The following is a 166,818-nucleotide window of genomic DNA, read 5'->3' on the forward strand; positions in this document are numbered from 1 at the left end:
CCGAACGACCCGGTGCCGCCGGGCGACGAACTGTTCACCCAGGGCAATCAGGCGCCGGTGCTGCTGCGCAAGTCGGTGATCTTCACGGGCGATCGCATCATCGACGCCTCGGCCGGTTTCGACGAACACCAGCGTCCCTCGGTCAACATCCGCCTCGATGCGGCGGGCGGGCGCGCGGTGCGCGCCGTGTCGCGCGAGAACATCGGCAAGCCGATGGCGATGGTGCTGTTCGAGAAGGGCAAGGGCGAGGTGCTGACGGTCGCGACCATCCAGTCCGAGCTCGGCGACCGCTTCCAGATCACCGGCCAGCCGACCCCGCAGGCCGCCACCGACCTGGCCCTGCTGCTGCGCGCCGGGTCGCTGGCCGCGCCGATGGACATCATCGAGGAACGCACCATCGGCCCGAGCCTGGGCGCCGACAACATCCGCATGGGCGTGCACTCGGTGATCTGGGGCTTCGTCGCGATCGCGGTGTTCATGATCGCCTACTACATGCTGTTCGGCCTGGTCTCGGTGATCGGCCTGTCGGTCAACCTGCTGCTGCTGGTGGCCGCGCTGTCGATGATGCAGGCCACCCTGACGCTGCCGGGCATCGCCGCCATCGCGCTGGCGCTGGGCATGGCGATCGACTCGAACGTGCTGATCAACGAGCGGATCCGCGAGGAGCTGCGCAGCGGCGCGGCCCCGCAGGTCGCGATCCAGCAGGGTTACGCGCACGCCTGGGCGACCATCCTCGACTCGAACGTCACCACCCTGATCGCCGGCCTGGCGCTGCTCGCCTTCGGTTCGGGCCCGGTGCGCGCGTTCGCGATCGTGCACTGCATCGGCATCCTGACCTCGATGTTCTCGGCGGTGTTCTTCTCGCGCGGCCTGGTCAACCTCTGGTACGGCGGCCGCAAGAAGCTCAAGTCGGTGGCGATCGGCCAGGTCTGGAAGCCGGCCGCGGCCGACGCGGCAGGCGCCGGCCGCCAGGTCTTCCTCGAACAGGACGGCGACACCGATACCGCGAAGGCGGCTCGTCCGGCCGCGGCCAAGGGCGCCAAGGCAACGGCTGGCAAGGGCGGCGCGAAGCCGGTCGCACGCCGCCGCTCCGGCCCCGGCGTGCCGCCGAAGACGCCTGGCTCGTCCAACTAAGCGCCGGAGAACGCACATGGAATTTTTCCGCATTCGCAAAGACATCCCGTTCATGCGGCACGCGTTGGTCTTCAACGTGATCTCGCTGGTGACCTTCCTGGCCGCCGTGTTCTTCCTGGTGCATCGCGGCCTGCATCTGTCGGTCGAGTTCACCGGCGGCACGGTGCTGGAGGTGCAGTACCAGCAGGCCGCCGAACTCGAGCCGGTGCGCGCCACGCTCGGCAAGCTCGGCTACGGCGACGCGCAGGTGCAGAGCTTCGGCACCTCGCGCAACGTGCTGATCCGCCTGGCGCTGAAGCCGGGCCTGACCTCGGCCCAGCAGAGCGACCAGGTGATGGCGGGCCTCAAGGCGCAGAACGCCGACGTGCAGTTGCAACGCGTCGAGTTCGTGGGCCCGCAGGTGGGCAAGGAGCTCGCCACCGACGGCCTGCTCGCGCTGGCCTGCGTGGTGATCGGCATCGTGATCTACCTGTCGTTCCGCTTCGAGTGGAAATACGCGGTGGCCGGCATCATCGCCAACCTGCACGACGTGGTGATCATCCTCGGCTTCTTCGCCTTCTTCCAGTGGGAGTTCTCGCTGTCGGTGCTGGCCGCCGTGCTGGCCGTGCTCGGCTACTCGGTCAACGAGTCGGTGGTGATCTTCGACCGGATCCGCGAGACCTTCCGCCGCGAGCGCAAGATGACGGTCCAGGAGGTGATCAACCACGCGATCACCAGCACCATGTCGCGGACCATCATCACCCACACCTCGACGGAAATGATGGTGCTGTCGATGTTCTTCTTCGGCGGCCCGACCCTGCACTACTTCGCGCTCGCGCTGACGGTCGGCATCATGTTCGGCATCTACTCGTCGGTGTTCGTGGCGGGTTCGCTGGCGATGTGGCTCGGCATCCGGCGCGAGGACCTGATGCGCGAGAAGAAGGGCGCGCACGATCCGAACGATCCGAACGCCGGCGCGCAGGTCTGATCGACCCGCCCCGCTTGATGCGAAAAACCGGCCTTCGGGCCGGTTTTTTTTCGTCCGCGCGGTCTCGCCCACGCGATCGGGCAGGGCCCGCGGAGCCGATGACGGCATGGCGGTGTAAGCTCGATGCACCCGAACCCAGGAGCCGCGGCATGACGGAAGCTCGACAGATCAGCCGGACCCGGCACCCCGTCACGTCGGCGAGCCTCGCCGCCGACCTGCGCGCGCTCGGGCTGCGCGCCGGCGAACTGGTCATCGCGCACTGCTCGCTCAGCGCGCTGGGCTGGGTCAACGGCGGCGCCGTGGCCGTCATCGAGGCCCTGCTCGACACGCTCGGCCCGCAAGGCACCCTGGTCATGCCCAGCCAGTCACCGCACCTGAGCGATCCCGCCAACTGGAGCGCGCCGCCGGTGCCCGAAACCTGGTGGGACACGATCCGCGCCACCATGCCGGCCTACGATCCGCGCAGCACGCCCACCAGCGGCATGGGCCGCGTGGCCGAGGCCTTCCGCGGCTGGCCGGGAGCGATCCGCAGCGCGCATCCGGCCAACTCCTTCGTCGCGCTCGGCCCGCTCGCCGCCGACGTCACGCGCGAGCACCGGCTGGCCGATCCGTTCGGCCCCGGCTCCCCGCTGGCCGAGCTGCATCGGCACGATGCCCGGATCCTGCTGATCGGCGTCGGCTTCGACGCCTGCACCGCCCTGCACTTCGCCGAGCATCGCGCCTGGGCGCGGCGCCAGCTGGTTCGCGAAGGCGCGCCGCTGATGATCGACGGCCAGCGGCAATGGGTGCGCTTCGAGATCGCCGAGCCGCTCGACAGCGAGCGCTTCGTGCCGGTCGGCGCCAGCGCGCTGGCGGCCGGCATCGGCGCGCAGGGCCCGCTCGGCGAGGGGCGCGGCGTGCTGGTCGCGATGCGGCCGCTGATCGATCACGCGTTGCGCTGCTGGTCCGGGGAGCCCGACGGCGACGCCTCCAGCGCCTGAGCATCGGTGTCGTCGCTTGCCCACGCGCCACACAGCGCTTTTGCACAGCCCGCCGTGGACAAGCGCTGTGCGCCACCCGCAACCGCCCATTCAAAAAAAATCGCCGCGCCCGTTTCCGAGGGCGCGGCGATCGAGTCACATCGCGCGGCCGACCACGCGACGTTGTCAGCTTGAAACGAGGCGCTTACTGCGCGACGCCTTCGGCCGTGATCAGCAGCTTGGTCTGCATCTTGAAGCCATAGGCCTTGCCGTAGTCGAGGCCGAACTCGTCACGGTTGAATTCGCCCACGGCATCCACGCCGCAGACTTCACGCTTGAGCATCGGGTGCTGCATGCACTTGAAGGAATCGATGGTCAGCGTCAGCGGCTTGGTCACGCCGTGCAGCGTCAGGTTGCCGACCGCGGCCACCGGCTTGTCGCCGTCGAACTTCAGGGTGCCCTTGAAGGTCGCGTCCGGGTACTTGGCGGCGTCGAAGAAGTCCGGCGTCTGCACGTGCTCGTCGAGCTTGGCGCTGCCGGTGTGGATCGAGGCGATCTTGGTGGTGACCTCGACGCTGCCCGTGTGAGCCGCGCGATCGATCGTCACCGTGCCGCTCGAGGTGTCGAACTTGCCGCGCCAGACCGACAGGCCGCCGAAGTGATCGGTCTCGAAGCTCGGGTAGGTGTGGCTCGGGTCGAGCTGGTAGGTCACCGGCGCGGCCATCGCCGGGATCGACAGCGCCGCGGCGAGCGCGCCCGCCGCCATGATCAGGGTCTTCTTCAAGTCATTCTCCTAGCTACGGTTGGATGAAGGCCACGGCGAGTCGCGGCCCCCGGAAGCGATTCGTCGACGCGGCTTATTTCGCGGCGACGAGATGGAACTTGATCTGCACTTCGTCGGCGACGATCGAGGTGTCCTTCCACTCGCCGGTACCGATCTCGAAGCTCGAGCGCTTGATCGGCAGCACGCCGTCGAACACGCGCTGGCCGCCGCTCTCGGTGACGGTGACCGGCACCGTCACGGGCACGGTCTTGCCCTTGATGGTCAGCTTGCCGGCGACGTTGTACTTGTTGCCGCCGGCCGGCGCGATCGAGGTGGAGACGAAGCTGGCCTGCGGGTAGGTCTTGGCGTCGAACCATTCCTTGCCGGCCACCTGGTCGTTGTACATCTTGTCGCCGAGGTCGAAGCTGGCGATATCGATGTTGACCTGGGCGTGGCCCTCGGCGGCCTTGGCCGGATCGAACTTCAGGTCGGCGCTGAATTTCTTGAAGCTGCCCTCGGTCGGCACGTTCATCTGCTTGGAGACCGCCGACACCTTGCTCTTGGCGAGGTCGACCTGGGCCGCGGCGGCGCCCGAAAACGCCAGCGCGGCGGCAGCCACGGCCGCCAGCAGGGAGCGATTCAGGGAGATCTTCATGGCTTTCCTTTTCTTATTTGAGGAACGGGAGCATGCGGCCCAGCACCCCGTCGCGATCGACGACCTGGTGCTTGAGCGCGGCCAGCACGTGCAGCACCACCAGCGCGAGCAGCGTGTAGTTGAGGAAGATGTGCAGCGTCTTCAGCGTTTCCTTCAGGACCGGATCGGGATCGATCAGGCGCGGCAGCGGGACCAGGCCGAGATAGACCACCGGGATGTTCGAGGCCGAGCTGTAGAGATAGCCGGTGATCGGGATCGCCAGCATCAGCAGGTAGAGCAGGCCATGCACGGCATGCGCGGCGCCCTTGGCCAGGCGCGAGGTGCCGGCCGGCAGCGGCGGCGCCGCGTGGGTGGCGCGCCACAGCACGCGGATCACGGCCAGCGCGAACACCGTCACGCCGATCCACTTGTGCCAGGAGAAATACTTGAGCTTGGTGGGCGTGAAACCGGGAATGTCGGTCATCACCCAGCCCAGCGAGAAACCGCAGATGATCAGCAGCGCGATCAGCCAGTGCAGCGCGATCGCGGTGCGCGTATAAGTGTCCGGCCGGTTCAGCGTGAGCGACGATGCCATAACGGAAAGCCTCGGATGGTGCGGGACGCGGCGCCGGCCCTGCCTGTAGGATTCCGACGCATTCAAGGCCGCCATGCTACCGCAACAATCCGGCAGGCGAGGAAACTGAAAACTGGCACGGCGGTCAGAATTTGACTCGTCTGCCCGATCCCGGCCCGGCCGGGCGCGGCGCGCCCCGAGCCGGGCTTGACACCACGAAAATCGCGTTTTGGTAAGATTGGCGCGGGTTCCAAACCGTCCCCGCGTCCCCCATGATGGCGCGCAACCGGCCTCCGAGATGGAAACACACGACCTGATTGCCTGTCATGAGTGCGACGCACTGTTGCACAAAACGCAGCTTAGCGGCAAGGACAGCGCCTGCTGCCCGCGCTGCGACGCGCTGCTCTACCGCAATACCGCCAACCAGATCGAGCGCATCTGCGCCCTGACGCTGGCCGCCCTGATCACCTTCGTGATCGCCCAGACCTTCCCGATCCTCGAGATGGACGTCAACGGCATGCGCGTGCAGACCACCCTGCTCGGCGCGCTCGAGGCGCTGTGGAACCAGGACATGCAACTGGTGGCGGTGATGGTGTTCTGCTCCACCCTGCTGTTCCCGCTGATCGAGATGGCCGCCCTGCTCTACGTGCTGCTCTCGCTGCGCGCCGGCCACGTGCCGCCGGCCTTCAACGCGGTGCTGCGGGCGATCCAGTTGGTGCGCCCCTGGGGCATGATCGAGGTGTTCATGCTGGGTATCCTGGTGACCATCGTCAAGATGGTGAGCCTGGCGCGCGTGGTGCCGGAGGCGGCGCTGTTCGCGTTCGGCGCGCTGACCCTGATGCTGGCCGCGGTGATGATGTTCGACCCGCGCGCGCTGTGGGACCTCGCCGACGAGATCCGCGCACGCCGCGCGGCGCAGCGGCACGCCCCGGCCGCGCCGGCCGGCGGCACGCCCGCGAGCCACGCCGGAGCGCCGCGCCGATGAAGATCACCTCCGCCGCACGCGCAGGCATGGCGAGTTGCCATGCCTGCGGCCACGTGCAGAAGCTCGCGCGCGCCGACGCGCATCCGGCCGAGCGCTGCGCGCGCTGCGGCACCGCCCTGCACCTGCGCAAGCCCGACAGCATCGCGCGCACCTGGGCGCTGCTGCTGGCCGCCGCGATCCTGTATATTCCCGCCAACCTGCTGCCGATCATGCGCACCGCCTCGATCGTCGGCGCGCAGGAAGACACGATCATGAGCGGAGTGGTCTATTTCTGGGTGTCGGGCGACTGGCCGCTGGCCGTGGTGGTATTCGTCGCCAGCATCCTGGTGCCGATGCTCAAGCTCGGCGCGCTGACCATTCTGGTGATCTCCGCGCAGCGCCGTTCCGCCTGGCGGCCGGTGCAGCGCACCCGGCTGTATCGCATCGTCGAGCGGATCGGGCGCTGGTCGATGCTCGACATCTTCGTCGTCACACTGACCGTCGCGCTGGTCCACTTCCGCTCGCTGGCCGAGATCACCGCCGGCCCGGGCGCGCTCGCGTTCGGCTCGGTGGTGATCCTCACCATGCTCGCCTCGATGCAATTCGATCCCCGGCTGATCTGGGATCACGTCGTCACCTCTGGAAAACACCATGAATAGTCCGCAAGGCCCGCAACCCGACCCGAACCAGCCCAACCCGCCCGAGCTGCCCGAGGCCGTCGTCACGCGCCGCAGCGGCTGGCTGCCCTCGCTGGTCTGGCTGGTGCCGCTGGTGGCGGCACTGATCGGCATCGGCCTGGTGGTGAAGTCGGTGTTCGACCGCGGCCCCGAGATCACCATCAGCTTCCGCAGCGCCGAGGGGCTCGAGCCGGGCAAGACCCAGGTCAAGTACAAGGATGTCGAGATCGGCACGGTCAAGACCATCAAGCTCTCCAAGGACCTCTCGCACGTGCTGGTCGACGTGCAGCTGAAGAAGGAGGCCGAGGACTTCGCCGTCAAGGGCAGCCGCTTCTGGGTGGTGCGCCCGCGGGTGGGCGCCTCCGGCGTGTCGGGCCTCAACACGCTGCTGTCGGGCGCCTACATCGGCGTCGACGCCGGCCGCTCGCCCAATACCCAGACCGACTTCGCCGGCCTGGAGACGCCCCCGCCCGTCACCGGCGACGACAAGGGCACCTCCTACGTGCTGCACGGCGATTCGCTGGGCTCGGTCGACATCGGCTCGCCGGTCTACTACCGCCGCGTGCAGGTCGGCCAGGTGGTCGGCTTCTCGCTCGACAAGGACGGCACCGGCGTGACCTTCAACGTGTTCGTCAACGCCCCCTACGACCAGTACGTCGGCACCAACACGCGCTGGTGGCAGGCCAGCGGCGTGGACCTGCGCCTCGATTCGAGCGGCTTCAAGCTCAATACGCAGTCGCTGGCCACCGTGATCCTCGGCGGCCTCGCCTTCCAGTCGCCGCCGAACCAGTCGGCCGGCGGCCCGGTGTCGAACGGCGCGACCTTCCGGCTCGGCTCCGACGAGGGCGACGCGATGCGCGATCCGGACGGCCTGCCGGTCGAGGTGGTGATGAACTTCAACCAGTCGCTGCGCGGGCTGTCGGTGGGCGCGCCGGTCGACTTCCGCGGCATCGTGCTGGGCAACGTCACCAACATCGCCATCGACTACGACCCGAAGACCAAGAACTTCCTGATGCCGGTCACCATGAACATCTATCCGGAGCGGCTCGGCAAGCGCTTCCGCGACCTGGTCGAGAAGAAGGGCGAGCCGGCCCAGCGCGATATCCTCACGCGCCTGGTCGAGCACGGCCTGCGCGGCCAGCTGCGCACCGGCAACCTGCTGACCAGCCAGCTCTACGTGGCGCTCGACTTCTTCCCGAAGGCGCAGAAGGTCCGGATCGACCTGACGCGCAAGCCGGTCGAGCTGCCCACCGTGCCGAACACGCTCGACGAGTTGCAACTGCAGGTGGCCGACATCGCCAAGAAGCTCGACAAGGTGCCGTTCGACCAGATCGGCAACAACCTCAACGATGCGCTCAAGCACGCCGACCAGCTGTTCCAGCAGCTCGACACGCAGGTCGCGCCGCAGGCGCGCGACACGCTGTCGGCGGCCAAGCAGACCTTCACCACGGCCGAGGCGACCCTGCAGCAGGATTCGCCGCTGCAGGCGGACGTGCGCGGTGCGCTCAAGGAGCTCACGCGCACCCTGCAGTCGCTGAACAACCTCGCCGACTACATGGAGCGGCATCCCGAGTCGCTGCTCCGCGGCAAACCCGGAGACCAGAAATGAGCGCCATCCCGCCCCGTTCGACTCGCCGCGCCGCGCGCGGCAGCCTGCCGGCGCTGGCCGCCGCGGCCTCCCGTACGTCCCTCGCGGCCCTGGCGGGCGCGGCGCTGCTGGCCGGCTGCGCCTCGGCGCCCTCGCACTTCTACACGCTGTCGGGCGACGCCGGCGCCGTCACGGCAGGCCGCAGCCTGCCGGCCAACCCCGCCTTCCTGATCCAGGTGCCGGCCGTCAACGTGCCCGAGCAGGTCGCCAAGAACCAGCTGGTGGTCCAGCGCGGCGAGTCGCGCGTCGACGTGCTCGAGGAACATCGCTGGGCCTCGCCGCCGGCCGACGAGATCCGCCGCGCGCTGTCCTCGGCGCTCACGCGCCGTCTCGGCACCATCGACGTGGCCGACGCGCCCGCGCCGCCGGGCGTGCCCGTCTATCGTGTCAGCGTCGACGTGCAGCGCTTCGAGTCCTGGCCCGGCGACAAGGCCGCGCTCGATGCCGTGTGGAGCGTGCGCTCGCTGGCCACGCAGTCGGTGATGACCTGCCGCAGCACCCTGGTGGAGAAGGTCGGCAGCGGCTACGACGCGCTGGTGGCCGGCCACCGGCAGGCGGTCGGCGAGCTGGCCGCGAGGATCTCGGCCGGCGTGCGCGTGATGGCCGCCCAGCCGGCCCCGCCGAAAACCGCCACCAAGGGCGCGGTGCCGGCGCCGGGCGCGGTGCCCTGCCCGAGCGAGGCAGAGGGCGCCGACGCCCAGCCGGCCGGCTGAGGCGCGGCGCTGCGGCCGGTGCCGGCGCGGTCCACCGCGCCGCGCGCATCGTTTCCTCCGGCCTTCTTCCGCTGCCTCGAATTCCCCCGAAAAACCCGCCCCGTCGCGGATTTGACAATTCTTGTCATGCCGCGCCGGACCCGCCGTCCGATGCGCCGGTCGGCTTGCCTTTTGCGCGACGATTGACGATCCTAGGCGCCTCCCGGCAAGCTCGACGCGGCGCAAGTGCGCGCCGCCGGCACGGCCGCCCACCAGCGGGCCGCGCGCGGCTTGCGCTGTCCGACGACCTGCGCCGCCATCCGCGGCGCCCGACCGTGCGCTGCCATGTTCCGTTCCCTGACCACCCTCCTGAAGAAATGGCGTGCCTCGCGCAGTGCCAGCCACCAGCTCGACGCGCTGCTGGCCACGGCCGACGCCAACGCGCCGCATGCCGAGCGCAGCGAGTGGCTGATCGAGCTCGCGCACTGGCTGCGCCGCGAGGGCAGCGTGCAGCCGCCGGCCGCCGAACGAGCCGCAGCCGAGGGGGCTGCCCCCGAGCCGCCGCGCGGTTTCACGGCCCACGCACGGCTGCGCTACGTGCTGCACGTGCTGGACCGCAATCCGGCCTGGAAGGCCAACGTGGCGCGCATGCTGCGCGCATTGCTGCGCGAGAGCGACGGCATCTCCCTGCTCTGCGACGCCGGCATGCCGGTGCATTCCGGTTTCTTCGGCGCGCTGTTCGAGCGCATCGACGCCTCGCTGATCCCGCCCGCGCCGAACCGGCGCGAGCTGGCCGCGCTGTTTACGCTGATGTTCCCGGCGCCGTCCGACGCGGCCTGGATCGACGCGCTGCCCGAGGACCTGCTCGCGCGCCTGCAGGCGCTGTTTGCCTACGAGATCACCGAGACCGAGCGCCATGAGCCCGGCTCCTTCTCGCGCGACCTGCTGGCTGCGCTGCACAACCTGACCCTGCAGATCAGCTCGACCGGGCTGTCGCAGACGGTGCGCAGCCGGCTGTCGGGCGACGAGGCGCGCAAGCCCGCCGAGGCCCTGCCCTTCTACCGCCTGACGCGCGCCATGCTGGCGGTGGAGAGCGCGCAGGCCGCGCTGGAAGACGGCGGCCCGGGTGGTTCGAGCGGCGATGCCAGCAAGCTGCTGCACGAGGTCAACTACCTGCGCATGCTGCTCGACGAATGCCGGCAATCGGCCGACGAGGTCTCGGCGCACCTGTACCGCAACGGCGTGTCGGTCGACATCGTGTTCCAAGTGGAGCGCATGCGCATGCGCATCCACCGCGCCGAATCGCTGCTCAACGCCTGGATGGCGCGCGACGAGCCGCGCGGCCTGGCGCGCCTGACGGCCGAGCTGGTGGACGCCAATCAGAACAGCCAGAGCGTCTCGCACCTGGTGCGCAGCAACTTCTCGCTGTTCGCGCGCAAGCTGGTGGAGACCAATGCCGATACCGGCGAGCACTACATCACGCGCGGCCGCGCCGACTACCTGAAGATGATGCGCATGGCCGCCGGCGGCGGGCTGGTGACGGTCGCGACCGTCTGCGTGAAGTTCTGGATCACCGGCGCGCACCTGCAGTCGATGATCGAGGGCTTCCTGGCCGGCATCAACTACGCGGCCGGCTTCACGCTGATGCACTTCCTGCACTTCACGCTGGCCACCAAGCAGCCGGCGATGACCGCGCCGACGCTGGCGCGCGAGCTCGACGACATCGGCCACGAGGAGGGCGTGAAGCGCTTCGTGGCCTCGGTGGTGGCGCTGATCCGCACCCAGGCGGCCGCCATCGCGGGCAACGTGCTGGTGGTGCTGCCGGTGTGCCTGGCCGTGCAGCTCGGCGCCCACGCCCTGCTGCATGCCGACGTGATCTCGGCCGACAAGGCCCACGCCACGCTGCGCTCGTTCGCGCTGCTCGGCCCCACGCCGATCTACGCGGCGCTGACCGGCGTGCTGCTGTGGGCCTCCAGCCTGATCGCCGGCTGGGCCGACAACTGGTTCGTGCTGCATCGGGTGGGCGACGCGATCGCCTATCACCGACGCCTGCGCCTCACGCTCGGCGTGAGCGGCGCGGCGCGCCTGGCGAGGTTCTGCAAGAGCAACGTGGCCGGGGTGGTCGGCAACGTCGGGCTGGGCATGATGCTCGGGCTGGTGCCGGCCATCGTCAGCGCCTTCGCGTTCGGTTTCGAGGTGCGCCACGTGACGCTCTCGGCCGGCTCGATCGGCGTGGCGCTGGGCGTGCTCGGCAAGCCCGCGCTGGCCTCGGGCGAACTCTGGTGGGCGGCGGCCGGCGTGCTGTCGATGGCGGTGCTCAACGTGGCCGTCAGCTTCGCGCTGGCCTTCACCATGGCGGTGCGTTCGCGCGCGCTGCGGCCGACCAAGGTGCGCGCGCTGATCGGCGCGATCTGGCGCGCGGTGCGCGCCGATCCGATGAGCCTGCTCTGGCCGCGCACCGCGCGCGGCCCGCACGAGGCCGCGTCGGGACCGGGCGCGCACTGAGGTCGGACGGCCCCGGCGGCGCGCTCGCCGACGCCCGGCCGGCGGCATCGCGCGATCGCGCCCCTTGGCGGCTTGCCGGGCCGCGTACAATGTCGGCTTTTGCACGCGCCGTCCCGCCCCCTATGTCCTCCTCTGATTTCGATTTCTTCGCTCCCTGCCCGCGCGGGCTCGAAGCCGCGCTCGCGGCCGAGCTGGCCGAGATCGGCGCGCGCCGCACCGGCGGCGCACCGCTCGATGTCGGCGCCCAGGTGCCGGGCGGCGTCCATTTCCGCGGCGGCTGGACCGCCGGCATGGCCGCCAACCTGCATTCGCGTGTCGCCAGCCGGGTGCTGCTGAAGATCGCCGAGCGCGCCTACCGCAACGAGCAGGACGTCTATGCGCTGGCGCTCGAGCAGGGCTGGGAGCGCTGGTTCGCCTCGACCCAGACGCTGCGGGTGGACATCACTGCCATCAAGTCGCCGCTCAAGAGCCTCGAATTCGCCACGCTGCGCGTCAAGGACGCGATCTGCGACCGGCTGCGCGAGAAGACCGGCTCGCGCCCGAGCATCGACACCGCGATGCCCGACGTGCGCGTGTTCGCCTTCCTGACCGCCAACCAGTGCACGCTCTACCTCGACACCTCGGGCGAGCCGCTGTTCAAGCGCGGCTGGCGCCTCGACAAGGGCGCGGCGCCCCTGCGCGAGAACCTCGCCGCCGGCATCCTGCGCCTGGCCGGCTGGACCCCCGAGCGGCCGCTCTACGACCCGATGTGCGGCAGCGGCACCTTCCTGGCCGAGGCCGCCCAGATCGCGCTCGACGTCGCCCCCGGCGTGGAACGCCGCTTCGGCTTCGAGAAGCTCAAGCAGTACGACATCACCGCCTGGCAGACCCTCAAGGTCGGCGCGATGGACGCCAAGCGCGCCGCGCGCGGCCGCCGCGACGCGCTGCCCGTGTACGGCAGCGACATCTCGGGCGACATGCTCGACAAGGCGCGCGCCAACCTCGAGCGCGCCGGCGCGCCGGGCGTCTCGCTCAAGCAGGTGGACGCGCGCTTCATGGCGCCGCCCTGCGACGCGCCGGGCCTGATCATCGCCAATCCCCCCTATGGCGAGCGGATCGAGGTGCGCGGGCGCAGCGCGCGCGGCGAGGTCCGCGAGACGGGCCGCAACCGCGGCGCCGACGATGCCTTCCGCCGCACCCACACCGATGCGCCCGACGGCGAGTTCTTCGCCGCGCTCGGCACCGCGCTCAAGCAGCGCTTCACGGGCTGGCAGGCCTTCCTGCTGAGCTCGGATCGCTCGCTGCCGGGCCAGCTGCGCCTGCGCGAATCGGCCAAGACGCCGCTGTTCAACGGCGCGCTCGAATGCCGGCTGTTCCGCTTCGACGTGGTGGCCGGCAGCGTGCGGCAGCGGCCGGCCGGCGAGGCTGGCGCCGGCGCGGACAACGCCGGGGCGGGCCAGGACTGATGCCTGGACCGGCGCACGAAAGGCGTCGCGCATGACACGACAGGGCCGGAATTTCCGGCCCTGTCGCTTTTCGTGAGCCCGCCGCGGCGGCGCGCGGGCCGCGGCCATGCTGCCGGCTGCTGACAGCACGCTGTCAGCAGGGCCCCCGCACACTGCGTCTCACCGCATCGGCTGCGATGCGAACCACCCCGCCCCTCCAGGAGACGCAGATGAACACCGCCACCACCACCCGCGCGATCAGTTGGTTCGAGATCCCCACCCACGATCTCGATCGCGCCACGCGCTTCTACGAAACCCTGCTCGACAAGCGCCTGAAGCGCGAGAACCTCGGCGGCTCGCTGCTCGCGATCTTCGAGCACGACGACGGCCAGACCGGCGGCGCGCTGGTGCAGGACCCGCTCGGCAGCAAGCCGGCCGCGGCCGGCCCGGTGCTCTACCTCGAGGCCGGCGAATCGGCGCAGGCCGCGCTGGAACGCGCCCGGCGCGCCGGCGGCATCGTCGAGGGCGCGGTGATCGAGCTGCCGCGCGAGATCGGCTACATCGCCTACGTGCTCGACACCGAGGGCAACCGCATCGGCCTGCACGCGCGGGGCCGATGAGCCGCGCCGGCGCCGCCCGGCACCGCCCGGCACGCCAACCGGCCCAGGCCGTGCCAGGCGCACCGGGCGGCGTTATCATCGCCGCACCACCCTCGCGCCCGCTTGCCTCGTCACCATGACCCGTCGCGCCGACCGCCTGTTCCAGATCGCCGAGCTGCTGCGCGGCCGTCGCCTGACCACCGCGCAGCAGCTCGCGCAATGGATGTCGGTGTCGCTGCGCACCGTCTATCGCGACGTGCGCGACCTGCAGCTCTCGGGCGTGCCGATCGAGGGGGAGGCCGGCATCGGCTACCGCCTGGACCGCTCGGCCAGCCTGCCGCCGCTCACGTTGACGGCCGACGAGCTGGCCGCGCTGGCGGCCGGCGCGCGCATGCTCGAATCCTGGGGCGGCGCGCGCTTCGCCGGCGGCGCCCGCTCGGCGCTGGCCAAGATCGCCTCGGCGATGCCGGCCGACAAGCGCATCGTGCTGGACCGGCTGCCGGTGTTCGCGCCCTCGCAGCGCGTGGACGCCACCTATTCGCAAACCATGGACGTGCTGCATCGCGCGCTCGACGAGCGGCGCGTGGTGCATTTCCAGTACCGGGACAAGCAGGATGCGGCCAGCGAGCGGCGCATCTGGCCGCTCGGGCTGGTGTATTGGGGCGGCCAGTGGACGCTGTCGGCCTGGTGCGAGCTGCGCGGCGACTTCCGCAACTTCGACGTGGCCCGCATCCGGGAGCCGAGCGTCCACGAGGTCCATCCCGATCTCGACGGACGCCGGCTGGCCGATTTCCTGCGCATCGCCCATCGCGAATGCGGGCAGGATCTGGACGGCAAGGCCCGGCGCGGCGGCCGGGCCGGATAAGGCCGGCCACGACGGTAGCGCCCGGCGCGCCCTACTCGACCGCCTTCACCATGTCCTCGACCACTTTCTTGGCGTCGCCGAACACCATCATGGTCTTGTCCATGTAGAACAGCTCGTTGTCGAGCCCGGCGTAGCCGGAAGCCATCGAGCGCTTGTTGACGATCACGGTGCGCGCCTTGTAGGCCTCGAGGATCGGCATGCCCGCGATCGGCGATTTCGGATCATTCTTCGCCGCCGGGTTGACCACGTCGTTGGCGCCTAGCACCAGCACCACGTCGGTCTGCCCGAACTCGTTGTTGATGTCCTCCATCTCGTAGACCAGGTCGTAGGGCACCTCGGCCTCGGCGAGCAGCACGTTCATGTGCCCCGGCATGCGCCCGGCCACCGGATGGATCGCATAGCGCACGTCGATGCCCTTGGCGATCAGCTTGTCGGTCAGCTCCTTGAGGGCGTGCTGGGCGCGCGCCACCGCCAGCCCGTAGCCGGGCACGATCACCACCGTCTCGGCATTGCCGAGCATGAAGGCGGCGTCGTCGGCCGAGCCCGACTTCACCGGCCGCTGCTCCTTCGCGCCGCCCGCCTCGGCCCCGCCGGCCTCGCCGCCGAAGCCGCCGAGGATGACGTTGAAGAAGGAGCGGTTCATCGCGTGGCACATGATGTAGGACAGGATCGCGCCCGACGAGCCGACCAGCGAGCCGGCGATGATCAGCATCGGGTTGTTCAGCGAGAAGCCGATCCCGGCCGCGGCCCATCCGGAGTACGAATTGAGCATCGACACCACCACCGGCATGTCCGCGCCGCCGATCGGGATGATGATCAGCACGCCGAGCGCGAAGGCGATCACGGTCATCACGATGAAGGGCAGCCAGGATTGCGTCAGGAAGAACAGGACGCCGAAGCCGAGCATGCCGATCGCCAGCATCAGGTTGATCAGGTGCTGGCCGGCGTAGACCACCGGCGCGCCCTGGAACAGCCTGAACTTGTACTTGCCCGAGAGCTTGCCGAAAGCGATCACCGAACCGGAGAAGGTGATCGCGCCGACGAAGGTGCCGATGAACAGCTCGATGCGGTTGCCGTAGGGGATGAAGTTGGCCGCGACCGCATCCTGCGGCACCAGGCCGAAGGCTTCCGGCTCGGCCACCACGGCATAGGCGATGCAGACCGCCGCCAGGCCGATCAGCGAGTGCATCGCGGCCACCAGCTCGGGCATCTTGGTCATCTCGACGCGCGCGGCCACGTAGGCACCCACCGCGCCGCCGACCACTAGCGCGCCGAGCACCAGGGCCAGCCCGAGCGGCAGGTTGGCGCCGAGCCAGGCGGCCTGCCTGGCGATCAGCGCGACCGTGGTGAGGATCGCGATCGCCATCCCGACCATGCCGAACAGGTTGCCGCGCCGCGCGCTCTTCGGGTTCGACAGGCCCTTGAGCGCCTGGATGAAGCAGACCGAGGCGAGCAGGTACAGCAGGGTGACCAGGTTCAGGCTCATCGCGCGCCCTCCTTGCCCTCGCCGGCCGCGCGTTTCGGTTCCTTCTTCCTGAACATCTCCAGCATGCGCCGGGTGACCAGGAAGCCGCCGAACACGTTGACCGCCGCCAGCGCCACCGCCACCGTGCCGAACACCTTGCCGGTGGTGCCCACCGTGAGCGCCGCGGCCAGCATCGCGCCGACGATCACGATCGCCGAGATCGCGTTGGTGACGGCCATCAGCGGCGTGTGCAGCGCCGGCGTCACGTTCCAGACCACGTGGTAGCCCACATAGACGGCCAGCACGAAGATGATCAGGTTGATCACCGTGTGATTGATCAATTCCATCGCGGCCTTCCCCTTACTTGCGCACGACCTCGCCGTCGCGACACAGCAGCGTCGCGGCGACGATGTCGTCGTTCATGTCGATGTTCAAGGCGCCTTCCTTCGTCACGATCAGCTTGAGGAAGTCGGCGAGATTGCGCGCGTAGAGCGCCGAGGCGTCGGCGCCGACCTGCGCGGCGAGATTGGTGTGGCCGGCGATGGTCACCCCGTGCACCTTCACCACCTGGTCGGCCACCGTCAGCGGGCAGTTGCCGCCGCGCCGGCCGTCGGCGTTCTCGGGCCCGCGCCCGGCGGCCAGGTCGACGATCACCGCGCCCGGCTTCATGGCGGCCACCGTGTCGGCCTGGATCAGGGTCGGCGCGGGCCGCCCCGGGATCAGCGCGGTGCTGATCACGATGTCGGCCTGCTTCGCGCGTTCGTGCACCAGGGCCGCCTGGCGCGCCAGCCACGACGGCGGCATCGGCCGCGCGTAGCCGCCGGTGCCCTGGGCGGCCTCGCGCTCCTCGTCGGTCTCGAAGGGCACGTCGACGAACTTCGCGCCGAGCGACTCGATCTGCTCCTTCACCGCCGGGCGCACGTCGGAAGCCTCGATCACGGCGCCCAGCCGCTTGGCGGTGGCGATCGCCTGCAGGCCCGCCACGCCGGCGCCGAGCACCAGCACGCGGGCGGCCTTCACGGTGCCCGCGGCGGTCATCAGCATCGGCAGGAAGCGCGGATAGAGCGCGGCGGCCACCAGCACCGCCTTGTAGCCGGCGATATTGGCCTGCGAGGACAGCACGTCCAGGCTCTGCGCGCGCGTGGTGCGCGGCGCGGCCTCCAGCGCGAAGCCGGTCACGCCGGCCGCGGCGAGCCGCGCGGCCTGTTCGGCATTGAAGGGATCGAGCATGCCGACCAGCACCGCGCCGCGCTTCATCTGCGGCAATTCGTCGCTGTCTGGCGCCTGCACCTTCAGCACGATCTCGGCGGCATAGGCGGCGGCGCGCTCGCCGAGCGTGGCGCCGGCCGCGGCATAGGCCTCGTCGGGGAAGCTGGCGGCCGCCCCGGCGCCGCGCTCGACGCACACCGAGTGGCCGGCCGCCACGTATTTCTTCACGGTTTCCGGCGTCGCGGCTACGCGCGCCTCGTTCGCCCGCGTCTCGGCAGGCACTCCGATAAGCATCGTGATCCCTCCAGCTTGCGTTCTGATTCTTGGTTTCGACGGCAAGGCGAGCCGGGGAAGCGACGACCGGCTCGAAGGCAACGGCAGATTCCACGCGCCAATGTACCCGAAAGCGCCGGGCGCGCCGAGATCCGGCCCTTTCCCGGTGGACAAACCGTGCCGGATCGTCCAGGCACGGCGCGCGGCGCTGAAAACGGGGCGGCATCGATGCCGGGCGCGGGCCGGCGACGGGCGCCGCGCCGCATCGGCGGGAACGCGCCGCGCAAGGCTCGCCCCGGGGTTCGGCAGCCGCGCCCGCCAACCGGTAAAATGCACGCCCATGAAACCCGAACTCTGGACCCCGCACGTCACGGTGGCCGCGATCGTCGAGCGCGACGGACGTTTCCTGCTGATCGAGGAACACACCTCGGGCGGCCTGCGGCTCAACCAGCCGGCCGGCCATCTCGAGGCCGGCGAGACGCTGGTCGACGCCGTGATCCGCGAAACCCTCGAGGAAACCGCGCATCCGTTCGAGCCGCAGGCGCTGGTGGGCGTCTACCAGACGCATTTCGAGCGGCCCGCCAAGGGCGGCGCGACCTACCTGCGCTTCACCTTCTGCGGGCGGGCCGGCGAGGCCGTCGCAGGGCTTGCGCTCGACGAGGGCATCGTCCGCACGCTGTGGATGACGGCCGAGGAGCTGCGCGCCGCCGAGAACCGCCATCGCACGCCCGCGGTGATGCGCTGCGTCGACGACTACCTCGCCGGTCGCCGCGTGCCGCTGGAGTTCGTCCATACGCATTCCGTCGCGCCCTATCGCGCGACGCCCGAACATCAGGCTGTCAGCAAATGAAGAAGCAACGTGTCGTGGTCGGCATGTCGGGCGGTGTCGATTCGTCGGTCACCGCGTGGCTGCTCAAGGAACAGGGTTACGACGTGGTCGGCCTGTTCATGAAGAACTGGGAAGACGATGACGACGGCGAGTACTGCTCGACGCGCCAGGACTGGATCGACGTGGTGTCGGTGGCGGACCTGATCGGCATCGACGTGGAAGCCGTCAACTTCGCCGCCGAATACAAGGACCGCGTGTTCGCGGAGTTCCTGCGCGAGTACTCGGCCGGGCGCACGCCGAACCCGGACGTGCTCTGCAATGCCGAGATCAAGTTCAAGGCCTTCCTCGACCACGCCATGTCGCTGGGCGCCGAGACCATCGCCACCGGCCACTACGCACGCGTGCGCGAACGCGAGGGCCGCTTCGAGCTGCTCAAGGCCTTCGACCACACCAAGGACCAGTCCTACTTCCTGCACCGGCTGAACCAGGCGCAGCTGTCGAAGACGCTGTTCCCGCTCGGCGAGATGCCGAAGACGCGAGTGCGCGAGATCGCCGAGCAGATCGGCCTGCCGAACGCGAAGAAGAAGGATTCGACCGGCATCTGCTTCATCGGCGAGCGGCCGTTCCGCGATTTCCTGAACCGCTACCTGCCGACCAGGCCGGGGCCGATGAAGACGCCCGAGGGCAAGCGCGTCGGCGAGCATATCGGGTTGGCCTTCTACACCTTCGGCCAGCGCAAGGGCATCGGCCTGGGCGGCAGCAAGGACGGCAGCGGCGAACCCTGGTTCGTGGCCGGCAAGGACATCGCCTCGAACACGCTCTACGTCGCGCAGGGCCACGAGCATCCCTGGCTGCTGTCGCGCGAGCTGGTGGCGGGCAATGTCAGCTGGGTGGCCGGCGAGCCGCCCGCCGACGGCTTCGCCTGCGGCGCGAAGACCCGCTACCGCCAGGCCGACGCGCCCTGCTCCTTCGCCCGCGCGAAGGCCGGCGAAGCGGGCGGGGCGCGCTTCTCGCTCGGCTTCGACACGCCGCAATGGGCCGTCACGCCGGGCCAGTCGGCGGTGCTCTACGACGGCGAGATCTGCCTGGGCGGCGGCATCATCGAATCGGTCGCGACCGGCCAGCCGGGCTCGGCCGAGGCGGTCGCCGCGGCGCGCACGCACGAACTGGCGAGCTGAGCGCCGCGCCGGCCGCCCCGGGCAACCAGGGCCGGCAGCGCCTGCACGGAAAGCGCCAAGCTTTCAATCGCCTTCAAAGAGGGCACGCTTCGAGGCGCGCCGACACATTCTCGGTTTAGACTTGCGGCACGCGACAATCGGTCGCCGACCGGTGGCAGCCCCACCGGCGGCCTGCCTCGCGCGCCGCCAGCCGCACCCGGCCGCCGGCGGCATGGCGGCCAACCGAAGAACAAGGAATCCCCCCATGTTTGCAAGACGTTATCTCGCGATGTGGTGCGCGACGCTCGCGCTCGTGCTGCTCGTCGTCCTCGCCTCGGCCCACCTGATCGCCTGGCCCTGGTGCCTGATCCCCGCCGCCTTCGTCGCGCTCGGCCTCTACGACCTGAAACAGGATCATCACGCGATCCTGCGGAACTACCCGCTCTGGGGCCACTTCCGCTTCATGTTCGAGTTCATCCGCCCCGAGATCCGCCAGTACTTCGTCGAGGACGACACCGACGAGAAACCCTTCTCGCGCGCGCAGCGCAGCGTGGTCTACCAGCGCGCCAAGAACGTCGCCGACAACCGGCCCTACGGCACCGAGCTCAACGTCAAGGCCACCGCGCACGAATGGATCAGCCACTCGCTGGCGCCGACCAAGCTCGCCAACCACGACTTCCGGATCCGCGTCGGCGCGAGCCGCGCCCAGCCCTACGACATCTCGATCTTCAACATCTCGGCGATGAGCTTCGGCTCGCTGTCGGCCAACGCGATCCGCTCGCTCAACCTGGGCGCGAAGAAGGGCGGTTTCGCGCACGACACCGGCGAGGGCTCGCTGTCGAAGTACCACCGCGAGCACGGCGGCGACATCATCTGGGAAATCGCCTCCGGTTACTTCGGATGCCGTAACGACGACGGCAGCTTCAATCCCGACAAGTTCGCCAAGCAGGCGGCCGACCCGCAGGTCAAGATGATCGAGGTGAAGCTCTCGCAGGGTGCCAAGCCGGGCCACGGCGGCGTGCTGCCGGCCGCCAAGATCACCCCCGAGATCGCCGAGACACGCGGCGTGCCGATGGGCAAGGACTGCATCTCGCCGGCCACCCATTCGGAGTTCTCGACGCCGCGCGGCCTGCTCGAATTCGTCGAGCGGCTGCGCACGCTCTCGGGCGGCAAGCCGACCGGCTTCAAGCTGTGCATCGGCCATCCCTGGGAATTCTTCGGCATCGCCAAGGCGATGCTCGAGACCGGCATCGTGCCCGACTTCATCGTGGTGGACGGCGCCGAGGGCGGCACCGGCGCGGCACCGCTCGAATTCACCGACCACGTGGGCGTGCCGCTGCAGGAAGGCCTGCTGCTGGTGCACAACACCCTGGTGGGGATCGGCCTGCGCGAGCGCGTGAAGATCGGCGCGAGCGGCAAGATCATCACCGCCTTCGACGTGGCGCGCACGCTGGCGATCGGCGCGGACTGGGTGAACTCGGCGCGCGGCTTCATGTTCGCGGTCGGCTGCATCCAGGCCCAGACCTGCCATACCGGCCGCTGCCCGACCGGCGTGGCGACCCAGGACGAGGTGCGCCAGCGCGCGCTGGTGGTGCCCGACAAGTCCGAGCGCGTCTACAACTTCCACCGCAACACGCTGCATGCGCTGCAGGAACTGGTGCAGGCCGCCGGCCTCGCGCATCCGGCCGACCTGCGGGCGCATCACATCGTGCAGCGTATCGCGCCGCACGAGGTCCGGTTGATGTCGCAACTGCTCAAGTATGTGAAGCCGGGCGCGCTGCTCGGCGGCGAGAAGCTCGGCCTCACGCTCTACGACACCTGGTGGCCGGTGTCGCGCAGCGATACCTTCACGATCGGCGACGCCGCTTACGCGGCCTACGATTGAGCCTCGGCCAGCGCTGGCCTCGAGCGTCGGCGCTGCCGCGCATGCATGAAAAAAACGCCCCGCCGGCTGATCCCGGCGGGGCGTTCTTGCTGACGGCCGGCCAGCTCGCGACTCAGTCCTGCGGCACCGTGTCGATGAAGGTCTGGCGCTGCGACAGCTTCTGGTAGTGCTTGTCGAGATTGGGATGACGTTCGCGCCAGCCCAGCTCCGGCATGCGGAAATCGAGATAACCGAGCGCGCAGCCGAGCGTGACGTCGGCCAGCGTGTAGTGGTTGCCGGCGCACCACGGCTTGCCGCCGAGGCCCTGCGACATGGCCACCAGGCCGTCGTCGATCTTGCGCTGCTGGCGCGCGATCCAGGCCTCGCTGCGCTGCTCGGGGGTGCGCTGCACATTCTCGATGCGGATCCCGACCGAGGCGTCGAGCACGCCGTCGCCGAGCGCCTCCCAGCACCGCACCTCGACGCGTTCGCGGCCCGAGGCCGGGATCAGCTTGCCGACCGGCGACAGCGTGTCGACGTATTCGCAGATCACGCGCGAATCGAACACGGCCGCGCCGTCCTCCATCACCAGGCACGGCACCTTGCCGAGCGGATTGGCGGCGTGGATCGTGGTGTCGGCTGCCCACACGTTCTCGAGTTCCAGCTTGTAGTCGATCTTCTTTTCGGCGAGCACGATACGCGCCTTGCGCACGTAAGGGCTGCTGAGCGAACCGATGAGTTTCATCATCCTGCCTGAAATGTAAATAGCGCCCGAGAGTATACGTCGTCGGCGATCATAACCGGGCCTGCCGGCTGTCCGCCAAGTCGGCCATCCGGCCTGTGGATCGGATGCAACAGCCGCCGGGCGCCATTCGGCGGCCCGCGCGGCGGTACCGGGGAGCGGGCGCGGCGCCCGCCACAGCGCTACAATCGCGCCATGAACGCCACCACCGAAACCGCCCTCGCCCCCGACGTCTACCGCCAGCGCCGTGCGCGCGTGCTCGCCGCGCTGCGCGCGGCAGGCGGCGGCGTCGCGATCGTCCCCACCGCCCAGGAAGTGATGCGCAACCGCGATGCCGGTTACCCGTTCCGGCACGACAGCTACTTCTATTACCTGAGCGGCTTCTGCGAACCCGACGCGCTGCTGGTGCTCGACGCGAGCGCCGCCGAGGGCGAGCCGCAATCGATCCTGTTCTGTCGTGCGAAACATCCCGAGCGCGAGATCTGGGAAGGTTTCCACTACGGGCCCGAAGCCGCGCGCGAGGCCTTCGGCTTCGACGCCGCCTTCCCCAACGACGCGCTCGACGCCGAGCTGCCGCGCCTGCTGGCCGACGCGGGCGCGGTGCACTACCGCTTCGGCGCCTCGCCCGAGCTCGAGCGCAAGCTCGCCGGCTGGCTCGACGCGGTGCGCGCCAAGGCCCGCTCGGGCGTGGCCGCGCCGGCCTCCGCCCACGATCTCGCGCCGCTGCTCGACGAGATGCGGCTGGTGAAGGACGCCCACGAGCAGGCCATCATGCGCCGCGCCGCCAGCATCTCGGCCAGCGCACATCGGCGCGCGATGGCGGCCACGCGCCCCGGCATTCGCGAATACGAGATCGAGGCCGAGCTGCTGCACGAATTCCGCCGCCACGGCTCGGCCGGTCCCGCCTATGGCTCGATCGTCGCGGCCGGCGCCAATGCCTGCGTGCTGCACTACCCGGCCGGCAACGCGGTGGCGCGCGACGGCGACCTGATCCTGATCGACGCGGCCTGCGAACTGGAGGGCTACGCCTCCGACATCACCCGCACCTTCCCCGCCAACGGCAAATTCTCGGGCCCGCAGCGCGCGCTCTACGACATCGTGCTGGCCGCGCAGGCCGCCGCCGCCGCCGCCACGCGCCCCGGCGTGCCCTTCGAGGCGCCGCACGAGGCGGCGGTGCGCGTGCTCGCGCAGGGCCTGCTCGACACCGGCATCGTGCCGAAGTCGCGCTTCGCGAGCGTTGACGACGTGATCGCCGAGCGCGCCTACGCGCGCTTCTACATGCATCGCACCGGCCACTGGCTCGGCATGGACGTGCACGATTGCGGCGACTACCGACAGCGCGACGCCGAACGCGACGCGCAGGGCATGCTGCCGTGGCGCGCGCTGCGCGAGGGCATGGCGCTGACCATCGAGCCGGGCCTCTACGTGCGCGCGGCCGACGACGTGCCGGCCGAATTCCACGACATCGGCATCCGCATCGAGGACGACGCCTTCGTGACGGCCGACGGCTGCGAGCTGATCACGCGCGAGGTGCCGGTGGCGGCCGACGAGATCGAGGCGCTGATGCGCGACGCCCGCAGCAACTCGGGCACGCTCGCGCGATGACGCCGGCTTCCACCACCCACGCGCCGTTCGACGCCGATATCGCCATCGTCGGCGCGGGCCCGGTCGGGCTCGCGCTGGCCGGCTGGCTGACGCGGCGCAGCGCGACGCAGGCGCTGTCGACGGTGCTGGTCGATGCGCGCGATCCCTCGGCGAGCCTCGGCGACCCGCGCGCGATCGCGGTCTCGCACGGCAGCCGCGTGCTGCTCGGCGCGCTCGGCTGGCCCGCCGACGCGACGCCGATCCGCCATATCCACGTCTCGCAGCGCGGCCACTTCGGCCGCACCCTGATCGACCGCGATGAACACGGCGTCGATGCGCTCGGTTACGTGGCGCGCTACGGCTCGCTGGTCGACACGCTGGCACGCGCGGTGCGCGGCACCCGCGTGCAGTGGCTGACCTCGACCAGCGCGCGCGCGCCGCGGCAGGACGCCGAGGGCGTGACGGTCACGCTGGACACCCCGCAAGGCGAGCGCGTGCTGCGTGTGCGCGCGCTGGTCAACGCCGAGGGCGGCCTGTTCCAGGACACGCCACGCGACGAGGCCGGCGACACGCGCCATCGCCGCGACTACGCGCAAACGGCGATCGTCGGCACGGTGAGCGTCTCGGCGCCGAAACCGAACGTGGCCTGGGAGCGCTTCACCGCCGAAGGCCCGCTCGCGCTGCTGCCCACCGGCGGCGCCGGCCAGGCCGACTACGCGCTGGTCTGGTGCTGCTCGCCCGCCGAGGCCGCGCGCCGCGCGACGATGCCCGACGAGGCCTTCCTCGAGGAACTGGGCATCGCCTTCGGCGAGCGCATGGGCCGCTTCACGCGCATCGTCGGCCGCGCGGCCTTCCCGCTCGGGCTGGCCGCCGCGCCGACCCTGGTCAAGGGCCGCATCGCGATCGTCGGCAACGCCGCCCAGACGCTGCACCCGGTGGCCGGCCAGGGCCTGAACCTGGGCCTGCGCGACGCGCACACGCTGGTGGACACGATCTCCGAGCATGGCGCCACGCCGCTCGCGCTGGCCGCCTTCAACACGCGCCGCGCGCTCGACCGCCGCCTCACGATCGGCGCGACCGATACGCTGGCGCGCCTGTTTACGGTCGAATCGCGCGCGCTCGGGGCGCTGCGCGGCGCCGCGCTGAGCGCGCTCGAGTTCGTGCCGCCGCTCAAGACGGCGATCGCGCGACAGATGATGTTCGGCCAGCGGCGCTGAACCCGCGACGGGGCCATGCAGGGCCATGCGCGGCGCGGCGGGCCGCCCGGCGTGGATCCGCCCCGATTTTTCGGCCGCGCGCGCAGCGCGGCTTTCGCCGCCCGCCATCGCGCGCCGTCACCGCGATTTCATCAAAGCTTCATCGCGATTTGACGTTAGTCGACAATTACGCCCGCCCGGCCCCTCGCCCGCTTACGGTAAAATGCGCGTTTTCCCTCCGCCCGATCCCGGCCCGCGTCCACGCGCGGGCGCTGCCATTGCGATGCCCGTTCTCGGCTCTCACGTCCTGCGCAACAACCTGTTCGTCGCCCCCATGGCCGGCGTCACGGACCGCCCGTTCCGCCAGCTCTGCAAGCGGCTCGGGGCCGGCTACGCCGTCTCCGAGATGGTCGCCTCCAACGCGCAGCTCTGGAAGAGCGAGAAGACCATGCGACGCGCCAACCACGCCGGCGAGGTCGAGCCGATCGCCGTGCAGATCGCCGGCGCCGATCCGGCCATGATGGCCGAGGCGGCGCGCTACAACGTCGCCAACGGCGCGCAGATCATCGACATCAACATGGGCTGCCCGGCCAAGAAGGTCTGCAACGTCGCGGCCGGCTCGGCCCTGCTGCAGAACGAGCCGCTGGTGGTGCGGATCGTCTCGGCGGTGGTGGCGGCGGTCGGCAGCGGGCCCGACGCGGTGCCCGTCACGCTGAAGATCCGCACCGGCTGGGACCGCGACCACAAGAACGCGCTGACCATCGCGCGCCTGGCCGAGGAGGCCGGCATCTCGATGCTGACCGTGCACGGCCGCACCCGCGCCGACCTCTACCGCGGCGAGGCCGAATACGAGACCATCGCCGCCGTGAAGGCCTCGGTGAAGATCCCGGTGGTCGCCAACGGCGACATCACCTCCCCGCGCAAGGCACGCGCCGTACTCGACGCCACCGGCGCCGACGCGCTGATGATCGGTCGCGCCGCGCAAGGCCGGCCCTGGTTGTTCCGCGAAATCGATCATTTCCTGCAAACCGGCGAAACCCTGCCGGCGCCGAGCGTCGACGAGATCCAGCAACTGCTCAACGAGCACCTCGAGGATCACTACGCGTTCTACGGTGAATTTACCGGCGTACGTACTGCGCGCAAGCACATCGGCTGGTACACTCGCGGCCTTTCGGGCGCCAACGCATTCCGGCACCGGATGAACACGCTCGATACCACACGCGAACAGCTTGCCGCCGTCAACGACTACTTCGACGCGCAGCGCGCCCTGTCCGATCATCTCGTCTATGTCGACGACGAGGACAGCGCAACCGACCCTATTCAATAGCAGCATGAGCAAGCACAACATCGAACAATGTGTCCGCGACAGCCTGGACGTGTATTTCCGGGATCTCGACGGCTCCAATCCGCATGATGTCTACGACATGGTGATGTCCTGCGTCGAGAAGCCGATGCTCGAGGTGGTGCTCGAACAGGCGGGCGGCAACCAGTCGCTCGCCGCCGAGTACCTCGGCATCAACCGCAACACCTTGCGCAAGAAGCTGCAGCAGCACGGGCTGCTGTAGTCCGGCGGGCTCGCTCGCGCGGCCGCTTCGTTCCCGTTTTCCTGGCTATTGGCTACTGGTGCTCCCCATCATGATCAAGCAAGCGCTCCTCTCCGTTTCGGATAAAACCGGCATCGTCGAATTCGCGACGGCCCTCTCGCAGCAGGGCGTCAAGCTGCTGTCGACGGGCGGCACCGCGAAACTGCTCGCCGAGGCGGGCCTCCCGGTGACCGAAGTGGCCGACTACACCGGCTTCCCCGAAATGCTCGACGGGCGCGTGAAGACGCTGCACCCGAAGGTGCACGGCGGGATCCTGGCGCGCCGCGACCTGCCCGAGCACATGCAGGCGCTCGACGCGCACGGCATCCCGACCATCGACCTGCTGGTGGTGAACCTGTACCCGTTCGTCGCGACCATCGCCAAGGACGACTGCACGCTGGCCGACGCGATCGAGAACATCGACATCGGCGGCCCGACCATGCTGCGCTCGGCCGCGAAGAACCATCGCGACGTGACGGTGATCGTCGACCCGGCCGACTACGCCGTGGTGCTCGACGAGATGAAGGCCAACGGCAACACGGTCGGCTACCCGACCAACTTCCGTCTCGCCACCAAGGTGTTCGCGCATACCGCGCAATACGACGGCGCGATCACCAACTACCTGACCAGCCTGACCGAGGAGCTGCAGCACGCCACGCGCCAGCCCTACCCGGCCACGCTGAACCTGGCCTTCGACAAGGTGCAGGACCTGCGCTACGGCGAGAACCCGCACCAGAGCGCCGCGTTCTACCGTGACCTGGCCGCGCCGGCCGGGTCGCTCGCGAACTACAGCCAGTTGCAGGGCAAGGAGCTGTCCTACAACAACATCGCCGACTCCGACGCGGCCTGGGAATGCGTGAAGACCTTCGACGTCCCGGCCTGCGTGATCATCAAGCACGCCAACCCGTGCGGCGTGGCGCTCGGCGCGGATGCGGCCGAGGCCTATGCCAAGGCCTTCCAGACCGATCCGACCTCGGCCTTCGGCGGCATCATCGCGTTCAACCGCGAAGTGGACGAAGCCGCCGCGCAGGCGGTGGCCAAGCAGTTCGTCGAAGTGCTGATCGCGCCGTCCTTCTCGGCCGCGGCGCGCCAGGTGTTCGCCGCCAAGCAGAACGTGCGCCTGCTCGAGATCGCGCTGGGCGACGGCTTCAATGCCTTCGACCTGAAGCGCGTCGGCGGCGGCCTGCTGGTGCAGTCGCTCGACTCGCGCAACGTGCAGCCCGATGAACTGCGCGTGGTCACCAAGCGCCAGCCGACCCCGAAGGAACTCGGCGACCTGCTGTTCGCCTGGCGCGTGGCCAAGTTCGTCAAGTCGAACGCGATCGTGTTCTGCGGCAACGGCATGACGCTCGGCGTCGGCGCCGGCCAGATGAGCCGCGTCGACTCGGCGCGCATCGCCGGCATCAAGGCGCAGAACGCGGGCCTCACGCTGGCCGGCTCGGCAGTCGCCTCGGACGCCTTCTTCCCGTTCCGCGACGGCCTCGACGTGGTGGTGGCCGCCGGCGCGACCGCGGTGATCCACCCGGGCGGCTCGATGCGCGACGACGAAGTGATCGCAGCGGCCGACGAACACGGCATCGCGATGGTGCTGACCGGCATCCGCCACTTCCGCCACTGATCGCGCGCCTTCGGGCGCCCGCCCGGCGCACTGGCGCCGAGGCACGAAACGGCGGCCGGGCCCTGCCCCGCCGCCGTTTTTCATGCCCGGCCGACGGCCATTCGCCTGCCGTGCCGGCGATCGTTGTACCATCGCCCCATCCACGGCCTTTCCTCCCGCTCCCATCGGTTCTTCATGCGTATCATCGGCATCGACCCCGGCCTGCGCGTCACCGGCTTCGGCGTGATCGACGTGCAGGGCAGCCGGCTCGCCTACGTGACGAGCGGCGTGATCCGCACCCCGAGCGCCGAACTCTCGGTGCGCCTGGGCACCATCTTCGACGGCGTCTCGACCCTGGTACGCGAGTACCGGCCCGACCAGTCGGCGATCGAGAAGGTGTTCGTCAACGTCAATCCGCAATCCACCCTGTTGCTCGGCCAGGCCCGCGGCGCGGCGATCTGCGGCCTGGTGGCAGGCGGCATGGCGGTGGCCGAGTACACGCCCACCCAGTTGAAGCAGGCGGTGGTCGGCTACGGCCGCGCAACCAAGGAGCAGATGCAGCAGATGGTGGTGCGCCTGCTCGGCCTGTCGGGCCTGCCCGGCACCGACGCGGCCGACGCGCTGGGCATGGCGATCTGCCATGCGAATGCCGGCGACGCGCTAGCCACGCTCGGCGGCCTGGCCCCGGCGCTCGGCAAGAAGGGCTATCGCGTGCGGCGCGGCCGGCTGGTCGGCTGAAGCCGCCGCGGCGCGTACCGCGCCCGTGCCTGCGCTACACTCGCGCTTTCCGTCCCTCCTCGTTCCCGTCCTCGCCATGATCGGTCGCATTGCCGGCACCCTGCTCGAAAAGAATCCGCCCCACCTGCTCGTGGACTGCAACGGCGTCGGCTACGAGCTCGACGTGCCGATGAGCACCTTCTACAACCTGCCGCACACGGGCGAGCGCGTGGTGCTGCTCACCCAGCTGATCGTGCGCGAGGATGCCCACCTGCTGTACGGCTTCCTGACGCCGCAGGAGCGCACCACCTTCCGCGAGCTGCTGAAGATCAGCGGGATCGGCGCGCGCATGGCGCTGGCCGTGCTCTCCGGCATGAGCGTGCAGGAGCTCTCGCAGGTGGTCACCCTGCAGGACAGCGCGCGCCTCACGCGCCTGCCCGGCATCGGCAAGAAGACCGCCGAGCGCCTGCTGCTGGAGCTCAAGGGCAAGCTCGGCGCCGATCTCGGCGAACTGGCCGGCCAGGCCTCGCAGTCGGACCACGCGGCCGACATCCTCAACGCGCTGCTCGCGCTCGGTTATTCGGAAAAGGAAGCGCTGGCCGCGATCAAGAACGTGCCGGCCGGCACCGGCGTGTCCGACGGCATCAAGCTCTCGCTGAAGGCGCTCTCGAAGGCCTGAGGCGGCGGCGCGAATCCACGGCTTCGCGGCGTCGGCGGCGGCGCGCGGGTCGGCCGTTCGGCCGATTCTTGGGCGGCAGGCCGCGCGGTACAATGCGCCCATGATCGAAACCGACAAACTCGCCGGCGAACGCGTGATCGCCGCCACGCCCGCCTCGTCGCACGAGGAGGCGTTCGAACGCGCGCTGCGCCCGCGCCAGCTCGACGAATACGTCGGCCAGGAAAAGGTGCGCGGCCAGCTCGAGATCTTCATCGAGGCCGCCAAGCGCCGCTCGGAAGCGCTCGACCACGTGCTGCTGTTCGGCCCGCCGGGCCTGGGCAAGACCACGCTCGCGCACATCATCGCGCGCGAGATGGGGGTGAACCTGCGACAGACCTCGGGCCCGGTGCTGGAGCGCCCGGGCGACCTGGCCGCCCTGCTCACCAACCTCGAAGCCAACGACGTGCTGTTCATCGACGAGATCCACCGGCTCTCGCCGGTGGTCGAGGAAATCCTGTACCCGGCGCTCGAGGACTACCAGATCGACATCATGATCGGCGAGGGGCCGGCCGCGCGCAGCGTCAAGCTCGACCTGCAGCCCTTCACCCTGGTCGGCGCGACCACCCGCGCCGGCATGCTGACCAATCCGCTGCGCGACCGTTTCGGGATCGTCGCGCGGCTGGAGTTCTACGACGCAGGGCAACTGTCGCGGATCGTCCAGCGCTCGGCCTCGCTGCTGCAGGCCCGCATCGATCCGCAAGGCGCGCTCGAGATCGCGCGCCGCTCGCGCGGCACGCCGCGGATCGCCAACCGCCTGCTGCGCCGCGTGCGCGACTACGCCGAGGTCAAGGCCGACGGCGCGATCACCGCCGAGGTGGCCGATGCGGCGCTGGCGATGCTCGACGTCGATCCGGTCGGCTTCGACCTGATGGACCGCAAGCTGCTCGAGGCGATCCTGCACAAGTTCGACGGCGGCCCGGTCGGCGTCGACAACCTGGCCGCGGCGATCGGCGAGGAACGCGACACCATCGAGGACGTGCTCGAGCCCTACCTGATCCAGCAGGGTTTCCTGCAGCGCACGCCGCGCGGGCGGGTTGCCACCCTGCTGACCTACCGGCACTTCGGCCTGCCGGTGCCTGATAGCGGCAGTCCCGCGCATGGCGTGCCCGACGCCGACCAGCCGCGCTAGCCGGGCAACGGGAGCCAAGAGATGTCCGAGCCGCCGCGTGAACCCAGCACCAGCGCCCCCGGACATCGGCTCGCCGAGCGGCTGCGCCGCCATCTCGCGGACGGCATCACCCTGCTCACCTCGGGCGGCGGCGGCCCGAGCATCGATTTTTCCTCCCCGCCCGGCGATCCGGGGCTGTTCGGTCCCGAGGCCGTCTGCTGGCGCGTGCATGGCGACTTCACCTCGATGATGGCGGGCGGCATCGCCGCGCTGCTGCTGCAGGCCCTGCATCCGCTGGCGCTGGCCGGCGTCTGGGACCATTCGAGCTTTCGCACCGACATCCTCGGCCGGCTGCGTCGCACCGCAACCTTCGTCGCCGGCACCACCTTCGGCAGCCAGGCCGACGCGCTGGGCCTGATCGCGCGCGTCAGGTCGATCCACGACGGCGTGACGGGCACCGCCCCGGACGGCAGGCCCTATCGCGCCAGCGACCCGGCTCTCCTGACCTGGGTGCACGTGGCCGAGGTGTCGAGCTTCATGGCCGCGCACCTGCGCTACGTGAACCCCGCCCTGGGCGGCGAGGAACAGGACCGCTACTACGCCGAGACGGCGCGCATCGCGATGCTGCTGGGGGCCGGGCAGGTGCCGGTCTCGCGCGCCGGGATCCGCGCCTATCTCGAACGGATGCGCGGCGAGCTGATCGCCAGCGAGCGCACCCGGGAGGTGATCCGCGTGCTACGCGACACGCCGGTGCCGCGCCCCTCGATGCGGCCGGCGCTGCGCCTGCTGTTCCATGCCGGCGTCGACCTGCTGCCAGACTGGGCGCAGGTCCAGCTCGGGCTCGCTTCGCTGGCACCGGTCCGGCGCGTGGTCGCGCGACCGGGCGTGAGGCTGGTCGCCCCGGTGCTGCGCTGGGCGCTCGTCAACGGCGCCTCGCGGCGCGCGCGAAGGCGCGTGGCGGCAGGCGCCGCCCCGGCCGCGACCGGCGGCGAGCCGCCCGGCCAGGCCGCGGATCCACGCACCGAAACCGGCCCGTCCTCGCGTTAGATCCGCAAGGCAGGCTCGCGCGCCTCACGCCTTACCGCCTGCTGTCGACAGACTTGCGATCGCGATCGACATCATTTCAAATCGCTGTCACATCGAACCGGCAAGCTGGCGCCTTTTCGCGCGCCGCCCGTGCCGCGCCGCCGTCACTCTCACCGACCGCTCACACCATGCCTGTCTCGCTCAGCCGTCTCGCCCTGGCCGCATCGTTCTCGTCCCTGCTCGCGCTGGCCGCCTGCGGCGGCGACGGCACGGCAGCCACGCCCTCGCTCGCCGCCGCGCCGGCACCGGCCTCGTCGACCTCCACCACGCCGGCCACGCCCGCTCCCACGCCCGGCAAATGGCAATCGGCCAGCGCCGGCCAGATGCTCGACGTCGCGCTCGGCGAGCTGCACCCGACCCAGGCCGCGCTCGGCTACGACCAGATCTATTACAAGCTCGGCCGCTACGAACTCGACCCGACCAAGAAGTTCGATGACTTCTGCGCCGACGAAGGCCTCGGCGGCCTGGTCTCGGGCAGCTCGGGCGCAGGCTCCAAGTTGAGCGACGCGAGCAGCTATGCCTGCAGCACCAGCGACGCGAGCAAGCGCGACACCAGCGTGCTGAACCCGGTGGTGATCGGCCCGAACGGCGACACGCTCTACCTGACCGACGGCCACCACGGCCTGTCGACCTATTACGAGGTGCCGGACGGCGGCGCGGCGCTGCATGTGCATGTGATCGTCAAGGACAACCTGAGCGGCTACAGCGGCAGCGCGTTCTGGGCCGAGATGCAAAGCCGCGGCTACACGCGCCTGAAGGACGCCAGGGGCGCGGCGATCACGCCGGCGCAACTGCCCACCGGCCTGGGCCTCAAGCTCGGCATGCAGGACGACGTCTATCGCTCGCTCGTCTATTTCACGCGCGACATCGGCTACAGCAAGCCGACGCCCTCCACCGACTTCCTCGAGTTCTACTGGGCCGACTGGCTGCGCGCGAACTTCCCGCTGTCGGGCTACACGCTGGGCAAGCTCGGCGCGACCGACCCGGATCCGGCCACGGCCGACACGGGCTACCTGAACGCGACCTGGAACGCCTCGCTGAAGATGGTGGCCACCACCGATCCGGTGATCGACGGCAAGAGCGGCGCCGCTCTCGGCCGCCTCGCGCAGATCAACGCGGGCAAGAAGTACGGCAAGGGCACCTTCGGCGACCTGATCGCGCCGATCACGGCCTCCAAGCCCGGCAAGCTCGCCTACACGCTCGACTACAAGACGCGTCACGGCATCCGGTAAGAACCGCGCGCCAAATGCAAACGGCCCCGCCTGAGCGGGGCCGTTTGCCTTCGCGGACGCGCTTCAGAGCACCTTGCGGTAGCCGTCGTCGTCGCTCTCGCCGCCGAGATGGTCGACATCGGCCCAGCGCAGGATGCGCGGCGCGTCACCGTCGAATTCGACCAGGTTGATGCTGGTGTTGAGCAGCGCGTACTGGCGCGGCGCCTCCAGCGGCAGCGAGGCCGCGCGGCGATAGACGCAGTCGAGCACGCCGCCGTGCGTGACGATCGCGATGCGCCCGCCCGGATGCGCGGCCACGATCGGCGCGATCGCGGCCAGCACGCGGTGATGAAAGGCGCGATGCGATTCGCCGCCCGCCGGCTCGAAGCCCGGGTCGCGCGTCTGCCAGTGCGCGTAGGCATCGGGAAACAGCTCGGCGATCTCGCGGCTGTCGTGGCCCTGGAAGGCACCGTAGTTGCGCTCGCGCAGCCCTTCGCCCAGGGCCACCGGCAAACCCAGCGCGTCGGCGCTCGGCTGCGCGGTCTGGCGCGCGCGCTGCAGGTCGCTCGAATAGATCGCGTCGAGCCGCGCGCCCTCGCCGGCCTCGCGCGCGAGCCGCTCGGCCAGGCGCGCCGCCTGCTCGACGCCGGTCTCGGCGAGCGGAATGTCGATATGCCCCTGGATGCGCTTGATGCGGTTCCACGGCGTCTCGCCGTGACGGATGAAGAGGATTTGCGTGGTCATCGATGTCGCGAAGCGTGAAACGGGCCGTCGCTGCGCCGCCCTCAGGACGGGCGCACCTGCAGCCAGAAGGTGACGGGGCCGTCGTTGACGAGCGAGACCTGCATGTCGGCGCCGAACTCGCCGGTCTCGACGATCGGGTGACGCGCGCGTGCGGCCTCGACGAAGTACGAGAACAGCCGCGCGCCTTCCTCGGGCGGCGCGGCCGGGGTGAAGCTGGGCCGCATCCCGCTGTGGGTATCGGCCGCCAGCGTGAACTGCGAGACCAGCAGCAAGCCGCCCGCCCGACCCGTGCCGTCGAGGTTGCTGAGCGGCAGGTTCATCTTGCCGGCCGCGTCGCTGAACACGCGATAACCGAGCAGCTTGGTCAGCAGCTTGTCGGCCGCGGCCTCGTGATCGCCGCGCTCGGCGCAGACCAGCGCGAGCAGGCCCGCGCCGATCTCGCCCGTGACGCGCTCGCCGACGCGCACCTCGGCGCGCCGCACACGCTGGATCAGCGCGATCATGCGCCGAGCGTGACGCGTGCGAAGCGGCGCTTGCCGACCTGCACCACGTACTCGCCGGCCTCGACCTTGAGGCCCTTGTCGGACACCGTGGCGCCGTCGATCTTCACGCCGCCCTGCTCGATGTTGCGCAGCGCCTCGCTGGTCGAGGGCACCAGCCCTGCCTGCTTGAGCAACTGGCCGATCGCGAGCGGCGCGCCGCCCAGCGTGACGGCCGGGATATCGTCGGGCACGCCGCCCTTGGCGCGGTGGTTGAAGTCCTCCAGCGCGCGCTCGGCGTCGACCTGCGAGTGGAAGCGCGCGACGATCTCCTGCGCCAGCAGCACCTTGAAGTCGCGCGGGTTGCGGCCCGCCTCGATCTCGGCCTTGAACCCGGCGATCTCGGCCATCGGGCGGAACGACAGCAGTTCGAAGTAACGCCACATCAGCACGTCCGAGATGCTCATCAGCTTGCCGAACATGTCGGTGGGCTTCTCGCTGATACCGACGTAGTTGGCCTTGGACTTCGACATCTTCTCCACGCCGTCCAGGCCCTCGAGCAGCGGCATGGTCAGGATGCACTGCGGCTCCTGGCCATACTGCTTCTGCAGCTCGCGGCCCACCAGCAGGTTGAACTTCTGGTCGGTGCCGCCGAGCTCGAGGTCGGCGTTGAGCGCCACCGAGTCGTAGCCCTGCATCAGCGGGTAGAGGAATTCGTGGATCGAGATCGGCACGCCGCCCTGGAAGCGCTTGGTGAAATCCTCGCGCTCGAGGATGCGCGCCACCGTGTAGCGCGAGGCCAGCTTGATCATGCCGTCGGCGCCGAGCGGCATCGACCATTCGCTGTTGTAGCGGATCTCGGTCTTCTCGCGGTCGAGCACCAGCGCGGCCTGCTCGAAGTAGGTCTTGGCATTGGCCTCGATCTGCTCGCGCGTGAGCGGCGGGCGCGTGGCGTTGCGGCCCGAGGGATCGCCGATCAGCGAGGTGAAGTCGCCGATCAGGAAGATCACCGTGTGGCCCAGGTCCTGCAGCTGGCGCATCTTGTTGAGCACCACGGTGTGGCCGATGTGGATGTCGGGCGCAGTCGGATCCAGGCCCAGCTTGATCCGCAGCGGCGTGCCGCTGGCTTCGCTGCGCGCCAGCTTCTGCGCGAACTCGTCCTCGATCAGCAGCTCGTCGACGCCGCGTTTCGTGATCGCGAGCGCTTCGCGCACGCCGTCGGTGATCGGCAGTGCCGGCTTCGTTTGGGAATCTTGGCTCATCGGGGGCGGGAACGAGGTTAGTCGGGAAAACCGGGATTTTCCCATAACTCGCGCGCGGACCGGTATCGCTTAACGGCGCGCTCGCTTGCGCGGATAATCGGGACACCCGCGGCCGGGCATGTCGCCCGCGCGCATCACGACAGGAGCGAAACCGTGGCGTCCAATCCAGCCAAGCGCACCCAGCCGGGCCATCCCGCCGATGGCGTCTATTTCGGGCTGATGTCCGGCACCAGCATGGACGGCTGCGACGGCATCGCCGTGCGCTTCGCGGCCGGCGAGCCGCCTGCCGTGCTGGCCGAAGCCTTCGTGGGCTTCGCCGATTCGCTGCGCGAGGCGCTGTTCGCGCTGCAGCAGCCCGGCAGCGACGAGATCGAGCGCGAATCGCTGGCCGCCAATGCGCTGGCCGCGCGCTACGCGGTCTGCTGCCACGAGCTGCAGCGCGCCGCCAACCTGGGCCCCGCCGACGTGCACGCGATCGGCGTGCATGGCCAGACCGTGCGGCACCGCCCCGAGCGCGGCTACACGCGCCAGACCAACAACCCGGCCCTGCTCGCCGAACTCACGCATATCGACGTGATCGCGGATTTCCGCAGCCGCGACATCGCCGCCGGCGGCCAGGGCGCGCCGCTCGCGCCGGCCTTCCACGCCACGCTGTTCGGCTCGCCCGAGGAAACGCGCGTGGTCTGCAATCTCGGCGGGATCAGCAATATCACGCTGTTGCCGGCGCAGGGCGCGCACGGCAACGCCGGCGTGCGTGGCTTCGACTGCGGCCCCGCCAATGCCCTGCTCGATGCCTGGGCACTGCGCCACCTCGGCAAGCCTTACGACGAGGGCGGCCGCTTCGCCGCGCGCGGCAAGACCGATACGGCCCTGCTCGCCGCGTTGCTCGCCGAGCCCTATTTCGACCTGCCGCCGCCCAAGAGCACGGGGCGCGACCTGTTCAATCCGGATTGGCTCGAGGCTCGCCTGCAGGCCTTCGCCCAGGCGGCCCCCGAGGACGTGCAGGCCACCCTGACCACACTCACGGCCGTCACGGTAGCGCGCGAGATCGCGCGACATGCGCCCGATTGCCGGGCCGTCTATGTGTGCGGGGGGGGCGCGCGCAACCCGGTGCTGATGAGCGCGCTCGGCGATGCGCTGGCCGCCGCCGGGCTGAGCGCCTCGCTCGACACCACGGCGGCGCTCGGCGTGCCGCCGCAGCAGGTCGAGGCGATCGCCTTCGCCTGGCTGGCCTATCGCTTCACGGCGCGCCTGGCCGGCAACATCCCCGGCGTGACGGGCGCCGCCGGCGAGCGCGTGCTCGGCGCGCTGTATCCACGCTGAATCCCGCCGAGCCGTTTCTGTACGGCGCGGAAACGACAAAAACCCCACGCACGGCGTGGGGTTCTGCATGCACGGGCCGCCGCGACGGCGCCCGCGCGAACCGCTCAGTCGAGCCGGCTCAGACCGAGAACGACGAACCGCAACCGCAGGTGGTGGTCGCGTTCGGGTTCTTGATCACGAACTGCGCGCCGTTCAGGTCGTCCTTGTAGTCGATCTCGGCGCCGACCAGGTACTGGTAGCTCATCGAGTCGATCAACAACTGGACGCCGTTCTTGACCATCACGGTGTCGTCCTCGTTGACTTCCTCGTCGAAGGTAAAGCCGTACTGGAAGCCGGAGCAGCCGCCGCCCTGCACGAACACGCGCAGCTTCAGCTCGGGGTTGCCCTCTTCGTCGATCAGTTGCTTGACCTTGTCGGCCGCCGAGTCGGTGAAGACGAAGGGCAGCGGCATTTCGGTGGCGGTGGTAACCGCGGATTCGGTGACAGCGTTCATTGCGAACTCTCCAGAAAACTCTAGCCGCTATTGTAGGGCGGTTCCGAAGATCGTGCCGAAGTCCGCGAAATCAAGCGGTTCGCGCCCTCATTCACACGCCGCGGGCACGCTCCTCGACCGGTTCCGGCCATAAAAAAACCGCCAGTCGATGACTGGCGGTTTTCGTCGGCGCATCGCCCTGGGGCGAGCTGCCGGAAGCGCTTAACGCTTCGAGAACTGCTTGGCGCGACGTGCCTTGCGCAGACCCATCTTCTTACGCTCGACTTCACGCGCATCGCGCGTCACGAAGCCGGCCGTCGACAGTTGCGGCTTGAGCGTCGCGTCGTAGTCGATCAGCGCGCGAGTGATGCCGTGACGCACTGCGCCGGCTTGACCCGTCTCACCGCCGCCCGTGACGTTGACCTTGATGTCGAACGTCTGGCCGTGGTTCGTCAGCTCGAGCGGCTGGCGCACGATCATCAGCGAGGTTTCACGCGAGAAGTAGTCAGCGATGGGCTTGCCGTTGACGATGATGTCGCCCTTGCCAGCCTTGATGAAGACACGAGCGACTGCGCTCTTGCGGCGGCCCGTACCGTAGTTCCAGTTACCGATCATGTGGGTCCCCTTAGATCTCGAGCGCCTTCGGCTGTTGTGCCGAATGCGGATGCGTCGCTTCTGCGTAGACCTTCAGCTTCTTGATCATCGCGTAGCCGAGCGGGCCCTTCGGCAGCATGCCCTTGACCGCCTTCTCGAGCGCACGGCCCGGGAAGCGTTCCTGCATCTTGCCGAACGTCGTTTCATAGATGCCGCCCGGGTAGCCCGAGTGACGGTAGTACTTCTTGTCGAGAACCTTGTTGCCCGTGACCTTCAACTTGCTCGCGTTGATGACGATGATGAAATCACCGGTGTCGACGTGCGGGGTGAACTCAGGCTTGTGCTTGCCGCGCAGACGGCGTGCCACTTCGCTGGCGACACGGCCGAGAACCTTATCCGTCGCGTCAATCACGTACCATTCGCGCGTCACCTCATGGGCTTTTGCGGAAAACGTCTTCATGATCGATCCAAAAATAATGACTGCTGCCCTTGTTTTTTCCTGCTTGGATTGGTTGCGCTCTGGGCGCTGTGCAGGCTCTCCCTGGTCTTCTCCGCGGGCATGAATGCGGAAAACCCTGAATTATAAAGGAAATCTGCGGGAGCGGTCAAAGAAATCAAGGTCTCGCGCGGGAACCGGCTCGAGACGCCTCGATGAGGCAAGATCGGCTCGTATCGAGCCCCGTTTCTCGCGGTTCGAACCAGCGTCCGGGGACGGGTCGAAAGCCGCCTTCGCCTGCACGTCCGGCGGCAGCGGGCGAATGGACGAAAAAAAGCCCGAACCATCGTTCGGGCTTAATCCACCTTTGGAGGAGGGTGGAGGAGACATGCCGGGATTGCCGCAGCGCGACAATCGATGAGGAAAATTATAGGAACCTGGGCAGCGCAACACAAGCAAATCTATATAGTGAAAACGCCAACCATAATATGAAATTCTCATAAAGATCGTTGCCGTTTCCGCAATCTCCATTGAAATCAGCCCCTTAGCCATCATCTCCAGGACCAGGGCGCGCCACCGTCCGGAGGACAAGCTCGGGCGACGCGACGAGACCGCCGCCGTTCCCGCAGCGCATCAGCCGAGCCTGGTGACGCGGGCTACAATGCCGGTTCGCAATCGAATCGGCAAACGCTGGAGCACACGCATGGAATGCAAAGTTAGCTGGATGGGCCAGGATGGCATGGCGTTCGTCGCCGAGACGGGCAGCGGCCATCTGGTGACGATGGACGGCGCCCCCGAGGGCGGCGGCCACAACCTCGCCGCGCGCCCGATGGAAATGGTGCTGCTCGGCACCGGCGGCTGCACCGCCTACGACGTCGTGCTGATCCTCAAGAAGAGCCGCCAGGAAGTGACGGGCTGCTCGGTGTCGCTGAAGGCCGAGCGGGCCAGCGAGGATCCCAAGGTGTTCACCAGGATCCACTTCCACTTCACCGTGAAGGGCCGCAACCTGAACCCGACCACGGTCGAGCGCGCCATCAACCTGTCGCACGACAAGTACTGCTCGGCCTCGATCATGATCGCCAAGACGGCCGAGCTGACGCATTCGTTCGACATCGTCGCCGACTGAGGCCGGCCGGCGCGCCCGCGCGCCGAAAACCCACGCGCCAAAGCAAAAGGCCGGCGCCCTTGCGGGGCGCCGGCCTTTTTCGATCCAGCGGCAAAGCGGGCCGATAAGCCGGATTCTGTGCACCTCGCGCGTCCAGGACGCGCAAGGCGTGGCAGTCATTCCTCTAGGCGCGCCATTGCTGACGCGCTCAAGCTTCCTACCCGCAGGCGAAACGGGGGCACCGTCCTGCATCGCGAGGATGCGCGCCTGCCTACTTGGAATTGCTCCGGGTGGAGGTTACCGTGCCGGCATACGTCGCCGCAGCCGCGGTGCGCTCTTACCGCACCGTTTCACCCTTACCTGATCCCGGCTTGCGCCGGGCCATCGGCGGTCTGTTCTCTGTTGCCCTGTTCCGCGTGTCACCACGGATGGCCGTTAGCCATCACCCTGCCCTGGCGGAGTCCGGACTTTCCTCGCCCCGCGCGGCCGAAACCGCGCAGGCCGCGACTGCCTGGCCCACTTTGCGAGGCGGATTCTAGCATCGACGGGGTCGCGCCGCGAGCCGGGGATGGCAGACGTGGCCGTTTCGCGTCGGGAAGTCGCCGTGATTGCAGCCTGATCGATCGGGGTCGAATCGCCCAGCAATCCCGCCGCGGCCGGCCGGGCCGGACGTCGCGCTCAGGCCGGCTGGCGCCGCCCGGGGCGGAATACCTGCGCGTCCTCGTAGAAGCGCGGATCCTGGTTGGCCGGCCACCAACCCGGCACGCCGAGCACCGGCAGCGGCGCGAAACCGCGGCTCGAGGGCAGGCGCGCGTCGAAACCGGCGGCGACATGGGCATCGAGCCAGCCGCGCCGCGCGCCCTCGTCCCAATCGAAATAGGCGGGCGGTGCCGCGACGATCCAGGCATGCGCGGTGCAGGCCTTGTAGGGCTGCACCAGCTTCTCGAGCAGCGCATGGCCGACCAGCCGCAACTCGCAGGCCCGGCCCCAGGCCGCGCGCGCCTCGACGAACAGCGCCTGCCAGCCGAAGCACCGCAGCGCCTCGCCGAGCGCGGGATCGGCGCACACGAACAGCGCGCCGTTCTCGTCGAGGAGGGTCAGCGCGTCGCGCAGCCCACCACGCGCGCCGCCCACGCCGAGCGTGTCGATCGCCTCGGCCTGCCGCGCGTTGATGGCAGCCTTGAAGCGCGGGTAGGCGAACCAGACCAGCGCATTGAAGAAATCGTGAAGGTTATGACGGGTGGGCACGCCGCCGGTGGCGGCGATCTGCGTCTCGTAGGCGACGCCGGGCGGCAGCTCGGACTGCGCGATGAAGCGCAGCGGCCGGCCGCGCCCGGTCGCGATGCCGGCCGCGGCCGCATCCCCGCCCAGGGCCGCCAGCCAGTCGGCCTCGCCGGCCAGCGCCGCGGCCTGCCAGCGCGGGCCGCGCGCCGCGAAGGGCGCGAGCCACGGCGCGGCCCAGTCGATCGCATCGAAGCCGGGCGCGGCCGCGCGTGCGCCGCCGCCCCCCGCGTTCACGCGAGACGCCAGCCGATCGACTCGCCGCCGCGCAGCGGCACCACCGAGGTGTCGCCGGCCTCGACCGTGGCCGGCAGTTGCCAGCTCTCGCGACGCAGCGTGACTGTCTCGCTGGCGCGCGGCAGGCCGTAGAAATCGGCGCCGAAGAAGCTCGCGAAACCTTCCAGCTTGTCGAGCGCGCCGACTTGGTCGAAAGCCTCGGCATACAGCTCCAGCGCGTGCAGCGCCGTGTAGCAGCCGGCGCAGCCGCAGGCGGCTTCCTTGGCGTTCTTCTCGTGCGGCGCGCTGTCGGTGCCGAGGAAGAAGCGCGGATTGCCCGAGGTGGCCGCCTCCACCAGGGCCACGCGATGGGTCTCGCGCTTGAGCACCGGCAGGCAGTAGTAATGCGGCCGGATCCCGCCGGTGAAGATCGCGTTGCGGTTGTAGAGCAGGTGATGGGCCGTGATGGTGGCGCCCAGCGTGCCGGGCGCGGCGTCCGCATCGCGCACGTAGTCGGCCGCGTCCTTGGTGGTGATGTGCTCGAAGACCACCTTGAGCGCCGGGAAATCGCGGCGCAGCGGCGTCATCACGCGGTCGATGAAGACATTCTCGCGATCGAACAGGTCGATCTCGGCATTGGTCACCTCGCCGTGCACCAGCAGCGGCATGCCGACTTCCTGCATCGCCTCGAGCGCGCCGGCACACTTGCGCAGGTCGGTCACGCCGGCATCGGAATTGGTGGTGGCGCCGGCCGGATAGAGCTTCACGCCGTGCACGAAGCCGCTCGCCTTGGCGCGGCGGATCTCGTCGCCGGGCGTGTTGTCGGTCAGATAGAGCGTCATCAGCGGCTCGAAGCGCATCCCGGCCGGCACGGCGGCGAGGATTCGCGAGCGATAGGCCTCGGCCTGCGCGGTGGTGGTGACCGGCGGCTTCAGGTTCGGCATGATGATCGCGCGGCCGAACTGGCGCGCGGTATGCGGCAGCACCGCGGCGAGCATCGCGCCGTCGCGCACGTGCAGGTGCCAGTCGTCGGGGCGGGCGAGGGTCAGCGAGGAAACGGGAGACACGGCGGGAGCGGCGTTCGGAGCGGTCATGGGGCGTCGTAGGGATGGACGGGCGGCGGGCCGGCGGCGGCCGCGTTCGTGCCCCGTGGCCGTCGGGAGTGACGGAAAACCGCAACACGGGGCCGTGCGCACGCGGGTTCCGCTTCAGCCGCCCGGGGCTCGGTGATATGCTTGAATCCGTCATTGTACCGGTTCCGCCCGGTGTCCCCCCTGCCTGACCTGCCGCAACACCTATGTGCCAACTCTTCGGAATGAACTGTGCCGAGCCCACGGACGTGACCTTCTCGTTCACCGGGTTCGCGGCCCGCGGCGGGCTCACGGATCATCACAAGGACGGCTGGGGCATCGCGTTTTTCGAGGACAAGGCCTGCCGCCTGTTCCTCGACCATCAGTCATCGGCCACCTCGCCGCTGGCCGAGATGGTCAAGCGCTATCCGATCAAGTCGAAGAACACCATCGCGCACATCCGCAAGGCCACGCAGGGCGCGATCCTGCTCGAGAACAGCCATCCCTTCATGCGCGAGCTGTGGGGCCGGCACTGGATCTTCGCGCACAACGGGGACCTGCCCGGCTACGCGCCCACGCTCGAGGACGGCGTCTACCAGCCGGTGGGCACCACCGATAGCGAGCGCGCCTTCTGCGTGCTGATGCAGGGCCTGCGCGACACCTTCCCGGGTGCCCAGCCGCCGCTGCCCGAGCTGTTCGAGCGGCTCGCCGAGCTGACTGAAGAGATCACCTCGCACGGCGTGTTCAACTTCCTGCTGTCCAACGGGCAGGCGCTGTTCGCGCACTGCTCCACACGCCTTCATTACCTGGTGCGCCGCTGGCCGTTCTCGACCGCGCACCTGATCGACGAGGATCTCTCGATCGATTTCGCCAAGTACACCACGCCCGAGGATCGGGTCGCCGTGATCGCCACCCAGCCGCTGACCGACGACGAGGTCTGGACCGCCTTCGAGCCGGGCCAACTGATGATGTTCCAGTGCGGCGACGTGGCCGCCAGCACGCGCGTGAAGGTGCCCGAGATCGTACTGGAGAAGCTGCGCAATCCCTCGCTCGACCCTTCCGCCTCGCAGAACTGCCAGCGTGCCGCCGCGGTTGCCGCCAGCACCGCGCTGGGCGACGTCACGCTCGCGGCGGCCGCCGCCGAAGTCGCGGCCGGCGACGATCCCACCGATTTCTGAGTACCGCGCGGCCCGGGCCGCGCCCTGCCCGCTTCCCGTCTTCTCCGCCACCCACGCGATCGCGTCGATTCCGGCGCCGAAACGAAAAAACGCCCGGCACGAAGCCGGGCGTTCCGCTTGTGGCGACCGCGGCCGCGATCGATCAGTGCAGGATCTTCGCCAGGAAGTCCTTGGCGCGATCCGACTTCGGATTGGCGAAGAACTCGTCCTTGCGGTCGTCCTCGACGATGGCGCCCTTGTCCATGAAGATCACGCGATGGGCGACCTTCTTGGCGAAGCCCATTTCGTGCGTCACGCACATCATGGTCATGCCTTCCTGCGCGAGCTCGACCATCACGTCGAGCACCTCGTTGATCATCTCGGGGTCGAGCGCCGAGGTGGGCTCGTCGAACAGCATCGCGATCGGGTCCATCGACAGCGCGCGCGCGATCGCCACGCGCTGCTGCTGGCCGCCCGAGAGCTGGCCGGGAAACTTGTGCGCATGCGCCTTCAGGCCGACGCGGTCGAGCAGCTTGAGGCCCTTCTCGTTGGCCTCGTCCTTGCCGCGGCCGAGCACCTTGATCTGCGCGAGCGTCAGGTTTTCCGTGATCGACAGATGCGGGAACAGCTCGAAGTGCTGGAACACCATGCCGACCTTCGAGCGCAGCTTGGAGAGATTGGTGCGCTTGTCGCCGACCGATTCGCCGTTGACCAGGATCTCGCCCTGCTGGAACGGCTCGAGACCGTTCACGGTCTTGATCAGGGTGGACTTGCCCGAGCCCGAGGGCCCGCACACCACCACCACCTCACCCTTCTTCACTTCCGTCGTGCAGTCGGTCAGCACCTGAAACTGGCCGTACCACTTCGAAACATTCTTGATGGAAATCATCTTGTGACCTTTTTCTGGAGACCCTTGACGAGCGCGGAGGCGAGCACGCACACGACGAAATAACAGGCGCCCGCGAACAACACCATCTCGACGCTGGTACCGTCGCGATCGCCGATGTTGGTGGCGGTGCGGAAGAAGTCCGCGAGACTGATCACGTAGACCAGCGAGGTGTCCTGGAACAGCACGATCGCCTGCGTGAGCAGCAGCGGCACCATCGCCCGGAAGGCCTGCGGCAGGATCACGAGACGCATTGCCTGCCCGTAGCTCATGCCGAGCGCGAACGCCGCATTCGCCTGGCCGCGCGGCACCGCCTGGATGCCGGCGCGGATGATCTCGGAATAATACGCGGCTTCGAACAGCGAGAACGCGATCATCGCCGAGGCGAGCCGGATATCGATGGTCGGCGACAGCCCGAGCACCCCCTGCAGCACCTGCGGCACGATCAGGAAGAACCACAGCAGCACCATCACCAGCGGGATCGAGCGGAACACCGTGACGTAGAGTCGCGAGAACCATTGCAGCGGCTTCACCCCCGAGAGCCGCATCAGGGCCAGCAAGGTACCCCAGACGATGCCGACCACGATCGCCAGCACGGTGATCTGCAGGGTGACGATCGCGCCGGTCCACAGCGAGGGCAGCGCCCCCGGGATTCCACTCCAGTCGAAATCGTGCATCACTTGCCTCCGATATAGCCGGGCAGGCGCGTCTTCGCCTCGACCCAGCGCATGAAGGCCATCACGACCAGGTTGATGATCACGTAGGCGAGCGTCACCGCGATGAAGGACTCATAGGTCTGCGCGGTGTAGTCGACCAGCTGCCGCGCCTGCGCGGACAGGTCGAGCAGGCCGATCGTGGAGGCCACCGCCGAATTCTTGAAGATGTTCAGGAACTCGGAGGTGAGCGGCGGCACGATGATCCGGTAGGCCACCGGCAGCAGCACGTAGCGATAGGTCTGCCATTCGGTGAAGCCCATCGCCAGGCCCGCCGCGCGCTGGCCCTTGGGCAGCGCATTGATGCCCGAGCGCACCTGCTCGCACACGCGCGCGCCGGTAAACAGCCCCAGGCAGACGATCGAGGCGGTGAAGAACTGCGTGCCCGGCGGCAACTGTTTGATCCAGGTGCCGATCGAGGCGGGCAGCAGCTCGGGCACCACCAGGTACCAGACGAAGAACTGCACGATCAGCGGGATATTTCGAAAGATCGACACATACAGCGTGCCGATCGCGGACAGGCGGCGATCCTGCACCGTCCGCAGCACGCCGAACAGCGAGCCGACGATCAGCGCGATCACCCAGGCGGCGAGCGAGACCTTGATCGTCACCCAGAAGCCCGACAGCAGCCAGCCGAGATAGGTGGTCGGCTCGCCCGTCGAAACGGGGCTCAGGAAGATGCCCCAGTTCCAGTGGTAAGACATGATGGACAAGACTCCGGCAAAAAGAAACGGAAGAAGCACATGCCTCTTCCGTTGCGTGAGAGCGTGGGGTGGTGACCCGCGAAACTCAGTCGAGCGCCTTGTCGTTCGGGTTCGCGTACAGCTTCTTCATCGAATCCGACAGCGGGAAGTTCAGGTTCAGGCCCTTCGGCGGGATCGGCTTCTCGAACCAGGTGGTGTAGAGCTTGGCGGCCTCGCCCGACTTCTCGAGCTCGGTGATTGCGCCGTCCACCACCGCCTTGAAGGCCGGATCGTCCTTGCGCATCATGCAGCCGTAGGCTTCTTCCGATTGCGGCGTGCCGACGATCACCCAGTTGTCGGGCTTCTTCGCCTTGGCGCGTTCGCCGGCCAGCAGCGCGTCATCCATCATGAACGCGACCGCGCGGCCCGTCTCCAGCGTCTGGAACGATTCGCCGTGATCCTTCGCGCTGATGATGCTCATGCCCATCTGCTTGTCGTTGTTCATCGCGCGCAGCAGACGCTCGGAGGTGGTGCCGGCGGTGGTCACCACGGTCTTGCCCTTCAGGTCGGCGAAGTCCTTGATGCCCGAATCCTTGGACGTCATCAGGCGCGTGCCGATCACGAAGTAGGTGGTCGAGAAGGCAGCCTGCTTCTGGCGCTCGAGGTTGTTGGTGGTCGAGCCGCATTCGATGTCGACGGTGCCGTTCTGCACCAGCGGGATGCGGTTCTGCGAGGTGACGGGAATGTCCTTGATCTGCAGGTTGGGCAGGTTCAGCTTCTTCTTGACCGCGTCGACGACCTTCATCTGGAAGTCACGCGCGTAGCCGATCACCTTCTGATTCTGGTCGTAGTACGAAAACGGGATCGACGACTCGCGGTGGCCCAGCGCGATCACGCCGGTGTCCTTGATCTTCTTCAGCGTTCCCGTTTCCTGCGCCATGGCGCCGCCGGCAAACGTGGCGAGAGCAGCGGCCAGCAGCAGCGCTTTATTGAAATTCATCTGGTATCTCCTAGGGCTAAGCTTTGGCAGTCTAGCAAAGTAACTTTTTTGAAAGAAATTATTATTAACCCGCTGTTCTTCCGGCGCCACGGCTTCTGTCGGCCGCGGTGGGTGCGCATCCGAAGCTTGATCCGGATGCGCGAAGCGGGCGCCACCGAATCCGGTGGCGCCCGCCAGGCGCTGGCGTCACGGCCGGTAGGCCGCGATGCCGTGTCGATCGCTCGCTCGCGCGTCGATCAGGGATACAGACCGCGCATTTCGCGCGCCATCAGGATGCGCTTGCAGGCCACGATGAAGGCCGCGGTACGCACCGACACCTTGTGCTCTTCCGCCACCGACCACACGCCGGCGAAGGCTTCGCGCATCACGCGCTCGAGGCGCTGATTGATCTCGTCCTCGGTCCAGAAGAAGCTCGAGAAATCCTGCACCCACTCGAAGTACGAAACCGTCACGCCGCCGGCGTTGGCGATCACGTCGGGGATCACCAGCGTGCCGTTGGCCGTGAGGATGTCGTCGGCGGCCGTGGTGGTCGGGCCGTTCGCGCCTTCCACCACGATCTTGGTGCGGATCTTGCCCGCGTTCTTCTCGGTGATCTGGTTTTCCAGCGCGGCCGGGATCAGGATCTCGGTCTCGACGGTCCAGAACTCGTCGTTGGCCATCGGCTCGGCGCCCTCGAAGCCCGCCACGCCGCCGGTGCGCGCCACGTGGTCGAGCAGCTTGACCGCGTCCAGGCCCGCCGGCTGATAGATCGAGCCGGTGTGATCCTGCACCGCCACCACCTTCGCGCCGGCTTCCTGGAACAGCTTGCCGGCGATCCCGCCGACGTTGCCGAAGCCCTGCACCGCGATGCGCGCGCCCTTGATCTCGACGCCCTTCTTCTGGGCGGCCTCGCAGCCAACCACGAACACGCCGCGGCCGGTCGCCTCGCGACGGCCGAGCGAGCCGCCGAGCGAGATCGGCTTGCCCGTCACCACGCCGGTGGCGGTCAGGCCCTGGTTCATCGAATAGGTGTCCATCATCCACGCCATCACCTGTTCGTTGGTGTTGACGTCGGGCGCCGGGATGTCGGTGTTCGGCCCGATGATGATGCCGATCTCGCTGGTATAGCGGCGCGTCATGCGCTCGAGCTCGCCGCGCGAGAGCTTGCGCGGGTCGACGCGGATACCGCCCTTGGCACCGCCGTACGGCACGTTGACGGCCGCGTTCTTGACCGACATCCAGGCCGACAGGGCCATCACTTCCGACAGCGTCACGTCCTGGTGGTAGCGCACGCCGCCCTTGCCCGGGCCGCGCGAGACGTTGTGCTGCACGCGGTAGCCCTCGAAGTGGGCAACCGTGCCGTTGTCGAGCTCGATCGGCACGTCGACGATCAGGATGCGCTTCGGGCGCTTGAGCGTTTCGAGCCAGCGCGACAGCGAGCCGAGGTACGGCGCGACGCGATCGACCTGCTGCAGGTAGTTGCCCCAGGGACCGAGCGCCTCGGCGTTCAGGTAGGACGGCACGGATTGCACGGGGGACGTGGACTGCGGTTGCGAAGACATGGATTCTCCAACGGTCAGCGAATGACGCACATTGTCGAAAAACGCATTTTCGAAATCCAATGCCGTTTGATTATTCGATTATGCGTTTCTTGCATGATCGCGCTATTGCTGGGCAAAGCGCGCGTTCCGCGCGTGAACGGTAGCAATCGCCATGCCTTTTCAGCGACGCGAGCGAGTAGCGCCGGCGCACCGGGCGGCGCCACCCGAAACTGCAAAAGATCGGCCGGAAGCCTTGCTGGGCAAGGCCCACCAATGGTTGCACCGGGCTCAACACGAGGCGCATGCCGGTGATCGAGCGCGCCAATTAACCTCACCCGCGAGTCGGAATTGGCCGCAACCGGGCTGCAGGCCGCTCCGTCCTCAGCCGGCGCGCTGCGCCAGTTCCTCGACCACCGCGTCCCACAGCTCGCGCACCAGCGCCTGCCGGGCCTCGTCGCCATGCACCGCGAGCTTGTCGCGATAGAGCCGGATCTCCATGTTCAGCGTGAAGGGCTGCGCGCCACCTTCGCGCGCCGGCCGGTCGAGGCGGATCAGCTCGCCGCCGGCCACCGCGTCCTCCACCGCGCTGTGCGGCAGGAAGGCCACGCCATGGCCGGCCAGCGCCATCGCCTTGAGTCCCTCGGCCATGTCGGTCTCGTAGACGCGGTCGAGGAACAGCGGCTCGCGCGCGTTGGCGATGATCACCTCGGTCATGCGCCCGAGATAGGCGTTCGGCGTGTAGGACAGATAGGGCACCGGCGCGTCGGCAGCGCCGGGCAGCGCGTAGCGCGGCCGGCCCGGGCGCAGCGGTGCCGAAAACGGGCTGATCGGCTCCATGCCGAGCGTGAGCATGTCGTAGCGGGCCGGGTCGAGCGCCACCGGGTGGCTCGGGTGGTGGTAGCCCATCACCAGGTCGCAGCCGCCCTCCACCAGCGAGAGCACCGCGTCGTGCACGTTCAGCGCGCGCAGCCGCGTATGCACCGGGCCCAGCTTGGCCTCGATGCGCTGCAGCCAGAACGGGAAATAGGTCAGCGAGAGCGTGTGCGGCACCGCGAACTCGATGGTCGGCACCGGCGCCGCCGCGTGGCCGCGCAGCAGCGTGCGCGCCTCGTGCGCCTGCGACAGCATGGTCAGCGCCTGTTCGAGGAACACCTGGCCGGCCTGGGTCAGCCGGGTCGGGTAGACCGAGCGATCGATCAGCTCGGTGCCGAGCCAGGCCTCGAGCGCCTGGATCCGGCGCGAGAAGGCCGGCTGCGAGACATGCCGCAATTCGGCCGAACGGCTGAAGCTGCGCGTCTCCGCGAGCGAGACGAAGTCCTCCAGCCATTTCAGTTCCATGCGGCCCCTTGCTGCGCGCGGCGATTGTGAAGCCCGCATTGTAGCCGCGGCGGCGCCCCGCCAGCCGTATCGCCACCTGCCGCCGCCGGGGCGCGCACCGATCCGATCCGGATGCACTTGTGCGGTGCCGCATGCGCGCCGCCGCCGGGCAGGCACCGCCTGCGAGCGGTGCGCGAGCAGCGGCGCCTGGCGCCGCGCCGAGCTCCACGGGCGCGCGCCGCATCCGCCCGCGCCAGGACGGAAACCGCGCCCGGCGCACGATCCCGCCGAGCGCCCGAAATCGGCGCGAAGCCGGGCACGAAAACATGCGCGGCAATGGCATGAAGCTTGCGGAAGGCGTGCCGCGGACGGCCGGGAAACGGGCGGCGGCCTCCGCGTGCATCGATCCGCCCCACCACGCATGGATTCCCCGGAGCTCCTCGATGATCCCCCTCCGTGCCTCGCTCTCGAGCGGCAACTGGCGCTCGCTGCTCGCCTGCTTCCTCTACTTCGACACGGGCTTCACCGTGTGGGTGCTGTACGGGCCGCTCGCGCCCTTCATCGGCAAGGACATCGTCATGTCGGCCGCGCAGCAGGGGTTTCTGGTCGCGGTGCCGGTGCTGGCCGCCGCGATCCTGCGCGTGACGCTGGGCAACCTCTACCAGTCGACCGACGGGCGCCGCATCGCGCTGATGGGCGTGCTGCTGTCGGCGATTCCCGCGGTGGTGCTGCCCTTCGTGCCGGGCACGCCCTCCTACACGCTGCTGCTGGTGCTGGGCGTGTTCCTCGGCATCGGCGGCGCGAGCTTCGCGGTGGCGCTGCCGATGGCCGGCAGCAGCTATCCGCCCAAGGTGCAGGGCCTGGTGCTGGGCCTGGCGGCGGCCGGCAACATCGGCGCGGTGCTGGACGGCTTCCTGTTCCCCCACATCGCGCAGGCGCTGGGCTGGAAGTTCTCGACGGCGGCCGCCCTGCCGCTGCTGGCGATCGCCGGTTTCGCGCTGTTCGCCTGGGCCGAGGACCGCGGCGAGAAGTCGGGCAGCACGCGACGCGCGATGGCGGCCTTCCTGGTCTCGCTGGCGGGCCTGGTGGCGCTGGTGCTGACGGTCCATGCCGGCCTGTTCGGCGCCGGCAAGACCGGCGTGCTGCTGTTGCCGGTGCTCGGCGCGCTGCTGGCCATCGCGGTGCTGCCGGCCCGCTATCGCGCGGTGCTGGCCGAGCGCGACACCTGGGTGGTGATGCTGGTCTACAGCATCACCTTCGGCGGCTTCGTGGGGATGTCCTCCTACGTGAGCCTGCTGCTGACCAACCTCTACCAGATGCCGAAGATCGACGCGGGCCTGTTCATGTCCCTGCTCGCCTTCCTCGGCGCGATCGTGCGGCCGTTCGGCGGCTACCTGGCCGACCGCGTGACCGGCGTGCGCGCGCTGATCGTGCTGCTGGCGATCATCGCCGCGGCCGACTTCGCGTTCGCCGCCTGGATGCCGCCGCTGGCGGGCGGCATCGCGCTGCTGGTGTGCCTCTACCTCGCCTTCGGCCTGGGCAACGGCTCGACCTTCCAGCTGGTACCGCATCGCTGGCACGGCCGCACCGGGCTGCTCTCGGGAATCGTCGGCGCGGCCGGCGGCATCGGCGGCTTCTACCTGCCGGTGGTGATGGGCATCGCCAAGGAAAGCACCGGCAGCTACCAGCTCGGCTTCGCGACCTTCGGCGCGCTGGCCACCGTCGCCTGCGGCCTGGTGGTGATGCTGCGCTCGCAATGGCTCGGCTGGGCCAGCACCGCCGGCGCCGGCGCCCCGGCGGGCGTGGCGCTGCATGCCGCGCACGCCACCGAGTGAGCCGGCGCTGGCTCCGCTGCCGGGCCGGCAGCGGAGCCAGCCGTGATGCGAGCGGCCAGGCCGAACCGTCCCGATTCGAAGCCAAGCTTCCGAGCGCGGCGTCGAAGCGGCAACCCGGAGCGCCCGATCGAGCGGCAAGACGGGCCGCCGGGCAAGGCCTGCCGAAGCCGGTACCTCCCGCCCACCAACGAGCAGCCGGCACGCCGGCCCCTCTCGCCATCCGGGCCACGTCATCGCCGGCCAACCACCGCGCCGGGACCGGCCAGCGCCGATGGTAAAATTCCGGGTTGACTCTCTCCACGCCCGACCGGCAGCCCCATCATGTCCGACACCCGCCCCGACACCCTTTTCGCCCTCACCGCGCTCTCGCCGCTCGACGGCCGCTACGCCAGCAAGACGGAAGCCCTGCGCGACTGGCTCTCCGAGGCCGCGTTCATGCGCCACCGCGTGACCGTCGAGGTCCACTGGCTGATCGCGCTGTCGCGTGCCGGCTTCGCCGAGGTGCCGCGTTTCTCGGACGCCTCCGAACAGTTCCTGCTGCAGCTGGTCGAGCGCTTCACCGCGCACGACGCGGCGCGCATCAAGGAGATCGAGCGCGTCACCAACCATGACGTGAAGGCCGTCGAATACTGGCTCAAGGAATCGGTGAAGGGCCAGGCCGAACTCGAACGCGCCAGCGAATTCATCCACTTCGCCTGCACCTCGGAAGACATCAACAACACCTCGCACGGCATGATGCTGGCCGGCGCGCGCGACAACGTGATCGTCCCCGCGCTGCGCACCGTGCACCAGCGCCTGGTCGCGCTCGCGCACGCCCAGGCCGAGCAGCCGATGCTCTCGCGCACGCATGGCCAGCCGGCCAGCCCGACCACGCTCGGCAAGGAAATCGCCAACGTGGCGGCGCGTCTGGCGCGCGCCATCGAGCGCATCGCCAAGGTCGAGCTGCTCGGCAAGATGAACGGCGCGGTCGGCAACTTCAACGCGCACCTGTCGGCCTATCCCGGCTTCGACTGGGAAGCCTTCTCGAAGGACGTGGTGGAGAACCGCCTGAAGCTGAGCTTCAACCCCTACACGATCCAGATCGAGCCGCACGACTACATGGCCGAGCTGTTCGACGCGGTGGCCCGCGCCAACACCATCCTGCTCGACCTCGACCGCGACGTGTGGGGCTACATCTCGCTGGGCTACTTCAAGCAGAAGACCAAGGCCGGCGAGATCGGCTCCTCGACCATGCCGCATAAGGTCAACCCGATCGACTTCGAGAACTCGGAAGGCAACCTGGGCCTGGCCAACGCCACCCTGCGCCACCTCTCGGAGAAGCTGCCGGTGTCGCGCTGGCAGCGCGACCTGACCGATTCCACCGTGCTGCGCAACATCGGCGTCGCATTCGGCTACTCGCTGCTCGCCTACGACGCGCTCACGCGCGGCATCGACAAGCTCGAGGTCAACCCGGCGCGCCTGAACGAGGATCTCGACAACTGCTGGGAAGTGCTGGCCGAGCCGGTGCAGACCGTGATGCGCCGCTACGGCATCGAGAACCCCTACGAGCAACTGAAGGAACTGACGCGCGGCAAGGGCATCACGCGCGAGGCGCTGCAGCAGTTCGTCGGCGGCCTGGCGATCCCGCAGGACGCCAAGGACCTGCTGCTGGCGATGACGCCGGGCTCGTACATCGGCAAGGCGGTCGAGCTGGCCAAGCGGATCGCGTAAGACGCATCGCCACATCGCGCGCGGCGCCCGTCGCGCGCGATGCGGACAAAAGCAAAGGCGCCCGGGGCTTGTTGCCGCCGGGCGCCTTTTTTCATGCCTTTCGGTTGATGCGGGCCGGCTGCCGCCGGCCCGTCTGGTCGCAAGGGCGACTCAGGACTTCACCGCCGGCAGCTTCAGCTTGGCCAGCACCTCGTCGACCATCTGCTCGGGCGTCTGATCGATGCTGACCTGCACCGCCTCGTCCTCGCCCGGCACTTCCAGCGTGTCGAGCTGGCTATTCAGCAGCGAAGGATCGAAGAAGTGGCCGGTGCGCGTCTTCAGGCGCTCGCTCAGCACCTCGACGGTACCGTGCAGGTAGACGAAGCGCACATCGGCATCCTTGCCACGCAGCACGTCGCGATACGAGCGCTTGAGCGACGAGCAGGTGAACACGGCGGTCTCGCCGGCACGCTGCTTCTCCTCGATCGCCGCGCGGATCGACTGCAGCCACGGCCAGCGGTCGTCGTCGGTAAGCGGGATCCCGTGGTGCATCTTCTCCTTGTTGGCGGCGCTGTGGAACGCGTCGCCGTCGGTGAACGTACACCCGATACGCTCCGCCAGCAATTCGCCGATGCGCGTCTTGCCGGCGCCCGAGACGCCCATTGCGATCAAAATCATTGACTACCCCTTGCTTGTTACAGAACGGTGGCGAGCACCATCGTGAACGCGAGGCCGAGCAGCGAAATCAGCGTTTCGAGCGCCGTCCAGGTCTTGAACGTCTGACCCACGGTCATCCCGAAATATTCCTTGATCAGCCAGAATCCGCCGTCGTTCACGTGCGAAAAGATCAGCGAGCCGGAGCCCGTGGCCAGCACCAGCAGCTCGGGCTTGACCGTGCCACCGGCGGCCGCCGCGATCGGCGCGACGATGCCGCAGGCGGTGGTCATCGCGACCGTGGCCGAACCCGTCGCCAGACGGATCAGCGCGGCGGCGAACCAGCCCAGCAGCAGCGGCGACAGGTGGGCCTGGGTGGCGGTGGCGACGATCTGCTGCGAGATGCCGCTGTCGCGCAGGATACCGCCGAAGCCGCCGCCCGCGCCGACGATCAGCGTGATGCCGGCGATCGGCGCCAGGCAGTCGCCGCAGAACTTCTGGATCTGCTCGCGGTTGAAGCCCTGCTTCGCGCCGAAGGTCCAGAAGCTGACCAGCACGGCGATCAGGAGCGCCACGTCCGAGGTGCCGGCGAAGCGCAGCAGGTCGTTGGGCAGCGTCTTGGGCGCGAACAGCAGGTCGGCCCAGCTGCCGATCAGCATCAGCGCGACGGGCAGCAGGATCGTGAACAGCGTGATGCCGAAGCTCGGCAGCTCGCGGTCACGCTTGGCCTGGTCGCCCGAGTCGATGAACTGCGCGGCCAGCGGGTTGTTCTCCGGCAGCTTGACGTACTTGTGGATCACCAGCGCGAACAGCGGGCCGGCGATGATCGCGGTCGGAATCCCGACGATCAGGCCGTAGGCGATGGTCTTGCCGATGTCGGCGCCGTATTGCTGGACCGCGAGCAGCGCGGCCGGGTGCGGCGGAATCAGGCCGTGCACCACCGAGAGGCCCGCCACCATCGGCAGGCCGACCAGCAGCAGCGATTTGCCGGTGCGCTTGGCGACGTTGAACGCGATCGGGATCAGCAGCACGAAGCCAACCTCGAAGAACACCGGCAAGCCGATGATGATCGCGACGAACATCATCGCCCAGTGGATGTTCTTCTCGCCGAACCAGCCGATCAGGGTGACGGCGATCCGTTCGGCGCCGCCCGATTCGGCCATCATCTTGCCGAGCATGGTGCCCAGGCCGACCACGATGGCGATGTGGCCCAGCGTGTTGCCGTTGCCGGTCTCGAACGACTTGACGATCTTGTCCATCGGCATGCCGACCACCAGGCCGAGGCCGAGCGAGACGATGATCAGTACCAGGAACGGATAGATCTTGTAGCGCGCGATCATGACGATCAGCAAGACGATCGCGATCAGCGCGCAAACCAGCAGCATGCTGCCTTGAACAGCCCCCATGGACTCCTCCTTGGATTGTTGGCACCGGGCAGGCGAGCAACGACGCCCGGCCTTCTTCAATGGGCCTGCAGGCACGCCGCCGGCGCCCTACAGGACGCTGAATTCTACTTTCGTTTCGCGGTGCGCGATAGAACCGGTTCCATGCGCAAAAACCCCTATAAAAGCAGGCAAGTCTGAGGAATCGTACGCGATGCCGGACGGGCCTGCAGCGAGCTCACGCTGGCGCGGATCATGATAGGGGAAGCGGGGAATGGATGGAGACAGGCCGCGGCTCGCCGGCAAGCCGGGAACATGGGATCGGCGGCAGGCAAGCCGGGCCGGTGCGGCCTGGCGTGATGATCACGCGGCAGGCGAGCCCGGCCCATGCAAGCAGCGCTCCCGCGCGGCCGCCGCGGGCATGTCGCCCGGCCGCGCGGATCGCGCGCGAACGTTCAGCGCGGCAGTTGGCTGGCCGCCTGGGCCAAGCGCGTGACCTCGGCCCAGTCCTGCGCGGCCAGCGCCGCCTTCGGCGTGAGCCACGAGCCGCCGACGCAGACCACGTTCGGCTGCTTGAGGAAGTCGGGCGCGCTCTGCGCGCTGATGCCGCCGGTCGGGCAGAACTTCAGCGTCGGGAACGGGCCGTGGAAGGCCTGCAGCATCGGGATGCCGCCGGCCTGCTGGGCCGGGAAGAACTTCACCACCTCGTAGCCGAGCTCGAGCGCGGCGATGATGTCGGTCGGCGTCATCACGCCGGGCAGCAGCGGCAGGCCCGCGTCCTTGGCAGCCTGGTGCATGTCGCGCGTCAGGCCCGGCGAGACGCCGAACTGTGCGCCGGCCTTCTTGGCCAGGGCGCAATGCTCGGGACGCGTGATGGTGCCCACGCCGACCACGATGTCGTCGGCCAGCTGGCTGGCGCGCTCGATCGCCTTCAGCCCCGCCTCGGTGCGCAGCGTGATCTCCAGCACCTTCACGCCGCCCGCGTGCAGCGCGCGCGACACGTGCTCGCCCTGCTCGACCGTCTCGAACGCGAGGACCGGAATCACCGGGCCGAGTTTCACGATGTCGTGGATCGTCTTCATCTGCTGCTTCTCCTGTAACTGGATTCGTCTCGTTGCGGTTCGCGAGGATATCAGTGGGCGCTCAGTGCGCCACGCCCACGCCGACATGCGTGGTTTCGCCGACCAGCGCGCCGAACACCGAGGCGCCCGCCTCGGCCGGCATCGCCGCGGCGCGGAACACGCCGAACAGCTCGCGGCCGAAGCCGACCTCGTTGTCGGCCTGGTGCGTCGGGCGCGCCAGCTCGCGCGCGGCCCATTCGCCAGCGTCGATCTCGACGTCGAGCACGCCGGCCTGCGCGTCGATCACGATGGTGTCGCCGGTGCGGACCTTGGCCAGCGGACCGTCGAGCAGCGCTTCGGGCGAGACGTGGATCACCGCCGGCACCTTGCCCGAGGCGCCCGACATGCGGCCGTCGGTGACCAGCGCGACATGGAAGCCCTGATCCTGCAGCACGCCGAGCAGCGGCGTCAAACGGTGCAGCTCGGGCATGCCGTTGGCGCGGGCGCCCTGGAAGCGCACCACGGCGACGAAGTCGCGCTTGAGCTCGCCCGCGTCGAAGGCGGCCTGCACGGCTTCCTGCGATTCGAACACGATGGCCGGCGCGACCACCTTGCGGTGCTCGGGCGCCACCGCCGAGATCTTGATCACGCCGCGGCCCAGGCGACCCTGCATCAGGCGCAGGCCGCCGTCGGGGGCGAACGGCTCGCCGATCGGGCGCAGCACCTTGGCATCGCCGCTCTCTGCCACGCCCGGCACCCATTCGAGCTTGCCGTCGAGCAGTTTCGGCTCGAGGGTGTAGTGCGCGAGGCCCTTGCCGGCCACGGTATTGACGTCCTCGTGCAGCAGGCCGCCCTCGAGCAGGTTGCGCACCAGGAAGGCCACGCCGCCGGCCGCATGGAAGTGGTTCACGTCGGCCTTGCCGTTCGGGTAGATCTTCGCTAGCAGCGGCACCACCGCCGAGAGCTGGTCGAAATCGTCCCAGTCGATCAGGATGCCGGCCGCGCGCGCGATCGCCACCAGGTGCATGGTGTGGTTGGTCGAGCCGCCGGTGGCCAGCAGCGCGACGATGCCGTTGACCACCGCCTTCTCGTCGACCACGTGCCCGATCGGCGTGTAGTTGCCGCGCTCGACGGTGAGGTCGAGCACGCGGCGCGCGGCGGCCGCCGTCAGGGCGTCGCGCAGCGGCGTATGCGGATGGACGAAGGCCGAGCCCGGCAGGTGCAGGCCCATCACCTCCATCAGCATCTGGTTGCTGTTGGCGGTGCCGTAGAAGGTGCAGGTGCCGTGGCCGTGATAGGCGGCCGATTCGGATTCGAGCAGCGCGTCGCGACCCACCTGGCCGGTGGCGAACTGCTGGCGGATCTTGGCCTTGTCGTCGTTCGACAGGCCGCTCGTCATCGGGCCGGCCGGCACGAAGATGGTCGGCAGGTGGCCGAACTGCAGCGCGCCGATCAGCAGGCCCGGCACGATCTTGTCGCAGATGCCCAGGCACAGCGCGGCGTCGAACATGTTGTGCGTCAGCGCGATCGCGGTGCTCATCGCGATCGTCTCGCGCGAGAACAGCGACAGCTCCATGCCCGGATTGCCCTGCGTGACGCCGTCGCACATCGCCGGCACGCCGCCCGCGAACTGCGCCACGCCGCCGTTCTCGCGCGCGGCCGCCTTGATGATGTCGGGGTAGTTCAGGTACGGCGCATGAGCCGACAGCATCTCGTTGTACGAGGACACGATGCCGATGTTCGGCTCGCGGATCGCCTTGATCACGAACTTGTCGTTGCCTTCCATGCCGGCGAAGCCGTGCGCGAGATTCGCGCAGGACAGCGCGCCGCGTGCCGGGAAGCGGCCCTGGGCAGCGGCGATGCGATCGAGATAGGCGGTGCGGGTGGGACGGCTGCGCGCGATCACGCGCTCGGTCACGTTGAGCAGGGTGGGATGCAGCGAGGCCATGCGGGCGGCTCCTCTGTGGCCGGCGGCGCCGGCGGCTGGAATCGTGGGGAGGTCTGGCCGGATTGACCGACCGATCGCGGCAAAGTCTAGTAGAAAAACTACACAACCGCAATCCTGCGCCGCAGCATGCCCATTCTTCAATGTCGCACAAAGCTTGCTACATATGGTCTTGACATCAGTAGAAACCCTAATGTCGACCGATCCTCGGGCAGAAATGTGCTGGGAATTTTCTGTAGTTTTTCTACAATACCTGCGCAAGACTACAATCCCGCTTTTCCGCCACGAGCCGCCGATGCTCCCTCGAATCGAAGCGCTGCGCGCGCAACTGCGCCCGTCCGAGCAGAAACTCGCCGAATACGTGCTGGCCGCGCCGCGCGAGATCCTCGATCTGTCGATGACCGACCTGTCGGCGCGCGCCGGCGTCAGCCAGCCCACCATCGCGCGCTTCTGCCAGGCACTGGGCTGCAGCGGTTTCCGCGAATTCAAGATCCGGCTGGCGCAGAGCGTCGCGCCGGGCGTGCCTTCCGTGTATCGCGACGTGGAGCCCGACGAGCCGGCGCCCGGCATCATCGGCAAGGTGTTCGACCGCACCATCGGCGCGCTGATCGAGGTCCGCAACAGCCTGTCGGCCGGCAGCGTGGCCGAGGCCATCGCCCTGCTCTCGCGCGCCTCGCGCATCGAGTTCTACGGCGCGGGCGGCTCGGGTATCGCCGCGCAGGACATCCAGCACAAGTTCTTCCGGCTCGGCGTGCCGAGCGTGGCTTATTCCGACCCGCATACCTTCTCGATGTCGGCCGCCCTGCTGGGCCAGCAGGACATCGTGGTGGCGATCTCCAACACGGGTCGCACGCGCGACATCGTGGAGGCCGCGAAATCGGCGCTGGCCTGCGGCGCCAAGGTGGTGTCGATCACCCACAGCCATTCGCCGCTGGCCCAGCTCGCCTCGGTCAACCTGGCCTCGAACATCGCCGAGGAAACCGACGTGTTCTCGCCGATGACCTCGCGCATGTCGCACCTGGCGATCGGCGACATCCTGGCGGTCGGCGTGGCGCTGCAGCGCGGCCCCGAATTGGTGGACCGGCTCGGCCGCGCCAAGGCCGCGATCGTGCGGCGCCGCATCGGCCCGGACGAGCGCGGCGGCGAGCGCCGGGGGGCGCGCGAGGAAGGACGCGAGGAGGGCCGCGAGACGGCACGCGAAATCGCGCGCGGCGAATCGGAGCAATCGTGAGGAAAACAGGGACGGCGCGCCAAGGCGCCTGAAGGCAGGCGACGCGCCGCGGCACGCCAATGTGCCGCGGCGCGTCGTGGATTCAGAAGGGCTTGATGACGGCCAGCGCGACCGCGCCGAGCATGCCGAGCACCGGCAGCTCGTTGAAGAAGCGGTACCAGCGGTCGCTGCGGCGGTTCTCGCCGCGCTCGAACACGCGCAGCAGATGCCCGCAGTAGGCGTGATAAACGATCAGCAGCAGCACGATCGTCAGCTTGGCGTGGATCCAGCCCTGCCCGCGCCCGACCCCGGCCACCAGCCAGAGCCAGGCCCCGCAGGCCAGCGCCGGCACGGCGATGAAGCTCATGAAGCGGAACAGCTTGCGCGCCATCGTCAGCAGCCGGCGCACCGCGCCGGGATCGGTCTCCATGGCGAGGTTCACGTAGATGCGGGGCAGATAGAACAGCCCGGCGAACCACGCGGCGATCAGCACGATGTGGAAGGTCTTGACCCAGAGGTATGTCATGCGTCGTCCCTGATTTCATTGAAAACGCGAATAACATCGGCTTCGAATGCATCGAATGATGGCAATTCACGCAGGTGCGAATAATCGGTAGTCAGCTCAGCGACGCGCATCCGGCACTGACCTTCATTTATCGGACGGCGCTTTGGTCGATTTGCCGCGGTGTGCAAGAGGCGGAATAGGTCCGCCTTTGGATCGGGCAGCGTTTCCCAACGCTGTCGAAGCGGTATCGTCAGCCGAGTGTTGCCGTTGGGATTCCCCGCAGCGGTTCGAATTGCACGCTCGTTCCCTAGCAGCCAGGCCTCGGTCATGCGCACCGGAATGACGGCAACCCACGATTGCCGGAGGGCTGCCAGTTCTTCGTCGAGCTGTGCTCGCCTCAACGCATAGCCATCACGCTCCGCATCGCGATGAACAAACAGCACATCACATTCGTAGAGGGCAGTTGCTGCTTGCGCTCGCTTCGGCAATCCGGCTTTCGCCGGGGGAATACCCGGGCCAGCCAACTGCCCCTCCATCTCGATCTCGGGGAAATTCGATTCGATTACCCATCTGATGATGGGTAGCAAAACACCATCGGAACTTCCATCGGCAAGCAATGTATAGCGAATGAACATTGCGACGACATCCGTCAATTAAAGAGCTTTAGCTGATCACGCAGCAAAGCGCCAACCGTTCGCTCCTTCGAGGAATCGTCAGCATCATCACTGTCCAAATACGCCATCAATACGCCCAACGATGTCGGGCGCTCGTCAGAGACGTTGCTTCGCCATGTATCGGCGAGAAACTCAAATGCACTGAATGGCGCACCATTCTGTCGACGCTGGCGACACACAACAAGATCCCTACTGATTAGTTGCCTGACCAGCAACGGAGAATGTGTATTGATGATCACCTGTCGAAGCGGATTACCCTCATCAACCCGCTCATTCGGATTGACAGCCATGTCACGCAAAAGCCTCGCCATAGCTTCGACTCGAGAGGGATGAATTCCATTCTCCGGCTCCTCCAGACAGATCACACCGCCAGACCCAGAGTCGGCGTGAATGATGGCAAGTGCAAGAAAGCGAAGCGTGCCATCAGAAAGTGCTTTGGCTGGGTAACGAATGCCGTCACGATTCGTCAGATAAAGCGTCTTGAGCTGCCGCTTTTCATCCACCTCGACACTCAACTCGGCGACGTCAGGAATCAACTCGGCCAATCGATTCGCAACATCCGCATCCTTGTCGAGGCCTCGCAAGGTAGCCGGCATATGTGCCCCCGACGGCGCCACGTGAATATCGGCCGGCGTCGTGAAATCATCAGGCTGACGCAAAGCTGAGGGTTCAAGCTGAAGCAGGGCCCATGACTGCATCTCACGTCGAGCAGCCAACGCAGTAGGACGATCAATGGTATTGATACCGCTTAATGCAGTGCGCTCCATGCCACTCGCAGGAATCCGTTCAGGTCGTCCGCTACTGCCGCTATCTTGGTGAATGCTGACAGTCGGCCCCCCATCATGTGGTTCATCGCTGGTCGAAATGAAATCGGTGGTCTTCACGCCCCCTTTGACCGACTCCCAAAATTCCGAACTATGAGGGAACAAATTCTTGCTGAACTCTCGCTTGGGAATGTACGCGAGTGACTCCTCCCGCAATACAATGCGCTCGCTACCTGAACGCTCGTCGAGCACATACATCAGCACCAATCGATATCGCAAATGCGTTACACGAGGCTCACCCTTTCGGTTGAAGTCATCGACGACCTCGTTTGGCACGAGCAACTCGGCCTCCAGCAACATTTCCGGCACGATGCCGCTCTTGTGCCGCGTGAAGATCGAACCGACCGATCCGGAGCGCCGCCCTGCCCTGTCGCGCACCTGATGTGCCGCTGCGATGATCGGCATGTCGGCCAAATCTCGCAGAAACATGATCGCATCGAACAGGTTGGACTTACCCGCGCCGTTGGCTCCGGCAATACAGGTAAAGGGACCAAAATTGACCGAAACATCGTTGAGACTCTTGAATCCCTTTACACGCAATTTCGTCAGCATGTCGGCCCCTTTTTATTCCGTGTCGTGATTACTGCCGGCCCTCGCCGTGCCCGAGCACGACGTACTTCAGCGAGGTCAGGCCCTCGAGCCCTACCGGGCCGCGCGCATGCAGCTTGTCGTTCGAGATGCCGATCTCGGCTCCCAGGCCGTATTCGAAACCGTCCGCGAAACGCGTCGAGGCGTTGACCATCACGCTGGCCGAATCGACCTCGCGCAGGAAACGCATCGCGCGGTCGTGGTCCTCCGTGACGATCGCATCGGTATGCGCGGAGCCGTAGGTGTTGATGTGCTCGATCGCCGCGTCGATGCCGTCGACCACCTTGATCGCCAGCACCGGCGCCAGGTACTCGGTGCGCCAGTCTTCCTCGGTGGCATCGACCAGCGGCGCGACGCCGGCCTCGGCCAGCACGGCCCGGGCGGCCGCGTCGACGCGCAGTTCGACCGACTTGTCGCGATACAGGCGGCCCAGTGGCGGCAGCACGGCGGCCGCGATGCCGCGCGCGATGAGCAGCGTTTCCATGGTGTTGCAGGTGCCGTAGCGATGCGTCTTGGCGTTGTCGCAGACGGTCAGTGCGCGGGCGAGATCGGCGCGATCGTCGACATAGACGTGGCAGATGCCGTCGAGGTGCTTGATCATCGGCACGCGCGCGTCCTTCATGAGCCGCTCGATCAGGCTCTTGCCACCGCGCGGCACGATCACGTCGACATGCTCGGTCATGGTGATCAGCTTGCCGACCGCCGCGCGATCGGCGGTGGCGACCACCTGCACCGCCTCGGCCGGCAGCCCCGCCGCGGCGAGCCCCTCGCCGATCAGCCCCGCCAGCGCCGTATTCGATTCGAGCGCCTCGGAGCCGCCGCGCAGGATGGTGGCGTTGCCGGACTTCAGGCACAGCGCGGCCGCGTCGATCGTCACGTTCGGCCGCGATTCGTAGATGATGCCGATCACGCCGAGCGGCACCCGCATCTGGCCGACCTGGATCCCGCTCGGGCGGAACTTCAGGTTCGAGATCTCGCCGATCGGGTCGGGCAGCGCCGCGACCTGGCGCAGGCCTTCGATCATGGTGTTCAGCGCCTTGTCCGACAGCGTCAGGCGATCGATGAAGGCGGCGTCCTGGCCGTTGGCGCGCGCCCGCTCGACGTCGCGCGCGTTGGCGGACTTCAGCGTGGCGGCCTCGCGTTCGATCGCCGTGGCGATCGCGGCCAGCGCGGCGTTCTTGGCCGCCGTGTCGGCCCGCGCGATCGTGCGCGAGGCTTGCCGCGCGCGGCGGCCGACGTCCGTCATGTACTGATCGATATCCATCATGAAACCCGAATCCGGAAAGGCAGCCGCGCGCGGGCGGCGAAACGCCGTTGGAGTGATCGCCGGCCGGCCCGCGGGCGGCGGCGAGTGAACGATTGTATGCGCCTGCGCGCGCGAGCGTCGGGCGCGGCGGGATCAGCCAGGGCGACGCGACACCGAACCTGCGCCCGCGAACGAGCCTGAAGCCTGCTGCCGCGCCGCCGGGCCGCGCGGGCCGGCCGGCGAACGCGACGCGCCCTGCGCGCCGGCAACCGTCATGGCGAGCTGGAACAGCCCGTCCCAGGGATCGGGCGGCGGCTCGTCGGCGCGCGGCAGGCCCGGCGTGGCGCCGGACAGGCCCTTGACCTGGCGGTCCAGCCTGGCGGCCAGCGCCAGCGCTTTTTCGAGCACCGGCTCCGTGACGCGCGACAGGGCCGGCCCGATCAAACGCTCGCGCGGCCCCCAGACGCGGTTCTCGCGCACCAGCACGGCGAGCGGCTTGCCGGCCTCGATCCCGCGCTTGATGCGCAGCAGCGTGCGCAATTCCTCGACCACGGCCCACAGCACGAGCACCAGCGCCTCGCCCTCGCCTTTCAGCCCGTCGATCATGCGCGCCAGCCGGCCGGCGTCGCCGGCCAGCATCGCCTCGTTGAGCTTGAAGACGTCGTAGCGCGCCACGTTGAGCACGGCATCCTGCACCTGCTCGAAGGCCAGCGTGCCGGACGGATAGAGCAGCCCGAGCTTCTGGATCTCCTGGTGCGCGGCCAGCAGGTTGCCCTCGACGCGCTCGGCGATGAACTGCAGCGCGCGCCGGCCATCGTCGCCGGCGGCCACGCGCTGGCCCTGCGCGGCGAGCCGCTGGCCGATCCAGTTCGGCAGTTGCGCGCGATCGACCGGGTCGATCTTCAGCGCGACGCCGCCGTTGCCCAGCGCGGTGAACCAGGCCGACTTCTGCGTGGCGGCATCGAGCCGCGGCAGCGTGACCAGCATCAGCATGTCGGGATTGCCCGCCCCCGCCAGCGTCTTCAACGCGTCGGCGCCTTCCTTGCCGGGCTTGCCCGAGGGAATCCGCAGCTCGATCAGCTGGCGCTCGCCGAACAGCGACATCGCCTGGCTCGCGCCCAGCAGCGAGCTCCAGTCGAAGCTGCGCTCGACCGTGAACACCGAGCGTTCGGTGAAACCGGCCGCGCGCGCGGCGGCACGAATCCGGTCGCAGGCCTCCTGGGCCAGCAGCGGTTCGTCGCCGTAGACGGTGTAGAGGCCGGCGAGCCCCTTCGCCAGGTGCGGCTCCAGCGCCTCAAGTCGCAATTGCATCGATTCGAACGCTCAGCAGTCAGGACAAACGGATTCGAACAAGCCGCCGCGCATCACAGCGGCGGCGGCGGCAGCGGCGCGCGCGGCGCGATGCCCGGCGCCACCTCGCCCGGCCTGGGCGTCAGCGTGTGCACCACCGACAGGCGGCGCGTGAGCTGGTCGACGGCGTCGTTCTGCATGTCCGCGAACAGGATGTCGCTTTCCTGCGCCTTGGCCTGCACGAACTGCGCGTTGTAGGTCATGGCGCGGTTCAGCGAGATCACGCTCGGCGCGATCAGCAGGGCGCCGTCCTTGGTGGTCAGCGTGTAGCTCAGCGAATAGTTGAGCTGGTATTCCTCGACCGTGCCGAACTCGTCCAGCGTCAGCGTGCCGGTGCCGCGCGCCTCGGACACGCGCAGGATCGCGTCGGCATCGGCCTGGGTCTTGACCACCCTGGTATCGCTGCCGCCCTCGACCATCCGCGTCAGGCGCGCGGCCACCGCCGGCTGCGCGCCCACGATCAGCAGGTGCTTGAACGCGTAGTCCTGCGTGCCGCGCAACTGGAAGCCGCATGCGGACAGCAGCGCCGCGCTGCCCACGGCCATCAAAAACGATCTGCGGATCACCTTCGCTCCTTGGTTCGTACTGCGCGTCAGACCACCACGTTGACGAGACGGCCCGGCACGACGATCACCTTCTTCGCCGGCTTGCCCTCGCCGAACTTCGCGAATGCCTCGTCGGCGAGCGCGGCCGCCTCGATCACCTCGCGGCTGGCGTCCTTCGCGACCTTGACCGCGCCGCGCACCTTGCCGTTGATCTGCAGCACCAGCTCGATCTCGGCCTGCTCCAGCGCGGCCTCGTCGACCTTCGGCCAGGGCGCGTCGAGCAGCGTGCCGAATTCGTCGGCATAGGCGAGTTCCCGCCACAGCGCGAAGGTCAGGTGCGGCACCACCGGGTACAGCACGCGCAGCAGGATCCCGTAGGTCTCGCGCAGCACCGCGCCCGGCGCGCCCTTGGCACCCTCGATCGCGTTGAGCATCTTCATCGCGGCCGACACCACGGTGTTGTACTGCAGGCGCTGGTAGTCGAAATCGGCCTGCTTCAGCACGGCGTGGATCTCGCGGCGCAGCGCCTTGGCGGTCTCGTCGAGCGCGGCGGCGTCGAGCGCGTCACGCGTCACCAGCGCCTCGCGATTGGCCGAGGCGAAGGCCCAGACGCGGCGCAGGAAGCGGCTCGCGCCTTCCACACCGGCACCCGACCATTCGAGCTGCTGCTCGGGCGGCGCGGCGAACATGGTGAACAGCCGGGCCGTGTCGGCGCCGTGCTGGTCGATCAGCAGTTGCGGATCGACGCCGTTGTTCTTCGACTTCGACATCTTCTCGATGCCGCCCAGCACCACCGGCTGGCCGTCGCCGTTGAGCACCGCGCCGACCGGGCGGCCCTTGTCGTCGTGCGTGACGGTCACGTCGGCCGGGTTGAACCAGCTCTTCTTGCCGTTCGCGTCCTCGCGGTAGAAGGTTTCGTTGAGCACCATGCCCTGGGTGAGCAGGTTTTTGGCCGGCTCGCCGAACTTCACCAGGCCCAGGTCGCGCATCACCTTGGTCCAGAAGCGCGAGTACAACAGGTGCAGGATCGCGTGCTCGATGCCGCCGATGTACTGGTCCATCGGCATCCAGTGATCGGTGCGCGCGTCGACCATGGTCGTCGCGTCGGGCGCCGTGTAGCGCGAGAAGTACCAGGACGAGTCGACGAAGGTGTCCATGGTATCGGTCTCGCGCTTGGCCGGCGCGCCGCACTTCGGACAGCTGCAGTTCAGGAAGGCTTCGGATTTCGCCAGCGGGTTGCCGGTGCCGTCCGGCACCAGGTCCTCGGGCAGCACCACCGGCAGGTCCGCCTCGGGCACCGGCACGTCGCCGCAGGACGGGCAGTGGATGATAGGGATCGGCGTGCCCCAGTAGCGCTGGCGCGACACGCCCCAGTCGCGCAGGCGCCAGGTGACCTGCTTGTCGCCGAAGCCGCCCGCGTTCAGGTCGGCCGACACGGCGTCGACCGCCGCCTCGTGGCCCAGGCCGTCGTACTTGCCGCTGTTGACGTTGACGCCCTTCGACTTGTCGCCGTACCACTCCTGCCAGGCCTCGCGCGACCAGGTCTCGCCCTCGACGGCGATCACCTGCCGCATCGGCAGGCCGTACTTGTTGGCGAACGCGAAATCGCGCTCGTCGTGCGCGGGCACGCCCATCACGGCGCCTTCGCCATAGCTCATCAGCACGTAGTTGCCGATCCACACCGGCACCGGCTCGCCGGTGAGCGGGTGCTTGACCGAGAAGCCGGTGGCCACGCCCTTCTTCTCCATGGTGGCCATGTCGGCCTCGGCCACGCCGCCCTGCTTGCACTCCTCGATGAAGGCGAGCAGCTCGGGACGGCCCTCGGCCAGGCGCGTGGCGAGCGGATGCTCGGCCGCCACCGCGCAGAAGGTCACGCCCATGATGGTATCGGCGCGCGTGGTGAACACGCGCAGCAGCTTCTGCTCGCCGTCGAGTTCATACGGGAAGCCGAAGTTCACGCCGAAGCTCTTGCCGATCCAGTTCTGCTGCATGATCTTGACGCGCTCGGGCCAGCCCAGGCCGTCGAGGTCGTCGAGCAGTTCGTCGGCGTACTGCGTGATGCGCAGGTAGTACATCGGGATCTCGCGCTTCTCGATCAGCGCGCCCGAGCGCCAGCCGCGCCCGTCGATCACCTGCTCGTTGGCCAGCACGGTCTGGTCGACCGGATCCCAGTTGACGGTGCCCGTCTTCTTGTAGGCGATGCCCTTCTCGAGCATCTTCAGGAACAGCCACTGGTTCCACTTGTAGTAGTCGGGCTTGCAGGTGGCGATCTCGCGCGACCAGTCGATCGCCAGGCCCATCGACTGCATCTGGCCCTTCATGTAGGCGATGTTGTCGTAGGTCCACTTCGCGGGCGGCACGCCGTTGGCCATCGCGGCGTTCTCGGCCGGCATGCCGAACGCGTCCCAGCCCATCGGCATCAGCGTGTTGTAGCCGTTCATCCGCAGATAGCGGTACATCACGTCGTTGATCGTGTAGTTGCGTACGTGACCCATGTGCAGCTTGCCGGACGGGTAAGGCAGCATCGACACGCAAAAGAACTTCGGCTTTTGCGAATCTTCCTTCGTCAGGTAGGCGTCGGTATCGCGCCAATCGCGCTGGACGGCGGCTTCGACGTCGGCGGGTACGTATCGTTCTTGCATGGTGTGGTTCGGCTAGGCTGTCGGCACGCGCGACGCGCGCGCAGGCTGGAGTGGATCGAAAGTCGCACTCCCCGGATCGCGGGGAAAGGGTCGATTATACCGCCCGCTCAGGCCCCTCAGGCCATCGCGCGCGGCGTGGGGCGGCGACGCCCGTCGGCCGGGGCAGCCGGCGCGGGCGCGGGCCTGGCGAAGGCGCCTCGCCGGGTGGCTCAGCCGCCGCTCGGCCTGCCCGCTGCGGGAGCTGCGGGCGTAGCCGCGCCGCGCGCGGGCGGCGCTGCCGCCGCATCGGGATCGGTGACGAAGCCGATGCGCGACAGGCCCGCCGCCTGGGCCGCCCCCATCACGCGCGCGATCACCTCGTAGCGGGCCGAGGCGGCCGCGCGCAGATGCAGCTCGGGCGGTTGCGGCTGCGCGGCGGCGGCGCGAAACCGTGCCACCAGCGCGTCCTGGCTCAGCGGCGTCGCGTCCCAGAACAGATGGCCGTCGGCGTCGATCGACAGCGTGATGGTGTCGGGCAGCTCGCGCGCGCTGGCCGAGGCGACCTTCGGCAGGTCGAGCCGGATCGCGTGCGTGAGCAGCGGCGCGGTGATGATGAAGATCACCAGCAGCACCAGCATCACGTCGATCAGCGGCGTCATGTTGATATCCGCCATCGGCGCGGCCGCTTCCTGGTGATCGAGTCCGCCGAATGCCATCTCGCCTCCCGTGTCAGGCGCCGTCGCCGGCTGATTGGCCCGCTGCGCCGCCGGGCTCGCCGCCCGCCGTGGCATGCAGGTCGCGCGCGAAGCCGTCGAGATCCTCGCTCAGCTGGCGCACCAGGCGCCCGAGCAGGTTGTAGGCGAGCACGGCCGGGATCGCCACCACCAGGCCGAAGGCGGTCATGATCAGCGCCTCGCCGACCGGCCCGGCCACGTTGCCGATCTGCGCCTGGCCGCTCTCGGCGATGCTGCCGAGCGCGTGATAGATGCCCCACACGGTGCCGAGCAGCCCGACGAAGGGCGCCGTGCTGGCGATCGAGGCCAGCAGCACCAGGCCGAATTCGAGCCGGCGCTGCGAGCCGCGCATCGCCTGGCGCACCGCGCGCAGCACGCGTTCGCCGCGCTCCACGCGCGCCCCGAGCAGGCTGGGCGCGGCGTCGGCCGCCTCCCGCGCGGCCTCGGCCAGCGGCGCGAACACCCGCTCGCGATCAGCCGAGCGCAGCGCGGCCAGCCCCTCGTCGAACGAGCCGGCGCGCCAGAACGCGGCGATCGCCCCCGGGCCCTGGCGCTTCGCGCGCGCCAGCGTCCAGGCCTTCACCAGCAGGAAGCACCAGCTCGCGACCGACATCGCGAACAGCAGCCAGGCCACGCCGTGCGTGACGGCATCGCCGCTCGCCAGATAGTGGACTACGCCGGTTTCCGTCGCCATGCGCGCCTCCCGGGGTTGCGGCTCAGCGCAGGCCGAGCACGTCCTGCATGTCGAACAGCCCGGCCGGCTTGTCGGCCAGGAAGCGCACCGCGCGCATCGATCCCTGCGCATACGAGACACGGCTCGAGGACTTGTGGGTGATCTCGATGCGTTCGCCGATGCCGGCGAACAGCACGGTGTGGTCGCCCACGATGTCGCCGCCGCGGATCGCCGTGAAGCCGATCGTCGAGGGATCGCGCGGGCCGGTCTCGCCGTGGCGGTCGTAGACCGCGCAATCCTCGAGCTTGCGACCCAGCGAGGCGGCCACGGTCTCGCCCATCATCAGCGCGGTGCCCGAGGGCGCATCGACCTTGTGGCGGTGATGCGCCTCGATGATCTCGATGTCGTAACCCTGCGCGAACTGCCTGGCGGCGAATTCGAGCAGCTTCAGCGTGACGTTCACGCCCACGCTCATGTTCGCCGAGAACACGATGCCGACCTGGCTCGCCGCCTCGCGCAGCAGCGCCTTCTGCGCCTCGCTGAAGCCGGTGGTGCCGATCACCAGCTTGACGCCGTGGCGGCGCGCCGCGTCGAGGTAACCGATCGTGGTGTCGGGCCGCGTGAAGTCGATCAGGCAGTCGGCCTCGGCGAACACGCGCTCGACGTCGTCGGTGATGGCGACGCCGGTCGGCTTGCCGAGGAAGGCGCCCGCGTCCTGGCCCAGGTGGGCCGAACCCGGGCGGCCGAGCGCGCCGACCAGGGTGGCGTCGGCGTCGTTGAGCACCGCTTCGATCAGCATCCGGCCCATACGGCCCGATGCACCGGCAATGGCAATTTTCATGGTCGTGTTGCGTATCTGCTTGATGAGCTTGAAAACGTGAAGGCTTCGCGCGACCGCCGGATCCAGCGCCGGCGAGGGCGGAAACGAACCGGGCGGCCGAAGCCGCCCGTCTGGGTAGTCTGCCCGCTCAGTTCGAGTTCGGCGGCGCCGAGATATCGGCCGGCGGCGCCGTCAGCGGCTGGTTCGGCAACTGGTCGGAGCCCTGCGGGCCGACCGGCTGGCTGCCGTCGCTCGGCGCGGTGGGCTGCGGCGGACGATGGAACTGGAACTGCGGCTGGATCGCCGGGCTCGCTCCCGGCGGCAGGCCGCCCGGCGTCGGCGCGGACGGCGCGGTCTGCGAGGACGGCCGGAAGCGGCTGGCCTGCGAGCCCTGGCCCGATACCTGGGCGGTGGCGCGGTTGGCCGCGCGCGCGGCCTCGGTATTCGCGTCGGATTGGCCGACCTGGCTGGCCGAAGCCGGCGGCGCCGGGTTGGCCGGGGCAGCGGCGGCGGGTGCCAGGTCCGGCGGCACCGGCGTGCCGGCCGGGGCCGCGGCACCGGCAGAAGCCGCCGCGCTGGCCGAAGCGGCCGATGCCGGCGCCGCTGCGGCGGCCTTCGCCTTCTTCTTGCCGCGACGGTCGCCGTCGATGTCGGCCAGCAGGTCGAGTTCGGACGGGAGGTTCTCGGCGCCGCTCCAGCTCGCCAGGCGGTCGTTCTGGAAGTGGACGACCAGGTCACGCTGCTGGACCACCGAGGTCGAGCCGCGCTTGAAGTAGAACAGGTAATCCCAGCGGTCCGCGTGGAACATGTCGGCCAGCAGCGGCGTGCCGAGCAGCGCGCGGACCTGTTCGCGGGTCATGCCGGCCTGCAGTTGCGAGGCCTTTTCCTGTGAGACGAAATTGCCCTGGACGACCGTGATGCGGTAAGGCGTGATGCTCTGCGCGATTCGTTGCGTGACGCTGTCATAAGACGAACAGCCTGCCAGCGTGACGACGGCGACAACGACGGCAGCAGTGATGGCACTCCGCATGCGGGTCCTCTGAATGTTGCGAACGGGATACGGGAAACTTGTCCGTCACTGCGCCGATCTGCCGGGCGGGCCGCGCGACTCGGGTCACAGATGACTGACAGGGCGAAAAGCCGGTACTATTGGAACCCTGCATTGTACTCTAGGGACGCCTAGCCATGACCAATCCGACCGAGCTGAAGAATATCGGGCTCAAGGCCACCCTACCGCGCCTCAAGATTCTGGAAATCTTTCAGCAGAGCGAAGTCCGGCACCTGACCGCCGAGGACGTCTATCGCAACCTGCTGCACGAACAACTCGACATCGGCCTGGCCACGGTATACCGCGTGCTGACGCAGTTCGAGCAGGCCGGCCTGCTCACGCGCAGCAATTTCGAATCGGGCAAGGCGGTGTTCGAGCTGAACGAGGGTTCGCATCACGACCACCTGGTCTGTCTCGACTGCGGCCGCGTCGAGGAATTCTTCGACGCCGAGATCGAGAACCGCCAGCAGGCGATCGCCAAGACGCGCGGCTTCAAGCTGCAGGAGCACTCGCTGGCGATGTACGGTTCCTGCACCACCGAGAACTGCCCGCACCGCAAGCACTGATCGGCCGGCATCGCGCCGGCCCGCCAGGCAATCCGGCCCGACAAGGCGCAAGCCTTGCCGGGCCGGATCGTTTTCGGGCATCGGCCGGCTCGTCTTTCGGTTTCCTGACGAATGGCGCGCGCCAGTTCTTAAACGGGCGCCGAATTCACGCCGCGCCCTGCCGCGCGCCCGGCTCCGGCGACAGCAGCAGGCGCCGCGTATCGAGCACGATCTCGTCGCAATTCGGCTCGCCGTTGCCGCCGCGGTCGATCACCACGAAATCGCTGACGCGATCGAGCGCGAGCAGCGGGTGATGCCAGACGCCCCGGGCATAATTGACGCCCTGCCAGCCCTCGGCGAGAAAGGCGCGCAGCCGTGCCGGATCGAATTCGCCGGCCGGCGCGACCACCACCGCGTAGCGCCCGACCTCGGCCAGCGGCACGAAGGCCTGGCTGCCCAGCGGGTGCCGCTCCATCATCGCGATCTCGATCGGCCAGCGGCGCGGCTGGCCGCGGAACAGGTTGACGAGCGGGCGGCCGCCCGCCTCGCCGACATCGACGCTGGCGAGGTCGTGGAAGCGCTCGGTGGTGCCGCCGTTGATCGGAAAATGACGCGCGCCCTCCAGCTCGATCACGTCGCCGAACGGCGCGAAGGCCGCACGCGTGAGCGGCTCCAGCGGCAGCGCTTGCAGCAGGGGCGGCTGGTTCATGATCGCCTCCCGCTCACGCCGGCTCGGCCCACAGACGCAGGCGCGAGACACCGCCGTCGGGGAAGATGTTGAAGCGCACGTGGGTGACCGGGCCCAGCGCGGCCAGGCCGCTGTCGAACACGTGCAGGCTGTCCATCGACAGCTTTTGCTCGCCGAGCAGCTCCGGCCAGAACATCGCCTGCGTGACCAGCGAATCGTCGGTGCCGCCGGCCACCGAGGCGGCCTGCAGCGAGCAGCGATCGGGATAGTTGCCCTTGAAGTGCGCGGTGTCGACCTCGACGCGGCGGATGATCCCCGGGCGTGCCAGCGCCACGATCGCCCAGTCGTTGCCGGGTTCGCGGCGCCGCCGCGTCTCCCAGCCGTCGCCCATGTTCACGCCGCGCCCAGGCATCAGCATCTGCGAGGCGGGACCGAAGTGCTGGTTGTTGGCGGCGACCAGGTAGGCGCCGTTCTCGATCGCGGCCAGGTCGACCAGCTCGCCCGTGGCGGCGCGGCTCCAGTCGCGCTGCGGCTGGCCGTACACGCGCAGCCGCGCCAGCCCGCCGTCCGGATAGAGATTGACGCGCAGGTGGGTGACCACGCGCGGCGCGTCGACGGCGACGTAGTGATGGCGATTGCCCTGCAGCGTGGTGGCCGGCACCAGCGGCTGCCAGTCGGCCTGCTCCGGCGGCAGCTCGCCGTCGAACGCGCAGGCTTCGATCGAGGCGGCCGGCGGGAAGTTGCCGGTGAAATGGCTGGTATCGAGATCGACGCCGTGGACCACGCCGGGGCGCGCCAGCCTGACGATGCACCAGTCGTGGCCGGCCACGCGCTTGCGGCGCGTTTCCCAACCATCCATCCACTTGCCGTGATCGTCGTACTTGCCGGGGATGAAGACGGCCGGCTCGGGGTTGAGCATGCGCTCCATCGGCGCGAAGAAGTCGTCGCTGGAGGCCAGCGCCTTGGCGCCCAGGCGCGGGTCGGCGAGATTCATGTAGCGGCGCGTGAAGGCGGGCGCGTCGGGATCGAGGATCGGTGCAGCCATGATGTCTCCAGTCGGGTGAGAGGCCCGGCGCGGTGCCGGACTGCGAATCGGGAAAGCAGGGAAAGCGGGGAAGCGAGGAACAGGCGCGAAAGGGACGCGGTGGTGACGCGGCACCCTCAGAGCACGTGCGCGTGCTCGCCGCCGGCGAGCTTGCCGGGCGCGGCACCGGCCTCGCCATGCTCCTCCTCGACCGGCACGTAGCGCAGCTCGCGGTTCAGCACGCGGCGCGCGCGGGCGACGTCGATGTCGTGCTCCCAGACCGCCACCACCACGGTGGCCACGCAATTGCCGACCAGGTTGGTGAGCGCGCGCGCGATGCCGACGAACCAGTCGACGGGCAGGATCAGCACCAGGCCGAGCACCGGAATCGCCGGGATCGCCGAGAGCGTCGCGGCCAGGATCACGATCGCCGAGCCGGGGATGCCGTGCGCGCCTTTTGAGGTGACCAGCGAGACCAGCAGCACGATGATCAGGTCGTGCGCGGACAGCGGTGTATTGGTGGCCTGCGCGATGAACAGCACGGCCAGCGTCAGGTAGATCGAGAAGCCGTCGAGATTGAACGAGTAGCCGGTGGGGATCACCAGGCCGACGGTGGAATCCTTCACGCCCATCCATTCGAGCTTGCGCATCACCTGCGGCAGCACCGCGTCAGAGGAGGCGGTGCCGAGCACGATCATCAGCTCCTCGCGCAGGTAGCGGATCAGCTTGAACACGCTGAAGCCGGCCAGGCGCATGACGGTGCCGAGCACCACCGCGACGAACAGCGCGCAGCTCACGTAGAACACCGCCACCAGCAGGCCGAGCTGCTTGAGCGAGGCCACGCCGTACTTGCCGGTGGTGAAGGCGATCGCGCCGAGCACGCCCAGCGGCGCGAGCCGGATGATGAAGCCCATCACGCGAAAGCAGACCTGCGAGAACTCGTCGATGATGCCGCTGATGCGGCTGGCACGCTCGCCGAGCAGGGACAGCGCCGAGCCGAACAGCACCGCGAACACCAGGATCTGCAGGATGTCGCCCTTGGCGAAGGCATCGAAGGCCGTGTCGGGGATGATCTTGAGCAGGTAGCCGGCGGTGTCCTTGAGGCTCTGCGCGTTCTTCGCGTAGTCGGCCAGCGAGGCCGCGTCGAGCGAGCCGAGCGCGACGTTCATGCCGGCGCCGGGCCGCGTGAGGACCGCCAGCAACAGGCCGATGCCGAGCGCCAGCGTGGTCATCAGCTCGAAGTAGACGATCGCCTTCACGCCGACGCGCCCCACCTTCTTCAAGTCGCCGGCATTCGCAATGCCGCCCACCACCACGCAGAACACGATCGGCCCGATCACCATCTTGATCAGCTTCAGGAAGCCGTCGCCGAGCGGGCGCAGCGACTGCGCCGCGTGCGGAAAGGCGGCGCCGAGCGCCACGCCGATCACCAGCGCGATCACCACGCGCCCGAACAAGGAATTCAGAAACCTCGCCATCACACCTCCCGTCACCGCGCTTGTCGTGGATCTTACTGTTCTGACTGGTCATACCAGTTAGGTTATGGCGAAGTGTAGGAAGCCGATATACGCGCGTCAACCGTGTCAAAAACCGGGATTACCCGATACGCGACAGCGGGTCGGGCGCCGGCGGCGCGGCATGGATGGGCGGATTACAATGCCGGTCTGACCGGCCCCGCATGTAGTCATGAAGAACCTGCCCCAAACCGTTACCGACGCCGCCGTGGCGACCATCCAGGCCCGCATCGAAACCGGCGCCTACCCGGTCGGCAGCCTGCTGCCGGCGCAGCGCCAGCTCTCCGAGGAACTGGAGATCAGCCGTGCCTCGCTGCGCGAGGCGCTGTCGACGCTGGAGGCGCTCGGCATGCTGACGATCCGGCCCGGCAAGGGCGTCTACGTGGAGCGCGCGCAGGCCGCGGCCGGCCATCCCTGGCGCTTCGCGGCGCAATCCTCGCCGCCCGATACCTACCAGATGCGTTATGCGCTGGAGGGTTTCGCGGCGCGCATGGCGGCGCTGGCGATCAGCGACACCGACCTCGCCTGGTTCGAGGAGAACCTGGCCGCGCTGCACGTGGCGCTGGTCGACAACGCGCTGGACGCCGCCGCCCAGCTCGACTTCGAATTCCACATGCGGATCCTCGCGCTGGCCGGCAACGCGGCAATCGAATCGGTGCTGCGCAACAGCGCCGACATCATGAAGGAAAGCCAGCGCATGCCCTTCTACCGGCGCGAGCTGATGCTCTCGACCTGGCACGAGCATCGCGCCATCGTCGACGCGCTCACCGCGCGCGACTCGGCCGCGGCCGGCCGGGCCATCGAGATCCATATCGAGAGCGCCGCGCAGCGTGCCGGCGTGTTCTTCCCGACGCCGAGCGGTTGAAGCCGGCTCCCCCACCCGCCCCAGAAAGACAAACCCGCCGCCGCGCACGGGGCGCGACGGCGGGTTTTTGCAACTGAATCGCAACAGGCACGGCCAGCCGGCCGCGCCCGAGCCGATTTACTTTGCGTTGGCGAACGCGACTGCCGTGTCCAGCATGCGGTTCGAGAAGCCCCACTCGTTGTCGTACCAGCTCGACACCTTCACCAGGCGGCCCGACACCTTGGTCAGCGTCGAATCGAACGAGGACGAGGCCGGGTTGTGGTTGAAGTCGACCGACACCAGCGGCTGGTCGTTATAGGCCAGGATGCCCTTGAGCGCGCCTTCCGACGCTTCCTTCATGATCGCGTTGACTTCCTCGACCGTGGTATCGCGCTTGGCGATGAAGGACAGGTCGACGATCGACACGTTGATGGTCGGCACGCGGATCGCGTAGCCGTCCAGCTTGCCGTTCAGTTCAGGCAGCACCAGGCCGACCGCGGCGGCCGCGCCGGTCTTGGTCGGGATCTGGCTGTGCGTGGCCGAACGGGCGCGGCGCAGGTCTTCGTGATAGACGTCGGTCAGCACCTGGTCGTTGGTGTAGGCGTGGATCGTCGTCATCAGGCCGGTTTCGAGGCCGATCTTGTCGTGCAGCGGCTTGACCAGCGGCGCCAGGCAGTTGGTGGTGCACGATGCGTTCGAGATCACGGTGTGCTCGGCCTTCAGCACGTCGTGGTTGACGCCGTAGACGATGGTCGCGTCGACGTCCTTGCCGCCCGGCGCCGAGATGATCACCTTCTTCGCGCCGCCCTTCAGGTGGGCGCTGGCCTTTTCCTTGGTGGTGAAGAAGCCCGTGCACTCGAACACCACGTCGACGCCGAGCTCGCCCCACGGCAGTTCGGCCGGGTTGCGGTTGGCCAGCACGCGGATGCGGTCGCCGTTGACGATCAGGTAGTCGCCGTCGACCGACACTTCGCCGGGGAAGCGGCCGTGCGCCGTGTCGTACTGCGTCAGGTGCGCGTTGGTCTTGGCATCGCCGAGGTCGTTGATCGCGACGATCTCGATGTCATGCTTCTTGCCGTTTTCGTAGAAAGCGCGCAGCGTGTTGCGGCCGATGCGGCCGTAACCGTTGATTGCAACGCGAATCGTCATGGTCTATCTCCTGATGGCTGAAAAAAATACGTTTCGTGCAGCTTCACGGCGGCGCGCTCCGCGCCCGGGGAGGCAGAGGAGCGCGCCTGGTATCACTTAGGCGAGCACCTTCTTCGCCGTCTCGACCACGTTCTCGACGGTGAAGCCGAAGTACTTGAACAGCACGCCGGCCGGCGCCGATTCGCCGAAGGTGTCGATCCCGACCACGCCGCCCTCGAGGCCGACGTACTTGCGCCAGAAGTCGCTCACGCCCGCCTCGATCGCCACGCGGCGCACGCCGGCCGGCAGCACGCGCTCGCGGTACTCGGCGTCCTGGCGGTCGAACACGGTGGTGGCCGGCATCGACACCACGCGCGCGGCGATGCCCTGCTGCGCCAGCGGCTCGACGGCCTTCATCGCCAGCTCGACCTCGGAGCCGGTCGCGATCAGGATGATCTTGCGCGCGACGACGTCTTCCTGCCAGTCGCGCAGCACGTAGCCGCCCTTGGCGACATTGGCGATCTGGGCTTCGCTGCGCGTGTTGAACTGCAGGTTCTGGCGGCTGAAGATCAGGCAGGACGGACGCTGGGCGGCGATCGCCTCGGTCCAGCCCACCGCCGTCTCGACCGTGTCGGCCGGGCGCCAGACGTCGAGGTTCGGGATCAGGCGCAGGCTGGCGACGTGCTCGATCGACTGGTGGGTCGGGCCGTCCTCGCCCAGGCCGATCGAATCGTGGGTGAACACGAAGATCGACGGGGCCTTCATCAGCGCGGCCACGCGCAGCGCGTTGCGGCTGTAATCGGAGAAGGTCAGGAAGGTGCCGCCGAAGGGCTTGTAGCCGCCGTGCAGGACCAGGCCGTTGATGGCCGCGCTCATGCCGAATTCGCGCACGCCGTAGTTGACGTGGTTGCCCCACTGGATGCCGTGCTCGCCGGCGCGCACCGGCTTGGAGGCCTTCCAGTTGGTGAGGTTCGAGCCGGTCAGGTCGGCCGAGCCGCCGAGCAGTTCCGGCAGCGCCGCGGCCAGGCCCTCGATGGTCTGCTGCGAGGCCTTGCGGGTGGCAACCGTCTCGCCGCGCTCGTTGGCGCCGGCGACAATGGCGGCGGCCTTCTCGGCCCAGTCGGTCGGCAGCTTGTTGGCCGCGCGGCGCTCGAACTCGGCCGCCTCGGCCGGGTACTTGGCGCGGTAGGCGTCGAACGCGCCCTGCCAGTGCGCTTCGAACTTGGCGCCCGCGGCCTTGGCATCCCATGCCGCATAGACTTCCTGCGGGATCACGAAGGGTTCCCAGTTCCAGCCCAGCGCGGCGCGCGTCTTGGCGATTTCCTCGGCGCCGAGCGCCGCGCCGTGCACGTCGTGGCCGCCGGCCTTGGTGGCCGCGCCCTTGCCGATCACCGTCTTGCAGCAGATCAGGGTCGGACGATCCGATTGCTTGGCCTTTGCGATGGCCGCGTCGACCGCGTCGACGTCATGGCCGTTCACGCCCGGGATCACGTTCCAGCCATAGGCCTCGAAGCGCTTCGGGGTGTCGTCGTGGAACCAGTTGACCACGTCGCCGTCGATCGAGATGCCGTTGTCGTCGTACAGCGCGATCAGCTTGTTGAGCTTGAGCGTGCCGGCCAGCGAGCAGGCCTCGTGCGAGATGCCTTCCATCAGGCAGCCGTCGCCGACGAACACGTAGGTGTGGTGGTCGACGATCTTCGCGTCGGCCTTGTTGAACTCGGCCGCCAGCAGCGCCTCGCCGAGCGCCATGCCGACCGCGTTCGCCAGACCCTGGCCGAGCGGGCCGGTGGTGGTCTCGACGCCCGGCGTGATGCCGTATTCGGGGTGGCCCGGCGTCTTGGAGTGCAGCTGGCGGAAGTTCTTCAGCTCCTCGATCGGCAGTGCGTAGCCGCTCAGGTGCAACAGCGAGTACAGCAGCATCGAGCCATGGCCGTTGGACAGCACGAAGCGGTCGCGGTCGGCCCAATGCGGGTTGGTCGGGTTGTGGCGCAGGTGGCGCGACCACAGCGCGACGCCGATTTCGGCCATGCCCATCGGCATGCCGGGGTGGCCGGAGTTCGCTTGCTGGACGGCATCCATCGCGAGCGCGCGGATCGCGTTGGCCATCAGGGAGGTGTTGGCGGGAGACGAGGTCGTCATGTCGAGTCCGGAGAACGAGTCGAGAAAAACGGGGCACGGCATGTCCGGAAGCTCGCGGGCCAGCCGACCCCGGCGCGCGATGCGGCGCCATCAGGACGCGAAGCGGACGAGCAATCAGACGGGAGGCTGCAAAGCCGGTCATTTTAACAGAGACCCGGCCGGCGCCCCGGCTAAAACGGCTTCGCGACCGGGCTGAACGGCGAAACCGCGTCGCCGCATCTTCTCATGGGCGTGATTTTTGCGGCGCCGCAAGCCGCCGCCGGAGCCAGCGGGCCGCTTCCTGCCTCGCCGCGTTCCACTCGCCGCGCGCTCGCCTCCTATAATTCCCGGCATCGGCCCTGCCCTCGCCCCACCCCGTGAACACGACGCTCTTCTTCCATCCGTCCCCCGACGCGACCTACGGCTTCCCGAACGCGCGGCGGCTCGAGGCGCTCGCCTCGCCGCACCAGCGCATCGAGGTCTGGGACACGCCGCAGCTCGGCCGCTTGTTCACGCTCGACGGCCGGCCGATGACCTCCGTCGGCGACGAATACGTCTATCACGAATGCATGACGCACCCGGCCGCGCTGGCCCATCCGCAGCCGCGCCGGGCGCTGGTGCTCGGCGGCGGCGACGGCGGCGCCGCGCGCCAGTTGCTCAAGCATCCCTCGATCGAGCGGGTGGTGATCGCCGAACTCGACGCGGCCGTGGTCGAGATGGCGCGCCGCCACCTCGGCGCGGTGCACGAGGGTGCGCTCGACGATCCGCGCGTCGAGCTGGTGATCGGCGACGCCTCGCAGTACGTGGCGCGCAGCAGTTGCCACTTCGACCTGGTGGTGTTCGACCTGACGCCGCCCGATTCGCCGGCCGCCGGCCTCTACACGCGCGATTTCCTGGCGCGGCTCAAGCGGATCCTGACGCCCTGCGCGGCGCTCTCGATGCACCTGGGCGCGCCGGGCTTCCACGCGAAGCGGATCGCCGCGCTGGTGGCCGAGCTGCGCGCCAGCTTCGCGGTGGTCGCCCCGCTGGCCGCGCCGGTGCCGCTGTACGGCGGCGAATGGCTGATGGCGGTGGCCAGCGACACGCTCGACGCGGGCGCGCTGTTCGCCCACGACGTCGGGGAGCGGCTGGCCGAGCGTGGCGTCACGGGGCTGCGCTTCTACGATGCCGAGCTGCATCCGGCCTTGTTCACCCTGCGTCGCACGCTGCGCGATACACTCGGCCTACGGCGCTGATCGGCGCCCATCGTCCCCCATCCCGCAGGAGACTGTTTGATGACCGACCCACGTCCGGCCAACGTGCCCTGGTTGACGCCCTATCTGGCCGTTCGCAACGCCCAGGCGTCGATCCGCTTCTATGGCGACGCATTCGGGTTCGAAACGCGTGAATTGATCGACGAAGACGGCGCGATCATGCACGTCGAGATGAGCTACCACGGCCAGTTGATCCTGATGTTCGCGCCCGAGGGCGCGTTCGGCTCGACCGCGCGCACGCCGCGCAGCGCCGACAGCATGGCGCCGCAATCCTTCTACCTGTATGTCGACGACGTCGATGCCGCGCACCAGCGCGCGCTCGCGGCCGGCGGCAAGTCGCTGACCTCGCCCTGCGACCAGTTCTGGGGCGACCGCTTCGCCCAGGTCGAGGACCTGGACGGCTACCGCTGGGCATTGGCGAGGCGCATCGAGGCATGAACGGCAGCAGCACTTCCGCGGTTCCGCGATTTTTCGTCGATGTCCCGCTGGCCGACCAGGCCAGCATCGTGCTGCCCGCCGAGGTCGCGCGCCATGTCCAGGTGCTGCGTCTGGAGCCCGGCGATGCGCTGACGCTGTTCGACGGCAGCGGCGGCCAGTATCGCGCCGAACTGGTCGAGATCGGCAAGCGCACGGCCGTGGCCCGCACGCTGGCCTTCGAGGCGCGCGAGCTGGAGGCGCCATACCGGATCACGCTCGCGCAGGGCATCGCCGGCGGAGACAAGATGGACTGGCTGATCGAGAAGGCGGTCGAGCTGGGCGTGGCCGGCGTGGCGCCGCTATCGACCTCGCGCGGCGTGGTGAGGCTTTCCGGCGAACGCGCCGACAAGCGCGTGGCGCACTGGCAGGGCGTGGTGCGCGCCGCCTGCGAGCAATGCGGGCGCAATCGCGTGCCGGCGGTGGCTGCCGTGTCCGACTACGCGGCCTGGCTGGCGGCGTTGCCGCCGCCGGTCGAGGGTGAAGTGCGATTGATGTTGTCGCCGCGAGCGAGCATCGCCTTCGCCGAGTTGCCGGAGCAAGCGCCGACCGGCGAGATCCGCCTGCTGATCGGCCCCGAAGGCGGCTTGTCGCCGGCCGAGGAAGATGCCGCGCGCGAATGCAGCTTCCAGGCCATCGTGCTGGGCGCGCGCGTACTGCGCACCGAAACGGCCGGAATGGCGATGCTGGCGGCGCTGGCCGCGCGTTGGGGAGGCTGGTAGGCGGCGGGCAGGAACTCGAGGCGGCCCGGCCAACGGGCTTGTCGTGGCTTGCGCGCCGAACTGCCGCCAAATCCGCTCAATCTCCGCGCATCTGCGTCGGCATGCCCAGCGTCTCGAGGATCGGCTTCGATACCGTCTCGAGCAGCGTGCCGGGATCCGTCGCGCGCCAACCTTGCAGGTCACTGCCGCTCAGTTGGAGCGTGCCGCTGACCGGCAACTCGATCGGCGCGGCGGGAATCATCCCGGCCAGCTTGGTGGCCATTGCCGCGCGAGCCTCGACGGCAGCCTGCTCCGACCTGACGACCTGGCGCGGCATCACCACCCGCAGCCGCTCCATCACCGGCGCGAGGTTCGCCACCTCGCAGACATAGGCGACCTGGGCGCTCGACGGCCCGTCGCCGCCCGAATCGGCCTCACGCGTCTCGCCCGTGACGCGGCAGCGCGAACGCGCGATCGCGTCCGCCACCGCCGCGAACATCGCGCGCAAGGGTTCGCTCAAGGCCTCGCGCTGCGCCGGCGGCATCGATTCGGTGAGCCGCTCCGCCAGATGGCGCGGGTTTTCCGCCCGCGCCTGCGCATAGGCCTGGAGATCGATCGCATCGCGGCCGCCCGCGATGTCGCGCATGGTGTCGTTGTACTGCTGGCCGTGCGCCAAATCTCCGTTGACGAACAGCGCCAGCAGCAATTCGGTAGTCTGGCTCGGCGACAACGGCGCGGCGCGAGCGGGCACGGCCGCGATCAGCATCGCGCCGGCCAAGGCCAGCACGACGCGGGACAGGATGCGCGGGATCTGCATGGGAATCATGGAGTGATGGCCCTGGAACCGGGCAAAAGCAGGAAAAGGAGATGGCAACCCGCCCGAGCATGCCCGAGGCCATCGGCGGATGCAAAAAAGCCCGCGCTCGGCGGGCTTTCTCACCACTGGCTGGGCGACCCCGGAACCTCGGTCCCGGCCGCTGCGTCCGGCAAACTCGATTCGCCCGCTCAGGCGAACGAGTAGAACACGCGAAACGCGATCTTGCGCTCGGCCCAGAACTCGGCGGCCTCGCGGAACACGTCGAGCAGGGTCTCGCGGCCCTCCTTGTCGAACTTCTGCGCGATCGGCAGCGCCTCCAGCACGATCACGAAGCCCGGCTGCTCGCCGGCCTTGTGGACCAGGTCGGTCAGGCTGTCGTACAGCGCGTCGTAGTTCTTGCCGAAATGCTTGGGGAACAGGAACGAGGTCGCGATCGTTTCCAGCACTTCCTGCTTCGACTGCGCGGTGCCGCAATAGGCGAACAGGAAATGCTGGCCCAGCCGGGCGGCCTCGTCCGCGAGATCCTGCACGCGGAAGGCGCGGATCGACTGCACGAGATTGGGTCGCACGGTCGCGAAAAGACTCATAGGCTCCTCGGTTGATGAAAGCTCCGGGCAGTCCGGCCGCAAGGATGCCGCCTGCGGCGCGGCATCGCCCTGGGCGACCGCGCGCAGCTGCATCACACGTTGGAACAGGTTGCCGTCGCCGGCTGCGAACAGGTCCGCCGCAGCCGACGTATCGTGCGCGTAGGTGGTGTCGCTCATGCCGATCATCCCGAAATCATTCAACAATACGTTTAAAACTGGCGTAGTGGTCGTCGGAGTAGTAACAGTTGTCGATCCGGCGCAGCGGCCCGCCGCAGACGATCCGTTTCGCGCCGCGATTGCGCGCGCGGGGCGTCGGCACCGTGTACTCATGGTAATAGCCGCGCCGCATCTTCGGCAGGATGCGCTCGAAGTTGCCGAACACGACGCCGTCTTTCGAATACGGATAGGGGCCGCCTGAAGCAATCAGCCCGAGCGTCGTCACGGCTTCGCGCGGCAGCGCGGAGGTCGCGATCGTACCGACCGCCGCGCCCGTGGGCGCGATTTCCCGTGCGTAGGCGGAAGAAACCGGACCGCCCGCCGGCAAGCCGGCGCTACCCAGTGCGATGAGCGCGAAGACGGACGCGAGCGCGCCGTTGCGGAGCCACTTGCGTGTCATGAACCGGGGTTCCCGCTGTTAAATCAACAAGTTGACGACCAGGAAAGGCGTAAGCGTAGCGCTAATGACGAGCAGAATCAATGTTCGTCCGGGAATTGAAAGCGCCATTTGCGGCTATTTGACACATTTGGCGCATTTTCTTCGCTTCATCAAGAATTTTTTATCTCTGTCAGGATAAACTGCGCCTCGGCAACATCGACTGACGAGTTCTTGCCTCCTCGTCGGTTGCCGGCGGCCCGGCGATGTTGTCGTTTGACCTTGGGACGGTCCCTGGCCATGCCCGACGGCGTGCCTCGCAACGAGGCACGCCGCTTTTCCTGTGGGAATTGAATACAGAAGCCGTCGCTTACGCAGGAGAACAAGGCCGATACCATGAAAGACGCCCGGGCCAGGCCCGGGCGTCTTTGATCATGAGGCCGCGACGCGGGCGCCGCCTGCCTCGTGCGCTCAGCGCGTCGCGTTGACGTCGGCCACCAGCAGGGCCGCCATGTTGACGATCCGGCGCACCGTCGCCGATTCGGTCAGCACATGCACCGGCTGCGCCGCGCCGAGCAGGATCGGCCCGATCGCGATGTTGTTGCCGGCTGCCGTCTTCAGCAGGTTGTAGGCGATATTGGCCGCGTCGATGTTCGGCAGCACCAGCAGGTTCGCCTCGCCCTCGAGCGTCGAATCCGGCAGGATTTCCTTGCGCAGCACCGGATCGAGCGCCACGTCGCCGTGCATTTCGCCGTCCACTTCCAGGCCCGGCGCGCGTTCCTTCAGGATCGCCAGCGTCTCGCGCATCTTTGCCGCGGTCGGCGCGTTGCTGGTGCCGAAGTTCGAGTGCGAGAGCAGCGCGACCTTCGGCTCGATGCCGAAGCGGCGCACTTCCTCGGCCGCCATCATGGTGATCTCGGCCAGTTGCTCCGGGGTCGGATCGACGTTGACGTGCGTGTCGACGATGAAGATCTGGCGACCCGGCAGGACCAGCCCGTTCATCGCGGCGTAGACGCTGCAGCCCTCGCGCTTGCCGATCACCTGATCGACGAAGTGCAGGTGGCGGTGCGTGGTGCTGATGGTGCCGCAGATCATGCCGTCGGCCTCGCCCTTCTTGACCAGCATCGCGCCGATCAGGGTGGTGCGGCGGCGCATCTCCAGCTTGGCGAGCTGCTGGCCCATGCCCTTGCGCGCCATCAGCTGGTAGTAGGTCTGCCAGAAATCGCGGTAGCGCTCGTCGTGCTCGGTGTTGACGATCGTGAAGTCGACGCCCGGCGTGATGCGCAGGCCGAAGCGCTTGATGCGGTTCTCGATCACGTTCGGGCGGCCGATCAGGATCGGCCTGGCGACGTTCTCGTCGATCAGGATCTGCACCGCGCGCAGCACGCGCTCCTCCTCGCCCTCGGCGAACACCACGCGCTTCTTCTCGGCGGGTGCGCTGCGCGCCACCTGGAACACCGGCTTCATGGTGTTGCCGCTGTGGTAGACGAACTGCTGCAGATGCTGGACGTAGGCGTCCATGTCCTCGATCGGGCGCGTGGCCACGCCGCCTTCCATCGCCGCCTTGGCCACCGCCGGCGCGATCTTGACGATCAGGCGCGGGTCGAAGGGCTTCGGGATCAGGTATTCGGGGCCGAAGGAGATGTCCTCGATGCCGTAGGCGGTCGCCACGATATCGCTCTGCTCCTGCTGGGCCAGTTCGGCGATCGCGTTCACGGCGGCGATTTCCATCTCGCGCGTGATGGTGGTCGCGCCGACGTCCAGCGCGCCGCGGAAGATGAACGGGAAACAGAGGACGTTGTTGACCTGGTTCGGGTAGTCGGTGCGGCCCGTCGCGAGGATCGCGTCCGGGCGCACTTCATGGGCCACCTCGGGCAGGATTTCCGGCGTCGGGTTGGCCAGCGCGAGGATCAGCGGGCGCTCGGCCATGCCCTTGACCATCTCCTGCTTGAGCACGCCGGCGGCCGACAGGCCCAGGAAGATGTCCGCGCCGTCGATCACCTCGGCCAGCGTGCGCGCGTCGGTCTCGCGCGCGAAACGCTCCTTGTCCGGGTCCATCAGCTCGGCGCGGCCCTTGTAGACCACGCCCGCCAGATCGGTCACGTAGATGTTCTCGAGCGGCAGGCCGATGTCGACCAGCAGGTCCAGGCAGGCCAGCGCGGCCGCGCCGGCGCCCGAGGCGACCAGCTTGACCTGCTTGATGTCCTTGCCGACCACCTTCAGGCCGTTGGTGACGGCCGCCGCCACCACGATCGCGGTGCCGTGCTGGTCGTCGTGGAACACCGGGATCTTCATGCGCTTGCGGCACTCGCGCTCGACGATGAAGCAGTCCGGCGCCTTGATGTCCTCGAGGTTGATGCCGCCGAAGGTCGGCTCCAGCGCGGCGATCACGTCGACCAGCTTGTGCGGGTCGGATTCGTTCAGCTCGATGTCGAACACGTCGATGCCGGCGAACTTCTTGAACAGCGCGGCCTTGCCTTCCATCACCGGCTTCGAGGCGAGCGGGCCGATGTTGCCCAGGCCGAGCACGGCAGTGCCGTTGGTGACCACGCCCACCAGGTTGCTGCGCGAGGTGAAGCGCGCGGCGTTCAGCGGGTTCTCGACGATCTCCTCGCAGGCGAAGGCCACGCCCGGCGAATAGGCCAGCGCCAGATCGCGCTGGTTGATCATCTGCTTGGTCGGCTGGACGGCGATTTTGCCCGGCGTCGGGAATTCGTGGTAATCGAGGGCGGCGGCGCGCAGGTCGGCTTTGGGGGAGGACTTGGTGGACATGAGTCGAGAGAGGCGGGATTAGAATACCTGTTCGGCCCACATTGTAGCGCCAATCCCCCGCCGGATTTTTCGATTCCGGTGACAACTGCCGCAACCGGAATGCGCGTAAGGCCGAGCCGCCGCCTTACAATATCCGCCCTTCATCTGCTCGCCGGAACCGTTCGCCGTGGCCGCCTCCCCGTTGTCGGAATTCTCCCTGATCGACCGCTATTTCGCGCGCCGCGCGCAGCGCTCCGGCGCGCGCGCCGTGCTCGGCATCGGCGACGATTGCGCCCTGCTGGCCCCCAAGCCCGGCACGATGCTGGCGATTTCGACGGACATGCTGGTGGAAGGCCGCCATTTCTTCCCCGATGTGCCGCCGCGTGCGCTCGGCCACAAGACGCTGGCCGTCAATCTCTCGGACCTCGCCGCGATGGGCGCCCAGCCGCGCGCCTTCACGCTCGCCTTCGCGCTGCCGCGCGCCGATGCCGACTGGCTCGACGCGTTCGCCGACGGTTTGTTTACGATCGCCGATCGCCACGGTTGCGAGCTGGTCGGCGGCGATACGACCAGCGGGCCGCTCAATCTCTGCGTGACCGTGTTCGGCGACGTCGGCCCCGATCGCGCGCTGCGCCGCGACGCGGCGCGCGCGGGCGACGAGGTCTGGGTTTCGGGCACGCTCGGCGACGCGCGCGCCGGGCTCGGGGTGGCGCGCGGCGAATGGACGGCCGGCGAGGCCGAGGCTGCGGCATTTCGCCGCGCACTCGAATGGCCCGAGCCGCGCGTCGCGCTCGGCCTGGCGCTGGCCGGCGTGGCGCATGCCGCGCTGGATCTCTCCGACGGGCTGGCCGGCGACCTGCGCCACATCCTCGAGCGTTCGCGGGTGGCGGCCGAGATCGACGTCGACGCGGTCCCGCGCTCGGCGGCACTGGCCACGCTCGCGCCCGAGTTGCAGCGCACCTGCACGCTGGCCGGCGGCGACGACTACGAACTCTGCTTCACCGCGCCGGCCGGGGCGCACTCGGCCGTGCTGGCCGCTGCCGAGACGGCCGGCGTGCCGGTCACGCGGATCGGCACGATCCGCGCGCTGGCCACGGGCGAGGCGCCCGGGATCCACTGGCGCGACGGCCAGGGCGCGCCGCTGTCGCTGACCCTGCATGGCTTCGACCACTTCCATGACGAGCAATGACCCTCACGCGCGGCCGGTGCCGCCGACCGGGGACGACGGCCGCCCCGCCGCCCTGCCGCTGATCCCGGCAGCATCCGAGCCGCCGCCCGGGCTCGGGGCCGATGAATCGAACGCGGCGCCGGATTCGCGCGAGACTCGCGATCGCGCTCGCCGGCCGGATCGCGCCCCAGACCTTGACGACGGCCCCGCCCTGCACGAGATCCACGAGGCGCGGGACGTCCACGACATCCACGAGATTCGCGAAATCCACGACGACGCGCGGCCGGCCCCGCGACGCGCCAGCGCGCCCTTCATGCGCTCGCATCCGCTGCACCTGGTCTCGCTCGGTTTCGGCACCGGCCTCGCGCCTTTCGCGCCCGGCCTGGTCGGTTCGCTGTTCGGCTGGCTCAGCTTCGTCGCGCTGGCGCCGCACCTGAGCCCGGCCCGCTGGCTCGTGCTGATCGCCGCCGGCTTCGCGCTCGGCCTGGTCGCCACGCACTACACGGCCCGCGCGCTCGGTGGCGGGCAGCCGCGCGCGATCGTCTGGGACCAGATCCTCGCCACCTGGATCGTGATGCTGCTGGTCACGCCGGCCAGCTTCGGCCAGCAACTCACCGCCTTCGTGCTGCTGCGCCTGGTACTGCGGCTCAGGCCGCCGCCGATGCGTCGTTTCGACCGCCGCTTCGACCCTCGCGTCGATCACCGTTTGAAAGCTGGCTTTGGCATCATGATCGACGACCTGGTCGCCGCGTTCCTCACCCTGCTCGCGATCGCGACCTGGCACGCGGTGTTTTCCACCCCTGGCTGATTTTCCCGGATACCACTACGCATGCCGACCGATTCCGTCGTCCACCAGCTCGCGATCCGCGCCGGCAACAAGCTGCGCGACGAACACCTGATGCTCGCCACCGCCGAGTCCTGCACCGGCGGCATGATCGCGACCGCGATCACCGACATCTCCGGCAGCAGCGGCTGGTTCGAGCGCGGCTTCGTGACCTACTCGAACCAGGCCAAGAGCGAGATGATCGGCGTGCCGCCCGAGCTGATCGAGCGGCACGGCGCGGTCAGCGAGCCGGTCGCGCGCGCGATGGCCGAAGGCGCGCTGCGCAACAGCCGCGCCCAGGTCGCGCTGTCGGTGACCGGCATCGCCGGCCCGGGCGGCGGCTCGGAGCTCAAGCCGGTCGGCACCGTCTCGTTCGGCTGGAGCAACCGCCTGCATACCGAGGTCGAGACCCTGGTGTTCCGCGGCGATCGCGAACAGATCCGCGTGCAGGCCGCCACGCATGCGCTGCGCGGCCTGCTCAAGCTGCTCGACGAGCGCGAGCGTTGAAGCCGCCTGGCGGCCCGGTCGAGCCCATGAAAAAAGCGCCCCACGGGGCGCTTTTTGCTGTCTGCGTGGTTGGCGCGTCTGCCGGCCGGCGCATCGCTCAACGATGCGCGTTGATGGTGTCGCGCGTGGTCTGCGCGACGCGCGCGGCGGCCTCGGCGAAGTCCTCGTCCTTGCTCGCATAGAGGATCGCGCGCGAGGAGTTGATCATCATGCCGCCGCCGTCGGCTGTGCGGCCGGCGGCCACCGTCGCCTGCACGTCACCGCCCTGCGCGCCGATGCCGGGAATCAGCAGCGGCATCTCGCCGACGATGCCGCGCACGATCTCGATCTCCTTCGGGAAGGTCGCGCCGACCACCAGCGAGAGCTGGCCGGTCTTCGCGTTCCAGCGCGTGGCGGCCAGCTCGGCCACCACCTGGTAGAGCGGGCGGCCGCCGGTCTCGAGGAACTGCAGGTCCGAGCCGCCCGGGTTCGAGGTCCGGCACAGCACCACCACGCCCCTGTCCTCGTAGGCCAGGTAGGGCTCGATCGAGTCGTAGCCCATGTAGGGATTGACCGTCACCGCATCGGCCCGGTAGCGCTCGAAGGCCTCGCGCGCGTATTGCTCGGCGGTGCTGCCGATGTCGCCGCGCTTGGCGTCGAGGATCACGGGCAGGCCCGGGTGCTGCAGATGGATGTGGGCGATCAGCCGTTCGAGCTGGTCCTCGGCGCGATGCGCGGCGAAGTAGGCGATCTGCGGCTTGAAGGCGCTCGCGTAGGGCGCGGTCGCGTCGACGATCTCGCGGCAGAAATCGAAGATCGCCTCGGGGCGGTTCGCGAACTGGGGGGGAAAGCGCGTCGGTTCGGGATCGAGACCGACGCAGAGCAGGGAATTCGTGCGCTGCCAGGCGGCGCGCAGCGTATCGATGAAGGTCAGCGGAGCGGACATGTTTCGCGGCGGGTCGTTTGAGGAATGGCGCGTATTTTACCCGCAGCGCCCGCTTGCCTCTGGCGCGTGCCGCCGTTTCAGCGGGTTTCGGCCGCTTTTCCAGCCGTTTTTTCGGCGCCCTGCTCAGCCGCCTTGGGCGCGCCCGCGCGCGGATCGGCGCGCTCCACCGTGAAGCGGAAGCGCCGCGTCAGGCGCTCGCCGGGCCCGAGCAGCGTCATGCCGTGCGCGTCGGCGCCGCCCGGCAGGTTCACCGCGTTGATCGGGTGATCGACCGGCTCGAAGCAGAAGAAGCGCTCGCCCGGCGGCGTGTAGAGCACGTAGCAGTCGGCATCCGACTCGATCGCCATGCTCAGGCCGCGCGTGGGCCAGGCCACCGTGGCGCGCCCGCCCCAGCCCGTGAAGGCATGGTTGACCAGGGTCGAGGGCAGCGGATAGGCGATGCCGAACTGCCAGGCCGGCGGCACGTTCACATGGCGGCGCGGCAGCCAGTCGGGGCCGGACAGCCACAGCCCGTTGGCGGCTGCCGCCAGCTCGGTGCGCTCGTCGCGCACGATGAAGGGATGCACGCCGAGCCCGAACGGCAGCCGCTCGGGCCCGCAGTTCTCGATCGCCAGCGCGATCGTCAGGCTGGCGCCGTCCAGCGCGTAGGACTGGGTGGCGCGATAGGCATAGGGGCTGCCTTGGCGGCGATCCAGCGACAGTTGCAGCTCGGTGGCCGAGAGATCGTCGATCTGCCAGCGCGACAGCCAGCCGTCGCCGTGGATCGGCAACGGCTCGCCGCTGCGGTTGCACGGCACCTCCACGCGGCGCCCCTCGCAATCGAAGGCGCCCGCGCCGATCCGGTTCGAATAAGGCAGCAGCGGGTAGCAGCCGAGCGCGTTCGGGTCGGTGCCCGCCTCCACGTGCTCGCAGCCGCGGAAGATCGGCGTGGTGGCGCCGTCGCCGCGCCAGTCGAAGCGCGCGATGCCGCCGCCCAGGTGCGGCACCACGTCGAGCCGCAATTCCGGGCTGGCCAGCGTGACGGCCGCGTCGGCCGCCGCCAGCACGCCTTGCGCGATGCTCGCGGTCTGCGGGCCGGGGCTGACCGGCTGCGCGGCGGCCGCCAGGCGCGCGCGCCGCGTGCGCGCGGCGGCCGGCGAGGAAGAACTGCCCAGTGTCGAGCTCGTCATGGTCGTTGCTCCTGTGCGCGTCGCGCGCGGCAATGCGGGTGCCGGATCAGGCCCAGCCGCCGTCGACGACGACGTCCTGGGCCGTCATCATACGACTGTCGTCGGCGGCGAGAAACAGCGCCGTGCGCGCCAGGTCGTCGGGCAGCAGCTCGGCATCGATGCACTGCCCGGCCTTGATCGCCGCGCGGCCCGCATCGTCGAGCCACAGCCGGCGCTGCTTGTCGGTCATCACCCAGCCCGGCACCAGCGCGTTGACGCGGATCCCGAACGGGCCGAGGTCGCGCGCCAGGGTGCGCGTGAGCCCCTGAATCGCGGCCTTCGAGGTGGCGTAGACGGGGTAACCGCCGTTCTTGAGCATCCAGCTGATCGAGCCCAGGTTGATGATCGAGCCGCCGCCGAGCGACTTCATGTCCTCGATCACGGCCTGCGCGGCGAAGAACTGGTGCCGCAGGTTGACCGCGATCGCCGCGTCGAACGACTCGGGCGTGACTTCCTCGATGCTGTGGCGCTTGTCGTTGGCCGCGTTGTTGAGCAGCACCGCGATCGGGCCGGTGCGCGCGCGCAGCTCGGCGATCGCGCGCCGCAGCGCGTCGATGTCGGTGATGTCGGCCGCCACGAATACCGGCGCGTGGCGCGACTGCGCCAGGCGCTCGGCCAGCGCCACGCCGGCCTCGGCGTCGAGGTCGAGGAAACCCACCCGCGCGCCCTGCGCGGCGAAGTGCTCGACGAAGGCCGCGCCGATGCCGGTGGCGCCGCCCGTGATCAGCACCGCGCGGTCGGTCAGGCTCGGGTAGCGCGCGCCCTGCGCGGCATCGGCCGTGATCGCTTGATTCATCTGCCTGTCCTCCGCCGCGTCAGTCGCGCGAACCGCGGTTCTTCAACTGGTCGAGCAGCACCGCCGCCAGCAGGATCGCGCCGCGCACCAGGTACTGATAGAACGCGTCGATGTTGAGCAGGTTCATGACGTTCTCGACCGTGCCCATGATCAGCACGCCGATCACCACGCCCGAGATGGTGGCGCGCCCGCCGAGCAGGGACACGCCGCCCAGCACGCAGGCCGAGATCACGTTCAGCTCGAAGCCCTCGGCCGCGTTCGGCTGGCCCGAGGTGATGCGCGAGGCGAGGATCACGCCGGCCAGCGCGGTGACCGCGCCCTGCACCAGGAAGATCCACACGCGCGTGCGCTCGACGTTGATGCCGGCCAGCCGCGAAGCTTCAGGGTTGCCGCCGATGGCCAGCGTGTTGCGGCCGTAGATGGTCTGGTTCAGCAGCACGCCGAACACGATGAAGCACAGCAGGGTGACCCAGATCGGCAGCGACACGCCGAACAGGCTCAAGCCCCCCAGCGCGATGAAGGTATCCGAGGACACGCCCACCGCCTGACCGTGCGAGACGATGAAGCCCAGGCCGCGCACGATCTCCATGGTGGCCAGGGTGGTGATCAGCGCGTTGATGCGCAGGTAGGCGATCACCGCGCCGTTCACGAAGCCGATCGCGGCACCGGCGGCGATCGCCGCGACGATGGCGATGAAGGTGTTGTCGGTGGCGTTGAGCACCATCGCGCAGAGCACGCCCGAGAAGGCCACCGTCGAGCCGATCGAGAGATCGAAGTCGCGCGAGGCGAGACAGAACATCATGGTGCAGGCCACCATGCCGATCTGCGAGATCGACAACGCGAGACCCAGCATGTTGTCGATCGAGAAGAAATGATCGACCGTCACGGACATGGTGACGAACATCACCGCGAAGATCACGATCAGGCTGTAGTCGGTGACCTGCTGCCACCACTTCTGCTTGTCGTTCTTCTGCGGAATCAAGGCCTCGGCCGCGGTCTTGGCGGCTGCCTGCGTGAGATTTTCCCTGGCTTGCATCGTGTCGCTCCCTGCATGGGCGCGGAATCGCCGCGCCGTCTCCCTAACTCGTTTCGTCCGTGAGCGCGCCGCTTCAAGCGGCCTGCTCGGCCGGCCCCTGCGGCAGCGCCAGATTCAGCACCACCTGTTCGTTCGCCCCCTCGCGCGTGACCTCGCCCGCGATCCTGCCCTGGCGCATCACCACGATGCGATCGGACACGCCGAGCACCTCGGGCAGCTCCGAGGACACCATCACGATCGCGCAGCCGCGCTCGGCCAGCTCGTAGATCACCTGGTAGATCTCGTTCTTGGCGCCCACGTCGATGCCGCGCGTCGGCTCGTCGAGGATCACCACCTTCAGGTCGGGCTCGGCCAGCCAGCGCGACAGGATCGCCTTCTGCTGGTTGCCGCCCGACAGGAAGCGGATCTTCTGCCGGCGGCTCGGCGTCTTGATCTTGAGCAGCTTGATGAAGCGCTCGGCCGTCTCGGCTTCCTTGCGTCCGTTCAGGAACATGCCGGCGCGCAACGAATGGCGGCGGCAGCTGATATTGATGTTCTCGGCGACCGTCGCCATCGCGACGATGCCCTCCTCCTTGCGATCCTCCGGACACAGCACGATGCCGTGGCGGATCGCGTCGCCGGTGCGGCGGATCTCGATCGGCTTGCCGTCGAGCATCAGCGCGCCGCCGCGCTTGCGATCGGCGCCGTAGATCACGCGCATCAGCTCGCTGCGCCCCGCGCCGACCAGGCCGAAGAAACCGACGATCTCGCCCGCGCGCACCGAGAAATCGGCCGGCGCCTTGAGCGCGTCGCCGGCCAGCGCCTTGACCTCGAGCCGCGTCTGGCCGAGCGGCCGCGGCCGGTAGTGATAGATGTCGTTGATCTCGCGGCCGACCATCTGGCTCACCAGCTGCTCGCGCGGCACCTCGGCCAGCACCGCGTGCGAGGCGATCCGGCGGCCGTCGCGGAAGATCGTGCAAGCGTCGCAGAGCCGGTAGATCTCGTCCATGCGGTGCGAGATGTAGATCAGCGCGCGGCCCTCGGCGCGCAGGTCCTCGACCAGCTTGAACAGCACCTCGGTCTCGCGATGCGAGAGCGAGCTGGTCGGCTCGTCGAGCGCGATCACGCGCGCGTTGCGCATCAGCGCCTTGCAGATCTCGACCATCTGGCGCTGCGCGATCGACAGCTTGCGCAGCTTGGCCTGCGGATCGAGATCGACGCCCATCGCCTGCAGGCGCTCGCGCACGTGGCGGCGCGCATCGCCCTTGCGCACCCAGCCGAGCGCGTTCGGCAGGCGCCCGAGCAGCAGGTTCTCGGCCACCGTCAGGTCGGGCACGTATTGCAGCTCCTGGTGGATCACCGCGATGCCGGCGCCGATCGAGGCCGCCGCGCTCGCGAAGCGCACCGGCTGGCCGTCCACCAGCACGCTGCCCGAATCGGGCTGGTACTCGCCGCCGAGAATCTTCAGCAGCGTGGACTTGCCCGCGCCGTTCTCGCCCATGAGGCCATGGACCTGCCCGCCGTGCACGTCGAACGAGATGCCGTCGAGTGCCCGCACGCCGGGGAAGACCTTGCCGATATTGTCGAAACGCAGAACCGCAGCCAACTTCGCCTCCACTTCGTTGCCGGGCCGCCGCAGCACGCGACGGCCCGCTTTCACTTCAAGCCACTACGCGAATCGCGCTTACTTCGAGGCCAGGCCCATCTCGGTGCGCACCATGCCGACGTTCGCGCGCGTGGCCAGCATGCCGGTGGTCAGCGTCAAGAGCGGCGGCATCTTGCCCTGCGTGATCCACGCGTACATCAGGTCCGAGGTTTCCTCGCCGTGGCGCTTCGGGCTGATGATCACGGTGCCGTAGAAGCCGGTCGGCTGCGGCTTCTTGAACTCGCTGAGCGCCGAGTCCGAACCGCCGATGCCGATGCCGATCATGTTGTCGGCCTTGAAGCCGCGGCCCTCGGCGGCGCGCACGGCGCCCAGCACCGCCTCGTCGTTGAGGCCGTAGGCCACCCAGTGCTTGAACTGCGGATTCTTGGTCAGCGCGATGTTGGCCGCGTTGAAGGCGTTCTCGGTATCGGTCTTCGCTTGCGGCGCCGCGATCACGTTGGCCTTCGGGAAACCGGCCGCCACCAGTGCGTCGGTCGCGCCGCTGGTGCGGTCGTGCGCGGTCGGCAGTTGCTCGTAGGTGATGTCGATCGCGCCGACCTCGGCCATGTTCCAGCCGCGCTTCTTGATCTCGGCGGCCAGGCCGTCGCCGACCTGCTTGCCGATGTTGTAGGCCGAGATGCCCATGTGCGGCACCGACTCGATCGGCTTGCCGCTGCCGTCCACCAGGCGGTCGTCGACCGTCATCATCTTCAGGTTGTGCGACTTGGCCTTGGCGACGATGCCCGGCCCGAGCTTGACGTCGGGCGTGCAGATGATGAAGCCCTGCGCCTGCTGCGCCGAGAGGTTGTCGATCGCGCTCATCACCTTTTCGCCCGAGGGCGCGCCGATCTTCACCAGCGTGAAGCCCTTGGCCTTGGCGGCCATTTCGGCGAACTTCCACTCGTCCTGGAACCACGGTTCCTCGGGCTGCTTGACGAGGAAGCCGATCTTCACCGGGTCCGCCGCCTGGGCGAACGGGGCGCCTGCCAGCACGGCCGCTGCCGCCGCGAGCGTGACAAAGGTTCTGCGTTTCATCTGTGTCGTCTCCTGTGATGCCATTCAAGGTCCGGCCGCCTGGTTCTGTGCCGCGGCACGCGCGCGGCCGTCGCGTGCTGCGGTCTTTCCGAGATACTGCGGGTGCTGCCTTGCTGCGAATGCTGCTTGCCGCCGGCCCGCCTGGCGGGCGCCGGCCTCAATCGTGGTAGAGCGCGGTACGCCCGCCGTCGATCGTGATGCAAGTGGCGTTGATGAAGGGCGCCTCGTCGGAGGCGAGGAACACCGCCGTCATCGCCACTTCGTCAGGCCGGCCGATGCGCTTCATCGGCTGCAGCGCGAGGGTCGCCTCGCGCGCCGCGGCCGGATCCGCCTGCGAATTCCACCAGTCGTGCGTGAGCTGGGTCTCCACGTAGCCGGGCGCGATCGCGTTGACGCGCAGGTTGCGCGGCGCGTATTCGATGCCGAGCGCGCGCGTCAGGCCCAGCACGCCGTGCTTGGCGACCGGATACGGGAAGCAGCCCGGGATGATCTGGAAGGCATGCGTCGAGGCCACGTTGACGATGCTGCCGCGACCGCGCTCGACCATGCCCGGCAGCGCCGCGCGGCAGCCGTTCCAGACGCCGTCCAGGTCGACCGCGAAGCAGCGCCGCCAGTCCTCGTCGCGCATCGTCAGCGGATCGCAGAACACGTTCACGCCGGCGTTGTTGACCAGCACGTCGAGCGCGCCGAACTCGCGCTCGGCCAGCGCCACGGCCTCGGCCACCGAGGCCGGCTCGGTCACGTCGGTGCGATGCGCGAGCACGCGCGCGCCGTCCACCTCGGCGGCGATCGCGGCGGCCGCCTCGTGGCCCGCGCGCTCGTCGAGTTCGGCGATCAGCACCGCCGCGCCCTCGCGCGCGAAGGCCAGCGCGATCGCCGCGCCGATGCCGCGGCCGGCGCCTGTCACCAGCGCCGTCTTGCCGGCCAGCCGATTCATTTCCCGGCCCCGCCGCGCGCGATCGCCAGGCCCTTCACATAGGCCTGCGCATGCCGCGCGGTGGTGGCCGCGTCCTGGCCCGGCTTGTAGAGCGCCGAACCCAGGCCGAAGCCGTTGGCGCCCGCCGACAGGTAAGGGCCCATGTTGTCGGGCGTGACGCCCCCCACCGGCACCAGCGGCACACGCTTGTCGATCACCGCGCGCCAGGCCTTCACGGCCACCGGGCCGAGTTGCTCGGCGGGGAACATCTTCAGCACGTCGGCGCCGGCGCGCAGCGCGGCGAAGGCCTCGCTCGGGGTGGCCACGCCGGGCGCGGCGGCCATGCCCAGCGCCTTGGCACGGCGAATCACCTCGGCATCGGCATGCGGCATCACGATCAGCTCGCCGCCGGCACGCGACACTTCGTCGACATACTCGGGACGCAGCACGGTGCCCGCGCCGACCAGCACCTCGGCCGGCAGCGCGGCGCGCAGCGCGGCGATGCTGGCGAACGGATCGGGCGAATTGAGCGGCACCTCCAGCAGCCGGAAGCCGGCCTCGACCAGGGCGGTGCCGTGCTCGACCGCTTCCTCGGGCCGCAGGCCGCGCAGGATCGCGATCAGCGGGCAGGCCGCGAAGGCGCGCGCCAGGCCCTCGTGCGGGGCATAGGGGGCGGGCAGCGTCAGTTCGGATGACATCGTGTCGATCTCCTCGATTCGGTGGGCCGGGCTCAGCCCGGCGTGCAGGCGGCCGCGCCGATCAGGCCGGCCTGCGTGGCGATGCGCCAGAGCCCGCGCTCGGTGGCGCGCTCGACCAGGCGCGCGCCGTCGCAGCCGAATTCGCGCAGCGCGCTCAGGTAGCGCGCGCACAGCGTGGCGTCGCCGATCAGGCGCGGCGGCTGGGCGGCCAGCGTGGTGCCGACGCCGGCCAGCATGGCCGCCAGCGCGTTCAGTTCATGGCCGATCAGCAGCCCCGACAGGTAGTCGCCCTGCGACTCGGGCGCGAGCTGTCCGGTCAGGCCCAGCGTGCGGGTGCTGAAGATGGTGGCCAGCAGGCCCGCCTCGCGGCCCTCGCGGGCCACCGCCACGCCGCGCCGGAAGGCTTCGGCATCGGCATGCTCGCCGGCGCGCATGGTGCGGCCCAGGATGGTGTGGTCGCGCAGCACGGCGAACAGCTCGCCCGTCATGTAGGTGCGGAAGCGCTCGATGCGCCCGGCGCGGACCCAGGCCCATTTCGCATGCGTGCCGGGCAGGCCGATCAGCGCGCCGGCCGCGCCGCTGGCCAGCGCCGGATCGTCGGCCAGCGCGCCGACGATCTGGGTTTCCTCGCCGCGCATCACGTCGGGCAGCGTGCCCGCCTCCAGCACGCCGGGCACGATCGCCACCGGCACGCCGCGCGCTGACTCGACGCGGATCAGGCCGGCCGCCAGCGCGTCGGCATCCACCGGCGTGGTGACGTAGGGCGCCTCGCGCCAGCCCTGCGCGCTGCCGACCATGCCCGCGGCCAGCACCGGCAGTTCGGGCCAGCGGTCCAGCCAGGCGCCGCAGGCGGTCTCGAAGGCGGCGTCGAAGGCCGCCGCGCCGCCCGCGCGCGGCAGGCTCATCACGCCGGCCGCGTGGGCGCCGGCCTCCAGCACGCTGCCGTCGGCCGCGAACAGGAAGGCCCGCATCGAGGTGGTGCCCCAGTCGATCGCGATCAGCGCCGGCGTGGCGGGGTTCGGTCGGTCCATCGTCATCGCTTGATCCTGCGGGTCGTTTGCGGCGCGCTCCAGCCGAGCTCCGCCGAGATCGCGCGCGCCTCGCGCTGCACGATCGGAATCAGCTCGTCCATGCGGTCGAGCGGCATGTAGGGAATCGTGCTGGCCACCGAGACGGCCGCCACGATCGCACCCGAGGCGTCGCGCACCGGCGCGGCCACGCAGCGGATCGAGGCCTCGTTCTCTTCCAGGTCGAAGGTGTAGCCGCCGGCCGCGTAATGCGCCATGCGCTGCAGGAAGGTGGTCGCGTCGGGGCGGCGGTCGGGCTTGAAGCTGACGCCGGCCAGCGAGCGGCGCGAGGCCTCGAACAGCGAGGCCCAGGTGTCCGGCGGCAGGTCCAGCATCATCGCCTTGCCGATCCCGGTCGAGGCCAGCGGCATCCGGTGGCCGATCCGCGAGCGCATCTCCAGGCCGCGCGTGCCGGGGATCTTGTCGATGTAGAGCACGTCGTCGCCGTCGCGCATGCCGAGGTGAATGGTGTCGAGCGTGGCGTCGGCCAGCGCCTCGAGATGCGGGCGCGCCACCGCCGTCAGCGGCATCTGCTCCAGCGCGATGGTGCCCAGCTCGATCAGCTTCGGGCCCAGCAGGTAGCCGCCCTGCACCTGGCGCAGGTAGCGCGCCTGCACCAGGCTGCTCACCAGACGGTGGGTGGTGCTGCGGGTGGTGCCGAGCGCCGCGCCGATCGCCCGCATGTCGCGCGCGCCGCCGGCGATCGCCTCGAGGATCGCCAGGCCGCGCAGCAATGTCTGCGTGCCGGCCTGCTGGGCCGCCAGGTCGAGCGGCGAACCGGTCGCGCCGATGCTGTCGGACAAGGCGTCGAGCGCGGCGCCGGAGGCGCGCGCGTCGTGCGAGGCGCCGTTCGAGGCGGAGGCGCCGGCATTCGGCGCGAGGGAAATCGGTGTCTTGTTCATGGATGGCTCGGGTCGCTGGAATGGGCGATCACGAAGCGGCAGGCCTAGACGGCCCGGGAACGGACCAAGGCACGCGGAACGGCGAACTGTTGAATCGGCTTCATCGCTTGTCTCCTGGTTGCCGCGGCTGCGGATCCCTGCTTCGGATCTCGCTCCGGTGCATATCGATTGGTTGCCGATTGTAGAGGCCGCCCCTGCCATCTCCAATATTTGAATGCATCGCCCAAATATTGAGATATTCGCAGAAGACGGCGCGAGGGCGGAACCGGTTTCTCGAAGATGCGCGACGATGCGGGTCGAACGCGGCAAGGGCCGGTCGAGGCCGCGGCACGCGATATCGGGAAGGGAGGCAGGTGTTGCGAGAGGGCGAACGGCGGCGCCGCTCCTCTCGTCACCTCATTGCGAGGCCGGCAGCTCGGCGGCGCCCATGCGCCGCGCGATCACGCGCGTGCGTTGAGCGAGATACGGGGAATTGCGATGCGCGTCGAAGAACTTGGGGTTGGGCAGCATCACCGCGAGCCGCGCGGCCTGCCAGGCCGTGAGCTGGCTGGCGGGCACCCGGTAGTAATAGCGCGCGGCCGCCTCGGCGCCATACACGCCGCGACCGAACTCGACCGAGTTCAGGTAGATCTCGAAGATCCGCTCCTTGTCGAGCAGGGTCTCGAGCATCCAGGTGATGATCAGCTCCTGCCCCTTGCGCAGGTAGCTCTTCTGGCTCGACAGGAACAGGTTGCGCGCGAGCTGCTGCGAGATGGTCGACCCCCCGGCGACGATGCGTCCGCGCGCGCGGTTCTTCTCCCAGGCCTGCAGGATCGCGTCGACCTCATAGCCGTTGTTGCTGGCGAAATCGGCATCCTCGGAGGCGATCACGGCGCGCTTGAGATTGCGCGAGATCTGCGCGTAGGGTACCCACTGGTGCTGGATCGCCACGGGCGGCGTGTCGCCCTTGAGGCGCCAGGCGTCGGCCCGCATGAAGGCGGTCGAGCCCGGATCGATCACGCTCCAGAGCGCGATCTGCGTGAAGTAGTAGAGCTGCGTGACCAGCCAGGCGCCGGCCAGCACCGCCGCCACATAAACGGCCCAGCGCGCCAGGCCGCGCCGCCGCGCCTCGCGGCCGGGGCGGGCCTTGCCGGCGCCGAGCGGGATCACCATGCGCGAGGGCCGGCGAAGCTGCCGGCGCTCCGCTCAGACCGCGGCGGCCAGCGCATCGCGCAGGGCCGCCAGCACGGGCGCGCCGTCGGGCCGCACGCCGCGCCACAGATGGAAGGATTCGGCCGCCTGCTCGACCAGCATGCCGAGCCCGTCGGCGGCGCGCGCGCCGAGCGATTCGGCATGGCGCATGAACACCGTCGGCTGGGCGCCGTACATCATGTCGTAGGCCAGCGTGCCGGCGCCGAACGCGGCCGGGTCGCATTCGGGCAGCGCCGCGTCGAGACTGCCGGCGGTCGCGTTGACGATCACGTCGTAGGGATGCCGCTCGACCAGCGCCGCGCCGCCGCCGGCCAGCGCGCAGCCGGCATCGTGCGCGGCCTGCGTGAACTGGCCGACCAGTTCCTCGGCCTTGCTGGCGGTGCGGTTGACGATGCTGATCGCGAGCGGGCCGCGATCGAGCATCGGCAGCACCACGCCGCGCGCCGCGCCGCCCGCGCCGAGCAGCAGGATGCGCGCGCCGGCCAGCGACACGCCGAGGTTCTGCTCGATGTCGCGCACCAGGCCGACGCCGTCGGTGTTGTCGCCGTGGATCCGGCCGTCGGCCTCGAAGCGCAGCGTGTTGACGGCACCGGCGGCGGCCGCGCGCGGCGAAAGCGTGTCGGCCAGCGCATGCGCCTCCAGCTTGAAGGGCACGGTGACATTCGCGCCGCGCCCGCCCGCGGCGATGAACTCGCGCACCGCGGCCGCGAAGCCGTCGAGCGGCGCGAGCCGGGGCGTGTAGTCGATCGCCTGGCCGGTCTGCTCGGCGAAGCGCGCGTGGATGAACGGTGACTTGCTGTGCGCCACGGGATTGCCGAACACCGCGTAGCGCTCGCGCGCGACGGCCTCGGCCGGATTGCGCGGCCCGCTCATTTCGGGTTCTCCTCGCTGTCTCCCGCGGCTGGGGCGGCTTCCTCGCCGTCGGCCTCGGCGAGCGCTTCCGCCTCGCTCTCGGCCGAGGCGTCGGGCGCGTCGACGATGGTGTCGTCGCCGGCCGCCTCGTCGGCGCCCTCGTCCTCGTCGGCGGTCTCGCCGCTCGACACGGTCGGCGCGTCCAGCACGTTGAGCAGCCGCACCGAGGCCTCGATGGTCAGCTCGTCGATCGACATCACGTCGAGCAGCACGCGCGTGCCGCGCGCATGCACGCCGAGCCCCGGCACATGCAGCAGCAACGGCACTTCCTCGAGCCGCACCAGGTCGCCCTTGACCACCGCGGCGACCACCTGGCGGCGATTCTCCTGGCGCAGCCAGCGCAGGCACCAGAAATACTCCATGCGGCGCTGGTGATCGGCGTAGGCCGTGTAGGTGTCGTCGAAGCCCTGCACCACCGCGTAGAGATCCGCGTCCTTGGGCTTGAAGGGCGCGGCCAGCTTGGCGGTCACGCCGTGCTGCACGCAGGCCAGCAGTTGCCACTGGTTGACCAGGTCGACGTAGCGGCGCAGCGGCGAGGTGCTCCAGGCGTATTGCGCCACGCCCAGCCCCTCGTGCGGCGCAGCCGAGGTCTGCATGCGGGTGCGCTTGGGGCCGGTCGGCACGCCGAGCGCGCGCTGCGAGCGGTAGATGCCCGGCACCGTGTGGTCGTGCAGGAAGGCGCCCCAGGTCGAGTTCGAGAGGATCGCCAGCTCCGAGACGATCAAATCGAGCGGCGAACCGCGCCGGCGCGGCGTGATCGAGATGTGCTCGCCCTCGACGTAGAAGTTGTAGTCGGTATTGCGCTGCACCTCGCGCTTGAGGCCGTAGCCGGCGCGCGCCACCTGGCGCTTCTCGAACAGCGCCTGGGCCAGCGGCCAGAGCACGGCGATGTCGTCCTTGTGCGGGTAGTCGCCGCTGCCGGCCGCCAGCGTGTCCTCGGTGACCAGCTCGTCGAGCGTGTTGTGGCGCAGGTTGCTCTTCACGAACACGTATTCGGCGCGCGTCTCGTTGGCGACGATGTCCTGGGTTTCGCGATCGACGATGATGTAGAGCGACAGCGCGGGGCGGAAGTCGCCCTCCTTGAGCGTGAACACCTCGACCACGTCGTCGGGCAGCATGGTGATCTTGTCGCCGGGCATGTAGACGGTCGACAGCCGGGCGCGCGCGATCGCGTCGACCTCGTCGCCGCGCGTGATGCCCAGCGCCGGCGCCGCGATGTGCACGCCGATCCGCACGCGGTTCTCGGGCAGGTGCTCGACCGAGAAGGCATCGTCGATCTCGGTGGTGGTCACGTCGTCGATCGAGAAGGCGTCGACCTTGGCGCGCGGCAGGTCCTCGGGCAGCGGGCCCACCGTGACGGGCGGGAAACCGGTGCCGTGCGGGAAATGCTCGACCAGAAAACGCGCCTCGTGCAGCGCGCGCGGCGAGGCGATGCCGCCGCAGTTGAGCATCAGCCGCGCCTGCGAGACGCCCAGCGCGATCGCCGCCGCGTCGAGCGCCTTGTACTCGATGGAGTTCTTGTCCGGGCGCGTGAGCAGGGCCAGCGCCTTGCCCTCGAACGCGGCCGGCAGCCGGCCTGCCTTCAGCTCGTCCTCGTAGCCGACCTGCACCAGCGCCTGCTGGCGCTTGCGCTCCAGCGAGGCGAGCGCCATCTTCAGTTGCTCCTCGGGCGCGCGCTGGTACTGGCCGCGCCCCTTGCGGCGGAAGTAGACCGGCGAGCCGTGCATGCGCAGCACCAGCGCCGCGCGCTCGACCGGGCCGTAGCTGCTGCCGAAATACTCGTCGGCCAGCACGCCGTAGGCGAATTCCTCATCCGGCGCGCATTCCCACAGGAAATCCAGGTCGATCTCCTGCGCGGCCGCGTCGGCCTGCTGCATCAGCTCGCCGGCGGCGGGCTTGTCGAATTCGATCAGCACATCCTTGGCGCGCACCTTGGCGCGCCGTCCGCCCGGCAACTCGACCTGAAACGCGTCGCCCTGGCGCGACAGCACGCTGCCTGCCTTGAAACTGCCCGATTCCTCGAAAAAAACGTTCACTCGTCTGACTCTCGTTGAGACTGTCCGGCGCCGTCACGCAGCGCCTCGTCCAGCTTGGGATTGAATTCGTTCGTCCGCCGGGGCACCCCGGCCGGGTTCAGCGCAACCGCTCGGCGTCGCAGAAGGCGAGCACCTCGTCGGCATAGTCGGCAAATTCGCTGATGCCGTGGTCGCTGCCGTCGATCACGCGGGTCCGGGCGCCCGGGTAGTGCGCGAGCATCTCGCGATAGTCCAGCACCTCGTCGCCCGTCGCGGCGATCAGATAGTAGCGTTCCGGGCGCGTGATTGCGTTCACGCGCAGCGCGTCGAGCTCGCCGAGATGGCGCGGCTCGACCACGATGCTGCCGCCGCCGTGCCACAGCGGCTGCTCGCCCAGGTAGCGCGCCAGGTCGCGCTGCGGCTGGGTGGCCGGATTGAGCAGCACCGCGCGCCAGCCGTGCTTCTCGGCCAGCCAGGTGGCGTAGTAGCCGCCCAGCGAGCTGCCGATCACCGTCACCTGCTGCGCCGCGACGCCGGCCACCTCGGCCTCGGCCAGCTCGATCGCCTCGAGCGGCGACACCGACAGGCTCGGGCAGCGCCATTCCGAGGCACGGCCGAGCTCGGCCAGGCGGCCCGCCAGCAGGCGCGACTTGAACGACTGCGGCGAGGAGCGGAAGCCGTGCAGGTACAGGATCACGCGCCGCTCCCCTGGCGGGCGCCAAGCGCGTCGAGCAGCTTCTGGTGGACGCCGCCGAAGCCGCCGTTACTCATCACCAGGATCTGGTCGCCGGGGCGCGCGGCGGCCGTGACGGCCTTGACCAGCGCGTTGAGGTCGTCGAAAGCCTGGGCGCGCGCGCCGAGCGGCAGCAGCGCGTCGGCCAGGCTCCAGCCCAGCGCGTCGCGCCCGGCGGCAGCGCCGTAGCCGAATACCAGGTCGGCATCGGCCAGGCTGCCCGGTAGCTGCGCCTTCATGGTGCCGAGCTTCATGGTGTTCGAGCGCGGCTCCAGCACGGCCAGGATCCGCGTGTGCTCGCGGCCGACCCGCGCACGCAGGCCGGCGATGGTGGTCTCGATCGCGGTCGGGTGATGGGCGAAATCGTCGTAGACGGTCACGCCGTCGACGCTGCCGCGAATCTCCATGCGGCGCTTGACGTTGCGAAACGCCGAGAAGGACCGCGCCGCCTGCGCGGGCGGCACGCCCACCGAGCGCGCCGCGGCGATCGCGGCCAGCGCGTTCTGCCGGTTGTGCTCGCCCTGCACGGTCCACTCGACCTCGCCCATGCGCTCGCCGCGCCAGTAGACGGCGAAGCGCTCGTCGACCGGCACCCCGTCCTCGGCCGGCAGCGCCTGCCAGCCGCCCTCCACGCCGAAGCGCTCGACCTCGCTCCAGCAGCCGCGCGCGAGCACGCGTTCGAGCGCGGTCTCGCGGCCGTTGCTGACGATCCGGCCGATGCCGGGCACGGTGCGCACCAGGTGGTGGAATTGGGTTTCGATCGCAGCCAGATCGGGGAAGATGTCGGCGTGATCGTATTCGAGGTTGTTGAGCACGGCCGTGCGTGGCCGGTAATGGACGAACTTCGAGCGCTTGTCGAAGAAGGCCGTGTCGTATTCGTCGGCCTCGATCACGAAGAAGCTCGAATCGGTCAGCCGCGCCGACACGCCGAAGTTCAGCGGCACGCCGCCGATCAGGAAACCGGGGTTCAGGCCCGCGTCCTCGAGCAACCAGGCCAGCATCGAGCTGGTGGTGGTCTTGCCGTGCGTGCCGGCCACCGCCAGCACCCACTTGCCGGCCAGCACGTGCTCGCCCAGCCATTGCGGCCCGGATACATAAGGCAGGCCGCGATCGAGGATCGCCTCCATCAGCGGATTGCCGCGCGAGACCACGTTGCCGATCACGAACAGGTCCGGGGCCAGATCGATCTGCTCGGCGCCATAGCCTTCGATCAGCTGTATACCCTGTGCCTCGAGCTGGGTGCTCATCGGCGGATAGACGCCCGCGTCGCATCCGGTCACGGTATGGCCTGCCTCGCGGGCAAGCACGGCGAGACCGCCCATGAACGTGCCGCAGATGCCAAGAATATGGATGTGCATAGAGAACTGTCGCGCCGCGCGGGCGCCTGCGAAGTCGCGATTCGAAAGCGGCGGGCCGGCGCCGCGCCGGCCTGCGCCGACGCGCACGCAAGCACCATGGCGACCGGCGCCGGAAGAAAGGCTGTCATTGTAACTGAGCCGTCCGGTCGCGCCCGGGCGCTCGCGCGGCCGCCCGGGCGGGCCGCGCCGATCGAGTATGATTGCCGGATCATGCCTCGAAAACCCCTGCTCGACCCGCGGCGCGTGCGCGAGGAAATCGCGCTGGCCGCCGCCCGCCTCATCGCCGAGGACGGGCTCGACTATGCCTCGGCCAAGCGCAAGGCCGCCCGCCAACTGCTCGGCGAAAGCCGGATTGCCGGCGAATGGCTGCCCGATAACGACCTGATCGAGGCGGAACTGCACGAATACCTGGCGCTGTTCCAGGGCGACACGCAGCCGGCCGAGCTGGAGCGGCTGCGGCACATCGCGCTCGACTGGATGGAGCGGCTCGCGCCGTTCTCGCCCTACCTGGCCGGCGCGGTGCTCAACGGTACCGCCAACGCGCATTCGGACATCCATCTGCAGACCTTCTCGGACAACCAGAAGGAGGTCGCGATCTACCTGCTGAACCAGAACATCCAGTACGACGTGTCCGAGACGCGCCATTTCGCGGGCCGCGGCGACGTCGAGACCCTTAGTTTCCTCTGGCGCGAACGCCGCGACAGCGATGCGATCGGCATCCATGTGGCGCTCTACGACAGCGACGACCTGCGCGGCGCGCTCAGGGCCGACGCGCGCGGCCGGCTGGCCCGCGCCGACGCGGCGGCGCTGCGCGCCCTGATGGCCGCGCCGGCCAACCCCGCCAGTCCTTCAACCTCGATTCGAAGCGAAGATGAACAGTAAACGACTCCTCCCCGTGGCCGTGGTGGCCGCAGTCGCGATTGCCGGCGGCCTGGCCGCCGGCCACTGGGTACGCGGCGACGTGTTCGAAAGCAGCGCCCAGGCCGCCACCGCCAAGGCCGCCGACCCGGTCGCGGCGCTCTGGGCCGCCTCGGTCACCGACACCGAAGGCAAGCCGCAGTCGCTCGCCAACTTCAAGGGCCAGAAGGTCGTGGTCAATTTCTGGGCTTCCTGGTGCGGCCCCTGCGTGCAGGAAATGCCCGAACTGGTCCAGCTCTCGCACGAATACAAGAGCCGCGGAATTCGCTTCGTCGGCGTGGCCGTGGATTCGGACAAGAACGTGCAGGCCTTCCTGCAGAAGGTCAAGGTCGACTACCCGGTGGTGGTCAGCGGTTATGCCGGCGCGGATCTGGCACGCAATTTCGGCAATACCGCCGGCGCCCTGCCGTTTACCGTCGTAATTGATGCGAACGGCCGGGTACGCGTGACAAAATTAGGTCAAATCCAGGTCGGCGAGCTGAAAAAGACCCTCGATACGCTCTGAGCGTCCAGGCTTTCCACGACTCGCGTTGCCGGCGGTTGGCCTCCGGTTCGCGGCAGGTTGACGGCAAATATCACGATCTTCGCGCAACGCCGAGCAAAACCTTCCGCGCGCCGCGCGCCGTGCACGCGGCAAAACTGGACAAATTTCTCGAATCGGCGATAAAGTGCGCCCAATTCCGCAGAAATTGAAGCGACCATGACACGTTTGCTGGTACTGCACGGCCCCAACCTCAATCTTCTCGGTACCCGGGAACCGGAGGTCTATGGGCGCGTGACGCTGGCCGAGATCGATCGGGCGCTGGCCGAGCGCGCGAGCCGGGCAGGTGCCGAGCTCGCCTCGTTCCAGAGCAACCACGAGGGCGCCCTGGTCGATCGCATCCAGGCCGCCCGCGACGAGCAGACCGATTTCATCGTGATCAACCCGGCCGCGTATACGCATACCAGCGTCGCGATCCGCGACGCGCTGGCCGGCGTCGGCATCCCGTTCGTCGAGGTGCACCTGTCGAACGTGCATCGTCGCGAACCGTTCCGGCATCACTCGTACTTCTCCGACCAGGCCGAGGGCGTGATCTGCGGCCTCGGCTGGAAGGGCTACCTGTATGCGCTCGAGCACGCGCTCGACAAGCTGCAGGGCGCGCCGCGCGGCTGATCTGTTTCAAGAATCCGAATTGCCGCCGGCCAGTCCGGCGCTTCACGACTAGACAAGGGGAACTCCCGATGGACCTTCGCAAGCTGAAAACCCTGATCGACCTCGTCTCCGAATCCGGCATCTCCGAGCTGGAAGTCACGGAAGGCGAAGGCAAGGTGCGCATCGTCAAGAACGCGCCGCCGGTCTACGTGCAGCCTGCCAGCGGCTACGCTCCGCAGGTGGGCGCCCCCGCGCCGGCAGCCGCGGCCCCGCTCGAAGGCGCCGCCCCGACAGCCGCGGCGGCACCCGCCCCGGCCGCGCCGCAGGGCCACGTGGTCACCTCGCCGATGGTCGGCACCTTCTACCGCGCGCCCTCGCCGGGCGCCGATCCGTTCGTGCAGGTCGGCGACACGGTCAAGGAAGGCCAGACCATCTGCATCATCGAAGCGATGAAGCTGCTCAACGAGATCGAGTCGGACAAGGCGGGCGTCGTCAAGGAAATCCTCGTCGAGAACGGCCAGGCGGTCGAATACGGCCAGCCGCTGTACGTGATCGGCTAAGGCCGAGTGCGCCGCCCCGCGCCAGAGCGCGTCACCGGAAAGACGAATACCCGCTATGTTTGAAAAAATCCTCATTGCCAATCGCGGCGAGATCGCCTTGCGCATCCAGCGCGCGTGCCGCGAACTCGGCGTCAAGACGGTCGTCGTGTACTCGGAAGCCGACAAGGAAGCCAAGTACGTGAAGCTAGCCGACGAGGCGGTCTGTATCGGCCCGGCCCCGTCGAACCTCAGCTACCTGAACATGCCGGCGCTGATCAGCGCGGCCGAGGTGACCGACGCGCAAGCGATCCACCCCGGCTACGGCTTCCTGTCGGAGAACGCCGACTTCGCCGAACGCGTCGAGCAGTCGGGCTTCACCTTCATCGGCCCGCGTCCGGACACGATCCGCATGATGGGCGACAAGGTGTCCGCCAAGCAGGCCATGATCCGCACCGGCGTGCCCTGCGTGCCGGGTTCGGAAGGCGCGCTGCCGGAAGATCCGAAGGAAATCGTCAAGATCGCGCGCGCGGTCGGCTATCCCGTCATCATCAAGGCGGCGGGCGGCGGCGGCGGGCGCGGCATGCGGGTGGTGCACACGGAAGCGGCGCTGGTCAACGCGGTCAACATGACCCGCGAGGAAGCCGGCCGGGCCTTCGGCAACCCGCAGGTCTACATGGAGAAGTACCTCGAGAACCCGCGCCACATCGAGATCCAGGTGCTGGCCGACGCGCACAAGAACGCGCTCTGGCTCGGCGAACGCGACTGCTCGATGCAGCGCCGCCACCAGAAGGTGATCGAGGAAGCGCCGGCGCCCGGCATCGCGCGCCGCCTGATCGACCGGATCGGCGACCGCTGCGCCGACGCCTGCAAGAAGATGGGCTACCTCGGCGCCGGCACCTTCGAGTTCCTCTACGAGAACGGCGAGTTCTACTTCATCGAGATGAACACGCGCGTGCAGGTGGAGCACCCGGTCACCGAGCTGATCACGGGCGTCGACATCGTGCAGGAACAGATCAAGATCGCCGCCGGGGAGAAGCTCACGCTGCGCCAGCGCGACATCCAGTTCCGCGGCCACGCGATCGAGTGCCGGATCAACGCCGAGGATCCGTTCAAGTTCACGCCCTCGCCGGGTCGCATCACCTCCTGGCACACGCCGGGCGGCCCCGGCATCCGCGTCGATTCGCATGCCTACAACGGCTATTTCGTGCCGCCCAACTACGACTCGATGATCGGCAAGCTGATCGCCTACGGCGCCACGCGCGAACAGGCGATCCAGCGCATGCGCATCGCGCTGTCGGAAATGGTGGTCGAGGGCATCCAGACCAACATCCCGCTGCACCGCGAGCTGATGCTGGACTCGAAGTTCGTGGAAGGCGGCACCAGCATCCACTATCTCGAAAGCCGGCTCGCCGCGAAGCAGCAGGTCGCGCCGGAAGAGGCCTGAGCATGAGCTACCGGGAACTCGTCGTCGAGCTCGCGCGCGAGCATGCCGAAGCGCTCTCCGATGCGCTGATCGAGCTCGGCGCGCTGTCGGTATCGGTGGAGGACGCCGATGCCGACACGCCCGACGAGCAGCCGCTGTTCGGCGAACCCGGCCTCACGCCCGAGCGCACCGCCTGGCAGCATTCGCGCGTGATCGCGCTGATCGCCCAGGCGCATGACCCGGCGGTGCTGCTGGCGGCCGCCGCCAACGAGATCGGGCTCGACGCCGCGCCCGCGCATGCGGTGCGCGAGGTGGAAGAGCAGGACTGGGTGCGCGTCACCCAATCGCAGTTCGACCCGATCCCGATCGGCGAGCGGATCTGGGTGGTGCCCTCCTGGCACGACGCGCCCGATCCCGATGCGCTGGTGCTCGAACTCGATCCGGGCCTGGCCTTCGGCACCGGCAGCCACCCGACCACGCGGCTCTGCATGGAATGGCTCGAGCAGACCGTCGAGGCCGGCCAGTCGGTGCTCGACTACGGCTGCGGCTCCGGGATCCTGGCGATCCTCGCCAAGAAGTGCGGCGCGGGCCGGGTGATCGGCATCGACATCGACCCGCAGGCGGTCGAGTCGGCGCGCCACAACAGCGAACGCAATCGCGCCGAGGTCAGCTATGGCCTGCCCGACGATTGTCCGGCCGGCGAATTCGACATCGTGGTCGCCAACATCCTGTCGAACCCGCTCAAGCTGATGGCTTCGATGCTCGCCTCCAAGGTCAGGCCGGGCGGGCGCATCGCCCTGTCGGGCGTGCTGGCGCGGCAGGCAGAGGAAGTCGCCGCCGTCTATGCGCGCTATGTCGACATCTCGGTCTGGCGCGAGCACGAAGGTTGGGTATGCCTCGCCGGAACCCGGCGGGAAAGCCATTAGAATAGGCGCTGTCCATCACTCCGGCCCCGCTGCCCGGCTGACCATGCCACTCGCGACGCGCTGCCCCCACTGTGAAACCGTCTTCCGGATTCAGCCGGAGCACCTGACGCTGCATGGCGGGCTCGCGCGTTGCGGACACTGCCAGCAGGTGTTCGACGCCGCGCACTCGCTGGTCGACCCCGATCCCGAGCTGGCCCCGGCCATCGTCGAAACCACGCCCGCCGCCGCGGGCACGCCGCCGCAACCACCGCGCGTGTTCTCGGCCACCGCGCCGCAAGCCACGCCCGCGCAGGCCGCCGACGGCAATTTCACGCCGGGCGCCTGGGACATGTGGGCGCCCTGGCTCGACGGCGGCATCGATCCCAGGCTACGCCACAACAGCGGCAATACCGACGCCACGCCGCTGGTGCCGATCGCGGCCGTGCCCGCGGGCGAGGTGCCGGCCAGCGAGGCGGGCCTGATGCGCGGCGCGCCGGCGGCCGGCCCCGCCGCGGCCGCGATCGACGATCCCGCCGGCCATGCCGAGGCGAACGCCGCCGCGCGCGCGACGCTCGCTCCCGCGCACACGGCCAGCGCCGCCGATATCGCCGCGCTGGTCGCCGCCCTGCCGCGCGACGCGGCCGAGCCCTCGCTGGGCGCGGCGCCCTCGCCCGTCGATACCGACCTGACCGAACCGCAAGCCGATGATGTCCGGGTCCACCTCGCGCCGCGCCGCGCCACGCCGCACGAGGCCGAACCCTTCGCCGCCGAACCGGAGGCGGACGGCCGCGTCCATTTCGCCATGACGCGCGAATCGCCCGCTGCCGCGCGCGGCAGCTTCGGCCGGCAGGTGCTGGGCGGTTTCCTCGCCGGCCTGCTGCTGGTCCTGTTCCTGGGCCAGTTGGCCTGGTGGCTGCGCGAGCCCTTGCTGGCGCGCTGGCCGGCCGCGCAACCGCTGTTCGCGCAGGCCTGCGCCACGCTCGGCTGCACCCTCGAGCCGCCGCGCGCGATCGACGGGCTGCGCCTGGGCGCCTCCGACCTGCGCCAGCTCGACGGGCCACGCGTGCTGGAACTGAAGGTACCGCTGTCGAATCACGCGAGCATCGCGCTGGCCTGGCCGTCGATCGAACTGACCCTGCTCGATGCCTCGAACCAGGTCGCCGCGCGCCGCGTGCTGCCGCCCGCCGACTACGTGCGCCCCGGCACGCCGCTCGGCGCGGGCCTGGCGGCCGGCGCCACCGAGACGCTGTTCGTGCGCATCGACACAGCGCCGGGCGCGGCCGACGGCGCGCCCGGCATCGCCGCCTCGAATTTCCGCGTACAGATTTTCTACCCGTAAGCGCACGGCGCGCCGCGAGAGGCGCGCCGGCCTCAACCTCGGCGTCCTCGCGACGCCCCCTCTTCGGAGTACGAATATGAGCAAAGTCACCCTGGGCGGCAACCCGATCGAGCTGGCCGGCAGCTTTCCGGCCGTCGGCTCGCAAGCCCCCGACTTCAAGCTGGTCGGCCAGGATCTCGGCGAGCTGACGCTGGCGAGCTTCGCCGGCAAGCGCAAGGTGCTGAACATCGTGCCGAGCCTGGACACGCCGACCTGCGCGACCTCGACGCGCAAGTTCAACGAAGCCGCCAGCAAGCTCGCCGACACGGCGGTGGTGGTGGTTTCGGGCGACCTGCCGTTCGCGGCCAAGCGCTTCTGCACCACCGAGGGCCTGGCCAACGTGTCGACCGCCTCGACCTTCCGCGGCGGCCGCGACTTCGCCAACGCCTATGGCGTCGACGTCACCAGCGGCCCGCTGAACGGCCTGACCGCGCGCGCGGTGGTGGTCATCGACGCGAACGACAAGGTCGTCTACACGGAACTCGTCGAAGAGATCAAGAACGAGCCGAACTACGAGGCCGCGCTTGCCGCGCTGAAGTAAGTTCTGCCACCGGATCCGGCCGTACGCGCGCCCTGCCTCGGCACGGCGCGCGTCACTCTCATCTGCAGCAGTCCCAACCACTGAACAGGAACGACCTTGGCTACGCTGATTTGCGGTTCGATCGCCTACGACAACATCATGACCTTCGAAGGGCGGTTCCGGGAGCACATCCTGCCCGATCAGGTTCACCTCATCAACCTGAGCTTCCTGGTGCCGACCATGCGCCGCGAGTTCGGCGGCTGCGCCGGCAACATCGGCTACGCCCTGCACGCGCTGGGCGGCGAGGCCCGCGTGATGGGCACGGTCGGCGCGATCGACGCGCAGCTCTATCTCGACCGCTTCGACTCGCTCGGCCTGTCGCGCCAGTTCGTACGCGTGGTGCCCGACACGCATTCGGCCCAGGCGATGATCACCACCGACCTGGACAACAACCAGATCGCCGCCTTCCACCCGGGCGCGATGATGCAGTCGCACCTGAACCACGCCGGCGAGGCGCAGGGCATCAAGCTCGCGATCGTCGGCCCGGACGGCTTCCAGGGCATGGTCCAGCACGTCGAGGAACTCGCCAAGGCCGGCGTGCCCTTCGTGTTCGATCCGGGCCAGGGCTTGCCGCTGTTCGACCGCGACACGCTGCGGCGCAGCATTGAACTTGCGACCTATCTGGCTGTCAACGATTACGAAGCCAAACTGGTGAGCGACAAGACGGGCTGGTCCGAAGACGAGATCGCGAGCCGGGTCCAGGCCCTGATCATCACGCGCGGCGAACATGGCGCCACGATTCGTCACCGCGACGGCACCGAGCAGATCCCGGTCGTGCAAGCCGAGAAGATCGTCGATCCGACCGGTTGCGGCGATGCCTTCCGCGGCGGCCTGCTGTACGGGATCGAGAAGGGACTGGACTGGGCGACCACCGGCCGCCTCGCGAGCCTGATGGGATCGATCAAGATCGCTCACTCGGGCCCGCAGACGTACACGCTGGGCCGCGCGGAAATCCTGTCCCGCTTCAAGACCGCGTTCGGCTACAGTATCGAATGAGATTTGTTGGAGAAAACCACACATGCTGACCAGGAAAACCCTCACGCTCGCCGCGATGATCACCGCCTCGGTATCGCTCGCAGGCTGTTTCACGCCGCCGGGTTCCGCCGATGTCTATAGCGCCAGCCAGGCGCAGCGCGAACAGACGGTGCGCCTCGGCACCATCGAGAGTGTGCGCGCGGTGCGCATCGAGAGCGATACCGGCGCCGGCTCGACACTCGGCACGCTCGGTGGCGGCGCGCTCGGTGCCGTGGCCGGCAGCGCGATCGGCGGCGGCAAGGGCTCGATCCTGACCGCGATCGCCGGCGGCCTCGCCGGCGCGGTCGCAGGCAACGCGATCGGCCAGGGCATGAGTTCGGCCAACGGTGTGGAAATCACCGTGCGCCTCGATAACGGCGATCTGCGCTCGATCACGCAGGCCGCCACGCCGGAAGTGTTCCGTGCAGGCGATCGCGTCCGACTGCTGTCGAGCGGCGGCGTGACTCGCGTCACGCACTGAGCGAGGAGACCTCAGCGCGCGGCGACAGCCGCGATATCCAGCGCATACGCGATTCGTTTCGCGTATGCGTTTTTTTATGCGCGCGCGAAACCGGCGCCGTACTGAATGGCGAAGGCCTCCCCGGGAAACACGCATAAAAAAATCCCGCCACCGGAAACCGGTAACGGGATTCGAGCGGGCCGAGGCATCGACCCGATACTGCATGACTACGGCTTGTGTCGTATCGACGCGAAGGTCGATTACGGACGGCTGCCGGTCGGGAACGGCCAGGCCGCTGCCGGGTTCAGCGCGGTCTTCGCGCCCGAAGCCGGAGCCACCGATGCCGTTGCGGTCGTCGTCGCCGGAGCAGCGGCGGCCTTCTTCGCAGCAGCCTTCTTGGCAGGGGCAGCCTTCTTGGCGGGCGCGGCCTTCTTCGCCGGCGCAGCCTTCTTGGCAGCAGCCTTCTTCGCCGGCGCGGCCTTCTTCGCGGCAACCTTCTTCACCGCTGCCTTCTTCGCCGGTGCTGCCTTCTTGGCGGCAACCTTCTTGACCGCAACCTTCTTCGCTGCGGCCTTCTTGGCTGCCGGCGCCTTCTTGGCGGCGACCTTCTTCACCGCTGCCTTCTTGGCCGGTGCTGCCTTCTTCGCGGCAACCTTCTTCACCGCGACCTTCTTCGCTGCAACCTTCTTCGCAGCAGCCTTCTTGGCCGGTGCTGCCTTCTTCGCAGCAACCTTCTTCACTGCGACCTTCTTCGCCGCGACCTTCTTCACGGCTGCCTTCTTCGCCGGTGCAGCCTTCTTCGCGACCGGTGCGGCCTTCTTCGCTGCTGCCTTCTTGGCAGCCGGTTTCTTCTTGGCAGTTGCCATCATTTTCTCCTTCAGGTTCAGATGAGAGTCAGTTCAAACTACACCCTTCGTCAAAACCCGTTTCTCGCGGACGTGTGTTCAGAACGCGCGCTACGAAGCGGGCTATTCATCGGCGTACGCTTCGCAATCGCGCTTACGCTAATGAATACGGTAAGGCGCGCCGTGCCCTGCGGCACCGCGCGCCAGATCAAGTCGGCAGCCGGCGCGCCTCGCGCCGTCGCCCCGAATCGCTTGATAAAGGCGGGAGGCCCCTGGCCTGCCGCCTTTTCCGGAGGGAAGTTTGCCCATCCCACTGAAGGGTTCGCAAAGTGCCTGTCATGTCTGTGCGCCGCACCGGCGCAGGCCATCCTTTGCATCAGGCGTTCTTGCTCCTAAACCTTGGGCCGGGCTCGCGCCCGGCGGATACATCCTTGCTCGCGATGTCGCGCCCGGTCATTCCCAGGACAGCGCGCCGCCCGTCTGATACTCGATCACGCGCGTCTCGAAGAAGTTCCGCTCCTTCTTCAAATCGATCATCTCGCTCATCCACGGGAACGGGTTTTCCTCGTTCGGGAACAGCGCGTCGAGACCGATCTGCTGACAGCGGCGATTCGCGATGAAGCGCAGGTAGCTCTTGAACATCGAGGCATTCAGGCCGAGCACGCCACGCGGCATGGTGTCTTCGGCGTAACGGTATTCAAGCTCGACCGCGTGCTTGAACAGTTCGCGGATCTCGGCACGGAATTCCGGCGTCCACAGATGCGGGTTCTCGAGCTTGATCTGGTTGATCAGGTCGATGCCGAAATTGCAGTGCATCGACTCGTCGCGCAGGATGTACTGATACTGTTCCGCCGCGCCCGTCATCTTGTTCTGGCGGCCGAGCGCGAGAATCTGCGTGAAGCCGACGTAGAAGAACAGGCCTTCCATGATGCAGGCGAACACGATCAGCGACTTCAGCAACTTCTGGTCCGCTTCCGGCGTACCCGTCACGAACGCCGGATCGGTCAGCGTGTGGATGAACGGGATCAGGAATTCGTCCTTGTCGCGGATCGAGGTGATCTCGTGGTACGCGTTGAACATCTCGCCTTCGTCCAGGCCGAGCGATTCGACGATGTACTGATAGGCATGGGTGTGGATCGCTTCCTCGAAGGCCTGGCGCAGCAGGAACTGCCGGCACTCGGGCGCCGTGATGTGGCGGTAGGTGCCCAGCACGATGTTGTTGGCGGCCAGCGAGTCGGCGGTCACGAAGAAACCGAGGTTGCGCTTGACGATCCGGCGTTCGTCCTCGGTGAGGCCGTTCGGATCCTTCCACAGCGCGATGTCGCGGGACATGTTGATTTCCTGCGGCATCCAGTGGTTCGCGCAGCCCGCCAGATACTTCTCCCACGCCCACTTGTATTTGAACGGCACCAACTGATTGACGTCGGTCTTGCCGTTGATGATGCGCTTGTCGGCGATATTGACTCGCTCCTGCGAGCCGGCCGCACTCGCTTGCGCCGGTGCATACGGAGCGACCGCGAGGTCGCCCTGGAAAATGTCGCGCACCGAAGGAGCCTGATGAGCGGCAGACGCTGCGGCCTGCACACCGACGGCCATTCCGGCGGGGGAGCGCATCGTGTTTTGCTGCGCTCCGCTCGCGGGAGTTACGGCCGCCTTCTCGTCATCCCAGTTGAGCATAAATTCTCACCATCAATTTAGAACGGTTTGTACCATCTTTTCCTGAGCGATAAAAGGGTTCGCTCACGAAAAATCCTGTTTTCGATTCGCGTTGCGACCTCGATACAACACTTTGCGAGGCGCGCGATCGATCGCGATGTGTGTATCGCGAGTGATGCCGTGTGTCCGGAAGATCGCGCGATGCGCGTCGACGTTGCGATCGAGCCGGCTCGATCTTCCTGTCGGGGGCGTTCGCGAACCCGTCGCCGGGTTCGCAAGATACGGATTCCTTATCCGTTTGTAGTCGAGGTCGGCGCGCAGTTCAACCATCGATGTCATCGCGCGCCGCCTTCGCTTCACTGCGTGATGCCGCGTGTTACTGGCAGGCCTCGCATTCCTCGAAGCCCGGGTCGCCCGGACGCATCGTGCAGACCGGGCCGTCGGCCTCGATCGGTGCGGCGCTGAGCGCGCCCGTCGGCGCCGCGCCGCCCGCTGCGCCGAAGCTGCCGGCGCCTTGCGCGCCGCCCGCCGAGCCGCCGCCCATGCCGCCGGAGCTCGGCACCGCGTTCAGCGCGCCGTGCGCCACCGTCGACTTCTCGACGTGGGTGGCCGCCATCGTGCGCAGGTAGTAGGTGGTCTTCAGGCCGCGCACCCAGGCGAGCTTGTAGATCTCGTCGAGCTTCTTGCCCGAGGCGCCCGCCATGAAGATGTTGAGCGACTGCGCCTGGTCGATCCACTTCTGGCGACGCGAAGCCGCCTCGACCAGCCACTTCGGGTCGACCTCGAAGGCGGTCGCGTAGATCGCGCGCAGGTCGGCCGGGATCCGGTCGATGCGCGAGAGCATGCCGTCGAAGTACTTCAGGTCGGCGACCATCACCTCGTCCCACAGGCCGCGCTCCTTCAGGTCGCGCACCAGGTACTCGTTGACCACCGTGAACTCGCCCGACAGGTTCGACTTCACGAACAGGTTCTGGAAGGTCGGCTCGATGCAGGGCGAGACGCCGATGATGTTCGAGATGGTGGCCGTCGGCGCGATCGCGATGCAGTTCGAGTTGCGCATGCCGTGGACCGAAATCCGGCCGCGCAGCGAGGTCCAGTCGAGCGATTCGCTCATGTCGACCTCGACGTAGCCGCCGCGCGCCTCTTCCAGCAGCTTCAGGGTGTCCTGCGGGAGGATGCCGCGATCCCACAGCGAGCCGTTGTAGCTCGAGTAGCGGCCGCGCTCCTCGGCCAGCTCGGTCGACGCCCAGTAGGCGTAGTAGCAGACCGCTTCCATCGAGCGATCGGCGAACTCGACCGCCGCGTCCGACGAAAACGGCGTGCGCAGCAGGTGCAGGCAGTCCTGGAAGCCCATGATGCCCAGGCCGACCGGACGGTGCTTGAGGTTCGAGTTACGTGCCTTGGCGACCGCGTAGTAGTTGATGTCGATGACGTTGTCGAGCATGCGCATCGCCACGCTCACGGTGCGCTTGAGCTTGTCGTGGTCGAGCGCGTAGCTGCCGTCCGCCTGCTTGGCGAGGTGAGCGACCAAGTTGACCGAACCCAGGTTGCAGACCGCGATTTCCGAGTCGCTGGTGTTGAGCGTGATTTCCGTGCAGAGGTTCGACGAGTGGACCACGCCGACGTGCTGCTGCGGGGAACGGATATTGCAGGGATCCTTGAACGTGATCCACGGATGACCGGTCTCGAACAGCATGCCGAGCATCTTGCGCCAGAGTTGCGCCGCCGGGATCTTCTTGAACAGCTTCAGCTCGCCGCGCGCCACCTTCTCCTCGTAGCCGAGGTAGGCCGCCTCGAACTCGGCGCCGAACTTGTCGTGCAGGTCCGGGCAGGTCGAGGGCGAGAACAGCGTCCAGTCGCCGCCTTCCATGACACGCTTCATGAACAGGTCGGGAATCCAGTTCGCCGTGTTCATGTCGTGGGTGCGGCGGCGGTCGTCGCCGGTGTTCTTGCGCAGCTCGAGGAATTCCTCGATGTCGAGGTGCCAGGATTCCAGGTACGCGCAGACCGCGCCCTTGCGCTTGCCGCCCTGGTTCACGGCCACCGCCGTGTCGTTGACCACCTTCAGGAACGGCACCACGCCCTGCGACTTGCCGTTCGTGCCCTTGATGTGCGAGCCCAGCGCGCGCACGCGCGTCCAGTCGTTGCCCAGGCCGCCCGCGAACTTCGAGAGCAGCGCGTTTTCCTTCAGCGCTTCATAAATGCCGTCGAGGTCGTCGGCGACCGTGGTCAGGTAGCACGACGAGAGCTGCGAGCGGCGCGTGCCCGAGTTGAACAGGGTCGGCGTCGAGCTCATGAAGTCGAAGCTCGACAGCACATTGTAAAACTCGATCGCGCGCGCTTCGCGGTCGATCTCGTTGAGCGCCAGGCCCATCGCCACGCGCATGTAGAACGCCTGGGGCATCTCGATGCGGGTGCCTTCGACGTGCAGGAAGTAGCGGTCGTACAGCGTCTGCAGGCCGAGGTAGCCGAACTGCAGGTCGCGGCTCGCGTCGAGCGCCTCGCCCAGGCGCACCAGATCGAACTGCAGCAGCTTGTCGTCGAGCAGCTCGGCTTCGACGCCGCGCTTGAGGAACTGCGGGAAGTATTCCGCGTAGCGTGCCTGCATCTCGCCCTGCGCGACTTCCTCGCCGAGGATCTCGCGGCGGATCGTGTGCAGCAGGATGCGTGCCGTCACCTGGCTGTACGCCGGGTCCTTCTCGATCATGGTGCGCGCGGCCAGGATGGCCGAATCGTAGACCTGGCTCAGCGGCACACCGTCGTACAGGTTCTTCACCGTCTCGGCGACGATCGGATCGGGATGGACGGCGCTGCCCAGGCCCTCGCAGGCGGCGGCGACCAGGCCGTGCAGCGCCTTCATGTCGAGCGGGCGGCTCACGCCCTTGTCGGTCACGGTCAGGCCCGAGCTGCCGGCCGGCGTCTCGACCGGCGCGTCGCTATGGGCGCGCTCGAGGTGACGCTTCTCGCGGTACAGCACGTAGGCGCGCGCGACGTTGTGCTCGCCGCCGCGCATCAGGGCGAGCTCGACCTGATCCTGGATGTCCTCGATATGGAAGGTGCCGCCGTTCGGGCGGCTGCGCAGCAGCGCGCGCACGACGCTCTGCGTCAGTTGCTCGACGAGCTCGCGCACCCGAGCCGACGCGGCGCCCTGGCCGCCGTTGACCGCGAGGAAGGCCTTGGTGACGGCGATCGCGATCTTCGAGGGCTCGAACGCCACCACGCTGCCGTTGCGGCGGATCACCTTGTAGTCGGCGAACGTCGCCTGCGGCGCGAGCGCGGGCGCGCTCTGCGAAGCCGTGCCAAGAGGGCGGCTCTGGGCGCTCTCGAATTGGGACGTCCCGGTGTCGGTCGTTTGCATGTGCAAAGCTCCTGGTGCTGGATGGTGCGGAGGGATCCGCGGATTTGAACGATTAACGCGCAGTGCGGGGCGCGGGCAGCAGAACGCAAAAGCGGCATGGGCCGCGCGATACCGAGAAGTCGACGTCTGTTTTCGTCATGCGTATCGCGCCCCCTTGCCGCCTGTGTCTGCGCTGTCGCGGCGTGCCGTGCCTGGACGGACGCCGCGCTGAGAATTCCTCCGGCATTCGCTGCCGGCTGGAGCGGATCGCCCTGGTGGTGCCCGCTCTCTTAACACTATATCTAGTGAGAAACCCTTCAACTGGCACCAAGTATAGTGGACGATCGAACGATCTCAAAATGGAAAATTCGACAGAAATTGCGCCCTTCCCGCTTGACATCGAGCGAGTGCAGACGGGGATTGGGATCGGCCCCGATCGCGCTGCGGCGCGTCAGTGCGACGCGCGCGGGAAGACCCCGCGCTTAACGAAGGTAAGGAAACGATGCGCTCGAAAGTCCGGCATCGCTCGCGTAGCGTTGCCAATCGAAGCAAGGGCCGGGATCGGTCTTGCGGCCCGGCGCGATGTCGGCGTGGCCGGCAATCGCCTCGATCGGATAGCGCGCCGCCAGCGCGCGCGTGAGCGTGGCCAGCGTCGCGTACTGGGTCGCCTCGAAGGGGCGCTCGTCGGTGCCCTCGAGCTCGACGCCGATCGAGAAATCGTTGCAGCGCTCGCGGCCGAGGAAGTTCGACGGGCCGGCATGCCAGGCACGCGCGTCGCAGGACACGAACTGCACCAGCTCGCCGTCGCGGCGGATCAGGAAGTGGGCCGAGACATGCAGGCCGCGCAGGTTCGCGTCGAACCACGGATGCGCGTCGCAGTCGAGCCGGTTCTGGAACAGCGCCTCGATCGCGTCGCCGCCGAATTCGCCGGGCGGCAGGCTGATATTGTGCACCACCAGCAGGGTGGGCGGCACGCCGTGCGCGGGCCGCGCCTCGTGGTTCGGCGAGGGTGCGTGGCGCGCGCCGCTCACCCAGCCGTCGGCGCCGACCCGCAGCGTGTCGCTCACGACGCGTCGCGGCCGGCCGAGCTGGTCTGGCGCGCCGCGTGCTCGGGACAGCAGAAGTACTCGCCGGCCGCCGCGATCGCCTCGCCCTTGGGCGTGTGGACGCCGCACACGGCGCAGCGCACCATCGGCTCGGGCAGCGAGGCGGGCCGCCCGGCCGCAGGCTGCGCGCCGCCACCGAAGCCTGGCCCGCCGGCACCGCGTGCCGAGGAGCCGGCGGCGGCGCCGTCGCGCCCGGTGCGCTCCTGCGCCTGGCGCAGCTTGCGCGCGAGCCAGGAACCGGCGAAGAACAGGAGGATCAGCAGAAGAAGGTTACGCATCGGAATCAGGCCATCAGACCACGGAACGGTGCAGCAGCACCTCAAGCACGAAGCGGCTGCCGACATAGGCGAGCAACAGCGCGCCGAACGAGGCGAGCACCCAGCGCGCGGCACCGCGTCCGCGCCAGCCGGACAGCCGGCGCGCGACGAGGATACCGCCGAACATGAACCACGAGAGGATCGCGAACACCGTCTTGTGGTCGAAGCGCAGCGCGCGCGCGTCGACCTGCTCGCTGAACAGGATGCCCGAGGCGAGCGTCAGCGTGAGCAGGACGAAGCCGGCGCCGATCAGGCGGAACAGCAGCTTCTCGAGCGTGAGCAGCGGCGGCAGCGTCTCCAGCCAGCCGGCCAGGAAACCCGCCGACTCGATCCGGCTGCCCTGGCGCAGCGCGTGCAGGCGACGCTCCACCATCAGCATCAGCACCGCGTGCAGGGCCGCGATCGCGAACAATCCATAGGCGATGTTGGCGATCAGGAAGTGCATCTTGAACAATGGCGCGGCCGCATAGGGCAGCACGCGCACGCCGCCGAAGCCGAGCGGCAGCAGCGAGGCCACGCAGGCCAGCGGCAGCACCAAGAGGCGCAGGCTGTCGAGCGGGAAGAAGAAGCTCTCGATCCAGTAGATGCCGGCACCGAGCCAGAACATCGCCGAGAGCGCGAACGCGAAGCCGAACAGCATCGCGTCGTGCGGGAAGATGGTGGCGTGCAGCAGCACGCCGTGCGAGACCAGGGCCGCGAACAGCAGCGCGCGGCCGGTTCCGCTCACCCCGGACGCAGCGGACGGACGCGTCTCGCGCGGCACGGCCGGCACGCTCGCGACCAGCGGCTGCGCCAGGCCGGAACGGTGCGCCCGCCATCCCGCGACGGACAGGCCGCCGTACAGGAGCGCGGTGAGGGCATACAGTACAATATCCATGTTCGAAGTTTACACTAGGCCCCTCGCCTGCGACGGCTGTCAATATAGCCGACGCGCGCCTTCGGGCCCCACTGTCCATCGCTCCCCATGCTCGACAATCTCACCCAACGGATGGCGCACGTCGTCAAGACGCTGCGCGGCGAAGCCCGTCTCACCGAGGCGAACACGCAGGAAATGCTGCGCGAGGTCCGGCTCGCGCTGCTCGAGGCCGACGTCGCGCTGCCCGTGGTCCGCGAATTCATCGCCAAGGTCAAGGAGAAGGCGCTCGGCGAGGAGGTGCTCAGCAGCCTGTCGCCGGGCCAGGCGCTGGTCGCCGTGGTGCAGAAGGAACTGACCGCCGTGATCGGCGGCGACTACGAGGGCAAGGCCGCCGAGCTGAACCTGGCCGTCACGCCGCCGGCCGTCATCCTGATGGCGGGCCTGCAGGGCGCGGGCAAGACCACCACGGTCGGCAAGCTCGCCAAGCTGCTGCGCGACAAGCAGAAGAAGAAGGTGCTGACGGTGTCCTGCGACGTCTACCGTCCCGCCGCGATCGCCCAGCTCAAAACGGTGAGCGAACAGGTCGGCGCCGACTTCTTCGCCTCCACCCCGGACCAGAAGCCGGTCGAGATCGCGCGCGCCGCGCTCGACTGGGCCAAGCGCCACTACCACGACGTACTGATAGTCGACACGGCCGGCCGCCTCGGTATCGACGAGGCGATGATGAAGGAGATCGCCGAGCTGCACGCGGCGATCAACCCGGCCGAAACGCTGTTCGTGGTCGACGCGATGCTGGGTCAGGATGCCGTCAACACCGCCAAGGCCTTCAACGACGCCCTGCCGCTCACCGGCGTGGTGCTCACCAAGCTCGACGGCGATTCGCGCGGCGGCGCGGCGCTGTCGGTGCGCCACATCACCGGCAAGCCGATCAAGTTCGTCGGCGTGGCCGAGAAGCTCGACGGTCTCGAGGTGTTCCACCCGGACCGGATGGCGAACCGGATCCTCGGCATGGGCGACATCCTCGCCCTGGTCGAGGAGGCGCAGCGCGGCGTCGACATGAAGGCCGCGCAGAAGCTCGCCGACAAGGTCAAGAAGGGCGGCGATTTCGACCTCAACGATTTCCGCGCGCAGATCTCGCAGATGAAGAACATGGGCGGGCTGTCCTCGCTGATGGACAAGCTGCCGGCGCAGTTCCAGCAGGCCGCGGCCGGCGCCAACATGGGCCAGGCCGAGAAGCAGATCCGCCGCATGGAGGGCATCATCAACTCGATGACGCCGGCCGAGCGCGCCAAGCCCGAGCTGATCAAGGCCACCCGCAAGCGCCGCATCGCCGCCGGCGCCGGCGTGCCGGTGCAGGAGGTCAACCGGATGCTGAACCAGTACGACCAGATGCGCACCATGATGAAGAAGCTCAAGGGCGGCAACATGCAGAAGATGATGCGCGGCCTGAAGGGCATGATGCCGGGCCTGCGCTGATACTTTCCCGCCCCCACGCGGCGCGATGCGCGGTATATCCTATTAGCGCATCGCCCGCCGGCCCGAGCGCGGGCCGCCCCGGACGGCCCGCATGCGACCCCGCCGGGCCGTTTCCGATTTTTCCGATCGCACCTCAGAACACATGAACCGCGAAGAAGCTCTCCAGATATTCCAACACTCCGAACAGATCGTCTCCGCCGACGAGGTCAACGCGTCGATCGACCGGATGGCTTCGGCGATCCGCGCCGAGATCGGCGACGCGTTCCCGCTCGTGCTGTCGGTGATGGGCGGCGCGGCCGTGTTCACGGGCATGCTGCTGCCCCATCTCGACTTCCCGCTCGAGTTCGACTACATCCACCTGACGCGCTACCGCAACACCACCCAGGGCAGCCCCGAGATGCACTGGCGCGTAGCGCCGCGCGAATCGGTGAAGGACCGCATCGTGATCGTGCTCGACGACATCCTCGACGAGGGCGAGACCATGGCAGCGATCCGCGACCGGATCCTCGACATGGGCGCCAAGCGCTTCCTGTCGGCGGTGCTCTGCGAGAAGACGCTGGCCAAGGCCAAGCCGCTGCATCCCGATTTCTGCGGTTTCTCGGTGCCGGATCGCTACGTGTTCGGCTGCGGGATGGACGCCAAGGGCTACTGGCGCAACCTGCCGACGATCCGCGCGCTGACCGCCCAGTTCTGAGCGGCGCGCAGGCGCCTCGCGCCGCAAAACGAAACGGCTCGCGTTTTCACGCGAGCCGTTTTTCATTCCAGGCGCAACCGCGACGCGCCTCGGGCGCGATCTACAACTGGTGCACGAAGGCGCGGATGCCGGCCAGGATCATCTCCACCGAAATCGCCACCAGCACCAGCCCCATCAGCCGCTCGAAGGCCATCACGGTGCGCTCGCCCAGCCAGCGCTGGATGCGCTCGGCCAGCACCAGCACGATCGCGCAGACCAGCATCGTCACCGTCAGCGCGCCGACCCACTCCATGGTCTTGCCGGGCGCCTGCGAGGTCAGCAGCATCACGGTGGCCAGCGCCGAGGGGCCGGCCAGGGCGGGAATCGCGAGCGGCACGATGAAGGGCTCGGCGCCGCGCGGATCATTGCCGAAGGCGCCGTCCGGATGCGGGAAGATCATCCGCAGCGCGATCAGGAACAGCACGATCCCGCCGCCGATGCGCAGGGACAGGTCGGTCAGGCTCATCATCCGCAGGAAGCGGTCGCCGACCACCATGAACAGCAGCAGGATGGTGAAGGCGATCGCGATCTCGCGCAGGATCACGCGCACGCGGCGCGGCCCCGGCACATGACGCAGCGCGGCGATGAACAGCGGGATATTGCCGAGCGGATCCGTGATCAGGATCAGCAGCACCGTCGCGGACACGAAGTTGTATTCCATGTTTGACTCCGGCTGCGCGCCGCGACGGCGCGGGCGCCGCTTCAGCGCGCGAGCGCCTCGCGGACCTTCTCGATGACGGTCAGGGCGGCGCCTTCGGCCGGCAACAGGCTGGCTTCGGTATCGCGGCGGCCCTGGTACTCGATCTTGCCGTCCTTCAGGCCGCGCTCGCCGATCACCAGGCGATGCGGCACGCCGATCAGCTCCCAGTCGGCGAACATCACGCCCGGGCGCTCGCCGCGATCGTCGAGGATCACGTCGATGCCGGCCGCGAGCAGGTCCGCGTGGAGCTGGTCGGCGGCATTGCGCACCGCCTCGCTGCGGTCATAGCCCATCGGGCAGAGCACCACCTCGAACGGCGCGATCGATTCGGGCCAGATGATGCCCTTGTCGTCGAAGTTCTGTTCGATCGCGGCGCCGAGGATCCGCGTGATGCCGATCCCGTAGCAGCCCATCTCCATCGGCTGGGGCTTGCCGCCCTCGTCGAGGAAGGTCGAGCCCATCGCCTTCGAATACTTGGTGCCGAGCTGGAACACGTGGCCGACCTCGATGCCGCGGCAGATGTCGAGCACGCCCTTGCCGTCCGGCGAGGGATCGCCCTTCTGCACGTTGCGCAGGTCGGCGACTTCCGGTTCCGGCAGGTCGCGGCCCCAGTTCACGCCGGCGATGTGGTAATCGACCTCGTTGGCACCGACCACGAAATCGCTCATGTTGGCGACCGTGCGATCGGCGATCACCTTGACCGGCTTCCGGGTACCGATCGGGCCCAGGTAACCCGGCGGCGTGCCGAACCATTCGACGATCTCGGCTTCGGTCGCCATCCGGTAGCCGGCCAGGCCCGGCAGCCTGGAGGCCTTGATCTCGTTGAGATCGTGGTCGCCGCGCAGCATCAGCAGCCAAATGGTGGGCTCGGCGCCCTCGTTCTCGGTGGCGACGACGATCGACTTGATGGTGCGTGCCAGGGGGATGTCGAGCAGCTCGGCGACCGCCTCGCACTTGGCCTTGCCGGGCGTGGCGACCTTGGCCATCGCCTCGGCCGGCGCCGCGCGGCTGGCGATCAGCGGCAACGCCTCGGCGGCCTCGACGTTGGCGGCGAACTCCGAGCTCGGGCAGTAGGCGATCGCGTCCTCGCCGGTGTCGGCGATCACGTGGAACTCATGCGAGCCGCTGCCGCCGATCGAGCCGTTGTCGGCCGCCACCGCGCGGAACTCCAGGCCGATGCGCGTGAACACGCGCACATAGGCGTCGTACATCTTGCGATACGACTCCTTGAGGCCGGCCTGGTCCTTGTCGAAGGAATAGGCGTCCTTCATGATGAATTCGCGCCCGCGCATCACGCCGAAGCGCGGACGGATCTCGTCGCGGAACTTGGTCTGGATCTGGTAGAAGTTCACCGGCATCTGCCGGTAGCTCTTGATCTGGTTGCGCGCGATGTCGGTGACCACTTCCTCGTGCGTCGGCCCGATCACGAAGTCGTTGTCCTTGCGGTCCTTGATACGCAGCAGCTCGGGGCCGTATTGCTCCCAGCGCCCCGATTCCTGCCAGAGCTCGGCCGGCTGCACCGCCGGCATCAGCAGTTCGATCGCGCCCGCCCGGTTCATCTCCTCGCGCACGATCGCCTCGACCTTGCGGATCGAGCGCAGGCCGATCGGCAGATAGTTGTAGATGCCGCCGGCGACGCGGCGAATCATGCCGGCGCGCACCATCAGCTTGTGGCTGACGATCTCGGCGTCGGCGGGAGCTTCCTTCAGGGTGCCGATAAAGAAACGGGAGGCTTTCATGCGGACAGTTCCAGAAACGACGGCCCAATCCGGGCCGCCAGAAAAAGACGAAATGGGGTGGATGATCATGCGCGACGAGCGACCAGCAGGCGCTTGCGGCACAGACGACTTAGCAGACTAATCAGGGACAGTGTAGCTGACGCAGCTCGCCGAGATTCGGTCCGTTGCGGTGCGCGGCGCCCGTTATCTGTTTATAATCAAAGCAATTTTAAAGGATTCGAAGGTGGTTGTATGCTGGATCGTGAAGGCTTTCGCCCGAACGTCGGCATCATCCTGCTGAACGCGCACAATGAGGTGTTTTGGGGCAAACGGCTTCGTGAGCATTCCTGGCAATTTCCGCAAGGGGGCATCAAGTATGGTGAGACCCCGATGCAGGCGATGTTCCGGGAACTGCATGAGGAAACCGGCCTGCTCCCCGAGCACGTCAAGATCATCGGTCGCACGCGCGACTGGTTGCGTTACGAGGTGCCTGACAAGTTCATCAAGCGCGAAGTCCGCGGGCATTATCGCGGACAGAAGCAGATCTGGTTTCTGCTGCGGATGGTCGGACGCGACTGCGACATTTGTCTGCGTGCCACCGACCACCCGGAGTTCGACGCCTGGCGCTGGAACGAGTACTGGGTGCCGCTCGACGCGGTGATCGAGTTCAAGCGGGATGTGTATCAGTTGGCGTTGACGGAACTGTCGCGCTTCCTGCGCCGGCCGGCGCAGCGGCCCGACAGCAACAAGGTGCGCGCCCTGCGGGCGACGCGCTATCCTCGCGTGATCGGCTCCCAGCCGTTCGACGCTTCGCAGGTCTGTTCCGAAGTCGAGCCGGGCGCCAGCGCGCTCGACGAGACGCCGGGCGGTTTCCTGCTGCGCGACTGATCCCGGCCGACCGGGGTAGGAATCGAGGCATGTCCGGGCGCGGCAGCGTTTGCCGCGCCCTTTTTTCGAGGTGTGCAATTTGAAATCGTTCGCTTTCGCCGCGGCGTCGCTCGCCGCGGTTGCCGTGCTGGCCGGCTGCGCCCATTCCAAGACATCGAGCGAGCCGTCCAACAAGGACGACAGCGCGTTCGTCTACCTGCTCGACCGCCAGCCCAGCTGGAAGGAAAACACGGTCGATACGCTCCCGCCCCTGCCGCAGCCGTCCAACCTGCTGCCCTTCGAGGTCTCCCAGAACACGCCGCTGAAGTTCTTCGTCGATGCCAGCTCGCTGAGCGTGGGCACCGATGGCATCGTCCGCTACACCTCGGTGATCACCAGCCCGGCCGGCGCGCGCAACGTGATCTACGAAGGAATCCGCTGCGACACCTACGAATGGCGCCAGTACGCGGCGCTCAACGCCGACCACAACGGCTGGGACCGCACCGTCGAGACCGACTGGCAGCGCATCGAGAACGGCAATCTGAATGCCTATCGCGCCGCGCTCTACCAGGATTACTTCTGCTCGAACAAGATGCCGGCCGCCAAGACCAGCACCATCATCGACAACCTGCGCGCCCATCGCACCATCCTGAACCAGCAGGTGCGCTGAGATACTGCCGATCGAGCGACTACCGCTTGCTCAATGAAAAAGCCCGCGCGGGATATCCCGCGCGGGCTTTTTTACTGGGGCGCGAGCTGCCTCAGACCAGGACTAGATTGTCGCGATGGATCAGCTCGGGCTCGAGCATGTAGCCGAGCACCGTCTCGATCTCGCCGCTCGGCTTGCGCTGGATCAGCTTGGTTTCGGCGCTGCTGTAGTTCGTCAGGCCGCGCGCGATCTCGCGACCGGCATCGTTGACGCAGGCAATCACCTCGCCGCGCGCGAACACGCCCTGCACCGCGACGATACCGATCGGCAGCAGGCTCTTGCCGCCAGCCGTCAGCTTCTCGACCGCGCCGGCGTCGATCACCACGTGGCCGCGCACCTGCAGGTGGTCGGCCATCCATTGCTTGCGCGCGGCCATGCGCGCGGTGCGCGCGATCAGCTGGGTGCCGATCGCCTCGCCCGCGGCCAGCCGCACCAGCACCTCGGTCTCGCGGCCGCTCGCGATCACCGTGTTGGCGCCGCTGTGCGCGGCACGCTTGGCGGCCAGGATCTTGGTCAGCATGCCGCCCCGGCCCAGGCTCGAGCCGGCGCCACCGGCCATCGCCTCGAGCTCGGACGCGCCCGCATCGGCTTCCTGCACCAGGGTGGCGGCCGGGTCCTTGCGCGGATCGGCGGTGAACAGGCCCGACTGGTCGGTCAGGATCACCAGCGCATCGCCCTCGATCAGGTTCGCGACCAGCGCGCCGAGCGTGTCGTTGTCGCCGAACTTGATTTCGTCGGTGACCACCGTGTCGTTCTCGTTGATGATCGGCACCACGCCCAGGCGCAGCAGCGTCAGCAGGGTCGAGCGCGCGTTGAGGTAGCGTTCGCGGTCGGCCAGATCGGCGTGGGTCAGCAGGATCTGCGCGGTGCGGATGCCGTGCTCGGCGAAGCGGCTCTCGTAGACCTGCGCGAGCCCCATCTGGCCGACCGCGGCCGCAGCCTGCAACTCGTCGATCTCACGTGGCCGCTTGCTCCAGCCGAGCCGCTGCATACCCTCGGCGATCGCGCCCGAGCTGACCAGCACGACCTCCTTGCCGGCCTCGCGCAGGGCCGCGATCTGCGCCGCCCAACGGCCGATCGCCGCATGATCGAGCCCGCGCCCGTCGTTGGTGACGAGGCTGGAACCCACCTTCACAACCAATCGCTTCGAATCGGCGATGATCGAACGCATCGTGCGCTAACTCCTGTCAGTGAAGCGCAATCCAAATCGGGATGCGACGGGCGCGAGCCCGTCGCCCGAGCCGGGCACGGCGGCGGCATGCGCCGCCGGCGGCCTTCAGTCCGCGTCGGACTTCGACGGCGCGGCGCCGCCCGGCGTCTCGCGGAAACGCACGTCGGCGGCCAGGTCCTCGGCCTCGGAGGCGCGATGCGCATCCGAATGCTCGGTGAGATAGTCGTAGACGGCGTAGACGAGGTTATCGCAGCCCTGCCCGGTCAGCGCCGAGATCTCGAATACCGGGCCATCCCAGCCGAAGCGGCGGACGAAATCCGCGACGCGCTCTGCGCGCTCGTCCTCGGGCACCATGTCGAGCTTGTTCAGCACCAGCCAGCGCGGCTTCTCGTAGAGCGATTCGTCGTACTTGCGCAGCTCGCCGACGATGGCCGTCGCCTCGGCGACCGGATCGACGTTCTCGTCGAAGGGCGCGAGGTCGACCAGGTGCAGCAGCACGCCGGTGCGCTGGAGGTGGCGCAGGAACTGGTGGCCGAGGCCCGCGCCTTCGGCGGCGCCCTCGATCAGCCCCGGGATGTCGGCGATCACGAAGCTCTTGCTCGGGCCCACACGCACCACGCCGAGGTTCGGCGCGAGCGTGGTGAACGGGTAGTCGGCGATCTTCGGCTTGGCGTTGGACACCGAGGAAATGAAGGTCGACTTGCCCGCGTTGGGCATGCCGAGCAGGCCGACGTCGGCCAGCACCTTCAGCTCGAGCTTCACCATGCGGCGCTCGCCGGGCTTGCCGTCGGTCTTCTGCCGCGGCGCGCGATTGGTGCTCGACTTGAAGTGCAGGTTGCCGAGGCCGCCCGCGCCGCCTTCGGCCACCAGCACCTTCTGCTCATGCTCGGTCAGGTCGGCGATCAGCTCGCCGGTATCCATGTCGGTGATCACGGTGCCGACCGGCATGCGCAGCGTGATGTCGTCGCCGCCCTTGCCGTAGCAATCCGAGCCGCGCCCGTTCTCGCCGTTGCGCGCCAGGTGTTTCTTCGCGAACCGGTAGTCGATCAGCGTGTTGATGTTGCGATCGGCGACCGCGTAGACGCTGCCGCCGCGGCCGCCGTCGCCGCCGTCCGGCCCGCCGAACGGAACGAACTTCTCGCGGCGCATCGACGCGCTGCCATCACCTCCGTTCCCGGCGATGACTTCGATTCGCGCTTCGTCAATGAACTTCATCCGTTGCTCCGCCCAGAATTTGAACCAATATTGTGCCGCGTGCCGCCGCGCTTGACCAATCCGCCCCGGGGGCCAGGTCGAGCCGGACCGGACCGGACCGGCCAGGCCGCGCGCGCCATCGCGCAAATGAAAAAGGCCCCGCGTGTTCCGCGGGGCCTTTGAGGCTATGAAGCCCGAACCGGCGAAAACTTACGCAGCGGCCGGAACGACGATAACCGTGTGCTTGCGGGCTGCGCCCTTGGTCGCGAACTTCACGTGACCATCGACCAGCGCGAACAGCGTGTGGTCCTTGCCGATGCCGACGTTTTCGCCCGGGTGCATGCGCGTGCCGCGCTGACGGACGATGATGCCACCGGCATTGATTGCCTGGCCGCCGTAAACCTTCACGCCGAGGCGCTTCGATTCGGAGTCGCGGCCGTTGCGGGAAGACCCGCCTGCCTTTTTGTGTGCCATTTGATAGCTCCTTTACCGTCTTGGCGCTTACGCGTTGATCGCGTCGATGCGCAGTTCGGTGTAGTTCTGGCGGTGGCCGCCGTGCTTTTGGTAGTGCTTCCGGCGACGCATCTTGAAGATGGTGACCTTGGCATGACGACCGTGGGAGACAACGGTAGCCTTGACGGAAGCCCCACTGACCAGCGGCGTACCGAACTGAATCGATTCGCCTTCGCCTACCGCGAGAACCTGGTCGAGCGTGATTTCTGCGTCAATGTCTGCCGGTATCTGTTCTACTTTGAGTTTTTCGCCGACGGCAACCTTGTACTGCTTGCCACCGGTTTTTATGACCGCGTACATTGAGAACCTCACTCTGGATCTGTTTTTCCATGCACCGCGCACGGAAAACGCGTGATTATACAGAGAGTTAGCAGTCAGGTCAAAACCTATCGTCGATGCGACTCGCGGGCCCGTTTCCGGCGGTGGATTCGCAGCCCGGGCGTGTCCTCGCTTCGATGCGGCCCTGTAGCCGGCAGCGGCCCCTCGCGGCCCGCCGAGCAAGGCGCCGGGGCTCGTGTCACCCGATGCGGCGCGGTCTCGTCGGGTGTCGCCGACGCGCGCCCCGCGCGCCGCGATCGCACCACACATCGGCGCGCAAAACCGGCCATCCGGCAGGCGCCGGCCCGGCGCGGCGCCGAATCGCCTTATAATCCGGCGCACTACCCAATTCCATGATCATGTCGTCCACTGCCTCCCCTTCCCTGAGCGCTGCCCAACTGCTGGCCCCGATCGTCGACGATATGGAGCAGGTCAACCGCGTGATTCGGCACAGCCTGTCGTCCGACGTGCTGCTGATCAACCAGATCGCGGAATACATCATCGGCGCGGGCGGCAAGCGGCTGCGGCCTGCCCTCCTGCTGCTCGTCGCGGGCGCGCTGGGCGACGGCTCGAGCCATCGCCACACGCTGGCCGCCGTCGTCGAGTTCATCCACACCGCGACGCTGCTGCACGACGACGTGGTCGACGAATCGGAACTGCGGCGCGGCCGCAAGACCGCCAACGCGCTGTTCGGCAACGCCGCCAGCGTGCTGGTGGGCGACTATCTCTACTCGCGCTCGTTCGAGATGATGGTCGGCGTCGGCAAGATGCGCGTGATGGAGATCCTTTCCGAGGCGACCACCATCATCTCCGAGGGCGAGGTGCTGCAACTGCTCAACATGCATGACGCCGACGTCGACGAATCGCGCTACATGCAGGTGATCCGCTACAAGACGGCCAAGCTGTTCGAGGCCTCGGCGCGGCTGGGCGCCGTGCTGGCCGGCGCGGACGCGAGCACCGAGGCCGCCGCCGCCGAGTACGGCCGCCGCATCGGCACCGCCTTCCAGATCATGGACGACTGGCTCGACTACGCGGGCACCGCCGAATCGATGGGCAAGAACGCCGGCGACGACCTGCGCGAAGGCAAGCCGACGCTGCCGCTGATCCACCTGCTCGAGCACGGCACGCCCGAGCAGCAGGCGCTGGCGCGCGAGGCCATCGAGCAGGGCGGCACCGATCGCTTCGAGACGATCTTCGAGGCGATCACGCGTTCGGGGGCGCTCGACCACACGCTGGAATGCGCGCGTCAGGAAGCCCAGGCCGCGGCCGGTGCAATTTTTTCGTTTCCCTCTTCCATTTTCAAAAACTCGCTGCTAGAATTATGTTCTTACTCGACGACACGAAAGTCTTGAAAGAGACAAAAGTGGCAGAAGAGTCCAATTCGGGGTGTAGCTTAGCCTGGTAGAGCGCTACGTTCGGGACGTAGAGGCCGGAGGTTCGAATCCTCTCACCCCGACCAGAATTGCAAAAACCGCGCAGTCACTGCGCGGTTTTTTTTCGCCTGTCGCCGGCGAAGCACGGCAGCCGGCCCGTCACGAGCGGCACCCGCCCCTCTGCTATAGTCATTCCCATTCCTGACCCTGACCGACCCCGATCCGAGTGGACCACATTCCCTTATGGGCGCAAATCTGCGCCGTCTTTGTCCTGCTCCTCTGCTCCAGCTTCTTCTCGATCTCTGAAACGGCCATGATGGCGCTCAACCGCCATCGGCTGAAACTGCTCGCCGGCCAGAACGCGCTCGGCGCGAAGACCACCCAGCGCCTGCTGTCGCGCACCGACACGCTGCTCAGCGTGATCCTGATCGGCAACAACCTGTTCAACACCATCATCCCGGTGCTGACCACCTCGATCGCGCTGCGCACCTTCGGCCACGACAACCTGGTGCTGTCGATCGCGACCGGCATCGTCGCCTTCCTGATCATCGTGTTCGCGGAAATCACGCCGAAGATCGTCGGCGCGACCTATCCCGAACGCATCGCGCTGCCGGCCAGCCTGGTGATCGCGCCGCTGATGCGCGTCATGAAACCGGTGATCTGGTTCGTCAACCAGCTCGCCAACGGCATCTTGCGCATGCTGCGCATCAATACCCAGGGCGATCGCGACCAGCGCTTCTCGCCCGAGGAGCTGCGCTCGATCGTGCTCGAATCCGGCAGTTTCATGCCGACCAAGCACCGCAGCATCCTGCTGAACCTGTTCGACCTCGAGAACATCACCGTCGACGACGTGATGATCCCGCGCCGCCAGATCGAGTCGCTGAACTTCGACGCCCCGCTCGACGACATCCTCCACCAGCTCGAGACCTGCTATCACAACCGGCTGATCGTCTACCAGGGCGATATCGACCAGGTGCTCGGCGTGCTGCACGTGCGCAAGACGCTGACCGCGCTGCACAACCAGGAACTCGACCGCGACACGCTGCGCGGCCTGCTGGCCGAGCCTTATTACGTGCCCTCGGGCACGCCGGTGTTCCAGCAGCTCCAGTATTTCCAGGAGAGCCGACAGCGCACCGCGCTGGTGGTCAACGAATACGGCGAACTGGAAGGGCTGCTCACGCCCGAGGACATCATCGAGGAGCTGATCGGCGAGTTCACCACCTCCACGCCGAACGGCGGCAGCTCGCGCGGCGGCTGGAACGCCAGCGGCGAATGCATCGTCGCCGGCAGCATCCCGCTGCGCGAACTGAACCGCTGGCTGCACCTGAGCTTGCCGACCAAGGGGCCGAAGACGCTCAACGGGCTGATCCTCGAGATCCTCGAGGAGATTCCCGACGGCGACGTCTGCATGAAGATCGGCGACGTGATGCTCGAGGTGATGCGCAGCGACGACCAGGCGGTGCGCACCGTCAAGCTGTTCAAGCCGCGCACCACGCGCGGCGCGCGCGCCCTGCTGCGCTGAAGCCGGCCCGCGCCGCCGTGAGCAGCGGCGCCGGGCTCTCTCGCCAGCGGTCACGCCGCCGCGCACTGGCCATCCGGCCGACTGCCGCGCCCCGCCCGGCCGCGCGATGATCGTTTCATCGTGATTCGCAGGCGGCCGCGAGGCCGGTCCCCGATGTCCACTCCCTTGCCGCCCCTGGCACCGCTTCCTCCCCTTGCCGCCGACGCCACCTCCTCGGCCGCGGCCGGCGACGCGCCGGTAGTCGCGCTGGTCAACGAGATCCTCAAGGCCGCCACCGCGCGCGATGCCTCCGACATCCATATCGAACCGGCCGAGCACGGCTGGCGCGTGCGATTGCGCATCGATGGCGCACTCCATCCGTTCGCCGCGCCGCCTGCGCACCTGCGCGACGGCGTGGTCACGCGCCTGAAAGTGCTGTCGCGCCTGGACATCGCCGAGCGGCGCGTGCCGCAGGATGGCCGCTTGCGCATCGCCCTCGCGCCGGGCCTGACGGGCGACTACCGCGTCAGCTCGCTGCCCACGCTGCACGGCGAGAAGCTGGTGCTGCGTCGCCTCGACACGCTGCCGGCCAACCTGTCGCTGTCCTCGCTCGGCTTCGATGCGCGGCAGGCCGGCGCGCTCGAAGCGGCCGTCGCCGCACCGCACGGGCTGGTTCTGGTGACAGGGCCGACCGGCAGCGGCAAGACCGTCACGCTCTATTGCTGTTTGCAGGGGCTCAATCTCGCCTCGCGCAATCTCTGCACCATCGAGGATCCGGCCGAGCTGCAGCTCGACGGGCTCAACCAGGTCAATGTGCGCGACAAGGCCGGCCTGAGCTTCGCGGTCGCGCTGCGCGCCTTCCTGCGCCAGGATCCGGACGTGATCATGGTCGGCGAGATCCGTGACGCCGAAACCGCCGACGTGGCGCTGAAGGCCGCGCAGACCGGCCATCTGGTGCTGTCGACGCTGCATACCAACGATGCGCCGGGCGCGATCGCGCGCCTGCTCGACATCGGCGTGGCGCCCTATCACATCGCCGCGGCGCTGAGAATCGTCACCGCCCAGCGCCTGGTGCGCCGGCTCTGCGTCGCATGTCGCCGGCCTTCGCGCGAGTCGATCCCGGCCCTGCTCGCGGCCGGCCTCGATCCGGCCCGGCTCGAAGACGGCTGGCGCCCCTTCGTCGCGGCCGGTTGCGAGGCCTGTCATGGTATCGGCTATCGTGGCCGGATCGGCGTGCATCAGGTGATGGCGGTTTCCGACACGCTGCGCGAGCGGATCGTCGCCCGCGCGGGCAGCCTCGCGCTCACGCGCCAGGCGCAGGCCGACGGCATGCGCTCGCTGCGCGAGGCGGCCCTGGCTCGCGTGCACGACGGCAGCACCAGCCTCGACGAGGCCTGCGCGGTCGCCGAGGCCGGATGAGTACGCCCGCCTCGGGGGAACGGCGCTTTCGCTGGGCCGGCGCGACACGCGACGGGACGCAGCGGCGCGGCAAGCTCATCGCCATCGACGGCGCAGCGGCGCGCCGCCAGCTCAGGCGCGCCGGCATCACCGTGCTCGAACTGGCCGATCAAGGCCCGGCCCGCGCGCCGGCGGCCGGCAGCCGCGAGATCACGCGCTTCGCGCAACAGCTGAGCGGCCTGCTGCGCGCCGGGCTGCCGCTCGCGCCGGCCCTCGACCTGCTCGCCGAGGCGGGCGGCCGACGCGACCTCGGCCGCATCGCCGCCGGGCTGGCGCGCGCAATCGGCGCCGGGCGCCAGTTGTCGGAAGCGATGCGGCATTACCCGCGCCAGTTCGATCCGATGTTCCGGCAGTTGATCGCGGTCGGCGAGGCATCCGGCCAGCTCGCGCCCCTGCTGGCGCGCCTGGCCGAGGATCGCGAGCGCGGCGCCGCGCAACGCGCGCGGGTGCATGGAGCCCTCGCCTACCCGCTCGCCGTGCTGGGCTTCGCCCTGCTCATCACGGTCGCGCTGCTGGCCTGGGTCGTGCCGACCTTCGCCCAGGTGTTCGAGGGTTTCGGCGCGACCCTGCCGGCCCCGACGCGCTTCGTGCTTGCCCTGTCCGACGGCCTGATGGTCTTCGGACCACCTGCCGCGCTGGGCATGCTCGCCGCCGGCGCGGGCGTCGCGCTTCTGCTGCGCCGCTCGGCCGAGGCACGCCACCAGGCCGGGCACCTCGCGCTGCGCCTGCCGCTCGCCGGCCCCTTGCTGCGCACGCTCGCTGCCGCGCGCTGGAGCCGCACGCTCGGCACCCTGCTGCGCGCCGGCACGCCGCTTGCCGACGCCTTCGACGCGCTCGCCCAGGCCACCGGCAATCCGGTGTTCGATCGCGCGACCGGTGAAATCGCCACACGCCTGCTGCACGGTGAGCGGCTCGCCGCCGCGATGCGCGCGGTCGGCTGCTTCCCGGCCGAGGTGGTCCAGCCGATCGCGGTCGCCGAGGAATCGGGCACGCTCGACGCGATGCTCGCCGACATCGCCTCGCTCTGCGAGCGGCAGGTCGACGAGCGGATCGGCGCCTTGACGAGCCTCTGCGAGCCGCTGGTGGTGATCGTGCTCGGCGTGCTGGTGGGCGCCCTGGTGGTCGCGATGTACCTGCCGATCGTCCAGCTCGGCAACGTGGTGTAGCATCGCTCCCGGTTCCGACTCTCGCCGATTCCTCCCGAATTCCTTTTTCCAGCCTTCCCGATGATCTCGTCTTTCGCCCTTGCCGATCCGTCGCTCGCGTTCGCCGCGCTGCCGGCCGCCGTCCGCTACGTGTTCGCGGCCGTGCTCGGGCTGGTGATCGGCAGCTTCCTGAACGTGGTCGCGCATCGCGTGCCGATCATGATGCAGCGCGCCTGGCAGGCCGAACTCGCCGAGGCCACCGGCGGCGACCCGGCGCCCGACGACGGGCTGCCGCCGCGCTACGATCTGTGGGCGCCGCGCAGCGCCTGTCCTCACTGCGGCCACGTGCTGCGCACCTGGGAAAACGTGCCGGTGCTGAGCTATCTGGCGCTGCGCGGGCGCTGCGCCCGGTGCCGCGCGCCGATCAGCCCGCGCTACCCGCTGGTCGAGCTGGTTTCCGGCCTGCTGGCGGTCGCCTCGCTGGCCGTGTTCGGTCCCGTTCCGGCCGCGCTGGCCGCCTTCGGCCTCTGCGCGATGCTGCTGGCGATGAGCCTGATCGACATCAAGACCGGCTACCTGCCCGATTCGATGACCCTGCCCCTGCTGTGGGCCGGGCTGCTCGTCAATCTGTGGGGCAATTTCGTCGACCTGCGCGAAGCCGTGATCGGCGCGATCGCCGGCTACCTGTTCCTCTGGTGCGTGTTCTGGCTGTTCAAGCTGCTGCGCGGCATCGAGGGCATCGGTTATGGCGACCTCAAGCTGCTCGCCGCGCTCGGCGCCTGGCTCGGCTGGATCGCCCTGCCCCAGGTGCTGCTGATCGCGGCCCTCAGCGGCGCGGCGGTCGGCCTGCTGGCGATGTGGCGCGGCCGCATGCGCTACGAGGAGCCGCTGCCGTTCGGGCCGTTCCTCGCGCTCGGCGGCATCCTCACCTTGCTGCACGGCACGCCGTTCTACCTGGCGATCGGAGGCTGACCCCATGTTCTCGGTGGGATTGACGGGCGGTATCGGCAGCGGCAAGACCACGGTCGCGAACCGTTTCGGCGAGCGCGGCGCGACCCTGGTCGACACCGATGCGATCGCGCACCAGGTCACCGCGCCCGGCGGCGCCGCGATGCCGGCGATCGCCGCCGCGTTCGGCCCGGCCTTCGTGGCCGCCGACGGGTCGCTCGACCGGGCCCGAATGCGCGCGCTGGTGTTCGGCGACGACGCCGCGCGCAAGCGGCTGGAGGCCATCACACATCCGCTGATTCGCGCCGAGACCGAGCAGCAGGCCGCGCGAGCGAATGGCCCTTATGTGATCTTCGTGGTACCGCTGCTGGTCGAATCGGGCAGTTGGCGCAACCGCGTCGATCGCGTGCTGGTGGTCGATTGCGAGGTCGAGACGCAGATCGCGCGCGTCATGCAGAGGAACGGCTTCGCGCGCGAGCAGGTCGAGGCGATCGTGGCACGCCAGGCCACCCGGGAAGCCCGCCTGGCGGCGGCCGACGACGTGATCGTCAACGAGGCCGCGCCCGACGCGGCGCTCGATACCCGCATCGACGCGCTGCACGCGCATTACCTCGCGCTGGCCGCATCGAAGTCCTGAACGTTCCCGGGCCCGCCGGGCCGGGCCCGCGCGGGATCGAGCAAGCGCCACGCCCGCGCGAATCCCTGCGCAAGGCGCGATTGCGACGCCTGAGCGTGGGCATTAGAATGTCCAGCAATTCCGGTCCTTTGTCCCAACGCCCGAGGCGAGCGCGCTTGATCCTTTACGAGTATCCGTTCAACGAACGCATCCGCACCTTGCTGCGCCTCGAAGACCTGTTCGAGCGCCTGGCGTTCTTCCTGTCGCAGGAAGATCCGAGGGAGCATCACGTGGCGCTGACGACGCTGTTCGAAATCGCGGAAGTCGCGGGCCGGGCGGATCTCAAGTCGGACCTGATGAAGGAACTGGAACGCCAGCGGCAGACGCTCGCGCCGTTTCGCGGCAACCCCGGCATCGAGCAGAACGCGCTCGAGGCGGTGCTCGGCGAAATCGAGCAGACCCTCGCCAATCTCGGCCAGATGCAGGGCAAGACCGGCCAGCACCTGCTCGACAACGAATGGCTGGGCAGTATTCGCAGTCGCGCCGTGATCCCGGGTGGCACCTGCAAGTTCGACCTGCCCTCGTATTACGCCTGGCAGCAATGGCCCGCCGAGCAGCGGCGCCAGGACATCACCAAGTGGGCGATGCCCCTGCTGCCGCTGCGCGACGCGGCCACCATCGTGCTGCGCCTGGCGCGCGAATCGGGCCAGGCCTCGAAGGTGATGGCGATGCAGGGCAGCTACCAGCAGATGCTGTCGGGGCGCACCTACCAGTTGATGCAGGTGCGCGTGCCGCCCGAACTCCATGTGATCCCCGAAGCCAGCGCCAACAAGTACATGCTGTGGGTGCGCTTCACTGTCCAGGACGGCGATGTGCGGCCGCGCGCGGTCGACATCGACGTGCCGTTCCAGTTGACGCTCTGTAATCTCTGAAATCGTGACTCTTGCCGTCAAATGCCCGGCCTGCGGAAAACAGGTCCGCTGGGTTCCGGAGAATACCTTCCGCCCGTTCTGCTCGGCCCGCTGCAAGCAGATGGATCTCGGCGCCTGGGCTGCCGAGCGCTATCGGATCGGCGGCACCGACGAGGAGCCGTCGTCGGACGCGGAGCCGGAAGGCGGCTCCGGCCGTCACGACTGAGCGGTCACTTTCCCCAGGCTGCCGCGAGCGCGGCGTCCTGAATTCGACGCGATATAACGGGGAAGCGGTGCCGCCCGGCCGAACGACCGGGCGGAAAAATTACGGCCGAGAAGCGATCAGCCCGCCTCGGCCTCGCGTGCCAGCAGTTCGAGCACCGGCAGGGCCGCCGGCAACAGCGGATCGACCTCCACCGGCAATTGCTGCCAGACGAAGGCCTGCCCTTCACGGCTGTGCGGCTCGCCGTCCCATCCCGTCACCTTGCAGAAGAACAGCCGCACATAGGCGTGCGGATAATCATGCTCCAGCGTGTGCCAGCGATGGCAGGCCGTGACGTGAATCCCCAGTTCCTCGTGCAACTCGCGCGAAAGCGCCGCTTCCACGCTCTCGCCCGGCTCCAGCTTGCCGCCGGGAAACTCCCAGTAACCTTCATAGGGCTTGCCGGCCGGGCGCTGCGCGAGCAGGTAGCGGCCGTCGGGCTGCACCAGCACGCCGACCGCCACCTCGGTGACCTTGCGCGGCGCCGTGCCGCCGGCCGCGGTTTCGGCGTTCACCGTCATACGTTCTCCTGACGACCGGAACGGTCGCGCGCGAACTGCCAGGCCACCCGGCCCGAACGCGAGCCGCGTTCGAGCGCCCAGACCAGCGCGTCGCCGCGCGCGGCCTCGACTTGCGCCTCGTCGCAGCCGAAATGGCGCAGCCAGTGCCCGACGATCGCGAGGTAGTCGTCCTGCTTGAACGGGTAGAAGCTGACCCACAGCCCGAAACGCTCGGACAGCGAGATCTTCTCCTCCACCACTTCGCCGGGATGGATCTCGCCGTCGGGCAGGTGCTTGTAGCTCTCGTTGTCGCTCATGTACTCCGGCAGCAGGTGCCGGCGGTTCGAGGTCGCGTAGATCAGCACGTTGTCGGACTGCGCCGAGATCGAGCCGTCCAGCGCCACCTTCAGCGCCTTGTAGCCGGATTCGCCGTCCTCGAAGGAGAGATCGTCGCAGAACACGATGAAGCGCTCCGGCCGCGCCGAGATCAGATCGACGATATCGCCGAGATCATGCAGGTCGTCCTTGTCGACCTCGATCAGCCGCAGGCCGTCGGCCGCGAAGGCATTGAGGCAGGCCTTGATCAGCGAGGACTTGCCGGTGCCGCGCGCGCCCGTCAGCAGCACGTTGTTGGCGGGGCGCCGCGTCACGAACTGGCGCGTGTTCTGTTCGATCAGCCCCTTCTGGCGATCGATGTTGTGCAGGTCATCGAGCGCGATCTGCGAGATGGCCGGCACGGCCTGCAGGTAACCGCGCCCCTGGCGCTTGCGCCAGCGAAATGCCGTCGCGGCATTCCAGTCGACGTCGGCGGGCGCCGGCGGCAGCAGGGCTTCGAAACGGCCCAGCAGGGCTTCCGCGCGGTCGAGAAACTGTTCGAGCTTGTCCATCCACTTTCCAGCAATCGGGTGATTCGAATTCGGCGGCGGCACGGCGCGCCGGGCGCGCCATGCACCGGCTCAGGAGCGGTAGTCGGCGTTGATGCTGACGTAGTCGTGCGACAGGTCGCAGGTCCACACCGTCGCGCTGGCCTCGCCACGGCCCAGCAGCACGCGGATCGTGATCTCGCTCTGCTTCATGACGCGCTGGCCGTCGGCTTCCTGGTAGGCGGGGTTGCGGCCGCCGGCCTTGGCCACCAGCACGTCGTCGAGGTAGAGGTCGATCTTGCCGACGTCGAGATCACCCACCCCGGCGTAGCCGATCGCGGCCAGGATCCGGCCGAGGTTGGGGTCCGAGGCGTAGAACGCCGTCTTCACCAGCGGCGAATGGCCGATCGCGTAGGCGATCTTCCGGCATTCCGCAACGTCGCGGCCGCCCTCGACCTGCACCGTCATGAACTTGGTGGCGCCCTCGCCGTCGCGCACGATCAGTTGCGACAGCGTCTGCGCCACCTCGGTGACGGCCTCGCGCAGCGCGGCGTAGGCGGGCGAGTCCACCGAATCGATCGCCGGCAGGCTCGACTTGCCCGAGGCGATCAGGATGAAGGAATCGTTGGTCGAGGTGTCGCCGTCGATCGTGATGCAGTTGAAGGAGCGGTTCGCGACTTCCTTCACCAGTTGGTCGAGCACCGGCTGCGCGACCTTGGCGTCGAAGGCCAGGTAGCCGAGCATGGTGGCCATGTTCGGCTTGATCATGCCGGCGCCCTTGCTGATGCCGGTCAGCGTGACCGTGTGGCCGTCGATCGTGACCTGGCGCGAGGCGGCCTTGGGCAGCGTGTCGGTGGTCATGATCGCCTGCGCGGCGTCGAACCAGTTGGCGGCCGCCCGGTTCGCCAGCGCGGCCGGCAGGCCGGCCTTCAGGCGATCGACGGGCAGCGGCTCGAGAATCACGCCGGTGGAGAACGGCAGCACCTGCGAGGGTTGCAGGCCGGCCAGGCGCGCGAGCTCGTCGCAGGTCGCGCGGGTCGCCGCCAGGCCCGGCTCGCCGGTGCCGGCGTTCGCGTTACCGGTATTGACCACCAGCGCGCGAATCGCCGGGCCGCCGGCACGCACCGCGGCCAGGTGTTCGCGGCAAACGATCACGGGCGCCGCGCAGAAGCGGTTCTCGGTGAACACGCCGGCCACCGTCGCGCCTTCCTCGACCGAGATGACGAGCACGTCCTTGCGGTTGGGCTTGCGGATGTTGGCCTCGGCCCAGCCTAGCGTGACGCCGGCGACGGGATGCAGTTGCGCGGGATCGATCGAAGGGAAATTGACAGCCATGGAGACACCTGCCGGAAGGAAAATGCCGGCTCCTGCCGGCATCGATGGATTCGAACGAAGCGGCGGCGCGCATTGCTGCGGGCCGCCGCGGATTCATCTTGCAGTACGCAAGTGACGAAACGGCGACCGTGCGCGGCATGGATCGCATGCCGCGTCGGCCGCCGCCGGGATCAGCTCAGCTTGCCGTGGCACTGCTTGTACTTCTTGCCGCTGCCGCAGGGGCAGGGATCGTTACGGCCGACCCGCGGCACCTCGCCCACGGCATTGCCCGCCATCGCATCGCCGACCAGCTCGGCCGTGGCATCGGTGGCGGCCGCCGCGGCCACCGCGACGCCGGCCGCGGCCGCGCCCGCATCGGAGAAATCGGCGTGGCGGAACTCGACGTTGTCGAGATTGCCACCCGCTTCCTCGATCTGCTCGGCGGCTTCCTCGAGCTGCTCGGGCGACTGGATCTGCACGTTCATGACGATGCGCGTGACTTCCTGCTTGGTCGCCTCGAGCATCGCGGCGAACAGCTCGAAGGCCTCGCGCTTGTATTCCTGCTTCGGGTTCTTCTGCGCGTAACCGCGCAGGTGGATGCCCTGGCGCAGGTGGTCGAGCGCGGCCAGGTGCTCGCGCCAGAGGCGGTCGAGCGTCTGCAGCATGATCGAGCGCTCGAAGGAGCTGAAGGCCTCGCGGCCGACCATCGCGACCTTGGCCTCGTAATGCTCGTCGGCGGCCGTCACGACAGCCTCCAGGATCTCGTCGACGCTGATCGACTGCGACTCGTTGACCATCTCCTGGATCGCCAGGTCGAGCCCCCAGTCGTTGCGCAGCGCTTCCTCGAGCTCGGGCAGGTCCCATTGCTCCTCGATGCTGCCCTGCGGCACGAACTGGTGGACCACCTCGGTGATCACGCCGTGGCGCATCGCGCCGATCGTCTCGGCGATGTCGTGCGCCTCGAGCAGTTCATTGCGCTGCTGGTAGATGACCTTGCGCTGGTCGTTGGAGACGTCGTCGTATTCGAGCAACTGCTTGCGGATGTCGAAGTTGCGCGCCTCGACCTTGCGTTGCGCCGATTCGATCGAACGCGTCACGATGCCGGCCTCGATCGCCTCGCCCTCGGGCATCTTCAGGCGGTCCATGATGGCGCGCACGCGGTCGCCCGCGAAGATGCGCAGCAGCGGATCGTCGAGCGACAGGTAGAAGCGCGAGGAACCCGGGTCGCCCTGGCGGCCGGCACGGCCGCGCAGCTGGTTGTCGATCCGGCGCGATTCGTGGCGCTCGGTGCCGATGATGTGCAGGCCGCCAGCGGCCTTGACCTGCTCGTGCAGCGTCTCCCACTCGTCGTGCAGTTGCTTGATGCGCGCGGCCTTCTCCTCGGCCGGGATCGCCTCGTCGGCCTCGAGGAAGGCGGCCTGCTTCTCGGCGTTGCCGCCCAGCACGATGTCGGTACCGCGACCGGCCATGTTGGTGGCGATCGTGATCCGCTTGGGCCGGCCGGCCTCGGCGACGATCGCCGCCTCGCGCGCATGCTGCTTGGCGTTGAGCACCTCGTGCGGCAGCCCGGCCTGCTTGAGCAGGTGCGAGAGCAGTTCAGAGTTCTCGATCGAAGTGGTACCGACCAGCACCGGCTGGCCGCGCTCGTAGCAGTCGCGGATGTCGCGGATCACCGCGTCGTAGCGCTCCTTCGCGCTCTTGTAGATCTGGTCCTGCTTGTCGATCCGCTTGGGCGGACGGTTGGTGGGGATCACCACCGTCTCGAGGCCGTAGATCTCGTTGAATTCGTACGCTTCGGTATCGGCCGTGCCGGTCATGCCGGCCAGCTTCGCGTACATGCGGAAGTAGTTCTGGAAGGTGATCGAGGCGAGCGTCTGGTTCTCGCTCTGGATCTTCGCGTGCTCCTTGGCCTCGACCGCCTGGTGCAGGCCGTCGGACCAGCGGCGGCCCGCCATCAGGCGGCCGGTGAACTCGTCGACGATCACCACCTCGCCGTTCTGCACCACGTAGTGCTGGTCGAGATGGAACAGCGTGTGGGCACGCAGCGCCGCGTACACGTGGTGCATCAGCGTGATGTTCTGCGGCGCGTACAGGCTCTCGCCCTCGGCGATCAGGCCCCACTCGGACAGCAGGCGCTCGGCCTTCTCGTGACCCAATTCGGTCAGGAACACCTGGCGCGCCTTCTCGTCGAGCGTGTAGTCGCCCGGCTTCTCGACGCCGGTGCCGTCGGCCTTCTCCTCGCCGATCTGGCGCTCGAGCAGCGGCGGCAGCGCGTTCATGCGCACGTAGAGCTCGGTGTGGTCCTCGGCCTGGCCCGAGATGATCAGCGGCGTGCGGGCCTCGTCGATCAGGATCGAGTCCACCTCGTCGACCACCGCGAAGTTCAGCGCCCGCTGCACGCGCGCCTCGGTCTCGTAGACCATGTTGTCGCGCAGGTAGTCGAAGCCGAATTCGTTGTTGGTGCCGTAGGTGATGTCGGACGCGTAGGCTTCCTGCTTCTGCTCGTGCTCCATGCCGGACAGGTTGATGCCGACCGACAGCCCGAGGAAGTTGTAGAGGCGCGCCATCCACTCGGCATCGCGCTGCGCCAGGTAGTCGTTGACGGTCACCACGTGCACGCCGCGGCCCGACAGCGCGTTCAGGTAGACCGGCAGTGTCGCCACCAGGGTCTTGCCCTCGCCGGTGCGCATTTCGGCGATCTTGCCGTAATGCAGCACCATGCCGCCGATCAGCTGCACGTCGAAGTGGCGCATCTTCAGCACTCGCCGGCTGGCTTCGCGGCACACCGCGAACGCCTCCGGCAGCAGCTTGTCGAGCGACTCGCCGGCCGCGACACGCTGCCGGAATTCACCCGTCTTGCCGCGCAACTGGTCATCCGTCAGCTGCTCGAATTGCGATTCGAGCGCATTGATCGCCGTGACGGTCTTTTGGTATTGCTTGACTAGCCGCTGGTTGCGGCTGCCAAAAATCTTCTGGAGAAAACCGGTTGTCATCGATCGGGTCTGCGTCGCAGCAACGGCCCCGGAGCGGATGACGCCGGCCCCGGCGCGCCGAGCCTTGGCGGCTTAGCGTATGAGTGAATTCAAACGGGGAATTTTAGCACGCGCATTTAGGCAAGCCGGTGTCGCGCCGGCACCGACTTCGCGGGCCGCGACGCCCGGGCCGAAGCTGCCCGCGCCGCCATCGATATGCGGGCGGATCGGCGCCACCGCAAGAGGCGCCGCGAGGACATGGCGAGGGGCGACCGCAGGGTCATCGCGGGACCCGCCGCAAAACGATCCGGCCCCGTGGAAACGGCCGCCGGCCGCCGTTGCGCGCGGTACAATCCGGCCATTGCTCCCGCCTGTCCGTCCATGAACCGCTCCTCCAGGTACGCCCATCCGTCAGGCTTCGCGCGGCCGCAGGTCGCCGCCGACGTGCTCAAGCGCACCGACGCGTTCGCCGCGCTGCGCGCCGGCGTCGAGCAGGTCGCCTCGCTGCAGCGCGACCTGCGCGCGCTGCTGCCCGAGTACCTGACCAATCATGTCGATCCCGGCTCGATCAAGGACGGGGTGCTGACCCTGTTCGCGGGGCACAACGCGCTGGCCGCGCGGCTGCGGCAGGTCGCGCCGCGCCTGGTGGCCGACCTGCAGGCCCGCGGCTGGCACGTGGCGACGCTGAAGGTCCGGGTGCGCCCGCAGGATGCTCCCGAGCCGGTGCGGATCAAGCAGGCGCGCATGACGCCGGCCGGCGCCGAGGCACTGCGCGAACTGGCCGACAGCCTGCCGTCCTCGCCGCTGCAGAGCGCACTGGCGCGGATGGCCGCGCGCCACGCCAAGACAAAACCAACGCGCTGAAATCGCCGCCCTGCCGGCCCGAAACGCAAAAAAGGCAGCCGGAAGGCCGCCTTTTTCATTAGAACCCGCCGAAACCGCTCAGGCGAAGGCCGTCTGCGCCTCGAAACCAAAACCGCGCGGCGCGGCCTTCAGGTCATCGAACGTCACGATCTCGTAGGCGTCCTCGTGCGCGAGCAATTCACGCAGCAGCGCGTTGTTCAGGCCGTGGCCCGACTTGTAGGCCGTATACGAGGCCAGCAGCGGATGGCCGATCACGTAGAGATCGCCGATCGCGTCGAGCATCTTGTGCTTCACGAACTCGTCGTCGTAGCGCAGGCCGTCGTTGTTGAGGATGCGGTACTCGTCGAGCACGATCGCGTTGTCCATGCTGCCGCCGCGCGCGAGACCGAGCTCGCGCAGCATCTCGACCTCGTGCGCGAAGCCGAAGGTGCGGGCGCGGGCGATCTCGCGAACATACGAGGTGGTGCCGAAATCGACCTCGAGTTCCTGGCCGGTCTTGTCGACGGCCGGATGGCGGAAGTCGATGGTGAACTTGAGCTTGAAGCCGAAGTAGGGATCGAGTCGCGCGAACTTGTCGCCGTCGCGGATCTCCACCCGGCGCTTGACCTGGATGAAGCGCTTCGGCGCGTTCTGTTCCTCGATGCCGGCCGACTGGATCAGGAACACGAAGGACGCGGCGCTGCCGTCCATGATCGGGATTTCCTCGGCGGTCACGTCAACGTAGAGATTGTCGATGCCGAGACCGGCGCAGGCCGACATCAGGTGCTCGATGGTCGAGACGCGCGCGCCGTCCTTCTGCAGCACCGAGGCCAGGCGCGTGTCGCCGATCGCCAGCGGCTTGGCCGGGATCTCGACCGGCGTGGCCAAATCGACGCGCGTGAAAACAATCCCCGTGCCCGCTGCGGCCGGACGGAGCGTCAGTTCGACCTTGCGGCCCGAGTGGACGCCAATGCCGACGGTCTTCACGATCGATTTGATGGTTCGCTGCTTCAACATGGTGTTGTGCTTCTTGATTGAAGTTATCAATCAGGACTTTTATTCGATAGACGAGAGTATAGCGCAAAACGACAGGCCGGGTTGCGCCGAATGTCGTATCAACTGTTTCTGCACGTTACCCCTGCAAGGCACGCACAGGTCAAGAAAGACGGGCCGGCGCCCGGAACGGAGGCGTTCCCGGACGACGGCCCGTGTTGCGGCACCCTTTTATGCGACGCGTTGCCGCGACGCAACGTGCGGCGCGAAGCGCGTCAGCGCTTCACGGCCGCCAGGATGCTTGCCGCGTCGCTGACTTCGAACTTGCCCGGTGCCTCGACGGCCAGCGTCTTGACCACGCCGTCGTCGACCACCATCGCGTAGCGCTGGGAACGGATTCCCATGCCGCGCGCGGACAGATCCTGCGTAAGCCCCAGTGCATGAGTGAAGGCTGCGCTGCCGTCCGCGATCATGCGCACCTTGCCCGCGGTGTGCTGATCCCGTCCCCAAGCGCCCATCACGAATGCGTCGTTGACGGACACGCACCAGATCTCGTCGATGCCGGCCGCGCGGAACGCGTCGAACTGCTCGACATAACCCGGTACATGCTTCGCCGAACAGGTCGGCGTGAACGCGCCCGGCAATCCGAAGATCACCACGCGCTTGCCCGCCGTCTGTTCACGCACGTCGAGCGCATTCGGCCCGAGCGTGCAGCCCTCGCGCGCTTCGTCGACGAATTCGAAGACTTGTGCGTCGGGCAGCGTGTCGCCTGCTTGAATCATGACTGGTCCTTCATTGCGATGCGGTTGCGGGTGACGTAACCGACAGGGACGGCAAGGCCCATCCCGCCTCGAGAATGCGAAGAGGGCAGCTGACCCGGCCCGGCGTCGACAGCGACGCGGCCTGTTGCGGTTGCGTTCAACCCGTCAGGTCGGCTGGCCGCGCGAGCGGCCGGCCTGCCCCTGTCAGTCGGCCTGCTTGCGCAGGAAGGCCGGGATATCGTACGTGTCGACGCCCTTTTCCTGCAGCGCCTGCACGTGCGACGCCGCCGTCTCACGCGAATTGCGCCAGACCGCCGGCGTGTCGAGCGCGCCGTAGTCCGACGTATTCACGTGCGCCGGCGCGTAGCTGTGGCCGACCGCGCCAACCGGCTGGTTGTCGGTGCCGGTGCGCAGCAGCGTCATCGGCGTGGTCTGCTGCTTCTTCGCGGCACGGCCCAGGCCGGTGGCGACCACCGTCACGCGCAGCGCATCGCCCATCGCGTCGTCGTAGACCGCGCCGAAGATCACGGTCGCGTCTTCCGCGGCGTAGCTCTTGATGGTGTTCATCACTTCGCGCGTTTCCGACAGACGCAGCGAACGGCTCGAGGTGATGTTGACCAGCACGCCGCGCGCGCCCGACAGGTCCACGCCTTCCAGCAGCGGGCTCGCGACCGCCTGCTCGGCGGCCAGGCGCGCGCGATCGACGCCCGCAACCGTCGCGGTGCCCATCATCGCCTTGCCCTGCTCGCCCATCACCGTCTTCACGTCCTCGAAGTCGACGTTGACCAGGCCGTCGACATTGATGATCTCGGCGATACCGGCCACGGCGTTGTTGAGCACGTCGTCGGCGCACTGGAAGCACTTGTCCATCTCGGCGTCGTCGCCCATCACGTCGAACAGCTTGTCGTTGAGCACCACGATCAGCGAATCGACGTGATCCTCGAGCTGCTGCGCGCCGGCCTCGGCCACGCGCATGCGCTTGCCGCCCTCGAACTCGAACGGCTTGCTGACGACACCCACCGTCAGGATGCCCATTTCCTTGGCGATCTGCGCCACCACCGGCGCGGCGCCCGTGCCGGTGCCGCCGCCCATGCCGGCGGTGATGAACACCATGTGAGCGCCGCGCAGCGAATCGGCGATGCGCTCACGCGCCTCTTCCGCCGCCGCACGACCCATGTCCGGCTTCGCGCCAGCGCCCAGGCCGGTGTTGCCGAGCTGGATCACGTTCGGTGCGCGCGAGCGCGAGAGCGCCTGCGCGTCGGTGTTCATGACGACGAAATCGACGCCCTGGACACCACGGTTGATCATGTGCGCCACGGCGTTGCCGCCCGCGCCACCGACCCCGATCACCTTGATGATGGTGCCGTTGGTCTCGGTTTCCAGCATTTCGAATTCCATTGTTGCCTCCGTCAAGAAAGATAAAGCTGCTCGGCCGTTATCCGGCAGGAGATCGGGCAACCCCCTGTCCGCGCGCCGGCCGCCGGCACCGGCGCTAAAACCCTTAGAAATTGCTCAGGAACCAGTCCTTCATGCGCGTGAAGATCTGCCCCGCGGAACCGGATTGCACGGCGACCTTGCGCCCGCGCATCCGCTGCGCGCTGCCTTCCACCAGCAGCCCCATCGCCGTCGAGTAGCGCGGATTGCGCACCACGTCGGCCAGGCCGCCCGCGTATTCCGGCGCGCCGATGCGCACCGGTTTGAGGAAGATGTCCTCGCCGAGTTCGACCATGCCCGGCATCATCGCAGCACCGCCGGTCAGCACGACACCGGAACTCAGTAACTCTTCGTAACCCGACTCGCGCACCACCTGCTGCACCAGCGAGAACAGCTCCTCGACGCGCGGCTCGATGACGGCCGCCAGCGCCTGGCGCGACAGCGTGCGCGGGCCGCGCTCGCCGAGCCCCGGCACCTCGACCATCTCGTCCGGGTCGGCCAGCGCCTGCTTGGCGATGCCGTGGCTGACCTTGATGTCCTCCGCGTCCGGCGTCGGCGTGCGCAGCGCCATCGCGATGTCGCTGGTGATCTGGTCGCCGGCGATCGGGATCACCGCGGTATGGCGGATCGCGCCTTCGGCGAAGATCGCGATGTCGGTGGTGCCGCCGCCGATGTCGACCAGCACCACGCCGAGATCCTTCTCGTCCTCGGTCAGCACCGCCAGCGACGACGCCAGCGGCTGCAGGATCAGGTCGTTCACTTCCAGCCCGCAGCGGCGCACGCACTTGACGATGTTCTGCGCGGCGCTGACCGCGCCCGTCACGATGTGCACCTTCACCTCGAGGCGGATCCCGCTCATGCCGATCGGCTCGCGCACGTCCTCCTGGCCGTCGATGATGAATTCCTGGGTCAGGATGTGCAGCACCTGCTGGTCGGTCGGGATGTTGATCGCCTTGGCGGTCTCGATCACGCGCGCCACGTCGGTCTGGGTGACCTCCTTCTCCTTGATCGCCACCATCCCGCTCGAGTTGAAGCTGCGGATGTGGCTGCCGGCGATCCCCGTGAACACGTTCGTGATCTTGCAGTCGGCCATCAGCTCGGCTTCCTCGAGCGCGCGCTGGATCGACTGCACGGTGGCCTCGATGTTCACCACCACGCCTTTCTTGAGACCTTTCGACTCGCTCTGGCCAAGCCCGATCACCTCGTAGTGGCCCTCGCCTTTCAGCTCCGCCACGACGGCCACGACCTTCGACGTGCCAATGTCGAGGGCAACCAGCAGATCCTTGTAGTCTTTGCTCATAAGTGCTCTTGCGTGTGATGTCTTGTTACTTTTTGGCCTTGTCGGCGTCGCTCAGGAAGCGCATGTTCGCCGCCCGGATCGCAAAACCGTTCGGATAACGCAGGTCCGCGTACTCGATGTCCTTGCCCCAGCGTTGCGTCACGGCCGGCCACGCGGCGACCAGCCGTTGCGCGCGATCCGGCAGCGTGTCGCCATTGCGCTCGCGACCGAATTCGATCTCCATGCCGTTGGCCAGCTTCACCGTCCAGGCGTAGCGCGAGGACAGGCTCACCTCCTCGGGCGCCGAGTCGAGCGGCGCGAGCCACTTCGCGAAGTCGCGATAGCGCTGCACCACCTCCCTCGCGCTGCCGTCCGGTCCGTCGAAGGCCGGCAGTTCCTCGTCGAGTTCGCCCTGGTTGGCCGTGAACAGCTCGCCGTCGGTGCTGACCAGCTGGTCGCTGCCCCAGGTACCCAGCGGCTTGTACTCCTCCAGCGTGACAGCCAGCGCGTTCGGCCAGACCCGCCGCACGCTGGCGTGGCGCACCCACGGCATCTGCTCGAACGCGACGCGCGCGGTGTCGAGATCGACCGTGAAGAAATTGCCCTTCAGCCGGCCGACCACGCCGGCGCGCACGGTCGGCGCATTGATGTGCTCGGTGTCGCCGTCGATCAGGATCGTCCGCAGCGCGAACGCCGGGCGCTGGATCAGCCAGTAGCAGCCCGCCGCCGCGCAACCGAGCAGCAGCAGCGCGTAGAGCGCGCTGGCCGCGAGGTTGAGTTGGCGAACGTTGTTCCACATGGTTGCGTCCCGTGTTCCGTCAGTCTTCGAGCGTCATGGCCAGCACCTTCACCACCAGCTCCGAGTAGCTGATGCCGACCGCGCGCGCAGCCTTGGGCGGCAGCGAGTGGTCGGTCATGCCCGGCGCGGTGTTGACTTCCAGGAAATACGGGTTGCCCGCCGCGTCGAGCATGAAGTCGGCGCGGCCCCAGTCGGTGCAGCCCAGCACGTCGAAGGCGCGGCGCGCCAGACGCTTGAGTTCGGCTTCGCGCCCGGCCTCGATGCCGCAAGGAATCAGGTATTGCGTGTCGTCGGCGATGTACTTCGCGTGGTAGTCGTAGAACTCGCCGGCCGGCACGATGCGGATCACCGGCAGGTCCAGGTCGCCGGCGATGCAGGCGGTGTACTCGCCGCCGCCCTCGATGCTCTTCTCGACCAGCACGATCTTGTCGTGCCGCGCGGCCTCGTCGAGCGCGGCAGGCAGCGCCGCCGCGTCCTTGACCTTGATCACCGCCACGCTCGAGCCCTCGCTTGCCGGCTTCACGAACAGCGGCAGGCCCAGCTTCGCGACGATTTCCGGCGCGCGCGCGGCGTAGTCGTCGCCGCGCAGCACCACCTCGAACGGCGGCGTGGGGATGCCGGTCTGCTGCCAGACCAGCTTGGTGCGGAACTTGTCGAGGCCGAGCGCCGAGCCGAGCACGCCGGTGCCGGTGTAGCGGATGCCGTAGAAGTCGAGCGCGCCCTGGATCTGGCCGTTCTCGCCGTAGCCGCCGTGCAGCGCGTTGAAGGCGCGCACATAACCCTCGTCCTTGAGCGCGGCCAGCGGCCGCTCGGACGGATCGAACGGATGCGCGTCGATGCCGGCCTCGCGCAGCCCCTGCACGACCAGCGTGCCTGATTTCAGCGATACCTCGCGCTCGGCGGACACGCCGCCCAACAGTACCGCCACCTTGCCGAAACGTTTCGGATCGATCCCGCTCATGTCATCCCTTCTGTTGCTGTTGCTGCGCGATCCGGCCCGGCACCCCGCCGATCGACCCCGCGCCCATCGTGATCACCACATCGCCCGCGCGCACCACCTGGGCGAGCGCGGCCGGGACCTCGTCGACGCCGGCCACGAAGCTCGGATCGACCCGGCCGATCTCGCGCAGCGCACGCGACAGGGCCTCGCCGCTGGCGGTCGGGATCGCCGCCTCGCCGGCCGCGTAGACCTCGGTCAGCACCAGCGCGTCGACGGTCGACAACACGTTGACGAAATCCTCGAAGCAGTCGCGCGTGCGCGTATAGCGATGCGGCTGGAACGCCAGCACCAGCCGGCGGCCCGGGAACGCCCCGCGCGCCGCGGCGATGGTGGCCGCCATCTCGACCGGGTGATGGCCGTAGTCGTCGATCAGCGTGTAGCTGCCGCCGTCGGCCGCGGCGAGTTCGCCGTAGCGCTGGAAGCGCCGGCCCACGCCGTTGAAATCGGCCAGCGCCTGCTGGATCGCCGCGTCCGCCACACCGAGATCGGTGGCGATCGCGATCGCCGCCAGCGCGTTCTGCACGTTGTGCAGCCCCGGCAGGTTCAGCACCACCGGCAGCGGCGCATGGCCGTCGCGGATCACCGTGAAGTGCATGCGGCCGTCGCGCGCATCGACCTGCTCGGCCCGCACCTCGGCGTCGGGCGACAGGCCATAGCGCACCACCGGCTTGGAAATGAAGGGAATGATCTGGCGCACGTTCGGATCGTCGACGCAGACCACCGCGCTGCCGTAGAACGGCAGCCGCTGGGTGAACTCGATGAAGGCCTGCTTCAGGCGCGCGAAATCGTGCCCGTAGGTATCCATGTGGTCTTCATCGATGTTGGTGATCACCTCGATGACGGGATACAGGTTCAGGAACGAGGCATCCGACTCGTCCGCCTCGGCCACGATGAAGTCGCCCGAGCCGAGCCGCGCGTTGGCGCCGGCGCTGATCAGGCGGCCGCCGATCACGAAGGTCGGGTCCAGGCCGCCCGCGGCCAGCACGCTGGCCACCAGGCTGGTGGTGGTGGTCTTGCCGTGGGTGCCGGCGATCGCGATGCCCTGCTTCAGGCGCATCAGCTCGGCCAGCATCACCGCGCGCGGCACGATCGGCACGCGCAGCCGGCGCGCGGCCAGCACCTCGGGATTGTCCGAGCGCACCGCGGTGGACACCACCACGGCGTTCGCCCCCTCGATATTGGCCGCGTCGTGGCCGATCGCCACGTGCGCGCCGAGCGCCTCGAGCCGCTCGGTCACGGCATTGCGCGACAGGTCGGAGCCGCTGACCTGGTAGCCGAGATTGACCAGCACCTCGGCGATGCCGCTCATGCCGGCGCCGCCGATGCCGACGAAATGGATGTGTTTGACGATGTGTTTCATGACTTCGATTCCAGGTTCGCGCCCGCGGCCTGCGCGCACGCGCGCGCGACCACATCGGTGGCATCGGGCTTCGCGAGCGAGCGCGAACGTTCGGCCATCTGCGCGAGCGAGTCGCGCGTCTGGCCGCGCAACCAGTCGGCGAGCAGCTCGGCCGACAGGTCGCGTTGTTGTACGAGGACCGCCGCGCCCTGGTCGGCCAGGAAGGCGGCGTTGGTGGTCTGGTGATCGTCGACCGCGTGCGGGAACGGCACGAACAGGGCGGCTACGCCCACCGCGGCGATCTCCGAGACCGTCATCGCGCCGGAGCGGCAGATCACCAGGTCGGCGTTCGCATAGGCCGCGGCCATGTCGTCGATGAAGGGCAGCAGCTCGACGTTCTGGCCGGCCGCGAGCCCCGCCGCGTCGTAGTTCGCGCGCAGCGCGTCGATGTGCTTGGCGCCGGCCTGGTGCACCACCCGCGGGCGGCTTTCGGGCGAGAGCAGCGCCAGCGCGCGCGGCACCACTTCGTTGAGCGCGGCCGCGCCCAGGCTGCCGCCCACCACCAGCAGGCGCAGCGAACCGCTGCGCGCGGCGTAGCGCGTGGCCGGCGGCGCGCAGTGCGCGAGCTCGTCGCGAATCGGGTTGCCGGTCCACTCGGCCTTCGGCAAGGCGCCGGGGAAAGCCACCAGCACGCGCCGGGCCAGCTTGGCCAGCACCTTGTTGGCCAGGCCGCCGACCGAATTCTGCTCGTGCAGCACCAGCGGGCGGCCGGTGAGCGCCGTCATCACGCCAGCCGGGAAGGTGATGTAGCCGCCCATGCCGAGCACCACGTCGGGCTGCACGCGGCGCAACGCGCCGAGGCTCTGCGCGCAGGCGCGCAGCAGGTTGAAGGGCAGCGTCAGCTTGGTCTTCAGGCCCTTGCCGCGCAGCCCGCCGAAGCGCACCGGCTCCATCGGGATGCCGTGCTTGGGCACCAGGCTCGCTTCCATGCCGGCTGGATTGCCGAGCCACACCACGCGCCAGCCCTGCGCCTCCATCCGATGGGCGACGGCCAGCCCCGGGAACACATGGCCCCCGGTGCCGCCCGCCATCACCATCAGCGTGCGCGGTTTGGCGCTCATATCTTGCCTCCGCGCATCAGCACCCGGTTCTCGTAGTCGACGCGCAGCAGCACCGCCAGCGAGATGCAGTTGAGCAGGATGCCCGAGCCGCCGTAGCTGACCAGCGGCAGCGTGAGGCCCTTGGTCGGCAGCAGGCCGAGGTTCACGCCCATGTTGATGAAGGCTTGCGCGCCGAACCAGATGCCGACGCCCTTGGCCATCAGCCCCGCGAAGGTACGGTCGAGCGCGAGCGCCTGGCGGCCGATCTCGAAGGCCCGGCGCACGATCCAGTAGAACAGCAGGATCACCACCAGCACGCCGACGAAGCCGAGCTCCTCGCCGATCACGGCGAGGATGAAGTCGGTATGCGCCTCGGGCAGGTAGTTGAGCTTCTCGACGCTGCCGCCCAGGCCGACGCCGAACCACTCGCCGCGACCGAAGGCGATCAGCGAGTGGGTGAGCTGGTAGGCCTTGCCCTGCGCGTAGCGCTCGTCCCAGGGATCGAGATAGGCGAAGATCCGCTCGCGCCGCCAGGGCGAGAGCCAGACCAGCATCGTGAAGGTGCCGACCGCGGTGGCCACCAGGCCGCCGAACAGCTTGCCGTTCACGCCGCCGAGGAACAGCACGCCCATCGCGATCGCGGCCACCACCATGAAGGCGCCCATGTCGGGTTCGAGCAGCAGCAGCATGCCGACCAGGCCGACCGCGGCCGCCATCGGCATGAAGCCCTTGGCGAAGCTCTGCATGTACTCCTGCTTGCGCACCGTGTAGTTGGCCGCGTAGATCGTCACCGCGAGCTTCATGATCTCGGACGGCTGCATGTTGGTGATGCCCAGCGGAATCCAGCGGCGCGCGCCGTTCACGCCCTTGCCGACGTGCGGCACCAGCACGATCGCCAGGGCCACCAGCGCCAACAGGAACAGGTGCGGCGCGTACTTGTCCCAGGTCGCGATCGGCACCCGAAACGCGAACACGGCCGCCACGAAGGCGACCGTCAGCGACACGATATGGCGCAGCAGGAAGGCGTAGTCGTGATAGGCGGCGTACTTCGGCGAATCGGGCATCGCGATCGACGCCGAATAGACCATCACCACGCCGAGCCCGAGCAGGGCGATCGCCACCCACATCAGCGAGTAGTCGAAGTCGAGCATGCGCGAGCGCGTCGGGCGCACCCCGCCGAGGCCGGCGGCCAGGCCGCTGGCGGCCGATGCGGCGCGGCCGGTGGCGGCGCGGGCGACGGAGGCGGCGCCGCCGGCCTCGCGCTGGCCGATGAAACGGGAGACGAAACGGTCGGACCAGCTCATAGCGTCGTACCTCGATCGAGTGCGATGTCCTCGAGTGCGCTGCGGAACACGGCGGCGCGATGCGCGTAGCCGGTGAACATGTCGAAGCTCGCGCAGGCCGGCGACAGCAGCACCACGTCGCCGGGCTCGGCCATCATGCTGGCGGCCTGCACGGCCGCCTCGAGCGTGGCGTGCTCGACCAGCGGCACGCCGGTCTCGGCGAGCGCCTCGCGAATCAGCGGCGCGTCGCGGCCGATCAGCATCACGGCCCGGCACCAGCGCGCCACGGGCGCCGCGAGCGGCGCGAACGCCTGGCCCTTGCCGTCGCCGCCGGCGATCAGCACGGTGCGTTGCGCCAGGCCGTCGAGCGCGGCGACCGTCGCGCCGACATTGGTGCCCTTGCTGTCGTCGACGTAGTCGACCCCGTCGAGCGAGGCGATCAGCTCGACGCGATGGGCTTCGCCGCGGTATTCGCGCAGGCCGTGCAGCAGGGCGGCGGGCGGCAGCTCGATCGCGCGCGCCAGTGCGAATGCGGCCAGCGCGTTCGCGGCGTTGTGCAGGCCGCGGATGCGCAGCGCGTCGGCCGGCATCAGCCGCTTGGAAACCAGGTTCGGCGCGGCGGCGGCCTCGGCCTTGCGGCGACGCGGCGAGACCGGTTCGTCGTTGCCGTCGCGATCGACCGCTTCCACCAGCCAGTTGATGCCGTTGTCGCGCGCGAGGCCGTAATCGCCCTCGCGGCTCGGCTCGTCCAGGCCGAAGGTGACGACACGCGGCGCGTCGGCGGCGGCCGCCGGCGGCACGAACTTCATGACTTCAGCGTCGCCGCGGTTGAGCACGCGTACCGTGCGCGGCCCGAAGATGCGGCCCTTGGCGGCCGCATAGGCTTCGAAACCGCCATGCCAGTCGAGGTGATCCTGCGTGATGTTGAGCACGGCGGCCGCGTCGGGCGCGAAGCTTTCCGCGCTGTCCAGCTGGAAGCTCGACAGCTCGAGCACCCACACGTCCGGCAGCGCGGCCGCGTCGATCGCGGCCGACAGCTTGTCGAGCATGGCCGGGCTGATATTGCCCGCCACCGCCACCGAGCGCCCGGCGCGTTCGCAGAGCAGCCCGGTCAGGCTGGTGGTGGTGGTCTTGCCATTGGTGCCCGTGATCGCCAGCACCTTGGGCGCGTAACCGTTCGCGGCCAGCGCCGCCAGTGCGCGCGCGAAGAATTCGAGTTCGCCCCACACCGGAATGCCGCGTTCGCGCGCGGCCGCCAGCAGCGCGGCCAAGGCGGGCTCCTGCGGCGACAGGCCCGGGCTCAGGGCGACCAGTTCGATGCCACCGTCGAGCAGGGCGGGCGAGAACGAACCGCCGACGAATTCCGCCTCGGCGACGGCCTCGCGCAGCGCGGCAAGATTCGGCGGCGCCTCGCGCGTATCCGCGATCCGCAGCGGACAGGCGTGCCTCGCGCACCAACGCGCGATCGCGAGACCCGATTCACCGAGCCCCAGCACCAGCACCATCGGCCGTTGCCGATCTCCAAACATCTCGCCAGACATCCTTGCTATCCCTTTACCGCAGCTTGAGGGTGGACAAACCGAACAGACAGAGCATCAGGGTGATGATCCAGAAACGCACCACCACCTGCGTTTCCTTCCAGCCGGACAATTCGAAATGGTGATGCAGCGGCGCCATCTTGAAGATGCGGCGCCCTTCGCCGTAGCGGCGCTTGGTGTACTTGAACCAGGTGACCTGCAGCATCACGGAGAGCGTTTCGGCGACGAAGATCCCGCCCATGATGAACAGCACGATTTCCTGGCGCACGATCACCGCCACCGTGCCGAGCGCGCCGCCCAGCGCCAGCGCGCCGACGTCGCCCATGAACACCTGCGCGGGGTGCGTGTTGTACCAGAGGAAGGCGAGGCCCGCGCCGCCCATCGCCGAGCAGAAGATCAGCAACTCGCCGGCGCCGGGGATGTGCGGGAACAGCAGATATTTCGAATAGACCGAGCTGCCCATCACGTAGGCGAAGATGCCCAGCGAGGAACCCACCAGCACCACCGGCATGATCACCAGGCCGTCGAGGCCGTCGGTGAGGTTGACGGCATTGCTCGCGCCGACGATCACCAGGTAGGTCAGCGCGATGAAGCCCCACACGCCGAGCGGATAGCTGATCGACTTGAGGAAGGGCAGCATCAGGTCGGCGCGCGCCGGCAGGCCCATCGACAGGCCGCTGCGCACCCAGGCCATGAACAGGTCGAACACGCGCACGTTGCTGGCTTCCGAGACGCTGAAGGCGAGGTAGACCGCCGCGAACAGCCCGATCAGCGATTGCCAGAAATACTTCTCCTTCGACGACATGCCGCGCGGGTCCTTGTGGACCACCTTGCGGTAGTCGTCGACCCAGCCGACCACGCCGAAGCCGAAGGTGACCAGCATCACGATCCAGATGAAACGGTTGGTCAGGTCGCCCCACAGCAGGGTCGCGACCGCGATGCCGATCAGGATCAGCACGCCGCCCATGGTCGGCGTGCCCGATTTCACCAGGTGCGTCTGCGGGCCGTCCTTGCGCACGGCCTGGCCGACCTTCATTTCGGTCAGCTTGCGGATCACCCAGGGGCCACAGACCAGGCCGATGCCCAGCGCGGTGATGGTGGCCATCACCGCACGGAACGTCAGGTATGTGAACAAGCGCAAAAAGCTTGCGTCACCTTGCAGCCATTGCGCCAGCGCCAGCAACATTGCTTACTTTCCTTCTCAGTGTGCGCCGGGCGTCACGCCCGGCGCGGGTTGGTTCGTCAGCGCGTCGACCACGCGCTCCATGCGCGTATAGCGCGAGCCCTTCACCAGCACCGTCGCCGCCGCGCCGAAGCCGGCCGCGTCGAGGGCCGCGAGCAGCGCGCCGACATCGTCGAAATGCCGGGCCGTGTCGCCATAGGCCGCGCAGGCGTCGCGCGTGGCATCGCCCGTCGCATACAGCGCGTCGATGCCGCGTTCGCGCGCGTAGGCGCCGATCTCGCGATGGAAGGCCGGCCCTTCGTCGCCAACCTCGCCCATCTCGCCGATCACCAGCACGCGCGGCGAGGCCTGCTGGGCCAGCACGTCGATCGCGGCCCGCATCGAATCGGGGTTCGCGTTGTAGGTGTCGTCGATCAGCATCGCGCCCGCCAGCGAGCCAACGGCCGCGCGCTTGACCTGCAGGCGCCCCTTCACCGGCTCGAAGGCTTCCAGGCCGGTGCGGATCGCCTCGAGCGCGACGCCGGAGGCGAGCGCCGCGGCCGTGGCCGCCAACGCGTTGCGGGCGTTGTGCGCGCCAAGCGCCTGCAGGCGCACCTCGACGCGGCCGGCCGGCGTCTCGATCGCCAGCACGCCGCCCGACATGGTTCCGGTCACGGCGGCAGCCGTGCTTCGGTCCGCGTCGTTCAGCGCGAAATCGAGGATCGCGTTGCCGGTCGCCGCGACGCGCCAGATGCCCGCGTACTTGTCGTCGGCCGGAAACACCGCGACGCCGTCCGGCGCCAGCGCGTGGATCACCGACGCGTGTTCCAGCGCGACCGCCTCGACGGTCGCCATGAATTCCTGGTGCTCGCGCTGCGCGTTGTTCACCAAGGCGACCGTCGGCGCGGCGATCTTCGCGAGCGTCTGCGTCTCGCCGGGATGGTTCATCCCCAGTTCGATCACGGCGAGCCGGTGTGCGGCGCTCAGGCGCAACAGCGTCAGCGGCAGGCCGATGTCGTTGTTGAAGTTGCCGGCCGTCGACAGGCGAGCGTCGATGCCGACCGCGGCCGCGAAGATCGAGGCGATCATCTCCTTGACCGTGGTCTTGCCGTTGCTGCCGGTCACCGCCACCAGCGGGATCGCGAAACGCTGGCGCCAGCCGTGCGCCAGCGCGCCCAGCCCCAGGCGCGTATCGGCCACCTGCAGTTGCGGCAGCGAGGCCGGCGCGCCTTCGCGCGACACCAGCGCCGCGTTCGCGCCGCGCGCGGCCACGTCGGCCAGGAAGTCGTGCGCGTCGAAACGCTCGCCCTTGAGCGCGACGAACAGGTCGCCCTCGCCCACGCTGCGGCTGTCGGTGGACACGCGCGAGAACGAGACGTTCCCGTCGCCCGTCACGATGGCGCCCGGAATCAGCGCGGCGGCCTGCTGGAGCGTCAGCATCGTCATTCACCGCCTCCATGCGCCTGCGTCGCGCGTGCGGCCAATGCCAGCCGCGCGTGATCCTGATCCGAGAACTCCCGCTTCTTGCCCATGATTTCCTGTGTTGCCTCGTGTCCCTTGCCGGCCAGCAGCACCACGTCCTCGCGCGCGGCGCCTCGCACCGCCTGCAGGATCGCGCTGGCGCGGTCCTCGATGCGCAGCGCGGCGGCGGGCGTCTTCATGCCGGCCACGATCTGCTCGAGGATCGCCAGCGGCGGCTCGCTGCGCGGGTTGTCGCTGGTCACCACCACGCGATCGGCGAGCCGCTCGGCGATGCCGCCCATCAGCGGACGCTTGGTCGCGTCGCGATCGCCGCCGCAGCCGAACATGCAGACCAGCGCGCCGCCGCGTGCCTCGGCGATCGGCCGCAAGGCCTCGAGCGTCTTCTCCAGCGCATCCGGCGTGTGGGCGTAATCGACCACCACCAGCGGTTCGTCGTTGGCGACCCGGCCGCCGAGCCGCTGCATGCGGCCATTGACCGACTCGAGCCTGCGCAGTTCGGTCAGCGCAGCCTCGAACGGCACGTCGGCGACCAGCAGCGTGCCGAGCACGGCCAGCAGGTTACTGACATTGAACAGGCCGAGCGTGCCGACCTCGACCTCGGCCGAACCCCATGAGGATTCGAGCCGGAACGCCGTGCCCGTCGCGGTCGCGCGCACCTCGTGCACGATCAGTTGGCGATCGGCCTCGGGCGCATCGGCGCGCTCGTCGATGCCGTAGGCGACGGTGCGCACGCGCCCCGCCAGCGTGGCGAGCAGGCGGGCGCCTGCCGCGTCGTCGCGATTGACCACGGCATGGCGCAGCCCGCGCCAGGCGAACAGCTTCGCCTTGGCGGCTTCGTAGGCCTCGAAGGTCCGGTGGTAGTCGAGATGATCCTGGGTCAGGTTGGTGAACACGGCGACGTCGAAGGCGGTGCCGTTGACGCGGCCCTGCTGCAGCGCGTGCGAGGACACCTCCATGGCCACCGCCTTGGCGCCCTCGTCGCGCAGTTGCGCGAGGCTGCGCTGCAATTGCGGCGCATCGGGCGTGGTGAAGCCGGTCGCGACCAGGCGTCCCGGCATGCCGCTGCCGAGCGTGCCGATCACCGCGCAGGGGGTGCGCAACGCGCTCAGCGCGGTGGCGATCCATTGCGTGCAGGAGGTCTTGCCGTTGGTGCCCGTCACACCGACCGCGAACATCGCGTCGCTCGGGTCGCCGTACCAGCCGCTGGCGATCTCGCCGGCCAACGCGCCGAGATCCGGCACCGCGTGCGTGACGGTGGGGTCGAGAGCGTCGATCGCGAAACCGTCGGGCTGCACCAGCACGGCCGCCGCGCCGCGCGCCAGCGCACCGGCGATATGCGAGCGGTTGTCGACACCGTCCACGGCATAGGCCAGGAACACGTCGCCCGCCTGCACGGCGCGCGAATCGGAATACAGGTTCGCGCCGGGCTGTGCATGCGCGCGCAGCCACGCGAGCGCGGCTGCGATGGTGGAGTGCGCCGGATGGGAACTGCGGACGGCGCTCATCGAACGACTCCTGGGCGATTGTGTGCCGAACTCGACACGCTGAGATGGCTCGCGGGCAGCGCGGCCAGCTTCTGCGCGCCGGCGGATTTCGGTGCGCCGGGCGCCGGCGCCGTGTCGTCGGACACCACCAGCTGCTTGACCGGCATGTTGGGCGGCACGTTCAGCGCGCGCAGCGTATCGCCGACGATCGCCGAGAACACGGGCCCCGAAACCTGGCCGCCGAAGTGGCTGCCCGCGGTCGGTTCGTCGACCGACACGGCGACCACGATGCGCGGATTCGGCATCGGCGCCATGCCCACGAAGGAGGCGCGGTACTTCTTGTGGTCGTAACCGCGGCCGACCTGCTTGTAGGCCGTGCCGCTCTTGCCGCCGACGCGATAGCCCGGCACCGCCGCGTCGGGCGAGGTGCCGTTCTTGGTGACCACGCTCTCCAGCATCTCGCGCACTTCGCGCGCGGTGGTCGGCGAAAACACCTGCGGGCCTTGCGGCGGCTGGGTCTCGCTGGCCTTGAAGATCGACAGCGGCATCAGTTCGCCGTCGTGCGCGATCGCCGTGTAGGCATGCGCGAGCTGGAACAGCGAGACCGACAGGCCATAACCGTAGGACATGGTGGCCTGCTCGATGCGGCGCCAGCTCTTCCAGGGCCGCAGGCGGCCCGCCGCCGCGCCGGGAAAACCGACCTTCGGCGCCTGGCCGAGACCGATGCTGGTATACATATTCCACATTTCCTCGGGCCGCATCGTCATGGCGATCTTGGTCGCGCCGATGTTGCTCGATTTCTGGATCACGCCGCCCACCGTCAGCACGCCGAAACCGGCATCGTCCGAGATCGGCGCGCCGTCCAGCACGAAATGGCCGTTGCCGGTGTCGACCAGCGTGGTCGGCGAGACGCGATGCAAGTCCAGCGCGAGCGACACCGTGAACGGCTTCATGATCGAGCCGGGCTCGAACACGTCGGTCAGCACGCGGTTGCGCAACTGCTCGCCGGTCAGGTGCGAACGGTCGTTCGGGTTGTAGGTCGGGTAGTTGACCAGCGACAGCACCTCGCCGGTGCGCACGTCGACCACGATCGCCGCGCCGGCCTTGGCGTGGAACTTGTCGACGGCGGCCTTCAGGTTCGCGTAGGTGATGTACTGGATCTTGCTGTCAATCGAGAGGTCGACGTCGGTGCCGTTGTGCGGCGGCATCTGCTCGTCGACATCCTCGACGATATGCCCGACGCGATCCTTGATCACGTGGCGGCTGCCCGGGATGCCGGCCAGCATCTTCTGGTCGGCCAGCTCGACGCCTTCCTGCCCCTCGTCCTCGACGTTGGTGAAGCCGATCAGGTGGGCCGTGATCTCCCCTTCCGGGTAGAAACGCTTGTATTCGTTGCGGGCGTAGATGCCGGGGATATCGAGCGCGGCGACCTTGTCGGCCACCTCGATCGGCACCTGTCGCTTCACGTAGACGAAGCTCTTGTCCTCGGACAGCTTGCGGCGCAGCTCGGTCGAGCTCATGTCGAGCAACTGGCCGAGCTGGGTGAGCTTGTCGGCGCCGAGATCGTCCGGCACCGATTCGGGAATCGCCCAGATGGCGCGCACCGGCAGGCTGGTGGCCAGCACCAGTCCGTTGCGGTCGAGGATCTTGCCGCGCGTGGCCGGCAATTCGAGCGTGCGCTGATAACGGCTCTCGCCCTGCTTCTGGTAGAAGGCGTTGCCGGGACCCTGGATCCAGAAGGCGCGCGCGGCCAGGGCCACGAAGGCCATGAACAGCATGAAGACCACCAGCTTCGAGCGCCACATCGGCAGGTGCACCGACAGCACCGGGCTCGACGCGAACTTGACGCTCGATTTCGCGCTCGACTTCGACTGGCGCTGTTTCATCGTCCGCTCCCCGGGCCGCCGGCCGCGGCCGAACTCGGCAGCGGCGCGTCGACGGCCTTCGCGGCGCCGTTGGGCAGCGTCAGGTACTGGGTGCGGCCGGTCACGATCGGCTGCATCTTGAGCGAATCGTTGGCGAGCTGTTCGATACGCGACGTCTTGGACAACGCGCTCTGCTGATACTGCAACTGCGCGTAGTCCTGCTGGAGCTGGTGCTCCTGCGATTGCGCGCGCTGCAACTGGAAGAAGATCTGGCGCTGCTGGTTGGTCGAGTTGACCACCGACAAGGCGCAGCCCATCACGATGATCAGCAGGAAGATGTTGAGGCGGTTCATGGCGCGACGCGCTCCGCGATGCGCATCACGGCGGACCGGGCGCGCGGATTGGCGGCGACTTCGGCCTCGCCCGGGAACTTGCGTCCGAGCAGCTTCAGGGGCGGCGAAGGGAGGTCGACTGCACGGATCGGCAGGCGGCGGTCGACCGCCGGCGCACTCGCGTGCGCCTGCATGAAACGTTTGACGATCCGATCCTCGAGCGAATGAAAGCTGATCACGACCAGCCGCCCCCCTTGCTCCAACGACGACAACGCGGACTCTAGAACGACCTGCAGGTCCGCAAGCTCTTGATTGACGTGAATCCGTATAGCCTGAAAGGTGCGGGTTGCCGGATCCTTGCCTTTCTCACGTGTCTTGACGGCGTGACCCACGATTTGGGCAAGCTCGCCCGTGCTGTCGAGGGGCCCGAGACGATCGGATTCTGCCCGGCGAGCAACAAGCGCCTTTGCAATCTGAAAAGCAAACCGTTCTTCCCCATAATCTCGTATCACCTCCGTCAGTTCCTGCAGCGACGCGCGGGCCAGCCAGTCGGCCGCCGATTCGCCACGTGTCGTGTCCATCCGCATGTCGAGCGGGCCGTTCGCGCGAAAACTGAAACCGCGCTCGGGATCGTCGATCTGCGGCGAGGACACGCCCAGATCCAGCAACACGCCCGTCACGCGACCCACGCCACGTTCGGCCAGCGCGCCGCCGAGCGACGCAAAACTGTCATGCACGATCGAGAAGCGCGTATCGCCGATTCGGCTGGCCGTCTCGATCGCCAGCGGATCCTTGTCGAAAGCGATCAGCCGGCCGCCTTCCGCCAGCCGGTCGAGCACCAGGCGGCTATGGCCGCCGCGACCGAAGGTGCCGTCGACATAGATGCCGTCGGGCCGCGTCACGAGCGCGTCCACCGCCTCGTCGAGCAGCACCGTGCGGTGCTGGAATTCGTTTCCCATCGCGGGCGTCTCCGTCACCGCAATCAGAACGTGAAGTTCTTCAGCGCATCGGGCATGCCCTGCGCCATCGCCGCCTGCTCCTTCGCGGTGTAGGTCTGCGAATCCCACAGCTCGAAGTGACTACCCATTCCCAACAACATGACTTCCTTTTCCAGCCCGGCTGCCATGCGCAGCTCGGGCGATACGAGAATCCGGCCCGCGCTGTCGAGATCGACATCCGACGCGTTGCCGAGAAAAATGCGGCGCCACCAGTGCGCGTCCATCGGCAGCGCGGCAATCTTGGCGCGGAATACCTCCCATTCGGGACGCGGAAACAGCAACAGGCAGCCGTCCGGGTGCTTGGTCACAGTCACCCGTCCTTCTGCCTGTCCTTGCAGCGCTTCGCGATAGCGAGACGGCACCGACATCCGTCCTTTCGCATCGAGCGTCAGCGCCGACGCCCCTTGGAACACTTTCCGCTCTCCCGATCGGGGTGCCTCGGCACCCGCCCAATTGGCTCAGAATCTACCCGGAACCGCTCTTTGGATCACACAAAAATACACTTTCTCACACTGTCTCCCACTTTAGAGGAAGGGTCAGGGACGGTCAAGGGAGGCCGACGATTTTTTGACGAATTTTGTTAGTTAGAACAAGGACTTACGTGCAAGTCCTCAAGCCGACCCTCAAACCAAAACTCGTTATAAATTAATGAGCTAGTGCAACTTGTGAATGTGATACGTGAATAGTCGCGCGCAAGGCGGTGTGAGGGCGGGGGTTCAGCGGGCGGGAAAGTCCGGATTTTCGGGGTGGGACGGTGGACGCGGCAACCGCCGCGCCCCACCGTGGATGCTACAGATAGTAGGCAGTCCTCGTCATGACCTTCGAGGCGGCCCGCATCAGCCAGCGAGCCGGCATCGGCAGCTCGGCGCCGCCCGCGTCGGCGGCGGTGCGGCCGTGTTTGGCCTCGTCGTCACGCATCTGCTCGACGATCGCGCGCGAGGCCGCATCGCCGCTCGGCAGCTCGGACAGATGGCTGTCCAGGTGTCGCTCGACCTGGCGCTCCGTCTCGGCCATGAAGCCCAGGCTTGCCCTGTCGCCGAGCCGCCCGGCCACCAGGCCGATCGCGAGCGCCCCGCCGTACCAGAGCGGGTTGAGCAGGCTCGGCCGCGAGTCCAGCGAGCGCAGCCGCTGCATGGTCCAGGCGAGGTGATCCTCCTCCTCGCGCGCCGATTCCTCGAACAGCGCCTTCAGCGACGGCGACGAGGTTGACAGCTTCTGCGCCTGGTACAGCGCCTGCGCGCAGACCTCGCCGACATGGTTGACGCGCATCAGCCCGGCCGCGTGCTTGCGCGCCTCGGCATCCAGTTCCTGCGACGTGTCGTCGGCCGGCACCGGCAAGGGACGCGTCATGCGACTCACGCCCGCGATCGCTCGCAGGCCCCGGTCGAATTCATTGATCAGTTCATCGAACAGCATTCGCTACCTCCGGTCAGCCGCCCCGCGGCAGGCATTTCGTCAGTTGTTTGTTGCAGTTACTGAACCGATTCTGCCGCGAACATTGCGGTAAACCCCCGATTTTAACCATTGTTGCCAAAAGGAAACATGAGTCGGCTCACGCCGGGGCTTTTGCTTTTTCGTGAAAAAGCCTTGCGCTACAGTACGACCGGCTACTCAGAAGTGCGGCGGGGCACCCGATCAATGAAAAAACCATACGCCCCGCCAGATAAAAATCATTCTGTAATCCTTGGAGATCGTTGAATGAAAAAGTCGCTTCTCGCGCTCGTCGCGCTGAGTGCGTTTGCTGGCGCGGCCCACGCGCAGAGCAGCGTCACGCTGTACGGCATCATCGATGCCGGCATTCTCTTCAACAACAATGCGAATGGCGCCCGGCAGTGGCAACAGTCGAGCGGCGTGCTGCAGGGCAGCCGCTGGGGCCTGAAAGGCGCCGAGGATCTCGGCGGCGGGCTGAAGGCCATCTTCGTGCTCGAAAACGGCTTCAGCATCTCGAGTGGCGCGCTCGGCCAGGGTGGCGCCATGTTCGGCCGCCAGGCCTACGTCGGCCTGTCGAGCGATTCGCTGGGCAAGGTCACGCTGGGTCGCCAATACGACTCGGTGGTCGACTACACCGGCGCGCTCGCCACCGGCAGCCAGTGGGCGGGTTATATCGGCGCGCATCCGGGCGACCTCGACAACATGAACAACGCCAACCGCGTCAACAACGCGGTCAAGTACACCAGCCCGGTGTACGGCGGCTTCCAGTTCGGCGGCCTGTACAGCCTGGGCGGCGTGGCCGGCCAGCCGGGCCGCAACCAGATCTTCTCGGTCGGTGCCGGCTACAACAACGGCCCGCTCGCCCTGGGCGTCGGTTACGTGAACGCGCGCAACCCGAACTACTCGTTCTTCGGCAGCAACCCGAACGCGAACACGGCCACCTCGACCTCGGGCCTGAACATGACGAGCCCGGTCTACCGCGGCTACGCCTCGGCCAACACGCTCGAGATCGTCGCTGCGGCCGGCGCCTACTCGATCGGCGCGGCAACGCTCGGTGTCACCTACAGCTACACGCGCTTCGACGCGGTCGGCTCGACCGGCGGCACGGGCCTGAACCCGCTGAACCTGCGCGGCGACGCCGTGTTCAACAACGTCGAAGCGAACTTCAAGTACCAGCTGACTCCGGCGCTGCTGGCCGGTATCGCCTACGACTACACGCGCGGCTCGAAGGTCAACGGCCAGTCGGCGGCGCAGTATCACCAGGTGAACCTGGGCGTCGACTACTTCCTGTCCAAGCGCACCGATCTGTATGCGATCGGCGTCTATCAACACGCGCTCGGCTACGATTCGACCGGCAACCGCGCGGTCGCGTCGATCAACAACATCACGGCCTCGGCCACGCCGAACCAGGTAGCCGCCCAGGTCGGCATCCGTCACAAGTTTTGACGAACAAGCTTGGAATAACGATACGTAGCAGACTCGAAGGCGCCCCGCGGGGCGCCTTTTTTCTTGGCCATGACCCGTCCTGAAATAGGTTGACACTTTTTCGACGAATCGAAGAGGTGGCAAGTGGGGCAAGGGATCAAGCGGACGCAGCGCGACTACAGCCTG

At 68.4% G+C, this 166,818-nt stretch carries 156 protein-coding genes, 1 tRNA gene, 1 other RNA gene and 2 pseudogenes (1 of these 160 running past the window's edge); 63 read left to right on the plus strand and 97 right to left on the minus strand.

The features are described from left to right. The 3 genes from secD to FB600_RS20910 all read left to right on the plus strand — a co-directional run. A protein-coding gene (gene secD, locus FB600_RS20900) for a protein translocase subunit SecD (RefSeq protein WP_145757313.1) crosses the window boundary here: on the plus strand, nt 1-1,134 show its 3' portion. The gene continues 909 nt to the left of window position 1, outside the view; only the last 1,134 of its 2,043 coding nucleotides appear in the window; its start codon lies off the left edge, out of view; the stop codon is at nt 1,132-1,134. A gap of 16 nt (nt 1,135-1,150) precedes the next feature. Then, the gene (gene secF, locus FB600_RS20905) at nt 1,151-2,101 is read left to right on the plus strand and encodes a protein translocase subunit SecF (RefSeq protein ID WP_013696691.1); all 951 of its coding nucleotides are present in this window, start codon (nt 1,151-1,153) and stop codon (nt 2,099-2,101) included. Between the two features lie 149 nt (nt 2,102-2,250). Continuing rightward, nucleotides 2,251-3,081: an aminoglycoside N(3)-acetyltransferase gene (locus tag FB600_RS20910; protein WP_096749717.1), complete on the plus strand. Its 831-nt coding sequence runs from the start codon at nt 2,251-2,253 to the stop codon at nt 3,079-3,081. Between the two features lie 184 nt (nt 3,082-3,265). On the opposite strand, the gene FB600_RS20915 is transcribed toward FB600_RS20910, so the two are convergent. The 3 genes from FB600_RS20915 to FB600_RS20925 all read right to left on the minus strand — a co-directional run bounded on the left by FB600_RS20915 (nt 3,266) and on the right by FB600_RS20925 (nt 5,052). After that, nucleotides 3,266-3,826 (minus strand): YceI family protein, encoded by a 561-nt coding sequence (locus FB600_RS20915; RefSeq protein WP_373421838.1) that lies wholly within the window; start codon nt 3,824-3,826, stop codon nt 3,266-3,268. 91 nt (nt 3,827-3,917) lie between these two features. Then, nucleotides 3,918-4,478: a YceI family protein gene (locus FB600_RS20920; RefSeq protein WP_025096750.1), complete on the minus strand. Its 561-nt coding sequence runs from the start codon at nt 4,476-4,478 to the stop codon at nt 3,918-3,920. Nucleotides 4,479-4,491: 13 nt separating this feature from the next. Beyond that, nucleotides 4,492-5,052 carry a cytochrome b gene (locus FB600_RS20925; RefSeq protein WP_105819898.1) on the minus strand — a complete coding sequence of 187 codons (561 nt, stop codon included), beginning with the start codon at nt 5,050-5,052 and terminating at the stop codon, nt 4,492-4,494. A gap of 277 nt (nt 5,053-5,329) precedes the next feature. Between FB600_RS20925 and FB600_RS20930 the strand changes: the two genes are divergently transcribed. The 8 genes from FB600_RS20930 (at nt 5,330) to FB600_RS20965 (ending at nt 14,405) form a co-directional block, all read left to right on the plus strand. After that, complete coding sequence (locus FB600_RS20930) at nt 5,330-6,016, plus strand: paraquat-inducible protein A (RefSeq protein WP_096749719.1); 687 nt, start codon at nt 5,330-5,332, stop codon at nt 6,014-6,016. Further along, a complete protein-coding gene (locus FB600_RS20935; protein WP_025096753.1) occupies nt 6,013-6,654 on the plus strand; it encodes a paraquat-inducible protein A in 642 nt (213 codons plus the stop codon). Before FB600_RS20930 ends, FB600_RS20935 begins: the two co-directional genes overlap by 4 nt. After that, on the plus strand, nt 6,647-8,281 hold the full coding sequence (locus FB600_RS20940) for an intermembrane transport protein PqiB (protein WP_096749720.1): 1,635 nt from the start codon (nt 6,647-6,649) through the stop codon (nt 8,279-8,281). Before FB600_RS20935 ends, FB600_RS20940 begins: the two co-directional genes overlap by 8 nt. Further along, nucleotides 8,278-9,033 carry a membrane integrity-associated transporter subunit PqiC gene (locus FB600_RS20945; RefSeq protein WP_096749721.1) on the plus strand — a complete coding sequence of 252 codons (756 nt, stop codon included), beginning with the start codon at nt 8,278-8,280 and terminating at the stop codon, nt 9,031-9,033. Before FB600_RS20940 ends, FB600_RS20945 begins: the two co-directional genes overlap by 4 nt. Before the next feature lie 324 nt (nt 9,034-9,357). After that, nucleotides 9,358-11,517, plus strand: a complete 2,160-nt coding sequence (locus FB600_RS20950; RefSeq protein WP_145757314.1) for a site-specific recombinase — start codon at nt 9,358-9,360, stop codon at nt 11,515-11,517. A 122-nt stretch (nt 11,518-11,639) separates the two neighbouring features. Next, nucleotides 11,640-12,962 (plus strand): class I SAM-dependent RNA methyltransferase, encoded by a 1,323-nt coding sequence (locus FB600_RS20955; RefSeq protein WP_096749723.1) that lies wholly within the window; start codon nt 11,640-11,642, stop codon nt 12,960-12,962. A 209-nt stretch (nt 12,963-13,171) separates the two neighbouring features. After that, complete coding sequence (locus FB600_RS20960) at nt 13,172-13,561, plus strand: VOC family protein (RefSeq protein WP_036029724.1); 390 nt, start codon at nt 13,172-13,174, stop codon at nt 13,559-13,561. A 115-nt stretch (nt 13,562-13,676) separates the two neighbouring features. Beyond that, nucleotides 13,677-14,405, plus strand: a complete 729-nt coding sequence (locus FB600_RS20965; protein WP_096749724.1) for a helix-turn-helix transcriptional regulator — start codon at nt 13,677-13,679, stop codon at nt 14,403-14,405. Nucleotides 14,406-14,436: 31 nt separating this feature from the next. Here the strand turns inward: FB600_RS20965 and FB600_RS20970 are convergent, their stop codons facing one another. Genes FB600_RS20970 through FB600_RS20980 form a run of 3 tightly spaced genes read right to left on the minus strand, consistent with a single transcriptional unit; the run spans nt 14,437 to nt 17,373 of the window. Next, on the minus strand, nt 14,437-15,891 hold the full coding sequence (locus FB600_RS20970; protein ID WP_098154544.1) for an NAD(P)(+) transhydrogenase (Re/Si-specific) subunit beta: 1,455 nt from the start codon (nt 15,889-15,891) through the stop codon (nt 14,437-14,439). After that, nucleotides 15,888-16,217 (minus strand): NAD(P) transhydrogenase subunit alpha, encoded by a 330-nt coding sequence (locus tag FB600_RS20975; RefSeq protein WP_013696677.1) that lies wholly within the window; start codon nt 16,215-16,217, stop codon nt 15,888-15,890. The genes FB600_RS20970 and FB600_RS20975 overlap by 4 nt, the downstream gene beginning before the upstream one ends. A 13-nt stretch (nt 16,218-16,230) precedes the next feature. Next, a complete protein-coding gene (locus FB600_RS20980; protein WP_013696676.1) occupies nt 16,231-17,373 on the minus strand; it encodes a Re/Si-specific NAD(P)(+) transhydrogenase subunit alpha in 1,143 nt (380 codons plus the stop codon). A 319-nt stretch (nt 17,374-17,692) separates the two neighbouring features. Here FB600_RS20980 and FB600_RS20985 point away from each other — a divergent pair, with 319 nt between their 5' ends. The 3 genes from FB600_RS20985 (at nt 17,693) to FB600_RS20995 (ending at nt 21,223) form a co-directional block, all read left to right on the plus strand. After that, a complete protein-coding gene (locus tag FB600_RS20985) occupies nt 17,693-18,202 on the plus strand; it encodes an NUDIX hydrolase (RefSeq protein WP_013696675.1) in 510 nt (169 codons plus the stop codon). Continuing rightward, nucleotides 18,199-19,359, plus strand: coding sequence for a tRNA 2-thiouridine(34) synthase MnmA (gene mnmA / locus FB600_RS20990; protein WP_096749726.1), 1,161 nt, complete (start codon nt 18,199-18,201; stop codon nt 19,357-19,359). Before FB600_RS20985 ends, mnmA begins: the two co-directional genes overlap by 4 nt. A gap of 244 nt (nt 19,360-19,603) precedes the next feature. After that, complete coding sequence (locus tag FB600_RS20995) at nt 19,604-21,223, plus strand: FMN-binding glutamate synthase family protein (protein WP_025096761.1); 1,620 nt, start codon at nt 19,604-19,606, stop codon at nt 21,221-21,223. Nucleotides 21,224-21,335: 112 nt separating this feature from the next. Here the strand turns inward: FB600_RS20995 and FB600_RS21000 are convergent, their stop codons facing one another. Further along, nucleotides 21,336-21,950 carry a glutathione S-transferase family protein gene (locus FB600_RS21000; RefSeq protein WP_013696672.1) on the minus strand — a complete coding sequence of 205 codons (615 nt, stop codon included), beginning with the start codon at nt 21,948-21,950 and terminating at the stop codon, nt 21,336-21,338. 189 nt (nt 21,951-22,139) lie between these two features. On the opposite strand from FB600_RS21000, the gene FB600_RS21005 reads away from it, so the two are divergent. From FB600_RS21005 to FB600_RS21050, 10 genes are all read left to right on the plus strand, one after another. Next, complete coding sequence (locus FB600_RS21005; RefSeq protein WP_145757315.1) at nt 22,140-23,549, plus strand: aminopeptidase P N-terminal domain-containing protein; 1,410 nt, start codon at nt 22,140-22,142, stop codon at nt 23,547-23,549. Beyond that, complete coding sequence (locus FB600_RS21010; protein ID WP_145757316.1) at nt 23,546-24,745, plus strand: UbiH/UbiF/VisC/COQ6 family ubiquinone biosynthesis hydroxylase; 1,200 nt, start codon at nt 23,546-23,548, stop codon at nt 24,743-24,745. Before FB600_RS21005 ends, FB600_RS21010 begins: the two co-directional genes overlap by 4 nt. 262 nt (nt 24,746-25,007) lie before the next feature. Next, a complete protein-coding gene (dusB, locus tag FB600_RS21015; RefSeq protein WP_013696669.1) occupies nt 25,008-26,051 on the plus strand; it encodes a tRNA dihydrouridine synthase DusB in 1,044 nt (347 codons plus the stop codon). 4 nt (nt 26,052-26,055) lie between these two features. Continuing rightward, on the plus strand, nt 26,056-26,289 hold the full coding sequence (locus tag FB600_RS21020; protein ID WP_013696668.1) for a Fis family transcriptional regulator: 234 nt from the start codon (nt 26,056-26,058) through the stop codon (nt 26,287-26,289). A 70-nt stretch (nt 26,290-26,359) separates the two neighbouring features. Next, the gene (gene purH / locus FB600_RS21025) at nt 26,360-27,925 is read left to right on the plus strand and encodes a bifunctional phosphoribosylaminoimidazolecarboxamide formyltransferase/IMP cyclohydrolase (protein WP_025096765.1); all 1,566 of its coding nucleotides are present in this window, start codon (nt 26,360-26,362) and stop codon (nt 27,923-27,925) included. 174 nt (nt 27,926-28,099) lie between these two features. Beyond that, the gene (ruvC, locus tag FB600_RS21030) at nt 28,100-28,642 is read left to right on the plus strand and encodes a crossover junction endodeoxyribonuclease RuvC (RefSeq protein WP_013696666.1); all 543 of its coding nucleotides are present in this window, start codon (nt 28,100-28,102) and stop codon (nt 28,640-28,642) included. A 76-nt stretch (nt 28,643-28,718) separates the two neighbouring features. Then, on the plus strand, nt 28,719-29,300 hold the full coding sequence (gene ruvA, locus FB600_RS21035; RefSeq protein ID WP_013696665.1) for a Holliday junction branch migration protein RuvA: 582 nt from the start codon (nt 28,719-28,721) through the stop codon (nt 29,298-29,300). Nucleotides 29,301-29,400: 100 nt separating this feature from the next. Then, nucleotides 29,401-30,468: a Holliday junction branch migration DNA helicase RuvB gene (gene ruvB, locus FB600_RS21040; protein WP_047835634.1), complete on the plus strand. Its 1,068-nt coding sequence runs from the start codon at nt 29,401-29,403 to the stop codon at nt 30,466-30,468. Nucleotides 30,469-30,489: 21 nt separating this feature from the next. Next, the gene (locus FB600_RS21045; protein WP_096749730.1) at nt 30,490-31,494 is read left to right on the plus strand and encodes an oxygenase MpaB family protein; all 1,005 of its coding nucleotides are present in this window, start codon (nt 30,490-30,492) and stop codon (nt 31,492-31,494) included. A gap of 167 nt (nt 31,495-31,661) precedes the next feature. After that, complete coding sequence (locus FB600_RS21050; protein WP_098154550.1) at nt 31,662-32,765, plus strand: ParB/Srx family N-terminal domain-containing protein; 1,104 nt, start codon at nt 31,662-31,664, stop codon at nt 32,763-32,765. 63 nt (nt 32,766-32,828) lie between these two features. Here FB600_RS21050 and FB600_RS21055 read toward each other — a convergent pair whose 3' ends face one another. The 3 genes from FB600_RS21055 to tyrS are packed head-to-tail and all read right to left on the minus strand — an operon-like array spanning nt 32,829 to nt 35,229. Beyond that, a complete protein-coding gene (locus tag FB600_RS21055) occupies nt 32,829-33,488 on the minus strand; it encodes a histidine phosphatase family protein (protein WP_047835637.1) in 660 nt (219 codons plus the stop codon). A gap of 41 nt (nt 33,489-33,529) precedes the next feature. After that, a complete protein-coding gene (gene dtd, locus FB600_RS21060) occupies nt 33,530-33,991 on the minus strand; it encodes a D-aminoacyl-tRNA deacylase (RefSeq protein ID WP_096749733.1) in 462 nt (153 codons plus the stop codon). Continuing rightward, nucleotides 33,988-35,229, minus strand: a complete 1,242-nt coding sequence (gene tyrS, locus FB600_RS21065) for a tyrosine--tRNA ligase (RefSeq protein ID WP_145757317.1) — start codon at nt 35,227-35,229, stop codon at nt 33,988-33,990. Before tyrS ends, dtd begins: the two co-directional genes overlap by 4 nt. Nucleotides 35,230-35,382: 153 nt before the next feature. On the opposite strand from tyrS, the gene FB600_RS21070 reads away from it, so the two are divergent. Beyond that, nucleotides 35,383-36,552: an anhydro-N-acetylmuramic acid kinase gene (locus FB600_RS21070; RefSeq protein WP_096749734.1), complete on the plus strand. Its 1,170-nt coding sequence runs from the start codon at nt 35,383-35,385 to the stop codon at nt 36,550-36,552. Nucleotides 36,553-36,670: 118 nt separating this feature from the next. Here the strand turns inward: FB600_RS21070 and erpA are convergent, their stop codons facing one another. The 3 genes from erpA to rplM form a co-directional block, all read right to left on the minus strand. Further along, complete coding sequence (gene erpA / locus FB600_RS21075; RefSeq protein ID WP_047835639.1) at nt 36,671-37,045, minus strand: iron-sulfur cluster insertion protein ErpA; 375 nt, start codon at nt 37,043-37,045, stop codon at nt 36,671-36,673. Nucleotides 37,046-37,246: 201 nt separating this feature from the next. Continuing rightward, the gene (gene rpsI, locus FB600_RS21080) at nt 37,247-37,639 is read right to left on the minus strand and encodes a 30S ribosomal protein S9 (RefSeq protein WP_013696656.1); all 393 of its coding nucleotides are present in this window, start codon (nt 37,637-37,639) and stop codon (nt 37,247-37,249) included. Between the two features lie 10 nt (nt 37,640-37,649). Further along, nucleotides 37,650-38,078: a 50S ribosomal protein L13 gene (rplM, locus tag FB600_RS21085; RefSeq protein WP_012734653.1), complete on the minus strand. Its 429-nt coding sequence runs from the start codon at nt 38,076-38,078 to the stop codon at nt 37,650-37,652. A 637-nt stretch (nt 38,079-38,715) separates the two neighbouring features. On the opposite strand from rplM, the gene FB600_RS21090 reads away from it, so the two are divergent. Beyond that, nucleotides 38,716-39,180, plus strand: a complete 465-nt coding sequence (locus tag FB600_RS21090) for an OsmC family protein (RefSeq protein ID WP_172878680.1) — start codon at nt 38,716-38,718, stop codon at nt 39,178-39,180. 88 nt (nt 39,181-39,268) lie between these two features. Here FB600_RS21090 and rnpB read toward each other — a convergent pair. The 3 genes from rnpB to pyrC all read right to left on the minus strand — a co-directional run bounded on the left by rnpB (nt 39,269) and on the right by pyrC (nt 41,750). Beyond that, nucleotides 39,269-39,682: RNase P RNA component class A (rnpB, locus tag FB600_RS21095), an RNA gene on the minus strand. 155 nt (nt 39,683-39,837) lie between these two features. Then, entirely contained in the window at nt 39,838-40,677 is an 840-nt protein-coding gene (locus FB600_RS21100) for a DUF3025 domain-containing protein (RefSeq protein ID WP_145757319.1), read from the minus strand. Next, a complete protein-coding gene (gene pyrC, locus FB600_RS21105; protein ID WP_145757320.1) occupies nt 40,674-41,750 on the minus strand; it encodes a dihydroorotase in 1,077 nt (358 codons plus the stop codon). Before pyrC ends, FB600_RS21100 begins: the two co-directional genes overlap by 4 nt. Nucleotides 41,751-41,953: 203 nt before the next feature. On the opposite strand from pyrC, the gene FB600_RS21110 reads away from it, so the two are divergent. Further along, nucleotides 41,954-42,904, plus strand: a complete 951-nt coding sequence (locus tag FB600_RS21110; RefSeq protein ID WP_046576935.1) for a class II glutamine amidotransferase — start codon at nt 41,954-41,956, stop codon at nt 42,902-42,904. 142 nt (nt 42,905-43,046) lie between these two features. Here FB600_RS21110 and FB600_RS21115 read toward each other — a convergent pair whose 3' ends face one another. The 6 genes from FB600_RS21115 to FB600_RS21140 all read right to left on the minus strand — a co-directional run bounded on the left by FB600_RS21115 (nt 43,047) and on the right by FB600_RS21140 (nt 49,023). Continuing rightward, a complete protein-coding gene (locus tag FB600_RS21115) occupies nt 43,047-43,772 on the minus strand; it encodes an amino acid ABC transporter ATP-binding protein (protein ID WP_013696650.1) in 726 nt (241 codons plus the stop codon). After that, nucleotides 43,769-44,446: a glutamate/aspartate ABC transporter permease GltK gene (gene gltK / locus FB600_RS21120; RefSeq protein ID WP_025096777.1), complete on the minus strand. Its 678-nt coding sequence runs from the start codon at nt 44,444-44,446 to the stop codon at nt 43,769-43,771. The genes FB600_RS21115 and gltK overlap by 4 nt, the downstream gene beginning before the upstream one ends. Beyond that, a complete protein-coding gene (locus FB600_RS21125; protein WP_013696648.1) occupies nt 44,446-45,186 on the minus strand; it encodes an amino acid ABC transporter permease in 741 nt (246 codons plus the stop codon). The genes gltK and FB600_RS21125 overlap by 1 nt, the downstream gene beginning before the upstream one ends. Nucleotides 45,187-45,271: 85 nt before the next feature. After that, on the minus strand, nt 45,272-46,165 hold the full coding sequence (locus FB600_RS21130; protein WP_098154552.1) for a glutamate/aspartate ABC transporter substrate-binding protein: 894 nt from the start codon (nt 46,163-46,165) through the stop codon (nt 45,272-45,274). A gap of 236 nt (nt 46,166-46,401) precedes the next feature. Next, nucleotides 46,402-47,706, minus strand: a complete 1,305-nt coding sequence (locus FB600_RS21135; RefSeq protein ID WP_047835746.1) for a Glu/Leu/Phe/Val family dehydrogenase — start codon at nt 47,704-47,706, stop codon at nt 46,402-46,404. A gap of 360 nt (nt 47,707-48,066) precedes the next feature. After that, on the minus strand, nt 48,067-49,023 hold the full coding sequence (locus FB600_RS21140; RefSeq protein WP_098154553.1) for a LysR family transcriptional regulator: 957 nt from the start codon (nt 49,021-49,023) through the stop codon (nt 48,067-48,069). A 422-nt stretch (nt 49,024-49,445) separates the two neighbouring features. Here FB600_RS21140 and FB600_RS21145 point away from each other — a divergent pair, with 422 nt between their 5' ends. Further along, nucleotides 49,446-50,837, plus strand: coding sequence for an MFS transporter (locus FB600_RS21145; protein ID WP_145757321.1), 1,392 nt, complete (start codon nt 49,446-49,448; stop codon nt 50,835-50,837). A gap of 321 nt (nt 50,838-51,158) precedes the next feature. Continuing rightward, nucleotides 51,159-52,547, plus strand: coding sequence for an adenylosuccinate lyase (gene purB, locus FB600_RS21150; protein ID WP_013696643.1), 1,389 nt, complete (start codon nt 51,159-51,161; stop codon nt 52,545-52,547). A gap of 150 nt (nt 52,548-52,697) precedes the next feature. Here the strand turns inward: purB and FB600_RS21155 are convergent, their stop codons facing one another. The 4 genes from FB600_RS21155 to edd all read right to left on the minus strand — a co-directional run bounded on the left by FB600_RS21155 (nt 52,698) and on the right by edd (nt 57,571). Continuing rightward, on the minus strand, nt 52,698-53,204 hold the full coding sequence (locus tag FB600_RS21155; RefSeq protein WP_096749737.1) for a gluconokinase: 507 nt from the start codon (nt 53,202-53,204) through the stop codon (nt 52,698-52,700). 17 nt (nt 53,205-53,221) lie between these two features. Then, nucleotides 53,222-54,586 (minus strand): gluconate:H+ symporter, encoded by a 1,365-nt coding sequence (locus FB600_RS21160; protein ID WP_025096784.1) that lies wholly within the window; start codon nt 54,584-54,586, stop codon nt 53,222-53,224. A 431-nt stretch (nt 54,587-55,017) separates the two neighbouring features. After that, a complete protein-coding gene (gene eda, locus FB600_RS21165) occupies nt 55,018-55,644 on the minus strand; it encodes a bifunctional 4-hydroxy-2-oxoglutarate aldolase/2-dehydro-3-deoxy-phosphogluconate aldolase (RefSeq protein WP_013696640.1) in 627 nt (208 codons plus the stop codon). A gap of 61 nt (nt 55,645-55,705) precedes the next feature. Further along, a complete protein-coding gene (gene edd, locus FB600_RS21170) occupies nt 55,706-57,571 on the minus strand; it encodes a phosphogluconate dehydratase (RefSeq protein ID WP_145757322.1) in 1,866 nt (621 codons plus the stop codon). A gap of 292 nt (nt 57,572-57,863) precedes the next feature. Between edd and FB600_RS21175 the strand changes: the two genes are divergently transcribed. Then, entirely contained in the window at nt 57,864-58,799 is a 936-nt protein-coding gene (locus FB600_RS21175) for a MurR/RpiR family transcriptional regulator (RefSeq protein ID WP_098181317.1), read from the plus strand. Between the two features lie 82 nt (nt 58,800-58,881). Here FB600_RS21175 and FB600_RS21180 read toward each other — a convergent pair whose 3' ends face one another. The 11 genes and pseudogenes from FB600_RS21180 to bamE form a co-directional block, all read right to left on the minus strand. Then, nucleotides 58,882-59,304: a CopD family protein gene (locus FB600_RS21180; RefSeq protein ID WP_013696637.1), complete on the minus strand. Its 423-nt coding sequence runs from the start codon at nt 59,302-59,304 to the stop codon at nt 58,882-58,884. Further along, nucleotides 59,301-59,918, minus strand: coding sequence for a hypothetical protein (locus FB600_RS21185; protein ID WP_124076062.1), 618 nt, complete (start codon nt 59,916-59,918; stop codon nt 59,301-59,303). The genes FB600_RS21180 and FB600_RS21185 overlap by 4 nt, the downstream gene beginning before the upstream one ends. Nucleotides 59,919-59,932: 14 nt before the next feature. After that, nucleotides 59,933-61,333, minus strand: coding sequence for an AAA family ATPase (locus tag FB600_RS21190; protein ID WP_096749740.1), 1,401 nt, complete (start codon nt 61,331-61,333; stop codon nt 59,933-59,935). 28 nt (nt 61,334-61,361) lie between these two features. Then, on the minus strand, nt 61,362-62,633 hold the full coding sequence (locus FB600_RS21195) for a glutamate-5-semialdehyde dehydrogenase (protein ID WP_145757332.1): 1,272 nt from the start codon (nt 62,631-62,633) through the stop codon (nt 61,362-61,364). Between the two features lie 135 nt (nt 62,634-62,768). Beyond that, a complete protein-coding gene (gene holA, locus FB600_RS21200) occupies nt 62,769-63,926 on the minus strand; it encodes a DNA polymerase III subunit delta (RefSeq protein WP_096749742.1) in 1,158 nt (385 codons plus the stop codon). A gap of 53 nt (nt 63,927-63,979) precedes the next feature. Then, complete coding sequence (lptE, locus tag FB600_RS21205) at nt 63,980-64,531, minus strand: LPS assembly lipoprotein LptE (protein WP_145757323.1); 552 nt, start codon at nt 64,529-64,531, stop codon at nt 63,980-63,982. A gap of 26 nt (nt 64,532-64,557) precedes the next feature. Continuing rightward, nucleotides 64,558-67,152, minus strand: a complete 2,595-nt coding sequence (leuS, locus tag FB600_RS21210) for a leucine--tRNA ligase (protein WP_145757324.1) — start codon at nt 67,150-67,152, stop codon at nt 64,558-64,560. 94 nt (nt 67,153-67,246) lie between these two features. Beyond that, nucleotides 67,247-67,847, minus strand: a pseudogene (locus FB600_RS21215) (ExbD/TolR family protein). Between the two features lie 13 nt (nt 67,848-67,860). Continuing rightward, nucleotides 67,861-68,559 carry a MotA/TolQ/ExbB proton channel family protein gene (locus FB600_RS21220; protein WP_013696631.1) on the minus strand — a complete coding sequence of 233 codons (699 nt, stop codon included), beginning with the start codon at nt 68,557-68,559 and terminating at the stop codon, nt 67,861-67,863. Between the two features lie 22 nt (nt 68,560-68,581). After that, nucleotides 68,582-69,379, minus strand: a complete 798-nt coding sequence (gene dapB, locus FB600_RS21225; RefSeq protein ID WP_096749746.1) for a 4-hydroxy-tetrahydrodipicolinate reductase — start codon at nt 69,377-69,379, stop codon at nt 68,582-68,584. 127 nt (nt 69,380-69,506) lie between these two features. Beyond that, nucleotides 69,507-70,388: an outer membrane protein assembly factor BamE gene (gene bamE, locus FB600_RS21230; RefSeq protein WP_098181320.1), complete on the minus strand. Its 882-nt coding sequence runs from the start codon at nt 70,386-70,388 to the stop codon at nt 69,507-69,509. 155 nt (nt 70,389-70,543) lie between these two features. On the opposite strand from bamE, the gene fur reads away from it, so the two are divergent. Next, the gene (gene fur / locus FB600_RS21235) at nt 70,544-70,972 is read left to right on the plus strand and encodes a ferric iron uptake transcriptional regulator (RefSeq protein ID WP_013696628.1); all 429 of its coding nucleotides are present in this window, start codon (nt 70,544-70,546) and stop codon (nt 70,970-70,972) included. A 145-nt stretch (nt 70,973-71,117) separates the two neighbouring features. Here fur and FB600_RS21240 read toward each other — a convergent pair whose 3' ends face one another. From FB600_RS21240 to FB600_RS21250, 3 genes are all read right to left on the minus strand, one after another. Further along, nucleotides 71,118-71,660, minus strand: coding sequence for an ureidoglycolate lyase (locus FB600_RS21240; protein WP_013696627.1), 543 nt, complete (start codon nt 71,658-71,660; stop codon nt 71,118-71,120). A 13-nt stretch (nt 71,661-71,673) separates the two neighbouring features. Further along, nucleotides 71,674-72,684, minus strand: a complete 1,011-nt coding sequence (gene alc / locus FB600_RS21245; RefSeq protein ID WP_103692260.1) for an allantoicase — start codon at nt 72,682-72,684, stop codon at nt 71,674-71,676. Nucleotides 72,685-72,800: 116 nt separating this feature from the next. Then, nucleotides 72,801-74,141, minus strand: a complete 1,341-nt coding sequence (locus tag FB600_RS21250) for a C4-dicarboxylate transporter DctA (protein ID WP_013696625.1) — start codon at nt 74,139-74,141, stop codon at nt 72,801-72,803. Between the two features lie 208 nt (nt 74,142-74,349). On the opposite strand from FB600_RS21250, the gene FB600_RS21255 reads away from it, so the two are divergent. Next, complete coding sequence (locus FB600_RS21255; protein ID WP_096749749.1) at nt 74,350-75,042, plus strand: FadR/GntR family transcriptional regulator; 693 nt, start codon at nt 74,350-74,352, stop codon at nt 75,040-75,042. A gap of 117 nt (nt 75,043-75,159) precedes the next feature. On the opposite strand, the gene gap is transcribed toward FB600_RS21255, so the two are convergent. Together gap and tkt are read right to left on the minus strand one after the other, a co-directional pair. Continuing rightward, the gene (gap, locus tag FB600_RS21260) at nt 75,160-76,170 is read right to left on the minus strand and encodes a type I glyceraldehyde-3-phosphate dehydrogenase (protein ID WP_013696623.1); all 1,011 of its coding nucleotides are present in this window, start codon (nt 76,168-76,170) and stop codon (nt 75,160-75,162) included. 96 nt (nt 76,171-76,266) lie between these two features. Beyond that, nucleotides 76,267-78,288: a transketolase gene (gene tkt, locus FB600_RS21265; protein ID WP_145757325.1), complete on the minus strand. Its 2,022-nt coding sequence runs from the start codon at nt 78,286-78,288 to the stop codon at nt 76,267-76,269. A 356-nt stretch (nt 78,289-78,644) separates the two neighbouring features. Here tkt and speE point away from each other — a divergent pair, with 356 nt between their 5' ends. Genes speE through FB600_RS21280 form a run of 3 tightly spaced genes read left to right on the plus strand, consistent with a single transcriptional unit; the run spans nt 78,645 to nt 80,716 of the window. Next, a complete protein-coding gene (gene speE / locus FB600_RS21270; RefSeq protein WP_096749751.1) occupies nt 78,645-79,502 on the plus strand; it encodes a polyamine aminopropyltransferase in 858 nt (285 codons plus the stop codon). 39 nt (nt 79,503-79,541) lie between these two features. Beyond that, nucleotides 79,542-79,958 carry a VOC family protein gene (locus FB600_RS21275; RefSeq protein ID WP_013696620.1) on the plus strand — a complete coding sequence of 139 codons (417 nt, stop codon included), beginning with the start codon at nt 79,542-79,544 and terminating at the stop codon, nt 79,956-79,958. Further along, entirely contained in the window at nt 79,955-80,716 is a 762-nt protein-coding gene (locus FB600_RS21280; RefSeq protein ID WP_096749752.1) for a 16S rRNA (uracil(1498)-N(3))-methyltransferase, read from the plus strand. Before FB600_RS21275 ends, FB600_RS21280 begins: the two co-directional genes overlap by 4 nt. Before the next feature lie 76 nt (nt 80,717-80,792). Here FB600_RS21280 and FB600_RS21285 read toward each other — a convergent pair whose 3' ends face one another. From FB600_RS21285 to FB600_RS21300, 4 genes are all read right to left on the minus strand, one after another. Beyond that, the gene (locus FB600_RS21285; RefSeq protein WP_127837636.1) at nt 80,793-81,521 is read right to left on the minus strand and encodes a hypothetical protein; all 729 of its coding nucleotides are present in this window, start codon (nt 81,519-81,521) and stop codon (nt 80,793-80,795) included. A gap of 179 nt (nt 81,522-81,700) precedes the next feature. Then, nucleotides 81,701-82,276 carry a barstar family protein gene (locus FB600_RS21290; RefSeq protein ID WP_096750664.1) on the minus strand — a complete coding sequence of 192 codons (576 nt, stop codon included), beginning with the start codon at nt 82,274-82,276 and terminating at the stop codon, nt 81,701-81,703. Nucleotides 82,277-82,292: 16 nt separating this feature from the next. Further along, nucleotides 82,293-82,715: a ribonuclease gene (locus FB600_RS21295; protein WP_036038859.1), complete on the minus strand. Its 423-nt coding sequence runs from the start codon at nt 82,713-82,715 to the stop codon at nt 82,293-82,295. Between the two features lie 447 nt (nt 82,716-83,162). Next, on the minus strand, nt 83,163-85,463 hold the full coding sequence (locus FB600_RS21300; RefSeq protein WP_096749755.1) for an NADP-dependent malic enzyme: 2,301 nt from the start codon (nt 85,461-85,463) through the stop codon (nt 83,163-83,165). Between the two features lie 166 nt (nt 85,464-85,629). On the opposite strand from FB600_RS21300, the gene thiL reads away from it, so the two are divergent. The 3 genes from thiL to FB600_RS21315 all read left to right on the plus strand — a co-directional run bounded on the left by thiL (nt 85,630) and on the right by FB600_RS21315 (nt 87,940). Then, entirely contained in the window at nt 85,630-86,631 is a 1,002-nt protein-coding gene (gene thiL, locus FB600_RS21305; protein WP_105819812.1) for a thiamine-phosphate kinase, read from the plus strand. Between the two features lie 226 nt (nt 86,632-86,857). Continuing rightward, the gene (locus FB600_RS21310; RefSeq protein ID WP_227743064.1) at nt 86,858-87,418 is read left to right on the plus strand and encodes a phosphatidylglycerophosphatase A; all 561 of its coding nucleotides are present in this window, start codon (nt 86,858-86,860) and stop codon (nt 87,416-87,418) included. A 21-nt stretch (nt 87,419-87,439) separates the two neighbouring features. After that, entirely contained in the window at nt 87,440-87,940 is a 501-nt protein-coding gene (locus tag FB600_RS21315; RefSeq protein ID WP_013696612.1) for a CinA family protein, read from the plus strand. A 97-nt stretch (nt 87,941-88,037) separates the two neighbouring features. On the opposite strand, the gene pyrF is transcribed toward FB600_RS21315, so the two are convergent. The 15 genes from pyrF to mpl form a co-directional block, all read right to left on the minus strand. After that, nucleotides 88,038-88,865: an orotidine-5'-phosphate decarboxylase gene (gene pyrF / locus FB600_RS21320; RefSeq protein ID WP_098154562.1), complete on the minus strand. Its 828-nt coding sequence runs from the start codon at nt 88,863-88,865 to the stop codon at nt 88,038-88,040. Between the two features lie 77 nt (nt 88,866-88,942). Beyond that, a complete protein-coding gene (locus FB600_RS21325; protein WP_096749758.1) occupies nt 88,943-90,034 on the minus strand; it encodes an aldose 1-epimerase in 1,092 nt (363 codons plus the stop codon). Between the two features lie 46 nt (nt 90,035-90,080). Continuing rightward, entirely contained in the window at nt 90,081-90,869 is a 789-nt protein-coding gene (locus FB600_RS21330) for an SDR family NAD(P)-dependent oxidoreductase (protein WP_046576972.1), read from the minus strand. A 19-nt stretch (nt 90,870-90,888) separates the two neighbouring features. Beyond that, entirely contained in the window at nt 90,889-91,905 is a 1,017-nt protein-coding gene (gene araH / locus FB600_RS21335) for an L-arabinose ABC transporter permease AraH (protein WP_013696608.1), read from the minus strand. Between the two features lie 73 nt (nt 91,906-91,978). Beyond that, the gene (gene araG / locus FB600_RS21340; RefSeq protein WP_098181978.1) at nt 91,979-93,490 is read right to left on the minus strand and encodes an L-arabinose ABC transporter ATP-binding protein AraG; all 1,512 of its coding nucleotides are present in this window, start codon (nt 93,488-93,490) and stop codon (nt 91,979-91,981) included. A gap of 78 nt (nt 93,491-93,568) precedes the next feature. After that, complete coding sequence (locus tag FB600_RS21345) at nt 93,569-94,564, minus strand: arabinose ABC transporter substrate-binding protein (protein WP_013696606.1); 996 nt, start codon at nt 94,562-94,564, stop codon at nt 93,569-93,571. Nucleotides 94,565-94,721: 157 nt separating this feature from the next. Continuing rightward, on the minus strand, nt 94,722-95,501 hold the full coding sequence (locus tag FB600_RS21350) for an SDR family oxidoreductase (RefSeq protein WP_013696605.1): 780 nt from the start codon (nt 95,499-95,501) through the stop codon (nt 94,722-94,724). Beyond that, nucleotides 95,498-96,178, minus strand: coding sequence for a 2-dehydro-3-deoxy-6-phosphogalactonate aldolase (locus FB600_RS21355; RefSeq protein WP_017919614.1), 681 nt, complete (start codon nt 96,176-96,178; stop codon nt 95,498-95,500). The genes FB600_RS21350 and FB600_RS21355 overlap by 4 nt, the downstream gene beginning before the upstream one ends. 32 nt (nt 96,179-96,210) lie before the next feature. Continuing rightward, nucleotides 96,211-97,215, minus strand: coding sequence for a 2-dehydro-3-deoxygalactonokinase (locus FB600_RS21360; protein ID WP_096749762.1), 1,005 nt, complete (start codon nt 97,213-97,215; stop codon nt 96,211-96,213). Beyond that, the gene (locus tag FB600_RS21365) at nt 97,212-98,147 is read right to left on the minus strand and encodes an IclR family transcriptional regulator (protein ID WP_025096817.1); all 936 of its coding nucleotides are present in this window, start codon (nt 98,145-98,147) and stop codon (nt 97,212-97,214) included. The genes FB600_RS21360 and FB600_RS21365 overlap by 4 nt, the downstream gene beginning before the upstream one ends. A gap of 396 nt (nt 98,148-98,543) precedes the next feature. Beyond that, a complete protein-coding gene (gene mtgA, locus FB600_RS21370; RefSeq protein ID WP_047835669.1) occupies nt 98,544-99,299 on the minus strand; it encodes a monofunctional biosynthetic peptidoglycan transglycosylase in 756 nt (251 codons plus the stop codon). A 33-nt stretch (nt 99,300-99,332) separates the two neighbouring features. After that, nucleotides 99,333-100,211: a shikimate dehydrogenase gene (gene aroE, locus FB600_RS21375; RefSeq protein ID WP_145757326.1), complete on the minus strand. Its 879-nt coding sequence runs from the start codon at nt 100,209-100,211 to the stop codon at nt 99,333-99,335. Next, nucleotides 100,208-102,286, minus strand: a complete 2,079-nt coding sequence (locus FB600_RS21380) for a ribonuclease catalytic domain-containing protein (RefSeq protein ID WP_145757327.1) — start codon at nt 102,284-102,286, stop codon at nt 100,208-100,210. The genes aroE and FB600_RS21380 overlap by 4 nt, the downstream gene beginning before the upstream one ends. Nucleotides 102,287-102,383: 97 nt before the next feature. Continuing rightward, nucleotides 102,384-102,962, minus strand: coding sequence for a YqiA/YcfP family alpha/beta fold hydrolase (locus FB600_RS21385; RefSeq protein WP_098154566.1), 579 nt, complete (start codon nt 102,960-102,962; stop codon nt 102,384-102,386). Continuing rightward, the gene (gene mpl / locus FB600_RS21390; protein WP_096749766.1) at nt 102,959-104,356 is read right to left on the minus strand and encodes a UDP-N-acetylmuramate:L-alanyl-gamma-D-glutamyl-meso-diaminopimelate ligase; all 1,398 of its coding nucleotides are present in this window, start codon (nt 104,354-104,356) and stop codon (nt 102,959-102,961) included. Before mpl ends, FB600_RS21385 begins: the two co-directional genes overlap by 4 nt. A gap of 210 nt (nt 104,357-104,566) precedes the next feature. Between mpl and FB600_RS21395 the strand changes: the two genes are divergently transcribed. The 10 genes from FB600_RS21395 to FB600_RS21440 all read left to right on the plus strand — a co-directional run bounded on the left by FB600_RS21395 (nt 104,567) and on the right by FB600_RS21440 (nt 112,726). Continuing rightward, nucleotides 104,567-105,238: a UDP-N-acetylmuramate--alanine ligase gene (locus FB600_RS21395; protein ID WP_096749767.1), complete on the plus strand. Its 672-nt coding sequence runs from the start codon at nt 104,567-104,569 to the stop codon at nt 105,236-105,238. Then, nucleotides 105,228-105,779, plus strand: coding sequence for a TlpA family protein disulfide reductase (locus tag FB600_RS21400; RefSeq protein ID WP_096749768.1), 552 nt, complete (start codon nt 105,228-105,230; stop codon nt 105,777-105,779). The genes FB600_RS21395 and FB600_RS21400 overlap by 11 nt, the downstream gene beginning before the upstream one ends. Nucleotides 105,780-105,974: 195 nt before the next feature. After that, on the plus strand, nt 105,975-106,427 hold the full coding sequence (gene aroQ, locus FB600_RS21405; protein WP_013696594.1) for a type II 3-dehydroquinate dehydratase: 453 nt from the start codon (nt 105,975-105,977) through the stop codon (nt 106,425-106,427). A 68-nt stretch (nt 106,428-106,495) separates the two neighbouring features. Beyond that, nucleotides 106,496-106,966, plus strand: coding sequence for an acetyl-CoA carboxylase biotin carboxyl carrier protein (accB, locus tag FB600_RS21410; RefSeq protein ID WP_096749769.1), 471 nt, complete (start codon nt 106,496-106,498; stop codon nt 106,964-106,966). Between the two features lie 55 nt (nt 106,967-107,021). Further along, on the plus strand, nt 107,022-108,389 hold the full coding sequence (gene accC / locus FB600_RS21415; RefSeq protein WP_047835675.1) for an acetyl-CoA carboxylase biotin carboxylase subunit: 1,368 nt from the start codon (nt 107,022-107,024) through the stop codon (nt 108,387-108,389). Between the two features lie 2 nt (nt 108,390-108,391). Beyond that, nucleotides 108,392-109,294, plus strand: a complete 903-nt coding sequence (gene prmA, locus FB600_RS21420) for a 50S ribosomal protein L11 methyltransferase (RefSeq protein ID WP_098154568.1) — start codon at nt 108,392-108,394, stop codon at nt 109,292-109,294. A gap of 43 nt (nt 109,295-109,337) precedes the next feature. Further along, on the plus strand, nt 109,338-110,612 hold the full coding sequence (locus FB600_RS21425; protein ID WP_096749771.1) for a zinc-ribbon and DUF3426 domain-containing protein: 1,275 nt from the start codon (nt 109,338-109,340) through the stop codon (nt 110,610-110,612). A 76-nt stretch (nt 110,613-110,688) separates the two neighbouring features. Next, on the plus strand, nt 110,689-111,192 hold the full coding sequence (tpx, locus tag FB600_RS21430) for a thiol peroxidase (RefSeq protein WP_096749772.1): 504 nt from the start codon (nt 110,689-110,691) through the stop codon (nt 111,190-111,192). 96 nt (nt 111,193-111,288) lie between these two features. Next, the gene (locus FB600_RS21435) at nt 111,289-112,227 is read left to right on the plus strand and encodes a carbohydrate kinase family protein (protein ID WP_013696588.1); all 939 of its coding nucleotides are present in this window, start codon (nt 111,289-111,291) and stop codon (nt 112,225-112,227) included. Nucleotides 112,228-112,249: 22 nt separating this feature from the next. Then, nucleotides 112,250-112,726 (plus strand): glycine zipper 2TM domain-containing protein, encoded by a 477-nt coding sequence (locus FB600_RS21440; protein ID WP_013696587.1) that lies wholly within the window; start codon nt 112,250-112,252, stop codon nt 112,724-112,726. Between the two features lie 239 nt (nt 112,727-112,965). On the opposite strand, the gene FB600_RS21445 is transcribed toward FB600_RS21440, so the two are convergent. The 8 genes and pseudogenes from FB600_RS21445 to FB600_RS21480 all read right to left on the minus strand — a co-directional run bounded on the left by FB600_RS21445 (nt 112,966) and on the right by FB600_RS21480 (nt 120,843). Next, nucleotides 112,966-113,571 (minus strand): histone H1-like DNA-binding protein, encoded by a 606-nt coding sequence (locus FB600_RS21445; RefSeq protein ID WP_013696586.1) that lies wholly within the window; start codon nt 113,569-113,571, stop codon nt 112,966-112,968. A gap of 28 nt (nt 113,572-113,599) precedes the next feature. Beyond that, nucleotides 113,600-113,927: pseudogene (locus FB600_RS37780) on the minus strand (hypothetical protein). Between the two features lie 76 nt (nt 113,928-114,003). Beyond that, the gene (locus FB600_RS21455; RefSeq protein WP_036038894.1) at nt 114,004-115,227 is read right to left on the minus strand and encodes a ribonucleotide-diphosphate reductase subunit beta; all 1,224 of its coding nucleotides are present in this window, start codon (nt 115,225-115,227) and stop codon (nt 114,004-114,006) included. A 63-nt stretch (nt 115,228-115,290) separates the two neighbouring features. Then, on the minus strand, nt 115,291-115,536 hold the full coding sequence (locus FB600_RS21460) for a hypothetical protein (RefSeq protein ID WP_138110621.1): 246 nt from the start codon (nt 115,534-115,536) through the stop codon (nt 115,291-115,293). Between the two features lie 46 nt (nt 115,537-115,582). Then, the gene (locus tag FB600_RS21465; RefSeq protein ID WP_145757328.1) at nt 115,583-118,564 is read right to left on the minus strand and encodes a ribonucleoside-diphosphate reductase subunit alpha; all 2,982 of its coding nucleotides are present in this window, start codon (nt 118,562-118,564) and stop codon (nt 115,583-115,585) included. Between the two features lie 461 nt (nt 118,565-119,025). After that, a complete protein-coding gene (gene ampD / locus FB600_RS21470) occupies nt 119,026-119,610 on the minus strand; it encodes a 1,6-anhydro-N-acetylmuramyl-L-alanine amidase AmpD (RefSeq protein WP_013696582.1) in 585 nt (194 codons plus the stop codon). Continuing rightward, nucleotides 119,607-119,927 (minus strand): PP0621 family protein, encoded by a 321-nt coding sequence (locus FB600_RS21475; RefSeq protein WP_013696581.1) that lies wholly within the window; start codon nt 119,925-119,927, stop codon nt 119,607-119,609. Before FB600_RS21475 ends, ampD begins: the two co-directional genes overlap by 4 nt. Nucleotides 119,928-119,940: 13 nt before the next feature. Beyond that, complete coding sequence (locus FB600_RS21480) at nt 119,941-120,843, minus strand: inner membrane protein YpjD (protein ID WP_013696580.1); 903 nt, start codon at nt 120,841-120,843, stop codon at nt 119,941-119,943. Between the two features lie 87 nt (nt 120,844-120,930). Here FB600_RS21480 and ffh point away from each other — a divergent pair, with 87 nt between their 5' ends. Together ffh and FB600_RS21490 are read left to right on the plus strand one after the other, a co-directional pair. After that, nucleotides 120,931-122,298 (plus strand): signal recognition particle protein, encoded by a 1,368-nt coding sequence (gene ffh / locus FB600_RS21485; protein ID WP_025096834.1) that lies wholly within the window; start codon nt 120,931-120,933, stop codon nt 122,296-122,298. A 142-nt stretch (nt 122,299-122,440) separates the two neighbouring features. Then, entirely contained in the window at nt 122,441-122,992 is a 552-nt protein-coding gene (locus FB600_RS21490; protein ID WP_013696578.1) for a hypoxanthine-guanine phosphoribosyltransferase, read from the plus strand. A 100-nt stretch (nt 122,993-123,092) separates the two neighbouring features. On the opposite strand, the gene FB600_RS21495 is transcribed toward FB600_RS21490, so the two are convergent. Both FB600_RS21495 and FB600_RS21500 read right to left on the minus strand, forming a co-directional pair. After that, complete coding sequence (locus FB600_RS21495) at nt 123,093-123,692, minus strand: MarC family protein (RefSeq protein ID WP_013696577.1); 600 nt, start codon at nt 123,690-123,692, stop codon at nt 123,093-123,095. Nucleotides 123,693-123,733: 41 nt separating this feature from the next. Continuing rightward, entirely contained in the window at nt 123,734-125,470 is a 1,737-nt protein-coding gene (locus tag FB600_RS21500; RefSeq protein ID WP_096749773.1) for a proline--tRNA ligase, read from the minus strand. A gap of 231 nt (nt 125,471-125,701) precedes the next feature. Here FB600_RS21500 and FB600_RS21510 point away from each other — a divergent pair, with 231 nt between their 5' ends. Both FB600_RS21510 and FB600_RS21515 read left to right on the plus strand, forming a co-directional pair. Continuing rightward, nucleotides 125,702-126,337 (plus strand): RNA pyrophosphohydrolase, encoded by a 636-nt coding sequence (locus FB600_RS21510; protein WP_013696575.1) that lies wholly within the window; start codon nt 125,702-125,704, stop codon nt 126,335-126,337. A gap of 79 nt (nt 126,338-126,416) precedes the next feature. Then, on the plus strand, nt 126,417-126,986 hold the full coding sequence (locus FB600_RS21515) for a CNP1-like family protein (RefSeq protein WP_042283838.1): 570 nt from the start codon (nt 126,417-126,419) through the stop codon (nt 126,984-126,986). Nucleotides 126,987-127,077: 91 nt separating this feature from the next. Here the strand turns inward: FB600_RS21515 and proB are convergent, their stop codons facing one another. The 4 genes from proB to rplU form a co-directional block, all read right to left on the minus strand. After that, the gene (gene proB / locus FB600_RS21520) at nt 127,078-128,196 is read right to left on the minus strand and encodes a glutamate 5-kinase (RefSeq protein WP_017920142.1); all 1,119 of its coding nucleotides are present in this window, start codon (nt 128,194-128,196) and stop codon (nt 127,078-127,080) included. A 105-nt stretch (nt 128,197-128,301) separates the two neighbouring features. After that, nucleotides 128,302-129,411, minus strand: coding sequence for an Obg family GTPase CgtA (gene cgtA, locus FB600_RS21525; RefSeq protein WP_096749775.1), 1,110 nt, complete (start codon nt 129,409-129,411; stop codon nt 128,302-128,304). Between the two features lie 189 nt (nt 129,412-129,600). Next, entirely contained in the window at nt 129,601-129,864 is a 264-nt protein-coding gene (rpmA, locus tag FB600_RS21530) for a 50S ribosomal protein L27 (protein WP_013696571.1), read from the minus strand. Between the two features lie 27 nt (nt 129,865-129,891). Next, entirely contained in the window at nt 129,892-130,203 is a 312-nt protein-coding gene (rplU, locus tag FB600_RS21535) for a 50S ribosomal protein L21 (protein ID WP_004194344.1), read from the minus strand. A 377-nt stretch (nt 130,204-130,580) separates the two neighbouring features. On the opposite strand from rplU, the gene FB600_RS21540 reads away from it, so the two are divergent. From FB600_RS21540 to FB600_RS21580, 9 genes are all read left to right on the plus strand, one after another. After that, entirely contained in the window at nt 130,581-131,573 is a 993-nt protein-coding gene (locus FB600_RS21540) for a polyprenyl synthetase family protein (RefSeq protein ID WP_096750666.1), read from the plus strand. Between the two features lie 30 nt (nt 131,574-131,603). After that, nucleotides 131,604-131,680, plus strand: a tRNA-Pro gene (locus tag FB600_RS21545). Between the two features lie 140 nt (nt 131,681-131,820). Then, the gene (locus FB600_RS21550) at nt 131,821-133,116 is read left to right on the plus strand and encodes an HlyC/CorC family transporter (protein ID WP_025096841.1); all 1,296 of its coding nucleotides are present in this window, start codon (nt 131,821-131,823) and stop codon (nt 133,114-133,116) included. Nucleotides 133,117-133,269: 153 nt separating this feature from the next. Next, a complete protein-coding gene (locus FB600_RS21555; RefSeq protein ID WP_227743016.1) occupies nt 133,270-134,514 on the plus strand; it encodes a GspE/PulE family protein in 1,245 nt (414 codons plus the stop codon). After that, the gene (locus tag FB600_RS21560; RefSeq protein ID WP_096749776.1) at nt 134,511-135,719 is read left to right on the plus strand and encodes a type II secretion system F family protein; all 1,209 of its coding nucleotides are present in this window, start codon (nt 134,511-134,513) and stop codon (nt 135,717-135,719) included. The genes FB600_RS21555 and FB600_RS21560 overlap by 4 nt, the downstream gene beginning before the upstream one ends. A gap of 60 nt (nt 135,720-135,779) precedes the next feature. Continuing rightward, nucleotides 135,780-136,670: a prepilin peptidase gene (locus FB600_RS21565; RefSeq protein ID WP_096749777.1), complete on the plus strand. Its 891-nt coding sequence runs from the start codon at nt 135,780-135,782 to the stop codon at nt 136,668-136,670. 4 nt (nt 136,671-136,674) lie between these two features. Then, complete coding sequence (coaE, locus tag FB600_RS21570; protein ID WP_096749778.1) at nt 136,675-137,283, plus strand: dephospho-CoA kinase; 609 nt, start codon at nt 136,675-136,677, stop codon at nt 137,281-137,283. Nucleotides 137,284-137,438: 155 nt separating this feature from the next. Further along, the gene (gene zapD, locus FB600_RS21575; protein ID WP_013696564.1) at nt 137,439-138,194 is read left to right on the plus strand and encodes a cell division protein ZapD; all 756 of its coding nucleotides are present in this window, start codon (nt 137,439-137,441) and stop codon (nt 138,192-138,194) included. A 4-nt stretch (nt 138,195-138,198) separates the two neighbouring features. Continuing rightward, nucleotides 138,199-138,399, plus strand: a complete 201-nt coding sequence (locus tag FB600_RS21580) for a DNA gyrase inhibitor YacG (RefSeq protein WP_013696563.1) — start codon at nt 138,199-138,201, stop codon at nt 138,397-138,399. Between the two features lie 116 nt (nt 138,400-138,515). Here FB600_RS21580 and FB600_RS21585 read toward each other — a convergent pair whose 3' ends face one another. From FB600_RS21585 to secA, 4 genes are all read right to left on the minus strand, one after another. Then, complete coding sequence (locus tag FB600_RS21585) at nt 138,516-138,956, minus strand: NUDIX domain-containing protein (protein WP_013696562.1); 441 nt, start codon at nt 138,954-138,956, stop codon at nt 138,516-138,518. Then, nucleotides 138,953-139,822, minus strand: a complete 870-nt coding sequence (locus FB600_RS21590) for an ATP-binding protein (protein ID WP_025096847.1) — start codon at nt 139,820-139,822, stop codon at nt 138,953-138,955. Before FB600_RS21590 ends, FB600_RS21585 begins: the two co-directional genes overlap by 4 nt. Nucleotides 139,823-139,891: 69 nt before the next feature. Beyond that, nucleotides 139,892-141,133, minus strand: coding sequence for a bifunctional glutamate N-acetyltransferase/amino-acid acetyltransferase ArgJ (argJ, locus tag FB600_RS21595; protein ID WP_017918572.1), 1,242 nt, complete (start codon nt 141,131-141,133; stop codon nt 139,892-139,894). Between the two features lie 170 nt (nt 141,134-141,303). Further along, nucleotides 141,304-144,105: a preprotein translocase subunit SecA gene (gene secA, locus FB600_RS21600; protein ID WP_096749780.1), complete on the minus strand. Its 2,802-nt coding sequence runs from the start codon at nt 144,103-144,105 to the stop codon at nt 141,304-141,306. A gap of 360 nt (nt 144,106-144,465) precedes the next feature. Here secA and FB600_RS21605 point away from each other — a divergent pair, with 360 nt between their 5' ends. After that, nucleotides 144,466-144,948 carry a DciA family protein gene (locus FB600_RS21605; protein ID WP_145757329.1) on the plus strand — a complete coding sequence of 161 codons (483 nt, stop codon included), beginning with the start codon at nt 144,466-144,468 and terminating at the stop codon, nt 144,946-144,948. 78 nt (nt 144,949-145,026) lie between these two features. On the opposite strand, the gene lpxC is transcribed toward FB600_RS21605, so the two are convergent. The 18 genes from lpxC to coq7 form a co-directional block, all read right to left on the minus strand. After that, complete coding sequence (gene lpxC, locus FB600_RS21610; RefSeq protein WP_025096851.1) at nt 145,027-145,944, minus strand: UDP-3-O-acyl-N-acetylglucosamine deacetylase; 918 nt, start codon at nt 145,942-145,944, stop codon at nt 145,027-145,029. Nucleotides 145,945-146,195: 251 nt separating this feature from the next. Further along, entirely contained in the window at nt 146,196-146,702 is a 507-nt protein-coding gene (locus FB600_RS21620; protein ID WP_013696556.1) for a peroxiredoxin, read from the minus strand. A gap of 183 nt (nt 146,703-146,885) precedes the next feature. Beyond that, nucleotides 146,886-148,079: a cell division protein FtsZ gene (gene ftsZ, locus FB600_RS21625; RefSeq protein ID WP_013696555.1), complete on the minus strand. Its 1,194-nt coding sequence runs from the start codon at nt 148,077-148,079 to the stop codon at nt 146,886-146,888. A gap of 103 nt (nt 148,080-148,182) precedes the next feature. Further along, nucleotides 148,183-149,415: a cell division protein FtsA gene (ftsA, locus tag FB600_RS21635; protein WP_013696554.1), complete on the minus strand. Its 1,233-nt coding sequence runs from the start codon at nt 149,413-149,415 to the stop codon at nt 148,183-148,185. 25 nt (nt 149,416-149,440) lie between these two features. After that, the gene (locus tag FB600_RS21640; protein ID WP_096749782.1) at nt 149,441-150,193 is read right to left on the minus strand and encodes a cell division protein FtsQ/DivIB; all 753 of its coding nucleotides are present in this window, start codon (nt 150,191-150,193) and stop codon (nt 149,441-149,443) included. Between the two features lie 19 nt (nt 150,194-150,212). Beyond that, a complete protein-coding gene (locus FB600_RS21645; RefSeq protein WP_096749783.1) occupies nt 150,213-151,154 on the minus strand; it encodes a D-alanine--D-alanine ligase in 942 nt (313 codons plus the stop codon). A 1-nt stretch (nt 151,155) separates the two neighbouring features. Further along, nucleotides 151,156-152,553 carry a UDP-N-acetylmuramate--L-alanine ligase gene (murC, locus tag FB600_RS21650; protein ID WP_145757330.1) on the minus strand — a complete coding sequence of 466 codons (1,398 nt, stop codon included), beginning with the start codon at nt 152,551-152,553 and terminating at the stop codon, nt 151,156-151,158. After that, nucleotides 152,550-153,653: an undecaprenyldiphospho-muramoylpentapeptide beta-N-acetylglucosaminyltransferase gene (gene murG / locus FB600_RS21655; RefSeq protein ID WP_098181331.1), complete on the minus strand. Its 1,104-nt coding sequence runs from the start codon at nt 153,651-153,653 to the stop codon at nt 152,550-152,552. Before murG ends, murC begins: the two co-directional genes overlap by 4 nt. Then, entirely contained in the window at nt 153,650-154,936 is a 1,287-nt protein-coding gene (ftsW, locus tag FB600_RS21660) for a putative lipid II flippase FtsW (RefSeq protein WP_013696549.1), read from the minus strand. The genes murG and ftsW overlap by 4 nt, the downstream gene beginning before the upstream one ends. Continuing rightward, complete coding sequence (gene murD / locus FB600_RS21665; RefSeq protein WP_098181332.1) at nt 154,933-156,444, minus strand: UDP-N-acetylmuramoyl-L-alanine--D-glutamate ligase; 1,512 nt, start codon at nt 156,442-156,444, stop codon at nt 154,933-154,935. Before murD ends, ftsW begins: the two co-directional genes overlap by 4 nt. A 25-nt stretch (nt 156,445-156,469) precedes the next feature. Next, nucleotides 156,470-157,639, minus strand: coding sequence for a phospho-N-acetylmuramoyl-pentapeptide-transferase (mraY, locus tag FB600_RS21670; protein ID WP_013696547.1), 1,170 nt, complete (start codon nt 157,637-157,639; stop codon nt 156,470-156,472). Between the two features lie 15 nt (nt 157,640-157,654). After that, complete coding sequence (gene murF / locus FB600_RS21675) at nt 157,655-159,061, minus strand: UDP-N-acetylmuramoyl-tripeptide--D-alanyl-D-alanine ligase (RefSeq protein WP_096749786.1); 1,407 nt, start codon at nt 159,059-159,061, stop codon at nt 157,655-157,657. Further along, entirely contained in the window at nt 159,058-160,602 is a 1,545-nt protein-coding gene (locus FB600_RS21680) for a UDP-N-acetylmuramoyl-L-alanyl-D-glutamate--2,6-diaminopimelate ligase (protein WP_145757331.1), read from the minus strand. The genes murF and FB600_RS21680 overlap by 4 nt, the downstream gene beginning before the upstream one ends. After that, nucleotides 160,599-162,467: a peptidoglycan D,D-transpeptidase FtsI family protein gene (locus tag FB600_RS21685; RefSeq protein WP_124093686.1), complete on the minus strand. Its 1,869-nt coding sequence runs from the start codon at nt 162,465-162,467 to the stop codon at nt 160,599-160,601. Before FB600_RS21685 ends, FB600_RS21680 begins: the two co-directional genes overlap by 4 nt. Continuing rightward, nucleotides 162,464-162,799 (minus strand): cell division protein FtsL, encoded by a 336-nt coding sequence (gene ftsL / locus FB600_RS21690; protein ID WP_025096861.1) that lies wholly within the window; start codon nt 162,797-162,799, stop codon nt 162,464-162,466. The genes FB600_RS21685 and ftsL overlap by 4 nt, the downstream gene beginning before the upstream one ends. Further along, nucleotides 162,796-163,737 carry a 16S rRNA (cytosine(1402)-N(4))-methyltransferase RsmH gene (gene rsmH, locus FB600_RS21695; RefSeq protein ID WP_036048366.1) on the minus strand — a complete coding sequence of 314 codons (942 nt, stop codon included), beginning with the start codon at nt 163,735-163,737 and terminating at the stop codon, nt 162,796-162,798. Before rsmH ends, ftsL begins: the two co-directional genes overlap by 4 nt. A gap of 23 nt (nt 163,738-163,760) precedes the next feature. Next, nucleotides 163,761-164,189 (minus strand): division/cell wall cluster transcriptional repressor MraZ, encoded by a 429-nt coding sequence (gene mraZ, locus FB600_RS21700; RefSeq protein ID WP_013696541.1) that lies wholly within the window; start codon nt 164,187-164,189, stop codon nt 163,761-163,763. A gap of 376 nt (nt 164,190-164,565) precedes the next feature. Then, the gene (coq7, locus tag FB600_RS21705; RefSeq protein ID WP_098154577.1) at nt 164,566-165,192 is read right to left on the minus strand and encodes a 2-polyprenyl-3-methyl-6-methoxy-1,4-benzoquinone monooxygenase; all 627 of its coding nucleotides are present in this window, start codon (nt 165,190-165,192) and stop codon (nt 164,566-164,568) included. Between the two features lie 282 nt (nt 165,193-165,474). Here coq7 and FB600_RS21710 point away from each other — a divergent pair, with 282 nt between their 5' ends. After that, nucleotides 165,475-166,653 carry a porin gene (locus FB600_RS21710; RefSeq protein ID WP_013696539.1) on the plus strand — a complete coding sequence of 393 codons (1,179 nt, stop codon included), beginning with the start codon at nt 165,475-165,477 and terminating at the stop codon, nt 166,651-166,653. Nucleotides 166,654-166,818 lie beyond the last annotated feature (165 nt).

The organism is Burkholderia sp. SJZ089 (genome assembly GCF_007828315.1).
Lineage (GTDB): Bacteria > Pseudomonadota > Gammaproteobacteria > Burkholderiales > Burkholderiaceae > Burkholderia > Burkholderia gladioli.

Coding starts and splice junctions, on each gene's coding strand:
- secF (WP_013696691.1), top strand. CDS start 1,151: ATGGAATTTTTCCGCATTCGCAAAGACATCCCGTTCATGCGGCACGCG.
- FB600_RS20910 (WP_096749717.1), top strand. CDS start 2,251: ATGACGGAAGCTCGACAGATCAGCCGGACCCGGCACCCCGTCACGTCG.
- FB600_RS20915 (WP_373421838.1), bottom strand. CDS start 3,826: ATGGCGGCGGGCGCGCTCGCCGCGGCGCTGTCGATCCCGGCGATGGCC.
- FB600_RS20920 (WP_025096750.1), bottom strand. CDS start 4,478: ATGAAGATCTCCCTGAATCGCTCCCTGCTGGCGGCCGTGGCTGCCGCC.
- FB600_RS20925 (WP_105819898.1), bottom strand. CDS start 5,052: ATGGCATCGTCGCTCACGCTGAACCGGCCGGACACTTATACGCGCACC.
- FB600_RS20930 (WP_096749719.1), top strand. CDS start 5,330: ATGGAAACACACGACCTGATTGCCTGTCATGAGTGCGACGCACTGTTG.
- FB600_RS20935 (WP_025096753.1), top strand. CDS start 6,013: ATGAAGATCACCTCCGCCGCACGCGCAGGCATGGCGAGTTGCCATGCC.
- FB600_RS20940 (WP_096749720.1), top strand. CDS start 6,647: ATGAATAGTCCGCAAGGCCCGCAACCCGACCCGAACCAGCCCAACCCG.
- FB600_RS20945 (WP_096749721.1), top strand. CDS start 8,278: ATGAGCGCCATCCCGCCCCGTTCGACTCGCCGCGCCGCGCGCGGCAGC.
- FB600_RS20950 (WP_145757314.1), top strand. CDS start 9,358: ATGTTCCGTTCCCTGACCACCCTCCTGAAGAAATGGCGTGCCTCGCGC.
- FB600_RS20955 (WP_096749723.1), top strand. CDS start 11,640: ATGTCCTCCTCTGATTTCGATTTCTTCGCTCCCTGCCCGCGCGGGCTC.
- FB600_RS20960 (WP_036029724.1), top strand. CDS start 13,172: ATGAACACCGCCACCACCACCCGCGCGATCAGTTGGTTCGAGATCCCC.
- FB600_RS20965 (WP_096749724.1), top strand. CDS start 13,677: ATGACCCGTCGCGCCGACCGCCTGTTCCAGATCGCCGAGCTGCTGCGC.
- FB600_RS20970 (WP_098154544.1), bottom strand. CDS start 15,891: ATGAGCCTGAACCTGGTCACCCTGCTGTACCTGCTCGCCTCGGTCTGC.
- FB600_RS20975 (WP_013696677.1), bottom strand. CDS start 16,217: ATGGAATTGATCAATCACACGGTGATCAACCTGATCATCTTCGTGCTG.
- FB600_RS20980 (WP_013696676.1), bottom strand. CDS start 17,373: ATGCTTATCGGAGTGCCTGCCGAGACGCGGGCGAACGAGGCGCGCGTA.
- FB600_RS20985 (WP_013696675.1), top strand. CDS start 17,693: ATGAAACCCGAACTCTGGACCCCGCACGTCACGGTGGCCGCGATCGTC.
- mnmA (WP_096749726.1), top strand. CDS start 18,199: ATGAAGAAGCAACGTGTCGTGGTCGGCATGTCGGGCGGTGTCGATTCG.
- FB600_RS20995 (WP_025096761.1), top strand. CDS start 19,604: ATGTTTGCAAGACGTTATCTCGCGATGTGGTGCGCGACGCTCGCGCTC.
- FB600_RS21000 (WP_013696672.1), bottom strand. CDS start 21,950: ATGATGAAACTCATCGGTTCGCTCAGCAGCCCTTACGTGCGCAAGGCG.
- FB600_RS21005 (WP_145757315.1), top strand. CDS start 22,140: ATGAACGCCACCACCGAAACCGCCCTCGCCCCCGACGTCTACCGCCAG.
- FB600_RS21010 (WP_145757316.1), top strand. CDS start 23,546: ATGACGCCGGCTTCCACCACCCACGCGCCGTTCGACGCCGATATCGCC.
- dusB (WP_013696669.1), top strand. CDS start 25,008: ATGCCCGTTCTCGGCTCTCACGTCCTGCGCAACAACCTGTTCGTCGCC.
- FB600_RS21020 (WP_013696668.1), top strand. CDS start 26,056: ATGAGCAAGCACAACATCGAACAATGTGTCCGCGACAGCCTGGACGTG.
- purH (WP_025096765.1), top strand. CDS start 26,360: ATGATCAAGCAAGCGCTCCTCTCCGTTTCGGATAAAACCGGCATCGTC.
- ruvC (WP_013696666.1), top strand. CDS start 28,100: ATGCGTATCATCGGCATCGACCCCGGCCTGCGCGTCACCGGCTTCGGC.
- ruvA (WP_013696665.1), top strand. CDS start 28,719: ATGATCGGTCGCATTGCCGGCACCCTGCTCGAAAAGAATCCGCCCCAC.
- ruvB (WP_047835634.1), top strand. CDS start 29,401: ATGATCGAAACCGACAAACTCGCCGGCGAACGCGTGATCGCCGCCACG.
- FB600_RS21045 (WP_096749730.1), top strand. CDS start 30,490: ATGTCCGAGCCGCCGCGTGAACCCAGCACCAGCGCCCCCGGACATCGG.
- FB600_RS21050 (WP_098154550.1), top strand. CDS start 31,662: ATGCCTGTCTCGCTCAGCCGTCTCGCCCTGGCCGCATCGTTCTCGTCC.
- FB600_RS21055 (WP_047835637.1), bottom strand. CDS start 33,488: ATGACCACGCAAATCCTCTTCATCCGTCACGGCGAGACGCCGTGGAAC.
- dtd (WP_096749733.1), bottom strand. CDS start 33,991: ATGATCGCGCTGATCCAGCGTGTGCGGCGCGCCGAGGTGCGCGTCGGC.
- tyrS (WP_145757317.1), bottom strand. CDS start 35,229: ATGAGCCAAGATTCCCAAACGAAGCCGGCACTGCCGATCACCGACGGC.
- erpA (WP_047835639.1), bottom strand. CDS start 37,045: ATGAACGCTGTCACCGAATCCGCGGTTACCACCGCCACCGAAATGCCG.
- rpsI (WP_013696656.1), bottom strand. CDS start 37,639: ATGATCGGTAACTGGAACTACGGTACGGGCCGCCGCAAGAGCGCAGTC.
- rplM (WP_012734653.1), bottom strand. CDS start 38,078: ATGAAGACGTTTTCCGCAAAAGCCCATGAGGTGACGCGCGAATGGTAC.
- FB600_RS21090 (WP_172878680.1), top strand. CDS start 38,716: ATGCCGGTTCGCAATCGAATCGGCAAACGCTGGAGCACACGCATGGAA.
- pyrC (WP_145757320.1), bottom strand. CDS start 41,750: ATGACCGCTCCGAACGCCGCTCCCGCCGTGTCTCCCGTTTCCTCGCTG.
- FB600_RS21110 (WP_046576935.1), top strand. CDS start 41,954: ATGTGCCAACTCTTCGGAATGAACTGTGCCGAGCCCACGGACGTGACC.
- FB600_RS21115 (WP_013696650.1), bottom strand. CDS start 43,772: ATGATTTCCATCAAGAATGTTTCGAAGTGGTACGGCCAGTTTCAGGTG.
- gltK (WP_025096777.1), bottom strand. CDS start 44,446: ATGCACGATTTCGACTGGAGTGGAATCCCGGGGGCGCTGCCCTCGCTG.
- FB600_RS21125 (WP_013696648.1), bottom strand. CDS start 45,186: ATGTCTTACCACTGGAACTGGGGCATCTTCCTGAGCCCCGTTTCGACG.
- FB600_RS21130 (WP_098154552.1), bottom strand. CDS start 46,165: ATGAATTTCAATAAAGCGCTGCTGCTGGCCGCTGCTCTCGCCACGTTT.
- FB600_RS21135 (WP_047835746.1), bottom strand. CDS start 47,706: ATGTCTTCGCAACCGCAGTCCACGTCCCCCGTGCAATCCGTGCCGTCC.
- FB600_RS21140 (WP_098154553.1), bottom strand. CDS start 49,023: ATGGAACTGAAATGGCTGGAGGACTTCGTCTCGCTCGCGGAGACGCGC.
- FB600_RS21145 (WP_145757321.1), top strand. CDS start 49,446: ATGATCCCCCTCCGTGCCTCGCTCTCGAGCGGCAACTGGCGCTCGCTG.
- purB (WP_013696643.1), top strand. CDS start 51,159: ATGTCCGACACCCGCCCCGACACCCTTTTCGCCCTCACCGCGCTCTCG.
- FB600_RS21155 (WP_096749737.1), bottom strand. CDS start 53,204: ATGATTTTGATCGCAATGGGCGTCTCGGGCGCCGGCAAGACGCGCATC.
- FB600_RS21160 (WP_025096784.1), bottom strand. CDS start 54,586: ATGGGGGCTGTTCAAGGCAGCATGCTGCTGGTTTGCGCGCTGATCGCG.
- eda (WP_013696640.1), bottom strand. CDS start 55,644: ATGAAGACGATCCACGACATCGTGAAACTCGGCCCGGTGATTCCGGTC.
- edd (WP_145757322.1), bottom strand. CDS start 57,571: ATGGCCTCGCTGCATCCCACCCTGCTCAACGTGACCGAGCGCGTGATC.
- FB600_RS21175 (WP_098181317.1), top strand. CDS start 57,864: ATGCTCCCTCGAATCGAAGCGCTGCGCGCGCAACTGCGCCCGTCCGAG.
- FB600_RS21180 (WP_013696637.1), bottom strand. CDS start 59,304: ATGACATACCTCTGGGTCAAGACCTTCCACATCGTGCTGATCGCCGCG.
- FB600_RS21185 (WP_124076062.1), bottom strand. CDS start 59,918: ATGTTCATTCGCTATACATTGCTTGCCGATGGAAGTTCCGATGGTGTT.
- FB600_RS21190 (WP_096749740.1), bottom strand. CDS start 61,333: ATGCTGACGAAATTGCGTGTAAAGGGATTCAAGAGTCTCAACGATGTT.
- FB600_RS21195 (WP_145757332.1), bottom strand. CDS start 62,633: ATGGATATCGATCAGTACATGACGGACGTCGGCCGCCGCGCGCGGCAA.
- holA (WP_096749742.1), bottom strand. CDS start 63,926: ATGCAATTGCGACTTGAGGCGCTGGAGCCGCACCTGGCGAAGGGGCTC.
- leuS (WP_145757324.1), bottom strand. CDS start 67,152: ATGCAAGAACGATACGTACCCGCCGACGTCGAAGCCGCCGTCCAGCGC.
- FB600_RS21220 (WP_013696631.1), bottom strand. CDS start 68,559: ATGGCGACGGAAACCGGCGTAGTCCACTATCTGGCGAGCGGCGATGCC.
- dapB (WP_096749746.1), bottom strand. CDS start 69,379: ATGAAAATTGCCATTGCCGGTGCATCGGGCCGTATGGGCCGGATGCTG.
- bamE (WP_098181320.1), bottom strand. CDS start 70,388: ATGCGGAGTGCCATCACTGCTGCCGTCGTTGTCGCCGTCGTCACGCTG.
- fur (WP_013696628.1), top strand. CDS start 70,544: ATGACCAATCCGACCGAGCTGAAGAATATCGGGCTCAAGGCCACCCTA.
- FB600_RS21240 (WP_013696627.1), bottom strand. CDS start 71,660: ATGAACCAGCCGCCCCTGCTGCAAGCGCTGCCGCTGGAGCCGCTCACG.
- alc (WP_103692260.1), bottom strand. CDS start 72,684: ATGGCTGCACCGATCCTCGATCCCGACGCGCCCGCCTTCACGCGCCGC.
- FB600_RS21250 (WP_013696625.1), bottom strand. CDS start 74,141: ATGGCGAGGTTTCTGAATTCCTTGTTCGGGCGCGTGGTGATCGCGCTG.
- FB600_RS21255 (WP_096749749.1), top strand. CDS start 74,350: ATGAAGAACCTGCCCCAAACCGTTACCGACGCCGCCGTGGCGACCATC.
- gap (WP_013696623.1), bottom strand. CDS start 76,170: ATGACGATTCGCGTTGCAATCAACGGTTACGGCCGCATCGGCCGCAAC.
- tkt (WP_145757325.1), bottom strand. CDS start 78,288: ATGACGACCTCGTCTCCCGCCAACACCTCCCTGATGGCCAACGCGATC.
- FB600_RS21275 (WP_013696620.1), top strand. CDS start 79,542: ATGACCGACCCACGTCCGGCCAACGTGCCCTGGTTGACGCCCTATCTG.
- FB600_RS21280 (WP_096749752.1), top strand. CDS start 79,955: ATGAACGGCAGCAGCACTTCCGCGGTTCCGCGATTTTTCGTCGATGTC.
- FB600_RS21285 (WP_127837636.1), bottom strand. CDS start 81,521: ATGATTCCCATGCAGATCCCGCGCATCCTGTCCCGCGTCGTGCTGGCC.
- FB600_RS21290 (WP_096750664.1), bottom strand. CDS start 82,276: ATGAGCGACACCACCTACGCGCACGATACGTCGGCTGCGGCGGACCTG.
- FB600_RS21295 (WP_036038859.1), bottom strand. CDS start 82,715: ATGACACGCAAGTGGCTCCGCAACGGCGCGCTCGCGTCCGTCTTCGCG.
- FB600_RS21300 (WP_096749755.1), bottom strand. CDS start 85,463: ATGTCCACCAAGTCCTCCCCCAAAGCCGACCTGCGCGCCGCCGCCCTC.
- FB600_RS21315 (WP_013696612.1), top strand. CDS start 87,440: ATGCCGACCGATTCCGTCGTCCACCAGCTCGCGATCCGCGCCGGCAAC.
- pyrF (WP_098154562.1), bottom strand. CDS start 88,865: ATGTCCGCTCCGCTGACCTTCATCGATACGCTGCGCGCCGCCTGGCAG.
- FB600_RS21325 (WP_096749758.1), bottom strand. CDS start 90,034: ATGACGAGCTCGACACTGGGCAGTTCTTCCTCGCCGGCCGCCGCGCGC.
- FB600_RS21330 (WP_046576972.1), bottom strand. CDS start 90,869: ATGAATCAAGCGATCACGGCCGATGCCGCGCAGGGCGCGCGCTACCCG.
- araH (WP_013696608.1), bottom strand. CDS start 91,905: ATGCAAGCCAGGGAAAATCTCACGCAGGCAGCCGCCAAGACCGCGGCC.
- FB600_RS21345 (WP_013696606.1), bottom strand. CDS start 94,564: ATGAAACGCAGAACCTTTGTCACGCTCGCGGCGGCAGCGGCCGTGCTG.
- FB600_RS21350 (WP_013696605.1), bottom strand. CDS start 95,501: ATGAATCGGCTGGCCGGCAAGACGGCGCTGGTGACAGGCGCCGGCCGC.
- FB600_RS21355 (WP_017919614.1), bottom strand. CDS start 96,178: ATGTCATCCGAACTGACGCTGCCCGCCCCCTATGCCCCGCACGAGGGC.
- FB600_RS21360 (WP_096749762.1), bottom strand. CDS start 97,215: ATGACGATGGACCGACCGAACCCCGCCACGCCGGCGCTGATCGCGATC.
- FB600_RS21365 (WP_025096817.1), bottom strand. CDS start 98,147: ATGAACAAGACACCGATTTCCCTCGCGCCGAATGCCGGCGCCTCCGCC.
- mtgA (WP_047835669.1), bottom strand. CDS start 99,299: ATGGTGATCCCGCTCGGCGCCGGCAAGGCCCGCCCCGGCCGCGAGGCG.
- aroE (WP_145757326.1), bottom strand. CDS start 100,211: ATGAGCGGGCCGCGCAATCCGGCCGAGGCCGTCGCGCGCGAGCGCTAC.
- mpl (WP_096749766.1), bottom strand. CDS start 104,356: ATGCACATCCATATTCTTGGCATCTGCGGCACGTTCATGGGCGGTCTC.
- FB600_RS21395 (WP_096749767.1), top strand. CDS start 104,567: ATGCCTCGAAAACCCCTGCTCGACCCGCGGCGCGTGCGCGAGGAAATC.
- FB600_RS21400 (WP_096749768.1), top strand. CDS start 105,228: ATGAACAGTAAACGACTCCTCCCCGTGGCCGTGGTGGCCGCAGTCGCG.
- aroQ (WP_013696594.1), top strand. CDS start 105,975: ATGACACGTTTGCTGGTACTGCACGGCCCCAACCTCAATCTTCTCGGT.
- accB (WP_096749769.1), top strand. CDS start 106,496: ATGGACCTTCGCAAGCTGAAAACCCTGATCGACCTCGTCTCCGAATCC.
- accC (WP_047835675.1), top strand. CDS start 107,022: ATGTTTGAAAAAATCCTCATTGCCAATCGCGGCGAGATCGCCTTGCGC.
- prmA (WP_098154568.1), top strand. CDS start 108,392: ATGAGCTACCGGGAACTCGTCGTCGAGCTCGCGCGCGAGCATGCCGAA.
- FB600_RS21425 (WP_096749771.1), top strand. CDS start 109,338: ATGCCACTCGCGACGCGCTGCCCCCACTGTGAAACCGTCTTCCGGATT.
- tpx (WP_096749772.1), top strand. CDS start 110,689: ATGAGCAAAGTCACCCTGGGCGGCAACCCGATCGAGCTGGCCGGCAGC.
- FB600_RS21440 (WP_013696587.1), top strand. CDS start 112,250: ATGCTGACCAGGAAAACCCTCACGCTCGCCGCGATGATCACCGCCTCG.
- FB600_RS21445 (WP_013696586.1), bottom strand. CDS start 113,571: ATGGCAACTGCCAAGAAGAAACCGGCTGCCAAGAAGGCAGCAGCGAAG.
- FB600_RS21455 (WP_036038894.1), bottom strand. CDS start 115,227: ATGCTCAACTGGGATGACGAGAAGGCGGCCGTAACTCCCGCGAGCGGA.
- FB600_RS21460 (WP_138110621.1), bottom strand. CDS start 115,536: ATGGTTGAACTGCGCGCCGACCTCGACTACAAACGGATAAGGAATCCG.
- FB600_RS21465 (WP_145757328.1), bottom strand. CDS start 118,564: ATGCAAACGACCGACACCGGGACGTCCCAATTCGAGAGCGCCCAGAGC.
- FB600_RS21475 (WP_013696581.1), bottom strand. CDS start 119,927: ATGCGTAACCTTCTTCTGCTGATCCTCCTGTTCTTCGCCGGTTCCTGG.
- FB600_RS21480 (WP_013696580.1), bottom strand. CDS start 120,843: ATGGATATTGTACTGTATGCCCTCACCGCGCTCCTGTACGGCGGCCTG.
- ffh (WP_025096834.1), top strand. CDS start 120,931: ATGCTCGACAATCTCACCCAACGGATGGCGCACGTCGTCAAGACGCTG.
- FB600_RS21490 (WP_013696578.1), top strand. CDS start 122,441: ATGAACCGCGAAGAAGCTCTCCAGATATTCCAACACTCCGAACAGATC.
- FB600_RS21495 (WP_013696577.1), bottom strand. CDS start 123,692: ATGGAATACAACTTCGTGTCCGCGACGGTGCTGCTGATCCTGATCACG.
- FB600_RS21500 (WP_096749773.1), bottom strand. CDS start 125,470: ATGAAAGCCTCCCGTTTCTTTATCGGCACCCTGAAGGAAGCTCCCGCC.
- FB600_RS21510 (WP_013696575.1), top strand. CDS start 125,702: ATGCTGGATCGTGAAGGCTTTCGCCCGAACGTCGGCATCATCCTGCTG.
- proB (WP_017920142.1), bottom strand. CDS start 128,196: ATGCGTTCGATCATCGCCGATTCGAAGCGATTGGTTGTGAAGGTGGGT.
- cgtA (WP_096749775.1), bottom strand. CDS start 129,411: ATGAAGTTCATTGACGAAGCGCGAATCGAAGTCATCGCCGGGAACGGA.
- rpmA (WP_013696571.1), bottom strand. CDS start 129,864: ATGGCACACAAAAAGGCAGGCGGGTCTTCCCGCAACGGCCGCGACTCC.
- rplU (WP_004194344.1), bottom strand. CDS start 130,203: ATGTACGCGGTCATAAAAACCGGTGGCAAGCAGTACAAGGTTGCCGTC.
- FB600_RS21540 (WP_096750666.1), top strand. CDS start 130,581: ATGTCGTCCACTGCCTCCCCTTCCCTGAGCGCTGCCCAACTGCTGGCC.
- FB600_RS21555 (WP_227743016.1), top strand. CDS start 133,270: ATGTCCACTCCCTTGCCGCCCCTGGCACCGCTTCCTCCCCTTGCCGCC.
- FB600_RS21560 (WP_096749776.1), top strand. CDS start 134,511: ATGAGTACGCCCGCCTCGGGGGAACGGCGCTTTCGCTGGGCCGGCGCG.
- FB600_RS21565 (WP_096749777.1), top strand. CDS start 135,780: ATGATCTCGTCTTTCGCCCTTGCCGATCCGTCGCTCGCGTTCGCCGCG.
- coaE (WP_096749778.1), top strand. CDS start 136,675: ATGTTCTCGGTGGGATTGACGGGCGGTATCGGCAGCGGCAAGACCACG.
- FB600_RS21585 (WP_013696562.1), bottom strand. CDS start 138,956: ATGACGGTGAACGCCGAAACCGCGGCCGGCGGCACGGCGCCGCGCAAG.
- FB600_RS21590 (WP_025096847.1), bottom strand. CDS start 139,822: ATGGACAAGCTCGAACAGTTTCTCGACCGCGCGGAAGCCCTGCTGGGC.
- argJ (WP_017918572.1), bottom strand. CDS start 141,133: ATGGCTGTCAATTTCCCTTCGATCGATCCCGCGCAACTGCATCCCGTC.
- secA (WP_096749780.1), bottom strand. CDS start 144,105: ATGACAACCGGTTTTCTCCAGAAGATTTTTGGCAGCCGCAACCAGCGG.
- FB600_RS21605 (WP_145757329.1), top strand. CDS start 144,466: ATGAACCGCTCCTCCAGGTACGCCCATCCGTCAGGCTTCGCGCGGCCG.
- lpxC (WP_025096851.1), bottom strand. CDS start 145,944: ATGTTGAAGCAGCGAACCATCAAATCGATCGTGAAGACCGTCGGCATT.
- FB600_RS21620 (WP_013696556.1), bottom strand. CDS start 146,702: ATGATTCAAGCAGGCGACACGCTGCCCGACGCACAAGTCTTCGAATTC.
- ftsZ (WP_013696555.1), bottom strand. CDS start 148,079: ATGGAATTCGAAATGCTGGAAACCGAGACCAACGGCACCATCATCAAG.
- ftsA (WP_013696554.1), bottom strand. CDS start 149,415: ATGAGCAAAGACTACAAGGATCTGCTGGTTGCCCTCGACATTGGCACG.
- FB600_RS21640 (WP_096749782.1), bottom strand. CDS start 150,193: ATGTGGAACAACGTTCGCCAACTCAACCTCGCGGCCAGCGCGCTCTAC.
- FB600_RS21645 (WP_096749783.1), bottom strand. CDS start 151,154: ATGAGCGGGATCGATCCGAAACGTTTCGGCAAGGTGGCGGTACTGTTG.
- murC (WP_145757330.1), bottom strand. CDS start 152,553: ATGAAACACATCGTCAAACACATCCATTTCGTCGGCATCGGCGGCGCC.
- murG (WP_098181331.1), bottom strand. CDS start 153,653: ATGAGCGCCAAACCGCGCACGCTGATGGTGATGGCGGGCGGCACCGGG.
- ftsW (WP_013696549.1), bottom strand. CDS start 154,936: ATGAGCTGGTCCGACCGTTTCGTCTCCCGTTTCATCGGCCAGCGCGAG.
- murD (WP_098181332.1), bottom strand. CDS start 156,444: ATGTTTGGAGATCGGCAACGGCCGATGGTGCTGGTGCTGGGGCTCGGT.
- mraY (WP_013696547.1), bottom strand. CDS start 157,639: ATGTTGCTGGCGCTGGCGCAATGGCTGCAAGGTGACGCAAGCTTTTTG.
- murF (WP_096749786.1), bottom strand. CDS start 159,061: ATGACGATGCTGACGCTCCAGCAGGCCGCCGCGCTGATTCCGGGCGCC.
- FB600_RS21680 (WP_145757331.1), bottom strand. CDS start 160,602: ATGAGCGCCGTCCGCAGTTCCCATCCGGCGCACTCCACCATCGCAGCC.
- FB600_RS21685 (WP_124093686.1), bottom strand. CDS start 162,467: ATGAAACAGCGCCAGTCGAAGTCGAGCGCGAAATCGAGCGTCAAGTTC.
- ftsL (WP_025096861.1), bottom strand. CDS start 162,799: ATGAACCGCCTCAACATCTTCCTGCTGATCATCGTGATGGGCTGCGCC.
- rsmH (WP_036048366.1), bottom strand. CDS start 163,737: ATGGGAAACGAATTCCAGCACCGCACGGTGCTGCTCGACGAGGCGGTG.
- coq7 (WP_098154577.1), bottom strand. CDS start 165,192: ATGCTGTTCGATGAACTGATCAATGAATTCGACCGGGGCCTGCGAGCG.
- FB600_RS21710 (WP_013696539.1), top strand. CDS start 165,475: ATGAAAAAGTCGCTTCTCGCGCTCGTCGCGCTGAGTGCGTTTGCTGGC.